This is a genomic window from Pseudoalteromonas xiamenensis, from assembly GCF_017638925.1.
Classification (GTDB): Bacteria; Pseudomonadota; Gammaproteobacteria; order Enterobacterales; family Alteromonadaceae; genus Pseudoalteromonas; species Pseudoalteromonas xiamenensis.
This window is the reverse complement of the sequence record NZ_CP072133.1, coordinates 749726-980411: the sequence shown is the minus strand read 5'-3', so window position 1 is coordinate 980411 and position 230686 is coordinate 749726. Positions and strand designations below refer to the sequence as shown.

The window sequence follows — 230686 nt, the reverse complement described above, 5'->3', positions numbered from 1 at the left end:
TCTCTAGGCATTAAACAGCACAACTTAACGCTCGCTGCGTTGCAATCAAAAGCAGAATTTAAACGTCGTCAAACAAAAATTGATAGATTAAATATTGAAAAAGAATTGCAGGTAGCCAAGCTGAAGGAAAATGAGTTGCAACTTAGAGCATGGTGGCTTGGATCGGGTTGTGCGCTGCTTATCGTTGTGTTGGTGGGTTACCGCCTGTATCAAAATCGAAAAATTGCAGCTGAGCGCGCACAAATGCTCGAAGACGTTGTTCACAAGAAGAACCAAATGCTGGCGGATGTTTCACATGAAGTTCGTACCCCTCTAACCGCATTATATCTGCAGATTGAAGCGTTGCAGCATAACATCATCGAGGATGTTGAAGGGTCATATGAAGTGATCAATCGAAAGCTGGCTGACATTAATCACCTGATTTCGGATATTCATCAACTTGCGTTGGTTGATACCGCCAGCCTTGTGCTAAATCTGCATGAACACGATTTTGCGCAAGTCATACAATTGTGGGAAAGAGAATACAAGCAGCTTGCGCTTGTAAAAGGGTTTAAATGGAATGCAACGTTAGACCTTCCTCAAAAACTGGTTGTAAACTGGGATATTGACCGAGTGAAGCAAGTTTTAACGAATTTGTTTGCGAATAGTGTGAATTACACGGATTTGCCCGGTTCGGTCTCTTTTCACGTTACACTTCAGGATAAACAAGTCTTGATGGTGGTTGAAGATTCTTCGCCAACAGTAGATGAAGAACACCTAAGCGAAATGTTCGAACGACTTTTCAGAACAGAAGCCTCTAAGCAGCGCAGGGTGAGTGGCTCAGGTTTAGGATTGGCAATCAGCAAGGGGCTTGTTAGTGCACATCGTGGTTCAATTTGGGCTGAGCAAAGTGCTTTAGGAGGGGTTAAAATGCAAATTACGTTGCCCATTAACCCCAACGCTTAAAAATTATTAAGGTTATTCCTGAAATTCGGCAATCAGTAAGGTGTTGTCTGCATCCATGGTCGGCGCCGGAACCCATTTGATTAGGCAATTGTGATCTTTGGTGCACGGATCTGTTTGCGCTTTCAAAAATGCAACCAGTTGAGTTATTTGTTCGACACTGAAATCAATCGTTGTGAGCAGTGAGCGACCAGCATCCATGTTCATTTTCAATACATCGAGTGCTTGGTTGGTGTTGTTTACCCAATGTGTAGTCTGAATGCCTGGTTGTACGTCTGAAGGATCATAGTTTGCAATTGAAACTTCTGGATTGAGGTGGTGTTCAATAACCGCTTCGAGCGTCGCAAATGCGCCGTCATGTCCGTAAGGAGCGGTGACCTCAATGTTGGTTAAATGAGGTGTTCTAAACGCGAACTTATCAGTTTCAACGTTTGTTTCACGGAAGCGACCAAAATCATTGCTTCCATCTTCACCATCGCCTTTTCCTCGTCCAATTTGTGGCATGGCAATAATGTGAAATTGTTCATCCGTCATAAAATCGCCTGAGTGACAAGCAACACAATCAAAACCACCTTGGGATTTGGTTGAATAAAAAAGCTTAGCGCCTTTTAATTGTTCGTCGGTAAGCGCACTCGTATTGCCTTGAACAAACTGACTCCAAGGTGAATTGATGAGTACTTGGGAGCGTTGGTATTCGCCAAGGGCAAAGGCAACGTTATCAAAACTTAAGATGTTGTCTTGTATGACTTGGTCAGTTGTTCGATTGAATGCCGTGGCAAAACGACTAAGCCATTCGTTTTTGGACAATTCATTTGTTTCGCCACGTAATCGGCGTTGCAGCGCCTCGCGAAGAACTTGGTTTGATTCCTCGGCCGCCAGATTAAACCCTCTCATTTCTTCTTTAGAGGTTACGGGAAACCGAGCTTGTGCGGCTGTTAAATTTGTTCCAGCAAAATTATCCGCGGTTGCAAATGGGCTGTCTGGAGTTCGCAGAGGCTCATTGAGACCATTAAGCGCATCCGAGTCGGATAATGTTTGTACTCTGCCATCGTGAAATAGTGCTTGATTGTAAAACGCAATATTGAATGTGGAGGGGGCGTTTCTTGGTACTGTGGGCCTCCATCTGCGTGAACAGCCCCAGCATCATGTAAACGACCAGGCCCGAGCAGGTTAGGCTGAATAGCGGCCACCCCGATAGAGAGTGGTAAAGCATCGCCTCCGCCTAAAAATGGATGGTGACAGCTCGCACAAGCAGTATCCATATCACCACTTAGGGATTTGGAAAAAAATAGCTGCATACCTAACTGAGCGATGGGTGATTCAATCGTAGGAAGCTGCTTTGCTGCGTTGTTCAGCCCGTTTAACTGGTGTTGTTTTACAAGTTCTTGCACATCGGTCACGAGTTTTTGGTGTGCTTCTTCGTCGAGATTTTTTTCTATGTAATGAACGTTGACTTCATTATCACCGCAGCCCGAAAGAGCGGGCAGTACGATGGAGAACATACTCATGAACATGACGTGACGATTTAATTTCATTTTGCTTCCTTTGGATTATTGAGATGCTCATGAGTGTTTTTTTTGTAATTCACTCATTACAATTGATGAAGAAAAAATAATCCAAGAATCCCAATAGCGCAAAGCGAACGGCGCGTTAGAGCAATGATGGAAACGGCGGTTGACGGTATCGTGACCATTGATAGTAAAGGAATAATCAAAAGTACGAATCAAGCAGTCGAACGTTTGTTGGGGTGGAAAGAACAAGAACTGCTTGGTAAAAACGTCAGTTTGCTGATGCCTGCGCCATACAAGGTCGAATATGATGGTTATCTAGAGCGGTATTTAGAAACGGGAGAAGCACGCATAATTGGTAAAGGGCGTGAAGTGGATGCCTTACACCGAAATGGGGAGAAAGTGTCTATTCGGTTGGCGATAGGACATGTCAAACTGACTAACGATGATTTTTTGTCGCATTTATTTCAGACATTCGCCAGCGCTTATCAATGGAGCGTGCGCCATTTTGACCCCAAATTAGTCGTGTTGTTTGATGAGGTGTTGGCGGAAATTTTGGAAATAAAAGGACGCTTTGTCGATTAATGCATTCGTCTAGTGACACAAAGAAAATTGTTCTTTGGTGGCGGCTAAAGTCCGCAAGTTGACTATAATAGCTAAATTATCAATCTGTTGGGTTTAATATGAAATACCTTTTTGTTTTGTTTACTCTGTTGATTGGGCAGGCGTTTGCGGCAGAAAAAAAGCCTGAGCCACCTCCGCTAAACCCTGTGTGGGAAGGTGAGCATAAAATGGTGCTGGTCAACCAAGCGTCCAAGGTCTTTGCTGTCTCAATGCCAACCTACGAAAAACCCAGCGATGTGCAAATCGTTTATAAAATCGAAAATAAAGACGTGGCATTCTTAAACATGGTGCGTGATTTTGATCTGGTTACATTAAAAACGAAAAAATTCAATATTGAGAATTTGATTCGTGGCAATGAAGTGACTGTAAATGCGGATGTTTATGCGGGTGATTTGGACAACGGTGGGGAATTACTTTATGAAAATAAAAGCATTGAATTTACCAACAAACTTTATGCAAGAGAGCTAAAAGATTTGGAGCTCGCATCGCAATGGCAAGAGTATGACTTAATCGAAGTGAAAGAAAACGAGCATATCTATATTCATAAAATTCAGCAAAAACCGAGCTTTAATCATCTTATCTTTGTGGACATGCGCGGCGCCTGTTTACAGAAGTTCAGAACATCTTCAAGAGTCCCATCGGAAAATGAATTAACCGTAAAATTCACTCATTGTGGTGGGTTAAAACCTTTGTTTTACGATGCTGAACGTTATCAAGAATAGAACAAGTAAGCCTCGAAAGAGGCTTAATTTTTGACTTTCTGATTGAGGACATCGACAAGTTTTGAGGCATCCTCCATCATGCTATCCATCAGAGATTGTACCGAACGCACGTCGTGTATAACCCCTTGTGATTGACCAATAAATTGAACGCCTCGTTCCAAATCACCATGAATGGTTGCGGCTTCAAGTTTTTCTGTCGCAGCACCAAACAAAGACAGCATTTTGATTTTATCGAATTGCGCGAAAAGACCGAGTATCAATTTCCAAAGTGGCATGTCGACCATTTTCGCGGCCTTAAATGATTTCGCTATTGCTACGAATATATTCATCGGCCTACGAGTCGCTTTCTCTGCCATCGGCGTTTTCATGACACGTGCATAAAGCCCATCAAAGTTTTTGGAATAAATGGTGTCTTCAACCCGTTTTGCCACAACGGCATCTTTGACGTTTTGATGAACTGGGCTTTCAAGGCTTGTCGCAAAGCGCGATCCCATCGCAACGCCGTCTGCGCCCAGTGCGAGTGCCGCGACAAGACCTCGACTGTCAGCAAAACCACCCGCAGCAATCACAGGAATATCAACAATGTCTGCAATGTTTGGAACAAGGCACAAAGAGGTGACATCACCACCATGGGCAGCGGCCTCATGACCGGTGACAAGTAGTGCATCGACCCCCGATTTTTGTGCCGCCAAAGCATGTTTTTCAGTGACAACGGTCGCTATCACTTTACCACCGTATTTCTTAGCGCCTTCAACAAGCCAATCACCTTTACCCAGTGAGAAATTGATAACAGGCACTTCGAGCTCTAGGGCTATTTTGGCGTTTTCTTTTGCGCCCGGCATCATTAGCGTAATACCTACGCCAAAAGGCTTGTCCGTTAGCGAGCGAATTTTTTCGATGGCTTCTTTGGTTTGTGCTTTGCTAAGCGGGCCAGTTGCCAAAATGCCCAAACCACCCGCGTTTGATACCGCTGCGACGAGTTCAGGTACGGAGATCCAACTCATACCAGGTAAGATAATCGGCTTTTCGATGCCAAAAAGTTCAGTGATGCGTGTTTTCATTTTTGTTAATCAACTGGTCAGATGTCTTGAAAGCATACCTCGAAACTGAACAATTAAAAAGCCATTCGTGATACTCAATATAGTTTAGCCAAGCTCGGTTTGACTACCGCTTAAACGTCACTCGTTTGATTAGTCCATCTTCTATTTCGTAGGTGGCAATTAACTCAACGCAACGGGTGATTTCTTGAGAGGGTTGTGTTGATGATTCCGCTCGTTCAAGGTCTATTAAATAATTACCTTTGACGATGCGTTGCAATGAGGTTGCTCTTAGCATGGTCAGTGCGGCAAATTTCTGTTTATAGCGTTCGATGAGTGCGGTTTTGCCTTTTAAAAGTAGCTGATTAGGATAGATGTAAATTTCGACATCATCATGATAGGTCGCCGCGAAGGCATCAATATTGCGCGCGTTGTACGCAGCAATTTGTTTATCAACGAGAAGAATAGTTTGCTGTTCTGTGAGGTTATTTTCCTGATTTTCGGTCGTCTTTGGGTTTGCTGATGCCACGTTGATAAACAAAGCAGCAAAAAGGCAGGCGGAATAACGGACTAACACAGTAGCGCTCCAAATTTTCGTAAATAGATTGTTTATTATCTACTATGTGTTTGCCTTTCGTAATAGCCGATTGTTCTTAATAACACGTTCGCTGAGTTTGTTTAGTGTATACAAACCCAGCGCGAATACACTCGTCACTTACTGCAAATGCTGCATAAGCTCATTCACGTAGGTGATAACGGGGGTTGTCACCATATCCTGATTTCCCAGTACTACGACGGTTATCCCTTTATCCAAATAAACACGAAGATCTGCACCGACGCCAATAAATGCCCCGTTATGACCAATCACTTTGCCACTGCCACCATGATGTACGCTAAAGCCAAACCCATAATGGTCGGAATGAAATTCAGGTTTAGTGGTAAACGCGAGATTGGTGTATTTTTGGGATAACAAGTGATTATGGGTTAACGCTTTTGAAAAGGCGTATAAGTCTGCAATGTTCGAATAGCCACCACCGGCGGAATTTCCTTTAATGCTATGAATAAACCAATTCGTTTGCATAGACTTGAGCTCGTTTGAATAAAAGTAACCCATTGCCATATTGGGTGCGACGCCATCGATATCAAAGTTACCTGTTTGAGCCATACCGGCCTTCGTAAAGACCTGTTGTTGTAGGTAATCATTGTAAGGTTGTTTGGATACCGCTTCGATGATGAGACCAAGCAAAATAAACCCTTCGCTGCTATAGCGAAATTGTTCCCCAGGTTTACTAACAATAGGGATATAGCGTAAATACGGTAGGTAATCGTTTAAATTTCGTAAATCGTTTGGGTGGGTTTTCGGGTAAGTCGGGTAGCCTAATCCCGCAGTGTGAGACAAAAGATGGGCAATGGTAATTGCACTAAAATCACCATCACCTAAAAGAGTGTGGTCAATATAGTTCGTTATCGGATCTCGAAGGGATAGTTTTCCCGCTTCAGCCAATTGCAATACGCTAACGGCGGTAAACATTTTATTCAAAGACCCAATGTTAAAGCGTGTGTCGGCGTTATTTTTAATATGAAATCGTTGTTCTGCATAACCATGTGCGCTTTGGTACAAAATGGCGTCGTTATCGGCTAACAAGACGGAGCCTGAGAAGGCGTTGTTTTTGGTAATGAAGTCAACATACTCCGCCAGTTTGGTTGCCAATTCTTGTTTTGTCAGGGCGTGGAGTGGACTGTCGATGACAGGTTTGTCTGCAGTTATAGAAATACCGGATACTTTCCAAGATAAATTGCTCTCATCGTTTGTTGCCAAATGGACTTGAGCGAGCGTTATTGTCAGGGTGTAGATAATCCGAGTGCTCTGTGAAAGGATTCTGGCTGTCACGCGATTGCGTTTTTCATCAAACGGCAACGCTTTATGCATACTAAAGGTCTTGTGGTAGTGTTTTACGGCACTTAGCCACCCAATATAGCGCTCACGCCCTTCGCCATTCCAACGCTCCAATGCATCTTTATGAAAATAAGCGTCTACGTAATCACTAACAGCCTGCTCACGTTGATTTTGTAACATGGTAATGGTGCTGTCTAATAGTGTGTGTGGGTCCAATGCTGGATTGGCATTGGATAGTGCGGATTTGCTTGTTACTATCGATAGCACAGCAAAACCGCAGTAGATTAAAAAATGTCTGAAGTTAGAAGGAAAAAGAAGCATTGCGAAATACCTTTCTATTATTGTTAACGACTGGGGAGCCTAAAAGCAACCCAATTGCAGGTGGTGTCTGAATCGAGTGTGCAAGCACCCAAACGAGATAGCGATAGATAAAGCGTTATGCTTTTGTTCTGAAAACATTAAGATAAATAAAAAGTAAGGAATACAGTATGTTGGATTGCTTTGAAAGTGAGCCAAAAGCACACGCTAACAATCAACAAGTAAACTTACGTGATGGGTTTTGGGTGAATGATGTGCAAGTTTCACCCGCCACAGGAGAACTCATTTGTCATGGTAGGCAAACTCGCTTAGAACCTAAGGTGATGGATGTACTGGTATTGCTCGCGCTTCAAGAAGGTCAGGTAGTGAGTGCGGAAACCATTTTTGAACAGGTTTGGCCACGCGCTATTTTCAATCCAATATCTATTCGACGAGCGATAAACCAGATACGAAATGCATTGGGAGACCTTGGAAAAGACGTACTAAAAACGTACCCAAAACGTGGTTATGCGTTGCATGGCATGATAAAGGTGAACGCGGTTTCACCTAAACTTTTACAAGGTTTCTCACTCTACAAGCAAACCGCTTTTCATCGCGCACCCGCGTATTTGCTTTGTTCACTAGCCGTATTAATGCTGTGTGGGGTCGTTGGGATATTTTTTATAGCGACGTCATCCTCGCCTAAAATTCCACATGTCAGCAATCTTCGACCCATTTCAGCGACACTAGAAGATGAATCATTCAGCTTATTTACACCAGACAGTAACGCGATGATCTATCTGAAAGACCCAGCGAATGACACGCTTGGAACACAAGTTTGGCTATCCTCGCTTGATAGAACAACCTCAAACTTGATTTGGCAGAGTAACGAGCACATTCGCTATGCTGCTTGGGTTCGCCCCTCGGTTTCGAGCTACAAACATCAACTACTGATTGTTTCACAGCAGGGCAATGAACTGGTTTTTGAAAGCCTACTGATGGATAGTCACTATCAAAAGCACTCTGTGCAACGCCATTTCACGTTCAATGGAACATTGGGCATTGGCAATTTTGTGGTTATTAATGATTCAGTGGTCTTTTTATCGAAAGAGATGGGCGTATCAGCGCTCTATCGAGGCAATTTACGTACCGGTTTCTTGGATAAAATCTATGAGCCAACGAATGGCTTTCTCCCTTATCGCATAGCTAATGCTGAGGGGGCGTCAACCGTGGCTATGATGGGATTTGATGACCATCATCGGTCACAGATCCGGTTGTTAGATGTGCAGAGTAAACGTGTCGAGACAATCGCGACATTGGATGAAAATTGGTATTTTATTACTTATGCTGACGTCTCTAAGGGGTATTTGCTCAGTGACGGCAAGCGGTTACGCTATTTGGATAACCAAAATGAGTCTCTCTGAAATCGCGTTTGAGAATTACGAGTTCTTGCATTTCCCAACCATGTCAGTGAATGGTCAGCACCTGAGTTTTACACTCAAGAAGATCAACGGCAATGTGTTTGTACAACGATTCGATGCTGAGCAGGCAAGGTCACTAACCCAGTCTAATCGTCATAGTTGGCTGGCTAGTTTTTCGCCGTCTGGTCGTTATGTGGCGTTTAATTCCAATCGCAATGGTTTCTCTCAAGTGTTTATAAAGGAGATTGAACGCGGTGAAGAGCGACTTATTTACGCGAATCCGAGTGAGCAATTAGCGCTCTCGCAACCTGTGTGGAATAGCGATGGCAGTATGTTGGCGTTTGCTCGGAATGAGCGATTGGTACTAGTTCGTTGGCAGGGCGATACGCCAGTTATTCAATATTATGATGACGTCGTTGGTATTCCGCGTTATTGGTCGGACGATGATAATGCGATGGTGTTTAGCCGAAAAGGAGTGCGGGGTCAGCAGTGGTTTACGTGGCAATTTGCCAATGAAAAACAACAAATACTGTATGAAGGAGAGGGCGATCTCATGGATATTGGAGGGGAGCAATGGCGGGTTTTACCAAACCAAGTTCAGACGCTTGAGGGAAATGTTTTGTTTAGGACAGCTCAAACAGCCAGTATTGTTGCACATCGAACTAAGGGGAGTGAGCTGTGGTTTATTGTGAGTGATACAAGCTCGCAGCTATCTCAGCATTGGCACGTTGATGCTAAGCGCCAGTTCCTGCTGCTTGATACGTTCCAAACGCCAAAGGGAGAGATATCCGATTTTAATGAACAGCAAGTACTGTTTTCGGATTTCCATTCTGATAGAGATATTGTGACACTCGAGTTGGCGTGGAAATAATAGCCTTGATGATTGTGCATTACAGTACTCACACGGCATGAGCTAAATCTGAATAGGTTGAACACACGGAGTTAAACGGACCGGGTATTCAACCTAGGTAAGCACTGTATTTACTTATTTATCTAACAAGGTGAAACGGAATGTATCGCGATTTGGATTGCAATCCCATTTTGCGTTGCGTTCGTGGCCAAGCAACGTATTGTCCCATTCAAAACCGCACTCTTGGCCGTAGGCTTGTGTTGAAATTGTCGTTGCGTTTGCATCTGCAACGAAGCGTACGGTCAGGTAATCACCTTGCGTATTTTGGTCAAATTTGGCGTTGCGTTCATTCGACAGTTTGTTGGCATCCCACTCTAATGCACCTTTACCGTTAGCCGCAACAAGGTAGCCTGACACCGATTTCTCAGAACCATTTACCGTCACTTTATCCACTACCAGTTCCATTGGATCAGCTCGGCCTTCACAATCAAATTTTGCGTTACGTTCACTGCCCGTGAGCGTTGCATCCCATTCGAGTCCACACGTATCGCCTTTTACTACTGTTGTTACCTGAACGGACATTCGGCTGCCAACAACGAAGTCAGACGCGCTCGACAAATGGTTTGTGGGTGTATTTCCAAGAAGGGTATTTAATTCAACCCCCGCCCCCTGATTGTAAATCTGACGAACTTCATCCAGTGTTAATGCTCTGCGCCAAATTGCAAGATCATCGAGGTCAGCCTTAAGGTTATACGTATAGCTACCCGTGCCGTCTTGACCAATGTTCCAGTTCAGTGAAGATGTAATGTCGCCAACGTTTTGGATCCCCTCGGACACGACAAACAGTTTGCCATTCGGGCTTCCTGCATAAAGTGTCGCCGCGCCATCGCGATCAAATGTCGCGACTAACAACCACCAGCCGTTAAACGTGTAGTCAATCGGGTCGATGTCTTTACGGTCACTATGATCGGATGCAATGTTGATCCCAAAGTCGTCTCCATTGCCTTCATTCGCCAGTAATAGCACGCCTTGGTTACCACCACTTTGCCAGTTCTTGTTACCTAGAATAACAGGGTCGCCAGTTTGGTCTCCTGATACGCGATACCACGTCATTAATGTAAAGTCAGAAGACGTGTTGAAATCAAGGCTACTTGGGTTACCAAACGTCAGAAATTCTTTTTGACCACTGATAGCAACGTAACGGCCGAACTTACCGCCAAATTGAATCTCTGGGCTACCACCACCAACTTGCGCGTGTAGGGCGTTACCTGAGCGGTCTTGATAGTTCCCTTCAAATGAGAGGTAAGTGGTTAAGTCTTCCAATATATTTTGCGGTTTTTTCGCGATGACATTTTTGCCTTGCACTGCGCCGTCCATGTGAGCGGGCGGGGTAATGCCATGATGGGCAAGCACTGTCGGCGCGGCGTCATAATTGTGTGGTGTACCCGCAAGGTAACCTTGAGCGACGTGTTTGGATGCCACAAGAAATGGGATCGTGTAGTTATCCGCGGCGTGAATACCATGTGTTGAACCTCGCCCGCCGTGATCTGAGGTAATCACAATTTGCCAATCTTCAGAGGCAAATGTAGGACGAGTTTTAATTGCAGTGAGAATGTCACCAATTTGGCGGTCGACGTCTTGGATTTCACTGACATATCCTTCGTCATCGACTGTGAAGCAGCAGCTATGTCCAGCGTGATCTACGTCATCTAAAAACAAGAACAGTGAATCAGGTGTCGTTCCTTTCGCCCAATTCGCGTCACTGTATGTACCATTGAGGATAGCAACCGTATTGTTAACGTTGGCTTGGTCATTGGTATTAATTTTTAAATCGGCTTCATTGGTGATTTGAAAATCAGTTGCCCACGTTGCCATAAAGACGGTATTGGTCGCCGAATTTTGTCGTTCAAGCAACGACTGGTAATGCGGGTATTGCGCAAACCGACCTGAACCTACGTCTGAGTTACCGGTTACGCCACTTTTAGTTGAGGTTACACCTGTCATGATCCCAACATGATTTGGTCCGCTATTTGGTGCCGCATCCGTCATAGTTTGAGCGTAAAACGCATAAGCGCCATGATAGCCTTGAGTCCATGTCCCTTGGATCAATGTATCGATATTAGGTGTAGCCGCATTCGTTATACCATCGCCTCGTAAGCCATCTATTGCAATGACTATTGAATGAGTAGAGGCGAGCGCTGTGCTCGACAATGTACAGAGCATTGCTCCGGTGATGAGTTTACTTAATTGGTGAATGTTTGTTTTCATTATGACTTTCTCCTTGGTCTAGTCCAGCAAAAGCATAATGAGTAATTGTGTCAGTGATTGTGTTTTTGTGTTACACAAAATTAACAAGGAAAAGGGTAGTAAAAAAAGGGGAGGACGAACCCCCCCTCAGGTGAAACTAGTAGATAAATGGAATAAATTTCTTCGTTTTAGCTGCATATCGCTTAAAGGGTTCGCCATATCGGTCTTCTAAGTAACTATCCAATGCAGGGATGTGGAAAGCAACAAAAGAGTAAGCCATTGATAACGGCAGCAATAATGTCCAGAAGTTCACGGTGAACAGTGCCCAACCGGTAAATAACACGGAGTCACCAAAATAATTGATGTGCATTGAATATTTGAATAGGCCTTCGGTATAGCATTTGCCTTTGTTGCTTGCGTCTTTTTTCCACCATTTGCGCTGTAATTCTGAGAACGTATTGAAAAAAGAGCCTACGACAAGCAGAACGACAGCAACGACGTCTAAACCGCCAAGTGGAATGACACTGTCTCTAAAGGCGCCACCGCCAAGGACCAAAAGACCGATTTCGAAAAAGGCCATAAAGCAAAGTAGGCCAAAGACTTCACTCCAATCGATTGCTCGTTGCAATAAGTACAGCACGGTAATGGCATGGCGCAACCAGTATAGCGCAGCACAACCAAACAATATTTCGGCACGCGTCATATCAGCAAATTGCCACTGTTCACCAAAAAGCGAACCTAGGTAGGCAAAGCCACCAGCGAAGACAAGCCAAGCACAAAAAAGTACGAGAGCTAAATGTAAACCAACGAACGTGAATCGCTGAGCGGTCGCTTTACCGTATTCTCGATTCACGCCGCCTGTATTCTGTTTTACGTTTTCCATCGTTATTCCTTAAAGTATGGTGACGAAAAATTAAAGTGCATCACTTTGTTGCGATGCGTCAACTGGAAAGGATTGTTGGGTCATCGGCGCTTGACGATAAACGATATAATTCACCGCCGAGATAACCATTAAACCAATCGAACAAGACGCCACGATGACGTCTTGGGTGTTTTGTGCAACCCAATATACAAAACTTGCGGCGAGTAATTGTACAATTATTTCAGGATAGGCTCCGACTTTTTTACCATCTAGAACGATACCGTTGTAGTGGCTCAGCCAGAAAAAGAGCAGTGATAAAATGGTCGCGGGAATAGCACCAATAGTACCGAAGTTACTCATTAAATAGGTGAATAGCACAAGCATTACACAGAAACGGATAAAGCTTGTCCATTTCGTTGTTAATGAAGTGTGTGGGTCGTACGGTTTAAAGTCTCTGCACGAGATACGAGTAGTCGCGCTGTAGAACGTTTTTCTATCGGCTTTTTTGGGTAACCATCCAGGAGCGGCAAAAATAGAACAGACGACTTCCCACGGCGTACTTGAAAGCTGCATTTTCTTCCAAATGTTCTTCAAATAATAAGAGTTGATCACCAGTGGACTAAAGCTTGGATAAGATTCTCTTACGCCAAATACAACGGGATCTTTGTCTAGTTCAGCTTGGAATGTGCCAAAAAGCTTGTCCCAAATAATGAGTACACCACCAAAGTTTTTATCGATGTAACGGCTATTGCGTGCATGGTGAACACGATGGTGTGAAGGCGTATTAAAGACTTTGTCAGCAACAGGAGTTTTCTTAAAATGTTCGGTATGAATACAGTAAGCCCAGACCGCTTCTATGTAGCTGACGACTAAAAACACTTCAATGGAAATGCCCATAAGCGCCATCGGAATAAAGGTCATCCACATAGTCAGTTCGGTAAAGTAACTAATGCGAACGGATACGCCAAGATTAAACTGCTCACCCGTGTGGTGCACGATGTGATCGGCCCAAAGTAAACCTATCATGTGATGGAAACGATGATTCCAGTAGTAGCAAAAATCGTAGGCAATAAATGCAAACACGTAGATGAGGGGGTTAGTTTGGTCGAGTTCAATGAAGCGATATTCTTCAAAAACGTGTGAGTAAATCGCCACAACACCCAGCAAGAGTATCAACGAGAATCCTAAGTTTCCGACAGCAATAGACGCGTTAGTGAGTGTATCATTAAAGCGGTAGTGTTTTTGACGTCGCACATAGTTAAGAATTGACAGGACCAAGATTGGCCCGAGATAAAATGGTAGGGTATACACCATTTCGTTACTGAAATTTAAATCCATTTCTCCACCTTTTAATAAAAGGTCCACGCTAATCAGCTCCTTTGTGGACCAGGTTTTCAACGAATTGACTAAGGATAGTAGCCGCCAGATAGCCTTAATGAGTGAGGCTATCACTACGCCAAGTGACCTCGACCTGTGTGAGATACAGATCACTTCGCGTTGCTCGGGATTCAACGGTAAATCACAAATGTGGACAAAATGTGATTTACAATAAATTAACCTTAATTTATTTTAACGCTAACAAAATTGTGGTTGCAACCGTAAGCGTAAAAATTATTCTAACCAAATGAATTGAGTCGATTTTTAATTTTTAGGTGGGGCTGTAGATAAGCGACTTCAACAAAAAACGTGCAAATCACAGTGAGAGATGCACGTTGATACTCCGTTTATGTGTTAATGATAATGCGTTTGTAGAGTAGCAATGACCCATCTTCGTTGTTTTTGATGTCCATCACGAATTCGTCCGCGTTACTGCCAAATACGGTATCTCGACCACCACTCAATGGAGTGTCTTGTTCCCCTCGATGCGCGTAATCTGGGTGTGTGGTACAAATCGCTTTGGTCAACGCATCGTTAAAGCAAAACTGCGAAATGACCTGATCCCGATTATTATTTTTTACCCGAAAGTGAATGTGGATAGTGCGTGACGAATACCAGCCGGGAAAACAGGTTTTGAAGTTAACTCGTCCGTCACTGTCCGTTATCGCAGTACCTCTAAACCATTTTGCCTGAACGGCCTGACTGTCGTTGCCAGTACAAAAGCCACCAGCGAAGCGGCCTGCATCAGCACTTTGTTCTGTATTACCCGAGTACAATCCGTTCACATTACAGTGCCACACTTCTATTTCTAAATTAGCTTGAGGTTGACAGTTTGCGTCAATCACTTGCAAACAGAGTTGGCTGGGTAAACCGGGCTGACCTTCAGAAATATCATCAAGAACATCCGCCATAAAATAACAGGGACCTTCCGTCAACGACTTGGTTAACACCACAGAACAAACCGAGGCACTGTTAAATAAGTCGGTTGTTGGAAAATTGGCCGTGAGATTTTGCGTACCTCCCGATGCCCACTCTGTGGGGTTTACTGTCGTTGAGTCATCGCTATCACCCGAGGTGTCGGGTGTGGTGACAGGGAGTGCACCGCTGTCTTGGCCACAACCAAACAGCGTGATAACAGGAAAGGCCGCACTTGCAATAAGTGCTTGTTTCAAAAAAAGTGCGGCGATCGGCGGGGTTACTCATGGCTGGTTTCCTATTGTGATTTTCATTCATGGAATTAGACAAAATGCGAGGCTTGAAAATGTCCGAAAATTAAGGGTAATTGTGTGGATTTCTTCACAATATTGATGCAAAGCACATGTTTTTCACACAGCTTCTTTTTACCTGTTCACCATAATAAAAGTGAGTTTGGCAAAGCATCGTTCTGAGTCAAATGAGCAACAAGCGCGATGGATGGGTTCGTGCTTTTTCTAGAGTGAAACGCAAAACAAACATTGGGTAAATTAGGAGTAACAACGATGAACATTTCAAACCAATATACCAATGTGAGCATGACATCGAGTGTACAATCGCAAAATGTTGACTCACGTCCTATGCCACCGCCCCCAAAAGACGATGAATTAAGTAGTTTTTTCCAATCAGTACAGGGCGATGAAGAAATTCGCGATTTTATGAAAAGCGCTATGGAGATGGAAATGTCGGGTGAATTTGATGCCGCAGCACTGGCAGAATCAGCGCCTGAGTCATTAAAGGCCTATGCCGAAGAAAATGACATCGACTTAGAGAGTTATTTTCAAGAAAAGCATGAGCACTTTAGCGAACGCAAAGACAAAATGGGCGAACAAGGTATGCCACCTCCACCGCCGCAAGGCCAAGGCTCTGAATTATATCAACAGATTAGCAATATGGCTGGCGACAATGATGAACTTATTCAAGCGCTTATGTCTTCTTTGAACGTGAGTGAAAAGGTCTAGGTATCGTGTCAAATCATCATCATGGTGGCGGAGTTGCTCAGGTTGAATGACACTTGCCCCACTGAAATTCCCGCTGCCGCATAAGGCATGCGGGCATCTTTGCGAGATAGAGACTTAAATTGTAGGTTTGAGCGTATATCCAATACCATAAACCGAATGAATAACATCACGGTCTTGCTCCTCAGTCGAGAGTTTTTTACGTAGGTTTTTTATGTGGGTATCAATGGTGCGCTCATACATATCAAGTTCCTTTTGTTTAACCGCGTAAAGTAATTCTTTTCTGGAAAACACTTTAGAAGGCTGCTCCAGCATCGCTTTTAATATCGTGAATTCGTTCACGGTTAGCTTGATTTCTTGTTGGCGTAAATGAACAGAAAAGCGTTCGACATCCATGACGAGGTCTTGAAAAACTAACTTTTTGGTCATGACTTTAGTTTGATAAGTGCGGACCAATAACGCATTTACTCGTGCCATCAATTCTTTAGGACTAAAGGGTTTGCAGACATAATCGTCGGCACCGACTTTAAACCCTAGTAGGCGGTCGATTTCTTCGACTTTTGCGGTCATCATAATAATGGGCAAACGGCTAAATTCTCGAAGTTGTTTACATACTTCGATGCCATCCATGTCGGGTAACATTATGTCGAGTAAGCATAAATCGGTCTGTTTAGCTTTTGCGTAGTTGACTGCGTCTAGACCATTGTTTACCCATGTGTGGGTATAAGATTCTAATTCGAGGTATTTACACACCAGTTGTGCGATACGAGGCTCGTCTTCAACGACTAAAATGTGAAACGTCATGTTGTTTGTTCCATCGAATAAAGCGGCAAAGTAACCAGAATGACCAAACCGCCTTTAGCACCGTGCATTGCTTGGATGTGGCCATGGTGAGCGGCGATAATATTCTCGCAGATAGCGAGACCTAGCCCTGCGCCACCGGTTTGACTATTGCGCGATTGATCTGTGCGATATAGACGTTGAAACAGTTTGTCGAGTTGTTCGTCGCTAACACCAGGACCTGAATCTTCAATGAGAAGCTGTACGTTGCTACCTTTTCGGTGCAACTCAAGCCAAATGTTGCCATCCAGCTCAGTGTAGTGAGCGCAATTCTTCAGTAAATTGGTAAACACTTGAGACAAACGAGCTTCGTCGCCCCAAACATACACTGAGTCAAGTCTCATGCTGAGTGTTAGTCCACGCTTTTGCAGTAATCCTTCACATCGCTTGCACAGAGTTGTAATGAGTGAGTCTAACTGAATCGGTTGGGTTTGCATCGAGAGTTCTAAATTATCGGTGATAGCCAGCTCATGTAAGTCGTCAATCAGTCGATTGAGCCGCAGGATTTCTAATTGCAGGAGCGTTAAATTTTCGCTGCTTGCTGGGATCACACCATCAACAAGCGCCTCCATTTCACCGCGGATAATCGTTAGCGGGGTTCTGAGTCTCATGTGCTATGTCTTGTAACCACTGTTTTTGCTGCATTTCATAACGCGCTAATTTGTCTGACACTCGGTTAAGACTGTGACTCAGTTCACCCAGTTCGTCATTCGAGTCGACGGGCAGTTTGGTTTCAAAATCTCGGTTTGCCAACTGTTCAGCCCGTTCCGTCAGTTGTTTTACAGGTTTTGTGAGAAATCGTGTAAAAAGATAACTGGCAAGGCTTGCGATAACCATTGCAAAACCCGCAAACCAGAGCATGGTTTCAAATTGCTGGCCTGCGAAAAACGGCGGGTGATGACGTTCATTACGATCCAATTTGCCATTTTGAAGTACCGCGACAGTCACACCATCGACAACAATGGGGGTCACAAACCAGATTTCGCTGGTGTATTTTGCTTTGACAATGAGCATATCTTCAGGGGTCACCAGTGTTAGTCTATCTATCCATGGTTTGACTGGATTTCGATGAGGCGGTGGTGGCGGTGGTGAACTGCCTTCTTCCTTGGTATGGGGAAAAGGGGCAAGCATGCGGTTTAGTTCAAAATCATCCAATTCTTTTTGCAGTGCGGCTTCAACAAAATGCACCCAATTATCCTGTGATTGTTGAATATAGGTCCAATTGCCATGTTCTGAAAAATGCTGCTGTAATGCGTTTGTTAGTTCTCTAGCTCGCGATAGTTCCAACTCTTTTACCTGTTGTTCTAGAACAGAAGATATTGAACTCAATTGAATGTAATTTATCGAAACAAGCGCCACAAGAAGGAGTAAGATGACACTTAATTGCGCAAACAGCACTTTGTGTAGCAAACGAAGTTTCAACGGCAAACCAGAGAAAAGCGGACAATACATGTTATCTTAGAGAAGCATTCTCGTTCAGACAATCCTGAGGATGAATCTCCACAAGAAAAACACATTTCGTGTATGCATCTTCACGCCGTTTGTTGATTCCTCGCATTCAGAGTGACATGGATTATACTGAAAAAATCAGTTATCTAAGTTGCGTGCCTATGGAATTTCACCCAGTTGCACAGACGCTGTTGACGTTTATTACCTTAATTGCCGGTGTGAGTGCGATTGGCTGGAGTATCATGGCTTATCCACTAAAAATCGCGCCCAAGGCCAGCTTATTTTTCGCGAGTGCAAATTATTTAATACTCTTTGGGTTACTGCTTAACTTAGGGCGCTCACATTCACCGAGTTATTTACATTGGTTTTTAGCAGATCAATGCGTGTTACTAGGGTTTGTGTTTATGCACCAAGGGATGACGCGGTTATTTAAACTTAAAAACATCTCGCGTTTTGGCTTATATGCGTGGTTTTCCTTTGCAGTACTGATGCTGACACAGGACCCGTCGTCCGATAGTTTAGTGGTTCAAGAAGTGTTATTTTCCTTATCGGCTGCAATTAACGTGTTCTTACTCACTCGAGCCATTTATCAGGGCATGAACAAATCGTTTAGCCGACTAGCCGCGATAGGAATGTCCATTCCATCAACGTGTATACTCCTTGTTTTTATTACTCGTATCCTCCTTCTTGCCGTTGTTCCAGAGCAAACCACTGCGTTTTATACGCTCAATACGGCTGAGGCCGTCCCAATTCTTTGGGCACACACCGTCCTTAACTTACTGCTAAATATCATGATGTTTGCGTGTGCGTTGGCACGTTTAATCAGCAAAATTAGGCGAATGAGCGAACGTGACCAACTCACTGATTTATATAACCGAAGAGCGATCCGCAACAAACTAGACGCGTGCCATGAACAATGGTCGCAAGAGCGAAAAGTCTACAGTTTAATTTTATTCGATATCGACCGCTTTAAGTCTATAAACGACAACTACGGTCATCATGTCGGTGATAATGCATTGGTGTTTGTGGCGTCTCTGTTGCGCAAAAACGTGCCTCTGGATGCAATGGTGAGTCGATATGGTGGTGAAGAATTTTTAGTGCTACTTCCCAACTATGATGCTCAGGCGTGTGTTGAGGTTGCAAATCAATTGCGCGCCGCATTACCGAGTGAAAAGTTGCATCCGGACACGCATGCACTCGAAATTACAGCGAGTTTTGGCTGTGCAACGATAGCTGATACTGTTTCAGTGGATCAACTAATCGTGCTCGCAGACCATGCGATGTATGGCGTAAAGGCCGCTGGACGAAACGGCGTAGCAATGGCTAAGCAACCAGCGCCTGCTTAATGTACTGCCGTCAAGCGAGTTACCAGTTCTGCATTTCTACGAGTCGACTTTTTGTGCGTTCGAAAGCAAACGCTAAGCGTTCACCAACGTACAGATTTTGTAGCTCAACGTCTGCACTAATCACAAGCCGTTTTTTCTGCTCATAAAATTCATCGACAAGGGCGATAAAACGTCTCGCTTCATCATCAAGCTTGGCACTTCGTACGTGTTCGGTGGGGCGAATATAACCTTCTTCAGTTCCTTGAGCGGTATAAGAGACGTCATCACTTGCACCCATTTGCGGTGTATTTTTGATAAAAAGCACATCGAGGTGAGTCGCAAGTTCGATGTAATCAGCTGTTGCGCGAGGAGAAGAGCACAACGCCATGAAATCAAAACATAGGACGTTTTCACCAAAACCTAATTGCTCAACGGAACGATTCAAAATGGAAAGAGTGCGTCGTTCATAACGACCACCAAGCGCGCTAAACACCGCATCAAAAGCATCGTTATTTTGGATAAAATAATATTCAAAGTGGACACCATGCGCAAAACGATGATCCAAGTTGCCTGCTACGTTAATGACGTTGCAATGGGTGAGCAGGAGTTCTATGGTCGGTAAAAACCTATCGCGCTGCAATCCACCGGAATAAAGTTGCGACGGGTGTTGGTTTGACGTCGCAACTAACACTACACCTTCTGCGAATAAGCCTTTAAACAGGTTTGCCATCAGCATTGCGTCGCCAATGTCGCTGACGAAAAACTCATCGAAACAGAGAACCTTCGCTTTTTCTAACCAAGTTCGTGCTATCGCGATTAATGGATCAGTTACACCTTGAACTTGATTTAGCGCCCGATGAACATCAGCCATAAAATGATGAAAATGTATGCGTTGTTTTTTGGACTTTTTAAGCTGCTCGAAAAAGAGATCCATCAGCATCGTTTTACCGCGACCCACGGGGCCGTATAAGTAAAGCCCCTTACAATTCGTCTTGCCATAGTCTTCGCTCAAAGCTTGAAGCGCGTCGACGGCGTGTTGTTGTGCAGGGTCGATAGAGAGCTTTTCGTGCTGAATTAGGTGTTGATAGGCTTGCAACATAAAGAGTGATGAATTGAACGCAACAGGGTGGCGCTATTATGCCTTAAAAGAAAGTGTAAAAAGAGGAAAAATCAACTTTAACAATCGGTTGACATTTTAAACGTGTATTTGTACCTTGCCTCGCTGTTGTAAGTGTTCGAAATTGACGAAAATAATGAAACGACTCATTCTCTGCATGGATGGTACTTGGAACAAACCAGCCCAGTACGACCGAGGAAAACGTAAACCCTCCAATGTGGTTAAAATGGCCAGAGGCATTTTGCCATGCTCAGAGGAGGGGGTGCATCAGGTTGTGTTTTACAGTGAGGGAGTTGGTACGCGTTGGGGTTTAGATAAGGTACTTGGTGGCGTTTTAGGTATTGGTTTATCCACGAACGTACGTCGTGCGTATCGATTTCTGGTTCATAATTATCAACCTGGTGACGAAATTTACTGTTTTGGATTCAGTCGCGGTGCGTATACCGTAAGAAGTGTTATCGGCCTTATTTATCAGATAGGTCTCCTGCCAAAAAGCCACGCGTTCTATCTGCCTGAAGCCTATGATTTGTATCGAGAACGAGCACCATCATCTGTGATTCAAGCGTTTAGAGAGAAGCATCAGACGCGATCAGTGCCCATTCGATTTGTCGGTGTTTGGGATACCGTTGGCGCACTTGGCATTCCAGTTAAAATAAACGCGTTGAATCGTCGCTATCAATTTCACAACGTGAGTCTCACCCCAAACATCGAGCATGCTTATCAGGCACTGGCTATCGATGAGAGACGCGGGTTATTTAAACCTGCAATATGGCGATTGCCGCCTGGTTCTTCGCAAAAGCTCGATCAACAATGGTTTGCGGGCAGCCATAGTAATGTCGGTGGCGGTTACGAGAAGGACGGCTTGGCGAATATTTCATTGCATTGGTTAAAAGACAATGCGGCTAATCTGGGGCTTGCATTCGATGAAGAGTTTCTAAGATTCTATAAACCGTGTAGTTTGGGAGAATATCGAGATCCCATGCGCTGGTATCTGCGAGCGTCGACTACATTAAGAGACATCGCAGCAGTGAAACAAAGCAATGAATCTATCCATCCAAGCGTGTTTGAGCGTATGACGGCATTGCCAAGCTATCGACCAGCCAATTTAAAACATCTATTTGATATACCAACAATTGAACTACCGAGTGACCAATCGCTGATAAAGGACTAGTTTAAAGTAATTTATCTAAAATGCCGCGAGTCCAGTGATACAAGGACTCTTCATTGCAAATTTTATCCTTCGACTTTGTAAAAAGACTACCTTTCAACTACTGTTTAAGCATTAAGGACTAGATATAGGCTAACACTGGTTTCAGCTATGCATTTTGAAAAAGGAACAATTTCATCCGCGTCGTTTTTGCAGCTTTTAGAATCGATCCCGGTTGCAACTTTATTGGTCAATCGCCGTGGCGAAATTAGCTATGCGAATTCTGAAGCTGAAAGTTTATTAGGCTTTGAGCCTCAAGCACTTATCAATAAATCGATAGAAACTATTATTCCAGAACGTTTCCACATCAAACATAGTCGCTATTTGAGCACGTATTTTGACGCACCAGCCAAACGCAAAATGGGGTTCGGACAAACGCTTTATGCTGTGCGTAACGATGGAAAGGAAATTCCTGTCGAGATAGGGTTAAATCCTTTTGATTTGGATAGCAACAGTAGCGTTGTCGTGAGTTTGGTCGACTTATCTGTTCGTCAAGAAGCAACTCGTATTCTCATCAATTCTGTTGCGCTCGCGCCCTATGGTGTTTTGTTGATAGGTCAGAACGGCAAGATACTGCATGTCAATGAAGCCCTGTGCAAAAGCTTTGGTTATATGGAATCAGAGATGATAGGGATGTCTGTCGAATCTCTATTACCTGAACGATATCGGCAGCACCATAAAAGCCTTCGCGCTTCCTATTCGCAAACTCCTGTCATGCGTACGATGGGTGAAGGTCGGGATCTGACTGCACTGCACAAAGATGGCAGAGAATTCCCAGTAGAAATAGGGCTAAGTCCAATAGATGTGGACTCGAAGACCGCATAATTTTAGTTTCTTTAACGGATATCACAAAGCGCACTCGGTTAGAAATGGCGCTAAAGGAAACCAATAAAAATCTAGAAGAGTTTACCTATGTTGCCTCGCATGATTTGCGTTCACCGCTACGTGGTATTAGTGATTTGCTAACTTGGATTCAAGAAGACATCGACCTTGATGCAAACCCTGAAGTCGCTACGAACCTTAACCGAATCGCCATTCGAATCGACAAAATGGAGCAGTTGATAGCCAATCTACTCACCTATGCGAGGGCAGGTCGTGCATCTACCGCGTTGGAAGAAGTGGATGTGCGTCACCTTATCGACGAGGTCATAGATTTTGTAGATGCACCAACGTCTTTCAAGATTGAATGTATTGCAGAATCAGTGACGCTAAGCCTAGTTTTGACACCGCTTGAAACGATACTGCGTAATCTTTTAAGCAATGCCATAAAACACCATGATAAAGAGCAGGGCAACATTCACGTGAGCTGTGAACTTGAAGGTAACTTCTGCATTTTTAAAGTCAAAGATGACGGTCCAGGTATTGCGCCGTCTGCAATGAAACGTATCTTTAATCTATTTCAAACTGCGACAGCGTCAGAGCGAGGCGGCACGGGAATTGGGCTGTCGGTGAGTCGGCGTTTAGCAGAAGTTCATGGCGCAAACCTGTCTGTGACGTCTAACGAACCAGATGAAGGGGTGACGTTTGAATTGCGCTGGCCACGTTTTGTAAGGAAAGACACGCATGATCTCAAAGCTTAATATACTTTTGGTTGAGGATGACGATGTATCTGCTGAAGCGGTAATTCGAAGCCTACGAAAAGTTGACGCTGACCTCAGTATTACGGTCGCAGATAATGGCAAAATCGCCTTAGACATTTTAAACAACACCCACCCAACATTCGTTTTAGACCATCCATTTTTAGTCTTACTAGACCTTAATATGCCAGTGATGAATGGCTTTGAGTTTTTAGATGCCGTGAGAACGGATCCTATGTTGAAAGACACGGTGGTGTTTATTTTAACGACGTCAGATGACGATAGAGATAAGTCAAAAGCGTACCATCAGAATGTAGCAGGGTACATGGTTAAGTCATCAGTTGGCCCTCAGTTTGCACGGCTCAGTACGCTTCTCGAAGCCTATAAGGCGGCTGTGGATTTTAAATGTCGATAGACGCCTAGTTTAAAGGAATGCGCATGCAGGAATCTAAGCTCAAGCTACTTGTGGTCGACGACGACGACGTCGATAGAGAACGTATCCGACGAATGTTGAATGCTGCGAACGTTGATGTGGAAATTGAAGAAGCGATAGATGCGAGAGAATCTATTTCTATACTTAATGACTGCGAGTATGACTGCATTATCGTTGATTATCGCTTAGGAGAGACCGATGGTTTGAGCCTGCTCAACAGCATTCGAACGACGCTTGCCAAACAATGCGCAGTTATAATGGTGACGGGTCTGGGTGATGAACAAGTTGCGGCAGAGGCGATGCGTTTAGGTGCCAGTGACTATTTAATTAAAAACGAGCTAAAAACGCCTCAACTGTTGAGTGCGATTCTAGGGGCTGTACATAAAGCAGACCTTAAAAAGCAACTACATGCACTGGCGCATTATGATGCACTTACAGGACTTGTAAATCGGCCTTTGCTGATTGACCGCATTGATCAGGCAATTTCCTTGTCAACTCGCGCTGATACCTTGTCTGCACTTGCATTCATTGATTTAGACAACTTTAAACCTGTAAATGACAAATATGGTCATCAAGCAGGAGATGCCGTACTCGTTGAAATTGCTAATCGATTAAAGTCTGGGCTTAGGCAATACGATACGGTTTCTCGGATAGGTGGGGACGAGTTTGTTATTTTATTGACGGGGCTTGAAAATCTTAGTGAATGTGAACTGTTGCTTGAGCGGATCCGCATTGTGGTAAACGCACCAATTGCACTCGAACGAGCGAACTTCACGCGGGTTTCAGCGAGTATTGGTGTTGCGTTAATTAAACGATGTGAGACTCAATGCCGATACCATGCTTCGACGTGCAGACCAAAGTATGTATCTGGCGAAAAAGTCGGGTAAAAATAGGGTTATCTTTTTCGATCCGGAAGAAGAGAGTAAATTTCAAGAACGTAGACACTTGTTAGAGCGCGTTGAGCTAGGTCTTGAAAACAACGAATTCGAACTGTACTACCAACCTAAAGTAAATTTATTGGAAAATAAATTGATAGGCTTGGAAGCCTTAATTCGTTGGCATCACCCAGAAAAAGGCCTTCAAGCACCGTGGTATTTTGTCGATGCCCTTGAACATGCGACGCTTGGGATTAGCATTGGCGAATGGGTTTTAAAGACCGTAATTGAACAGCTGAGTCAGTGGAACAAGTGCGGATTGGACATCACGGTCAGTATTAATATTTCAGTGGTACATTTGCAAGACGAAGGGTTTGTTGAACAACTCGAAGCGTACATTAAAGAGACTCCTGATGTGCAAGCAAACCAAATTGAACTAGATATACTTGAGTCATCGTCCATCAAAAATATGGATACGGTTATTGGTATTTTGCAAACCTGTCGTGCTATAGGAGTCAAGATAGCGCTAGATGACTTTGGTACGGGATACGCGTCATTAAGTTACTTGAAAAAGCTACCGCTGGATACATTGAAGATTGATAAAAGCTTTATTATCAATATGCTTGATGACTCAGGTAACCAAGTAATCGTTGAAAGCATCATTGCACTCAGTAAAGCTTTTGGCTACGAGTTGATTGCAGAAGGGATTGAAACCGCAGAGCATGTGAGTCTGTATACTGATATGGGAGGGACGTGTGGGCAAGGTTTTGCTATTGCACATCCAATGCCGAGTCATGATGTCCTTAAATGGGTTCAAGACTACGAAGATTTGGCCGTGTGAATAGCATGTTCGCTCACCTCATTCTAAGCTCGACCTATTCGTGTCGTCTCATAAAGCTTAGCCAATCTTCGATGCTCAATGGTTTCGAAAACAAATAGCCTTGTAATAACTCGCACCGCCTATCTGCAAGATATTGGAATTGATTAATATTCTCGACACCTTCCGCAACCACTCGTGAACCAAGCCCTGCAGCTAACTGAATAATAGAATCAACAATCGGCACATTTTTATGTGTGTCTTGGATTTCGTCGACAAACGACTTATCAATTTTGATTTCATGGATAGCTAAATTCTGAAGGTAGCTCAGGCTTGAATAGCCCGTGCCAAAATCATCAATCGAGAATTCAATCCCAAGTGCTGTCAGACGTTCGAGTTTCGCTCTAATGATGTCCAAATCTTGGACTAACGTCGTTTCAGTCACTTCAAGTACGACTTTATTGAACGGCGCATGATGGTCTCGAAATGCACTGAGAACTTGATGCTCAAAATCAGCTCGCGCGAGCTGTTTTGCACTGATGTTAATTGCAACTTTGCCCTTGGGTTGATGAGTCGCAATAAGCTTGGCAACTTGTTGCAAGATCCATTGCCCTATTTCAAAAATGTCCCCCGTTTCCTCGGCGATTTCAATGAATTCATTGGGGGGCACAAAATCGAGTTCTTTGGAGTGCCAACGGATAAGGACTTCGCAAGCACAATAGCGTTTGTGAACGTCTAACTGAGGCTGCAAGACCAAATACAATTCGTCATTGGCGATTGCATGAGGTAAACGGGCTTTGATTTTTGAACGGCGTTCAAGGTAATGGTGGGCGCGATTATCTAAAACAACATGGCGATTACCCCCTTCGCTTTTAACCTGTTTGACGGCCATATTTAATAGCTCATACAAGACCTCAAGCGTCGCGTGCGAACCATCAATAATCGAACTGACTATACTTGCATTAAGCTTGTATTTTATTCCCTCAATAATGATTTCATCTTCGAGTAATTCAAATAATTTCGTCGCCAATTGCTCGCAATTTAGAATGAGCTCTTGTTCTTTTTGAACATGAGAGTGGCGACTTAGGAAATAGAATATGTCGCCTCGGTAATGAAATAATTCGAAGTTGGCATCGGCAGTGACACGAATACGGTCTGCTAACATTGAAATGGCATAGTCACCAGCTTTTCGGCCATGTGATAAGTTAATTTTGCCAAAATTATCAATATCGAGTTTTACCAATAATAATTTGCCGTTCACTAAGCGGACTTTTTCAATATGACGTGTGACATGATCTTCAAACGAGAACGCGTTCGGTAAATTGGTCAGGGGATTGAAATAAGCCAATTTGTAGATTTTGTCTTCCGCATTTTTTCGCTCAGTAATGTCTTTGATAATGCCGATAAAAATGCGCTCATTGTCTTGAAGCACTTCGGTTAACGACAATTCAATCGGAAATACAGCCTGATTCTTTTTCATAGCAGGTAACTCTCGACCAATGCCAAGAATCTTAGCGTTACCCGTTTTTAGATAGCTTTCAATATATTGATGATGTACTTCGCCATACGGGCTTGGCATTAAACACGATACATTTTGACCCACCAACTCAGCGGGCGTATAACCAAACACGTCTTCTACGCGAGCGTTAGCGGTGAGAATCGTACCAGTGTCGGATACAGTGACAATAACATCGTTAAGGTTATTGATAATCGTTGCGAGGTATTCATGCGCATCATGCTCTTTATTGATGAGCATTTTCTCTTTTGTGATGTCTTCAAACGCGCCGAAGGCATGCGTCGGCTTACCATGTGTAACACGCACGCGGCCAGTGGTTCGAACCCATTTTAATTTTCCTCTGGCATCTTTAAACCGTAACTCGCGTTCGTAAGGGGTTTGCGACTGCAAAAGTTGTTCAAAATCAGCAATGATTTTTGCTTTATCTTCCCCTTCGTAATGTTGTATACCGATTTGAGCATCGATTGTCGAGCCAACAGGATAACCATATATCCGATAGGTTTCTTCTGACCAATACATACTTTGGGTTGCCAGGTCGTATTCCCAACCACCGACTTTGGCGATGTCTTGAATTTCGTCCAGTAGAGACTTTTCTCTTTGTAAATCTTTAAGCAAGCGGTCGTATTTATCTCTCAGAAAGCGCTCTTTAATTTGTGCAATAACCACCAGCAACGTATCTAAATCATCTTCTTTCCAATCTCCAATGAGGCACGTGGTTCGGATAGATAAGAAGCCTTCGATCGCCTCTCCAGGCGCAATAGGCGTAAGTAAATAATCCGCAACGGCCGCTTCATGCCGGCGATATTGTTCTAAAAATGCGGTTTCTTCCGCATTCATGTGACGTTTTGTGGTAAACAGCGCGAAGCGCTCTGGATCAAGCAAAGAAGCCGGGATTTTAGTTTCAGGAATGGATTTACCTAAATTTGAAGGCAAAGAGCCTGTGTAAAATGTGCAGCGAAAACAGCGTTCCTGTGCATCAAAATCCCAAAGAGAAAGCCCATCGACCTTGTAATGAACACGCAGTAAATCGGAAGCTTGAACTAGCATTTGCTCAAGAGACAAACCTACAGCCATTTGGGCAGACAATTGGCTTAGTTTTTTTAGCTTTTCCATGTTTAAGCAACGACACCTTTTGCATTGATTGAATCGACTCTATTTCACAGAGACACATTCAAAGACCGAATAACTATGCTGAACCATGATTTAGTTTGGACGAAATACGCAGCCAGTATTCAATTAACGAAGCAAGATAATCTGAGGGTAGTCAGTGTCGCTGCGCTTTGCAACCGAATGAGATTGAATGCAAAAAGTGACACCATCCTTGGCGTCAAAGAACACAACGACGTTGAAATAAAATAAAGGAGCCTCGAAAAATCTTGAAGGCTCCAATTCAGGGAGTTAATTAAACAAAGTGGCGTCGATGACGTAGATATTACTCTGTGCATTTAAATCGATGACGCCATAGCATTGGCCCTCGCCACCTAACAACGCCATGCGGTCGCCGACACGCCAATTACTGTTCGCATAGTGGTCACCCAGGCTTAGTGTGCCGTAAGAGCCATAGTAAAGACTGCCATCGTTGTTGTTTATCCAAGCCAACGTGACAGGTGTTTCACTTTGGTTAAAAATCGCAAACTCAGGGGCATTGCCACCTTCTCGACTGTAACTTGTGAGCAACGCGCAACTTCCAATTTGTGCCGTAGCAACGGGAATTGGGGCTTCATCGACCGCGTTGGCTGCAAATGCCGCGTCAGCGATAAAGTGGTTTTGAGTGTCATTGACAATTGCGACGCCCAAGCAATTGTTTGCCAAATCGCCGATCATCATCCGGTCGCCTATGCGCCATGCATCCGAGCTGAAGGTTTCTCCTGCCGGCAATGTTTGAAATGCGGCGGTGGGCTTTGTGCCATTACGATAATCAATCCAGTACAAGTTGAGTGCTTTGTCAGATGTATTCTGTAGCGAAAACCCGTCAACTTTAGCTGTACTGCGACCATAGCTCTCTAACAAACTGCATGTACCCAGTTGCCCTTTTTGTGGCCAATGCGGTAAGTAAGGTTCTGTTGGCGTAACCGTGGTGATTGGATCTGGTTTACTGACAGAGCAATTCTCGCCTAGACAGGCACTTACGTATAAGTCAATGATGTCTGCACCCGAAAAATCGGACCCCACGGTGACGTAATATTCACCTTCCATAGGAGCTGCAATGACGCATTTTTCTTCATTCGAGTCGGGAGTGATAGATTGGCAAGAGATGTCTTGTGTTAACGCAGGGTGTGCGGACTCACCTTGATTTACCCATAAATCGACATTCTTTGATCCACCGGTCGTGGTGATAGTTAATGATGGTGCGTTAGCGGGTACACTGACTTTAAACAACCAGCCTCCGCGGCCGTTAATTTGTGTTGCTTGGTTCAGTGGGAGTGGCTTGGCACTGGCTTTAAACGCATCAACTAGGCTAGTGGCTTGCCAGTTTGCAAAGTCCGATTGGTAGGCGGATGAAAAGGCGTCGAGATCACTGGCGACAGTTTCCCAATTACCCGCTCGCATGTTAGTGATTAGCGCTTTTACGGTTTCAGGATGCGATTCAATTAAGTACGCCACGGCGAGTGTTCCCCAATCATAAAATGAACCGTATTCAATTTCCGGTTTTGTGATTTCACTTAGGGTGTACTTTGTTTCCTGTGCTGAGTCGAACAGCATTTGATAAGGGCGCTGATAATAGGTGCCAATGTATTCGGCAAGGCCCTCTGACCACCAACCCATTTGAGCTTGGTAACCGCCTTCTTTGTTATAGCGACCATCTAAAGCATGCACGTATTCATGTGCGAGAGAGCGCATCACAGGGCGACCCTCGCTCCACTCTAACGCATTGAACGTCAAAATGGTTGAATCGTGATACCACTCCGTCGGGGCGGTTTCAAAATAAATCCCACTGCGATTGTCTGAATCCCACAGGTGTTCAACCCATGACATGTGATTGGAAAGGCTCGCAAAAATATTGATGTTAGTGATGTTATTTAAATCGTTCGGTACGGGTACGCCTACATCGGCAGAGCGATCAGCATTGAGCACCGTTTCAAAGCGTGACTTCGTTTCTATCAATGTTTGGCAGAGTTGTTCGCGCGTGTTCTCATCAACAGATTCTTGGATCCGTACCCGCACCATGTCGTTGCAAAGCTCACTGCTTTTGAATAGGGAAGTGGTGGCAAATAGCGTCGCATCGCTTACTTCCCCGCCTTCATACGCGTCAATCAAGATGGTGTAACGACCTGGTTTTGGATTATCGATAATACAGGTTTCATTATTGTCTGAACCATTAAATGAGACACAGTCAAAAATAGGGTTTTCACCCGCTGCAGGGAGTCCCTCGAATTTGACGTACACGTCCGGATCCCCAAGTGCGAGTCCTTTTGTACCGCTGCTTAAGCTGATGATGAGCGTAGGCGCAGCGGTGTCCAAATCCAAATAGTAGCCAATTGGGCTGCTCGTCTCGATACCTGTTTTTACGCTATCCAAAGTTATAACCGGATCCTCAACAAATGGGAAGCTGGGTTCTGGAGTCGTAATTACAGGGTCTGGAGTAGGTGTCACTACATCAACGACAGTGACGGGTTTATTGTTGTCACCGCACGCACTTAGCGCCAGTGAAGCGGACAGTAGGAGCCATTTTTTGTTATTCATATTAGCCTCGAGTTGTTTGTTAACGTTGTCACACTTAAGGAAACAGGGAACGAATTACAGTATTAACATGAATAAAATATATTGTATACAATAAATGTGTTCATTTACGTTTGTCCAAACAAACTATTTACGCGGTTCGTGCGACTAACTTTGGGAAACCACACACTAACTCGTCGAATGGAGCGAATAATGCGATTTAAAATGACACTTGCTTTGGTTGCTTGTATGGCATCAATTACTACGGTGGCGAGTACACTGTCTGCAGACAAAACTAAACCGGCACGTTTAATTGCCTACAGCGATTGCCAGCCAGTTTTAGACGTGCCACTAAATGAGTTACAATTGGCGGCTTATGATCGGTTAAAGGCGCAGCAGCGCGAATTTGATAAAGTGGCGTTACCGCTTAAGAAGGTGGACGCGCTTATTCAATCACATGACGATGAAATTGCCGACATTCGTCAGGCTTATGCTAATTATGAAGAACGAGAGAATGACAACCAGCGCCGTATAGAAGCTGCAAGTCAAAAACTAGACCGTGCGCTTGCGGAGATGGAGTCAGAACTTAAGCTGATAGATGGGCAAAGTGATGCTCTGCAAATTGCCGCAATGGCCTTTGATAAAACTATCGAGCCAACACTTGCGGGTATTGATTACGACCAAGTTCAAATCCTAAGAGAAAATCAAACGTCCCGAATGTATTGCGATGGTGTCGTAGTGAATCCCTGATATTGTTCACGTTTTTTAGAGGCAAGTCATCGTCTTGAATACTTGCCCAACCGCCAAACTTTAACATTGCTAACTATTTTGTTACTTTGTTTTTGAACTTCCTCATTCTTTGCACTTTCCTCCATTTTAATTACAGATACCAATCATATCGGTGCTTGATTGGTCAATTTGGTTGCTCGTACCAAAACGATGCGGTCTGCGCGTTTTGGCTTAAGGACCTACTGTAAAGTGAAAAGGAGAGGAATTTCACCATGAAACAACGTAACAAATTCAGTAAACTCGCCTTGCTGTTTGCGAGTGTTGTAGCGGCAACAGCAATACCCTGGTCAATTAATGCAGCAATAGACACTGATGATGACAAGGTAACCCGTCTAGATTTACAAGGACAAATCGATAACTTTGCGCCTTTTTCCAAGACACTTTGGGCAGGTGCGCACAACGGTTACGCGTCTTACTCTTGGAGTAAGGGAACGTATACCGATGTCAATCAATATTACTCACCAAAAAGCCTGTTAAGTCGCGGTATTCGCGAAATGGAATTTGATATTTACCCTGAAGGAACGTTCGATTCGACGCCAATGCTTTGCCACAATTCGTTAGAGAATAAGGCACTCTGCTCTAGTTTCCATGCCAAGTTATCCGAAGGGTTAGACGATTTGAAATCGTTTTTACAAGCTAACCCTGATGAAGTGGTCTTGCTTAAGATAGAGGCCTACAAACACAACGATCATAATAATTGGCATAACAAAATTGGTGAGCGGTTGCAAAACGACATCGGTGACTATTTGCTGCTGCCGTCAGATTGGGGATATCCAGATAAAAGCTGTGCGTCATTGCCCGTTTCGCATCTGACTAAACGCGATATTCTTGCAGCGGGCAAGCAAATCGTTGCAGTTGTGCAAACACCACGTGATCACAGTGATTTATGTTCTTATCACAGTGCAGGTAACTACTCAAAATTTTGGAATACCGTGTTTATCGGTGTAGATGCTTTTGATTCGAGTGGCAACCTTAAAAGTAACCAGCCCTTTTGTCAAAACGGCAACGATAAATGTGTCAGTAACGACCAAACGTCGCATTACAATGCTAGAAACATGACGGTTGTTATTGATGATGCGACCCAATTAAACACGGATGGCCCAAGTTCAAGTAAAACGGGCAGTAAAGTGATGAGTAGTTGGGCCAAAAAAGGTGCTCAGATTTTGGAACTTGCTTTAGTCGAGGCGAATAACACGAGTGCCGCAAGTGGGTATGGAGCAAATGAAGTTCAAATAGAAGATTATATTTGGTCTTGGAAAGCGAACCGTCCAAACGGCAACGGGGATTGTGCAAGTCTTGAAAACGATGATGCTATTGCGGACAAGGCCTGTACCACTTATCAATATCACGCTTGTGTGGACGAGGACCGAAACTGGAAGCTTTCGTCTGAAAAAGGCACCTGGCACATGGGGTTTGCAAGCTGTAAAGCGTTAGGGGGGACTTACACGTTTGGTATGCCATTTAATGCCTATGAACAAGTTCAGCTACTCAGTGTTATTGGTTCTAGCAGCGAGAACCATTGGGTGAATTACTACAAAGCATTTGACGATTTTTGGCTTTCAAACGCAACCAACTACATTGATTGGCAGTTTATTGAGAAAAGTGCGGTGGGTTCAACGAACAAAGGCGATGCGTTTGACGGTATTGGCATGTTAAAACGCAAAGCGCTGGTTGGTGGTTCCTATAACTTAAAATCGGTTCGTATTCGTTCTGGTAGTCGAATCAATGGGTTGCAAGCATGTTACGAAACAACACAAAGTGTCAGCCATGCAAGTGTTGGTACCTCGCAGTTATGTGTCACTTATGGTGGGAGCGGTGGAAGTTGGGGAAGTACGCTTAGCTTTGACAGCAGCAAAGGGCAATACTTAGACGATGTGAAAATCTGTAGAGATGATGAAAAGTATGGTTACGATACGGTCTACTATTTGAAGTTTACATCGAGCACGGGCAGTACTATTTCGGGTGGCACCAGCTCCGGTAGCTGTACTACGTATACTTCCACTTCAACGCAGCAAATATTTGCCTTTCACGGTACAGAAGGAAGCGAAATCGACTCGCTTGGGATTTATAAAATCGCCAACTCATTTGTAAATGGAGGTTTATATGCAACGAATTGGTTGGACAAAGATGATCCTTCAAGCGGTGATAACGAGTTGTTTAACACACATAAAACCGCAGGCAATATTTCTGCAAGTTGCGAAGCCAGTGACATCGCCGCCATTGTCGCGCGAGTCGTGGATACGAAATTGGATTCAAGTCTCACGGGGCAAAAACTCGTCAACGATAGTTCCGGTTTTGCTTGTTGGAATTCCAGTAATGGTGGCAGTAGTAGCAAAACAACGTGTGAAGACTATGAAGTAAGGTACTTCTTTACTAAGGCGAGTTGTTTGCCATAACTCAGATACTCGAAAGCGCCGTACAGGCGCTTTTTATTGTTCTCATTTTCATGCAGTTAGCGTTTTTCTTATCGAATTACTTCAGCCCGCATGGTATTTTGTATGTACCTAATTTAATGGCGCTGGATGATGTTTGCAAATCTAGGAACTCGTTTTCAATCACTACCGAGGTGGCGCAAGGCTGTGGTCGTGGTGTATTTTGGTTTGTTGCCTTTTGCCTGTTATGAAGCGTTAGTCAACGACGCATATAAATTCATCGTGAGCATGGCAGGTATGTTTAGCTTGGTCGCTGTCGTAGTGGGTAGTTTTTATCGTGAAAACGACCTAATACGCCATGTCGATGTGCCTTTTTCAATGCTCAATGTAAACCAAAATACCCTTCATGTTGGAGAGCACGATTTCAATATCCATGACATCAAAAAATTGGTACTTGAATCGGTTGAAGAGAAGGCATATTTGTCATTGCCATACAATCCGTTGTCTGTTGGCGTGACTGCGCAGTTCAGTTTCCCAGTCAAAGATTTATATGCGGTTAAATCGTGGTTAGAACTCAGATTACCACACGTCAAAATACTGGGTTTGCCAGCCGATTAAGTTCAGAATTGATCTTACGAAAAAGGAGTTAAGGTGTTTATTGTCAATATTACGTATCAAACCCCGCTAGAAGAAATTGAAAAACATCTCGAGGCACATATAGCATTCTTGGACAAATATTACGAGGCAGATGTTTTTTTACTATCGGGTCGTAAAAACCCTCGTACAGGGGGAGTTATCCTTGCTCGAGCAGACTCTCAAGTCGCATTACAAGCTATCTTAGCGGAAGACCCTTTCTATGCCCACGCCGTTGCTCGCTATGACGTTATTGAATTTGTAGCGACAAAGACAGCCGAGCCACTGGTGTATCTTAAGGAAAGCTAATTGGGCGTAGCGATACGCCCATTCTACACGACACTAGTGCGTCGCGTAGTATTCGACAATTTTCGGATGCTGCATGAGCTGATTAAAGAAAGATTGGAGTGTTGGTGCGTGCTCGGCAACAAGTGAACTGGCAATGTGATCAAGTCTTCCGCTGTTCAACCATGCCAAATGAGCAAGCGTTTTAAGGTCTGCAACAGACAGTGTGTTTTCAATAAAGTACTTATTGTCGCCCAGTTTTGTCGTCAGCCAATTTAAATGCGGAATCAAATAGTCCTGAGTGACTTTTTCTCGAGCAGCAATAAGTGCTTCACCCTGTAATCCAAACGTGCTCACGATTCGGCTTGTCACGTCTTCAACCGAACCCATGATTTCTTCGCAAAGCAGGGCCTGAAAATCATCCTTTGGATATAAACCGGCGAGTTTGCCTGCGTAGGTGGTTAAGGCATTACTTTGAGTCACCGCTAACCCGTCAATTTCTAGTACTGGGACTTGTCCAAGAGGCGTTGATTTGCGCACTTCTGGGAATTCTCCATAACTAAAACGATAGTCTTCAAATTCAATGCCACCAAGGTACAAGGCCAATCGAATCGGTTCTGCGCGCCCGCCATGTACATCAAAATACGTCAGTTTGAGTTTTGCCACGTCCATTGCTCCTAAGCAAGGTTAAACGAGAAGAGTTGCATCACCTCGTTGGACACAAAGGTGTCCAATATTGATGACGAAAAAGAAATACCGAATTTAATTTGGTGGCAACGGTCCTTTTTCGCAAGTCTTTGGTTCATAAATATTCAACTGAATGTACTGAGAAGCTCATGCCAAAAGTCACGATTTACCTTTGATGCTTGGTTTTTGCACGCAGGCTGTCTATGATGGCTCAAAAAAAGAAACGAGCCGTTATGTCTTCCGCACACGATAGATTTAATCCAACACTCTGTATTTCTGGGCTTTTAGCGGCCATTATTACGCTGGTGATACTTAAAACGCCTGAAATAACGGTTCAGTTGCACAGTTTTATTGGGCTGTTTGGTGCCGCATTCCTTACGTTAAACTTATCGTCATTCCTAAGCCGTCCTCAACCAATACGTGTTGCTGCCATCATCGTGCAAATTGTGGCTTATGGTGGTGTTTGCCTGACAACGCCGCATTTTATGAGTGCGATTCTATTGGTGGTATTAGCAGGCCAACTGCCGTTTGTGTTTTCTATGCGCCTTGCTGTGATGATGTTGCTCGGCGTGAACTTAGCCGCATTTACAGTCCACACGACCTTTTATGATCTGAACTGGTTGAATGTGCTTGTTGGGAATTTACTCTACGTTGCGTTTCAACTGTTTTCTCTGGCGGTGAGTCGAAACGTGGTACAAGAGCAATTGGCGCGAGCCGCTTTAGAAATTAAAAACGCGGAGTTGGCTGCAACACAAACAATGCTGGAACAATCAGTGAGATTATCCGAAAGGTTGCAGCTCAGCCGTGATCTTCATGACATTTGTGGGCATCAGCTTACGGCCCTGACTTTAAACTTAGAGTTTCTATCACATCAGGCTACGTCCCCTGTGAAAGAGGGTATTTTGGAAACGAAACAAGTGGCCAAAGAATTACTGGCAGAGATCCGTAAAGTTGTTCGAGCGCAGCGAAGCCAAATGGACATCGACTTAAAACGCGTGTTGACTGAACTTATAGAACGAATCTCAAGTCGACACATCACCTTTAACTGTGACTTAGCGGATCATGCTATTCCAGATCTCACCGCAGAAGCGATGTTTCGTGTTGCTCAAGAAGGTCTAACGAATGCACTGAAACACAGTCAAAGTGATGTAAACGTAACACTAAACATCAATGAAAATGCACTGGTGCTCACAATTCGAAATACCCTACAGGGAAAAGTGAGGTCGCAAGGTGTTGGATTAAAAAGCATGTCAGAGCGTATGCAAGCCGTAAAGGGGATGTTTAACGTGACGCAAGAGGCTGGCGAGTGGGTGCTGGTCGCCCGTGCTCCCGTTTAATAAGGAAAAGCAATGATTAAAGTCGCATTAGTTGATGACCAAGCGCTGGTTAGACAGGGCATAGCAAGTTTGTTGTCCTTGAATACCGCGTTTGATCTGTGTTGGCAAGCGGGTGATGGCCAAGAAGCCTTGGACAAAGTTGCGCAAAGTTCGGTAGATGTGCTGCTGGTGGATGTTCGTATGCCCAAAATGGATGGCATCGCCTTTTTAAAAGCGTTACGCCAACACAATCAAACGATTAAGGTCGTAATGCTTACCACCTTCGATGAGCCTGATCTGTTTATTGAAGCCATGCAAGCCGGTGCAAATGGCTTTTTGCTGAAAGACGTCGATAGTCAGAAACTCACGCAAGCAGTAGAAGCCGTTTTTGATGGACAAACATTGGCAGAACCCATTCTACTTGGCCAATTAACCAAAGAACAACTCAGTACGTTTGCAGATCCCAATATTGAGGCCTTAAATGACCGAGAATTAGCAATCTTAAAGTTAATGGCCGCGGGCTATTCAAATAAAGAAATTGCCGATGCGGTTTTTCTTGCAGCTGGGACGGTGAAAAACCATGTCTCAACAATTTTAGCCAAACTTAATACGAGAGACCGCACTCGTGCTGTATTAAAAGCGCTCCAAGCTGGGTTATTGGATTAGCCGAAATAACATGGTGTTTGGGGAACTCGTCTGGGTTCAACTATTCCTAGCCATTGTTACTTTTGAAAGTATCGTATTAATCCAACTTAATTAAGTGCTCGATTATACACAGACAGAGCTACAATCTAGAGTTCGGAAAGTGTTTCTATTGGTTCTGTGGATGACCTTTCCGCTTGTCCAGCATTCGTTCTAAAACCCCAGTATTGGAATGTAATATTTGTTGAATTTCTTTACCTGTCCCTGAAAAGTCAGTGCTTACTTCATTTGTGCGAATTACAAATTTCCCGTTACTCATATCTATTAATTTATTTGAGGCAAGTGCTAGTGTCAGTTTTGCCTCGCACTCAGCTATTTTCTTTTCTAGTGATTCCTTAAACGCAGGAAGTGCGTAAATTGCGTCTTGATTAACGATATAGAATGCATAGAAGTTTTTTAGAGCTACCACATAGTTTTGGGCTTCGTAAGCCGTTTTTGCCTCTGCGTACAGGTCTTCACGCTCAGCAGCTTGTATTTGCTGAGAATATAAGATTACTAAAAAGAATGAAGTACTAAAAAGGAGGTTTTTCAGGTAGTCCATCGCTATCTTCCTTTACAATTTCAACGACTTTCACATGTGAAACATTTGAACTCTTATCTCTAAGTTCAAGTCCTTTAAACAATGTCACGCAGATTACAATTGCACCAAATAAGGCAAAAAAGGTGCCAGGAGCTGCTTTTTTAACAATAAGGGAATTATCTCGAAATTTAGCCTCTACATCGCCAGCATCACCCCAAACACCAGCCATGAAAAGCTTGTAGCCCATAAAAGCGAATGCTGAACCTACTAGTAATGAAACTATTTTGTAAGACGCAACAGCAGCGATAATTTGACTTTCAGTATCCATTAGCCCTCCTTGAGCCAACATGGTCTATCAAAATTAAGCAAGGTAACTTTGGTACAAAAAACGCTTTTACTCAGCCTAGACTAATTTCGAAAAATTTCATAAGTAGATTTTAGAACTAAAACTTATAACTCACATTTAAATACCAACTTCTGCCTTGGCGTGCGGGGAGGGTGTTAATCCGTTTGCCTATAAAATCAGGATGATAAATGTCCTCATCGGTGATGTTGTAACCATAGAGACTGATTTGAGTATTGGCGAAGCTCGGACTGAATTGGCCCAAATCTAAACTTACTTTGGCGCTCCAAAGGGCGTACTGACTTGCTGCAGGGTTATACGCTTGTCGAGCAGGGTTTTGCACCGCAATGTCAGTTGCTTCAGTCACATAATTTTGGAAAACCCCAACGCTGACACCATGCATTGATTGATAAATTGCACCCATTTTAAAAAGGTGGTTTGGCACCGTCGTAAAGTTCTCGATGTGGGTGTCCGTTTCATTAAATTGATAGCTGTAACTTGCCATTAAATGCCAATGTTCGTTGAGGTTGTATTTGCCTTCGAGCTCCCAACCATCAAGGGTCAATTTACCCTTGTTTACAAAATCAATTACGTTGTCTGCCGCACGTTCTCGTGTCACGAGTTGGCTAAGTTTGCTGTGAAAAAATGTTGCAGCGAGTTGGACTTGTTGAGAATGATAAAAGACTTGGGCGTCGGTTGTGGTGATTTCTTCTGGAGCTAGGTTTGGGTTTCCGCGAAGGCCGCCACGAATAGAGCCATCAGGGTTCGTGAGTATGAGGGAAAAACCCGTTTCAACACCAAATGCAGCCCGATAGGCTTGTGCTCGCATGAGTTTAACACCAATATTTTGGGTGAGTTGATACGTTGCACCTAAACGAGATACCACTTTCGCATCGAGTTGGTCTGCTTTATTCCACTGTAAACCTGCTATGAGTTTTAACGCTGCAAACGGTTTATAGTCGACCTGCGTGTAAGTCGTGTACCATGTTGCAGTAAAGTCAGGTACGGGTGCTTTCGCAAGTCGCGCTTCAGAGCTCACATCTTGATACCAAAGCGTAGCCCCAATCACCCAATTTAACTGTTCAGAAGGACGATAAAGCGTGGTGAGTTCCAATGCGGTGTCTTTGGATTTACCGAGATAGTTATAATGATCGAAGTCCATCGTGGAGTAGGACAAATGGCTTTGCATTAGCCAATCAGCATCAAAACTAAACTCGTGGCTAATATCGATAAATAAGCGTTCTGACTCCATGGTTCTGTCATCAAGTGCAGGGCCTGCAACCCAGTCAGCCGATGCGCCAATAAATAACTGTTTGCTGCTCGTGTAAAGTAAGTTCGTTGAAATATTGCCATAGGTTGCGTCGGCAAAGAGGCCAACGTTTGTTTCACCGTAATCGGTTTGGCCGAACACATGGTTGTTATCAAATGCCGCAAAATTCCATCCTTGTTCATCAAACAACTTGAGTGCAATGTTGGCCTTTAGTTCTTCGGACTCAATATGACTAGACAGTTCCAATGCTTTGGTATCGAAGCTGCCAAAAGTTGCCGTCATCTGGGACTGTTGTTGTTTTGAGGTGATGATATTCACAACGCCGGAATACGCGTTTGTGCCATAAAGTGCCGAGCCTGGACCGCGAATGATTTCAATGCGTTCAATAACACTAAGCGGTAATGCGGTATAAACAGAAAAGTTAACGCCACCGGCATAAGATTCTCGAATAGGGCGACCATTTAAGAGCATTAAGACATGGTTATCGTAATGGCCGAGTAAATCCCCGCGCATTGACATTACGTTTTGAGGAAAAAAATTTGAGCCGGTCATATGAACACTGACGACTCGTTCAAGTACCTCAACAAGGTTGTTCGCACCAAAACCTTTGATTTCTTCGCGACTAATGACGGTATTTATCGCAGAGGATTCTGTAAACGATTCTTTATATTTGCTTGCTGTTTCTACGGTCGTTGCAAGAAGTTCATCTAACGATAAGTCGAACAAAGCTCGTTCATCTGAATCAGCCCACGCACTGGGTAAGGCGACACATAGTAGAGGCCAAAGAAGAGAGCGTTGCGCCATGTAAGACTCCGTTTGAATGTGTACGCGCGAACTAGGTTAACTGTAGTTAGCTCAGCAGGTTATTACAAATTCTAGGACGAAATTCGTTCATAAAAAAGCCCAGTTTGCGTTGGAATACTACCAACGGAAACAGGGCTATTCGCACCGCGCGCAACATGAGTGAACGCGTCATATCGGGGGGGGGGTTATTGGCTAAATTGAAGTGACCAACTGTTTAATGTACCCGTGTCTTGTTTGTAGTTGTCTGATACTTTTAGCGTCCAAGTTCCTTGGCTGTTACTCGTCGAATTGACCGAGAATTGTTCGACAACATTTGCGACGCCGTCGTTGCCGTTTTTCTCTTTCAGAGAATATTGGCTTCCATCAGGTGCTACAAGGGTTAAGGCAATATCTCCACGATAGCTGTGCGTGATGTTTACGCTGACCATGACATTCCCTGATACCCCAGTTTTTGATACGTTTAATGTGGAATCAACATTACCATTATCCGGCATTGCAATTTGGTTGCTATTGGTAAACAAGCTTGGTTCTTGAGGGGTGCTGCCACCAAAAGATTGTCCGGGATTGATTTGACCGAACGACGCATCTTGTAAAGCCCATGTAAATGCACTTGAGTTTGTACCAGACCCTTTCAATTGCAAAGACTTACCAACGGGTGATGTGGTGGATTCACTCAACCCGATGTCCTGAGAGGTGACACCTTTGGCAGGGCCATCCGTCGCAGTAAAACTTCCTTCATAACTGATAAACTGGACGACCTGATTAGCAGCATTGACTAACGCAATACCATCGGGACCACCGTTTTGCAGACCCGAAATAGCAAATGAGGCTGTACCAAATCCGTTACTTTGATTGCTAAGCGTACCGCTCAAGGCCACTGTTTTATAAGCGGCACCACCATTACCATTGTACGCGATAAGCTGCCATCCATTTAGATTTAGACCAGCATTGCCGGCAACCTCAACACCTTCATTCACATCCGTACCATCGTTGTCATAATGCAATTCGTTGATCCAAATACCGTCGGTGACACTTGTTGCTGGTGTCAACCACGATGTGCTGGCTGCTGTAGATTGATTACCGAGATTATTCTGCGCATATAGACGATATTGGTAGCGTACGCCGTTACTTACTGAGTTATCGATATACGACGTGGTTGTTACGGTTGCTAAGGTTGCTTCTGCACTGGTGTCACTTTGGCGAGTAATACGATAGCCTGTTAGGTTACTTTCGGTGTTAGCTTGCCATGTTAAGCGAATTGAACCATCGCCCGATACCCCAGAAAAGCCAGATGGTGTTGCTGGAAGTTGACCAGTAGGGGTGCCCGTACATTGGTTTTCGAATATACAAGCTGCGTATTCAGGGTGGTCAACAAAAGGGTTACGATTTCCTTGAGCTTGAAAAACGGCTTCATTGTGGCGACGTTCGAAATCATCAACAGGGTCTTCACGGTTCCAGCTAATGAGTACGGATTTCAAGCCCATATAGGCTGTAGCTTCATTGCCTCCCGTATTTGAAGCCTCAATCAATGCACGGTTGTCCGTTAATTCTAAGTCTGGCTCAGCCACACCTGTCGTTGAATGTACGCCACCTTCATAGCGAACAGTTAAATACATCAGCGCACGAGCAACGTCACCACGGCGAGCTGGCCAAGTTTGCCAGATGCCATCTGCAGCACCACTGCCAAGCGTTAAACTTATGTCCAAAGCGCCACCGCCACGACCATTATTCACTTCAGTGCTCTTCACGATACAGGCAGCATCGCTACAAAGCGCATACGGCTTATTGTTACGACTGGAGTTATAACTGCTGTTAGCTATAAACAAGTGATGCAGGTCCGTGTACGGGTAATTGTCAGGTCCATCGTTTGGGAAGCCATATGATTTTGGCCAAGAATGCTCTCGGTTATAGTTCGTGTTACCGCCACCCGCTTTGATGTAGCTGGCATTTTTGTATAGGTCGATGACATTTGCCGCATTTGCCGGGTCTTGATCAGCAAGCTCTAGCACGTCCCACGTGTCAGTTGTTGATGCCGTATAGGGGATCTTGGTGTGACCTTTAATGATAGTGTGGAGACTCGATTTTAACGTAGTAGAGGACGACGTATCGGCCGATTGGTAGTAATTGTTTGGTATAGCGCTGAATGCTTGAAAAGAAAGCATTGCTACGCATAATCCAGTGAGAGGGCTGTAAATTGAAATTTTCATAGCTAACCGTGTGTTATTATTAAAGTTATGTGGCGCTATCCATGCATTCGAAGAAGAACTTCCGAACTACCCAAACTGTTCAACTTTGGGATTGTGCATCAATAAAGTTACTCAATTGTTGCAAATTTGTGATTTTACATATTTACTCTAATTTGGGAAGGAATTATTTGCTTTAATTTTGATCAGGGAAATGTTTGTGTTGAGACATAAGTGAAAACGGCAAGGTTAATGCCGTTTTCTTGGTGGCTACGTTATGCTCGTTGGCCAAACGCATTCAGAATCAAGCGAACATTATTGCGAATGTTCTACATCATATTCTGTGAAGGACGGATATTCGGCAGGTTTGAAGCGGTTTACGTTGTAAAGAAAGCGACTGTCTTTTACAGGTAATGTCGCAGAACCGTAATCGTACAAGTTTAGTTTACTTCGCAGTTCTGAATTTGTAATACCGTCGCCAGTCATGCGATACCAACTTATGATGTTGGGGGTGACGAAGCGATTATAGGCGTTTTCGGCAAATTCGTTGTTTTTAGCAAAGCGCATTGCGTGCGTTAAAATGCCATCTTTGTGATAAACGATTTTAAGGTGGCCGTTTTCCATCGGCAGCTCATTTTTAGGCTTTGTATTTAAGTCTCCATGCGCGCTGTAGCTACCGTGTGTAACCAATCCATTTTTTGTCCAAACAGCGGCGTATTCCCAGTCGTGCCGATGGCCACCTCCAAAGTAATCAAAAACTTGGTCTTTCTCAAAATACAATGAGTAAAAGTGTGCGCAGTAGTAGCCTGTTACGTTGTCCTGACAGACATAGCGGTGCACGGTGTTTGACGTATTGAGAAAATGATTATCTCGGCAATCGCCAGTAATTTTCCCTGAGGTTTTTAACCCCGCATTTTGTTGACCTGAACGGCTAATGCCGGCACTTGGCAAACAACCATCGCCATCAAAATCGAAAACCGGCTCGGTGCCGTTAATGACGTAACTTGGCGGTAGAGCTTCGTTAAGTGCTTGAAAATCGCTCGCAAGTGCAGGGTGCGTGAGCGCAACAAGGGTAGAGAGTGAAAGTAAATGCCGTGTCATGTGCAGAGTATCCTTTGCTATTGTCATGTAGAGTATTTATTTTAAATTAACATTTATTTCACTTTTAAGGGGGTTGCATGAAAAGTGCAAGAACATTTCATTTATTTATTCAGTATTTAAATAGCTTGGAAAAGTGGTGAAAACACAAAAAAACAGATTAATCTATTGAATAATAATTAAAATATTTTTTCTATGTTTAGTTTTAGATGGTTGGGAAATGGGCGTGCAAAAACACGTCAAGGATGCAAGAGGGGCATCACTGTGACTACAACGTCTACATTGCCGATTGCTGTAGTCACAAAGAGAAGACCTACATTTGCATATCGCGACTAGAGATCGATAGGAGCAAGTTTAGGATAAGTAAAAAAGGCCAAGTGGATAAAGTTGACCGCGAAGTGGCTCAGCACGGCAAGTGAAAGTCGACCTGTTGAGGCGTAAACGTAACCATAGCCACAACCGGCTATGGTTGCCACCAATACGTATTCCAATCCACCCGCAAAATGAGCTGCACCAAATAATACGCTGCTTATCAATAGTGCACTGACGGCGCCAAAACGATTTAGAACTTGTCCTTGAAGTGCGCCACGGAAAAAAGCTTCTTCAACGGTACAAGTGATAAGTAGGTTATTGAGGGCAAACAGCCACCACCAAGAAGGCAGTCCCATCTCAAGTTCAATGAGTTCCAGTGTCATGGCGAGAGGGAAAATACTCCCAAACAACAAAATCAGGATGAGTTTAGAGCGAGGGGAGATACCCAAAGTCTCGTTGCTAACGGAGACTTGCTTGTCGAACAAAAAGGGATAGAGTCCAGCAAGGATGAAAAGTATCAATGCTTTATCAAAATTTAAATACATTGAAAAGGCTAAGCTGGAATCACTTTTGAATTCTTCTTTTAGCCATTGTGGATTATTAAATCCCGGCAGTAAGTGTGCAGCAAGAAGTACACAGGCAAGTAAAAGCAGTCCGGCCAGGAACGACTTTAGAGATGGCTTTTGGACTCGGGTGTGAACGTATAGCAGTAAGCCAAGTATGCCTATCACTGCGGTGCTCGATTGCAGAGATGATCCCTGAGGCGAAACTACATGCGATGGTCATGACACCGAACAAAAAGGCCATGTTGCGAGAAAAGAACAGCGCGGCGCTCGCGAAGAGCAATAAAATAGTGCTAAAAAGAGGTAAAAGAGTGTCGTCCACGGAGCTTCCTTCAACGTGATGTACGGTTGTTCAATTAAAATTTAGGTATGTGATCTTACAGGTATTTTGTTTTCGTCGCGTTAAACTTTTTTACACTCTTTAAATAGGCAAAATTTCGTGACTCAGGTAGATTAGACAGTTGGTTTTTAGGATCTCGACATCCTAGTGGTAGCCTTTGTTTTAAACGTCATATACCCGTCGTATAGAGCCAAGGTTTCGTTGTTTGCGTCGTCTATTAAGGGATATTTAATGCAGGATTTAACTAAAGGCCCTATACAAAAACACATTGTTCACATGGCAGTCCCCATTGCAATGGGCATGCTCATTCAAACAATGTATTTTCTTATCGACTTGTTTTTTGTTGGTCAATTAGGCGAGGCTGCGCTTGCAGGCGTCAGTACAGCTGGAAACTTGTTCTTTTTTATCATGGCATTAACCCAAGTGTTTAATGTGGGTTGCGCAACGCTAGTCGCTCATGCCATGGGACGGAAAAACCGTGATGAAGCAGAGTCGATTTACAGCCATGGTATGTTTTATGGTCTGGCTGCCACGCTTTTAACACTCATTGTCGGGTATAACTTTGGCCATGCCTACATCAACACATTGGTGACTGACGAACTTACTAGACAAATGGCATTTAGCTACTTTAACTGGTTTTTGCCTTCACTTGCTTTGCAATTTGTGTTGACGGTGATTTCTGCTTCGATGCGGGGTTCTGGACTTGTTAAGCCTTTGATGGGTATCCAAATGTTAGCACTCATTTTAAATGCCGTGTTGTCTCCATTACTTATTACCGGTGCGGGTGGCATTTTACCTGAAATGGGCGTGAGCGGTGCGGCTTGCGCAAGCTCCATTTCAGCGATTTTTGCGTTAGTTCTGGTGATCAAATACCTCTACAAAAACCCCAATACGCTGACGTTGCATTTTGCCAAAATGACACCGAACTGGGAAATTTTTAAAGGTATTTTAAAAGTGGGTGTTCCTGCAGGAAGCGAATTTATGCTGACGTTTTTCTACATGGCGCTAATTTATTGGGCTTTGAGCCGTTTTGGCCCAGCGGAACAAGCAGGCTTTGGTTTAGGTACTCGAATTATGCAGTCACTGTTTTTACCCGTCATGGCAATTGCGTTTGCTGCACCGGCCATTGCAGGGCAAAACTATGCGGCCGGCAAAGTGAAGCGGGTGTACGCAACGTATAAGATTTCGATGGGTATGACCGTTGGAATGATGGCAATTATGGCGATACCTTGTATCTTTGTGCCTGAATGGTTTTTAGGTCCCTTTAGCAATGATCCTGAAGTAATTCTCGTGGCAGCAACGTTTTTAAGTTTTGTAGGTTTTAATTTTGTTCCAGCAGGGATGGTCTTTGCGGCTTCAGGCATGTTTCAAGCTTTTGGCAATACATTGCCTTCACTAGCTAGTACTTTTGTACGTGTTTCTACATTTTCGTGCTTGTTAGTGTATTTTGTGTCGCAAGATGATTTAGCGGTGACGACCATTTGGACGCTTTCAGTAGCGACCGTATTTTTGCAAGCGACGCTGAGCTTTTTCTTACTGCAACGCGCCCTGCGTAAGAAAATTTATGCTCGTGCGCATGCAAGAACCCCGATTTCTGAGGCTGTAGAGGCCAACTAATCCAATTTTGAGACGAACAAAGAAAGGCGCATTAAAGCGCCTTTCTTTATTTGAATCGTTTTGCCGTCGTATTACAGCGTATCCAGAATCACTTCTGCTTTACTGACTTCGAACGACTTAGGTGCTTCAACGTTAAGCGCTGTAACGACCCCATTCTCAACAATCATCGCATAGCGCTGTGAACGAACACCGCCAAATGCACCAGTATCCATTTCAAGGCCTAATGCTTTGGTGAAGCTACCATCGCCATCAGCAAGCATGGCGATCTCTTGTGCATTTTGAGCATCACCCCATGCTTTCATGACGAAGGCGTCATTCACTGAAACACAGGCGATCAGGTCAACACCTTTGGCTTTGATCTTGTCTGCAAGTGTCACGTAACCAGGTAAATGAGCTGCTGAGCACGTTGGTGTGAACGCACCTGGTACTGCAAACACAACTACTTTTTTGCCTGCAAACAACGTTGCTGTTTCGTGATTTACTACGCCATCGCTTGTCAATTCTGCAAGTACACCTTGTGGTAAAGCTTGTCCTTGTTCAATCATTTGTCTTTCCTCAATCATTGGTTTCTTCCCTACTATGAGGGCTTGTAAGAGTAAACTCAATGGAAGATGTTTCAGTTGAAGTGCTATCAAGCGTGGAAGGATAGCCAAACATTGCCTGAATCTTCGCTTTTAGCCCGTGTGCATGCCTAACCGACTTCAACATATGGCGGAGCTGAGCAAAATTAATTGCGATAAGGTTATCTCGAGGTGCAGGGCCTTTTATCCCATATTCGATAGTAATATTTGCATCTTCTTCAACATAGGTACCGAAAAGTTTGTCCCAGATGATAAGGACACCGGCGTAATTCTTATCTAGGTAGTGATCATTGCTTGCGTGGTGAATTCGGTGATGTGTCGGTGTATTAAACAGGTGTTCCAGCCAACCTAATTTTCCGATGTGCTTTGTGTGTACAAAGAACTGAAAGGCCAAATTAATTGCGACAATGGCAAACACCAGTTTAGGGTCAAATCCCAGTAATATCATTGGTAGCCAAAACAGCCACATGCCTAACACAGGATAAAGTAAACTTTGGCGAAAAGCCGTGGTGAAATTCATGCGAACGGAGCTGTGATGAACCACATGTGCGCACCACAACCAATGAATGTTGTGCGAAGCGCGATGAAACCAATAATACAAAAAATCTTGCAACAAAAAGCCTATCAGTAAAGATTCTGGAGAGAGTGGAATGTTAAACAGTGCAAACTGGGCGAGCCAGTAAAATAGCGGCATGAGAAGGATAAGCGCGATAGCGTCACTCGCTTGGTGCAAAAGGGCAAGCAGTGTATTTTGCATGGAATCTTTGAGTGCGTAATCGGTTGGATGGAAGTAATACTCAAGCGCAATGCACACTAGGAAAATTGGACTTAAGGCTAGTAATATTAATTCAACAGGCATGAAATACCTCCAGCTTTTTCAGAGCTTGCTTTAAATCTCGACGAATGATTAACGCCATGAGAAACGTGGGAAGAAATCGCGGAACTAGACCAATAATTTGGTAGCGTATTACGGTGTGCGCGTCGCATGGGTAAAATTCAATAACACCACGATGATCTTTCAATGGAAAATTGCCTTGTATGGCATATTCAATTTTATCGACAGAGGCATCTGTAATTTCTTCGATAAATTTAAATCCAAGCATCGAGACTAATCGTTGTGCGCCTTTTCCACCTTTAACGGCCCCCGCCATTGCTGGGCGAATTTCGGTGATGGACGCACCGAAAAAACGAGAAAGCTGATTATGGTCAAGCAACGTTGTGAGCAGATTAGTCGGCGTAGTTGGAATGATGTGGATTGAAGTGACGTCCACAAAACGATTTTTCATCAGACTTTTCTTTATAAGTTCCTATTTGAGACTAGCCTAACGAGGTTGTTTTCCGTTATCTTGCTGGATAACGCCAACTTTTTGTCCAATTGCGACATGAATTACTCAACGTCCTACGTTTATTTTGCCAGTGTCATTGCTTACCTTGAAAGCCAAGGTATTAGCGAACGTTTGCTACACAGCCACTTGTCCTTCTGGCCAGAAGGAGAGCATGATGTGCGTGTGCCGCTTGAGTCCTATGAAACTTTGCTGGAGGTGGGCGCAAGGCTTACCAAGGACACGTTATTTGGCTTCCATTTAGGGCAATCCATTCTTGCTGCAGACTACGGTGTGTTGGGTTACTTAGTCGAATCGAGTCGTGATTTAAAACAGGCGATAGAAGCTTTGCTGCGATACGATGCGTTGGTTGCGAATATCGGCCGTGCTGAATTTACAGAACAGCAGCAAGCGAAAATCAGTTGGCAGCCTTTTAGTAAATCAAATTCGCATGTGGTTTTACGCAATATGACGGCATGGGTCGCAGTGACGCGGCAGGTGCTAAAATCAACATTGTCTCCGCTTGAAGTTCGTTTTGCTTTTGACATTCCTGCTACGAATTTACCTGAACTTGCAGCGTGGTTTGGATGTGCTATTCAGGTAAACCAGTCAGAAAATGCCATTGTTTTTGACAGACACCTGTTGGACATTCCATTTCTGAGTAAAAATGAAATGATGCATCGTACCTTTTTACATTTGTCTGATGATGCGCTTGCGATGTTTGCAAAAACGTCGGGAGTAAAACGGCAAGTGACCATGTTACTTGAAGCCAAATCCGATTTATTTAATGTGAACCAAGTCAGAGTCGCCGCCGCGCTTAACTTGTCTTGCCGTCACCTTCAACGTCGACTTAAAGAAGAAAATACCTGTTTTAGTATCCTACTCGATGAAGAGCGAAAACGACGATTAGCCCCACTGCTTGGTGTTATGCCACTTGCATTGATTGCTGAGAAACTCGGGTTTGCGGAGCAGAGTTCGTTTAATAAAGCGTTTAAGAAATGGTATGGCACATCGCCCAACGAATACCTAAAGGCCAAACTCAAGCGTCACTAGATAGGTGGCGAGACAGTACTAGAAGGAATGATCTTACTTCTGGCTTCGACATCGTTTGGAGCAAAAAAGTACCCGGTCCCAGTCTTTTGCCCATTTTTTTCGCCATAAAAAAGGACGTTGGCAGACGGGGCAAATTTTACTCGGTAAATGAAGTTTTTTATGGGTCATTGATCTTATCCGAGGTCACTTCGTAATGATTGTCTAAATTTTTGAGATTGCGTAATGAATTATACTGATGCGGATCTATCACGGATCATTGAAATGGCATGGGAAGATAGAACACCTTTTGAAGCAATAGAGTTACAATTTGGTATTTCATCCACCCAACTTGTAAAGTTGATGCGAAGTTCGATGAGTGAAGGCTGTTTTAAAGTATGGCGACAACGGCACGCTGGTCGAAAAACAAAGCACCAACAACTTCGGTCTCCGCATGTCCAGCGGGGTTATTGTAAAACTCAGTACAAACATCGATAAGCCAATTTAAAGAATATCCAAATTAACGGTACAAAAAATGTCTTCATCGATTGTTCCGCACAAAATTTCATGTCGAGAAATTTTCACCTGTACGTAAAAGCCCCATGATGTGCATTTTTCAATCAACGATGTGTTTATACTTTATTCGAAATTTACATAAGGTAAAAAGCTGAATTTGTGACGATTATGTTACATCTCAGTAAGGCATCCCTCTGAGCGAAAGAAAAACAGTGACCACTAAATTCAAGGATGGATATATGTGTAAAACCTTAATGAACTTCAATAAAAGCACGTTAGCGGCGCTTTTACCCAATAAGACGCAAGACATACATTGCGTTGAGTTATTTGGGCAGCATGGAATAGCGTTACAGGAATCGATCTTAAACCAAATTGCCGTGTTTAAAGGAGCTGTAGAAACAAACGAATATGTCCTTGAGGGACCTGTGGAGATTCATGTTATTCAAGGAGAGGTTACGCTTAAACTCGTAAAGCTGTTGAATGTTGATGCGCAGCATATCGGGCAAATCGAAGTACAGAAGATGCCTTCTGCATTTACCCTTACGGCGAAAGACCGTGTTTCAATTGAGGGGAGTTACGCAATAAACCTTCTCGCTTCAACAGACGCTATTTGGTTTGTTAACTTGGGTAAATCGACTGAACAGGCGTATCGTATTCGAATTACCGCCAACGACCTCGCAATTCATTCTATCGAATATCGTTATCAACGGCATGAGCGTCTGTTGAATTTCGTTAATCTACTAAAGTTATCCGGTTGCAAGTCCAGTTTGAACGCGCTAATTCAGCTCTCACGTTCGTCATTGTTTGAACTTGCATGGCAGGCCATTGAAGGCATTAACTCGCGCTCGCCGGAGCGAGCGTTGATGCTATTGAAACAGTATCAGCTATTCCATGCGAATGCTCATGTCTCACATAAAGCGATTGAACACGTGTGTTCTAACCTTGCACTTGTGGGAGAAACATTATGACTGTGATTTATCGTCCCGTTGTACATCAACCTCTGGAACTTAAGACGTTTATAGAGGAAACCAAACGCGTAATGCAATGTGGTTTGTCAACGGCAAAACAAGATAGGCTTTTAGCCCCGTTACTGTTTCGCCTAAGTAAGAACAAGCATTTTTTGATTGATAACGTGGTAAGAGAAATTCAGGCATTTGGTGAGCTGCCAGACATTGGAGCGATAGGGCACGCGAGTGTTTTTGCTTTATTTGAGCATGATGAGCTTGGGTTTAAGTTACAAGCACGTTTTCTAGGCAAGCGCAGGCTAGAGAATCGTTCTTCAACGTGTAACGTAATTAAAGGTCAAACGACTAAACATCGAACATTGCAAGTGCATTATGTTGGACGACCAAGTCTGTTCACATGTTACTCATTTTCTGAAACTCACCCGTTGGTCGAAGGTGCTTTTGTGCGGATAGTTAAACAAAGTGAGTGCATCGCAAATGACATGCAGGTTTATGTCTTTGAACCTGCTCACGACATCATTAGTTACCCAGACCTTGCCGACTTTTCCGTGGTGCTTGAATTAGTGCTGACTAATGAAGTTTTTGATGAGTACGAGTTTGATGTGACCACAGGCGAAGTACTAAGGCATAGCTCGTCGAATGAAAATAAAACGGTGAAATTAGTTCAGGAAATCAAAGCCGCTCTATTAGTCTAAGCAGAGCAAGGTTTTCCCAAAAACTCGGGAGCGAATTAGCAATAGCTATACCGCTCCTTTAGCTGACAATTGCAATCTAAGCAGGCTTCCTTTACAGCGCTAAGTTGCTGTCCTACCTTAATTACTAGATTAATTAAATCTTTGCGATGGCAAAAAGGGCGTTGAATGACGAAAGGGTGATTGTGTTTAGGCGCAGTCCTTTTGCATCTTCAATGTGCAAGCCAAAGACAAGGGATGAGTTTACCATAACGAAAAAAGCCGAAGCGACATGATAGAGTTATCAACGCAAACTATTTTGATTATGAGTGCCATCAGCATAATAACGTCGGCTATCGCTTTGACGTTCCTTTGGATGGCAAACCGCGATATAAAAGCAACGGCTTATTGGGCGATTGCGCCATGGCTTCTCTTTGTTAACTTCTCCTTTTTTGCATTGCAAAATGTATTACCTGATTTTATGCGCTTTGTACTCTCTAATTGGTGCGGTCAGCTATCATTCTTGTTGATTTTATTGGGGATATATCAAGCGCTTTGCAACCGAATACCGGTTGAGTTCGTGGCCGCTTACTTCAGTATTTTTGCCATGCTGCAACTCAATTTTACCTACATTTACCCAAGCTACGAAGGGCGACTTCTGCTTGGTATGAGCTGTTTATTGATCACAGGTATTTGGATTTTATATTGCCTTTTTAGGTATCGGCGAAAAGCCACTAATAAGAGTGCGTTCTTGGTCGGCGTGGGTATCATTGTGCTCATCATTGCAGCGGTAATTCGTGGGTTGTCAGCTGTTCAGCCCGGAAATATGGGGGCGCTGCAAGATCAAAGCTTCGTGATGCATTGGTTTATGATTTCAGTCATGATAAGTCAGCAATTTTTTAATTTTGGCTTAGCAATCATGGTCGGTGCGCCGCGACTTGAGCGAAATCAACAGACTCAACAAGCGCTTGTCACTGCTAATCAAAGTTTGGCTGAGGCGAAACTGAAAGCAGAAGAGGGGTCTAAATTAAAATCCGAGTTCTTGGCGAATATGAGTCACGAAATTCGCACGCCGATGAACGGTGTCATTGGCATGCTGAGTTTATTAGAAAAGGAAAAGCTCTCAGAGCAGCAAGCAAACTACGTTAATATTGCGCGCTCAAGTGCACAAAGTTTACTCACGCTAATTAATGACATCCTCGATTTTTCGAAAATTGAAGCGGATAAGCTAGAGCTTGAAAGAATCAGTTTTTCTTTACCTGCGTTGGTTTCCGAGCTTGTAACGGCTTTCTCATACAAGGTGGACCCGCATAATGTCGAGTTGGTGCTTGATACGGCTGAAATGAAACACCTGCAATTGATGGGGGACCCGATACGGTTTAGACAAATCTTGAGTAACCTACTCAGCAATGCCATCAAGTTTACCAAGGAAGGAGAAATTATTGTTTCCTTACGAACAGAGAGAACTGGAACAGGTATTGAGCTGAGCGGATTTGTAAAAGATACGGGGATAGGTGTATCTAAAGAGGAGCAATCGCGACTTTTTGCCTCCTTTACGCAAATTGATGCGACGACAACGCGGAAGTATGGTGGTACGGGATTGGGTTTAGCCATCGTCAAGAAATTGTGCGAGCTAATGGGCGGTGACATTAGTGTGAGTAGTGAACGCGGGAACGGGAGTCAGTTTTCTTTTCACGTATTATTCGAAGAAAATAACTTAGAGCATGATGCTGCAATTTATCCGCAAAAGGAAAAGGCAATTTTACTCGTCGAAAGCAACGCCTCGGCAAATCAATGTATGTCACAAATGCTAGAGATGTGTGGATGTAAAGTTGATTCTGCGGCGACGTTATCAAATGCACTTAGTCGTATAGAGCAAAACCAATATGATGTCGTGATGTTATCTCGACGAGTAGAACAAAAGCATACTGATGATTGGATAAAGACGATACAGCGTTATCAAAAGGCCGATGTGATCATGCTCGGGAGCATTGCAGACAGTGAAGACAAACAAGCGTTTTTGTCTCTTGGTTACGTTGACTATCTACAAAAACCGTTGACGCCTTCCAATTTAAAGCAACTACAAAAGCATTGTGATGAATTTCACAATCAAGCAGAGCAACCAACAGAACATCAAGAATCTCAATTGTTTACGGGTCAGCACGTGCTTTTGGTTGAAGACAATAAAGTGAATCAGATTGTCGCCACGAAAATGCTCGATAGAATGGGTTTATCAGTCAGTATCGCAAGCAATGGCGCTGAAGCGTTAATGCTTCTTGTGCAACACGACGACGTGCAAAACCCCATTTCACTGATTTTAATGGACTGTCAAATGCCAGAAATGGATGGTTTTGAAACTACGTCACGCATTCGCAAAGGTGAAGGCGGCGAGGAGTTAAAACGAATTCCCATTATCGCTTTAACCGCCAACGCCATGAAAGGAGATGAAGAAGCGTGTTTAGAAGCGGGCATGAATGGTTACATTGCTAAACCCATCCAAGAAGAAGCCTTAACCAAATCACTGAGTGACTTTTTGAGATCATATTGAATGGCAGTCTGATGTATCACTGATTTTCGGTAAAATGAAATCGCCTGAATAGACATTGTCTAAATCAACCAGATGTCTCGTTTTAACTGGTTTTCGCACATTTCATCATCGCGTGTTTCTGCTTTGCATACGTATTCAATGTGATGTTTAAAAATTAATCTCTATATTGTTATTGGTTTGTAAATATAAACTTTATAACAACAAATAGAGAACACATTATGACAACAACAGCATTGAAGACATTCAAGATCGGGGTCTTATTTGGCCTCGGCACATTATGCCAAAGTAGCGCTATCGCAGCGCCAACCACGTTTGTCCACTTATTCGAATGGTCATGGCAAGATGTTGCAAAAGAATGTGAAACCTATCTTGGGCCAAGAGGGTACGCAGCGGTTCAAGTTTCACCACCAAATGAACATGTAACAGGTGATCAATGGTGGACGCGTTATCAACCTGTAAGTTATGCGCTGACTAGCCGAGGCGGCAGCCGCGCTGAATTTGTCGATATGGTTGCTCGGTGTAAGGCGGCCGGGGTAAATATTTACGTTGATGCGGTGATTAACCATATGGCTGCGGGCAGCGGTCAAGGCGTTGCTGGTACATCGTTTACTCTCAAACAGTTTCCAATTTACAACACGTGGGATTTTCACGATACGTGCGCAATAAACAACGAGGATTACGGTAATAATCCTTGGCGAGTGCAAAACTGTGAACTGGTGAGCTTGCCTGATTTGAATACGGGATCGTCTTACGTGCAAGGTAAACTGGCAGGTTATTTGAACGACCTAATATCAGTTGGGGTCGCTGGATTTAGACTGGATGCCAGCAAACATATGGCTGCGTCTGACATTGCGAGTGTACTGAGTCAAGTGAATGGTGCCCCTCTCGTTTTTCAGGAAGTGATTGATCAAGGTGGCGAGGCTGTTTCGGCGAGCGAGTACTTTGGAAATGGTTTGGTGACCGAATTTAAGTATACGACTAAATTAGGCGAAACCTTCAAGTCAGGTAAGCTTGCTTGGTTGAGTAACTTTGGTGAAGCGTGGGGGATGATGCCAAGCTACAAAGCGGTGGTATTCGTGGACAATCACGACAATCAACGAGGACATGGCGGTGCGGGTAACGTGGTTACCTATCAAGACGGCGCTCTCTATGATTTAGCAAATGTGTTTATGTTGGCGTATCCGTATGGATATCCAAAAGTGATGTCGAGTTTTGACTACCATCACGACACGGATGCAGGTGGGCCGACTTACCCTGTGCACGATGGAGCAAATTTAAATTGTTTCGGCGATGGTTGGCAGTGTGAACACCGTCATCAAAAAATATCGGGTGCCGTTGATTTTAGAAACAACACAAATGACGTGTGGCAAATTTCGAACTGGTGGGACAATGGCAATAACCAAATCGCGTTTTCTCGCGGAGCAAGCGGATTTGTTGCCATCAACCGAGAAAACGGCACGATGCAACAAACCTTGCAAACAGGCCTAAGTGTAGGTCGCTATTGTGATGTTCTTTCAGGGCAAATATCCGCGGACAAGTCATCGTGCTCAGGGCAAACCATCGACGTCGACGCAAACGGGTTTGCGCTTGTCAATGTTCCTGCAATGAATGCTGTCGCTATCCACAAAGGCGCTAAACTTGAAGGCTCATCGTCTGCGAATTGGAAGCGCACCGTCGTCTTTATCAAAGCACAAACTCAGTCAGGTCAAGATATGTTTGTTCGTGGTGGGATTGACTATGCTTATGCGGCATCGCAAGGGAAGAACTGCAATTCGAATGCTCTGTTGTGTGCTCTGCCGATCCGACACAACAATTTACTCAACACCACCACTCAAAACTGGAAACAAGGTGATAATTATTTAGATTGGCAAGGCCTTGAAGCGACTCAAGGCGCTGGCGCTGAGGGAAGTGCATTGGACTGGACCACCAATATTTGGCCAAGCGCCTGGGGAACAAAACGCACGGTGTCAGTCGACGGATATGGCGAAACACCGCTCAATCAGTGGGGCGATCATTACTGGATGTTAGATGTTGATATGGATTGCGCCAACACTGTCAATGGCTGGTTTGAAGTGAAAGCGTTTGTGAAAAATGGCCAAGGTTGGGAAGGCGATATTCAGCAAGCGGGAGCACCGTATCAATCGAAGAATCATTTTGCGCAATGTGGCAGGGTGAATGTCTTTGAGTTTGGCCAAAACCAAACCCTCATTCAAGACTTTTAATTCTCCCAGAAGAGGGCGAAAGCCCTCTTTTTTTACATTAATTTGGGTGGCACAAAGGCATTAAGTTTTGCGTTTGTTGGCGACTCCAATGTGAAGATAGCAAGCGAGCCTTTCTTTACGTTGTACACAGACGTTTTACTACTAAGTAAATACCCGAGGTAACGTGAGATATTCGGTTCATGACTCACAATTAATGTGACGTCGGGTAATTCGTCAAAGGACTGCGTGAGCCAATCTGTAAACTTTTTCATCGGGGCTGCAAGTCCCAGAGCCTCTTCAACAACCAATTCTATGTCACTCGACTTATCCAGTTTTCTGGCTTGTTTTACAAGGTGTTCTGCGGTTTGTAACGCACGAACATAATGGCTGGATACAATTTTGTTTGGCACAAGTTCAAGTTTGTCTAAAAAACGCATTGCTTTTTTGGCTTGCTTTGTACCCGTTGCAGTCAGATGTCGGTCAATGTCGAGTAATTCATCGCGAAGCGCTTCAGCGCGAGCATGGCGCATAATGATCACGGTTTTTGAACTAGTCATGGAATTCCTTTTTGATTGGTAAACGTCTATGCATCTTAGCTTATGCACTAATTCTCACGAAGCCAATAACAAGTTGAAAAATTCGCATATTCTTCAACTCGATTAGCAAAGCAACGGCGGGATCAATATGTTAGGTTTCTAATTACCAAGTTAGAAGGAAATTAAAATGAATGCAAAATCGGTCGCTACCATTGTGTTGTGCAGTCTGCCTTTCGTCTCTTTGGCATCAGAGTCTACGTGTTCAAACGAAAGTCTAGAGGGTAGTTGGACGCTCAACTACGCCAAGTATACAAACAGTGCAGGTGTTGTCGTCGGTGAAATTAAAGACAAATCAACGTTAAGTCGAAAATCGCTGGTGGATGGCACCGTACATTTTATTACGTGGACGCCAAACGGTGAGGTGAAAGTAGCGGCAAGCGGACATTATTCATCAGCGAATGGGCGTTACATTGAAACGGTTGACATCAGTACGTACGAGGGAATATTGGGAAAAACGTTCGATTTTGGTTGTCGTTTGGAAAATGGTGTGTGGATCCATGAAGGCTTAGAAAACGACCTCACCATATTGGAAAAATGGACGAAAACGAAATAAGAAACAGGTGCGAAGCTAATGCCTCGCACTTGACAATCATCTTAGTTAAAGCGTGCTTTTAATACAGTTGCCAAAGCCGTCGTTGGTCTGCCGAGTAGTTTTGACAATGTTTTTGAATTGTCTTCTAACCAGCCTTGGGTAATTCGGTATTCAGAATCCGCAAGCATTGCCGCAAACCCTTCAGGTAAACCGACTTGAGTAAGAAATGAAGCAAAGTCAGATTGACCGATGAAACGAGGGGCTAACGGTTTTCCGGTGACTGCGCTTGCCTGCTCTGCAAGTTGTTCAAGAGTAAATCCAACGTCTCCCGCAAGTTCATAGGTTTTATTTTCGTGACCGGTTTGAGTTAACACATTTGCCGCGGCTTCAGCGTAATCTTGACGCGTTGCGGCACTAATCACACCTTCGTTCGCTGCACCCGTTAATACACCGTATTCCAATGACGCGGCTAAGTTGTCCGTGTAGTTTTCGATGTACCAACCATTGCGCAAGATTGTGGTAGCAAGACCGCTTTCTGCCAGCAATTTTTCTGTTTCTTTGTGCTCTTCGGACAATAACATCGGTGACGTGTCCGCTTTTAACAAACTGGTGTAGACGAGCTGTTTTACGCCGACGGATTTTGCTGCATCAATTACATTTTTATGTTGTGCAGTGCGACGACCAATCGCATTGCTCGAAATAAGTAAGACTTTTTCAACGCCTTCCAATGCCTTTACATAGGAGGCCGTATCGTCGTAATCGGCTTCACGAATGGTGACACCAAGCGCGTCAAGTTCCGCTGCTTGTGCTTTGTTGCGTACAAGCGCAACGATTTCCGAAGCGTTGATTTTGCTCGTTAATGATTTGACGACAAGTTGTCCAAGTTGGCCGTTTGCACCTGTTATTGCAATCATGGTTTTCTCCAAATTTGATAGGGAATAAATTCAATGAGGTAAGTTTGCAATAAAAACGCTGTCACCATAAGATGGCTAAAAATGAATGGAGTGTTCGGAAAATGATTACAATCAACGCTAATACACTTAAGTTGTTGAATGTCTTTGTGCAAGTCATAAACGCGGGAAGTTTTGCTGGTGCTGCACGTAAAATGACAACAAGTCGCTCTCGAGTGAGTGAGCAAGTTAGCACGCTCGAACTGCAGCTGAATGTACGACTATTGCATCGAAATACGCGTTCGCTGCAACTGACAATGGAAGGCGAGAAGCTTTATGAAAAGGCGAAGCAGCTCGAACTGATACTGCAAGAAATCGAACAGGATCTCGTTGCAGAAGAACCAAGTGGCGTAGTGCGCCTGACGATGAACCAAGACGTCGCTGAGCAATTTATCATTCCTTTACTACCTAAGTTTGTTGAACAATTCCCTAAAGTGACGCTGGATTTTGTGCTGGATGACAAACCGCTTAATTTGGTGGAGCAACAAATTGACTTGGCCATTCGGGTTGGCATTCCAAAAGACAGCAGTTTAATTGCAAGGCCGCTTCACCAAGATAGTTTTGGTCTGTTTGCGAGTTCCCGCGTTTATTGCACAACACGGACTGCCTAACACAATTGACCACATTTCTGCACTGCCATGGATTTGTTTAACTCAGCTGGCTTCCAATAATGGTTTGGAGTTTTATGAAGATGAAACGTTACACATCGTAAAGCCGACACACTTTCATCAGTGCGATTCACCTCGTCACGTACAAATTATGGCTGCAATGGGTTTAGGTATTGCGGTGTTATTGCCAAGCATGATCAAAGATGAACTTCAAACGGGTCAGCTTATTCCACTATTTCCATCGTTTCGAGGCAAGCCGCTTGTGTTTTCATTAGTGTATCCATCTCGAAAACAGTTACCTCAACGAACACAAGCGGTAATCGATTTTATTTTGCAAGAATGCAAATTCTAGTGTTACAGGGCATTTGCAAGGAGCAGCCCTGACGACGTCAGAATAACGCTAAACGTCAGAGCCATGCCAATTTGACGCAAAATGAGGGGTTCAGGTTGGCGCGAAATGCTCAGTGCGTGAAGCGAGCGCCCGATGAAAAGCGCAAGGCCAAGGCCATGGGCCAGTAAAAGCGATTGATAGGCGGTTTCAACTAAATAAATAAGCAATAAAGTAAACGGGACGTACTCTGCAAAATTACCATGCGCACGGATAGCGCGTTGAATGTCGATATTGTTGTTGTCACCGAGTGCAACATGTAGTTTTTTACGCCTAAAAATAACGCGAAAACTCAAAAACACATAGAGAAACCCGAGTAGCGCTGCGTAGATATAAACGACCATTTATTTTCCTTATAAACTTAAATACGATGTAAAAATCAGCTCCAGCTTAAAGCGGATTTTTTACCGATTTATTTTCCCTGAACAGTTTTGCCGAGCAAAGAATTGGCCCCAGATTACGGGAAAGTGTGGGTATTATACAAGCGATTCGTTTATGGCTTTAATGACGGCTTGCGTTCTATCGGCGACGTCTAGTTTTGCCAGAATGGTTGAGACGTGATTGCGAATTGTGCCTTCTGAGTTATTTAGGGTCTGCGCAATGACTCGGTTAGACATGCCTAAAGACAGACATTTGAGGACTTCTAACTCTTTTTCAGTAAGTGTGGATGGCGTTGCATGACTGGAGGTTAATAAATATCGTGTCAGTGCAGGTTGCAATACCTGTTGCCCATTACACACGGCTTTGATGGCACTCAGAAGATGCTCTAATTCGGCATTTTTCAAGATGTAACCCATCGCACCCAGCGCGATGGCTTCGACTAACACATCACAGTCTTCAAATGTAGTAATGATAAGAACTGGCGTGTGGTTCTGTTGTTCCTGCATTGCTTTTAAAACATCAAGGCCACCCATTTTCGGCATACGCATATCAAGTAAAATGATGTCGAAATGCTCAACAGATAACTGCTTCATACATTCTATGCCGTCTTCTGCGGTTGCTTTTACGCAAAGGTCTTTATCGAGTTCTAATAGATTTTTGAGGCCAAGTCGCACCAAGTTTTGGTCTTCAACAAGTAAGCACGAGATCATATTAAACGACCTCCTGAGTTGAACGATTGAACGGGATCTTGAGACTCACTGATCAGTGCATTGTTCAACAGACGCTGCGTAAATTCGCCGCCGAGCATAGCAACACGTTCGTTCATGCCTTTTAGGCCATTGCCAAGCTTAGGTAACACGGATTCGCGAGCGTTGTGCATTGCAGTGACCACGATGGGAGCGTCTTTTTCGGTTTCATCTCTTGAGATAACGAAGTCAATAGCAGAAGCATTGGTGTGTTTTAACGTATTGCTGATCATTTCCTGACAAAAGCGAATGACACATAACCCAATTTGTTGTGGAAGCGGTTCCAAATTGGGTGAAATCTCAAGCGTACATTTTAAGGTCGGTGTAGCGCGAAATAAGTCCGTTAGTGAGGTTTTAAGTAGGCCAAAATCGTTACGCTGTGCAGAAACAATATGCCTAACTTCTGCGAGGATTTCTTGGCTTAGCGCGTGGCACTGACTTACGGTTTCCGTCATCTCTTGGGGCGCTTGGCGTTTTAGAAAATCGAGATTAATCGAGAGCGCTGTTAATTTGTGGCCGAGTGAATCATGCAGCTCGCGAGATAGGGCTAAGCGTTCTTGCTCTGCACTCATCGCCTTCATCATATTTTGCGTCGCTTTGAGTTCTTTGTAGTTTTGTCTAGATTGGTAATGCATGTTGAGACTTTCAACAAAACGGCGGCTAAGAATGCCATTAAAAATCGCAAAAATACCCCAAATTGCAAGCGCTATCCAAGGTATCGTTTCATGCTTGTAAAACAGCAAAACACCACAGTATGTCGCGAGTAGCGCAAGGATACATCCAAACAAGGTAGTGGGTTTGAAATGCGCGCTAAATAAGGAGGAAAACATTGCCATATGAATAAGAACGAGGCTTGTGTTCGTAAGCGGAAAGAGGCAAGCAATTAAAGCAAAATAACCACTCGCGTAGCGTGCGACATTGTCGTTTGGCGTCCGAATAATCGCCAATAACAAGAAAAGAATAAGCAAGTGAACCGGCAATTGAAGAAATAGAGTCAATGTGGACGGAGTATAAAACACGCAAGCGATAGTCACAGCGAGCCACGAAGCAACAGTCGAAAGGCGCCAATCTGCAGTATGTTTGATGGTATTTTGCATCGAGAGATGATTATTGTTCTTATTGATTATACCATTATGACAAACTGTACCTATGTCGAACAGTGCTAAATGTCATAGTGAATCGTGCAATATGACACTGTTACGAGAACGGAAAACACCGTAAGGTATATGGGATTTTACCGCTTTTAAGGGAATGTCGTATGACGCAAAATGTACTTTTTTCATCTCCAGCTTCCATTCAAATGGGGGCTGCGAAAGCAGATGGTAAGCTTTCATTAACTGACTCACAGTTGCATTTCGAACCTTCAAATAAAATGCTGCCACTTGGCCCTTATCATTTTGAGCGCAGTGATATAACACACATTGAGAAATGCACAGGTAAAGGCGCTGGCTTTATTCCAATCACAACAGACGCGTTTCGCGTGACGATTCACGACAGCAAACGAATTGAGTTTATTGTTGCGGATGTTGATGAATGGATTTCATTATTAGCCGAGTAAGTGTGACTCAAAATGAGTGACTCATATCTCTAAAAGGTGAAAGAACAGATTCTGATAGATTAAGATTGGCAAGCGTGGGAATGTAGTGACTCACATTCCCCATGGAGGAAAAGGTTAATCAGGCCTCGCAATTGCGAAAGGCGCGGTTATCCCAGCGTAATCTCCAGCGCCGAGTCGTGCGAGAGGGGATACCTTATCTGCGTGGATTTTAAGGCGATCTTTAGCATCTAACTCAACGACTTGGTCATCCAAATACAGCGTTTTTATTTCGACGAATACCAGAGTTTGAGGTACATCACCTAATTCTTTTGTTTCATAGAGCTCGCAACCATACGCTATCGTGCATTGCTTAACTCGTGGCAAGGGGAAGCCGTTGAAATCCACTACGTCGATATTATTGAGCGAGACTTCAGATTCGCCATGGTCGAGTGTAGCCGCAGTATTGGTGACCAGATTGGCATCGTGACTTGAAGCAATATGTATTACACAACGCTTGTTCTCAAGGAGGTTTCTAACCGTATCTTTGACTTCACCATTTGGTTTTTTACCCACAGAAAACATCAATAACGGCGGCGCGCTCGATACCGCGGTAAAGTAAGAAAAAGGCGCAAGATTATAGTTTTTATGACCTGAATCCGTCAGAACCCAAGCAATGGGTCTTGGAATGATGGTTTGCGTCATTAAATGATATATTTGAAGCGGGTTAAAGGATGAAAAATTCAGTTCCATGAGCTGCCTGTTGTAAATGCCATATACGAATTTTATGTTGCCACAGTTACCGCTTAGGTAAAAGTCGCCTTCTCGAAAGATTTAGCGACTTGGTCTCGTTATTCTGTATATGGACAGCCGTTTTGCTGTTAGGCTACTTTGAACTGATTCACCATTGTGTTTAGTTCACACGACATTTCACTTAGTTGATGGCTGGAGGCTTGTGTGTGCTTAGCGCCCGTTTCGGTTTGTTCAGCAACGCTTGAAATCCCCAGCATACCTTGTACCACATCGGAAACCGCCGAACTTTGTGATTCAGACGCTTCGGCAATTAAACGATTGATCGCGCTAATTTCAGTGACTGAAGCATCAATGGCTGAGAGCGCATCGTTACATTGCTGGCTCAACGAGATGCTAAGTTCGGTGGCTGTCTTGCAGGTCATCATGTCATTTACGGTGGCTTCAACACCTTTTTGTATTTCGGAAATAATCGTTTGAATGTCGAGTGTTGACTGTTGAGTGCGCATTGCAAGGGTTCGGACTTCATCGGCAACAACGGCAAAGCCTCGGCCTTGTTCACCCGCTCGAGCAGCTTCAATTGCAGCGTTAAGTGCTAAGAGGTTCGTTTGCTCGGTAATCTTGTTGATTACTTCCAAAACTATCTCAATTTGGCTTGACGACTGTTGTAAATGACTCGCCGCTATCGTGGCAGAGTCGACACGGTTTGAAATTTGCTCAATACTTTCAACAGTTTGAATGAGACTCTGCAATCCAGATTCGGTCAGCTCGGTCGTGTGGTTGACTTTGTTAAGTGCCACTTGAGTTTGATGGAAAACCTGAGCAGCTGATTGCTCAATTTGCCCAATTTGTTGGGTGGCCATGTCGGTATCCGCGTTTTGCTGCGCAATACCTTGCTGAATTTGGTTCGTTACACAAGCGAGTCTCTTCTGCAGAGGATGCTAATGCACAGGTGTTATCATTAATGCTGTTTACGACTTCTCTAAAGTCAGCGGTCATTTCGTTGAACGCTTGAGCCATCGTTGCAAGCTCGTCATTGCCTTGATTTTTTAGGGTAATGGTTAAGTCTTTATTTTGCGCAATGTCGGTCATCGTGCGTGTCATTTTATTCAAAGGCTTTATGATGTTTCTAGCCACAAGCGATGATAGTGTTAGCAGTATGGCGACGTAGGCAATTGTTTCAATAAGCAACTGAACAAGCGTATCTCGGTATTGTTTTTCAACGTCAGTTAGATAGATTCCTGTGCCGATGATCCAGTCAAAGAAACGCAACTGTTTAACAAATGAAAGTTTTTCTTCTTGATCGGACGAGTTCCGGTTTGGGCCATTCATAGCTCACAAACCCTTCTCTGTGGCGTTTAGCCGTCTCAACAAAAAGCGTAAATGCTTTAGAAATAAAAGGCTTGCTATGATAAACCATGGACAGCCCGTTTAATTCTGGTTTAATCGGGTGAGCGACCATGTCGCCGCTATTTGAAAATAGGAAAAAATAGCCCGATGGTTCATATCGTGAATTGTTGATCAATTCAATGGCAGCTCGTTTTTTCGATTGCTCATCAAGAGAATCGTTAACGGCAATTGAATTCAACTGAGATTCAAGCGTTTGAATGAGCGTAACGGCTTTGTTTTGTCGTTCTGCTATCATAGTCGATTTTAATTTGCTGGCTGACAACCATTGCAAAGTGATGATAATGACACTGGCTAATACAATAATGAGCCTCAGTTTCGCTGCCACTTTAAGTTTACTCAGCAAATAATTGATTTTCATAATGAATACCTCTCTCGAATCGATTATGACAGCGTTGTCTTTGGTGCGCAGTGTACGGATTTTGAGCTTAAAATAAAGGTTGGTTGGAATCGTTCAAGGTACGTCGTGGCGGCGCAAGATGGTAGATAGTTGATATTGCTTCTTATTTGTTTTGCTATTGTTTTGTAAAAATAAGTAAATGTGTAGCCTTTTGTGTGGATTTGTTAATTTGTTTTACATAGTTATTGGCTGTTCAGCCATTCAATAGCAGGAGCTTCACAGGTAAAATTTTTGATTTTCAAATTGTGTTTTTCCGCAAATAATTCAATAAGATCGTTCTTGAATTCATTTTGGTTAATGATGCGTGCAATTGAAATGTCTAAATGCTGTTGTTCAATATGGTAGAGAATATCTATCATCTTTTCACTGGAATAATCTAGCGTTAATTCTTCAACATTTATCAATAATTTGGTTAGGTTGTTCTCTTTGGCTATAAGCGTCAGCACATCAAACATTTGCTTCACTTCCTCTGCCTTGCCGTGGCCTGTTGCTTTGGCACGTAGCAATAAACTTTCTTTCTCAAACTCCGTTGTATAGAAGAAGGGGCGTTCCCTATGTGGCATCGAGTTGCTCTCTTATAAAAAACCATCTTAAGAAAATATAGCATGACCAAAGAGAAACGGATTGAAGGATTTGTATAATCTTTACGCTTGTTCACAAAACTTCGTGAAGTTAGATTGCTGGCCCCATTTTATTTGGATAGGATTTGGGTAAGCCTAACTTGTTTTCTATGTATGTGAATTACTTAGCTCTCGTATGTTTGTCATTTTATTTTGCAGCTTTAGCCGTTTGTGCTGGGAGCTCGTCTGACTTTGCGCAGATGAAACAAACATTAACACATACCCCAGAGGCTTTTATGGAACGGTGGGATACCGTGCAGAAGCGAACTCCCTCGAAGGGGGCCTATTTAGAGCATATTTTTGTTCTGCGCGCGGCAGTTGAAACAAAAGATGTTGCGCTCTTTAACGATGTCGCACTTCGCTTAACAAGCGCAGAGTACGCCGTTTACTTTCGAGGTAGTGAACACAAACTATTGAACAACTGGGCAATTTTACTCAGGCATCAGAATGCGTTTGAGCAATCGCGAAGGGCATATGAATGTGCAAAGGACATCGCTTTCGCAAATGAAGATACGGAGCAAGTCGTCAAAATTGCGTTGAATTTACATTCGATTTTGCTCAAACAAGGAAAGTTGGATGAAGCCAAAGAAGTGCTGAGAGAAGTGGAAATCCTGTCTAAAGAAACCGCCTATTCAACGCGGTTGAGCCATAAGTTAGGCATGTATTACCAAGCAGAAAAAGATTATGAAAGGGCTTCAGAATTTTACCAGCAGGCGTTTGTTCGATTTTCATTAGCGCATGACTTTGAACGCGCTGCTATTTCGGGGTTGAACTTACTGCATGTTCAACTAGTACAACGAAACCGGGTCGGTTTCTGGCGATATGCTCAGTCGGTGAAAGAAATTATTCAACAAGTGCCAAGAAATAATTCTCAGTATCTACTACATTTCAGCGTAATGCAGAAGATTGTGGAAGTAATGGCGTTTGAGTTTTCAAAGGAAAGAGCGAATTTACCTGAGCACTGGCAAGAAATGATGTTTAAGTACGGCTTGAACGAAGAAGTAGAACTTTATCGAGCCATGATTGGCTTGACGTCGGGTTATGTTCAGCAAACTAGCAATACCAAACGCCAAGTCAGGAATGAGGTGTTACCAACACCGTCTTGGTACTTAAATTATTGCCAACAATGAAAGTGTTTTGCTCGAATTCAGCATTTAAATTAGTTAAATAGGGAAGGAATTAGATGAAAAAGTTGACCATATTCGGTTGTGCACTGGCGGGTAGCATGATGGCACTTGCACCTTCATGTGTACTTGCGCAGCCTAATTTTTGGCTAGAAAGTGCAAAGTTAAAAACCGCTTCGACGGTGGCGACAGACAATTTGATGGTACACAATGCGTATTCGATTAATGCGAATATGGTGGAGTTGAGCCAATTTTTGTTGAATTCATCTAAAACTGAATTTCATGTGTTGTTGCCCATGCCAGACGGACAACTTGCTCGTTTTAAACTCACGGACTCACCGGTTTACGCGAGTGAACTGCAGAAGAAATACCCTGAATTCAGAACGTTTGAAGGCGTTCAGGAAGACAATCCGTTAAACCGAGGTCGTTTTGACATCACTCCTCAGGGCTTTCACGGCATGTTTTTGTATAACGGCCAGCGCGCGTTTATTGACCCCGTTAAGCAAAGTAACCGTGCGGCACACATAAGTTACTTTAAGGCGAATGCAGTACCTTCTGATTCGATTAAAGATAAGGTATTACGTGTTACGCGTGAGCAATCATCAAAGCCGATGCAAAATACCAAGCTTGCTGGAGGAATTAAAACCTATCGAGTGGCCATTGCAGCAGCAGGCGAATACACCGCGTTTCATGGTGGCACTAAGGCATTAGCACTTGCTTCAATGGTAACAGCGCTAAACCGCATTAATGAAGTGTACAAGGTGGATTTAGGTGTTCAACTTGAGCTTGTCGCGAACAATGATGCCATCATCTTTACAGATGCCGCGACCGATCCTTACAACAATACAGATGACGATTTAGATGCCAACCAAGCCGTTGTAAATGACGCTATTGGTGTCAGTAATTACGATATTGGTCATGTGTTTAATACCGGAGGTGGCGGTGTTGCATACTTAGGTGTCGTTTGTGATGACAACTACAAATGGGGTGGCATGACGAGAACCGAGTAGCCCAACGAACGATCCATTTGTTATCGATTACGTAGCCCACGAGATGGGTCACCAATTTGGTGGTGCCCATAGCTTCAATGGTACGAATGGCGCATGTGGTAACCGTTCCAATGACGATGCCTATGAGCCTGGAAGTGGTTCAACTATCATGGCTTATGCGGGGATTTGTGGTGAAGAGAATTTGCAAAGTAATTCAGATGCTTTTTTCCACTCACACTCAGTCGAGCAGATGCGTGACTACATAACCACTTCAGCTGCCTGTGGTACGCTAACGCCGAGTACAAACGTAGCGCCTACAGTGAATGCGGGAAGTGATTACACCATTCCGGCGAATACGGCGTTTAAACTCACCGGCACTGCATCTGACACAGATGGAGATGCACTTCGTTATTCTTGGGAGCAATTTGACCTAGGAACATCGTCATCAAGTGCGGCGACAATGGTGGATGACGGGTCTCGACCAATCTTTAGAGCTTGGATGCCTACAACCGAGCCAGTTCGCGAGTTTCCGCGTTTAAGTGACGTACTCGCAAGTAAAACGACCATTGGTGAGTCATATCCTACGACGTCAAGAACGATGAATTTTAAACTTATCGCCAGAGACGAGAAAGGCAATGTCGGCTCAGATTTGATGAAAGTCACCACCGTGACGACAGCTCAGCGTTTTGAAGTCACTGCACCTTTAAAGAATGCTGTTTGGTCTGAAAATGATACGCCGACCATAACTTGGAATGTTGCAGGGACAACGGCTTCACCTATTTCATGCAGTAATGTGGATTTGGTCTTAGCGGCTGATGGAGAAACGTTTTCTACTGTCCTAAGAAGCAATACGCCTAACGACGGCAGCGAAACGGTCAATGTTCCCTCTTTGCAGAGCGCAAATGCCCGATTAATGGTGCGTTGTTCGGATAACATCTTCTTCGCGGTGAACGAGGGTGCATTTACCATCTCAGGCAAACCGAATGTCATTGCGCCGCAAATAGTCGGACAAAAATCAATCGTTGGAAATGAAGACAACTTAACAGCAATCAATTTGTCTGATTTAGTGGTTAACGATGCGGATAGCGAATTTCCTGCGGCGTTTTCACTCAGTGTTTTGAGTGGCACTAACTACACGGTCACTGGAACGAGTATTTTGCCAGCGGCTGATTTTAATGGCGTCCTTTCGGTGCCTGTTACTGTGAACGACGGTAAGTTTGACAGTAACCAATACACATTAACGGTTACCATCAATGCGGTAAATGATGCGCCGAAAATCGTCAGTGGTGCCGGCTTGGTTGTGGAAGAAGATACAAGCTTTGCCGTCTCTAGCCAAAACTTTATCATTACAGACGTTGATAGTGCACTAACTGACTTGTCGATTAACGTACTGGCTGGCACAAATTATAGTGTGAGCAATAATACCGTGACCCCAAAAGCTGATTTTGCGGGTAGTTTAAGTGTCAATGTGGTCGCTACCGATAACATTACACAAAGTGATGTTTACCAGCTTAATGTCGACGTTACGCCAGTAAATGATGCACCTCGTGTGGTGGGTCAAAATGCATTGAGCGTGGCGGAAGACACCGCTTTCTCGCTCTCATTATCTGAGATACAAGTTGTAGACCCGGACAGTGCCTCATCACAAATTACAGTAGCGGTTCGGGAAGGGAACAACTACACGTTCAATGGCAATACAATTCAGCCTGCGGTGAATTTTAATGGTGATTTGACCGTAAATGTCGTCGTGTCGGATGGAGTAATTGAAAGCAGCTTGTATCCGATTAGTGTGTCGGTGACGCCTGTAAATGATGCACCAGTCGCGAACAGCGATTCTTTTAGCGTTGTGCAAGGTTCCGCTGCTGTGGATCTTAACGTGGTAAGCAACGACACGGATGTAGATGGAGACACGCTAAGCATCACCAGCCTTGCCTACAATGGTGTGGGTACGGTGGTCACGACAGAAAGCGGTGTACGTTATACGCCGAGTGCGAATTTTACTGGAACCGAAACCATCAATTATACCATCAGCGATGGGAATGGCGCGCAGGCGAGCGCTACGGCAACCATTACAGTGACCGCCAAAAGTAGCTCAAGTTCCAGCAGCGGTGGCGGCAGCTTAGGATTTGGTGCTGCCTTACTCGGATTACTTGCGCTGCGTAGAGGAAGGAAAGCACGATGAAGCGTATATGTTTGATGATGGTAGGTTTAGCGTTCATTCTAAGTGGTTGTAACAAGTCTGAACAGGCTGCAGAGACGCCGATGAAAGAATCTATTCCGGCCCCCTTCACTTGGCTGATGAATGCGGACGCTTTAGCGGATGTAAACGCGCGCAGTGAACAACAAGATTATCGACTCATTGCATTGGCTAATCGTGGCACGACCGTGATTGGTGTTGATGATCCGGCACAGCAGCAGCGATTGAAAACGGCATGCGGCATTCGCCATGTAGAAGGGCTTGGCGATACCTTAGATAAACGTCTCGATCCTAAATGGCGGAAACAGGCACTCGATTACGCTAAAGCGTTCAACCAAGCGATGATAGCAAAGTGTGAAAGCAAATAACGCTAAATAAATTCAACGAGATAAAAGGGGACCTGAAGTATTTAGGTTCCCTTTTTATTGGCTGTAAATTTCTATTAAATCAAACGAAAGTATGGCAATGCTTTTTCGTCGTACGAGATTCTTGGTATTTTCTTGATCCGTTTAAATATCGAACCATACTTAAGTCATCCGATTCTTCTTTTCTTTTCCTATGGTTGCTAACACGTCAGTGGAAAAAGAGCTTGAATTAATCAAGCGTCAATTAGCGCGAGAAAAAGCGGGGCGGCAACGTGCTGAGGATTTGCTCGAAACAAAATCGCGAATGTTGTATGAGCTAAATCAGCAATTGTCTTCGACACTTGAATCATTGAAAGCTCACGAAATACAGCTTGTTCAACAAGAAAAACTGGCTTCCATTGGACAACTAGCTGCAGGGGTTGCACATGAGATTAATACGCCTGCTGGTTTTACGATGTGTAATTTGGAAGTGTTGCAACAGTACGTATTGTCGCTTCTGAACTATCAGGATTCGCTAAAAAAATCCGCAGGAATTGTTCCAAGTGATGTTCAAGCATTAGACGCACAATTTAATATCGATATGTTGCGAAAGGACATCCCTGATTTACTGGAAGAAACATTAGAAGGGATGAATCGTATTGCTGCGATTGTTAGGGAGTTACGTTCATTTGCTCGGCAAGGGGAAGACGAAAAACAATGGGTCAATATTGACCATCTGCTCAAAGAGACCTTGCATCTAGCCGCGGGACAAATTAAGTATCATGTTGAAGTGATTACTGATTTTTCAATAAAAAAAGACTTGTATTGCTCACCCGGGAAACTGAGCCAAGTATTCCTAAACCTGATTTTGAATGCAGGACAAGCGATAGAAGGGCGAGGGCACTTATGGGTTTCATCCTACGAAACGCAAGATAAAGCCGTTATTACGTTTCGTGATGATGGTATTGGCATGGACGAACAAAATAAACAAAAAGTGTTTGACGCTTTCTTTACGACTAAACCAGCTGGTAAAGGCACGGGACTCGGGTTGTCTATCTCGATGGACATCATTAATCAACACAACGGCTCCATCACGGTAGAAAGTACACTAGGGGAAGGGACTGAGTTTGTGATTGAGCTGCCAATCATTGCGAAAAGCGAGGATGATGCATGAAAGGTCATATTTTCAATTTGTTAGAAGCGTTTATCGAAGAAGTCGCAGGACAAGAAAAGCTTTTTGATATTCTGGACGCGTGCAGCTTTGACACCGAAAGCCGATTTGTAAGAACTGAAAACTACCCCGATGAACAATTGCTGGAAATAGTTGACCACGCTGTATCAGCGCTTGGGATAAGCCATGAGCAAGCTCATTACGCTTTTGGTAAATGGCTTTACTCTCGCCTTATTACCTTATTGCCACCTGAATTCACGGATTTTCCACATCCAGCGCCCATTTTAAAGAATCTAGACGATTTACATAAAGTTGAACTCAAGAAATTATACCCAGATGCTATCCCTCCTAGCTTTGACTATATTCAACATACACCAACACAAGCCGATTTAATCTATTGCTCCGCCCGCAGAATGTTTACGTTAGTCGAAGGCACATTACAGGGCATGGCGGAGCATTATGGTGTTGGTGTTACATGTAAATTAGTCACACAGTGGGAGGGTGACGAGAACAAGGCGAAATTCGAACTTACCTTTGCCACACCTGCTTAATCTGAGAACACGTTGACACCTTGGTATAGGTTTAACGCTTCGGCGGCAAGAGCACTTTGATTAGCAGCACGTTCATAGTGCTTGATTAACATATCTAAATAACGCTTTGCAATTTGTTGTGATCCGGGCGTGTTTGTTTGCCAGATTTTTTCTCCGATAGCTGAAACAGCTTGTGTTTCTTCATGTGCTCGAGTTGAAACGTAGAGTATTTCATAAACACGATTATTGTCTGTGACTAATTTTTCATCCAGAAGCGCAAGTTGTTTGTTTATGAGCATTTTGCGCAATGAGAACAAGTCACGTACTGGGCAAAGTAAAAAGTCGATATAGACATTGGGGTTGTTCGTTATGATTAGCTCAACAAACCGTGCGCTTAATTCGCCACCAACACCCGCAAGAAGGACCAAATGTCTCTCTTTTGTTGGTAACAGCTGTAATGTTGATACGTCTTCGCATAATGTTGACCATTCAATGTATTCAGGTGCATGTAATGAAAGCTGTTTATGCAATTGATCCATAATGGTCGGCACAACGTCCACAAACTTCATTGTGCGAGTTTTACTTGTACTCATCAATGACATGCCGAGTAGCCCATGATCACAACAGCAGTCCCAGATAACATCATACGTCTGCTCAGGCACCATTTCGCGGATTTGATTTAAACGAGGACTCAGTTTAGCGAGTGCATACTCAATCATTGTTGGCACAACTCTCTTTGAGAGAATTTAATTTATCTAATAACGCAGTAAGCTGTTTAACTTCATCATCACTTAAATCTGAAAACGTACAGCGCATTTGCGCAGGGATCGCTGCCGCATGTTCAGACATCTCTTTGCCTGACAAAGTTAGCTTAATGACCTTTTGGCGTTTGTCTTCTTCACCTGCCACCACGTTTATAAGTTGCTTTTCGGATAACTTTTGCAGAATGAGGCTAAGCGCTCCCGCATCAATTGTTGTGCGTTCAAGGATGTCTTTCACGACAACATTATCTTCTTCCCATAGTGCCATCATCACGACATATTGTGGGTAAGTAAGACCAAGTTGCGTCAAATGTGGCCGATATGAGCGAACAATGCGGTTCGATGCTTGATAAAGTCGATGGCAAAGTTGGTTTTTCAGCAATAGTTGTGGGTGTTTCATGGACTCCTCCAATAAGCAGAATAATACTTTGCACACAAAGTTATTGCAATCTAGATTCGAATACATATATACTTTGTATGCAAACTAAATTGGAGAGATAAAATGAAAACACTTTTAACTACAGCTTACACAGCATATGCTCAGGCAACGGGTGGTCGCGAAGGAACTGCTAAGTCAAATGACGGTCGCTTAGAGGTTTCGCTATCGACACCTAAAGCATTGGGTGGTGATGATGGACAAGGGACAAATCCTGAGCAACTCTTTGCAGCGGGTTACGTCTGCGTGCTTCATCGGTGCATTGAAATTTGTATCTGGACAAGAAAAAGTGGCTTTGCCTAAAGATGTTACGATTGATTCAGAAGTGGCGATTGGTCCAATTGAAGGAGGATTTGGTATCGCTGTTGTTCTTAACGTGCACATCCCAGGATTTGAACAAGCGGAGGCAGAAGCATTAGTTGCAAAAGCGCACCAAGTTTGTCCTTATTCAAATGCAACTCGTGGCAACATTGACGTGAAATTAAACGTACTATAAGCGACATCAAAATCGTTAGTTAAACAAATTTCGTTGGTGGTAACTTAACCGCCAACGCAATTTGATTTCCACTTACGAAAAAGAATTGTCATACTGAATCCACAAGCTCATTCACTGTATTTGAGGGAATAGTATGAATAAACTCGTCATTATTGCACTTTTTATTAGCTGCTTTTCATTCGCAAACGAATCGCCGAAAACGGTTTCTGCCGAGCAACTACTCATTAATCAAATGACTTCTGAGTCCTATCTTATTATTGATGTACGTACTCATGAAGAATTCAGTGCAGGTCATCTTAAAGGTGCTATCAATGTGCCATTTAATGAAATTGAACAGCATCAATCTGTGCTCAGTGATTTGGTTGGCAAGCGAGCGGTTGTTTATTGTCGATCAGGAAGAAGGGCTGGAATCTTTATCGATACGATGCAAGATAAGGGCATCGAACTTGTTCATTTGGATGGGGATTATCAAGGCTGGACAAAAGCGGCATTACCCGTTGTGAAAGCGGTAGGGTCCTCACAAAAATAGGGTTTGATTTGTTTTGGGGCGGGTTTACCTGTCTTTATACCGACAGAGCGTGCAACAAACCAGTCTTAAGTCGTTAAGCCAAAGCAGCTTTAGTCAAGGACGTTTCTAACGTCCTTAATATCTTCCTTAAAGTATAAAGTGAGCAACGTTGTTCAATAGTACTCGATTGTTTTTTTCGAGTAGTTTTAGTTCATCCACTAAATCATGCATGTTTTTAATGACGGCATTTGTTTCTCGGCCTATTTCGCTTACCTGATCACTAACATGATTTGCGGCAAGGCTTTGTTGGTCGCTCGCACTATTAATTGAATCAAGTTGTCCTTTGATATGCTTGACTTGAGTTGAAACTCCTTTGATGTGGTCAAGTGCTTTGTCGCTATTTGTCACCGTATGCGTGCTGGCTTCATGAATTTGCTTCATCACGTCTTGGAGGGAAGCGGCTTCGAGCTTTATCGATTCAAGTACAACACCAATCTCGCCAGTTGCATCCTTAGAACGGATAGCGAGCTGCCTTACTTCGTCCGCAACAACAGCAAAACCTCGGCCACTTTCACCGGCTCTTGCGGCTTCAATGGCCGCATTTAAGGCCAAAAGATTAGTTTGTTCTGCAATACTGTTGATGCTATCCAAAATGCTGACAATCGATTGGCTTTTATTGTTCAGGTGTTCGGCGCTTTCAAACGCTTTTTCATTCATCGCACGCAGAGAATCAATAGAAGACTTAGAATCATGCGTGATGGTCTGAGTCGTTGTGGCGTTTAATGCCAGTGTTTCGATACTTGAAAGTGTCTGGTGCATACTGGATTGGATGTCATCTGTGCTTTGCGCAACTTGGTTCGATGCGGTCACAATGGATTGCAGGCTAACATTTGCGGCGGTCATTTCATCATTTACCGAGGTAATGACGTGACCAACCGTTGCGACTTTATTCGACACTTCTTCGATATTGTCTTTGAGCTGTTTTACCAGTTTTCCCTGAGAGGTAAGTACTCGGTCGACGGATTGACTAATTAACGCAAGTTCATCCGTGCTCTGGTCGTTTATCCTAACTGTGAGATCCCCATTTTGTGTTACAGTCTCTAAAGTGCGCTGGATAGTGGCGAGTTTGGATGTCAGTCCTCGGATAACTCGCAGTGTGAAAAGGACAACAAACAAGCTTAACCCGATGATTAAAGTTGATTCGATCCAAAGTTTTGTTTGGCCACTCTCAATTTCCAGCCTTAATCTTTCGATCAGTTTTAGTTTGTGATTTTCAATCAACGCTTTTAGCTGGCCAATAACCTCAGTCGATGCCCCAAACCACTCACTTGGCGTAGGTAGGTTTGTTGCAAGCGCCCCCTCAGGCGCTTGACTTAACTCGGCTAAAATGTCATCGACGAACTGTGCTTTTTGGCTATTGAGAATAGTCTTAACGTTGTCTGCAAACTTGGGTTTGTTGACGGCGAGTTTGCTGTAACGAGTGAAAAACTCATAGTAGAGCACTAGATCAGATTGACTGGCTTTCGAGAGATTTTTTGACGCCAGCATCCCATTGGCCTTCCCTCGTAGTTGCCCCAAATGCTCTTTAGTTTTGGCAAGATAATACAAACCTAATAAATCTTGGCGTAACTCATCGTGTTCAAGACTGACGGTGCTTTCCACCATTAAGGCGAGTGCCTTGGCATTTAAATCTGAGTAAAACAAGAAAGCGGTAGGCGCTTTACGGCTGTCTACGTCATGACGAATGTTGTTTTTGTTCTGAGCTTGAGTCTCTATAGCGTCCGTAAGAGACTGAAATGAGGACAATACTTGATAATTTAGCGCTTTCAATGTGGTTAAACTGCCGTCAGCAACGCGCCGCTGTTCGTTTAATTTTGCTAAGGTGGCGGCGTTGCCACTTCCCACATAGCCTGCGGATAAGCCGCGTTCCACAGCAAAGTGATGCGCAACATTGTCCGCCATTAATGCCACTTCGACACGTTGACGGTCCTTTTCTAAACTATCCAAATGTGCGTAATCTGAATAGATTAAACTGGATGACACAATACATATGCCTGTCACAAAGACGAACGATAAAAAGTACAGCGCATGCTTAAAAGAGATATTACTTAGCATGAATCGGTTTCCTTGATTCACAATCTATTCAAGTGAGTATTCACTAAATCTAGTAATGTTTTCGTAAATATTCAAAAAACAAAATTGAAATTAAACAGCGTGTTGCTTTCCAGTTGGGAAAATTTTTGCCTTTTCGCTTGAACCGTTGGTTTTAGGAATTCATTACATTGACGGATTGAGGATTTTAACTCATACCTTTGTTTAACCTTGTTTTGAATGTGTTAGGGAAGTCTAAGCATGTTAAAGAAGCTGCCACTCCATCAGTTGCTTGCGGTTTCATTTGGCTCAATGATAGTCCTGATTCTATTTTTGGCTGCCTTTTCTTACCTGTCATTGACAAGTGGGCATGATGGTTTTGTCGAATACCGAAAAATAGCTAGAAGTTCGAATGCCTTATCGCACATTCAGGGGAACTTGCTGAGTGTAAGAATATCCGCAGTTAAGTATCTTAAAGAACAATCGCCATCGTTAATTACTGAGTTTAATCAGCGAACTAAGTTATTAGAAGATGAACTCAGCACGTTGGAAAGCAAGTTTGATGACACAAACCTCATTGCAAGGATTGAACAGTCATCTTCTCAAGTAAAAGACTATGAAAAAGCGTTTTATCAAATCGTCGAACTGTTCAATACGCGCGACAAACTGGTTAACGAACAGATGAATGTCGTCGGCTCAAATATGTATAAAGAAGTCCAGAAATTAGAAGAAGAATCTCAAAAACGTGAAAGCATTCAATTTCTACATGAAGTCACCTTGCTGCAAGGTGACTTACTCAATGGCCGCTTGTTCGCAATGAAATTTTTGGGAACAAATTCTGCGGAAGATTTCGGCATTGCGAAGCAGGCGTTCGAAAATGTACGACAAGAAATTGCACGTGTTCGGGGTTTAGCTGATACCGAGGACGAGCTGGCCGTGCTGCAAAATTTAAACGTTGAGGTAGAAACTCATCTAAGTGCTTTGGTTAAAGTTCAAGAAACTATCCTGTCTCGCAACCAAATTATCAACGACAAACTTAATACCATAGGTCCTCGTATTGCCTCTGAAATTGAAACCATTAAATTAGAGTTGAAGAAAAAACAAGACATCTTAGGTCCAAAAATCCAAGCTCAAAGTGAATCATCGGTCTTTTGGATAAAAGTGATAGCTGTTGTTGTGGTTGGCTTGGGCATGCTATTTAGTTGGTTTAATACCAAAATAATTAAAGCTCCAATTGGCGGTGAACCTCGAGATATTGCAAAGATTGCGCAAAGAATAGCAAAGGGCGATCTTCGTGAGGCGTTGAGCGCTGATGGCAATCAGGCAAATATTTACAATTCCATGGCTCTGATGAACGAGTCTTTAAGAGACATGATTACAAATATTTTTAGCAGTGCTCGGTCGCTGTGTGGGACATCGGAACAAGTCAGCAAAATTACGGATGATTCAAAGCGTAATGCGGAAGATCAAATGGACCAACTCACGCAAACATCAACCGCAATGGACGAAATGAGTACCACGGTCGCTGAAATTACGCGTAATGCGCAAATGGCCTCTGAGGCTGCAACACATGCCGATGCCGCAACAGAAAGTGGTTTTAACGCTGTACATGATACAAAAGCGTCCATGGACGAGTTAGTGGAAAGTATTTCACAGGTGAGCGACACAATAGCGAAACTGGCCCAAGAAACGGAGTCGGTTGGCTCCATTTTAGATGTGATCCGCGCAATCGCAGACCAAACAAACTTACTGGCACTAAATGCCGCGATTGAAGCTGCGCGAGCAGGGGAACAAGGTCGAGGTTTTGCGGTAGTTGCAGATGAAGTGAGAAGCCTTGCAAGTCGTACTCAAAATAGTACTGAAGAAATTCATGGCATGATTTCAAATTTACAGAACGAGGCAAAAAAGGCCGTGGATGCGATGGGACGAAACGTTAACTTTGTCACCACAACGTCGCAAAAGATGAACTCGGCGGAAGACGCATTAGGCACTATCTCAAATGCGGTCGGGACGATGCGCGATATGAACGTGCAAATTGCAAGTGCATCTGAGGAACAGAGTGTGGTGACAGCGCAATTAACGCAAAGTGTAAAATTGATAAGTGATGGTGCGATTGGCACGGCAAAGGGCGCGGAACTTGCAAAACAAGAAGCAGAAAAATTGCTCCAGTTGTCTCAAGAGCTTGAAGGTATTGTTGCACAGTTCAAACTGCATTAGGCGTTTGAGGTTGTTGTTTGGATCCTTTGTGGTCTGAATTCGATGGGTGTGAGACAAGCTCAGGGTACTCAAAGGGCGCTTGTCTCAGCTTTTTGAATAACTAGAACGTGAATGCCTTACTGATGGAAAGAAGAATAGCCGTATCACCCCAACGCTCTTTTAATGTTGTTGTGTGAACCCCTAAACCGATATCAAAACCATTGAAACTGGTGCGTGCCATGACTTGGCCATGTGTGAATGCACGTTTCCCTTCCCAGTTCCAGGCGTCTAGATTTGTACTTGTTGATCTATCAACTGCCGCAAATACATTCCACTGGTCATTAATTGGAAAAGTATGGGCAGCTTGAATGATGTAGTGTCCACCCCCAAATCCAAAATAATCCCATGCATACCAGAAGTTTAATTGTGAGTTTTGGTAGCTGAACTTTGCGTACACTTCTTGAAAGTTCAAATCGCTGGCCGTGTCATCGCCATGGTAAGTATATTGATTAATGGCCGTATCAACGGTTATCCCATTATCCAATTCAGTGTAATAACCGACATAGCCGTCAAATTCTAGCCATATTCCGCTGCCATAATCGACATTAGAGGACCAAAGGCCAGCATAGACGCCATTACCAAAATCATAATTTAAGTTAGGTTGCAATGCTGGGTTTTTGTCGGTTTGTGATACGCCGTTAAATAGGTAGTTGTTCACCAGCGTGACTGTCGCAGACAAGTTTGCCTGAGCGCTAAGCGGAGCGAGTACAAAAGCAAAGGCGATTGCGCTTTTGGTGAGCTGACGAGTACGAGTCATGTCGTATTCTCCCATTTTTATTTAGATATAGAGGATGATGACAACTTAAAAGTAATCGGAAATTTTCCAACTTGCCAAATATTTGTCCTCTACCATACTCAAGTTTATCGAACTTAACTGGTAAGTTTGATGACGTATAAGTGTGATTTTGTTGAATTTCAACGTCGAAGAGTCGGTAGCTGTCACTGAACAAGGGTGTTAGAAAAGCAGTGCCTTAATCTGTTGAACTTCAGCAATGCGATACAATTAAAGGAAATAATGGCACAAGATAGTTTTTATGTGAAAGAAGTTGGTTCGTACACGTTGTGCAGCCAAACTTAATTACAAAATTGAATTAAATAATTAGACGTAAAAGGGAGCAAGACATGCTTCAATTTCAATTTACTACAATGCGAGTGCAAATAGCAGTCGTGGCCGCAAGTTGTTTAGTTTTAGCGGTTTTAGCGACGATTGCCTATGGGGTAATGAGTTCTTCCGCGCTATTTTCGAATCACAACCAAGCGAACGAAAAGTTATTTATAAAACAAGTTGATGAATCGCTTAAAGCGCAGCTACTGCAACAAGCAGATCAAGTCGAGGTACTTGTTACTGAAAGCCTTGGTGTTGCACGGGGACTTAGCGAGACAACATCCGCTGCGATAAAAGCTCAGATGCCGTTAAGCCGTGAGCAATATAGCCAATTTGTGAAAGAGGCGATGCTGTCACATAAATCGCTCCTCGGCGCCTACATTGTTTGGGAACCGAACGCAGTCGATGGTCGAGATTCGGAATTTGCCAGAAATTCAAACCACTCAACGGAAACAGGACAGTTTGGGCCATATTGGACACGCGGCAGTGGCGGAAATTTGGATATCCAACCCGTAACGGCAGATGACGTATATAACGAAAGCCGCAATAGCCGAGGCTTACGCTTAAATGAATGGTATCTGTGCCCACGAGATAAAAAGTCGAGCTGTATTACCGACCCAGCTGTTTGGGATGTGCAAGGTGTGCCAACCTTAATGACGTCAATTGTTCACCCTATATATATCAACAACGAATTTAAGGGGTTAACAGGTGTTGATATTTCCATGGCGTTTTTGCAGAAATTACTGGAAGACTTAGATGAGGAGCTGTTTGCAGGACAAGGTGCACTAAAACTGGTTTCAAACAAAGGTTATTGGGTTGCGGATACCGAAAATCCCAACGTGGTTGGCAACATGCTGGATGAGGCGAAATGGCAGTCGGTAGAGCCGCTTGTTGAGGCTGCAACACCAAGATTTGTTGAAATGGGTGAAGATTACGTCGTCACCGTGCCAATAAAGTTTGAAGCATTTAAAACACCTTGGCTGCTTGAGTACCGAGTTCCAAAACGAGTTGTGTTAGCAGAAGTTGTCGCCATGCAAACCGCACTTGAACAAGAGTTCAACCAAAGCACGGCATTACAACTTATACTCGCCGCGGTAATCGCTGCTGCGGGTGTCTCAATTTTGTATGTAGTTGCTGGACAGATAGCAAGGCCGTTGCAACTATTGACCGACAAGGTAGAAGAATTAGCCACCTCTGACGGTGATTTAACCAGTCGCGTAGAGATAAATCGTAAAGATGAGATAGGGCAACTAGCCTCAGCGCTAAACCTCTTTTTAGATAAAACCCATCGAATTGTTGGTGATACGGCCACACTTGTGAGGCTCTCTTCGTCAGTCGTCGGATGTCAGTGCGGAAATTTCAACGCGCACAAACCATGAAATTAGTCTTCAACAACAGGCGATTGAGCAAGTGGTGACCGCGGTGACGGAAATGTCGGCGACGGCCTCTGAGGTGGCGGGGCAGGCGTCAAGAACTGCCGATTTAGCAAATGAAGCAACGCTTTCGGTAAAAGAAGGTGATGTTTCCGTTGCTCAAACGGAGCAGGTAGTCACAACGTTAAGCACAAGTATGATTGAAGCGTGTGAGTTGATGGTGCAGCTGGAAAAGTCGAGCACGAGCATCAACAGCATTGTGGAAGTGATCCGCAATATTTCTGAACAAACCAATCTACTTGCGTTAAATGCGGCGATTGAAGCGGCTCGCGCAGGTGAACAAGGCCGCGGGTTTGCGGTGGTTGCAGATGAAGTTCGGAATTTAGCGTCTCGTACTCAGGCATCAACTGTTGAAATCCAAGGCATCATCAGTGAGACTCACTGGGTGTACCCAGCAGGCTGTGACTGCGATGAATCAAAACCAAGAAATGGTCGAAAACTGCAAGCAAAGCGCCGCAGATGCAAAAGCAAAACTTGATTTGGCTATCGCTGCAGCAGCACAAATTAGTGATGCGGCGACGCAAATTGCCAGTGCAGCGGAAGAACAAAGTGTCGTCAGTGAAGATATAAATCAGAACGTGACGAACATTAGCGGTGCTGTTCATAGCTTGAATCAAGCGGCGTCGGATGCGGCTACACAAAGTAAGCTTATTGCACAAGTTGCCAAAGACATTAATAAGCAAATCGGTAAATTTAAATACTAGTAGGTTGTTGCAAAGGATAGACATAACGTGTATTCACCGTTAGGGTCGTATTTTAAGTAATTATTTTATAAGGAAGGTAGATGAGTAATCCATTGCGAGTTCAATGTCTTTGTAAAGCCGTGACCGTTGAGACGTCAGAATTAAAACCCCATGTCGGAGCATGTCACTGTTCAATGTGCCGGAAATGGGGTGGTGGGCCATTTTTGGCCGTAGAAAGCCAAGGACAAGTCACCGTAACGCCGACCGACGCGGTATCGGTCTTTTCATCATCGGAATGGGCTGAGCGTGGATTTTGTAAAACTTGTGGTACTCATCTTTTTTATCGATTAAAGGCGAATAACCACTACATTCTGCCTGCAGGACTTTTCGCCGATGAAGGAGAATTGACGTTCGATCATCAGATTTTCATTGATGAAAAACCTGCCTACTATGAGTTTGCCAATGAGACTAAAACAATGACAGGCAAAGAAGTGTTTGAACAATTCGCGAATGTACCTGAATAAATTTACCTAATTTAGTAAGAACGTTTTAATGGAATCATAAATGAAGTACCTTTTTCATTTCGGTGTGAATGATAAAGGTGGAATCTATCTACGGGAACGATCAGTGGCTCAATGGGGTTTACTACTTCAGGTTGTTTTTTTACCCCACGACATAAGGTGATGTGCGGAGAAAATGGGTGTGGGTTGGTGTAAATATTCAACTTTTCGCCGACGTCACGCAGAGGCTCCGCAAGCGCCGATAATGCAGTTGGAGGTGAGTTTGGCTTCAAATAAAATATCCCTGAATGTTGCCAGTATGCGGTTTCTTCGAAGGTTAACGAGAACGGAGCAACGTTCAGCTTAGCAGCATTCTCAATTAAGGCTTGTGCATCGTCATCCTTAACCATGCCATAAAATGCAAGCGTAAGATGCAAATTGTAGGGGGCTGTGAAAGGGCGTGAAGTATGAACGCTGTGCATTAACCACGCAGAAATTTGCTCAATTGCTTGGTTTTTTAGACCAATCCCAAAAAACAATCGACGGTTGCCTGTTTCCAACATCAATACCTTCATTAATAAAAAGTAAATAAATAGTATATAAAACGATCATCTGAAAATGACCTAATAGCACTGCAATACATTCTATTTTATCAACAAAGGAACTACAAAAATGAAAACAAGTATCGCACTTGCAGTATTAGCTACATTGACGTTATCTGTTCAAGCTGAAACATTATCACTGAAAGCATCAAATGCAGAAGGCGCTGCGTTTGAGCGTGCTGAGCTGTCTATGGTTGAACAAAATGGCACATTGGCGACAGGTGCTGTCACTTACTATGGTCCAAAAGTATGGGTTAATGGTAACCTTCGTTCGTTCTTCGTAAATCCTACAAATGGCAATCAATTCTGTGAAGAACGTGGTCATAATCAAGAAGTGTCGGGCAGCACGATTCTTTGTGGTGAAGACGAATCTAGCTATGCAACATACGATTGGTACGGTAAAGCGTGGACTTCTTCAAGCACAGGTAGTAAAAACCAGTGTTATCAATTGTACGCAACAATTAAATGTCAGTAATCGCAATGTACGCGATGATTAATAGGTAGACGGGATAGTTTATTTCTTGCGCTATTTATTAACTTTCACGAAATTGAGGCTAACTTTTCTCATCTGGCATCTATTTGCACCAAACTGGTGCTATGCTAAAGTGTAAAGAAAAAAGTTAGCCTATGAACATAAACATTCCACCGTGTATTCCACGAACAAATAGTCGTGTCGGACGCCTTATCGGAGATCTCGCCCTAAAATGTATGGGGTGGAAGGTGTCGGGGAGTTTTCCCGAGCACGCAAAATTTGTAGCTGCTGTTGCGCCTCACACGTCCAACTGGGATTTTATTATTGGCATTGCGGTCAAATTGTCGCTCGGTGTTAAGATCCGCTTTTTAGGTAAACACACCATCTTTATAGGGCCTGTTGGTTGGTTGTTAAAGCACTGGGGTGGAATCCCCGTCGACAGACGTTCAGCGCATGGGGTTGTCGGTGAAGCAAAAGCGATTTTCGACAATAATGAACAGCTCATTTTAGGGTTGGCGCCTGAAGGTACTCGCAAATACAGTCCAGAATGGAAAAGTGGTTTTCTATATATCGCCAAAGAAGCAAACGTCCCTGTTGTCCCAATGGCACTTGATTACCGTACAAAAACGTTTGTCGTGCTGCCCGCAGAACCTGTGGGGGATAATATCGAGGATGAATTACAACGATTTAAAGCGTTATTTCCAATTGAAATGGCCAAATACCCTAAACAGGTTTCTGGCCAACAAACGGACTCTAAAAACTAAACAGTTCACCTTCATGTGGGATCATGGCTTTGACGTGGTAGTCGCTCCAAAGCGATTGCGCCAGTGATTCTAACGCATTGACTTCGCCATGAACGAGGATCGTTTTTGGCGAATCTTTGAAATGTTGTTGCCATTCCATAAGCTGTGTTTTACCTGCGTGAGCCGAGAATCCACCCAAAGTCTCAATTTGCGCTTTAACAGCAATCTGTTCACCAAATAACTTAACGTGTTTAATGCCATCCACTAGTAACCGCCCTAAGCTGTTGCGGGCTTGAAAGCCGACAAAAATAACGGTGGTATCGGTTCGCCATAGGCGATGTTTAAAATGTTGGCGAATGCGACCTCCAGTACACATTCCTGAGCCTGCAATGATTATCGCGCCACCTTTAATACGGTTAAGTGCCATTGATTGTTCTGGGTCTGGTGTAAGGTGCAAATTGGGCAAAAAGGATTGCAATGAATCGTAGTTGTACTTGGCAAGATGATTCATCGCTTTCTTGTCCAAGAGTGCAGCCCAGCGGTCGTAAATTTCAGTAACGGCAATAGCCATTGGACTATCTAAAAAGACTTGCCATCCTTCAAGTTTTCCTTGGTGATACAAACACCCTAAGTGAAAGAGTAATTCTTGTGTCCGGCCAACGGCAAATGACGGGATCAGTACGTTGCCTCCTTGCTTTTTCGCTTTGTCGAGCAATTCGGCGAATTGGCTACACGTATTGGTGTAGTTTCGATGATCTCTGTCACCGTAGGTGCTTTCCATCATGAGTACATCAGCGTGATAAACCGCAGAAGGGGCTTTCATTAGCACAGTATCAGGATTCCCTAGGTCTCCAGAAAAGACCAGTACTTTACGTTCTCCACGTTCGGTAAGTGTGAGTTCAACAATCGAAGATCCTAAAATGTGGCCAGCATCTCTAAATTTAAGTACACCAGCGGAGCCAATTGAAATGGATTCTAAGTAATCGTACGTTTGGCAAAGCGACAAGGTTTTTTGCACATCTGTTTGTTCGATAATCGGTTGCAGCGGACCTTCACCTTGTCTAGCTCGCCGGATATTTTCTCTTTCAAGATCATGTAAATAGATGGACACGGCGTCTTTGAGCATGACTTCAAGTAATGCTTTGGTGACATGAGTACAATAAATTCGGCCATGAAAACCTTGTCGAACCAATTTCGGCAACATGCCACTGTGGTCTAAATGCGCGTGTGACAGAATGACTGCATCAATCTGCTGTGGGTTAAACGCAAATTGTTTTTGGTAAAGTTCTCCATCATCCCCACCTTGTTCCATTCCACAATCAAGGAGAACTTTCCCGATGGCCGTTGACTCAATGAGGTGGCAAGAGCCGGTCACTTGCTGCGTCGCGCCATGAAAATGAATTGTTGCCATATGCCTTCCTTTTTCTTAAAGCATACTCTTGTATATAGGCTAAGGTATTGCGATAAAACAAGAAAAGAGTAAAAGCGTGACACCAAAAAAGTAGACTTCCATTCGACTAACTGATTGAATAATCGAATTTTTGTATAGTAAGCGGATTGTTGCCGAAAGGAAGTTCGATGGAAATTAGAAAACTGAACGCGCTAAGGGCGCTGGCTGCGTTAATTGTGTTCGTTACTCATTTTAGCGATGTATCGGGTTGGTTTTCTGGTCGATTGGGTGGCGGAGCAGGGGCTTATGGCGTCATGTTATTTTTTATGCTGAGCGGTTTTCTGATGGCGCATTTGTATTGCTCGCAAACCTGGTCGGCGGCGAATGTACGGCGTTATGTGATTGCGAGGATTGCTCGGATAGTGCCGCTTTATTTGGTCATTGTGACCGTCTCTTTTGTCCTTTCTCTAATGGATAACAACGGTCTGTATACGATTCCAAATGCGGCTGCATTGATGGGGCATTTGTTGTTTTTATATGGTGATAGTGTGCTTTGGTCTATTGCGCCTGAGGTTCAATTCTATGTTGTGTTTATCGGGCTTTGGGCACTTGCAATGAATAAACCAGGGTTTATCTATTTGATTGTAGTTGTCGTCTTAATTGCGCTCTTTTTCAGTAACTTCCCCAAAGTGTACGGTGAATTTTTAGGTATTCCTTACAACGAATTTAATGTGTTGCGAAGTTTCCCCTATTTCTTCGTCGGTGTATTATTTGGTATGAATCATCGCAAAATAGACATTCCAGATTACTTAAAGTCACATTGGTTTATTTTGAGCCTTGTATTGATTGTCTTGATGTATCCTTCCTTCTCACCCATCACGTCAGACGCTAAAAATCGAATGTGGTTAAGTTATGAAGTCTTACTGGTCATGGGCAGTATCTTTTTTGCCATCCTCTATTTGGTGCCTGACACCAATGTTCTGCTATCCAATGATCTAACTGACTTTTTAGGGAAAATCTCCTATTCACTCTACTTACTGCACCTACCGATTATTCGCATCGTGGAGCATTGGGAATTCAGCGTAGAATTAAAACTACTCGCGTCATTGAGCTTGAGTATCGCTTTGGCTTATTTATCGTTTCGATATTTTGAATATCCCATTGCACAATGGATCAAGCGCCAAGTGAGTACTTCACGTTCAGTGGCTTAAAAATCCGCTCGTTGAAATGCTACTCCCTTGAATATATTTTTATTTATCAAAGGAGTAGCAAATTGGTTTAATAAGCGTAATTTAAGGTTAAACCACTATATGCAGCGTAAGCGCGAACACCGATGTACCACGTGCCAGCTTTTGGCGTATTTAACGTACATGTTTCGGCATTGCCATCTTTATATGGGCGGCAATCAAAGCTACCAGTTGAAGGTTCACTTCCTTGACGTACATATAAATCAGCATCGCCTGTACCACCAGAGGTTTGTACTGTAAGTGATTTAACATTAGCAGGTAATTCAAATGTTAAGCGGTACCACTCGTCTTTTGCAGCAGAAAGGTTTGTTTTGGTATCACCGCCATGAGGTTCCGTTGTCGTGCCAGATTGATACTGTGCTTTTAAGCTCAGTCCGGTAAAGTCTTTATATGCATTCAACTGAATGTAATACGTACCTTGTTGCGGAGTTACAATCGTACAGGTTTCATTATTACCCGTTTCATATGGACGACAATCAAAGCTATTGTCTGTCGGCTCTGAACCAAATTTCACGTACAAGTCTGCATCTCCCGTCCCCCCTGAACTGCTAACAACAAGGTCGGAAGCATTGTTGGGGACTTGCAGCGTAAAGTTCAGTTTTTGTGATTTTGCCGCAGACAAATTACTGCGAACTTCGCCGTTTTGCAGTTCAGTCAGATCAGGGTCAACAGGACCGTCGTCTTTTATTTTGACTAAACCATTGCTTGCTTTAACCAGCGTCATCGCATCGCCGACGGTTGCTGCACTCCACCAATTTACGTTCACAGGTAACGCAATCGGGTCGGCATCACGAGCAGATTGAGACAGCGCATCGGCGTTAGCGTCAAACTGAGCAGTACGCACAACTAATTCATCAGTAGTCACCGTGATAACCTTGAATTGCTGAATACTCGCAAGATCGATGGTCCAATTCTTAGGATCATTCGCTGAGCGAGCTGGCGCACCCCAGCTACCTTCGCCGACGTAAACCGTACCACCTGAGGTGGTTGCGCTGAAATTACTGCCAGAGGGTTGCACTGGGTAAGTCAGTTTATTGATGTGGGTATCGGATTCCACAATTAAGTGCATACCTTTGCTGTAAAACTGGGATGCCCACCAATTATAAAGTGTCGTATTGTCTGACTTGCCGCTGTAATGCGGGAACATCGGCTTGTGATACTGGCCAAATTTCCAAGTGTTTTGGCTGACCGACAAATCATTATTAAGCCAGTTATTCATGGCGGTGGCATAACTTGACCAACCCGAGTTCTGGAATTGGCTATTTAACGTGTACACGCGCAACAGAGGAGAAATGTTTACTGCTCCGTAGGTATCATTCGCATTACACTGACCATCTTGGTTGTAGTCGACACCAAACACCTCACACAAGGTATTAAAGTTACCATCTTCGTGATTGCCGTGTGTCGCGATAAACGGATAGATACGCTTGTAGCTTTGGCCATCAATCACGTCATCAGAAAAAGTTAACTGCCAATCCTTTAAATATTCAGTCATTTCAGAACTGTTATTGGCATTGGTGTAGTCGCCGCCATGCATGATAAACAAAGGACGTAATTTGGCGATTAACAGATTACCTTGGCGGCGTGTTGTCCAGCCCGTGCGCGTATCACCGCCGGCGACTACCGTGAAACCTGAGCTATCACTTGGTGCGGTTTGAAACCACAAACGTTCGCCGCATCCGGTCGAATCACAAACCCGGTAATACACTTTTGAGTTTGCGTTTAAGCCTGTTAATTTTACGAACTGGCTGGATAGACTTGAAAAGCTTCTGCTGGCGGTCACGTTGGCTCGTTTCCAAGTTGTTTCATTGCTTGAACTTCCCCACATGACGTGATGATCGTTACCCCCACTCGGTGTAAAACCGATTGTGGCTTGAGTCTCAGCATAGCCGTCCCAAACCAGTCGATGGTATAGGCTTCCCGCTTCAGCGCTTAGTGAAAGCCCAACAGCGGTCAGGCTCACTAGCATGCTTACTTTATTCATTGTTGTTCCTTAGTTTTTGGTTGATAAAGCCAAGGCTTTGCTCTCGATTTCTGACGGTTCGAGAGACGCAGAATTGGCCGGTGTAAAACTGGTTTGCATGCTGGTGGTTGGTGTTTTGGCATCAGCAACTAAGATAACAAAGGCGGCGTTTCGATAGGGGAGTTCACGCAATTGCCAGTCATAGGGGTTAAACGCAAACGCACCTTTACCCAGACGTTTGTAGAATCCGGTCAACGAGACGTCAGCATCCGCTGTCCAATAGTCGCCGTCCTTGAGTCTAGGGAAATAGTCTTCGCTTAATAAAGGGCGATGAGACTCGGTCTTGAGGGCGATATAATGCATTGAGTTCCATAGATGTTGGTAAACGCCATGCTGCTTGTCCGCATAGTTGTTCTTGGTTCGTGGCTTGAATGAGGTCTTGTGTGTCACAGCGCTCTTTTTTGAAATAACAGTCACCAGAATTTGCTTGACCCTTTCGACCATCAAACCACGAATATGTCCAATCAGCTTGATGAATGGATTCGTCTTCTTGTTTGACTTCCCAAAAGAGACCGAGCTGACTATCAAAAACACAATGCCAAGGACCTTGCCACGGCTTTAAGCTTTCACCTGTTTTTGCCATTTTTGTAAAGCGAACATCGGATTTTGGCCGTGGTTGGTTTTGCATCTGCTCATTTAATGCAAGCAGAGCAATGGTGGTAATTGCCGTGTAGATTAGTCGCTTTTTCATAGCGCTTTGTCTCCTTGATAGGCCAATTTGATCCCCTGCATGTGATGGGTATGAGCAATTTGCGCCCCATCAAAGGCCGCGACCCATAAGCACACGCCTGATTTTAAGGCGACATCTTTGTCTGAATGAGTGTCGTTTTTGCGTGCCATTTCGAGATGCCAGCGGCCGTCCGCGTATTGCGCGTGAGCGCGTACGTCAGCTCTATCGCCTTCAAAACGATTTGAGCGATATAGAACGGAAGGTAAAGTTGTGCCAAGAGGGTATGTATCATGCTGCGTTTGATAGGGGGTAGAGCCAAACCACGGAAGCACTTCCTCGGTGGAGTATTTGGTGGATGGATTCGGTAAACGCCTAGGGATAATGGCATCCTTCTTATACCATTGCCAATTCATGATATATGCGCCACTTTCTTTGCCATCAGTTTGGTATCCGGCGGTATAGCGTCGCTCACCCGTCCGAGGTGTTATAGGGGCGCCAAAGTAATTATCATCTGCAAGCATCATGTCGTTGGTACGAATGGCTTTCCAGTGCCACAAATCTCGGACATGGCCGTCTAAACTCGCGTGGTAGCCTTTCTTATGCCAATTACTGGGTTTATTTGGCAGGGGAGAAGAGTCCCAAATGCACAACATTATCTGCGGCAAATTGACACGAATTTGAAAGCATGACCGCAAATTTGTCTTCATAATGTTGTTTTTCGTCAAATTGATAAAACCCGTTTTCAGTGACTTTCCAACCATTCGAGGTTTTCACTAGTGGCAAGTGAGATAAACTTTGTGTTTCATCAACCCAAGTAAAATAAAAATAGCTCTCTTCTTTGTTATGCACGGCTTGGATGGTTACAGGTGTACTGCCATCATCGAAATTGACACCTGAGTGCGTCATTACCGTCAATGTTGGCGCGGTTTTCCAAAACGATTCGTTTGCAATGCCATCAATGGTGATGGGGACATCCGCGGGGATCGTCGATACTTCAATAGCTTGATGTAAGGAATTACCCACTTTTGGAATGAGCAGCCAAGTAACTGAAACGGTAAATCCAAGCAACATCAGGAGCGGAAACGTCTGTTTAGCAATCCAAAGTTGGCTTAGCAGTTTTTTGCCAAACTGAAGAAAATAAACATAGCTGTGCAATACGAGATAACCGATAACCCCCATCGCCACCCAGTAGTGAAGTGAAAGCGGTAACCACGTTGCGTCAAATGCTTTTGCGAGTCCGCTGACACAGGCCAAAATAAGCAATGTATAGCCTAAATTTTTTATGGAACGATGATAACTTAGAGGCTGTTTTACGTTGACAGAGCCGGTTTTTCCGCGTCGTTTTTTAAAAAAATAGAATGGATAGGCTAAGATACATAAAATTAACAAAATAGATGAAAATAGATGCCAGAAATGCACTAGGCCTTGTGGTAAAAGGCCGTCAAAAAACAACCAAGTCTCACGCGTTAAACTGGCTATCCTAAGCCCAGTAAGCAATGAAATCAGCACGGAGATCGTTACTAAGGTGTGAAGAAAAACAAATATAAAACGTTGCATGGGGTCTACTCAAACTCAAAACCGAGCGCAGATTAGTTTCTAATTCTTACACTAATATTGCCAAAATGTTAACTCAAGGTAATTTTCTATTCTTTTTTGTGTGAGGTTTGTACATTTGTTTATAAAAGCGAACTAACCCGACTCATCGATTAATTGTTTAACTGGTACGATTAGTAGTCAAAATGTCACAAATGTTCCTTATTCTTTTCCGCCTTAGCAGTATTTAGAAGAACTAGGACAGCAAAATGGAAAAGCTAACGCGCAGAGACTTTATAAAAAGCGCAATCTTAGGTGTGAGTGCCGCAACTATTTCGATGAGTTTGGTAGGTTGTAATTCCAACTCAGGCGCGGGCATGGCGACCAACGAATTCGATATTAGTTTTAATCACGGTGTTGCCAGTGGTGATCCACTCTCAGATAGCGTTATTTTATGGACCCGTGTGACACCAGAAGAAGCGCAACGTAGCGTTTCTCTTACCTTACAAGTCGCACAAGACGAAGCATTTAATCAGTTATTAAGTAGCCAAAAAGTCGTAGCGTTAAAGAAAAATGATTATACGGTCAAAGTTGACCTTGATGGTCTTAATGAAAATTCGGTGTATTACTACCGTTTTGTGGCTGATAACACGTATTCGCCTGTTGGTCGTTGTAAAACACTTCCAGTTAATGAAGTAACGCAAGTTAAATTAGCGGTAATGTCTTGCGCAAATTACCCTGCGGGTTACTTCCATGTTTATGGTGAAGCGGCAAAACGCGATGATCTTGACGCGGTCGTGCATCTAGGTGACTACATTTACGAATACGGAATGGGTGGATACGCGACAGAGCAAGCACAGGCGCTAGGTCGCACATTAGATGAAGATAACGCGACAGAGCTGTTGTTGTTGGATGATTACCGTAAACGCTATGCAAAGTACCGTACAGATGCCGGTTTACAAGCTTTACACGCGAAAGTCCCCTTTATAGCAGTTTGGGATGATCACGAAGTGTGTAATGACTCGTACATGGGGGGAGCTGAAAATCATAATCCTGAAACGGAAGGCGATTATTCAGCGCGTAAATTGGCAGCCTTGCAAGCTTATTACGAGTGGATGCCGGTGCGCCCTTATGTAGTCGGTCAGACAGAAAGCCTCTACCGTAAATTCGATTTCGCCGATTTAGTTTCACTGTATATGTTGGACACTCGCCACGAAAGTAGAGCCAAGCCATTGGATTACATGAATTACGTAGATGTGAATTCAGGGCAAATCAATTTGCAGCAGTTTCAGTCGGATTTAGTTGCGCCAACACAACAGTTACTTGGCAATCAGCAATTGCAGTGGTTAACGGATGCGATGCAAACGTCACAAACTAAGTGGCAAGTATTGGGTCAGCAGGTTTTGATGACGAAAATGAATATTCCTGCAGAATTGTTGATGTCGTTGGCAAACCCAACACCGGCAATTGCGGCTCAATTAGCCGAATTGGCACAAATTAAAGGCCGTATGCTTGCAGGCGATCCTACGTTAACGGAGCAAGAAAAAGCACGTATTCAATTTGCTGCACCGTATAACCTTGACGCTTGGGATGGCTATCCTGTCGAGCGTGAAGTGATCTTACAAGCCGCAAAAGGGGCAAATAAAAACCTCGTTGTTGTGGCGGGAGATACACACAATGCTTGGGCTGGAAAGCTATGTAATGCAAGTGGTGACGTGTGCGGATATGAATTCGCAACGGCGTCTGTAAGCTCGCCAGGACTTGAGTATTACCTGCAGCTGCCAGAAGCTCAAGCAATGCAAGTCGCTGAAGTGCTCAAGCTTCTAGTGGACGATTTGGAATTTGCCAATATTCATCAACGTGGCTTTATGACATTAACGTTTACGCGTGAAAACGTCGAAAACGAATGGAACTTTATCGACTCTGTACACACCGAACAATTCAATGTGGTGTCTGCCATTTCGACGCAAGTCGCGAAAGCCTAACCACTATTCTTTCAAGATAAGCAAAACGGCCACAATAGTGGCCGTTTTTATGCTATCCGAACTAGCTTTAAACCTATTGCTATTTTGCCGTTGCTTCTGATGTAGTGCGACGAGCTTGGACTTTCTTGAATTTTCGTTTTGGGCGATGGTAAATCGCGTGAAAAGGCAGCACGGCAATGATAGCGAGACTGACGTACCAATGGGTATTTGATAAATTGAACCATTCAGGCAACCACAGTGGCGGATAATACAGTAAAAAACCCGTTACTATCACAACACTCCAAAGCAGCAGATGGATCACACCATCTGGGTAACGACGCCATTTTTTGATTTGTTTGCGAATATGTTCTTGAAATATTTGACCGATTGAAAACAGAGAAATAAACACAAATAGCCCATGCCACATTCTGAAGTCGCCTTGCAATGGGTGTGGAAAATCATCCACAGAGGCAGGCAGTGTTAAATACAGACCAATCCCTGTAATGACCATGCCAACATACACAAACCAGAGTAATAATTTACCGTGTTTCAAAACCTGTTTCTCGCAATCTATCAGGCGGAAGACAAAAGGCGTCCACCTAGCGTAGCTAAAAGATGTTCGTCACCTTGTGTTTGTGCGGCGACTTTGGTTAAAGCATCTGCTCTCCATGCAGAAAAGGCTAAAACACTCCATTGTTCGTTTCCTGCGGGCATTATAACGCCTTTTTCATCCATAAGTCTGCTGCGATGGCTTTCGCTGTGATAGGTCCCAGACGTGGCGATAGCGGCATTTTGTAAAAACCCGATAGGGTGGCTGGCAAATTTAGGTTGAATGGGTACTCGCCTTGTACCAATTGCTTTGATATCACCACCTGCGTTAATGGACGCATTTTCACATCCCAGTCGTTTAAGTGATTTCAGTGCCAAATCCAATGCATATCCCTTGGCAATGCCGTCTAAGCAAACTATCACATACTCGTTGAGCTTCACTTTATCACCTGAAAAGCTTAATGCATGTACGCTACCAAAGAGACTCGCTTGCCGAATCCTAAATCATCAACAATACCGTGGCCAAGCAAATTGGCACCAAGTGTGGGATTAAAGAGTCCATCCGATTTGTGCATTAAAATCATTGCAAGCTGGAGAAGCCGACGTGACTCTCGAGAGATGGGGATCCATACATTGGGGTTGAGATTGATTTGATTCAGCTCAGACTTTGCACTGTGAATGCTGAGTTTCTGTTGTAACGCGTCAATGCGCGCGAAGGCTTGACTAAACCAATCATTAATTGGTGTAGTTTCGTCAGAGTACTCGATACTTATTTCGACATAAGTACCGAGTAGGGGCTTCATTCGTTTTGCGAGTTTCAAGACTGTAAAACGACTTGATGCAGAGCAAGTAAACGCTTGACACCATCTGTCACATTGCGACAAGACAAGGTAGCGCCGCTGATGTTTGGAATGTCTTTGTTCAACTTGAATTTATCGCTCAAGGTTTTGCCGACAAACATGTCACGCCAAGGCTGCATACGGATTTGTGCACCATGAGTTTCACGGTAGCTGAGTACTTCGATACCGGTCACTTTGCCTGTGGCGTCGATACCAACTGCATAAGTGATAAACTCATGTTTACCGACGACGTTGTCGATGATAGTCCAACCGACAAGGTTTCCGTCTTTTTCCATTTTATAGACTTCTTGCTCATCAAACCGTTGTCTAACACCAGCAAGCGATTTAATTTGATCTTTTTGCTCATCAGAGATGGCTACTTTATGGTCGATTGCTACAGCACTTGGGAATAACAATTGCTGAGCTTCTATTACCGTTAAGTAGTCGGCCGCATACACCATTTGGCATGTAGCGGCCGCACCAAGAGCGATTAAGCTTGGTAGCGGGCGCATACGATTTCCTCTTAGAAGTTATAACCGAATTTCAGACGCCACTCGGCTTCCGTCTTTTCGATAAGGTGTAAGTCGTTATCTGTTTGTTCATCAAACTTCTCTCCACCCCCTTTAAGTTGTTTCATGTACGTTAATGTTGCCCACCACTTTGCATCGCCGTAGTGGATGCTCGGACCTGCAAACCAAGAATAACGTTCTAAGTTCACTTCCGTTTCATGCTCTTCTTCATAGAGCGCTTCTGCACCAATAAACCAATTTGGCGCAAAACGGTAGCTCATACCTGTACCCGCGATAAGTTCGATTTCCATTTCTGCTTCAGTTGGCCATTCAAAATCTTCCGGTAGGCCTGCAATGGCTTTACGCTTAGCACCTGTGGCTTCAAAGCCTAGGTTACCTGTCCACACCAACTGGCCTTCAAGGAAGTACTTTTGCATCAACATCATCATTTCTAGACTAAGCGTGTCTTTGTCTTGACCTGAATGATTGTCCACCCATGAGTAGTCCATTGAGCCGTACATTGATAACCCAAAGTCATCAAGTGCAGGGCTTAAGAAGTTGTACTTAAAGCCAGCTTCAAGGCCTGATAGTTTCCAGCCAAAATCGTTGTCTTTTGGCATGTAACCATCAATGATAATGCCGTTCGTATCTAACGACATCCCCTTGAGCGCAAACGAGATGTTGAACGCATTTGTTAAACCGTATTCAAATTCTGTTTTAGTATCAAGCGCTTCGTAGTGACCGACTGTTTTACCTGAACGTTTGGTAAAGAATTGATACACTTCAGCTGAACCTTCAGGAAGCGTTTCTGCGCCCTTTACATACCCTAATAAGTTTTCATCTGCACTAGCAGTAAAGTTGCATAACCCAAGTGCAACAGCGATACCCAGAACTTTGATTTTCATAATTGTAAAGTTATTAATATTGTAAATGAGAAGAGTTTTTAATTTTAAAACCTCTATTCTTTTTAGCAATACCTATTTCCAAAAGTTTTAGGAATTTCTGAATATTTAATGCGTATTTTTTTGTGCTAGATCATGAATAACGTCATAGAAATGCAACTTATGCAAAAAGTTGGTCGTTTTGAGCGGAGTGGCTGAGTTAATTGTGTGGCCTACGCGTTTAAGATTGTTCCTCTTTTAAAAATGCTTGTAGTAAAAAGTTTTTTAACAAAGGGCTGCTTTCGGTCAATTCATCGAACAGTATTGCGTAAAGATGCTTTCCACGTGCTTTTACTTCACTGATAAAAACAGGAATGTCTTCATCGGTTGCATTGATGACTTGGGCAATGTTGTTTTCAAGTGCATGTTTTAATTGCTTTAAATTGTGCCTATCTTCGAAAACCAATGCTCCGGAAAGCGACAGCGAGCAAAGTGAGTATGAATGTGCGTTTTGCAGGCTTTTCAGTTGGACAGAACGATGAGGCGTAATTCGCCAATGACGGTGAAACCCTGAAATATCAACAATGTGGGGAAGATCTAAATGAAGGTCGTAGAGCTTTTTGACGTCGTCAGGTGTACTTAGGGGAAAACAAATTTCTTTGTCTTGCATGCGTGCGATTATAAGCAGTTCAGAGTGGTCTGCTACCTGTCGTAACAACTCATTAGACCCTTCATCCAGATGTTCGGGGAGGATAGGCGTCGTTGCCTCGAGTTCGATGTCGAGTAACTCATGCAAAAATTGAGATTCTTCCTTTGATAGTTTCATAGCACCCCCATTGCCTTGGCTAAATAATAAGCAAAATTTGCGCCTAAATGCCGTCAATTTGTTGTACGTTATGATAGGTGAACACGATATGAAGCAAAATAATGAACTGGCAGTGGTTTGTAAGGAAAGGGAGGTAATAAGTAGAAAAGGAGCCGCAGCTCCTTTTCTATATCGACATGATGAGCGTTATTCAGCGCGGCTGATAAACTTCACTTCTGACGTGTTGATACGGATTTTGTCACCCGTTGAGATGTGCTCAGGAACTTGAACAACAAGACCTGTTGTTAACGTAGCTGGCTTAGTACGTGCACTTGCTGACGCACCTTTCATCGAAGGAGACGTTTCTGCAATTACAAGGTCGACGGCAGAAGGTAAATCAATAGAAACAGCACGTTCACCGATCAATACAACTAAAAGACCTTTGGTTGCTTCATCGATAAATTGTACTTGCTCTTCGATGCTCTCTTTATTGATATGGTATGGCGTGTAATCTTCTTCATCCATGAACACATATTCATCACCATCGATGTATGAAAGCATTGCTGGACGACGCGTAAGGTCCGCAAGTTTTAACATGTCTTCCGCTTTGAAAGACTCGTCTACTTTACCACCTGTAACGACATCATACATGCGCATACGATAGATACTGCCACTTGCACGACCTTGAGGAACTGAACGTTCAATATCACGGACGATCATTACACGGCCATCATATTCTACAGCCGTATTCTTTTTAATTTCGCTAGCCTTAGGCATGGTCAAATTCCTATGTAAATTTCTAGGCGAAAATTACCATGAAGTCCGGTTTAGGCCAAGTACAACGAGATTGTATGGCGTAATTTTTTTAGGCAGCGAAGAAAAGATTAAAAAAATTTAATTTTTTCTCTTGAAATAAAAATAGCAGTCCATATTTATTGTTTTGAGGACGCCTTAGAGGGTCCCAACTAAAGAAATGTTATTTTAACTTATTTAATAAACCTTAATGCTAGTTTAATTGAGAATAGAATTAAGGTGCTATCGCTTAATACAAAGAGGATACAAATTATGCGTACAGTAGATTTATCTCCACTATATCGTTCATTCATTGGTTTTGATCATTTAGCGTCACTAATGGATGCCGCAGCACGCACTGACAAACAACCAAGTTTTCCACCGTACAACATTGAACTGCTTGAGCAAGATCGTTATCAAATCACGATGGCTGTTGCGGGTTTTGTTGAAGAAGAACTCACTATCGAGTCTGAAAACAACACGTTAAAAGTGGTTGGCCAAAAAGCAGATAAAGCGGATGAGCGCGAACGTAAATTCATCCATCAAGGCATTGCAGAGCGTAATTTTGAACGTAAATTCCAACTAGGCGACCATGTTAAAGTGCTCGGTGCGTCATTAGAACACGGTTTATTGAAGATAGATTTACAGCGTGAAATACCAGAAGCGCTGAAACCAAGAAAAATTGAAATTAATTCGGGTAATTTACTTGAAAGTAAATAAGTAAACCAATTTAATCCAACCATTAGGCTGCCTTACTAGGCGGCCTTTTTTATTTTTAATTAAAATTTATACGGTTTTTATAATTCATTTTTTGGGTTTTTATAATGTTGCTATTGCCAAATTAACACAAAAGGAGAGTGTTCAGGCTCTGCAATCCACCAGAGACCTTGGTCTTTGCACAAATACACACGGTAATTACGTTTCATTTGGCTGTATTGCTTGGCATTTACAGGCCACCATGATGGTAAGGTTTGAGGAAGCTGGTCGATAAACTCGTCGCGATAACAATGGGGTGGAAACCACTCGTGCGCTAATTGTGTCTGCAACCGAATAAAAAGTTGATTGCTGTCCAAATCGTATTGCAGTTTTATATCTTCGGCATCTTTAGGAAGCCAATCGGGTAACCAACCTTTGTCCTTTAACACCGCAGCATCTTGGAGAGTGGAATAGTGTTTGTCAATTTGCTCTGAGCATCCTGACATCCCCAACAGCACTAGGCTAACTGTACCTATCAAAAAGGGAGACAAGTGGCTATAGCGGGAAGGCATGTTAACTCCATTCTTTTCATCGATGAATGGGCAAAGTATAACGCCGGTTAACTGAATCCTAGGTGTATTGAGGCTGTGTTCAACATGCTGAACCGTATTCTTATCTTGTTGATTGTGATGTATCTAATTCTTGTATCAGCACGTTTTGCATGTTCTTTAATGCGTCGATTTTATCAATGGCTTCTTGAAGTTGCTCTTTAGGCAGATTTGCTTCTTTTCCTCTTTGTAGAAGTTGTTCAAGTACAGATATTTTTTCTGTGGCAGCCTGAATGTAGGCTTGTTTCAATGCTCTGTCCTTTTCGTGATGAAACGCTTCATAGGCTTGATAGTCATTCAAATCGCCTGAATAGCGTTGCTCGTCATGATTGGATTTTGCAATTGGCGGAAGGTACTCGGCAGGTGTGATAGCTTTTACATCGGCTTTATATTCGAGCGCTTCTTCGCTTTTGCTAGGTGTTAACTTACTTTCTCTGAAAGTAATCGAAGTATCGTTTTCATCCCTGATGGGCAATACAGGGGAGTGTTCCTCCGCAGACTGATATACACTCTGGACGCTCACGTCAAGCGACGTGAGCTGATAAATGCAAAAGGCAATAAACCCAATAAGCGATAAAATGACAATAAGCTTCACTTTGGTACTCACAGTGTTTGTTTCCAACGATTAAATTTGTCTTCAAACGTTTTTAACGCAACCTGAGTAAGTAATGCAATTGTTGCTTGATACTTCACTGTTTCGCTGTTTTCAAGATAGTAGTCGTACGTTCGTTTTCCCGTTGCAATGACAAGCCATTTTCCATCAGGTGTGCGTATCGGTTGTGAAAGCGCATTTTCAGGCAAATTGAATGCGGCTTGTGCGGCCCAGTTGTCCTTAATCGTTTCTCGCTTAATTGTGGGGGAAAGCAGTTCAAGGGGCTTGTCTTGTGCGCAGTTAAGTATGGCTTGTGGTGCAGCTTTATCTTGGGCTAAGTGTCGACATTGCTCAGCGAGCTTTCTCGAACTAAATAGGCCAGCCCATGCTTCAACTGACGTAACATAGCGAAATCTGGCTTTGTTTTCTTTATAGAAATTCGAAACGTCAGCGTTCGATATTTTACCTTTAAGATGTTCAACGTATTCACTGCGTTCGCCGTGCATTTGTTGTTTCAATCCAAAATAGGCCTGTGCGGGTGCTCGTACTATTTCAGTTAGGGCGACGTGATAAAGTGCATCGTAACTTATGCCTAAGTCTTTTAGTTTCTTGGTGTGCGCATTTTGCAATTGCAGTAAGCGAAAGCGTCGCTCCAATTCCGCATAGAGTACTTGAGTTTCACCTTGGTGCAGTCGTAGACGTTTCTGCATTGAGAGAGTCTCGACAATGTCTTTCATCGAAACAGCAAAGGGCAAGCCTTTCAATTGAATCGAGTCGAGCGTTGATAACGTGCTGTTGTCGTATACACCGGAAACCGGGTACGCACCAATTGCTTTTGTCAGCCAAACTTTATCAAACGGTGCTGTCTGCTGAGGCTTTAGAGATTGATAGTCAATATCGCCAAAGTTATTTATTAACAGCGTCATAGCAAGTTGTTCAGCATGATAGCGATTGCTAAAGCCGACTTGAGATTGCCTTGTTACGAGAGTCGTAGAGTACCTGTTTAATTCTTGAAAAAGGAACTCGTTTTCAATCAAACGTTCGTGTACTTGCTGTTGAGTGGTGTTTTGGCCGCTCGCCTTTTGAACATTCACAAGTAACTTTTCAAGTGGTTTAGTATCAACACTCGCATGCGTGAAAAGGGGTAGAGCGAACCCTACCACCCAAATTACAACAGAAAATCGCATATTAACGCGCTACCATCGCGTGATTAAGAAGTTGTACAACCATGGCAATGGCGTGTGGAATGACTTGGCGGCCAATTTGAACACGGTCATAGTGATCCTGAGAGTTAAGCACAATTGAGCCTTGCGCATACGAATATGAGCCACCTTGAGTCAGTAATGGACGAATATCGCTGTCTGTTGCACGAAGTGGAGCGTAATAGCTCATTGCTTCAGTAACAAGCGCTTGGTCGTTTAACAGCTCTTGATCGTAATAGTCCTTCACCCAAGATTCCCAACTAGAATGGTTGAGATCAGACGTTGTCCATGTGTGGTGCGGTTGCAATAGGTCTGTAGTATGGAACACAAAACCCAAAATTTGAGGTTGGCCTGACGCGAGGTAATTTTGGTACCAGTATTGACCTAAGTTATCGATTGGTTGAAATGGGATTTTCTCGAAATCTTTGTACATCGAGTAGCTTGAGGTGCCGTCAATGCGGTAATGTGCTTCAGTGATACCGTAACTGTTGTACTTGCTGCCGTCGGCGCCAAACCAACCCGATTGACCACCTTTGCCGTCATCTAAATGGTCGCCTTTCAACCAAGTGGCTGCCATTGTGTCAACACTGCCCCAAACCGTTAGTTTGTCATAATTGTATCCACCAAAGTCGTTACCATGTGCATCAGCGCCTTGAGTGTGGTTTTGAAAGTGCCAGTAGCTTGTGTATTTTACAATGCTCTCTGCAGCACCCCAAAGTGGTGCCTGTACACAATTACCTGTAACTGCACCGCACAAGAATGTGTCTTCAAAATCGTCAACATCGTACGCCGCTTGGCCCAATACTTCAGCCAATTGGTCAAGAGTCAGACCATTTTGAGTTGCATAGGCCTGCAATTTTGAGAATTGAGTTGTTGTCGGATGCTGTGCCATGTAGTTCACTGCATCAATGACAATACGTTTATGTGTTTCTTGGCTAAATGCGTGAGCTTTGCTTGCAAGTAGCGGTAGAAGTAGCGCGAGAGTATATCTTTTTTTCATTTTTGCGAACCTTAAAGTAGTTGCTCTATAAGTTGGAACGGGATTACAACAACTATACGTTACAAAAATATTAATAAAAAGTTAACATAAAATTTCTGGCTTTTTTATCTCAACGTTCAAATTAATTACAATTTGCGATAGACTAAGCGAGAATTCAGGGACAAGTAAAAACAATGATACAGAAATACCTACTCCTCGTTTTATCTGCATTTTTCAGTGTCGCGGGCTTTGCCAATCAATCGGATGCGACGCAGCAAGAACCGCAAGACGGCGCATTTAGTTGGCAGCTGTCTTTTGGCGTATACGGTATTAATATGACCATGCCAAAGTTAGCCGGTGACGATAGTCAGTATGAAGGACTCACTATCTTAAGTGACGTGACTATCGAATATCAAAACTTCTATCTCGATAGCAAAACGGGCGATTTCTATGGTGGCTCGGATATTGGCTATCAGCTCATTGTTGAGCCTAATTGGGGAGTTGATGTTATTTACGGAAACTACCAACTTGAATTTGACGAATACGGTTACTTTGAAAAAGATGACGTTATTCCTGAACTGAAAGGAATTAAAAAACGCCGACAAGATCAATCTTTCGGCCTGTCCTATTATCGTACTTACGGTAACTTTCAAACGTCATTAGAACTGGTTTATGACGTCTTTGGCCCGACAAATGGTTGGGTTGCTCATGCAGAAGCAACACGTAATTTTGAGCTACGAAACTGGGATCTGTGGCTGAATTTCGGTTTGAATTATTACTCATCGCGTTTTCACAATTACTATTATGGTGTGAGCGAAGAGGAGGCAACTTCTTTTAGGCCGGAGCACGATGCTGGCGATGCGACCAGCGTGTTCCTTCAATTTGAACTGAACAGGGCTATTTCTGACAGTTGGGTATTCAGTAGCGGTGCGTCATTCATTATTGGTGATAGCAGCATAAAGCGCAGTCCAATTGTAGAAACGAATTACGCACGCGTATTTTTTATGGGAGTGAAGTATGTATTCTAAACTCCTCGTTTTGGCGTTAATTTGCGCGCCAATGCACTCATTGGCGGCAACAAGCACGGAAGCGTCAGATATTACATTGGAAGAAGCACAAGCCCTGAAAGTAAGCCCAAATAAATGTGTTGCATTGAATGAAGGCCGAACCTGTTTTGCGGATGTTACCTTTACCTTACAGATGCCGGATAGAAAAGAATATTGCTTACGTGAAAAAGACCAAGCAATGCCGATAGGCTGTTGGAAAGAAGTGCAAACGGTTAATTACCTTTACAGTTTTGCTCGCACTCAATCAGTGACTTATGAGCTGGTTGCGAGGGAATCCGCGAGTGTGGTTGCAGAAGGCACAATTGAGGTCAATTGGGTGCATAAAATTCGCACTAAAAAACGCCGCTGGCGATTGTTTTAGTGACGTCATAGCCCTTTAAAATGAAGCCTTGATTGTTTCTTTGGTCAAGGCAATAAGACTAAAGGCTCTCGAGATTATCTAAATACCGTTGAGCTTGTTCCAATACCTTATTTTTCTCGTCATCCGCTTGGTTACTCCAATTTCGATAAATCATGCTCATTCGTTGGTTTTGGCTAAATGCATTTTGATGACGATGAAGAAAATGCCAATACAAACTGTTGAATGGGCACGCTTTTTCGCCATACTTTAATTTTTTGTCGTAATAGCAATGTTTGCAATAATCGCTCATTTTGTTGATGTAATTAGCGCTGCCTGCATACGGTTTGGTGGCAATGATCCCATGATCTGCGTGTTGACTCATTCCCCTTGTATTCGGAAGCTCTACCCATTGTAAAGCGTCGATATAAATGCCTAAGTACCATTCATCTACCTGCGAAGGTTCAATGCCTGCAAGAAGACAAAAATTTCCGGTGATCATAAGCCGTTGAATGTGATGCGCATACGCGTAGTCCAGACTTTGTGTAATGACTTCATTCATGCAGCGCATCTTGGTTTTGCCATGCCAAAAGTATTGAGGCAGTGCTTGCTGTGCATTGAGCGCATTGAACTGCTCATATTCAGGCATATTTCGCCAGTAAATAGCTCGAATGAACTCTCGCCAGCCAACAATTTGTCGAGTGAAGCCTTCGACTTGTGGTAGGGATATTTTATCTGGGAACGTTTCATAGGCTTTAATTGCGGCTTGCACGACTTGTATCGGACTCAGCATTTTAACGTTGAGCGCAAAAGAAAGACGAGAGTGATACAAACTCCAAGCATGTTGGCTTTGGCAGGTCATTGCATCTTGATACTGTCCGAATCGAGGTAATAAATGTTCACAAAAAAAAGACAGTAAGGTAAGTGCTTGTTGACGGTTAACAGGCCATAATAATTGAGTTTGCGACTGACCAAAGGTTCTAACTTGGTGATGTTGGAGCCGAACGAGTATGGCTTCAACCGAGTTTTCAAAACACACCGGTGTTGGAATTTCATTTAAATCATTGTCTTTAAAGGATTGCCTATTTTCAGAATCAAAGTTCCATTTCCCACCAATCGGCTTATTTTGATCCATAAGTAAGTTGTATCGTTTTCTCATCGAACGATAGAAGTACTCCATAGTGTGATGTTTTCCTTTGACGAACATTGATTCAATTTCATCGAAAGGCAACATAAAATGTTCCGTATCGTACTCGTTGCACTGATAGATTTGCTGCGAGCTGAATGCGCGAAGTTGCGCCAATACACGGTATTCATCAGGTCTTTGATACTCAAAAACGTCAACAGAGAATTGCGTGCAGTAATAGGCAATGAGATCGCATAACGTTTCATAATGGCAAGTGTCATCTAACGTTAAATGAATTACATGATGCCCTGCTGAGTTCAGTGCAGCAGCGAAGTTTTCCATGGCGGCAAAAAAGGCAGAAACCTTTTGTACGTGGTGTTTAACGTAGTCCGTTTCTTGTCGTAGTTCAGCGATAAGATAAACGGTGTCCTCGTGTTTTTGACGGTACCAAGAATGTGACGCATTGAGTTGGTCACCAAGAATGAGACGAAGTTTCGTGTATTGTTGTGATGACATGGAATTCAAAGTGACCGCTCTGTGTTGTGTTCTCTTAGCCATTGTCTACGATAATGTCCGAGTTCATCGTAGAGCTGGGTTTGTTTATCAATATTGAAGTGGCGGCCGCCTCTCGGATCGGCGCCTACGCCTGCGATGTATTGCCAATTGCCCCAATTGATTGCGACATCATAATCAATGAGTGTTTGCTCAAAGTACGCGGCACCGTAGCGCCAATCGACGCTAAGTTCATTGACCAAGTAGCTTGCTGTAATTTGACGAGACTCGATTCGAGATCCATCCTGATGTATTGAGTTCAATCATGATAGCGTTCACTAAATCCGCTTCGGTGTTACCTTCGCACCATGCTTTGAAATGGGAGGCATAAAAGGAGGTGAGTGGATTTGTTGAATTTAGTCCACGTCGAAGAAAAAGCTTCGTTCCATGCGTTTTTGCATACCAATAAAAATACTCGCGCCAAAGAAGCTCAAAATAAATCCACTCTGTTGAATCGTTTTGACCATAGATAAGTTGGTATTCCTGCAGGCGACTCAGGATCTCGTGCACACTCACCGTGCCAAGCGCTAAAAAGGGTGAAAACCCGGTCGAAAACCATTCCCCTGACAACTGATTGCGCGTTTCTTTATAGTGACTTGGATGGCGACTGCAAAAGTAATCGAGTAAGTGTTGCGCGGCAGCGCTTTCACCGTGTGAAGCATTGACGACAGGATGTTCATCAGAACAAACGGGTAAAACGGACCGCGGTAAATCGGGCAGTTGCGATGTGAGGTTTTCGGCAATCGTAATGTCGTTTACTTTCCGGCGAAATTCTGAAAACGTTTTCGGGAACGAATCAGACTTAAAAGGCAGTTCGTATTCTTGAAACAGTGTGTTGCCTGGGAGCAAATGAAACCGAATGTTTTGGCATTTGTCACGCAAAAACAACCACATTCGGGACAAGTCATAGCTTGGATGGAAGGGCAAAGCGCAATCCGTCGCTGAATGCTCATGCAACAGTGAAAGTAAAGCCGGTGTATCGAACATAGAGAGTGAAACCACGCCGTGATTGAGCTGTGCAAACCGTGCGATGAATTCACGTTCTACTGCGGAGTGGGCGTTCAACACAACGTCACTGGTTTTGCGTCGTGCAAGACATTGCGTTGAATAACGAGTCTCGTCTCTAAGAACGCAGATCAAAAGCTTATCAACGTTCGCGGAAAAAATGGATAAGGCGTTATTGTTAACTAATCGGAAGTTTTTATAAATAAAGAAGATACCGGTTCGCATTGCCTTCGCTCATTCTGCATTATCAACGTCAATACGAACAGGGGAAGGATTTGGCTCATTTTAAAATTTGAGTTGTATGCAACCCTTCACATTGCGCTATCAAATTACGTAGGTGAGATCCCACATCAGCACTTTGGATTTGAGTATGATCAACGAAGTCCTTTACTTTGGTTTTGAGACTCGGTTAACTCATATTGACTCAGTAACGTACGCAGGTAATTTAATGTTTCCGCACCCTGACGAAGCAGGTTTGGGATCTGTTCAAGTGAGATTTCTTGGCTGGAGAGTTCGGCTATTGCGGAAAAAAGATCCGTTAAATTTGCGCTGTCTTGAAGCGCTCCTTCAACCGTTGCTAGTGAGCCAAGAGGATCACTTTCCAACTTAGTTGCGACGCATGATGCAACACTGCCTTTTTCAGCCGTTTTAGCGACCGCATTGAGGCCATTTTCTCTTATTGCTGAAATTGCCGCTTGCAGTTCAGGATGTTGATCTAAGTACTGCTGTTCCAATTTATTGTTCGCAGTCTGAAACACATCGCAACCAGAGAGGGCAAGAAGGCAACCAGAGGCAAGAAGTAACCGATGTTTCATATTTTCTCCGAATTTAATCATAACCAAAATCAATATGACGGGATTGTCACATCTTATACTATTTTAGCTATATTCGGTACATCTCTTGCCTCAACCACATTAAGAAGCCTGTGATTTTTTCAATCGGTGCTCATGCAGACTAACTACGTTCGTTCGGCCATGCATTTCGTGATTGAGTATGTTTGACACCACATGAAGCAGTCGGCGCCAAGCGTTTCGCATAGCAAGCGTATATTGTTTGCCTAGATGAAGCTGTATTGTGGCGAGGAAACAGTTACAAAGCACGCAAATATCGCGCTCTGTTAGATTGTACTCACGCAGCTTTTTAGCAGTCTGGCTGAGGTAATCGACCAAATTGTTGTGTTCGAGAATTAAACCAACACATTGATGTACGAATCTAAAAAATTCGTTTTCATCATTGAGTATTCCCTCGTCAGAAAAGGTGAATGATGTATTGAGTTGATAATTTGAAATTTGTTTTCGAAAAGAAACACAGAAACAGTGAAAGTTAGGTCTAACTACCGCCAGTGATTGTGTCAACATGCGGTATTGATATGGTGATATGCTCATAGTCGCCCCAATAAAAATCAGGAGCGCATCCTTTTGCTCAAACTAGAATGTTTGGATTGAGTATAGACAGCGAATGTCGACTTTGCGACATTCGCGAAAAAATTTGTGCGTAATTTCTGACAAATTTAACTTGGATTGAAATTACTTAATTGGAGACAGTAACTTAGGATCCGTTACTAGCTCACGAACACCATGTGCATGGTCTTCTTCGAATTCGTTACTTTCACACCATTTTGCCAAACTGTTTATGTCAACTTTGGCACAGCTCGGACGAACGCTCCACGTCACTTGCAGTGGCGAACATTGTTGGCTGGTGTATTTAGGGCCGGTTGTTGAGCCTAAAAATTCTACCGGTTTACCGGTGTTATCAGGAATATGCTTTGGTTGGTGATAACCATTTACCACGTTACCATCGTAACCAAGCTCATTGAAATCAAGTGCATTCGGATCGTTAACCACTAAGAACACTTGAGTTTCAACACGTAAATCTGGGTTAGCACATTTATCGTTTAAACAAGAGCCAAGGCCTTTGCCTGGTTTGACATCACATGAACTGTGCACCCAGTGCACTTCAATGGTGTCACCTGGTTTCACATTTTTACAAACTTTGCCTTCTGGTGCTTTGAGTTCTGCCGCTGTTAATGAGACTCGTTGCGTTACATTGGTAACCACCGTGCTCACCTGAAGTCCGCAAAAACAGAAAAGTCTTTTGCTTTGTGTTCAGCATTTTTGTGGAAATGGATGTTACACAAGTTCATTTCTGAACTCTGAGGCGCTTTTGAAAAAGAGCGAGCATTTTCGCCAAGAACACTGTCAATATCACGAGGGGTCTGAGGACCAAAACCTTCGCATGAATCAGCGATTGCATAAGATGACGTCATCCCGAAGGCAATGCTCATTAAAAGAGATTTGTAAGCTCTACTTTTCATTCTAATTTTCCTATAATGGGTAAAATGGCCGTTAATATAGATAAAACTTAAACAGGTACAAGCTTTTTGCGTTTAGTTGTTGATAAAATAAGAACAATCCACAAAAGAACTTTATTTTCCTCTGCGGTTGCTTATTAATGTAACACTCTTTATAATAAGCGCCAGTTTTAGACATTACTTGTAATGTCAGTTGCCGCGGGATGGAGCAGCCTGGTAGCTCGTCGAGCTTCATAACCCGAAGGTCGTCGGTTCAAATCCGGCTCCCGCAACCAAGACTTGTGCTTTTAAAGCATAGTGAATACGTCGAAAACACGAGAGTGTTTGTTTCTAGTTCGCGCATTCTTTGTAATGCGCGTTTTGCGTTTAAGCACTATGCTCAATGAAGCCTTTCTTGCCGCAACCAAGCTGGCCTTTGGCCACACCGTTGATTTTTGTGTGACGCCCCGCTTGGTTCGGGGCGTTGTTGTATCTAAACCCAGTGAATCGGGTTTAGAGCATGTTACAGCTTTACTGGGGCAACGAGTACCCTTTTTTTGTTTGTATGGAGGAAATTCGTGACAAAACTCGAGCAAGATTTAACTGCAATGCTTGAACCAGCCGTAGAAGCACTTGGTTTTGAGCTATTGGGTCTTGAGTTTGTAACTGCTGGTCGTCACTCGACACTACGCGTATACATTGACCATGAAAATGGCATCAATGTGGATAACTGTGCGGAAGTCAGTCATCAAGTGAGTGCCATCATGGATGTCGAAGACCCGATTACAAACGAGTATACCTTAGAGGTCTCATCACCAGGTGTTGACAGACCTTTGTTTAAGCAAGCGCACTTTGAACAGGCGGTCGGTGAGGAAATACGTTTACGTACTAAATTACCTCAGGATGGTCGTCGTAACTTTAAAGGCGATTTAGTGGCAATTAACGGTGACGTGATCACGCTGAAAATAGATGGTGCAGAGCATATGTTAATGCTTAGCAACGTTGAGCGTGCCAACATCATCGCGAAATTCTAATTAGAGTGCGAAGGAACAGGGCAAACGAGGCATTACCTATGGCAAAAGAAATATTATTGGTGGCAGAGGCCGTCTCTAATGAAAAAGCGGTTCCAAGAGAAAAAATCTTTGAAGCTTTAGAGTTCGCACTAGCGACTGCAACAAAGAAAAAACACGAAGGTGAGATTGAAGTTCGTGTTTCTATTGACCGTAAAACTGGTGATTACGATACTTTCCGTCGCTGGAGAGTTGTTGAGCCATTAGAGAACGGTGGCTTAGAGAACCCATTTTCAGAAATTACACTAGATGCAGCACGTTATGACGAGCCTGAAATCCAACTTGGTGACTACGTAGAAGAACAAATTGAGTCTATCAAGTTTGACCGCATTACAACGCAAATGGCGAAGCAAGTTATCGTGCAAAAAGTACGTGAAGCTGAGCGTGCGTTAGTTGTTGATGCGTATAAAGATCAAAAAGGCGAGTTAGTTACGGGTGTCGTAAAGAAAGCATCACGTGATGCCGTTATTATCGATCTAGGTAACAACGCAGAAGCGGTAATTTACCGCGATGACATGTTGCCACGCGAAAGTTTCCGTCCAGGTGACCGTGTTCGTGGTTTACTTTACGAAGTTAAACCAGAAGCACGTGGTGCACAGTTATTCGTTACACGTTCAAAACCTGAAATGTTGATGGAATTGTTCCGTATCGAAGTGCCAGAAATTGGCGAAGAGATGATTGAACTCCGTGGCGCAGCACGTGACCCAGGTTCTCGTGCAAAAATCGCGGTTAAATCAAACGACAAACGTATTGACCCTGTTGGCGCGTGTGTTGGTATGCGTGGAGCACGTGTACAAGCAGTTTCGTCTGAACTCGGTGGCGAGCGTGTTGATATCGTTCTTTACGATGACAACCCTGCACAGTTCGTGATCAATGCAATGGCGCCAGCAGAAGTTGCGTCAATTGTTGTTGACGAAGATTCGCGTTCAATGGACATCGCGGTTGAATCAGACAACCTAGCACAAGCAATCGGTCGTAACGGTCAAAACGTGCGTTTGGCAAGCCAACTAACTGGTTGGGAGCTAAACGTGATGACTGTGGAAGACATGCAGCGTAAGAACTCAGAAGAGTCAGACAAATTAGTGAATCTATTCACTGAAAACTTAGACATCGACGATGACTTCGCGGCGCTTCTAATCAATGAAGGTTTCTCTTCACTGGAAGAAGTTGCGTACGTGCCTGTTGCAGAGTTTTTAGAAATTGATGGTCTTGACGAGGACACAGTTGAAGAGCTGCGTAATCGTGCTAAAGATGCATTAACAACGAAAGCACTTAAAAACGAAGAAAGTTTAGAAGGTGCTGAGCCTTCAGATGAGCTTTTAGCTTTAGAGGGCCTAGATCGTCACACGGCGCTAGTTTTGGCAAGCAAGGGTATTATTACGCTTGAAGACCTAGCTGAGCAAGGTATTGACGACCTAGTTGAGATCACAGACATAACAGATGAGAAAGCGGGTGCCCTAATCATGGCTGCACGTAACATCTGTTGGTTTGGTGATGAGTAATTTATTAACGGGAGGTAACACACACAATGGCAGAAGTGAGCATTGAGAGACTAGCCGAGACAATCAATACAACTGTTGATAAGTTACTCCAGCAGTTACAAGACGCTGGTATCACCAAAGCCAAAGGTGAAACGGTTACGGAATCAGAGAAAGCGCAGTTGCTTGACCATTTGAGCAAGCAACATGGCGGCAAAGGCTCTGAAGGCCCTGAGCGTATGACTTTGCAACGCAAGAGTAAAAGCACTCTAAGCGTAACTGGTGCTACAGGCAAAGCAAAGTCGGTACAGGTTGAAGTTCGTAAAAAGCGCACTTACGTTAAGAAGAGCGCACTTGAACAGCAACAAGATTTAGAGCGTCAAGCACAAGAAGACGCAAGCGCAACGCGAAGCTGAATTACAAGCACAACGTGAAGCCGAATTGCTAGCAAAGCAAGAAGCTGAGCGTAAAGCGAAAGAAGAAGCAGAGAAGAAAGCACAACAAGATCTAGCGAAGCAAAAAGCTGAAGCAGATCGTGCTGCTAAACCTGCTCGTTCTGACGCAGAGCTTGAGCAAGAGCGCGCTGAAGAAGAGCGTCTACGTAAAGAAGCGGAGGAAGCTGCAATTCGTAAAGCCGAAGAAGAAGCAGTACGTCAAGCAGAGATTGCACGTAAACTAGCTGAAGAAAATGAAGTGCGTTGGCAACGTGAAGAAGAAGAACGTCGTGAGCGTGACGCAAATAGCGATCACCACATCACTACGTCGACTTATGCACGCCAAGCAGAAGATGAATCGGATGAGCGTGAAGAGAAAAATGCTCGTCGTAGCGTGAAGAAGAGCAAAACTAAAGCAAGCTCTAAAGAGCGTGAATTGCCGGTGAACCGTAAGGCTCACAAAGGCAAGCTAAAAGCGCCTTCAACGTTACAACAAGGTTTCCAAAAGCCGACTGCTGAAGTGAAAAACGAAGTTCGTATCAGTGAGACAATCACCGTTGCAGAACTTGCGTCACGCATGGCAGTAAAAGGTGCTGAAGTCGTTAAAACGTTGATGAAGATGGGTGATATGGTAACTATCAACCAAGTCATCGACCAAGAAACGGCTCAACTTGTTGCGGAAGAAATGGGTCACAAAGTTGTTCTAGTGAAAGAAAACCAACTAGAAGAGCAAGTACTTAGCGACCGTAACGAAGGTGGTGAAAAAGAACACCGTGCACCAGTTGTTACTGTAATGGGTCACGTTGACCACGGTAAAACATCGACACTTGACTACATTCGTAAAGCGAAAGTGGCTTCAGGTGAAGCCGGTGGTATCACACAGCATATCGGTGCGTATCACGTTGAAACGGAAGGTGGCATGATCACATTCCTAGATACACCTGGACACGCGGCGTTTACGTCAATGCGTGCTCGTGGTGCGAAAGCAACGGATATCGTAGTACTTGTTGTTGCAGCAGACGATGGCGTAATGCCTCAGACAAAAGAAGCGGTACAACACGCGAAAGCGGCGGGTGTTCCTCTAATTGTTGCTGTAAACAAGATGGACAAAGAAGGTGTTGATCCAGACCGCGTTAAGAACGAACTTGCTGCACTTGATGTAATTCCTGAAGAGTGGGGCGGTGAGACTCAGTTCGTTTATATTTCTGCGAAAACAGGTCTCGGCATTGATGAGTTACTTGAGTCAATCCTAATGCAAGCTGAGCTTCTTGAGCTAAGCGCTGCACACCAAGGTATGGCGGCAGGTGTTGTTATTGAATCTCGTCTTGATAAAGGCCGTGGTCCGGTTGCAACGGTACTTGTTCAATCAGGTACACTAAACCAAGGTGACATCGTTTTATGTGGTCTTGAGTACGGTAAAGTTCGTGCGATGAAAGACGAAAACGGTTATGACATCAAGTCTGCAGGTCCATCTATTCCAGTTGAGATTTTAGGTCTATCTGGCGTACCAGCTGCGGGTGATGAAGCAACTGTGGTTAAAGATGAGCGTAAAGCGCGTGAAGTGGCATTGTACCGTCAAGGTAAATTCCGTGAAGTGAAGCTTGCTCGTCAGCAGAAAGCGAAACTAGAGAACATGTTCTCTAACATGACTGAAGGCGACATTTCAGAAGTTAATATCGTTCTTAAAGCAGACGTACAAGGTTCTGTGGAAGCGATTTCTGACGCATTGGTTAAACTGTCTACAGACGAAGTGAAAGTGAAGATTGTAGGTTCAGGTGTAGGTGGTCTTACTGAGACTGACGCAACACTTGCAGCTGCATCTAACGCAATCCTTGTTGGTTTCAACGTTCGTGCGGACGCATCTGCGCGTAAAGTTATCGAGACTGAATCGTTAGACCTACGTTACTACAGCGTAATCTACGATCTAATCGAAGAAGTGAAACAAGCAATGGTTGGTAAACTTGCGCCTGAATTCAAACAACAAATTATCGGTCTTGCAGAAGTACGTGATGTATTCCGTTCACCTAAGTTTGGTGCGGTTGCAGGCTGTATGGTTGTTGAAGGTATCGTTAAGCGTAGCGCGCCAATTCGTGTTCTTCGTGATAACGTTGTTATCTATGAAGGTGAACTTGAGTCACTACGCCGCTTCAAAGACGACGTACAAGAAGTACGTAACGGTATGGAGTGTGGTATCGGCGTTAAGAACTATAATGATGTAAGATCAGGCGACCAAATCGAAGTATTCGAAACGGTTGAAGTACAACGTACACTGTAACGTCTTCATAGTTCCAGAAAATGGGGGCAACAGCCCCCTTTTTGCCGTTGTTTAATTGGTTAAATTTTGATAAGTGGTGAGCATGAGAGAATTTTCTCGTACCGATAGAGTAGGCCAGCAAATTCAAAAAGAAATTGCGGTTATTATTCAAAGAGAAATTAAAGACCCACGTTTAGGTTTAGTAACAGTGTCTGCTGTAGAAGTATCGCGAGACCTGTCCTATGCCAAGATTTTCATTACGGTTCTCAATACCAACGATGAAGACAAGACAAAGCAAAGTGTAAAATTGTTGAATGAAGCAACAGGCTTTATTCGTTCATTACTTGGTAAGCGTATTCGTGCGCGTATCATGCCAGAACTGCGTTTTGTCGTTGATAATTCATTGATGGAAGGTATGCGTATTTCGAATCTAGTGGATTCGGTGATCCGTGAAGACAAAGCAAAACGTGGCGATGAGTCAGATGAAATTCAAGATGATTCAGAGCACAAGGGTTCAGAAGAGTAATGGCAAGGCGCAATAAAGGAAGGCCGATTGACGGCATCTTATTATTAAACAAAGCGCAGGGCATCTCGTCAAATAAAGCACTTCAACAAGCTAAGTTTTTGTTCGGTGCACAAAAAGCTGGACATACAGGGGCGCTAGATCCGCTTGCGACTGGTATGCTCCCCATCTGTTTTGGTGAAGCGACTAAATTCACGCAGTTTTTGCTCGATACGGACAAAACGTATGTGGTTCGCGCCAAATTAGGTGAGCGTACGACAACATCAGATTCTGATGGTGAAGTAGTTGAAACTCGCCCTGTTAACATTACGCGTGCGCAGCTTGAACAGGAGGTTACAAGCTTCTTGGGCGAGTCTGACCAATATCCTTCAATGTATTCTGCATTAAAGTACCAAGGTCAACCGCTTTATAAATATGCGCGTGAGGGAATAGAGGTTCCTAGAAAATGTCGTCGTATTACTGTCTTTAGTATTTCACTGGATGAATATGATGAACAAGCGCAGGAAATTCAAATGACTGTGCATGTTTCAAAAGGCACGTATATTCGCACTATTGTTGATGATTTGGGTGAAAAACTTGGCTGTGGTGCGCACGTCATTATGCTCCATCGCAGTGAAGTAGGTCATTACCCAAGTGATAAAATGATAAGCTTTGAGGCACTTGAAGCCTTGGTTCAATCAGTTGCACAAGACGAAACAGCTCGATTTGCGTTGCTTGATCCGTTGCTTTTACCTATGGATACGGCGCTTGCTGATTTACCGATGGTAGAGATTAACGCGGAGCAAGGCAAAGCGTTTGGCCACGGACAAGTGGTTAAATTAGAAAGCGGCGAAGTACCTGAAGGCATTGTTAAAGTAATGGCGGATGGACGCTTTATTGGTCTTGGTGAACGTAACCCTCATGGGCATTTAAAAGCGAAACGCGCTTTGTCGAGCACACAAGAATAAAGCGGTGGTAATTTACAGGTAAGCCTGATAGAATCCGTCCGCTAAATTGCTTTGGCTGAATTAGTGATCGGCTAAAGCGTGTTATACACCATAAATTTTTGGAGTTTATTATGTCACTAAGCAATCAAGAAAAAGCAGCAATCGTTGCAAAATTCGCACGCGCTGAAGGCGACACTGGTTCACCAGAAGTTCAAGTTGCACTTCTAACTGCTGATATCAACAAGCTACAAGGTCACTTTGCTAACCACAAGCACGACTTCCACTCACGTCGTGGTCTTCTACGCAAAGTTAGCCAACGTCGTACGCTTCTTGACTACCTTAAAGGTAAAAGCGTTGAGCGTTACGCTGCACTAATCAGTGAACTTGGCCTACGTCGCTAATAAATTGATTACGATGGGTTAAATTTAACCTGTTGGGAAAAAGGGGCTTACTAGCCCCTTTTTTTGTTGGTCTTTCACAAGTATACTTAACCCGATTTAGCATTGTGTTAAGTCACGCCAAACTTTGCCAATTGTAGTACTTAAGCTGATTTCCTAAGTTGTACAAAGACGTAAGTCTGCTTAAGACTGTAATTGGTTCCAGTTGGCGTTTTGTTTTATAAAAATGAAAGGAATAAATTGTGCAAGCAATTATTAAAGAATTCCAATTGGGCCGTCACACGGTTACTCTTGAAACTGGCGCAATCGCGCGTCAAGCAGACGGTGCTGTTCTTGCTAGCATCGGCGACACTTCAGTTTTAGTTACTGTTGTTGGTAAGCGCGAAGCTGCACCTGGCCAAGACTTTTTCCCTCTAACAGTAAACTACCAAGAGCGTATGTACGGCGCGGGTCGTATCCCAGGTGGTTTCCTTAAACGTGAAGGTCGTCCGTCAGACGGCGAAACGCTTATCGCACGTCTAATCGACCGTCCAATTCGTCCACTTTTCCCTAACGGTTTTGTGAACGAAGTACAAGTAATTGCAACAGTAGTATCAGTTAACCCTGAGATCCAACCAGACATCGTTGCGATGATTGGTACATCTGCAGCGCTTGCTGTTTCTGGTATCCCATTCAATGGTCCGCTGGGCGCATCACGTGTTGGTTACATTGATGGTCAATACGTTCTTAACCCTACGCTTAAAGAGCTAGAAAGCAGCCAATTAGACTTAGTTGTTGCTGGTACTGAAAATGCAGTGCTTATGGTTGAGTCAGAAGCTGGTGTGTTATCAGAAGACGTAATGCTAGGCGCTGTAGTTTACGGTCATGAACAATCTCAAGCTATTATCAATGCAGTGAACGAATTCAAAGCAATGGCGGGTAAAGCTGATTGGGAATGGACTTCTCCTGAGAAAGACGTTTCATTTGCTGAGAAAGTTGAAACGATCGTTGGTGATAAAGTAGGTGAAGCCTACCGCATTACTGACAAAGTAGCTCGTAAAGAAGCGCTATCTGCTGCGAAAGAGCTTCTTGTTTCTACATTAGAAGCTGAACTTGCAGAAGGTGAAAGCCTAGACTCACAAGTTGTTGCTAAGCAATTCGGTTCACTTGAGAAGAAAATCGTTCGTAGTCGTATCATCGCGGGTGAAAAACGTATCGATGGCCGTGACACTGACATGGTTCGTGCACTTGATGTAATGACTGGCGTACTTCCACGTACTCACGGTTCAGCAATCTTTACTCGTGGTGAAACTCAAGCGCTTGTAACAGCAACTTTAGGTACAGAGCGTGATTCACAGCTTATCGACGACCTAGTTGGTACGAAAAAGCACCACTTCATGATGCACTACAACTTCCCTCCATTCAGTGTGGGTGAAGTTGGTTTTGTTGGTTCACCAAAGCGTCGTGAAATTGGCCACGGTAACCTTGCTAAGCGCGGTGTTCAAGCGGTTATGCCAACATTGGCTGAATTCCCATATTCAATCCGTGTTGTTTCTGAAATTACAGAATCAAATGGTTCGTCTTCAATGGCGTCTGTGTGTGGTGCATCACTTGCACTGATGAACGCGGGTGTACCAATCAAGGCATCGGTTGCGGGTATCGCAATGGGTCTTGTGAAAGAAGGCGAAGATTTTGTTGTTCTTTCAGACATCCTCGGTGACGAAGATCACCTTGGTGATATGGACTTTAAAGTAGCGGGTACACGTGAAGGTGTAACAGCACTTCAAATGGACATCAAAATCGAAGGTATCACAAAAGAGATCATGCAAATCGCGCTTAAGCAAGCTAAAGCGGCTCGTTTACACATCCTAGGTGTGATGGACGAAGCGATTTCTTGCCCAGCAGAAGAGCTGTCTGAATTTGCTCCACGTATTTACACGATGAATATTCCACCGAAGAAAATCGCGGAAGTTATCGGCAAAGGCGGTGCTACAATCCGTCAATTAACGGAAGAAACTGGCACAACGATTGAAATCGAAGATGATGGTACTGTTAAAATCGCGGCAACTGACGGCCTAAGCGCGAAAGAAGCAATTCGTCGTATTGAAGCGTTAACAGCTGAACTTGAAGTAGGTACAGTTTACACAGGTAAAGTGGTACGTATCGTTGACTTCGGTGCGTTCGTAAACGTACTACCAGGTAAAGATGGTCTTGTTCACATTTCGCAAATCAGCAATGAGCGCGTAACGAATGTTGCAGATCACTTATCAGTAGGTCAAGAAGTGACGGTTAAAGTTCTTGAAGTAGACCGTCAAGGCCGTGTACGTTTGAGCATGAAAGAAGCTGCTGACAAACCAGCAGGCGAAGCTCAAGGCGACGCGCCATCAGCAGAATAATGCTGATATAAAATAGGTTTAACGAAAAGGGGCTGCTTAGCCCCTTTTTTTATGCTTTAATTAACTGCCTGAACTTTGGAAAGTTATCCTAGTCTTACTGATTTTAGGGCTGAATTAACACCAGCCTAAATGAAGGGAAATAACTTGCATTCACATTTATCGTTGACAACAAAGTCTCGACTGTCTCTCTTGTTTATCCGATCTTCAGGAAATTCGTGCATCGCTAAGGGCTGAGGAGTCTATGAAGTTAAAACCAATTTTATTTGCTATGGGTGCTTTATCCATTTTGGCAGGATGCCAAAGTACTTCAACGCCACAAGCACAACCCGTATTAAACGTTCCATTTGGTATTCCACTGATTGCAGATTACCGCAATGAGATTGCAATTGCGCGCTTTTCAGAATTGCTGGCTCGCACAGAATTGCCTGCCGATCAGCAAGCGCAATTGTTATATGACCGAGGCGTGCTTTACGACAGCCTAGGTTTAACCACACTCGCGCGTATCGATTTTAATCGAGCAGTAAAAATGAAGCCAGACTTGGCCGAGGTGTACAACTTTTTAGGCATACACCACACGTTATTGCAGCAGTATGAACAAGCATACGAAATGTTTGACGCCGTTATCGAACTTAACAATAAACACGATTTTGCCTATTTAAATCGCGGTATTGCGTTGTACTATGGCGAACGTGCGGATTTAGCTGAAAAAGATTTTAGTACGTTTTTGGCCCGAGCGCCGAAAGATCCTTATCGCGCACTTTGGTTATATCTCGCACAAAGTCACCTTGACGATGCCGCCGCCGCCGCGACACTTCGTGAAAATAGAGCCGGTTTAGATAACGCGAGTTGGGCTGTCCAAATTGTTGACTTATACCTTGGCAATTTGTCTGAATCCGATTTCTTAAGTAATCTAAGTGCCGGGATTGATTCGCAACAGGCTTACGCTGAGCGTTTATGTGAAGCTTATTTCTATCTTGCGAAACTCTATCAAGCGAGAGGTGAAAAAGGCGTTGCGGCGGATTTCTTCAAACTCGCTCTTGCGACTAATGTGTATGAGTTTGTAGAACATAAGTATGCAAGGCTTGAGTTGGACCTAATGAGAGGAATGAGTGAAGGCTAAGCATTTCACTTTTTTCGGATGCTTACTAAGCTTGGTTTTTATTACGCCATCGAGTCTCAAGCACAGTAAGCATCTCATATACTGCGTTAATTAACAAAACACCTCTGGCGTACTTCTTATATAACCCCGAATTGATTTCTCCCGAGAGACTGTCAGAGTCCGTGATAAGTCAATTGTCCGAATTAAACGTATCACACCTACAAGTTGAAAAAATTCGGCGATTACTTTATGCCAATAGAATCGATGACTTCTTACTTTTTGCCGAAAGTGTTATGGGGGAATGGTCACTCGAACAAAAAAGCGTGGTGTGCGACTGGTTGCTTGCAAAACAGCAAGTTGACTTACTTGCAGGACTCAGTGAACTAGTCGAGTTACCAAAAGAGATTGAGCAAATTATTCGTATCTACCATGGTCAAGCCGTGGACGAAATTCCAGCTTGGTTGGCCTCACGACTCACGTTAGGGACTCCGACATTTCCATCCACGCAATGCGTGAAAACAATCGAGGTTATCGTTGATTCGCTTGATGGGCTAAACGCGATAGAGAAAGCCGTGGATCAGTACAGCCTGAGACCTGAACCTTTTAAAGGAGCATTTTGTTTTTCAAAACCCCGATATAGCAATGGTCACCTTCAATGCAACATTGATAAACAAGGTTATGCCAAGTGTCATGTAACTGATGATATTGTTCCGCGCAATACCGACCATCGTCTTTATGTTACCCAACAAGGCCTAGCGAACGTGCGGGGTCATGTGATGACCTTAAATCATAAAAGTGGTTATGCTGTGCTGGTTCATGAGCTGATGCATTTCAGTGGCTTTGAAGATGAATATGTATTTTCAGCGAGTAAGACTAAACTGAAATGTGCGCAAAAGGGTCGACACGCACCAAATTTATATGTCGGTGAACATGGTGATGAACCCGCAGGCTGGAGTGAAAGCCCAAGTTGTCAGTTTGGTAAGTATCGCTCATTCAGGCCGGTAGAGCGTTGGAGTAACTTGCAGTATCAATCGATGCCACTACCGGACTTATACAGGCAACTCTGGACGACCATATTAGATGGTGAACGCGTCAGTCAGTCGCTCTAAGTAAGTGAATAAAAGCGAAAAAGCCGTAACGGAAATTGAATTTGGTATTAAATAACACATAATGGCTTGTTAATGTGTTCAAAATCGAAACACCTAATATCGCTATAACTGGACAAATGACGCTATTTTACAGTATAACTGTGCCCGTTATGCTTGAAAAAAAGCAAGCAATTTATGCGCTTGGAAAGTGCGAGTTGGCAAACCAAGCAAGTTAATGCTGAATGTCAGAGTCGGTATTTCCTTGGTGGTTTACTACAAGTAAAAGGTAGGTTCTATGGCATTGCTTTGGATACCCTTGTTATCCTTAATTGGCAGTTTTCTTACTTCAACACTCGGACGACTGAATCGAAATCAGTTAACGACGGTTGCTCTTTTAGCGCCAATAGCCGCGCTAATCACAACGTTTCAGATGGTACCTGATGTCTTCAATGGTCACGCTGTTCGTTATTCTCTCGAGTGGATCCCATTACTTGGGATTGATCTATCATTTCGTCTAGACGGATTGGCTTTACTCTTTGTTTTATTGATTTTAGGCATTGGTTGTCTTGTCTTATTTTACGCGCGTTACTATTTAAGTGAGCGTGATTCAATGCCGAAGTTGTATTCTTATCTTCTACTCTTCATGACGGCTATGCTTGGTATTGTTTTATCCAACAACATCATTCAATTGTGGCTGTTTTGGGAGCTGACGAGCATCAGTTCGTTCTTATTAATTAGCTATTGGAATCACAAATCTGAAGCACGAAATGGTGCACGCATGGCACTTGCTGTAACAGGTGGCGGTGGACTTGCCTTACTGGCTGGGCTTCTATTGCTCGGTAATATCGTTGGTAGCTACGATTTAGACGTGATTTTGGCAAATAGAGGCTCTTATTCAAGCTCATGAATTATATGAAATAACCCTTATTTTAGTGTTGTTGGGTGCGTTTACAAAATCTGCCCAATTCCCATTTCATTTTTGGTTACCTCACGCAATGGCAGCACCGACGCCAGTGAGTGCTTATTTGCACTCTGCGACAATGGTTAAAGCGGGCATCTTTCTCCTTGCGCGTTTCTATCCAGCGCTTGCGGGAACAGACATTTGGTTTATTCTGGTTGGTTTAACTGGCCTCGCGACTTTATTAGTTGGCGCATACATCGCGTTGTTTAAGCATGACTTAAAAGGCTTACTGGCGTATTCGACCATTAGTCATTTAGGTTTAATTACACTGCTGTTGGGTTTGGACACCGAATTGGCGACGGTTGCAGCTGTATTTCACATTATCAATCATGCGACGTTTAAAGCATCGTTATTCATGGCAACGGGCATTATCGATCATGAAACGGGCACTCGTGACATGCGTAAGCTTAATGGTATGTGGCAATTTATGCCATACACCGCGACGTTGGCTATGGTTGCCGCGGCGGCAATGGCGGGAGTGCCGTTGTTGAACGGTTTCTTATCAAAAGAAATGTTCTTCGCAGAGACGTTACACCAACAGCTACTAGGTTCGATGTCGTGGCTTATACCTGTACTTGCGACGATTGCAGGGGCCTTTTCCGTCGCATATTCTGCTCGTTTTATTCACGATGTGTTTTTCAATGGTCAACCGATTGATTTACCTAAAGAGCCGCACGAAGCGCCTCGCTATATGCGAGTGCCAATCGAAATTTTAGTTGCTCTGTGTTTATTGGTTGGCATGTTTCCGAACTTCATTGTTGATGACATCTTACGTTTGGCGTCGAGTAGTGTGCTGGGTCAAGCAGCTCCAGACTACTATGTTGCGATTTGGCATGGTTTCAATTTACCTCTGCTAATGAGCGCACTTGCGGTGACCGGTGGTTTGGTCATTTATACCCAACGTAAGCATCTGTTCCAGTTCCAATCGTCTTTACCGCCATTTAGTGCTAGATCGGTATTTGAGCGATTCATCTCGGGTACAATGGCGTGGAGTCGCAAAAAAATTGATGCAATGGAGAATGGTTCGCTGCAACGCTATCTGCTTCTCATGTTTTTAGTCATTTTGTTGGCAGCAGCATGGCCGTTATTTGAAATGCATAAATTGGTGGGTGATAAAGCGCCAACCGATATTGATGTTCACGTTGGGATTGGTGCCGCGTTACTTATGGTCGGTGCTCTTGGTACAGTGATTTGGCATCGTGCGCGAATTGTAGCGCTTATCATGATCTCTATCGTGGGACTAATGGTCTCGGTTGCATTTACGCGTTTTTCAGCACCGGACCTTGCGCTTACACAGCTTACCGTTGAAGTGGTTACTGTCATTTTACTGATGCTGGCGCTATTTTTCCTTCCGCAGACGACGCCAAAAGAATCTAGCCCATTGCGTATTGTTCGAGATCTCTTTATTGCATCCTCAATCGGTGTGATTGTGGGGAGTATTTGCTATGCATTAGTTACACGACCTTTGTCGTCTATCTCTGACTTTTTTGTGGCAAATGCAAAAACCGGTGGCGGCGGCACAAACGTAGTCAACGTGATTCTGGTTGATTTTCGTGGATTTGATACGTTGGGTGAAATCACGGTTCTAGGTATTGCGGCTCTTGGTATATTCAAGCTATTGATAAACTTGCCTCTATTTATGCCAGCTGGCGATGGAGAAGGGCGTCCATGGGCAAAAGAGCGCTATCCAATTTTACTTGCGAGTATTTCGCAAGCTCTCTTGCCGCTTGCGCTATTAGTCTCTGTTTACATTTTCTTACGTGGTCATAACTTACCAGGTGGCGGCTTTATCGCGGGGTTAGTTACTGCGATTGCGTTTATTTTGCAGTACATAGCACATGGCTCTGAATGGATAGCAGAACGTTTTACCATGAACTATCGCAAAATCATCGCATCGGGTATAGCGATAGCCATGGCGACGGGCGTAGGCAGTTGGTTCTTTGATAGACCATTCTTAACTAGTTGGTTTGAATATTTTGATTTGCCTGGTGTTGGTAAGATTGAATTGGCAAGTGCGATGGCGTTTGATTTAGGGGTTTACATCACGGTGGTCGGCGCGACGATGATGATCCTCGCGAGTTTGGGTAAATTAACGACCCAAGCTGTAGAAAAAGATAAGGAGGCGTAATGGAGCTGTTGTATTCATCGAGCGTGGGATTGCTCGTGGCTTGCGGCGTATTTCTTATTCTGCGCGGCAGAACTTTTCCAGTCGTACTTGGCTTAACGATGTTGTCGTACGCTGTGAATCTCTTTTTATTTGCCGCAGGTCGCTTGAGTTTAAATAAAGCTGTGGTTTTAGGCACGAGTGAAAGTTATGCCGACCCGCTGCCACAAGCTTTGGTACTCACGGCAATTGTAATCGGCTTTGCGATGACCGCTTTTGTTGTGATATTGGCAATTCGTGGACGTGCAGACCTCGGCAATGACCATGTTAATGGCGTTGTGCCAACGCCAAAGTTAAAGAAAAAGAGGTAGAGGTCTGAATGTTTGAACATCTAGTCGCATTGCCGATTTTACTACCTATGTTGGCGGGCGTAATTTTATTGATGCCGCCGTGTGGTAAAAACGTCCAAGTTCGCCGCGTTGTTTCAGTTTGTCTATCAGCGCTGACACTGGCGATTTGTATTGGGTTACTTTATCAAGTGACTACCGCTGAGCCAATTGTTTATGCCGTAGGTAACTGGCAAGCACCATTTGGCATTGTTTTGGTGGCAGATCCGCTCGCCGTAATTTTGGCGAGCCTAACGTCCTTTTTAGGGCTTGTGTGTGCACTATATAGTGTGAGCGGTGACGACGAAAAAGGTAGCTTTTTCCATCCGCTTTTGCATTTCCTCATTCTGGGCGTTAATGGGGCGTTTTTAACGGGAGATGCGTTCAATCTATTTGTTTTTTTTGAAGTGTTACTCATAGCTTCTTATTCACTGCTTATGCATGCTGCTGACAAGCACACGACTCGCGCGGCATTGCAGTACGTCATTATGAACTTAGTTGGTTCGGCGGTTTTCTTAATTGCACTAGGGATCCTCTATGGGGTAACTGGTACCCTGAATATGGCAGACATGGCAGTGAAAGTGGCTGCATTGACTGGTGATGACGTCTATCTCGCGAAAATTGGTGGTCTGCTGCTTTTAGTCGTGTTTGCACTTAAAGCGGCGTTATTACCCCTGCACTTGTGGCTTCCGAGTACCTATGCATCAGCAACACCAGTGGTTGGTGCGCTCTTTGCTATTATGACGAAGGTCGGTGTTTATTCTATGATGCGTGTCTACACTCTGATTTTTGGTGAAGGTGCAGGCGAACTTAGTCATATGGCACAGCACTGGCTTTGGGGGCTTGCAATTGCAACGATAGTGGTCGGTGCGATAGGTGTACTGGCGAGCCAAGATCTCCGCAGACTTGCTGCAAACTTGGTTATCGTATCTGTTGGTACGTTAGTCGCTCTAGTGGCGGTACAAACCAAAGAAGCAACGTCGGCAGCCATTTTTTATATGGTCCATTCTACATTAGTGTCTGCGGCTCTCTTTTTACTTGCCGATTTAATCGCACGCCAACGTGGTAAAGTACTCGACCGAATTACCGCTGGGCGAGGGGTAAATCAAGAACGCATCCTTGGTATTGCGTTTTTAATCGCAGGTCTTACCGTGATCGGCATGCCGCCTTTCTCTGGATTTATAGGTAAACTTTGGTTGTTGGATGCCACATTTGATGCTGAACATGCAGCGGTTTTTTGGCCTGTTTATTTGCTCGCAAGTTTTGCACTTTTAGTAGCGCTTGCGAAGGCTGGGGCTACGGTGTTCTGGCAACGACCACAAAAAGACGTTGCGGTTATTGAAACGGAAGATGCGTCAAGCAATCAACTTGTCGCAGTTTACCTCTTGGTTGCTTGTTCCCCATTGTTGGTTATCTTTGCAGGCTACTTTACCGAACTGAGTGAAGTTGCTGCTGGATGGCTTCATAACCAAGATGCTATGAAATCGTTAGTATTAGGAGGGCGTTCGTAATGCGTGTAGAATCGCGTTTTAGTTGGCTACCAACGCCTTTTAGAAGCCTGATGTTGTTTATTGTTTGGCTTTTACTCAACAACAGTGTGTCACTTGGACATATTATTCTAGGTGGTGTGCTGGCGATAGTAATTCCGTGGATTACCTTTCCGTTTCGAGATCCTCAGCCTCTCATCTTGAAGCCTGAGACTCGCGTTAAAACAGTTAGCGATTGTGCTCTTTGATATTATTACCGCAAACCTACAAGTAGCGGCATTGATATTGGGTCCTAATAAAAAGTTAAACCCGGCCTTCGTGAAAGTGCCCCTCGATTTAACCGAAGCAATGCCCATCACCATTTTGGCTAGTACCGTGTCTTTAACACCCGGAACAGTAAGTGCTGAAGTATATCCATGGGCTGAGGCATTGGAACCCGGTGAAGAACCAGAGCAGCGTTATCTTCTTATCCACGTCCTGAATCTTGAAGATGAGGCTGAGCTTATCGAAACCATAAAGCGTCGCTATGAAGCGCCACTTAAGGAGATATTTGAATGCTAGAAACGGTTTTGCTGATTGTGTTTGCAATGTTGGGACTGGCGTTACTTCTCAGTGTGTGGCGACTTGTTGTCGGTCCTTCATTGCCTGACCGTATATTGGCGTTAGATACGATGTACATTAATTCCATCGCACTGATTATTTTATACGGTATGAGTATGGGGACCGCGTTGTATTTTGAAGCGGCGTTGCTAATCGCGATGTTAGGTTTTGTAAGTACAGTTGCAGTTTGTAAATACTTACTTCGTGGCGATATTATTGAGTAGATAAGGTGAACCTGTGTCAGAAATAATTATTTCAGTTTTACTGCTTGTTGGTGGTGGATTTGTACTGATTGGGTCAATTGGTCTTGTGAAAATGCCGGATTTTTTTATGCGTTTACATGGTCCAACTAAGGCAACAACGCTCGGTATGGCCTGTCTCTTGACAGCTGCGATTGTCTTTTTTAGCCAAACTGTCGATGGCATCAGTGCGAAGGAAATCCTAATTTCTATCTTCCTACTGCTTACCGCGCCAATTAGCGGTTACATGTTAATTAAATCGGCTATCCATCATCGTCTTCCTGCAAGCAAAAATACAAAAGGCGAAGAAAACATCGAAGAAGATTGAAGCAGACCACGAGAAACTGAAAAAGGACTCATCGAGTTCTTTTTTAATTTTCCCCACAGCATATATAAAAAATCAAAAGATATTTTTTGTTTGTTTCAGAAGCGACAATAGGTTTTTGTTGGTGTTACTTATTCGTCGAATTTCAAGTTTGTAAAAGTTGTAACTATCGGTATTTAAATAATAATTTCTGTCACTAAACATGATGATTCGTTGATTATTTGGTCTGTTTCAGTTTAGAATTGTTTCTGAATAGGGTCTAAATTTTTTACTCTAATTTAATTAAGGACAATTATGAAAATCAAAGTATTGAGTCTCGCTATTTCAACGCTCGTCTTGAGTGCATGTGGTGGTTCAAGTGAATCAAGTTCGCCGAGTTCTGGCTCGGGTACTGATGTCGTGACTCCATCCACACCAGTTGTGAAATTTGACGTCAAACCAGTCATTAACATTGAAACGTTAGAAGATGCCTCGCTTGCTATCGATATTCAAGCAGACAAAATTCCTGATGGCTCAGAGTCAGTCGTCGTCGAGATTGTCGAGACAGCGCAATTAGGCAGTATTTCAGTTGCATATCCATCAATCACTTATACACCTAACCCTGATGTTTCTGGTTCAGATTCAATCACTTTTAAGTTGAAAAAGGGTGATGTGGTAAGCGATTTGGTCAAAGTGAATGTTGCGGTTGTCGCCGTCAATGACGCTCCTTTGATTTCTGGTAGTCCACAACTAAATTTGAAATTAGATGACGAATATAACTTTAAACCTAGCGTACAAGATGTTGACTCTCAATCGTTAGCTTTTTCAATTGAAAACAAACCTGCATGGGCGACATTTGATAGCCTGAGTGGGGCTTTAACGGGTAAACCCACGTCGGTAGATAACATCGGTACTGTGGTTGGCGTAAAAATTTCAGTATCGGATGGTCAATATTCAGCTGCATTACCTGCATTTGATATTACGGTTCAAAGCCAGCCATGGACACGATTAACTACTTTGCCAGCGGACCAAGGTTCACACTTAAATGCTTCAAAGCATGAAAATGCACTGTTTACACTTTCACATGATGTCGCTTTGGCTTCGAGTATGAGTTGTGCAAATGTTCCCAGTAAACAACCCATGTTATCTCGTTTTGATGTTGCTACAGGTACTTGGTCGCAACTAGCGACGCCTCCGCTCCCGCGTTATTATTTTAATTCGCAATGGGTAGGCGACAAGCTTTATGTGTTTGGTGGAACGGATATTTGTCCAAGCGGAGGTATGCCGGTAACGAAAGCAGATATCTATGACGGGGCACTGAATTCGTGGAGTTCAATCGATTCACCGAGTTTCTCTCCATTCGGCATGCGAGTTACAGCGAGTTGCTCACAAGGTCAAGACCTGTTTGTCTTTTCTACTCAATCTGATGTGCAGTATATAAATACTTTGAATACATCCGATAATAGCTGGACAAGTGAAGCGCTTGCAGAAGGTACGCCTTCTGTTAAAGAATGTTTTACGCACAATAACACACTAGAAGTGATCACGAGTTCAGCACAAAACTTATCTCTTGGGCAGTTCGATTTAGTGACGAAAGCAATACTGAATGAAGCTGCGATTCCAAACTCTACTTCAAGCGAGTACTTTGATGTGGCTTTAAGTGCAGATAAGCTTTATTTCGTGACTGCAAAAGCAACTCAGGTCTATGACTATGGTATTTCACAATGGCAATCTGCAAGTGAAAACCCATTTGCTGTTGAAAACCAAGCGGGGCAATTAAACTATTTGAGGGATTTCAAATTAGTTGGATTAGGAGACAGAGTCCTATCAGTGGGTGGTAGTTACACCACTCAGCCTACACCTGCTGTTTATCAATATTTACCCGCAGCAGACCACTAGAAACTGAAAAAGGTACTCATCGGTGCCTTTTTTAATGCTACTCTGATTGGTGCTAGCCAATAGCAGGCACAATCCCAACCATTTGCAGTAATTGCGCACCAATAATCACAGCACCTGAAAGTGCAGCAATCGCGAGGCCGGTATTTCCTCCTCGAACTTGGTAGCCCTGTGTAAGTGCTGAGCGGCGTTGCTGCCATACCATCGCCACAGGTAAAAAAACGGCTAATACAACGAGAGCAATTGCAGCGTAGCCGAGTGCCATAATGAAGCCTTGTGGATAGAAAAGCGCAAAGCCAAGTGGTGGCAAAAAAGTGACCAGTGCAGTTTTGATACGATCAGATTTGTTGTTTTGTTTTTTTAGCGTATCTGAAAAGAAATCAAATAGGCCTAAACTGACTCCAAGGAATGAAGTTGCAAGCGCTAGGTCCGCAAATATCGACACTGAGGTTGAAACCTGTTCACTGTGTACAATCTCAGACACACTACTCACAAAGCCTTGCAGCCCTGAACTTGCCATTAAATTTGCTTGACCTAAAATGCCCAAACTTAACAGCTGCCAGAACACATAGATAACCAGTGGAAGCGAAGCGCCCGCAATCATCACCTTGCGCAAGGTTTTGATGTCCAACCCAACGTACTTCACAATAGAAGGAATAGAGCCGTGAAAGCCGAAAGATGTAAATATCACGGGGAGGGCGGAGACAATGAGACCTTGTTGTACTGGCATATCAAGCAGATGTTGGCCACGAACATAGGGTGTTAACACAAAGAACAAACTGCCAAGCACGAACACTTTTATTGTAAAGAGTACGCGATTGAGTTTATCTACCGTGCTTGTACCGAGAGTTACAATTGTCGCAACCACCACGGCTAGAATGATTGAACCCGTCTGCGGCGCTAATTCCATATTCAACGCAAGATTCAGTTTACTTTGAAGCTGTCCACCGCCGCCGGCAATGTAGGCTGCGCACAATGCGTAAAACAAAAAGACCATGGCAAAATTGGCCACAACTTGGCCTCGACGTCCTAACCATTGTTTTGCTAGCGTGTTGAGCGTTGCATGCGGTTCGGCGTGTTGATGCACTTCAAGCATGAGGAGGGCTGTGTAAGTCATTAATGCCCACATAAGAATGATCATAAACAATGCGGTTGAAAAGCCCAGACCCGCTGACGCGATTGGCAGCGCCAACATACCAGCGCCGATGGTTGTGCCGGCAACGATAAGCATACTGCCGAGTGTTTTATTTTTTTGCACAAACTGCCCCTAAATCCAGTGAGAGTTACGCACGATATAATTAGTGGCAGGAAAATGAAATAGATTTGCTATAAATCAAAGCACATTGCTGTAACCTATGTTTTACAACACCATGAACAAGATGTAAAAAACTACTTATTTCAATGAAATTAAAGCGAAAATATAGAAAGATGAAAGGCACAGTTGAATCATAAATTAGGAAGAAGATGACTTGCGCTTTTAAGTAAGCGCAAGTCATCGATGTTATTTAACTTCTTTGCCAGCCGCTTGTTGATCTGCGTGATAGCTTGAACGAACAAATGGCCCACAAGCAGAATGTACAAACCCAATTTCGTCGGCGTACTCTTTTAATGCATCAAATTCTACCGGAGGCACGTAGCGTTTTACTGGTAAATGGTGTTTTGAAGGTTGCAGATACTGACCTACAGTAAGCATGTCTACGTTGTGCTCACGTAAATCGCGTAATACTTCTTCAATTTCACTCATTTCTTCGCCAAGACCGACCATCAGTCCAGACTTTGTTTTCACTTCTGGATGTGCTTCTTTGAAACGGCGTAGTAACTCTAGAGACCATTTATAGTCTGCACCAGGTCGTGCTAATTTGTATAGACGAGGTGCCGTTTCCAAGTTGTGGTTAAACACATCTGGAGGTGTCGCTGAAAGAATTTCAAGAGCTCGGTCCATACGACCACGGAAGTCCGGTACTAATATCTCAATGGTAATGCCTGGGTTGTGTTTGCGAATTTCGCGAATACAATCAGCAAAATGTTGTGCGCCACCATCACGTAGGTCGTCACGGTCAACCGAAGTGATAACAACATACTTCAACTTCATGTCTTTGATGGTTAAAGCAAGCTTTTCTGGTTCTGCCGCATCCGGTGCTAATGGACGACCGTGAGCAACGTCACAGAAAGGGCAACGACGAGTACAAATTGCACCCAAGATCATGAACGTTGCAGTACCATGATTGAAACACTCAGATAAATTCGGGCAAGACGCCTCTTCACACACAGAGTGTAAGCCGTGTTTACGCATGGCTTGTTTGATGCCATCAATACGTTCACTTGACTTAGGTAAGCGGATTTTTAACCATTCAGGTTTTCTTAACATCTCATCACGTTCAGTCGGTAATACTTTGACTGGGATAAGTGCCATTTTTTCCGCATCACGGAGTTTTACCCCTGGCTCCATTTTTACTGGATTTTTCATTCGTTCTCAAACCCTTCTGTGTGCAAAACGTGCTCCGCTTGGAGACGCTTAAGCATATGTTTCACTAAACCGTGACCGGCATCTTCAACATTCTGCGGTCCGTTTAGATCTTTTGTTTGTACCATTTGCATTCCCGCATACCCACATGGGTTTATACGCAGGAATGGAGCAAGGTCCATGTTTACGTTTAACGCTAAACCGTGGAAAGAACAGCCTCGACGAACGCGCAGTCCCAAAGATGCTACTTTGCAGTCGTTGACATAGACGCCTGGTGCATCAGGTTTAGCATAAGCTTCGATGTCGTATTCTTTGAGGAGATCAATAATACATTCTTCAAGCCACGTCACGAGTTCTCTTACGCCAATTTTTAAGCGGCGTAAATTAAACAGAACGTACAGCATTTGCTGACCAGGACCGTGATAGGTGACTTGACCACCGCGATCTACTTTAATCACGGGAATATCACCAGGAGCCAGTACATGTTCATCTTTACCGGCTTGCCCCTGCGTAAATACGGGTTCATGTTCAACAAGCCAGATCTCATCTGGATCGTTCTCATCGCGCACGTCGGTAAAGGTTTGCATACGCTGCCAAATCGGCTCATAACTTTGTCGACCTAAATGGCGGACATAAACATCAACGGGTTTCACAGCACTTCCTACTTTGCGGTACGTTGGGTGTTAATCGCACTACGCGACGTCGAATACGTAATTATAATACGTGACGTACGTCTTCCAATGCGCCAATTTCGTTATAAATTAGCTCGATATGTTCTTTACTCGTAACGATAGCGACGAGCGTGACCGATTCGTATGTGCCTTTGCTGCTTGGCTTAACTTTTGGCGCGTAATCACCTGGTGCAATGCGTTGCAAGACGGTTAAAACTTGCTCGGTCAATTCTACTTTTGCAAGGCCCATAATTTTGAATGTAAATGAGCATGGAAACTCTAAGTATTCGTCGAATTTAGTGTTTTGAACTTGATTAGCCACTACTGTGTCCTCACGCTTTTGCGAATGAATTCGCGGGATGACGGAATTGGCGGGCATTCTACCATTTATTAGACAAAAAAAAACGCCCCAAAAAGTAGGGGCGTTTTTCTTTTACTGATTTATTGCATGATTTGTAAACGTAAGTAGTCGTAAATCTTACTAAAGAAACTACCTTCTGCCACCTCTTCTAAAGTGACTAATGGATAGTTCGCAATTTCTTCGCCTTCTAATTGAAGGAATAAGGTGCCAACTTTAGTGCCTTTAGCAATTGGTGCTTCAAGGGTCTTATCTAACTCAAATGTCGCTTTTAAATTTTTGCGTTGACCGCGTGGAATGGTGATCGGTGTATCTTGTAAAATACCAAGAGAAACTTCTTCTTTGTCACCCATCCAAATTCGTTGCTTAGCGAAGCTGTCGCCCGCTTTATACGGTGTAATTGTTTCATAAAAACGGAAACCATAGTTAAGTAACTTTTTACTTTCGTCTTTACGTGCACGCTCGCTTTCTGTGCCCATAACAACGGCAATAAGACGCATATCGTCTTTCTTTGCAGAACTTACGAGGCTATAACCCGCTTCCGAAGTGTGACCTGTTTTGATCCCATCCACATCTAGACTCGCATCCCATAACAGCGAGTTGCGGTTATATTGCTTAATGCCGTTATACGTGAATGATTTTTGGCTATAAATAGCATATTCATCAGGCACATCACGAATGAGCGCCGCACCTAAGGTAGCCATATCACGTGGTGTTGTATAATGCTCGTTAGTATCCAAACCGTGGCTATTGATAAAGTGGGAGTTCGTCATGCCAAGTTTTTCTGCATGGGCATTCATCAAATCGGCAAACGCCGATTCCGTTCCCGCGATATGTTCAGCCAAAGCGACACACGCGTCATTGCCTGATTGGATGATCACACCGTGATTTAGCTCATCCACGCTGATTTGTTTGCCTACTTCGATAAACATAACAGAGGAGCCAGGGAAGTTCTTTGCCCAAGCTTTGTTACTTACGGTTACCATGTCAGTAGGTGAAATATTGCCCGCTAGAATTTCCGTGCCGATCACATAGCTTGTCATCATTTTTGTTAGACTTGCTGGTGCAAGTTTTGAGTCGGCATTGCCATCCGCTAACACTTTTCCCGTCGTAAAGTCGACAAGTATGTAACCCTTTGCGTTAACTTCAGGAGGAGGAGGCAGGATCTGTGCGGACGCTGAAAAAACAGCGGCACTGCACACTACGGCGCAGATTTTTTTGACTAAGGTGGGTTTCAACACTGTCATTACACTCGTAACTTTTGTTTGTTAATCTTAAAAGACATCTTATTCTAAAGTTGCTTTTCACTGTAAAGCAAGAAAGCTTGGTTAAATTGTCCATCACGAAGCGTTGCAAGTAGTTTTTGCGCTTCCTCGTCAGAAACAATAGGACTCAATCTCAGCTTATAAAGCCCTTTTTCTTCAATCACATTGGTGCCGAGGCTAAACTGTTGCGCCAAATTCGCACCCAATGCCGTAATGTTGTCTAGTTGTGATGATGCTGCAACCTGTACGTAGGTGTATCGAGTTACAGGCTCATCTAGAGTAATCGCCTCTATCTTAACTCGCGCTGTACCATTTGATAGATAGCCTAATTTGTATGCGGCTGCGTAGGATAAATCAATGACTCGGTCGTCGTGAAAAGGTCCACGGTCGTTCACACGAACGATCGCTGACTTGCCATTATCTAAATTGGTTACTTTAACGAAGCTCGGTAGGGGAAGCGTTTTGTGTGCTGCGGTCATGGAAAACATATTGAACACTTCGCCATTGGAGGTGTAGTAGCCGTGAAATTTACGGCCATACCATGATGCGATGCCTTCTGCTCGGTAGCCTTTTTCTGTTTTTAGTGGTGTATAGCTTTTGCCAAGGACGGTATAGGGACGGCCAGCAGCGGTACTCTTTGCTTCGTTGGTGACCAGTGCATCTTGTATTTCAAGTGGAGTCGGCGTGCGAAGCGGTGCTGCGTCTTGGCGAATATGATAGCGACCCGCACTACATGCAGTTAGAAAGCCTAAAACTAGACAAGCTAGGATAAAATGACGCAGTAACATATTCATTATTTAAGCAAAAGTTTCTTTTCTGTTGCGATAGACATAATAATCCCAAATCCAGCCATCAATGTCACCATCGAAGTACCACCATAACTAATTAAGGGAAGAGGAACCCCAACAACGGGGAGTAGGCCTGACACCATTCCAATATTTACAAAAACATAAACGAAAAAGGTGAGGGTCAATGCTCCAGCCAATAATTTACCAAAGGCATCTTGTGCATTCACCGCGATGTATAAGCCTCGGGCGATGATAAAGAGATACACACAGAGCAAAAGTATAACGCCAACAAGACCAAACTCTTCACTCAAAACGGAAAAAATAAAATCAGTATGGCGCTCAGGTAAGAACTCAAGTTGCGATTGTGTACCATGTAGCCAACCCTTTCCTTCAATCCCTCCACTGCCTATCGCAATTTTTGATTGGATAATGTGGTAACCTGTCCCTAACGGGTCGCTTTCAGGGTTTAAAAAAGTGAGGACACGTTGTTTTTGGTAGGTGTGCATCCCAAAGTGCCACAAAATGTAGCCGCCAGGGATCGCCAGTAAAACGGCTGAACCAATGAGTTTCCAACTTAGTCCGGACAGAAACAACACGAAAATACCAGAACTGGCGATGAGGATTGAAGTCCCTAAATCGGGTTGTTCTTTAATTAAAATGGTCGGGGCAAGCACAATCGCGAAACCGACAATTAACTGCCACATTTTAGGCGGCAATTGATTACGGCCGATGTACCACGCTACCATCATTGGAACGGCCAGCTTCATAATTTCAGATGGTTGAAATCGCGTAATACCAAGATTAAGCCAACGTCGCGCCCCCTTAGAACTTACACCTACAAACAAAACGGCAACCAACATTCCCAAGCCAATCAGATACATGGGGATCACGATTCGTTTCAAGGTGCTAGGAGAAACTTGAGCGAGAATGAACATGGCGGTCAAAGCTCCAGCCATGCGTGTTAAATGGCGCACCATCATGCCTGCTTCTTGTCCGCTGGCACTGTAAACAATGGCAATACTGCCAATCATCATGGTGAGAAGGGCGAGCAAAAGGGGCAAGTCAAGATGGAGGCGTTGCCAAATCGTTATTCTATTTTGTAAATCGGTCATGGCGTTGTCCCCTCAATGGGGTTTGCTGAGAAATAGTAGTCCATAAGCTGACGGGCAATAGGGGCAGCGGTGTAGCTTCCACCCCCTAGATTTTCAACAATAATCGTGACAACAATTTGAGGATCGTTGAAGGGCGCAAAACCGACGTAAAAGCCGTTATCTCTCAGACGTTCTTGTAATTTTTTTGCATCGTATCGCTCACCTTGAGCAATGCTTACAAGTTGCGCAGTACCGGTTTTACCCGCCGCATCGTAATGAGTTCCTGCAAAGGCGCTGTGTGCCGTTCCCGATTTTTTCTGTACCGTATTGTGCATCGCGTTAAGCGCAACATCCCAATGCTTCTCATTTTTGAGTTTGATGGGAGGGCGTTCTTCTGTAAACAGCTGTTCAATTTCTGAATCTTGGCGTGCAATTTGTACAAAATGAGGCTGATGATGCACGCCTCTATTCACCATAATGGTTGTCGCATTCGCGATTTGCAGTGGTGTTGCTGTCCAATAACCCTGCCCAATGCCAACGGAAATTGTGTCGCCCGGCCACCAGTTCTCTTTAAAACGTTCACGTTTCCAGTCCGTATTTGGCAGTATTGCGGTTGTCTCTTCGTAAATATCGATGCCAGTTAAATCGCCAAAGCTAAATTGCGTCATGAAATCGCTAATTTTGGTAATACCCAAACGATAGGCAATATCATAAAAAAAGGTATCGCAGGATTCTTCAATGGCTTTGTATACATCGACTTTGCCATGGCCCCAGCGTTTCCAATCTCGCCAACGGTGATCCACGTTAGGAATTTTGAAAAAACCGGGATCAAACATTTGAGTCGATTCGCTGATGATGTTTTCTTCTAAGCCTAAAATTGCCATAAAGGGCTTAATCGTCGAGGCAGGCGCATATCGGCCTTGGGTTGCACGATTAATTAAAGGTCTGTCTGGGTTCAATAAGCCTTGATAATCTTTACTGCTAATGCCGTGCACAAACAAGTTAGGGTCATAACTTGGATTGGAATACATGGCAAGAATACCACCATCTTTCGCATCCATCGCGACGATAGCACCGCGGCGGTCTTTAAGAGCGTGTTGCGCGATTTGTTGTAAACCAATGTCGAGCGTCAGTATCAGATCTTTGCCAGGCGTTGGGGGATCTAATTCGAGCGTACGAATGATCCGTCCTCGGTTGTTCACCTCAACACGTTGTGAACCGACCATACCGTGAAGCGCTTCCTCATAGTATTTTTCTATGCCGAGTTTGCCGATATCATGGGTCGCGCGGTAATTTTGTTCTTTATCTTGAAGTTCGAGTTCCTGAAGCTCTTTTTTGTTCAATTTAGACACGTAACCCACCGCGTGAGTGAGCGTATCACCATATGGATAAAAACGCGTTAAACGCGCTTCTACACTAAAACCGGGAAACTTGTGCTGATTGACAGAAAAAATGGCAACTTCTTCTTCGTTTAGACGAGCCTTAAGCACTTGGCTTTTGAAGCGACGATTATGTTTGATGTCGTTCAGAAACTCGTCTTTTTCTTGGTCTGAAATTTCAATGAGCTGGCTCACTGCGGTGAGTGAAGCGCCGAGGTTTTCTACGTCTTCAGGGATCACCTCAAGGTTGTACACGGGTTGGTTTTCAGCAAGCAAAACGCCATTTCGGTCGTATATTAACCCTCTGTTTGGCGCAACAGGAATGACTTTAATGCGGTTGTCATTCGAGCGCGTTGAATACGTTTCGTATTGTAAAACCTGTAAGTTATAAACATTGTATGCCAGTACCCCAACAAGCATCATTACAAAAATGAAGCTGATAAATGCACGTCGTGCAAACAGGTTTGCTTCAGCAGAATGATCTCGAATAGTGGGGCGACGATTGAGCATGGATGGTTACTTATTCCCTATGGTACGGATGATTGTTGTTCAAGCTCCATGCTCGATACAAGCTTTCTGCGACGATGATACGAACTAAAGGGTGGGGCAAGGTTAAATTTGAGAGTGACCATTTTTGCTCTGATGCCGCAATACATTCAGGCGCAAGACCCTCAGGGCCGCCAACAAGAAGGCTGACATCGCGTCCATCAAGTTGCCATTTTTGCATGTTGCCAGCAAGTTCGTGCGTATCCCATGCTTTACCCGTTACTTCAAGCGTCACGATGCGATTACCTTTTGGAATTGCAGCTAAGGTCTTTTCACCTTCAAGTTGCAGAATTCTTTTGATGTCAGCATTTTTGCCGCGTTTGCCGGCAGGGATTTCGATAAGCTCCAGCGCCATGTCTTTAGGAAAGCGGCGCTGATACTCAGCAAAACCCGCTTCGACCCAAGAAGGCATTTTTGTTCCGACAGCAATAAGTTGGATCTTCAAACGATTAGCCCCAAAGCTTTTCTAATTCATAAAAGCCACGTGTTTGATCTTGCATCACGTGCACTACGACATTGCCTAAATCCACAAGTACCCATTCGCCTTGATCTTGGCCTTCATAACCTAAAGGTACTTCACCTGCGTGTCTCGCTTCTTTGGCAACGTGGTCGGCAATCGATTGAACATGACGCTTTGATGTGCCAGAACAAATGACTAAATAGTCCGTTACACTAGATTTGTTGCGAACGTCTAACGTAACAATATTTTTTGCTTTCATATCGTCTACTTTGTCAAACGCGAAGTCGAGTAGTTGTTGCGAATTCAAGTTAATAATTCTCCGTATGTCGCTAAAAGTGTTAGTTTATCACGTTGATTTGGGGTTTTCAGTATAGAGTCCGTGCTGATTGATGTACGCAAGGACTTCTTGCGATAAAAACAAATCAGTGGCTTCATCGCGACCAAGTCTGGAACGAAGCGCAGAGGATGCAATATCGACAGTTGGACCGGCTAGAAAATAACAATGGCCGCTGGTTTGTTTCGTGAGTTGTTCGGGAGATTCAGCTTGGCAACGATAAACGTAGTCCTGTAGTTCTTGATTCGGAAGAAATGATTCCCCAGGGCGCTGATAAACAACAATATGACATAGCCTTACGAGCGTTTGCCAGTGATACCAGCTTGTTAAGTTGTTAAATGAATCCATCCCAAGCAGGAACGCGATTGGTTCTTCAGGATTGGCATCACGCCATTGTTGAATACTAAGCAAAGAATAAGATGGTGTCGTACGTTCCAGCTCTCGCGTATCGATGTGAAATGAAGCGTTACTCTGACAAACTAATTTCAACATTTCGACACGATGTTGAGTTGTGACGCCCGGTGCAGCTTTATGGACTGGAAGCGCACATGGCATAAAATAAAGCGCGTCGGCGCTCAGCGCCGAGACGGCATGCTTCGCCATGTTCTCATGGCCACGGTGCACAGGGTCGAACGTTCCCCCAAATACAACTATCACACGTTTTCCTCCAATGATATTGGAAGGTCAAATGGGATAGGACGGGCGAATTGCAGTGCAATGTGCAGCAGAGCTTGGTAAGGTGCGGCTACAAGTTGATGTTTAAAGGCGTCATCAAAGCGAGCTAAATTCAACTGAATTTGTTGCACAACGCTCATGTTAAGTCTTGATAAGGCTTGTTGAACGGACGCTTCTTGATTTTTCCAAACATTATGGGATTTGCATAATGTGGCCCATGGCACCCCATTTTGTTGGCCTTTATACAACTCTAACAGCAATTGCGCGTCTTTTTGCAACGCCCACACAATACTCATCGGTTCAATATTGTCCGACATGAGTTTTTCCATCACTTTACAAATCTGCGGGCTGTTACCATGCAATAGCGCGCTTCCCAAGTCGAAGATGTTGAACTTCGCTTGGTTTAACAACCCCTGTTGTAAAGTGTGATCGTCAATATTGGCCTCGCCAAACAGTAAGGAGAGTTTTTCCAGCTCTTGGTGGCACGCAAGTAAGTTTCCTTCTGTTGACTCCAGCAGCGCACTTTTTGCCAAACCAGTCATGTTCAACTTTAACTTGTGGCATTGCTCATCTATCCAGCGTTTTAAGTGAGTGCCTGTCAACGGATAGCAGGGTACGAACGCGCCCAGCTTATCGAGAGCCTTAAACCAACTGGAGCGCTGAACGTCTTGACCTGCGCTTAAGTTCTTAAGCACAATAACCATGTCTGGATTAGGGGATTCTGCAAAAGACTTTAAAATTGCTGCACCGTTTGTGCCTGGTTTAGTTTGAGCTAAATCGAGTTCAATGAGTGTGCGGGCGCTGAAGAGGGACATACTTTGATATTGTGCGACGACGGTTTGCCAATCAAATCCAGGTAAATTGGTAAATTTGATGATTTCATCAAAGCCGAGTTGTCGAGCACGAACTCGTATTGCATCAACACATTGTTGTTCTTGATACGGTTCTTCTCCAAATACCATGTAAAATGGCAGAAGGTCTTTTTTTAGCGCTTGGGCTAATTGATTCGCGTAAAATCGCATTATAACTGAGACAGTTGTCGGATAATTCGTTGACTTGCCTGCTTACGAAGTTCACTTAATAGAAGATCAAGCTCTTTCGATTTCGCAAGGGCATTGTCCGGATCGTCTTGGTAATTGCGATACAACTCAAAGCTGTGTTCCGTTGGTTTTTGACCTGGCCGAGTTACTCGGTATGCCACGCTGTAGGCAAGTTCATACTGCGCGACTTGTCCATTTTTGAATAGACTCAGCGTTTGACGCTCCAACCTGTCTTTCAACAACACTACCTCTGCGCTTTGTGCAGATGATTTGGCATTCAGTTGCACTTGCGAGCGACTTAGGTCCGCCTGTAACTGTTCCAATAATGCTGATTTGGGATCTTCACCAATTAACACCATTTGGCGTAAATCTTCCGGAATGTAAGAGGCTTTTTTCAAGTGAAAGCCACATCCACTAAGCACGCAAAGGCCTAGCGCAAGAAGCGCTAGGCTGATTTGCTTAGAAAGCCTTACCGGCATCTTAGCCGACCACCACGTTAAGTAGTTTGCCCGGTACATAGATAACCTTACGGATCTCTTTACCATCGGTAAATTTATTGACGTTCTCATCTGCGAAAGCCAACTCTTTTACTTGCTCTTGAGTTGCATCAGCGGCAACAGTCAACTTCGCGCGTAATTTACCATTTACCTGCACAACGATAAGTTTTTCGTCTTCTACAAGTGCTTGTTCGTCAACGATTGGCCAAGAAGCATCAAGTACATCATTGCCTTTGCCTAGTGCAATCCACAATTCATGTGACATGTGTGGAGTAATAGGGGCAAGCATAATGATAATTGCTTCCACGGCTTCGTTTCCAAGCGCAATGTCTTGCTCTGATTCTAATGGTGCTTTCAATAACTTGTTTGAAAGTTCCATAATTGCAGCGATGGCCGTATTGAACGTTTGGCGACGTTCAAGATCATCCGTTACCTTCGCAATAGTCTTGTGGAGTTCGCGACGAAGTGCTTTTTGGTCTGCAGTTAATGCATTCACATCAAGCTGTGCCTTACCCGCTTTGTTCACGTCTGAAGCGTATTTCCAAACACGTTTGAGGAAGCGTAATGCTCCTTCAACGCCAGAATCAGACCATTCTAAAGTTTGCTCAGGTGGAGCTGTAAACATCATAAACAGGCGAACCGTATCTGCACCGTATTGGTCGATTACGACCTGTGGGTCAATCCCGTTATTTTTAGATTTCGACATTTTCGCCATACCGGCTGACATCACAGGTTGACCATCGTCTTTGTGCCACGCTTTTACGATACGACCTTTTTCGTCTGTTTCCGTTGCAACGTCAGTCGGTGAAATCCAAACGTCACCGCCTTTTTCGTCTTTACGATAAAACGTTTCTGCCAGTACCATGCCTTGGCATAGCAAGCGCTCAAATGGCTCATCTGAGTTAACTAGCCCGAAGTCACGCAGTAACTTGTGGAAGAATCGAGCGTACAACAAATGCAGAATGGCGTGTTCAATACCGCCGATGTATTGGTTTACAGGTAACCAGTAATTTGCTGCGCCTGGCTCTAACATCCCTTCATCGTAGCGAGGGCTGCAGTAACGAGCATAGTACCAAGATGACTCCATGAACGTGTCAAACGTGTCCGTTTCATGGAACACCGTTTCACCATTTAAGGTTGCTTTTGCCCATTCAGGGTCAGCTTTAATTGGTGACGTTACGCCATTCATGACAACGTCTTCAGGAAGACGCACTGGCAGCATGTCCATAGGTGCGGCAAGCTCACCACCATCTTCTGTTGACAGCATAGGGATTGGAGAACCCCAATAACGTTGGCGGCTTACGCCCCAATCGCGTAGACGGTAGTTTACTTTACGCTTACCAACGCCCAAACCTTCTAATTTTGTCGCGATTGCGTCGAATGCTTCTTGGAATGCAAGTCCGTCAAATTCACCTGAATTCACAAGTACGCCTTTTTCAGTCAGTGCAGCCGTTGATAAATCGAACTCTACACTTTCATCGCTAGGCTTAATGACTTGTTTGATTTCAAGACCGTACGCTGTTGCAAACTCGTAGTCACGCTGGTCATGAGCCGGTACAGCCATAACTGCACCTGAGCCGTAATCCATAAGGACGAAGTTGGCAATCCAAATAGGTACTTCTTTACCCGTTAACGGGTGAATTGCAAACAAACCAGTCGCAATACCTTTTTTCTCCATTGTTGCCATATCTGCTTCAGCAACTTTGGTGTTTTTGCATTCTTCTACAAAACGAGTGATTGCATCGTTGTCTTTAGCTGCTTCTTGCGCAATCGGATGTCCTGCTGCAACCGCAACATAAGTTACGCCCATAAACGTGTCCGGACGCGTTGTGTAAACGGTGAACGTTTCCCCGTTATCAGCACGCTTAAAATCGATTTCAACGCCTTCAGAGCGACCGATCCAGTTGCGTTGCATCGTTTTTACTTGCTCTGGCCAATGGTCCAGTTTGTCCAAATCGTCTAGTAACTCTTGAGCGTAGTCAGTGATTTTAATAAACCACTGTGGAATTTCTTTTTGTTCAACAAGAGCACCTGAACGCCAACCGCGACCGTCAATTACTTGCTCATTCGCAAGTACTGTTTGGTCCACCGGGTCCCAGTTTACTGTAGACATTTTTTTGTACACTAAGCCTTTTTCATAAAGCTTCGTGAAGAACCATTGTTCCCATTTGTAATATTCAGGGTGGCAAGTTGCGATTTCACGATCCCAATCATAACCAAAACCAAGTTGCTTGAGCTGGTTACGCATGTAGTCGATGTTTTCGTATGTCCACTTTGCAGGAGCCGTATTGTTTTTGATTGCGGCGTTTTCAGCAGGCAAACCAAACGCATCCCAACCCATAGGTTGCATAACGTTTTTGCCTTGTAGACGGTGGTAGCGAGAAACAACGTCACCAATGGTGTAGTTACGCACGTGACCCATGTGGAGTCGGCCACTTGGGTATGGGAACATTGAAAGACAGTAGTATTTTTCTTTGTTTTCGTCTTCAACAACTTTGAATGACTTGTTTTCGTCCCAATAGGTTTGAACTTTTTGTTCTATATCACGCGGGTTATATTGCTCTTGCATTGATGTTTCCAGAGTTCCGGCAAATTAATCGAAAATTGCCGTAAGCATACCCGAAAAATAACGCGGATCACAGGGCTTAACGGTCAATTTATGGTGCAAAAAAAGATTGGTTAATATCCGAACAAGCTGGAGCGCATTCACAATGAGCTGTTTCGGTAAAAAAGGAGTTAGTTTCTAGCAAGTGCAGTGTTTCGTAGCCAGAAGGAAGTAAACCAAAACGGCGGTCGTTTCCAGATGCGTAAACGGCGTGATTCGCTGTTTACACATAGTGAAATAAAGTAATCAAAAGAGCAGTAGATAGGTCAGGTTTATCTCGTCCACTAGGTTACCCATTTTGTATATTTCTCATCATTTCAAAAAGTTGTAATCATAGCGAAATCGAACTAAAACTAAGGAAAGGCAAAAAGATGGAGTGTGATGGTATGTTTGAATATCGACAATGGCTTGAGCAATTTTCTACTTGGTTAAAGGACGTTAATGAGCACGAAGTAAAAGATTTAGTCGCTCGGTTTATGGAATATCAAGACGCCTTTTCTAAGCTCTCAGCAGATAGGATTGCGGAATATCGTATGTACTTGTTACGTGATTTAGAGCATTTCAACACACATCGAGACAAATATTCGGAGCTGGCTTGGCAAGAGTTTCAAGACTCGTTGTGGTACGAATTGTCTCAGCTCGAGGACCGTACGCAATTAGAATGGCACGCTCTACTGAAAGATTTTGAGCATGATGGGGTGTATAAGGCGGGGGATTCGATAGCTTTAGGCCGATTAGTATGTAAAAATTGTGGCCATAATTATGATGTTTTTTATGCGCAAACGGTTTTGCCTTGTACAGAGTGCGGGCAAGCTTTGTTTGTTCGGAAAGCTCTGCATCCTTAGGTATTTTGCAAACGCAAAATACGTAGTCGATTAAGAAGTTTAGAATGATAAAAACCAAATCCTTGCCTGCGTTAAAGTTAGCACCTGAAGTGTCTTTGACGCACGTCGAAAGCTGTATGACTAATCCATATCCAGAGGCGCTTCCTTTTATTGGTCAGCAACGTGCTCAGACCGCAATGGATTTCGCGTTAGGTATGGAACTGCCCGGTTACAATATGTATGTGATGGGTGAAGCGGCACTGGGTCGTTTCACGATGGTTAAAGACAAGTTAGAAGCGCACAGCAAAACGCGTCAAACGCCAAAAGAGTGGTTATACGTCAATAATTATGACGACCACCGTGAACCCATTGCGATGTTCTTAAATGCGGGTGAAAGCCGCCAGTTATCGGACGACATTGATGAATTACTCGATGAAGTTGTCGATACGTTCCCTGCGGCCTTTGATAACCCGGGTTATCAACGTAAGAAAAAAGCAATCGACCGCGAGTTTGATAAAAAATACGATGCGGCGATGACGGGGGTAGATCAACTTGCCGCCGAAAAAAGCGTCGCCATGATTGAAGAAAATGGCATGGTGTTGTTTTCACCTGTTGTCGAGGGTAAGCAACTCGAAGATCAAGAGTTTGCGACGCTTGATGAACACGTTCAAGCGCAGTTTTTTACCGCAATTGAAGAGCTAGAAGATGCCCTGAACGAAGCGTTGATCGAGTTACCGCGTTGGAAACGTGAATCGTCAGAGCAACTAAGAAACCTAAAAAAGTCCACGATAGAAATGGCAACCAAGCCACTTCTCAAAGCACTTGAACACAAATATGCAGCGAACTTAGGGGTATTGAGATATTTGAAAGATCTCAAATCTGAACTCGTTGATGCGGTGTTAGATTGGTTGGACACGCCCGCAAGTGCAGAAGATAAGCAAGAAGAGTTTGACTCTAAAGGCATGTTGACAGATTTTTTTGCACCGAACATTCTGGTTGAGTACAAAGAAGGTGATCCTGCACCGGTTGTGTATGAACCCAATCCAACGTTTGGTAATATCTTCGGTAAAGTAGAATACGCCACGTCACAAGGTACCCTCATTACAAGTTACCGCTCTATCCAAGCGGGTGCGTTACATCGCGCAAACGGCGGCTACCTAATTATGGACGCTGAGAAAGTACTGGCGAACTCGCAAGTGTGGGATGGTCTTAAACTTTCACTTAAAACCAAACAAATTAAAGCGGATTTACCGTACCAAGATTCTTCGGTAGGCAGCAGTTTTACGTTGCGCCCGCAATTGATCCCACTTGATGTGAAAATCATTTTACTTGGCTCTCGTGATCTGTATTACACGATTGGTGAATACGATGAAGAGTTTGGGGAATTGTTCCGCGTGTTAGCGGATTTTGATTATTACCTGCCGGGCAGTGACAAAGTGCAGTACCAATTTATCACTAAGGTCGCTGAGTACTGTCAAGAAACTCTGCAGATGTCGATTTCATCAATGGCTATGATGCGTCTATTGAAATTTAGTTACCGTCAGGCGGAACACCAAACCAAACTCTCGGCACGTTTTGCTGATGTATTGGAGCTTGTCGCAGAAGCCAGTTTTTACGCTCGCCAAGACGATGTCACTGAAATTGAAGATACACACATTGATGAAGCGATAAAAGGTAAGCAATACCGCACAGGACAAATCAGCGAGAACATGCTTGATGAAGTGAAAGAGGGGCATATTCTAATTGAAACCGAAGGCAAAGCCATTGCGAAAGTGAATGGCCTGACGGTGTTGCATATTGGTGACACGGCGTTTGGTACACCAGCGCGAATTACGGCTACTGTTTACGCAGGATCTGAGGGGGTTGTTGACGTTGAGCGCGAAGCTGAACTAGGTAAATCAATTCACTCGAAAGGCGTTATGCTTTTAACCGGTTACCTTGGTAACCGTTATGCGCAATCTTTCCCGCTCACACTCAGTGCCAATATCGCTATTGAACAAAACTATGGCTTTATTGATGGTGATAGCGCTTCGTTGGCTGAGTTGTGTGCGCTAACTTCAGCAATTACGCATCTCCCAATTAAACAAACAATAGCCCTTACCGGTTCTATAAACCAACACGGCGAAGTGCAGGCTATTGGTGGCGTAAACGAGAAAATTGAAGGCTTCTTTAAACTCTGCCAATTGCGAGGGTTAACGGGAGAGCAAGGGGTTATTATTCCAAGTTCAAACTGTTTAAATCTTGTATTAGAAGATGAGGTAATAGAAGCGGTTGAGCAAGGTAAATTCCACATTTACCCCGTTGCCACAGTTGATGAAGCGTTAACGCTACTCATGGATGTCGAGGCGGGTGAACTGGTTAATGGTGCATACCCAGAGGGCTCCATCAATGCGATGGCTTTAGAGCGTTTGGCTCGAATTGCGCTGGTCGTGAGTGGCGATGAAGAAGAGGAAAAAGCTGAGAAGGAAGACGCATGAGCACCACTAATATTGTGTTAATTGCCGTTATCGTTTTTTTGGTGATTTTGATTGTGCGCGCAGGTGCGCGAAATAAACAAATCGCTCAAACAAACCATCAAGCTCAAGCCTCATTTTTAGCTGAAAATAAACAGCGTCCGGAAGTTCATGAAACGGATACTGGGCTGCAATATGAAATGCTGGTTAGCGTTGATCGAGACGCGCAAAAACCGACGGCAACGAGTCAAGTCAAGGTGCATTACCATGGCACGCTGCTAGATAAAACGGTTTTTGATAGCTCGGTTAAGCGCGGACAGCCGATTAGCTTTAAGCTCAATCAAGTCATTTCTGGTTGGACTGAAGGTTTACAATTGATGAAAGAGGGTGAGAAGGTACGCTTTTTTATCCCGTCAAATTTGGCGTATGGCGATAAAGGAGTCGGGTCTATCCCTCCGGGTTCTTTATTGATTTTTGACGTTGAATTGATTGCGATTGAATAATTCGACAAGTAGACCAAAACAAAGCCTGCAAATGCAGGCTTTGTTGTGTTCAAGGCTGCTTTTATACATTGCGGTGCAAAAAGGTTAGAAACGCCAATCCCAATTTGCCCATAATGTTCGGCCTGCCGCGTTGATTCGGTCAATTTGCGTGTAGCCACTTACTGCACTGCCGGCCCGACTTAAATGTTCCGCGTACAGTTTGTCAAAGAGGTTATCTACACCAAACGACAACACCATATCCGTTTGAATTTGATAACTTGCATTTAGCGCTACGGTACCAAAACCAGCCGTTTCAGACACATCTTGTCCTGCGATATTACCTTGGCCTATAGCGACACGATGTTGTCCTTTTGCAAGGTCTAACAGAGCACCTAATTCCCATTGCTGTAACTGATAGGTGATGGTTGTCTTGAGACGAAGTGGAGGCTGCTGAGCTAGTGGCACATCATCAGAACGGTTCTCACCTCGCACGTAACTGAGCGCGCTTGCAACTTGCCATGCTGCGCCAAATTGTTTTTGCAGCTCTAATTCAAAACCATAGCTTCTAGTATCGATGTTTCGCACTACGCTTGTAGCTTTGCCCATTTTTTCATAGTTGTTGTCGATAAGAAGATAGTCGTCAACTTGATTCAAGAAAAAGGAGGTACTACCTTGCCAAGCTTCACCTTTGAAAACACTACCAAGGTCAAGTTGCGTGGTTTTTTCTGGCTCAACATTAAAAGCATTTGGTCCGCTTTCAGATGCTCTTCCTCCGCCAATAAGTTCCCAATAGTCTGGGAAACGTTCTGTGTGACCAAGTCCTGCGTAAAATGAGGTTTGTTCTGTTTGCCACTGGTGACGAATAAAGCCACTCATTAATGTGTCGTCTTTAGACTTATCGGCTGTTGGGTTTTGTGTTGAACCCATCATGGAGCTGAGAAATTGGCGTTTGTCGGTTGCTGTCCAATCGTCTGCACGAAGTCCCACAACCCACTGCTGATTAGGTTTATAACGATATTCGAGTCTCGGCAAACACACCTGTTTGGCGAAATTCAGCGTCTTCAACTCGGTTGAAATCGTTAAAATCTGCCATTTGCGCATTCATTACGGTCCGGTTGCGATGCTCATTACGTTGATAGTCCACGCCATATTGGAGCGTAGCCTTATCCATTAAGGTAGAGCTGAATGTGAACTTTGCACCCAACGTGCGTCTGTCTGGGTTGGAAGCCATCGGCATCTTCATCATCATCGAGGGCACAAACGGACGCAGACTGTAGTTGTCCATCACGTGGTCAATATAATTATAGTAAATCTGTCCTTCGATTTGATTTACAAATGAGCCGAGATCAGCGAGTTGAAATCGTAGTCCAAGATGCTCTTTATCGAAAAGACTGCCATCCATCATACGGTCGCCATACGCGACATTACCATCGCTTTTTCCAACACTAACAATAACATACTCGTTGTCTGTTGGCGTATACGCGAATTCGGCATCCATGTTCCATTTGTCGTAGGCGCTGTGCACGTCATCACCGTTACCATCTTTATAGTCATCGGATTCTTGATAGCTACCTGTTAAACGGGTGAAGTAAGTTTCATTACCCACTTTGATATCGGTATTTATCCCCTTGCGGCCAAAGCTACCAACAACTGAGTTCATAAACCCAGAAACCCCTGCTTTTTCCATACGTTCGTTGTCACGAGAGAATACGACTGTGGCTGCGCTGTTCCCTGGGCCGTATAGGACGGTTTGAGGGCCTTTTATAACGGTCAATGTGTCAAAACTTTGCGGCGTAATGTAGGCGGTGGGTGGGTCCATGCGGCTGCCACATCCGCCAAGGGTCGAGCCTGCATCCGTGACAATATTTAAACGAGAGCCAGCCATTCCACGAAAGACCGGATCGCCACTCGCGCCGCCTTTTTTAACTAATGAAAACCCCGCTATACTTGAGAGTAGATCAGCGCCATCTTGAGCAGGCATTGGTTGACGAGGTAATTTGGGGTCGGTACTAATCGTGAGTGGTGTTTGCATTGGGGCAATGACCACGATTTTTTCGAGTTCGTCTGCGGTGACAGAAGCAGCAAAGCTGGCCAATACGGCTGTTGTTAACAGAGAGCGTTTCATTTTTATTCCCTAACACTATGAATAAATTCGATCTTATCGGACCAACACGTAACTGAGGATGTGACAAATTGTCGCACTTTTAGAAAATGGCAGGTCGTTGAGATATCGCCTTCTAGCAGCTATCTGATTTTATTAAGATAAATTTCCAACGTCGCTTAAGTTTGATGTGATGTGGGGTTCATTTCTTTTGATGTAAGGCAAAGTTTTGTCTCATTTTTGTTTCCATGCGAGACGTTGCTTTTTATAGTGGGTTTAACAAAGGAGGTCTGTTATGCAAACTCATGGTTTATCAATCGGCATTGAGCGCATAAATGCACAAATATTTGTTTCATTAAAGGCGGTTGGCAAGTTAACGCACGACGATTATCAAACGATTATTCCTATGTTGGAAAATGCGATGTCAGGTATCTCACACCCTCAAATTGATGTGTTGTTTGATGCAAGTGATTGGCAAGGCTGGGAATTACAAGCTGCGTGGGATGACTTTAAATTTGGCTTGAAGCACGGGAAAGAGTTCAACAAAATCGCTGTTGTTGGAGTCTCACACGAGTGCAAATTGGCTTGGCAAAGTGGCGAGCTGGTTTATCAGCGGTCAGGTTAAGTTTTTTGCAACGCGTATGGAAGCACTTGATTGGTTAGACAATAATGATTAAAACAGTCCCTTATTTGATTCTGTTTATGTTTGGAGCCTTAGGTTGCTTTCATGCAAATGCAGAAGCTCCGTCGTACCTAAGGCAAAAATAGCCGATTTAGTGGTCGGTGAGCAACTTACTTTCGATTCGAACGTTTTGCATGAATCACGAACGTTAAATATTCGATTGCCCGAAGCATACCAGAGCCGTCTATCAGAGACTTTCCCTGTCGTCGTGGTTTTAGATGGTGGACTTCGATGAAGACTTTATTCACATCGCAGGTCTAACGCAGTTTTTGAGTTTTCCATGGATAAAGCACATCCCTGAATCGATTGTCGTTGGCATCAAAAATGTGGACAGAAAACGAGATTTTACGTTTGTAACAACCAATGAGCGAGACAAAAAGGATTTTCCAACAACAGGGCACAGCGCCGAGTTTATCCAGTTTCTTTCGCAAGAATTAATGCCTCTGCTGGAGCAGCAATATCGTGTGTCCGACATCAAAGTATTGATGGGACAGTCACTTGGCGGTTTGCTTGCAACGGAAGTATTGCTCAAACACTCAACGTTATTCACACATTATCTTATCGTTAGCCCCAGCATGTGGTGGGACAACGGCAGCTTGTTTGAGCAAGTTGCAACGAGCAATGCGTCGTTTAATCGAGTATTTATCGCGGTGGGTAAAGAGGGGAAGATAATGGAAGAAGATGCGACGAAACTACACGATAAGCTTGTTGAAAAGTTTGCCAACAAACCTATCGGTTTTCAATTTTACCCCGAGACTCAATCACGGTGATGCGTTACACAAAGCAGCGTATGACGGACTCTCGTTTTTGTTTAAAGAACCTGAAGCAAAAACAAAACAGCCACTTTAACGTACTGTGCAAAGTTCGATGTTGTCGGACTTTGCACAGACTGTCAGTTTAAACTTCAAGCACACCCATTTGTTCTTGGCTCCAATGGAGCGCTTCTTGGAAGAAAGCGGGTAAGTCGTCTTGGCTTAACCCCATTTGGCTTGCGCCCTTGTTGGCTTTTTCCCAGTGTGCTTGTTCGTAGTCGATAACTAAAGTCAGGTAAGCGGCTAGCTGCCCATCTCGTCTAAGTAATGCATCTTTTATGTCGATAGATAGAGGGAGCTTATTCATCACGCTATCCATAGACTCATCCAAGATGGCGTCCATTAAGGACATCATGCCGGTCAAAAATGCGGTGCCGGTATCTTTAAGTTTTCCGTGTTTTTCAGCCAATAACTCACAAAAACGAGTTCTCGAGTTAACGACAACTTAATCAGTTCTATTGGTTTTTCTGAAGACACTTGTGCAGCAAACAGAAGCGACAAGAATTTTTTAAGCTCAGCATTACCCAACACAACCAGCGCTTGTTTAATGGTTGAGATTTCAGCGCGGCGTTTGAACGCTGCTGAGTTTGCGTAACGTAGTAGCTTGTAGGAAAGATTGACATCGCGCTCAAACACTTGCGTCACGCGTTTTAAGTCCATATCCACCGTTGATGTCTCGTACAATAATTCGGCTAATGCCATTTCGGATGGCGGCAATGCCTTGCTTTGCACCATTTCGGGTTTAGCGAAAAAGAAACCTTGAAAAAGTGTAAAACCTAAGTCCATAGCCTGTTTATAGGCATCATACGTTTCGATTTTTTCCGCAACGAGGGAAATATGGGGGAACTCTTCAATCGCAGCTTTGATTTCTTTTATGGTATCGAGCGTTGTGTTTAAGAAATCAATTTTAATTTGATCAACAAACGGGTAGAAGTGACGCCAGACTTTTTGATGCTGATAATCATCAAGTGCAATGGTGTAGCCTTTTTCTTTAAGCTCCTGTACGGCGGCCAGTAAACGTTTACCCGGTTGCACGGTTTCTAGAATTTCCACAACGAGTTGTTCTCGTCCAAGCATCGTTGGATAGCCCTTCAATAGGGTTTCTAAGGTGAAATTGATATAGGCTGGCTTGCCATCAGTGAGATCTTCTAAGCCGAAATTAAATTGACTGCCTTCAATTAAACGCGACGTTGCTTCGTCACCATCAATATCAGGGAATACATTGCTAACGCCATCACGAAAGAGTAGTTCGTAGCCGATTAAATTTTTGTTAACATCGAGAATTGGTTGGCGTGCCGCATAGAAATACATAAACCACTAAATCCAAAAATATACTTCACAATTTAATAGGAAATATAAGTCAAACTGACTAGGATTTCATTCTTTTTATGAAACTATTCCATGATTTGGTATGGGAATTGGTCAGGTAATATCGTTCCGAATATTGAAAGAATGTAACGGCTCATCTCAGCGGTTGGAGTTCTGATGCTTGAGCATGTTATAGTGGGTGTTCTTGTTCAGTAACAGGTCGTTTCCCCAATGCAGGTTAAAAGAGCATGCGATTGTGGAAGAGACCCATAATAATAGGAGGAAGAATTGGAAACAGGTACTCTGATTTCTTTAGCGGTGTATTTCATCGCAATGCTCGGTATAGGTCTTTACGCATACCAAAAATCAACAAGCGATGCGTCAGGTTATATGTTAGGTGGGCGTAGCTTACCCCCGAGTGTAGCCGCACTTTCTGCGGGTGCATCGGATATGAGTGGTTGGATTTTAATGGGGCTACCTGGTGCGATGTTTGTGTCAGGATTAAGCAGTACTTGGATTGCAATTGGACTTGTGATTGGGGCATGGTGTAACTATTTAATCGTCGCGCCGAGACTTCGTGTCTATACCGAAGTAGCCAATGACTCTATTACCATTCCTGATTATTTCGCCAACCGCTTTGAAGACAAAGGCCATGCACTGCGCATTGTCTCGGCGCTCGTTATTATCATTTTCTTCACGTTGTACACCTCATCTGGTGTTGTTGCGGGTGGCAAGCTGTTTGAAAACTCGTTTGGAATGAGTTACGAAACAGGCTTGTATGTCACAACGGGTGTGGTCGTGTTATACACGTTATTTGGTGGTTTCCTAGCGGTGAGTTTAACGGATTTCGTGCAAGGATGTATCATGTTCATTGCGCTGATATTAGTACCAACTGTAACTTACAGCTTACTTGATGCACCACTTGGCGAAACCTTAGTGAACATTAATCCGGATATGCTTAGCTGGATTGGTGCAGGTTCTGCTTTGGGTATCATCTCTGCAATGTCTTGGGGATTTGGCTATTTCGGGCAACCGCATATCATCGTTCGTTTTATGTCTGTTCGTAGTGTTAAAGACATGCCTACGATGCGACGCATTGGGATGAGCTGGATGATAGTTTCAGCGCTTGGTGCGGTCTCTACAGGTTTGTTTGGTGCTGCGTATGCCGCGCAAAAAGGTATCGTGGTGGAAGATCCGGAAACAATTTTCCTTATCCTTTCTGAACTTTTATTCCACCCATTGATCGCAGGCTTTTTACTTGCGGCGATCCTTGCTGCAATTATGAGTACTATTTCGTCGCAACTTTTAGTGAGTCTCAAGTTCATTAACGGAAGACTTCTATAAGATTTTCGTGCGTCCAGATGCGTCTGACAAGGAGCTGGTATTGGTGGGCCGTATCAGTGTTGCATTGGTCGCTGTGCTTGCGATTTACCTTGCGTATGACCGCGACAGCACGATTTTGGGCTTAGTAAGTAATGCTTGGGCAGGATTCGGTGCGGCATTTGGACCACTTGTAATTATCAGTCTACTGTGGTCAAGAATGAACTTCTATGGAGCGTTGGCAGGTATGGTTTCTGGAGCCGGAACTGTCCTAATCTGGATTTACGCGCCAATCACCATCAATGGTCAATCTTTGAGTGGTTTGCTGTATGAAATCGTGCCCGGGTTTATTGTCTCGACACTAGCGATTGTGGTGGTCAGTTTGCTGACACCAGCGCCAAACGAGAAAATCACCGACACCTTTGAAAAAGTAAAAGCACAATTAAGTTAATCAAAAAGCCGCTGTTTCAGCGGCTTTTTTTGAGGCCGCTCATGCAAGCTTGGCAACGTCGTTTTCTTTCACAGCATCAACTCAAGCGAGACTATCTTAGCGTAGCGACGAAACTCGCGCGATGCGTACTCGCAAAGATTGACACATCTCCTCGGTTTCCCATTATTGGTATCAATGGTCCGCAAGGCAGCGGAAAATCAACCTTAGCCGATTATCTGTGTCAATTCTTAGAGAATGAGCGAATGATGTCGGTAGGAGTCGTGTCGATAGATGACTACTATTTGTCGAAATCTCAGCGGTTTATTCTGAGTGAAACGGAACACCCTCTGTTCAACACGCGAGGCGTGCCAGGAACACATGAAGTTAGTCGAGGCATTCAGGATTTTACAGCGTTCAAGCAAGGTAAAGCTATCGCATTACCTCGGTTTGATAAAAGCATCGACGACAGAATTGAAGACTTGCCATTTAAAACATTCGATGTACTTATTTTTGAAGGTTGGTGCGTTGGTATAAAACCAGAGACACAGAGCAGACTGGCAGAAAACACGAATGCGTTCGAAACAACGTTTGATGCAGATGGCACGTTTCGGCGTTGTATCAATCACCACTTAAGTTGCGAATATCAAGAGTGGTTTCAATTTATCGACTATCTTCTATTTTTAAAAATAGAATCCTTCGATTCCATATTAGAATGGCGATTGCAGCAAGAAACTCAACTTTTTGACATCAAAGGCAAAGGTATGTCAGCGCAGCAAATTAGCCAATTCATTCAGTTTTTTGAACGTCTTACCCGCTGGGGACAGTATTCACTGGAGGACAATGCCGACCTTCAAGTGAATGTCGACAAGCAACATAAAATGACGTTAGCCTGTAAAGCGTATAGGGACAGACAATGAAATTACCCATTTATCAAGTTGATTCATTTACAAACGAAGTGTTCAGAGGCAACCCTGCGGGCGTTTGCTTGTTAGAAAAATCGATTGATGAATCGATGATGAAATCGATTGCTGCTGAAATGGCGGTATCTGAAACGGCCTTCCTCAACATTAACGATTACACACTGCGTTGGTTTACACCTGAAGTGGAAGTAGCGCTATGTGGTCATGGCACGTTGGCGGCGGTGTGTGTTCTGCAGGAGCTTGGTTTAGTGTCGATAGGTGACTCAGTCAGTTTCAAAACGTTATCTGGAAAATTAACGGCTTCAATTCACAAAAACCAGACCGAATTGCAGTTTCCAATGCCAGAGCTTGAACCAACGAAAATAGCACAACCGTACCTAGACGGGCTTGGTTTAGCGGAGCACTCGTTAGTAGAGGGATTCAATTACGGAGAAAAACAATTGCTCATAGTGAATGATGAATCGGTCGTGCTTGAGTTAATGCCTAATTTTAGTGCGCTCAAAGCGCTGCCTGGGCGAGGGATCACGGTTGCATCCGTAGCCACGCGAGAGGATGTGGATGTTGTTTCTCGCTACTTTGCACCTTGGGTTGGGGTCGATGAAGATCCGGTCACAGGAACAAGTCATTGTGCACTTGCGAAGTACTTTCCTATGCGTTTGAAAAAAGAAAAATTATTGGGTTACCAAGCATCAAAACGTGGCGGTTTTGTCTCGATGAAACTAGAAACTCAGGACCTTGTGGTACTCGGTGGGCAAGCTGTGATCTCGCTAAAAGGTCATATTAGAGTCTAGGCAATAAACGTTTGCTAAAGGCAATGAAGTGTAGAAGAGAGCTTAGCTCTCTTCATACCATTCTTCTTTTTCGAGCCAAAATATTTGACCAAATCCAGCAATAAAACGCACGCGTTCAACGTCAATTTCCCAAATGTAAAAGTCACCCAACTCGGCATATTGTTCGGCATCTCGATACTTCTGACAAAACAGTGCAATGGATTCGAGAGAGTCTTGGCGCGGTTTGCGTTTTGCTTGTCCAAGTAAAGTGATTCTGGCGGCATTCGCCGCACCAAGTTTGTCCTTTTGCAGTACGGTCAATGAGAGCTTGTTGTCTTTCGAGAGATTTTTCGTGTGCTGCGCTAAGTCACTTATAAATAGGCAAATATTCCCATTTTCTAAAGATAAAAATTGTACCATTGAGCCAAAAGGATAGCCTTCCATCGAGTTTGAATTCGTCGACAACACGGCGATTTCACCGTCTTGCAACAGGGATTTTGCCTCTAGTACTGCTTCTTTTCGCATGGGATTCCTTGCAAATTTCAATATATGGTTCAAAGCTTATCAAAGCACTAGGAGAAAATCTCCCGGCTGACAAGCAATATAGTCGAGTTTTGACTAAGATCACTGAATACGCACAGACATGGTGCAATTGCAAAAATGTTTAGAGTAAGTTGTTGGATTTTTAACAACTTTGTATCATAGTGGGCTAAGCTCAAGAACAATAAGAAATTATGTTGAATAAATTGTCTATTAAACAGAAGATTACGCTCGGTTTCAGCGCGCTAGGCACGCTGCTGCTTTTGGCGTGTATTCTTGCTTATATCGCGCTCACTCAAATCCAACAAGCGAATGATCAAGTTAAAAGTGTGGCTGTGCCCGTTCAGCGTGCAGCCGATGCACTACAATTGCAACAGCTCGAATTAAGTAAGCTGCTTGCCCAAGCATTCAGTCAGAATGCGAAAAATGAACTTGAAAAAGAACAGCAAGCGTTTTTATCTTTGCTGCAGCGGTATCAATCCCAACAAAATCAATTACTCGCGCTTATTTCTGAAAAGCCCAGATTACAAAGCAAATTGCAAAGTGCCATTGAGCAAAGTAAGAATTTGGCTACAGCAGGGAAACAGTTGTTTGCGTCAAAGCTTGATGTTGAACAACGTCGTGGACAGTTATCACAAGCAACGGCAAAACTCGCTGAGTTTAAAGATGAAGCAAGCGGCGCCATGCTGGATATTGAATTGATTGAAACGGACAAACAGCGTCAATTGGAAGAGGTAGCGGGCACGGGTGTGCGAATTGACGACATGCTATTCACGCTAGGTAATAATAGTAAGGCAATCAGTCAATTGAGTGCGACTGAACTGACCCAACATCAAGATGATATGCGTTTCTTATTGGATAACATCCGTAACAACTATCAGTACTTGCAGCAGCAGGCGCAAGGCCTGCCTATGGACGAGTTAAGAGAACGCTATGATGGTGCGATGGCGAACGTAACGCAGTTTTTAGCGTCGCCAGGCACGTTATATCAAGTTCAACAACAAAAACTCAGTGCGATTGAAAAAGCGCAACAGGCCTATAGTTCAGCTGAATCAAATGCCAATGAAGTCATTGCTTCACTTCAAGAGTTACAAGCGGGCGCAAAAGAGCAATTTGAGCATTATCAAGATGTTGCGCAAACAAAAATTGATCAAGCTAAAAGCATGGCAATTGTCTTGGCGATGGTGTTTATTGGTCTTGGGGCATTTATTTCTATATCAACAAGTAGAGCAATGCTTGGCCCACTGAATGCGGTCAATAAAATGCTGAATTACCTTGCGGCTGGGGATTTCTCTCGTCAAATGAATAAGTTCAACGACGATGAGTTTGGCCAGCTTATCGACAATATTAATCAGGTAAAAAACAACTTAAGAGGCTTGCTCGAAAATATAAATCAGCAGGTGCATGAGTTGGAAAACCTCTCTCAATCGTCGTTGTCCAGAAGCACTGAAATCGCCTCCAATGCGAATACTCAGCAGCAGCGTATGAAGGATGCAACGGATTTGGCGAGTCGTATCTCTCATAGCGCTTCGTTGGTCAGCCAAGAATCACAAACGAGTTTGGATAGCATTCACGAAGCGGAAAGCGAAGGCAAGCAAGTGACGCGTATTGCAAATGATAACCGCGGACACATTGTTTCGTTGAGTAAACGCATGGATGAAGCGGTCAATATTATGACTAAGTTGACCGCGCACAGCCAAAATATTGGCAGCATCTTGGATACCATTTCTTCTATAGCTGAACAAACCAACTTGTTGGCGTTAAACGCCGCGATTGAAGCAGCAAGGGCGGGTGAGCAGGGTCGAGGCTTCGCGGTGGTTGCGGATGAAGTGCGTACGCTTGCGTCCCGAACGCAAGATTCGACGAATGAAATCAATCAGATGATTGCTGCTTTGCAACAAGATACATCGATTGCATCTTCGGCGATTAATGCTGGCAAAGAGGACGCATCGTTGTGTGTTTCTCAAAGCGATGCGCTAGTTAATGCAATGACACAAATCTCAAGCGCGTTGAGTAATGTAATTGTTCTCAGTAGCCGAGTCAGTGAAGCAGCTCATAGTCAGGCGGGCGACTGTCGCAGTATTGAGGGCGTTATGAATGACGCACAGGATACTGCACGGCAAAATGCGAATGCGATGCAAGACATGGCTAAAGGTAGCGCATCGCTTAGCGAATTCGCTGGGCGCTTAACCGGGTTGGTCGAGCGATTTAAGTTATAGTTTTTCCAACGATGGCGAGGCTTTTTGCTTCGCCTTTCAAATTGTCTCTCAAGGTTTATTTACCTTAAATGTACTGTTTACGTTTGCTTGGTGAGGCCGTTTGTTTCTGTCTGTCTCTGTATTAAACCGTCTGTTCTAACACTTCAATCGGAATAACCGTATTTAAAACGGCTCTGCAATCTAACTCTGACATAAAGACTGGCACAGGATAGTCTGGATGGGCCTCGTTTAGCGCAGCTTGAATGAGATGTTTAATGTCTTGCGCACGGATTTCAGGTAATTGGGATTGAATATTGGCTTGCTCAAGTAATCGTTCAATGTGTGTCAAAAGGTCTTCGGCTTGTTTTTCCAGTGGGTAATCCATAGAGGTTAATTGACATGCTCTCGCTATTTGCGCGAGTGTTTTATGAATGCGCTTACCATACCAACGTAAAACAGGCATCAATAGCACAGCATTTGCAAGGCCGTGGGGTGTTCCATAGGTCGCACTTAATTGGTGGGAAATAGCGTGAACATAGCCGACGGAAGTTCGTGTAAAGGCTTGTCCAGCGTAGTGCGATGCGAGTAAAAGTGACTCGCGCGCTTCTTTATTTTGTCCATTTTTTAATACTTCAGGTAAATGTTCGAAAATCAACACACAAGCATCGAGGGCTTTTTGTCTGGCAAATGTCATGCAATTTATGCTTAAAAGCGCTTCGATGGCGTGAGTGAGCGCGTCAATCGCGGTCGTTGCGGTAATGTGAGGGGGCAGTGTGGTCGTTAATTCAGGCATCAGCACCGCATGTTGAGGTACGAGCATAAAATCTGTTGCGGCATATTTTTGTTTGTTTTCAGGATCATTAATCACAGCGGCAACGGTTGTCTCAGAGCCAGTACCCGCGGTCGTCGGAATGGCAATGTTTGGCGGCAAGCGTTTTAACACTTTGAACAGACCTTTTAGTTGCGCAGTGGACTTATTCGGCTTAACAATACGGGATCCGATAAACTTACCGCAATCTAAAACAGAACCACCGCCGACGGAGACGATGGCCTGACATTGATTATCCAAATAGCAAGAAACACCGGATTCAACATTCTCGATTGTCGGGTTAGGTTCAACGTTGTTGTACACAACGACGTTTAGCTGCGCATCTTCCAACAGCCGTTTGACAGGAGACGTGATACCAAGCTTTTCAAGCTGTCTGTCAGTAACTAAAAGTACGTTAGAGTCAGGCGCAAGTTGTAATGAGGCGATTGCGTTTACAAGCCCTGAGCGTCCACGATGGAGTTTGGGATTTGGGATCCCAATAAAAATGACAATACACTTTAAAATAAAATGGTAAGTTCGGTAAAACAGCCTCATGTCAGTTCTCCATCTGAACATTGTTTAAGCAAGACGGTGCACCGGAATGCATTGCGTTGATTAACCAATGTTACGCAAAGCACCGAATATGCATTGTCTAATCTAGCATGGATTATTTGTCTTCTCACACTTTATGTCAGTTCAAAATTCCGTCAGAAGTAAATATAAGTGAGCTGCGCTCCAAGAAAAGTTCGGTGCGCCTTGTTGCTCACCATTTAGGGGGTGATAATTTTCGCGGATTGGGGCATTTCCTGATAATCCGTGGGCATGTACAAGTAATGTGTCGGTGAGTTGTCGAGCTTCATCGTTGTAGCCATAGTAACTAAGCCCTTTGACACCGAAATAAAATTGATCAAGCCACACTCTTCCCCGCCAATAAATATCAGGACCAAACGCGGGGTTACTTAACGCGGCAGTGGGTAAGGGGACGTAAGTATTGAACTGCGTTTTTGACATCATGGTGTCGCGTACGCGTTTCGCTTGTTGAGGCGTTGCGACTTGATTGAAAAGGGGAGACCAACCTTCTGGTCCTTTTCCTCGCACTGTAATGGGCTTGCCAGCGCAGCCATTCTCCAATGGCGTTGCTTCAAGACGAATATCGTAAAAGTACCCTGAAAGAGGGTCAAACATGCAAGTTTGAATGTAGAGGCTGAGTGTTTCGGCTTGTTGCTGAAAATAGGTCGCTTCAGAGTCATAGCCTAATGTTTTTGCAATTTTTGCCAAATAGCGATTGTCGGAAACCATGTAACTGGCTTGGTCGACGGATTCTTGCAATAACGAAAAGCCCAGTAAGTTGCCTTTTTCGTCGCGATTCTCACCAAAATCAACGTGCCAGTCGCGTGCTTTGCCACCTTTGGCAATGTACTGGGTCAGTTGTTCTTGTGAAATAAAACCAAAATTAGCGGCATCGTCTCTGCCGGATTCCCACGATGCCGCTGTTTGCGCAGGCACCTCCACAGGTTGTTGTTTAGCATTAGCTTTCATGTAACGAGTTAGACCATATTGCGTGACTTTTTGCCCATGCTGCTCAATCGTAAATAAAAGCTCACCCTTGTCATTATTGTGTGCTTTATCTACCGTCGCACCGTATTCAGGCACGCCATTGTGATTGTGGTCACGGTTTGTCAGCCACCATTGTCGATATGCTTTCAGTTTTGGATAAAGCTTGGCAAGCCAAACTTTGTCACCGCTTTGCTCATAAACCTGAAAAACGGACCAAGCAGCAAGACTTGGTTTTGAGTTTCGTTCGCTCCAATTACCCCCATCGCCGCCACGTTCAGGGCTTTTATTAAAGCCAATCAAGTCAGGCAGCATGCCAGCATCTTGGGGGCGAAGGGGATCTGAGGGCTGGATTTGAGCGTTGAATACGGTATCTATGTTATTTTTTGCCAGTGACGGGTGAAAATACGCAAGCGCGTAGGCTTGTTTCCAAGAATCCCAAGGCCAAGTCAAATTACCAGAAAACCATCGAGCGGTAACGGAAGGGCTTACCGTATCCGTTGAAATGTCGCCAGCAGGGCTGCGCCAGTTTGCAATGAGTGTTTCAATGGCCTTTACGAGCATCCGAGCTTTGTCGCCACTGTAATGTGCAACTGGTGACAAGTAGCGTTGCCAACGCAGTTCCGACTGAGAGAGATAGGTGTCGGGTGAGTGCAAAATCTGGGCTGTCTTAGTTTGGTGAGCCATTTGTTCAGTCGCATTGTGGAAGTACTGATAAGTAGTGTAAAAAGTTTGGCTTTTCTCTATATGGCTTGTCGCACGAAATGAATTCCCATTTATTTCAATGTTCATCGGTAAAGTTTTTTGCATGACATAGCGATTTGTACCCGATGACATCAGTTGCCAAGGTGAACGAACGCGGCCAAATTGCACTTCAAGCCCTGATTGGGTTTGAACATAGTGTGGGTTAAATGTTGGAAACAGTTCGGTCAGCGGCTTATTGGCTTCATAGTGTTGGATAAGTTTGCCGTCAAAAACTAAAGTGAGTGGAAACGCGGTAGTGATCACGGTTTTGAGTAGGGATGTGCGCTCATCGACAAAACGCAGAGTGAGTGTTACATCCACCCCTTGAGCATAGAGGTGTTGAGTTAATAATCCCGGCTCACTCTGTACGTCAGCCTTGAGCGGTATTCGCTGGTTATTGTGATAAAGTGAGAGTCGGTCAAAATGTTCATTGAGATAAAAAAGGTATTCTTCGAATATAATCGGGGAACCTGGAAAACCACCTAGTTCAGCGTCTGAGCGAGGAAGTAAGTGGCCGTGCCACGCGCCTTCGTCAAACAAAGGGTTAAATGGACTGTGTCCGTATTTATCAGTCGGTCTAGACACGGTAGGTTCGCCTAAACGGTCAATCACATTTTGCCATTTTGCTGATACAAAAGGCGAAATCAGCAAAAGTAAAAGAGAGGTAACGAGACGCATATAAAACCCTTTTTAGGATATTGTATGCAATTGTGGGTTTGAGTCTAGGTCTTTCTCCATATTTACCTCATATTTTGCTAGCATACTAAGCGTATCGTCGTTTAAAACGACAGAAGTAACCGAGAGTGACTTGAAATTTAGTTGTCGCAATTTGTACAAATTTATAGCGCTTGGCTTTCTTAACATTACGATTGCCGGTTTTGTGCTGCCTGCGAATTTGTATGCTGCAACCCAGAAGACGGATTTTATTCGCTTAGAATCGCTTTTGCTGCATGAGCCAGAGCAAGCACTGGATACAACCGAGTCTTTACTGTTACAGTCATTTCCCACTCAACAGCCAAACAACCCTATTTGGTTTCAACTCCAAACCATCAAAGCTCGCGCATTAATTAAACTCGGTAAGTTTTCTTTGGCGGAAGCGTTATTGCAATCCCTTGTAGGCTACGATCATGCTTTTGATAACCTTGAGTTGTATGCAACGCCCTTTTATTTATTAGGAAAACTACACAATGAACAAGGGGATTATGCGCAAAGCACTCAAGCGCTGAATCGAGCCAAAGCTCTGTTGGGTGAAAACCAAGATTCCATTTTGTATGCGAATTTGCTGTACACAGAGGCGCGTAATTTGCGTTTTCAAGCAAAGTATCAAGATGCCATGGTGCTGTTAAAACAGGCGCAAGTTTTGTATTCCCGTTTTAAGGCGGATGCACTGCTGGCAGACTCCCACAATGGAATGGGGGTCATTTTCAATTACATCGGTGATTTTGACGCTGCACTACAAGAGTTCGAAGCCTCATTGAGTATTCAAAAGCAGCTGAAAAACCAACAAGGTGTGTCTAACGTTCTGTACAATATTGGCGAAATATACCGCGATACGGGGAAATTTAGCTTAGCATTTTTGTACTTCAAGCAGTCGTTAGCGATAGATAGAACCTTTGGAAACCCTATTCATATCTCGAATAGCTTAGGAAAATTGGCGCAGGTTAGCTTGGAACTCAATGAGATTCGCAGCGCCCGCCGTTATGTAGACGAAGCATTGTTGCTGGTGAAAGCGGCAAAGTCCAAGAGTGACATTAGCTGGCAGTTGAGTATTCTAGCTTCAATCTATCGTAAATCGGGCGATTATATCCAAGCTCATGCTACAGCTTCTGAGGCCTTAATGCTGGCAGTAGAAAGTGGGGCTAAACGAACTGAACATCTTGTGTTAATGACGCTCTCGGATATTGAAATTGAAAGTAGTTTGTTTCCCCAAGCGTTAACCCACCTAAACTCCTTACTAACTGGCAAAGTGCTTGGCAAAGAAGAACGAAGCAAGTTGTTGAAAAAGCGCGCCTATGTTTATAAAAATCTAGGGCAGCTGGAAAACGCCATCAAGGATTTAGAGGACTACAATGTCGAAATCCAAGCGTTATATAAAGAGATGACTGAAAAGCAGCTCGAGCGTTACAAGTACAATTCCGAATTTGCACGGCAGTCAATCGCGTTGGAATTGTCTGAAAAGGAACAAGGACTGAAAAATGTCATGCTCGAAAACGTGAAGTTAGAGCGTACGTTACTGGCGTTGTTTTTCTCGGTTATATTGGCGTTTGGTCTCATTTTTCTTTGGCGAATGCAACAGAAACAACGTTTAGTTGAGCTCAAAGCCAAGTTAGTTGCAGACTCTCTTGGCGAGAAAAAACGTCTATTTGCCGATGTTTCCCATGAGCTAAGAACACCTCTTACAGCTTCAAAGTTAATTGTCGAAGCGCTCATGCATAATATTGAACCCGATGTGCCAAGTGCCTATGAGCGATTGGATTCAAAGCTCGAGCAATTGGACTCGTTGATTAAAGATATTTATCTCTCTGCTCAGTTTGATGCGGGCGTGGCTAAATTTGAAATCACAATGGTTAATTTAACCGCGCTGGTGGAAGAAATCGTCATTGATTTCAAGCCGCTTTTTGCAGCTAAAAAGATTGAACTCGAACACGCCATGCCCGAAGAACATATCATGGTGGAATGCGACCCGAAACGAGCAAAACAGGTTTTTGGTAATATTCTCAAGAATAGTTTGGCTTACACCGAGCCTAATGGTAAGGCATTCGTGCAACTCGTCAAGCGAGACTGGGGCTGGCTACTTTCTTTTGAAGACAGCTATCCGGGGGTAACGGATGAACAATTGTCGCTGGTCTTTGAACGTATGTACCGTTGTGATGCATCAAGAGGGCGTGACGAAGGGGGGTCTGGTCTTGGGTTATCCATCAGTCAGCAAATTGCAGAAACATTAGGTTGGCATATTTCAGCCCACCATAGCAAACTAGGTGGGCTTCGCATTGATATTCGCTCTTAAAAATTAGAAGCGGTAAGACATACCGATGCCCCACGTTGTTGTGTCTAAATCGCCCATATCGGTATAACGTACCGCAAGGTTAAGGCCAATACCATTGTTCCATTGATATTCCCAACCTGCTTCAGCAAGGTAGCCAAAGCCAGAGTCATCAACCACTTTGGTATTACCGTTTTTCATTTCATAGTCATAACGATGCAGACCTAATTTGCCGTACACATTGCTGTTTTGTGTTACATCAAATTGTGCTTTCCCTGCGACCACAATGCTGGTGTATTCTAATTTGTTTGCGTTTAAATCGAACAATGCGTTGTTTTCTCTCACACATTCGAAACGGTCTTTAGTCAGGTCGGTACAATTCCAGTCGTCCAGTTCTGCACCAACACTTAAACCACCTTCCACTGAAAACATCGGGTCGAATTGGTAATTGTAGTAAAGATATAAGTTTGACACGCCGTCACCATCTTTACTTGACGATTTGTACTTTGCACTGCCTGAATGTAATTGTACGCCGATTTGGTGTTCATCGTTTGCAAGTGCGTTAGTGGATGTCGCAATAGCTGCAGTTAATAGAGTTAATGTAAGTAGCTTTTTCATTGTTCATTCTCCTTCTGAGTTAGTGAGGCTACTTTACGGTTGAAGTCTTGTTAGAGTCTGTTGGTGGCTTGTAGAAAACTGTGCGGGTGCTGTTAGAAAATGTAAAAGTCGTTGCAAAATGTGTGAGTTACGCGAATTGGTAACTCACAGAATACCATTAGCGAGGTTTCAGCATTTTACCAAGAGCAAACGCTATCAGTGAAAAGCAGAAAAACATCAGCATCACCCATGTTATCCCCTGAAGCGCATCTAAGCATGAACGGAAAAGTTCGAGCATGAGGCGGGCGGGGGTTAACTCAGGAGGCGTAAAATTCTCTGTTGCAGGCATCAATTGTTGTTCTAGAAAATACAAGTTGAAGCTTGCTGAGATACCAACGACATACAGAGCAAAGGTCATGAACTTGCTCCACGCTGCACTTAAGTGCTCTCCAACAATACTTTCAATAACGGCATGGATTGGGCGGCGGAATAGCCGAGAGGCAATGAAGCTGATGATAAGTCCTACGCTGAACATCGCGACCAGTAACGCATAAAACATGTAGTTGTCTCCTATTTGGGTCTAAGCGACGGAGCGTATCGCTCGCTGAGTGAATCATGGCTTAATGTTGGGGAAAAAGCCATTCAGCGAGTCTGTCGCCGAAAGCGTTGGTAAGTGTTGATTGTTTGCCAAGTCAGTATTCCAGCAATACTCGCACTGATGACATGATGCATAACAAGATGGCTGGCAATAAACGCCGGTACATCATGCCAGCCCTCAAGGAAAGACAGTTTTAATACGAGCAGTAAATAGGTGACTAAATGTGTATAGATCACGAGTTTGAACTTGGTAGTGAAGCGAGTTTGTAACGCTTCATCTAGTCGTAGCAGCCGTGTTTTTATGGTGATAAGCGCAAAGCTTGCTAATCCTATACTGAGTAAACCTAATCCCATTAACGATGTTTTAATGAGTATGAGAATAAGAATAAAAGCAATGATTGGCATGTGAGGCTCTCGCAAATTGACGACGCCATTTTAGGAACTTTAGGCTTAGTGTCTATCTGGAGAAATTTGTGCGATTCATCGGAAATTTCTGTTAATTCATACAATGAGCTATTGACCTGAGAGTGACATGTCGGCTACAAATAATACTCAAGAGATTCTTAGGTTTTAATCATGACTGTTTTCACGCTAATCAATTTGACGCGACTATGGCAACCATCGGTTACCATGGTGCTCAATTGTATGCGCGGTTAGCAGTATTTACTAACCGCGATGGTAAAAGCGGTTAGTGCATTATTCTTCCTTCCCTTCTTTACCATCCTGCTAAAAGGATTACGCTAATGTCAGTGCGAATATCGTACCTGTTCGTTATTTTGGTTTGGTCAACAACACCACTTGGAATTGTGTGGAGCAGTGAGACAATTTCCCCCACACTCAGTGTTTTTTTACGTATGGTTATCGCGCTCATATTAGCCGCGTTCTTTGTCGCGTTTGCGAACATTCGTGTGCCTTGGACTCGTTTGTCGTGCTTGCAATATTTGTATTCGGCATTTGGTATTGTCGGGGGCATGCTTTTAAGTTATCTCGCGGCGCAAACCGTGCCGTCGGGCGTGATTTCACTGGTGTTTGGGCTTGCGCCGTTTTTCTCCGGTATTTTGGGCTACAAACTGTTAGGCGAAGCGAAATTTACGCCCGTAAAAATAGTGGCACTGGGACTCGCACTCGTTGGGCTATACCTCATTTGTGTTGCTCAGTTGCAAGAACTTGAGATAGCCCCAGCTGGCTTAATCTACGTGTTTTTAGCTGTCTGTTCGTTCAGTTTAAGTGGGGTGTTAATTAAAAGAGTGCCAGTGATTGTGCATCCGATGGCGACAACCTTTGGTGCGTTGGTATTTGTTACACCTATTCTGGCAACGGTATGGTGGTTTGCCGATGGTCATTTTGAGCCTCAGCTTTGGGAAACTAAATCGATTTGGGCAACGGTGTATTTAGGTGTTTTTGGCTCACTACTTGGCTTTTTGGCGTACTTTCATGTTTTACAAAAGTTGCCTGCTGGAACCGTTGCGCTCACGACTTTGATTACACCTGGTTTTGCGATTAGTTTAGGGGCGTGGCTGAATAATGAACAGTTAACCGCCACTTTGTTAGTCGGTGCGGTTATCGTCCTTAGTAGCTTAGGCCTATTCCAATTTGGCGATAAGTGGTTAGGTAAAAAGCCGTTGTTTAAACAAAAAGAGATGGTGAAATGAGCGACATTTTATATATCACGGGAGCGGGGGTAAGTGCGGAAAGTGGTATCCCCACTTTCCGTGGTGAAGACGGTTATTGGACGATAGGTAGCCGAAACTACACGCCTCAGCAAATGGCGACTAGAGCGATGTATGAGCATAACCCTAGAGAGTTTTTAAGATGGTATTACCATCGCTTTGTGACTTATCGCCATCATGGTCCAAATTGCGTTCATCATTGGTTGCATGATAAGCGTCTTATCACTCAAAACATTGACGGTTTGGACGGCAAAGCCGGGAATAACAACTACATTTCCATTCATGGTAGCCTTGATGAAGTCACGCGATTTCATACACAAGGTGAAGCGGTTGAACGTATTAAAGCGCCATGGGATGAGGTCGATGAAAGCAACTTAACGAGTCTCGCTGCTTGAGTTGTTTAATATAGGTCAAAATGGGCCAATATTGAACGAATCCTTAAAACCATACGTGTTGTTGTTCGATGAATACTATACGGAGCTTTATGAAATTAGCCGTGCGCAACAATGGATGTTGGCTGCGGATAAAATCGTTTTCATGGGGACGTCGTTTAGCGTCAATATAACCAATATGGCACTGGAGATCGCGCGACATCACAATACACCGATAGAGGTGGTTGACCCAAGCCCTGCTCACGTTTTGCATTCTAACGTTCAGTATTTTCCGATGACGGCGCGAGAGTATATTGAATCGAAAGATGAGATTAGGTAAAGCGTGAAATAAAAACACGACTCTCTGGGTCTTGTTGCCTATTCAGCAAAATGAATAGGAAAGTGAGTGTTGTATATTGAATCGGTATTGAAAGCACTTGTTGTGCTCAGTTTAGTTTTACTCGGGGTGTCTTTTGCGTTTTCGGGTAATGATAGAGCACTGATGGCACTTGTGCAGTTTTATCACCTTGATGGGGTCGTCCAACAGCATTTAGTGCGCTACGCCGTAGCCGTATATGCCATTTTTTGCGCGGCGCTTATTGGTTGGCCTGACTCAACTCAAAAGCGCTTACCCTTTCTAGGTTTTGTCTTGTTTTTTGCATTTGTGCCTTTACTTACGTTGTTTAGCCCAACACGTTGGATAGCTGATTTAGGCGGATTTCCAGTGATTGGCTCGGGCCAAGGGATCATAAAGTATTACGCGCTAATTCCTCTTGCCGTGTATCTTTTCTATCGTGATGCCTTATCGTCACGAGGGCATGCCTTGTTTAACGCATCAAGCATTGTGATGGTGTTAGTGTGGATTGGCGGCATGAAATTCACCACCATCGAGGCGAAGGGCATTGAAGATTTGTTGGTGTCTTCTCCTTTTTTAAGCTGGCTTTACACGTTTTTCTCGGTGCAAGAAGCCTCAAATCTAATCGGGGTATATGACCTGCTGTTTGCGCTACTTTTAGCTATCGGATTCTTATTGAAAAAACCGATGTGGGCATTCTTCGGGTTATTGGGTGCAAGTGCCGTGTTCTTTGTGACACAAAGCTTCTTATTCTCCGTGTCGGGCGCGTTGTCGAGCAGCACATTGCTCTCTGGTACGGGACAATTTCTAATAAAAGATTTGTGGTTTATTGCCAATGGTTGTGTGGTATTGCTGTATTTACACCGTCAGCTCCCATTTTTTCATCAAGCGTCACACGCAGCCGAACATACTGTTTAATCTGCACTTAGTTATCACTGGGTATACAGTGTTCCGCACCGATAGGTTGATATGTACTTGGCTTATCAACCTCTTGTACCCAAAGTGGCTGATAGAGCGAAGGCATAAGCAGTGGGCGAAATGCCTCGACGTGATGAAAATCAGGGTCAAGCCAAGCGTCTATGAGATCCCGGTCGTTGGGCAGCATCATTGGACTTGCTTTATCGTGATAGCACTGCAATTTAGGATGAGGTGGCAGAGTGATAATTGAACAAGAATAGAAAGGTGCATGCTGATGAGTGTGTTGCCATATTCTATAGAGTCCAGCAAATAGAATTGGTTCGTGTGCCGTTCTAAAATCGAAGTAACGCTTCACTTTGCCTGTTTCTTGAGTTTCACCAAAGCCATTGGCGATGATGATGCATCGGCTAGACTGGAAGGGGTGATAAGCGGCGCTGGATGGCACAAACAGCTTATCATAGCGACTGTTAAAAGAAGTATAACGGCTAGGTTGAAAGCCATTTGCAGTCGCCTCTTGCAACAACCACCACGCAGCAGATTGAACGCGTCGTTGTGTCATTGGCCCCGTAGTGGCTTTCACTTTTTCTTCAAGCACAATACTGATTTCCTGAGTGGCTCGAATAAATCGACCTAAGTGTCTGGGTTCGTAAGGGTTTTCAATACCAAAGTCCAGTAGGATCTGGGTTACCCACGGATCATCGGTAATATTCAAACGGCCACACATTGAAAAATCCCCTTGCAGAATACGAAAGTATAAATATACTGTACATATATACAGTAAAAGTGTACCTATGAACAAGCTCATTGATTTATTAACGCACCGCCACTTAGTGTGGCAGGGAAATCGCGAACAGCCAGTGACAGAAACCATTGCCAGTGGCTTTTCGGAGGTCGATAGCGTACTGGCCGGTGGTTTTCCGTTGCAAGGGGTTATAGAACTTGACACCAGTGTTGGGATTGGCGAATTACGGTTTTTGTTGCCCAGTTTAGCTAAACAAACTCAACTTGTTGCTTTTATCCATCCTCCTGCTCAAGTTAATGCTCAAGCGTTAGTACATGCGGGGGTTGCGGCTGAGCGTGTGCTAGTCATCGAGTTCCAAAACAACGCAAGAGGCCTTGTGGGCGGCAGAATGGTGTGCCAAAAGTGGTGCGTGTGCCAGCGTTCTACTCTGGCAGGATGATTTAGCGATTCACCAAATTAAACGTTTACAGCTCGCGGCGGCGGGTGGCGAGGCTCAAGTGTGGCTGTTACGCCATGACATCCGTGAAAGCTTAGCGTTACCTTGGACATTAAGCATGCGTTTATTAGCTACAGAAGAAGGGTTGGAAGCAACGGTGAACAAACGCAAAGGAGGTTGGTCATCACGACCTTTTAAAGTGAACTTTCAACCGCAGTGGGCTGACCTAGTGTTAACGCCCGAACCTTCTGCAGAGATTTTTCCATTTCAGGCGATGCAGCACGCCGCGAAGTAGTTGAGTGATATCATGGCACTTTGGTTATATCTTCATTTTCCTCAGTTGCAGCTGGACAGTGTCTTTCCACAAGTTGATGAGGTATCCGGTCAGCAAATGGAGTCACCGATTGTCATTGTGGCGGGTAAACGTAATGAAGTGGTACAAGCCAATGCCGTTGCGAAGCAAATAGGTATTAAACTCGGCATGGGATTGGGCGCTGCTGCGGCTCTTTCTCGGGCGTTGGTGGTCCATCCATATGATGAGCAGCTGACCAAAACACGATTAATAGAGCTGGCGGATTGGTTGTACCTAGTGAGTGCGGATTTGGCGTTATTTGAACCTGATGGCATAGCGTTAAAGGTAACCAATATGTTGGCGCTTTATGGTGATATTACTCATTACTGGCAGCACATCCAATCACACCTTGCTCTGTGTCGCGTTGAGTATCATTACGCATGTGGTTATTCACCTTTGGCTGCGCGTCTGTTGGCAAAACAACGCGACGATATAGTCAGTGATGATGAAACGTGGTTGCTAACGTTACTAAAACAACAGCCTCTGAGTGCAGCTGAGCTAACTCATGTGTTGCATGAGCCGTTGTCTCGTTTAGGGCTACGTACTATGCACGAGCTCCTAGCGATTCCGCTGGCAGAACTTGGACGTCGATTTGACCAAGGCTTAGTGCAGTATGTGGGCCGTTTACTTGGACATTTCCAGCATCCACTTGCTTACTATCAGCCACCTGAAACATTCTGTCGTACATTGCACTTGTTGTTTGAATTGGAAAATTTAGATTGGTTGGTGAAACCACTTACGCATTTGTTGACACAATTAGAGACGTTTTTACGCGTGCGAGACAAACTCGCGTATGAGTCTCAAGTTGACCCTGACGATGCGAGATGTACCGGATAAGGAAGTGTTAATTGCTGCCGCAGAAGGAGAATACCGCGCTAATGCTTGGCTTAAGCTCAGTACGCTCACGTTGAGTAATGTGACTTTGGAGGCTCCATTGCAAGCCTTGACGCTTAAAGTAGAGCACATGCAGCCGCGGGCCGAGGAAGCACGCGATTTATTTAGCGCAAAACGCAAAGGTCTCACCGCCAAAGCGCTGTTATCTATTCTTCAAGCGAAACTTGGCAAAGATGCCGTTAGAGGCGTTTGCGTAACGGATGATCCACGCCCAGAATTTGCCACTCAATATGTCGCCCCACTCAGCGAATCACAGACCTCATTGGATTCGGTGTTACTGCGGCCCACTTTTTTGTTCCCCACACCAAAACCATTGTCACAACAAGTTGTCATTGTGCATGGGCCTGAACGGCTGACAACAGGCTGGTGGGATGGTCAACCACAAGTACGAGATTACTTTATCGCGCGCGATACGCAAGGTTGTTGGCTGTGGATATTCCGCACCGAGACTCAACGCTGGTTTATGCACGGGATGTTTAGTTAGATGGCGTATGCAGAACTGTTTTGCCAGAGTTATTTCTCTTTTCTTGAAGGAGCATCCAGCCCCGAAGAGCTAGTGAAGCGTGCCGCTCAGCTGGACTACGAGGCAATTGCGATTACCGATGAATGTTCCGTCGCTGGTGTTGTTCGTGCCTATCGCACCATCAAGGATCTTAATCTACCGATTAAATTAATTGTGAGGCTCTTTCCTTAGACTGAATTCGTTGCGGGTGGTGTTAATTTGCCCGACACGCGGTGCTTATGCAGAGCTGTGCCGGACGATTACGAATGCAAGGCGTCGAGCGGGCAAAGGCCAATATCAGTTAGCTGAATGGGATTTAATGTCTCTTAAGCAGTGTTATCTGTTGTGGTTACCGAACCAAGATGAACAAGATGAATACTGGGTAAAATGGTTACTAAAATACCACTCAGGCCGTATTTGGTTAGGCTTAACTCGTACGCTTCAGCATGCAGAACATCGGTATTTGGCTCATTGTAAGGCATTAAGTGAGCAGTTTTCATTGCCTATTTGTGCGTGTGGCGCGGTATTGATGCACGACGCCAGTCGTCTTGCTTTACAGCATGTGGTTACGGCGATACGTCATAATGCCCCTGTACACGAAATCAAATCTAAGTTACTCGTCAATGGGGAGCGGGCTTTACGTACACAAGCAAAGCTCGCCAAGTTGTTTCGCTTTGAATGGATGGCTGAATGCAGTCGAATTGCAGCACAATGTGAGTTTGACTTAGGTTCCTTGCGCTATGAATACCCTGAAGAACTTGTTCCTGCAGGGCAAAGCGCCATGGAGTATCTGCGAGCTTGCGTTGAGGTGGGTAAGTTGCAACGCTTCCCAGAAGGCGTGCCTGTAGACATTGAATCTACAATCGAAAAAGAGCTTACACTTATCGAGGAGCTTAATTACCCTTATTTCTTCTTAACGATTTATGACGTGGTGTGTTTTGCGAAGCAGCAAGGGATCCTCTATCAAGGGCGAGGCTCTGCGGCAAATTCGGTTGTTTGTTATTGTCTTGGGATCACATCAGTTGATCCTCGGCAAATTTCGGTGTTGTTTGAGCGCTTTATTAGCCGCGAACGAAACGAACCGCCGGATATCGATGTGGACTTTGAACATGAACGACGGGAAGAGATGATCCAATATCTCTATAAGAAATACGGACGTGAGCGAGCCGCACTTGCCGCGACAGTGATCACGTATCGTTTTAAAAGTGCGGTGCGTGACGTTGGAAAGGCACTTGGAATACCGCTTACGCAGTTGGAATACTTTATCAAGAATGTGAATCGACGCGACCGAACATTCAATTGGCAAACACAAGTAGTCGAGTTGGGACTGTGCCCTGAAACCTTGAAAGGTCAGCAATTTATTTCTTTGGTTAACGATATTTTGGGCTTTCCTCGGCATTTATCGCAGCATGTGGGTGGCTTTGTTATTTCAAGAGGGCCACTTTATGAACTCGTCGCTGTTGAAAATGCAGCAATGGCTGAGCGTACAGTGATCGAATGGGATAAAGATGATCTCGAAACATTAGGGCTATTGAAAGTCGATGTGTTGGCGCTAGGAATGTTAAGTGCAATACGAAAAGCCTTTTCGTATATTCAGGCTCATACAGGACATGCTTTAAGTATCGCAGACATCACTCGAAAACAAGACGACGCGAACGTCTATGGTATGTTGCAAAAGGCTGACACGGTTGGTGTGTTTCAAATTGAGTCACGTGCACAAATGAGTATGCTGCCACGACTTCGGCCCGCGACCTATTATGATCTCGTCATTCAAATCGCTATTGTTCGGCCAGGGCCTATTCAAGGCGACATGGTTCACCCTTTCTTGAAGCGCCGTAACGGAGAAGAACCGATTACATATCCGTCAAAAGAGGTTGAAGCGGTCTTGGCGAGGACCATGGGCGTACCCATTTTTCAGGAGCAAGTGATTAAACTTGCGATGGTCGCAGCAGGATTTACTGGAGGCGAAGCGGATCAGTTGCGCAGAGCAATGGCATCATGGAAGAAAAATGGTGAACTGCTACCGTTTCGTGACAAGCTCATTAAAGGAATGCAAGCAAGGGGGTACCAAACCTCCTTTGCGGAACGCATTTTTGAACAAATCTGCGGTTTCGGTGAGTATGGTTTTCCTGAAAGTCATTCTGCGTCATTTGCGGTATTAGCGTACGTATCAGCATGGTTAAAATACTACTATCCAGCCGTTTTTTATACCGCCATTTTAAATAGTTTACCGATGGGTTTTTACAGTGCTTCACAGTTGGTGCAGGACGCAAAGCGACATGGAATACGGGTTCTGCCTGTTTGCATTAATCATTCAGAGTATGACCACCAAGTACTGAAAACAGCAAATGGTGAAGATGAAATTCGCTTAGGTTTTCGGCAAATAAAAGGCTTTAGCAGAGCCATAGCTGAACGGATCGAAGCAGGGCGTCCTGAAGAAGGTTATCAGCATCTAAATCAGCTCGTTATGCTCGGGTTGGATAAAGGCGGTTTAGCTCGTTTAGCGTCAGCCAATGCGCTGGCTTGTTTTGGCACAGACCGTTATCAAACACGTTGGAATTTAATGGATAACGCACAAACGCTGCCTCTTTATCAGCAATCCATTGAAGAACCTGTGGCATTTTTCAAAGCCCCCGATCCTTTTTCGACACTGCATGAGGATTACGCCACATTGGGATTAAGTCTTGGTAAGCACCCCATCACCTTGTTGGATGAGGCTGGCGCGCTGCCAAGGTTTACCCGACAGCAGCAGTTACCACTAAGACCTCATAAGTCAATAACGACGGTAATTGGATTGGTCACCGGAAAGCAAGCGCCGGGAACGGCTGGAGGAGTTACCTTCTTCACTCTAGAAGATGATACAGGGAATATTAATGTTGTTGTTTGGGCGGGGACAGCTCGGGCACAAAAGCAAGCGTATCTGACCGCCAGATTACTGGAAGTAAAAGGGATTGTTGAACGAGAAGGTGATGTGATCCACGTTATAGCTGGACGGCTTATCGATCATAGCGCCTTACTTGATCAACTTAAGCCTAAATCACGAGAGTTTCATTAAGTGGATGGACCTTAGTGCGAAGGGGCAGCTCTGAAACTAGGGGGGATTAATCAAATCGGATAGCCGCAAAGTGCTCAAAGCTCACATAGGATTTACAGTCGATCTACGGGGCTGACCGTTTGATTGAATCTAGAACCGACTACATGCGTATATATTTCTGTTGTTTTTAAATCAGTGTGGCCTAATAACTCCTGAACTGTCCGAATGTCTGTGCCACTTCTAAGCAGTTCGGTGGCAAAGGAATGTCTAAAGGTATGCGCTTTAACTCGTTTGCCAATATCAGCATTAACAACCGCTTTCCTAAGTTGCTTCCGAAACGCTGTCTCATGGATATGATGCCGACAAATATATCCATCATACGGATGAATGCAGCGAGTTGTTGACGGAAACAGATATTGCCACGAAAAGTCTTTAATCGCGTTCCCGTATTTACGCATCAGCGCAGGGGGAAGTGACGTGAATCCATAGCCTTCATTTAAGTCTTTATTATGTATCGATTTTACTTTGTCTATTTGATTAGAAATGGCTTGCGTCAGTGACTTAGGCAAAATTGAATACCTGTCTTTTTTACCTTTACCTCTAAAAACAAATAATGTGCCGTCAGCAAAATTAATATCTTTTACCCGCAGGCTCAGAGCTTCGTTTATTCTGAGGCCACTGCCATATAAAATTGACGCGATTAATCGATGAACACCTTCCATTTTTGTCAAAATGCTTGTTGCTTCCTCATGAGAAAGAACGGTTGGTATGCTTTGTTCTCTTTTAGTAAATGAATAATTCAGCCCTTGAATGTCTTTCTTGATAATGTAGCGATACAGAAAAATGATGGCACACAAGGCTTGGTTCTGTGTCGCCGCACTGACTTGGCGATTCATTGCCAAATGATTGAGGAAACGTTCTATTTCTCGGTTCCCCATCTCGTTTGGGTGTCTTTTGTCATTGAACAAAATAAAGGATTTTATCCAGACCAGATAAACTTTCTCAGTCTTTAGACTATAACGTCACGTCCGCAACTCTGTTCGAACAGTTTCCAAAATGGTGATCGATTCATAACGCCGCTCTTATGTGCTGTATATATATACAGTTATAAGTGGTAAAGCTTAAAATATCAAAGAAATGGAACGCTATGTAATGGAAAAACATGGCTCGGTTATGTGGTAAAGGAACACATCTCTATGAAGTTCATAGAAAAAATAAATTACATAGCGAGCCAGGTAAGGCTCGAATAAGTAAAGTCTCGTTTTTGCTGAACACTTTTTTGGTTGTCATAAGAAAAAACAGTTGGTAACTTATTGCTATTGTTAAATAAAAAATTTATTAGTGGGATAAAAGAAGGTTGTGGATAACTTCCTTAACCGGGAATTCTCGCTAATACGCTGTTGAACTAAGCCGCTACGCGGAGATCGCCAACCTCACCATTTTCACCACACTTATCTTTGGGTATTCCAACTTATCCGGAGGTAAACATGGACCCATTGATAGAGCAAGTAAGAGTCGAAATCGGTTATTTAGGGTATTCAGAGAGCACCGCAAAAAGCTACTGTGAACACGTGCAAAAACTGAGTCGTTATATCAATAAGCCATTGGCTCAAGTCACTGATGAAGAACTCAATGCGTTTTTTAGAACATCAGCGATACGTCGCTTGTCACGCACCAGCCAAAAGCTACAGATAAACAGCATTTGGTTTTTGTTCAAACACATTCTAAAGCGCCCACTTAACCTTGATATTGCGCTGCCTAAAGCTAAGCAGCAAGCGCCAAGTTATTTATCTCGAGAGGACGTTCGGCATTTGGTCGATAGTTGCCAGGATATGCGACTAAAAACACTGATTGTATTGTGTTACGGCTGTGGATTGCGAGCGGGCGAGGTCGTGCGGATTAAAGTGAAAGACATCAGTGGTGAGCGTCACACAATTTTAATTGAGCATGGTAAAGGGGATAAATCGCGTTATGTCGTGGTGCCAGAAAGTGTGTTGCAGCTGCTACGACAGTATTGGCGGATGTATCATCCAAGTACGTGGCTTTTTTACTCACGTTGGGTGCGTGACCAAGCGATGTCGGTGTCTTGTTTCAGAAAAGCCTTACTAAAACACGCTAAAGCGGTAGGATTGGAGACACGTTGCCACCCTCATGCACTGCGTCATGCCTATGCGACTCACCAACTTGAATCAGGTATGCCACTGCACCAGTTACAACATCAATTAGGGCATAACAACATAAAAACCACCGAGGCTTATCTGCATTGGCTGCCGGAACTCGGGCATGGTGGTGTGGATTTACTCGCCAATTGGTTTACGTCATGAGCGAGTACCACATTGCCGATATTTTACATGAGGGGTTAGCATCCTACCGACAGCACCATACGATAAGTTACCAACAAATAAGAGCATGTCAGCATATTCAATCGTGTCGCACAGGTAAACTGGGGTATCAAGAGTGGCAATGCGACGACTGTGCCGAGGTTGAACGTATTGGATGCAGTTGTCGAGATAGACATTGTCCACGTTGTCAGGGCTATGCGACACAGCAATGGATAACGAAGCAACAAGCGAGGTTATTACCGTGTCGTTACTTCCACTTGGTGTTTACGCTGCCTCATGAACTGAATCCACTGGCTCAACATCAGCCTAGCATGGTGTACCAAAGCCTATTCCAAGCCGCTTGGGCGACATTGACCCAGTTCGCCGCCAAGAAAGGTCATGGTCAATTGGGCATGACCTGTGTGTTACACACATGGGGGCAAACGCTGAGTCAGCATATCCATTTACACTGTCTAATTCCGGCGGGGTCGATACGACAAGGACGCTGGTGCACGATAGACAACAACTACTTATATCCGGTCAAAGCACTCTCGCGTGTATTTAGAGGCAAAATGCTTGCGGCATTGTACGCTAGAAATAAGGATGTCGTGCACGTTAGCACGCCGACAGAATGGTGCGTTTATAGCAAAGCGTGCCTGACGTACAGTCCTTACTTAGTGAGCTATTTAGCGCGGTATACACGAAAAGGGATGATGTCGGAACATCGACTGGTTGCGGTGGATGAACAAGGGGTGAGCTTCAGTTATCGAGATTATAAGGATGAGGATAAGCAAAAAGTCATGCAGCTAAGTCGAGACGAGTTTATTCGGCGGTATTTATTGCATGTATTGCCAAAAGGCTTGATGCGAATACGGCACTATGGCTTTTTAGCCAACGCGAGCTATAAACGAGTACAGCGCATAGTAAGGTCAATTGAACAAGAAGCCCAATCCTCACCCCAAAGAGAATTGCAACCACCGACGTTACCGTGTTGGACATGTAAAGTCTGCGGACATGGGCGATTGAGTTTAAAGTCGGTGATCACCGCAAAAAGGCACAATCCAGACGACGTAACTGCGGATATCCGACTGAGTTAGCAGCGTCAACGAGCTGCCTAAATTCAATGAGTTACCCTAATTGAACGGATTGGGATGGGATGTGCTGCGCGGTTTAAAAAAGATTGCTTACAGCCCCTTAATTCGCTGTAATAGAAACATAAAAAACACGACTGAGCGATGCTAGGAAGCGCAAAGTAAGATAAAGGATTGAGCAAATCACCCACTTGCCCCTTAGGCTTAAAAAAGCAAATTCCCATAGCATAAACGATACCAAGCTACGTGCAGGTAGCGCCTCAGTTCAACAAGGGATTATGTGACACAAACAACGTGTCCCATAAATACTAATACGTTAGGCGTAAGGAGGAGTTCATCTTGGAAGAAATTTTAAATTACCTGCAACTAGGGGCTAATGCCTTTGCATTGTTGGTAGCAGGTTGGATATATAGCGTCTATATCAAAAATTTGAATGCAAGTCTTAAGTCAAAAGATGAGCAAATAAAGGCAGTAGAGAAAAATATTTCTTTCTTGAAGGACAAGAATTCTGAACTCGAAAAGAAAAGTCCTGAAAATATAGAAAAGATTCTTAATGAAAGAATTAAAATCAGAGAAGAAGAAATTTTAAGGCTTAATGATGATAAGCAAGAGCATACCCAAGAACTAAAAGCGAAGACGCAAGAGGTACACCGACTAAAAAGTGAAGTCGAAAAATCTAAAGACATCAGAAGAACTATGGAACTTCTGGAGCTTGACTTTGAAGAAGACGATGATGACGAATTTAGATTATTTTCCTCTGACGCTGAATATGAAATTGAAGAAATGGGGTTTGTTGCCGTAGATAGCGGTCAGTTGATGATAACGGATCCATGCTATATCGACTCAGAATGGCAAGACACTGAATTTGAAGATATCCGCTTGCTAAAGGATAAAGAAACAGGTGCCATTTACCAGTTTAGAAAAGACTTCTCTAACTATGAAGCAAAAATTGCCGGCTTTGATGAAACAGTAAATGAGACTCATAGCCTCTGGAAGGTTAGAGCAAATAGAGTTTGACTATTCAAGCAAGGTTGACTTCTCTTACGCAGGCGCTTGTTACTCAACTCTATCAGAAAGAGGTTATGGCTCACTACCTTTTCAGCTAGGTCATGAAGGTGCAGGAATAGCTGTAAGAACAGTATTAGGAGACGGTATATACCCTGTTTATGCGGAGAAATATGATGGGAAAATTGTCAGAGTTTATTTTAACCTGATATAAAATTGCCTAACAAGTGGTTCCAGGTGACGCCTGCTGCGCACCTGAACCAAGCGTTATGCCATGAAGGGAAGCTAAATTAGTATGAATGCAGAAGAACCTAATATCAGAGAAAAGATCGTAGAAGAGTCTCTTATTATATATAGAGATTTTGTTAGATCTGGAGGGCAATATCAGGAGCTTTCAGAACCTCACATGCTACGCCTTTCTATAATGCTGGCTGATTTCAGTATGGCCCATAGTTATTTAGAGGCTTCCGTGTTTGTTGAAGAAAATTGCGATCGAATACTAAGAAAGAAAAAGGGAGTATATAAAGAATTTGACGAACACCTTTTTCACCTCAATAGAGCGGCAAAATTCTCTGGAATACTGTATTTTGTAAAGGCCTTAAAAAGCTCAGGTGGTGACGAGTCAGGAAAGGTTGCTAGATTTGGTGGGGGAAATAAGGTAATTAAGCCCATCATTAATGTGATGAAGAGTTATCTTTTCAAACATCACAACGAAATAGATCTAGCGATTAAAGAAGCAGAAATGGTAAGAGATAAAATGATAGCTCACTCAGACGCCGATGCTTTTTCTCCGACTTTAAAGGAAGACGATGGCGTTTCATATTCTATGAATGATTTAACTCTCCATGTTACAGACGACATGGTTGAAATATTAAAAACAATCTCTTATGTCTTTACTTTTGTTTTAAGTGACATGATGGAGCACATAAGAGTTAGCTCCAAAATTGAGGGCCAACTGGCATAACAAGTAATTGTAGTCGCCCGCAAGCGGGCTGGGACCTCCGCTGCTACGCAGCTCCGGCCCCTAAATTAGGCGTTAGCTGTACTTATGAAAACTGATAAAACGTCTCAATTTCTGTGGTTTATTTTCCTAATATTAGGTGTTTGGTTTTCAATCGAAACCGTGAACAGCACCTTTTATGGTTTCGAACTAGCCTTAGGAACAGCTCTATTTGGTTTAATCGTAGGGCTTATTTTGCACAAAAAGCGTAATCGTTCTGAACTTTGGGATAGTTTTGTAGATAAAAGGAATTTTTTTAGAAGCCAGCGTAAGACAACGTATATGTTCTTTTTTCTCGCGGTTATAGGTTTCTCGAATTCTTACATGTTAGTTGGTGAGCCTAACTACTTGAATACAGAAATAACCGAAAAAAGAATTAGCAGAGGAAAATCGACTAGCTATATATTGGCTATTGCTCCGGCAGAATACGGTACGTTAGATCTAAAAGTCGGTGAAAAATTTTGGAATTCTCAATCAGTAGGTAACGAGCTTATGATTGAAGTTCAAGAAAATATTTTTGGCTTATATGTGGTTACGGATTACAGTACAGCTAACAAGCCACTGAAGCGGGACTCGCAACAGTTGGCTCGGTTTCGCTTCGCTCCACATTTTAGCCAACTATTACTCGCTCCTTAGTGGGGCGTTATATTCCTCGGGGTAGATATGTTTTTAAAATCTATCGAAAGCCAAAAAAATCTAAAACCATACTTTTATAAAAAATCGCAAAAAGTAGGTGGTTTTGGATGCTTGATGGGCGGTATAGCCGCTTTCAACCTGTTGTTTGAAATCGCAAAAATTCTTGGCATTCCAATGGATGAACCAGGGCGTAACTTTGATGGCTTTTTGGTTTTTTTAGGCTTTATGTCCGCTTTTCTAGTATTGGTATTATGCCTTTACTTTTCCTGCTTTATTACCTCGTTAGCTTACTTTTGGAGAGCGTTTAAGCGGGGAAATATTACGGCTGACGAATACTTAGACATTTGTTTTAAGGGGCTGTATCCACAAAAGTGGCAAAGAGGTTTGTGATTACGGAATATAACAAGTGACTATGGCGTCAATAATTAAATTTAGACTTTTGGCGCTTCCCAAGTTACCCCGTCTCTTAGCATCGAATTTAAGATAACAATCATCTTCCTAACACAGGCAATGAGTGCTACTTTCTTAGGTTTTCCTGCAGCCACTAACTTTTGATATTGGCCTTTAAAAACCGGGTTAGATTGTATTGCCGACATCATGGCCATGTATAAAACGGTTCTCACTTGATGACGCCCACCTTGTATTTTTCGCATCCCTTTAAAGCGACCACTTTCTCGGTTTATTGGTGCAACCCCCACTAATGCGGATGCTTGTTTATTGGTCATATAACCGAGTCTCAGGTAGGTTACTAATGATGGATGCAGCAGCTATTTTACCGATCCCTTTCATACTTTGAAGTAGATGATTTTTTGCTTGATATTCAGGGCATGACTCGATTAATTTGACGATTTTACTTTCTATTTTAGCTATCTGATTTTTAAATGCAGTCAGGATAGGTTTAATCGTTGTAGCGAGTTCTTTTGGCAAGATTTGGAGTCGATTTTTCTCCATAGTTTGCATAACGAGCAATTGATTTCTACGCGCGACTAAATCACTCATAAGCTGCATATTCTCAGGCTTGAGCTGAGAGAGTGCAGGTTTAATAGCCTCGCCATAATGGGCTATCAGCTTAGCATCGAGTTTATCGGTTTTTGCACGTTGACCAATCGCCCCGGCAAAGCGTTTTACGTGGACAGGATTGGCAATTACAAAAGGTAAACCAGCTTTAGCGCATGCCATAATGAATGACATTTCAAGGCGACCTGTTGCTTCAATAATAATGCGCTCAGGCTGGTGCTTTTTAATCTTGCTAATAGCTTCTTTAATCCCTTTGTCATCGTTAGAAACGGTGAAGTAGATATCCAGCGGACGGATGTAAATATCAAGTTTAAATTTACCGGTATCAACGCCAATGTTAATGCTTTGATTTGGTTTCGTGTTCATATAAGCTAACTCTTGCTTGCATAATGCGGACTCGAGGCCCAGTAGACTATTCGAGTGTGATGCTTGGAGTCTTTTACAGCGTTCTTTCTTGTTATCGGTCTCTCAATGGAGGAGCCATCACTCAATCGAACTACTGTAAAAGAAGGCTTTAGTTGCAGCTAAAGCTTGGGCCTCACCTTACCCTAAATCGGTATAAAAAGAGTAATTAAGATGGGTGTATTATCCATACAAGCCACTGAAGCGAGACTCGTAACAGTTGGCTCAGTTTCGCTTTGCTATACATTTTAGCCAACTATTACTCGCTCCGTAGTGGAGCGTTATGCCACAAGACGTTCAACATGGAGGAAAGGAAATGGATTTAAACGCAATATTACTATTTGTGGTCACTTGTCTGGCTATCAATATGATACCTGGCCCAGATGTAATCTACATCGTTTCAAACACAATGAAAGGCAAGCTTGCAACTGGATTTAAAGCTGCAATTGGTCTTGGTGTTGGCTACTTTGTACATACATTAGCTGCGTGTTTAGGTTTGTCCGCGATAATCCTCAGCTCTGCTGTAGCTTTTAGTGCGGTAAAATGGTTGGGTGCCGCTTACTTAGTATATTTAGGTGTTCAGTCTCTGCTATCTATGTGGCGTGGAGGCAGTAAAATAGTGGTTAGTAAAAGTGTTGAAACCAACAAAAATGTATTTATACAAGGCGTTATTGTTAGTGTTTTGAACCCAAAGGTAGCACTATTCTTCCTTTCATTTTTACCTCAGTTTGTCGATACATCTACGGGCTCCGCATCAATGCAATTATTAGTGCTTGGTTTGCTCTTCAGCGCATTAGCTACGCTGTGTAACGTTTTATATGCCTCAGTCGGTAGTTGGGTTTTTAGTCGATCAAATTCTCAGCGTTATTCACGAGCACTTGAGGGTGTCTCGGGAGTTCTGCTTATTGGGCTGGCAGGCAAAGTCGCAATCAGTGAGCGCTAGTGGCATAACAAGTTAATTAAACAATGGACGCAAAACAGCAGGCTTGCGCTCATTCTTCGCTAAGTTTAGCCTGCTATTTTTCGCCGTTTATTAAGGCGTTATACGCCAATTGAGTTTTCGATATGTTTTTTAGAAAGAAGAATAAAGTCACAGCAATAAAACTGTACTCTATCGAGGATGATCAAGTTGGTATTTCGAGACCAGAACTTATTGATAGTGTTTTTAAAGCTTTTGAAGAGCAATTCAGTGAAATACCTGTGAGTTACGTTATTCATGGACCATATGGGATAAGGAAAGGTGGTTCTGTTGGTATCAAAGCATTTAAAAGCAAATTGAATGCTAAAGGCCACGAGAAATACTACGCACTTACAGGTAAAACTGAAGGTAAGCTAGGTTTTAATCTCTTATTAGACGCGATATTGGAAAATCAAACTTACAGTGAATTAATTATATGGTGGTACACAGATTGTTACACCCCATCGTTTGAAGATGTAGTGAAGGCTGTCTCGCCGTTTTACCCCATAAGTAGTGGCTTTGAATTGCAGTTTGATGATTCATATGACACTTTTTCTGAATCCAAAATCAAGAAAGGCTTTTTTGGAGGCGCTTCTACTTACATTACATATGACCGCCTAAAATGGATCGTAAACTATGAATCTGGTGATTTAAGAGCTGTATTTGGAAAGAACATTCTTAGTGAAGTTCAACTAAAACGGGCTCGAGTTCTTGATGGCAATATCCAGAGTGAGCAGGTTGGTGAGAAATACTTTGTGTATTCTGGCGTATAACAAAGCCATCATGGCATGGACGCAAAACGCTTGGCTTGCGCTCATTCGTCGCTAATTTTAAAGGAAGGAACTGGTGAAAATTTCACTTAAGCTAGTATTTACTTCATTACTTGCAATATTGTTTTTAATTGGAGCTTATGTACTTTCATCGAAATATTTTGAGCACTACACTTCAGAGTTCATCGATCACGATATCTATTCAGATTATCTTTCAGAAGAAAGAAGGGTATTTGTTCGTTTGCCAAAGGGATACGATAGCCAAAAGAGTTATCCGTTAATCATAAAATTAGATGGGAATTTCAACTTAAATCGTTGGCACGAAAGCGTTACAACGTTGTCTGAAAAAAAGTTAATTGAAGATTCCGTCATTGTCTCAATCCCTAACTTGTTCTGGACAGATACAAGAAACAGAGATTTGGTACCTCCCTACGCTAGAAAAGATGTTCAAATAGAAGCTAGACCTAGTACGGAAAATTCCCCAGAGATCTTTGGTAAAGCAGATTTATTTTTATCTTTTATCGAAAACGAATTAATCCCTTTTATAGAAAATAAGTACTCAATTAATGATAACCGAGTACTTAGCGGTTTCTCTGCTGGTGGAAGCTTTGTTCTATATACAATTGTTACTAAACCTAAATTGTTTAATGGTTATTTTGCGTTTAGCCCGGCTGCTTGGTACGACAACTCAATTGTAGTTCAGAATTTTAAAAACGGTTTAACTGAACTTAGTGGAAAACCTTTATTTTTGTATTTAAGCATTGGAGGTAATGAAAACGAGATTATCACAGGGTCGTTCAAAGGTTTATTATCAGCTATTGAATCAAATGCACCTGTGAATTTCTATTATGCACACCACTACAGTGAAAATGTCGGACATTCAGAGAATCCATATTATTCAGTGCCAAAAGCCTTGCTGGCATATTATGAATTTAGAGAAAAAATATAACACATATCAACCTTCTCTGGTCATTTAAGCATGACTGGAGAAGGTTAAGTCTAGCAAAATAAAGGCTAACTTAAACACAAGCTCAGCTTTGCACTACTACATAGCAAGTTTCACCGATCACAGTGCCTGTTTTTTCAAGATCCAAGCTTTAACTGGTTCGACCCAAACAGGGTTGGGAGTATAAAAGGCCCCGTGATTTAAACCCGTATTGATGGCAAATTCTTCAAAGGAAAGTGTATGTGGGCTTTTTGCTTTCAAGGCATCACAAGTACCAGAACGGTCTGACTTCTCGTAGACAGACAACACATGCCCGTAGACTTGAACGTCTTGATGCTGTTTAGCAATCAAGCGGCCGCATCCTGCCAACAGCACGGTATTAACGCCTACATCAGCGAGTAAATTGGATGTTAGTCCTGTAATAAAAGAACCTCGTGAAAAACCCACTAGCGTAATATGTGAAGGTGATACGCCTAGCTTAACCAGTTCGCGAATGCGCTCACTGAACGCTTGTGCATAGGCAAAAGGGTCTGTGTTTTTGGGGCGATGGTGTGCCATGAGGTGGTAGGACTCATCAGCGAGAGCCTCTTTAATCGCAGGAAAATCGTATATTCCAAAACCATGCTTAGTCTCTATAGGGGTAGGATTGTCACCCTCAACGATGTAACCATGAGAGTAGAAGACGAAACGATCATTGGCATCGACTGGTTGAGTTATCTCAGGAAACAAACTAGACGCGAAAGACGATGTGCATACCAAGCACGATGCTAATAATGAAACAGGAGATAATAGGTGGCGTAAAAACATAGCGCGATCCTTACTTAAAGACTTTATATGACCGCATGATACGCCAATAATTTATAAAAGTGTTTGATAATATTCGTTTATATTGAAATGGGGCGACTGAAATAACAAAGGCAACACGAGGTTGCCTTTGGTTTAAATAGTGTATTGGAACTTAGTCTGCGGCTAAGTTTTCAACACCAACGATAAGCCAAGGTGCATTCGCATCGGTTTTGCGCTCAAGGTGCCAAACTTCGTGAATAGGCTCTTCAACATTTTCAATGTTGTCACGGTACTTACCACGGAACATCACACTGATTTCCCATACAACCGAGCTTCACATCCGCACGTACCGCTTCAGCACTTAAGAACAACGTTTCGTTAGAAACTTGACCTTGCTCAGCGCGTTCGGCTTTAAACTCTTCAATTAGCTCTGGACTCAGGTATTCGCTAACTGTCGCGAAATCGTTTTCGTTCCACGCTTTTTGTACCGTACGATAGTGATTTTCAGCGCCACGTAGGAAGCCATTTAAGTCAAAATCACGCGGTAAATTGAACGGCACATCAGACGTACTTGAACTAAAGCCCGACGACGTAGGTGTAAAAGCCTGAGGTTGGGAAGGTTGCTGGTAAGGTTGTTGTGGCGCAGTTGAATACGGACTCGAACTTGCACCTGCACCTGCGTATGCTGGTTGTTGTCTACGCGCCATCATACCTTTCACGACTTTGAATATTACAAACGCAAGCACAGCAAATAGAATCATTTCAAGCCATTGAAAGCCCTCAAAATCATCGCCAAGCATTGCCGCAATTAAACCACCGGCTAACAAGCCGCCAAGTACACCCGCCATAATGCCTTTTTTCGAAGACTTAGGTGCTGTTTTTGCAGGTAATGTTTTAGTGTCTACCTGTTGCTTCGGCTGAGCCGTTTGAGTTTGTTGCGTCTTTCCTGATTTCTTTTTGCTGCCAAACTTTTTTGCTGCAAACGCATCAAAACTGGTGGCAAATAAAAATGTCACTAAAGACAACATGGTAATGAGTTGTTTCATACCTTTCCTCGATTAAAAAATACTGACGCCAATTCTAATTAAATTGGGTACATAAGACATAGATCTTTAGGATTAAATATGGGGGTTATGCGACGAAATCCAAAGGCTTTTGCGAGCCTTTGGATTCATTACATCAAAAATGCAATTTGCGAAGCGTTATAACCATTCCATTTGGCTGGTGAAATCGGTTGCAAATTGTTGAATTGGCGTATTTAAATTCGCGACTAAGATAACGTCCGCTTTTTCCATCGGGTTAATAAGACCACTAAAGCGATCGTCAAAGAAACTACGACCTGATTCTCTAAAACTGTCTTCACGAGGCACAACAAATACCGTCACTGGACCATCTTCGCTTTGGTAAATCATGTGCAAACTTTTTTTACCACGATAATTACAAAACGTTGCGTAGGTCACTTTGCCCGGTAAATCGTCCAGCTTAGCTCCGAATGTTGCGAGCTTTTCATTCACTTTTTGCAGTGAAACAGCATCGGTCAGTTTAAACGCGCCCATTTCATGGTAGACGTGTTCAAAAGCATACTCGTTGGCATGCACTGCGGTCGGGGTTGCCGACAGGAAATACACGGTGGTTGCAACGAAAATAGATGCCGCCATTGCAAATGGACCAGCATGTCGTCTATACCAAGTAACCGGCTTGTGTGGCGCTTCAGGCGTCATGGATTCTGAAGTTTGTGCTTCCTGAGCTTTTGCAATAATGCGATCGGCAAGCCCCTCAGGAACAGGGATGTCCATTGCTTCTTTCATTGCGGCTTCAAATGAAAGAAAGTCGTCAAGCTGTGCTTGTAGATCAGGGTTGTTTTTCGCCATTTCGTGAACGTCCTTGTCAAAAGGATCGGCATAAAGACGGCGACGAAATTCAAGTTCATCCATCTGATTGCGCTCCTCTTACTGGTGTTTTTACGTTCATTAAGGCCTCTTTGAGCTGGTTTCTGGCACGGTAAAGTCTCGTCATTACCGTGTTTTTATTCAGCTCTAACATGTCTGCGATTTCATCTCCAGAAAATCCCATAACCACCTGCATAATCAGGAGTCTCTCGATATTCTGGCTCCAAATTGTTGATGTGGCGTTGAATGACCGTTTGTTCCATCTCGTCATCGAGTGTGAAACGCTCTTTGTCTTCCAGCGTATCTTGTTCCACATCAGCATAATCAAATTGTTTACGTTCAAATCGTCGTGCGTTCTCACGACGTAAAATGGTAATTAACCAAGGCTTTGTTGCATTTTCATCTTGCAAGCTATCCAGCGAGCGCCATGCTCGAAGAAAGGTCTCTTGTACCAAATCTTCGGCAATCGTAGCATCGCCACACAGCCAATAAGCAAAACGATACAACTCAGTATGATAGGTTCTTACCATTTGCTCATAGCGTTGTTGTTTTGTGGTCATACTAGTTAGACCTTCGTTTTTAAATTTTTATTTCAACAAACTTTCTGTTTGCTTTGAATGGTCTGTAAACCCTATGTTCAAGCGCGGCCTACAAAATTAAAACGGGGTAGAATCGATATTCTCCCCGTTTTAAATACTTGGTGTTTTCTTACATAAACGCGATAAATCAGGCGTTTTGCAACTGGCTTAATTAATAAAGCGTTTCAAGCGAGTTGCCGTTTACTTTGCCTTTGTTCGCGTGCTGTTTTAACGCGGCACAGACGAGTTTATGTAACGTTGGTAAGTCCACCTGTTGATTGTTTGAACTATAAAGAGTCGCCTGCAGATTTGCAATCTCATGACTTAACGACGCGTCATTTTGTTTACTGGCCCAATCTGAGAGCGTTGCTGCACCTAATTTAGAGGTAAGAGACATTAACGCTTGGTAATAACGCTTGGTATCACCTTGTTTAGCTGCCGCATTCAGTTCAACCATTGGGTCTGATTGTGTGACCGTGGATGATGTGACTTTTGCTGAAGCGGGAGTTGGTTTTTTAAATAAAAACCACCCTAACGTCAGTACCCAAAGTACATAACCACTCACAAGCAATAGCCAATCTTGCCACGATTTTTCAGCTTGAATCATCGTTGTCGGCATCGATGCTTGCTGAGGTATGGTATCGATTTGAGGTGTTTCTGGCTCCGTTTTTTGCACTTCTGGGAGCGTAGGGGCTTTTGGTGCATTAGGGTCCGCGATGACGGTAATTGAACGAGCAGGAACAGAGGCATACTGCGTTTTCCCCATTTTCGTATTAAACCAAGCGACCTTTAACTCAGGTAACGTAAACGTGCCTGGTTTTTGCGGGAGTAGGGCGATTGAGTCTCACCATTTGGGAAATAATACGACCGTCTCTAGAGATTTGTTTACGTTCGCTGTCATCAGGGTAAGTTCTAAAACCATCAATTTGTGGTACGCTGATTTCAGGTAGCTGCTCTTGTGTTACGCCGGTGGCGGTAAGCGTAAGCGTACGAGTAATGGGGGTTCCAACTGTAACGGTATCCTCAGTGGGTTTCCATTCTTCACCTAAATGCACTAACTCAGAAGGTAACCAAGCACCAGGGAAGTTTTCAGGGATAGGTTTAACGTCTAAAGCCACACTCTCCCCAACGGCTGAAATTGCCAATCTTCGATAGCCTTCACGAACTTGCCCGTTGAAGATAGGACCGTCAATAGTGAATTGGCCACTTTTATTCGGTTGCATCAAATACTCGCGGGTCACGACAAAGTATCGACGTCCATCCACTATTTCATATTCTTCTTTTTGTTTACCCAGCAGTGTAAATTGGGTGTCAGCTAATTCTGGTGCAGTGAGTTGACCATCCAAAAGCTCTTTACCAACGTATAGCTTAACCGTATAGAGCGCAGCTTGTTGAACGTATAATGGGCCGTCTTGAAGCGCCACTTTAACAAACACGTCATTTTGTGTTCCGCCATCTTGGTCCCGCGGGATCACGTTGAGCGTTATTGGTTCTGATGTCATTCCTGAGACCGAAAACGCAGGAATGGTGAACTCACCGGCGCGGCGTGCAAGCACCTGCATTTGCCATGTGGTGCTGCTGCTAATGCTACCGTTTATAATGCTCGTACGAGAGCTTGTACTCATTGGTCCAACATTAAAAATTTTGGCAAGTTCTTGAGTATCAGGCGTTTCGCCACCGACTTTGCCGGTTGCTTCAATCGTGAGCGTAAAATACTCGCCGACAAGAACGGGATTTTTATCTACACTTGCCGTTAAACCGTCGGCAGCAAAAGAAAATTGGCTCAAGGCAAGCAGTAATAGACCACCTATAAAACGCATTACCATGATTTTTCGACTCCTTTAAGATAGCGTTCACGACCACGTTGTTGGGCCTCAAGTAACATTTTATTGCGCAGCAAAATAGACGGTTCATCCGGTACTTTTCTGAGTAGCTGCTTAATTTTCTCGGCTTTTTCACGTTCTTCTGGCGTCAGTGGGCGGGGATCACCGCTGACCATTGGCGCTTGAGCTTTGTTGTCTTTGTCCTCACCATCTGCCTTTTCATCCGCAAGACCTGCTTGCTGTGGCTCTTTTTCATCTTGAGCTTGTTGCTGGGCGTCGTTCATCATCTGCTCTTGAGCATCCGATTTTTCATCCTCTTTACCTGCTTGCTGGTTCTTATTCGGTTCAGCTTGCATGTCTGGTTGATTATTTTGACCTTCTTGCCCATCTGATTTGGATGATTTTGAAGGCTCAGCATCACTTGCATCTTGATTTTCACCTTCAGATTGACCGCCTTGTTGTTCATCACCAGATTGTTCTTTCCCTTGCTGCTGTTTGTCTCCTTGTTGCTCTTCTGACTGTGAACCTTTTTGCGCGTCTGAACCTTGTTGATTTTCAGACTGCTGCTGGTTTTGTTGAGCGGGATCTTGGTTAGTATCTTGCTGTTGCTGTTGCTGTTGCTGTTGCTGTTGTTTTTTCATTTGCTCAAGCAACTGCTTATTCGCTTTTGCTTGCGCGAGGTCTGGGTCGAGATTGAGCGCTTTGTCATAGGCTTCTAGTGCTTCATCCAATTGACCTAGTTGAGCAAGCGCGTTGCCATAGTTGTACTGGCCTTCAGCCGATGTACTGTTCTTGAATAACTCGGCTGCTTTTTCATAATTGCCTTGCTTATACAGTGCAGCCCCCTTGAGTTCATCCATTTGTGCTGACGACGCAGATGAAAAATCGCCTTTCTGATAGGCTGATAGCGCTTTTTGGTCGTCATTTTGCAGCCAGCTAGGAAGCTCCATGGCGTAGCTTTTATCAAGAGGAAGGAAAACAAACATCAACAAGGCAAATTGAAATATACCTTGGCGGAAGAGCACTAGGCCAATCGGAACAAGTAACACAAGTAGGTAGATACCTGCGTCAACGCGCCACATTACATTTTCGCTTTTTGCTTTGTTGACTTCGGCATGATTAATACGCGGTGCAAACGTCTTAATATCCTCATCAGACGGTGAGTAAGTGGCAAACAATCCGCCTGACGAAACAAGATTCTTTAGTAAGGCGACATTGAGTTTTGGAACCACAATTTGGCCAAAACGGTCTTTAAGAAATCCACCCTCAGGGAGTGAAATTGGGTCCCTTCACGAGTACCGATAGCATATACACTCAAGCGGAATTTAGTCGACGCCAACATTGACTTCACTTCGCCGATTTCTTCTTGTTCCACATCATCCGTTACTAGAATAATATCCCCATCGGCGTAATGGCCTTGTTCCAAAAGCATTTTGGCTTGTTCAATACCCGCGAGTAAGTTTGCGCCTTTGCTTGGCATTATTTGCGGACTTAAACTTGGGATCAAGTTTTTCAATGTAGCGGCATCACTGGTCAATGGTGACACCGTAAACGCATCGCCAGCGTAGGCAACAAGCGCGGTATCACCCTCAGAAAAGAGGCTCCACCATGTCCATGAGTTTAAAACGCGCTTGAGAAAGTCGGTTTGGCGCGATGTCGGTTGAATACATTGAGTAGGACATATCAACTACAAGTACGCGAGCTTGCTTTGCTGAGTAAACAGGGACTTCTTGTTTCTCAATACTCGGTCCTGCAGCGGCGATAATCGCGAGCGCCAAAAACGTACTTAATAAAACAGGGCGTTGTTTAATCACTTTAGTGTGCGTATTGCCAAGCACAATATGTGACAAATGTGGCGCAATAAGCGAACCACGTTTACTTTGTTGTTGCTTAACAAATTGCAGTAATGTCAGCACTGCCCACGGAATAAATAGCCAAAGCAAAGCAGGGCGTAAAAAAACAAAGTCGATAAGCCAATTCTGCATTAGTTGTTCTCCCGTAGAATGGACTTTGCACTTTTTATGATAAGGACCAGCGCAATCCAGCCGAGCGCAATAAGCAATGGCCAATAGAAAAGCGCTAAGGTTGGTCGGAATGTTTGGTTGTCAGAACTAATCGGTTCCAGTTTATCCAGTTCTTCGTAGATCCGTTGTAAGCCTTTTACGTCCTTCGCACGAAAATACAGACCACCCGTTTCAGAAGCGATGTGCTTAAGCGTAGCCTCATCGATACTGCTCCCCATGGAAAGTCCACCCATACCGAACAGGCTAAAGCCACCGCGACCATCTGAGCCAACGCCAACGGTGTAAACCTTAATACCAGCATCGCGTGCAAGCGTCAGCGCTTCTTCAGGTTGTAAATTCCCTGAGGTATTTTGGCCATCGGTGAGTAGGATGAGGATGCGATTGCTCTTTTCTTTTTGCTCGAACCGCTTAACTGACAAGCCAATTGCGTCACCAATTGCAGTCGCTCGACCAACGAGACCTATCTGTGTTTCATTGAGCATTTTTGCAACCGTGTCTAAATCGCGGGTTAATGGGGTTTGCAAAAACGCCGTGTCGCCAAACAGAATCAAGCCAAGGCGGTCACCTTGACGTTTTTCAATGAATTCAGCAAGCACCGCTTTGACAACCGACAGTCTATCTACGTAGCCACCTTGATACGCCATGTCTTGTTCTTTCATTGATTCAGAAAGATCGACCGCAAGCATGATGTCACGGCCTTCATTAGGTAATACGACAGGGTCATCCAAATAGGTTGGGTTTGCAAGCGCGCACACAAGGGCTATCCAGACGATGGCCTCAGAAAGACTAAGATATCTTTTTTGCTGTTCACTAAGTGAGCCGCCAGTTGCAATAGTCGCATAGCTTGGCATGCGCAGTTTCAGAGGTTGTTTGGCTGGTGTTGGTTTGACCAAGGCGATGAGCCATGGAAGTGGTAATAATAAAAATGCCAAAGGCCAGCTAAATTCAAACATTTGAGGCCTCCAACGTAAGCTTCTCTCGTGTTTTAAACGTCGTAATGGCTTGCGAAAACTTGTCGAAGAGTGCTTCTGCACCGTTGGGGCTATAGATGGTTTGCAGTTCCTCAGTGGTAAACGTCACGTTTGAAACGGTGTTCAGGATATGAAGCCATTGTTTTTGAGGCAAACTTGCCATTTCTACGCCGTAATAATGTTTTACTAACCGTTTTAACAAGGTGTGCAGTGACAGCGACGACTCAGCAAGCTTTGCCAGCTGTGTTGCTTCACGCTTAGCGCGCGAATGGCGTTGACGCTTCACAATAAATAAAATGATGAGTGTCAAGACGAGTAACGTCGCGACAATTAATCCCCAAGCCGCGTAAGAGAGCGGCCACCAACTGACTTCAGTCGGTGGGATCACATCTTTAAGAGCATCTAAAGGTGACGACGGCATGTTAAACTACCTGTGCAATTGCTGTTCTAGTGGTTGTGCGGCACTAAAAGTGCGCATTTGCATACCAGCACGACGTAAACGCGCTAAGCGAGATTGAAATTGTTCGGCTGCTTTTTCGGCATAACGTGAACGGAATGTTTTGTCCATCAGCGGTAAAGTCCAGTCAGTGCTGCCCGCGTAGACTTTCACGGCGTCTTTATACGCTGGCAATTGGTGTTCAAATGGATCACTGATGTGGCAACCAATGAGTTCACAGTGTCGACTTAGCCTTTCCAACTGCTTGAAACTACTGTCATCAAGCTGACTAAAATCGGAAATGAGATAAACCATACTGCCAGGTTTTGCTAAATGCGCGAGGCGTTTAAGGTTATCTGCAAATTTACTCGGCATTGGGGTATCGCGATTATCCAGAGCGATGTTATGAACGTCGACAAGCTGATGACAAAGCGCCAACACGCCTTTGTCTCTCGCGGTGGGCTTTAGCTCATGATGACCGAACTCGGAAAACACGATTCCACCTAGTCGGTCGCCTCGTGCACAAGTTGACCAAGCTAACAACGCACTGAGGTGACAAGCTTGCACTGATTTAAGAAGAAGCTGACTGCCAAAAACCATACTCGAGGACAGATCCGTCAACACGAATACAGGGCGTTCTTTCTCTTCTTGGAACAATTTCGTATGGGCTTCACCTGTGCGAGCGGTCACTCGCCAATCAATAGCACGAATGTCATCGCCATATTGATATTGTCTCACTTCAGCAAATTCCATTCCTCGCCCTTTTTGTGGCGCGAGGTACTGACCTGCTGATGCACTTTTTATTTTTTGTTTCGGCACAAGCGACAAAAGTGCTGCTTTACGTTTGTAGTAAAGCAACTCTTTTAATCCGACATGTGCGCCAGTGCAATGCGTATCTTGCATCCACTGTTGTGTGTTTTGAATGGTTTCAATCATCGCTTAAGGAGCTGGAACTAAGTTCAAAATACGAGAAATAACTTCATCTTTAGTGATGCCGTCGGCCTGAGCTTCGTAACTTAAAATGATACGATGACGCAGTACATTCGCGGTTACAGCCTGAATGTCTTCCGGTGTAACAAAGTCTCGACCTTGTAGCCACGCATGCGCACGGGCACATTTGTCTAGTGCAATCGTCGCTCGAGGACTGGCACCAAATTCAAGCCATGCAGCTAATTTGTCATCCAGTTTGCGGGCATCGCGTGTTGCAATAATTAGCTCAACAAGATAGCGCTCCACAGGCTCCGCAAGGTGTAATGACAACACCTGTTTACGAGCACTGAATAATTCAGCTTGCGAGATTGGTTCAAAGTTAACTTGAGCTTGCTCTAGCGCTTCGCCACGAGTTAAACGAAGAATAGCCAACTCCGTTTCCGCTTTTGGATAATCAATATTCAAGTGCATGAGGAAACGGTCTAACTGAGCTTCAGGAAGCGGATACGTTCCTTCTTGCTCAAGCGGGTTTTGGGTCGCCATGACCATAAACAGCTCTGGTAATTTGTAAGTAGTTTTGCCTACGGTAACTTGGCGTTCAGCCATGGCCTCTAATAATGCTGATTGAACTTTAGCTGGCGCTCGGTTTATTTCGTCAGCCAAAATTAAGTTATGGAAAAGAGGGCCTTTTTCAAACACGAATTCACTGGTTTGTTGGCGATAAATGTCCGTACCTGTGATGTCAGACGGCAGTAAATCAGGTGTAAACTGGACGCGTTGGAAATTACCCTCAACACCCTTTGCTAGTGCGTTCACAGCACGTGTTTTTGCAAGACCTGGCGGGCCTTCGACCAACAAATGGCCATCAGCAAGTAACGCAATCAACAGGGCTTCGGTCAGTTGAGGCTGACCAATAATTTGTGTGTCTAGATACTGTTTTAGTTCGATAAATTTATTTACAGCCATTGGGAGTTTGTCCTTTTATGACAAATTAAACCAACTAGTGGGCGCGTTTGCCCGTGATAAAATGATTCCTGCTCTATGGGGGCTTTCCTTGAGAATCTCAAGAGCTTAGCTTAAGGGGCAGGAGGATCTTGCGTGATAGTTAGACTAACAAATTCATGAAAGTTCCCAAAAAATTTCATCTATACTTCGTTTGCCGTTTATTTAAACAAATCATCGTTTAAGCATGGTAACGAGGGCCAAATTGATGTGGCGTTTTTTTAAGCAAAATGTGATTTGCTATTGGCTTTATGTGTCGGGTTGTTTAGAATCGGGGAAAACCAACAGGTCAGACCTGTCTACGGGAGAGAAAGTTAATGTCTAAACAAAATATACTAAAAACAACAAAAGGCGACCGCATTGCGGTAGTTTCTGGGCTACGTACTCCATTTGCGAAGCAAGCAACCGCGTTCCATCACGTTCCTGCTGTGGACTTAGGTAAAATCGTTGTCAATGAAATGCTCGAGCGTTTAAACATCGACAAACAAGAAATTGATCAAGTGGTATTTGGCCAAGTGGTTCAAATGCCAGAAGCGCCAAATATTGCACGCGAAATCGTGCTTGGTACGGGCATGCCTGTGTCAGTTGACGCATATTCTGTATCGCGCGCGTGTGCAACAAGCTTCCAAGCAATTGCAAACGTAGCAGAGTCTATTATTGCTGGCAGTGTGTCTGTTGGTGTTGCCGGTGGTGCTGACTCTTCGTCTGTGCTTCCGATTGGCGTAAGTAAAAAATTGGCCGGCAGTCTGGTTGACTTAAACAAAGCGCGTACACTTGGACAGCGTTTCAACATTCTGAAAAAACTTCGTTTTAAAGACCTTATGCCTGTACCGCCAGCGGTGGCTGAATATTCAACGGGTCTTTCTATGGGCCAAACTGCGGAACAAATGGCGAAAACGCACGGCATTAGCCGAGCGGATCAAGATGCGCTAGCGCACCGTTCGCACACTTTGGCAGCGAAAGCGTGGGCTGATGGTCTACTGAAAGATGAAGTGATGGCTGCACATGTTGAGCCGTACAAGAGCTTTATCGACAAAGATAACAACATCCGCGAAAACTCTGTTTTAGAAAGCTATGCGAAGTTGAAACCAGTATTCGACCGTCAACATGGCACAGTAACGGCGGCGAATGCAACACCATTAACAGATGGTGCTGCGGCAGTATTACTAATGAGTGAAAGCAAAGCAAAAGCATTGGGTTATGACATTTTGGGTTATATCCGCAGCTTCGCGTTCTCTGCGATTGGTGTTTATGATGACATGCTTATGGGTCCTGCGCATTCAACGCCTGTGGCGCTAGAGCGTGCTGGCATTACCTTGCAAGATTTAGATCTTATCGAAATGCATGAAGCCTTTGCTGCACAAACGTTGGCAAACATGAAAATGTTTGCATCTGACAAGTTTGCGCAAGAGCAATTAGGTCGCAGTAAAGCGATTGGTGAGATCAACATGGATAAATTTAACGTTAACGGCGGCTCACTCGCGTACGGTCACCCATTTGCGGCAACTGGCGCTCGTCTTATCACACAAACTTTATATGAGCTAAAACGCCGTGGTGGTGGTCTAGGTCTAACCACAGCTTGTGCTGCGGGTGGCTTGGGCGCCGCGTTTGTATTGGAGAGCGAATAATGTCGGTATTTAGTTACGAGTTAAACGACCATCGTGTCGCGATTGTGACCATTGACGTCCCTGGCGAAAAGATGAATACGTTACGTGACAGCTTTGCCGGTGATCTTGCTGAGATCATCGAAAAAGGCCGTGCGGACGACGTAACCGGTATGGTTTTTGTCAGTGGTAAAGCGGATAACTTTATCGCAGGCGCAGACATCAAAATGCTAGACAGTGCGAAATCTCGCGCGGATGCACTGGCTCTGTCTGAAATGTGTCAAAAAGCCTTTTTTGAGATGAAAAAGCTGCCTTTCCCAACGGTTGCCGCGATTCATGGTGCGGCGCTTGGCGGTGGTTTGGAGTTCGCATTAGCGTGTGATTACCGTGTTTGTTCAACGGATAACATGACAAAACTTGGCTTACCTGAAGTACAACTTGGCCTATTGCCAGGTGGTGGTGGTACGCAGCGTTTACCTAAACTGGTTGGTATTCAAAAAGCGCTTGAGTGGATGTTAACGGGCAAACAGGTGTTTGCGAAACAGGCTAAAAAAGCAGGTCTCGTCGACGATGCAGTACCGCAAAGCATTCTTCTTGATGTTGCAATTCGTCTCGCTCGAGCGGGTAAACCAAAGCCACGTATGCCGCGTCTTGATAAAATCAGCCAATTGTTGGAGTCTAATCCGTTTGGTCGCAACATCATTTTCAAGAAAGCAGAAGAAAATGTGCTGAAGAAAACGGGTGGTCACTATCCAGCGCCAATCGCCATCATTAAGGCGGTACGTGCATCCGTAGAACTTGATGAATTGAAAGCGTACAAAACAGAAGCGGAAGGTTTTGCTGATTTGGTGATGAGTGAAGTGTCAGTGGCACTTCGTGGTATTTTCTTTGCAACCACGGAAATGAAAAAAGAGTGGAAAAGCGAAGATGCACCTAAAACTCGCCGTGTTGCAGTCCTCGGTGGCGGTCTAATGGGCGCGGGTATTGCTCACGTAAGTGCGGTGAAAGCTTCTGTACCGGTTCGTATTAAAGACGTTGCGCACCAAGGTATCGGCAATGCGATGAATTACAGCTATAAGATCCTGTCTAAGCGTATGAAACGCAGAATCATGTCTAAAGCGGATGTGCAATTAGTGATGAATCGTATCACGGGTGCGACGGATTACAGCGGTTTCAAACACATGGACATGGTCATCGAAGCTGTATTTGAAGACTTAAATTTGAAGCAATCCATGGTGGCTGACATCGAACGTGAATGTGGTGAACACACGATTTTCGCAAGCAACACCTCGTCATTACCAATAGGCCAAATTGCTGAAAAAGCGACGCGTCCGGAAAATGTGATTGGTTTGCATTACTTCTCTCCAGTAGAAAAAATGCCTTTAGTAGAAATTATTCCACACGAAGGCACCAGTGAGGCAACGATTGCGCGTACCGTGGAGTTTTCTCGCAAGCAAGGTAAAACACCGATTGTTGTTAAAGACAAAGCCGGTTTTTACGTAAACCGTATTCTTGCGCCGTATGTCAATGAAGCAGCTAACTTATTGTTAGCCGGTGAGCCGATTGAGAAGATTGACGCTGCCCTTGTTGAATTTGGCTTCCCAGTTGGACCTCTTGCACTGCTCGATGAAGTAGGTATCGACATTGGTTCTAAGATTGCACCAATCCTTGAAAAAGAATTGGGTTCGCGATTTAAAGCGCCCGATGCGTTTAGCCGTTTGATTGATGCAAAACGCCTTGGTCGTAAAACAGGTCGTGGTTTCTACAAGTATGAACAAAAAGGCAAAAAAGTAGACGAATCAGTTTACGAATTGCTCGGCGTCACGGTCGCACCACGTTTGAATAAACAAGAAATTGCGAGTCGTTGTGTTGCTCAAATGCTCAACGAAGCCGCACGTTGTTTGGATGAAGGTATTATCGCTTCTGCCCGAGACGGTGATATCGGCGCCATTTTCGGTATCGGCTTCCCGCCGTTCCTAGGTGGCCCATTCAGCTATATGGACAAACGTGGTATTAGCAAAGTGTGTTCAGAATTGTCGACGTTTGCGACGGACAATCCGGTGTTTTCACCAGCGGAACCGTTGATGGCAATGGCTGAGAACGGCAAGCAATACTATTAGGTTAAACCGTTCTATCTCCTAAGCTGACTGGAAATAGATATTTAGCTCAAATCCCCGAAATGTAAGCCGCTGTAATGCGGCTTTTTTCGTCTTTTTTTCTGAACTTAATCTATACTGTTAATACATTAAGTCGATGTCGTGCAGGAAAAATGGAACGAAGGATCTACGGACTAATCGTCGGTGTTGTTGTGTTCACGATTTGTGTGAATGCACTCGTACTTGTTTGGACAAAAAACATCTCAGACAACATACGTTCATTGAATGAGGCATGGCGTCAAGATGCTGAGGTTGTGTTAAGCAAGTCACAGCTACTCACACAAATGGAACGGCACTTTGGCTACAATGGATTTATCCATCACTTTAAAAACTACATTCTTCGCCATCAAACTATCTACTTCGACACAGCCCAAATTGAAGCCGTTGAACTTCGTGCGGCGTTAGATGAGTTTGACAATTATCCCCTAAGTTTAGAAGAGCAAAATGCTTTAGTTGCTATTCGATCAACCCTTGAGTTGTACATTGAAAAACTCAATTTTGCATTCAATCAACAGACACTCTCTCAAAATATCGCAGAACTAGATGAACAGGTTAAAGTGGATGACTCACTTGCTGAAAAAGCGTTTGAAGTGCTAAGACGAAATATTTCATTGGAATTTATTGAAGCGCAATATGACCAAAAAAGGCTATTGGCAGAATCTCTAAAACAAACTCAATTAGGCGGCTGGGTATTTATGCCTTTGCTGACGTGTGTTGCGCTTTTTAACTTATTAGCGCTTTGGTTCTGCGTAAAACTCATTCGAGAGCGTAAGATGTTATTTAATGCGACACCTGACGCCGTGATTTATGTGCATGATGATGGTCAAATACAACAAGTTAATCAAGCTGCGTGTGATTTATTCGGCTATTTACGTGAAGAAATGCTCCTGCTGAAAGTCGAACAATTAGTCCCTCAAGAATACCGAGAGCAGCACGTCAAAGACCGTGGCGAGTTTACCGGTCGCTCGCGTATGCGACGTAAAAGCAGTGATGGACTACCAATCATCGGCATTACAAAACAGGGCAGTGAAATTCCAATTGATGTTGCAATATCGAGTACCAAAATAGGTTCACACAAAGTAAATATCGCGGTGGTGCGAGATATTCGCAAAGAAAAACGGTTGGAACTCGAAGCACAAAATGACCATTTAACTCAAGTTTACAATCGTCGTCATCTTGATTCTGTTTTACTTGAGGAAATTGAGCGAGCAAAACGCTATGGAAGAAAGCTCTCGGTATTGCTCGTTGATCTCGACCATTTTAAAGAGTTAAACGATGAACACGGGCATCTAAAGGGCGATGCGATGCTCAAACAGTTAAGTCAATTTTTGAAAGTGTCGGTTCGGCCGAGTGATTTCATAGGACGCTGGGGGGGCGACGAGTTTCTTTTGATTTGCCCCGAAACAGGCCCTGATGCTGCATTACGGTTTGCCTATCGCTTGGTCGAGGATTTTCAATTTCTCACGGAAGGTCAGCTTACCTTGAGTGTTGGCGTAGCAGGGTATGATATTGTTAGTGACTTGATTTCAGCACAAATGTTTTTGGATGCCGCCGACAAAGCACTCTATAAAGCAAAAACGGAAGGCCGTAATCAAGCGCAATTATTTATTGGCGATGTGAATAGCGTATACAGCTAATGGCGTGGCTTTTACTTCTTTCTTAAAACGCCGTACAATCCACCTCCATTGTATCTTACCGCTATTTTGTCGTTGTTTTCATGCACCACATTGATGACTTAATCTCTCTCTTTGACCATGTATTTTACGCATCTCACAATACGCGTTTGGTAAGAGGCGAAGATGAACCTATCTATCTTCCTGCTGATGGTGAAGTCTCTTATTGTCGTATCATTTTTGCACATGGCTTTTATGCCAGTGCAATGCATGAAATTGCTCATTGGCTTGTCGCAGGTAAAGAACGACGCAAACTCGTCGATTTCGGATATTGGTACTGTCCTGATGGTCGTGACGAACAACAACAATCTGAGTTTGAGAAAGTAGAAGTGTTGCCTCAAGCAATTGAATGGGCGTTGAGTGTTTCAGCGGGATTTCCATTTAACGTATCAGCAGATAATTTAAATGGTGCGCCAACGTGCCGTTTTCAATTTCAAGAAAAAGTCCACACAAAGCTGTTGTCATTATTAGACACAGGCTTTAATCCACGAGCTGAGGCATTAATGCAGGCTTTAAGTGCCCATTACGGCACGTCTTGGCCATTGACCAAAGCGCAATTTGAATGGCAGTTTCCAGAGGAGTTTAGAGATGCAGTTTAAACTAGGAACTCATAGTTAACCCAGTGGCTGGATTAGGCGGTAGTGTGGCCCTTAAAGGCAGTGATGGCGCGGATACAGCCGCAAAGGCACTATCACTTGGTGCTGAGCCACTTTCAAATAAACGCACAGCAATGGCATTGACACAATTATTGCCTTATCAATCGCAAATAACTATTTATACCGCATCGGGTGAAATGGGTGAACGCATAGCCAAAGAATTGGGGTTTAAGACCGAGGTAATTTACCAAGCGCCTGCTACGACGACACCGGAGGACACAGAAGCTACGGCTCAGATACTTAAATCACAATCTGTTGATTTAATTCTATTTGCCGGTGGCGATGGTACTGCACGAAACATTTGCGCTGTGGTAGAAGATTCAATAGCCGTGTTAGGTGTGCCCGCTGGTTGTAAAATTCATTCGGGCGTATACGCAATCACGCCGAAGGCCGCAGGACGAGTCGTTGAAATGTTGATCAAGGGTGAGCTTGTCACGCTATCCGAAGCCGATGTGATGGATATTGATGAAGCCGCTTTTCGAGAAGGTACGGTGCGCGCAAAACGTTATGGGGAAATGCAAGTTCCCTGTGAACTGCGCTACGTTCAAAGTGTAAAAAATGGCGGAAAGGAAAGTGATGAGCTGGTGTTGTCCGACATCGCAGCTTGGGTTATTTCTCAAATGGAATCGGACGAACAATACATCATGGGACTCAGGCTCTACGGTTGCCGCCATTATGGAAGAGCTTGGCTTAGACAATACTTTGCTAGGTGTCGATTTGATTCAGGATCAACAGCTTATAGGTCAAGACATGACAGCCCAACAGCTACTGTCGGCGATTGAGCATACACCGACCAAGTTGGTCATTACGCTGATTGGCGGGCAAGGTCACATTTTTGGACGGGGCAATCAGCAATTAAGTCCAACGCTGATTCGCAGCATTGGTAAGGAAAACATCATTTTAGTTGCGACTAAAACAAAATTGAAAGCACTAAATGGCCGCCCACTGATAGCTGATACAGGGGATGCTGAACTAGATGAACAGCTAAGTGGTTACTTAAAAGTGATCACAGGCTATAACGATTACGTCATGTATGCCGTCGGGCATCAAGATTAAATTGGAGTACAAATGAATACCTACATTGATGCCGCACAACAATTTTTTGATAACTTAGTCGAAACGGCGACAGATGACCAACTTTTTGCTGGTGGCTACTTACGCGGTCATTTCGATTTGGCCGTTGGCTACGCTCAGGTAGAAGGCGTTACGTTGAGTTCTGAAGAGCTAAACAATACGATTGAAGCAAGCTTAGTCAAAGCGTATCACGCAGGTGAAGTCTCAACGATGAAGACAAAGCACATGTTGTAGAGATTTGGGAGAAAATCAAAAAGTTAGCCCAATAAATTGAGGCTAGGACTTCCTGCCGTTCAGAGCTATACAGCAGTAATTGATTGAATTTAGGTCCAAAGTCAGCTAATTTTGAGGCTGGCTTTTTTGTGCCTCCAAATTAATATGTGTTTACAGGGTCAGTTTGACGAGCTTTTAATTCTCGCTCGATTTGACCAGTAGGCCCAAACACACTAAAGGATATAGTGATGAAGACACTTCCAACTTTAAAGGTGCTGCTTTGTAGTGCTGTTTTATTCAGTGCTCAAACATTCGCATCAGATGTAACTCAGCAAGAGTTCAATACAGCCTATATGGCTTATCAAGAAGCAATGAAAACGGATGATTCGAAGCTGAAGTTTGAAACAGCAAAGCGAGCTTATGAACTTGGCCGCGCGATTTATGGTGATTTGGACAAAGATACAATTGCGCTCGCGATTAACTACGCTGACGAAATCGCTTACGATGATAGAGCTGACAAGGCGGATTTGCTCAAAAAAGTGCTGAACGATATTGATGCACTAGAAGGTGAAGATTCAGAACGTAAAATACCAGTGCTAATAAGCCTTGCCAAAATACAACTTTCCAAATCGAAAAAAGCGCAAAGGTATTGCTGCGTCAAGCAATTGATATCTCTAAAAAGTCAACGAGACTCGGGCTTGCTGCGCAAACGTACTTAGATGCGTCAGAAGTGTTAGTTGGTATACCCAGCGAACTTCGTACTGTGTCGATGTATGTGGATAATGCAGAGGAAATAGCGAATAAGACATTAGATAAAAATGCTTGGCTGAATTTCTACATCGCATACCGTAAAGCGGATATCCTTATTGCGTTCAATCAACGTGAAGAAGCAATCACTGTGTTGGAGAGTAAGCTTGAGCGCTTGGACTCGTCAATGTCATTTGATAGTCCACTTGAAATGCAAATGCGCATTCGATTGGTTCAATTGTATGAAGAAACGGACCAATCGGACAAAGCCACAAAACAATGTATCGCACTTGGTTCACTCACACCTTGGAAAGATGATTTAGAGCAAGTACCACTTTATCGAGTTTTGCCAGATATTAAAGACATTAAGAGTACGAGAAAGACCTCTATTGTTGCATCGTTTGACGTAACTCCCGAAGGCAACGTAGAAAACATTGAAATTGGCGATGTGAACGGTAATAAAGTCTTTGTAAAGCCATTGATAGCTGCACTGAAAAAATGGCGATATGCGCCAAAATTTGAAGATGGAAAACCAGTAACGGCTTCATCGAAGATCAGGATGGACTTCCAAGTTCAATAGAAAAAACGGACATAAGACAAAAAGGGGCGGATGCCCCTTTTTGTCTTTCTTAGAGTACGTTTATTTACAGCACAAATTTCCAATATAAGAACAAGAACGTAAATCCAAAGAGATATAAAAGCCCTGCGTATGTTAGCAGTTTGAGCAGGCCTTTTGGCTTTGCATCAATGGCATGCATTAGCTTCAAGTTAAAAAGCGCGAAGAGCGGCGTAGTAACAAAAGCTAACGTCATCGCAAACGTCAGCATATCTTTTAAGTTTGCTTTAAAGAACACGACGACGCTTAATCCAAAAATCGCCTGTACAAGAACGAAGATATTCAAGCTGTATTTAGGCAGCGACCCCTTTAAAAGAGTGACGCTCTCATTTAATGTTCTGGCATAGCCGTCGAGCACAGTCAGTGTGGTGCCAAACATACATAAGAATGCGATACCTGCGACCAAGTTACGAGACCATTCGCCAATGGTTGTGGTGTACATCTCTATTAACTGCTTACTAAACGCAACACCTGCCAATTCAATTTTACTCGTACTCCCGTACTGGATGAGCACGCCTAGCGCACAAAAAACAACGGCGAGTACAGCCGTAAGCATATAGCCAGTATTGAAATCCAATAACCCTTGTTTGAGTGTGAACGCCTCTGTACGTGTTTTAGCTTTTAGCCATAATGAGTTAATCGCGGATATTTCGATAGGGGCTGGCATCCAACCCATAAGCACGACCAAAAATCCCAGCATTGCAAGTTGATACGGGTTTGGAACAGAAGCAGGCTCAGGATGCGCAGCACCATTTGAAAGCGCCACAATGAACGCAGCAAGCGTTGCTAGAGTGAGTGAAACCATGATGATCTTGCTTGCGCTATCTAGGACTTTATAATGGCCCAGCATTAATATCAATAAGCAAATAGCCAACAGCCCATAACACAAAATCATTACCTCTATCTGCCATGGTAGTGCGTAGAACAGTAAACTCGCGGTCAGGAGTAAAACACCCGCGGTGTTGACTATCGCCGCGACAATATTGAGCGCGATGAAGCCAAAGAAAATGGGTTTACCTAATTGTTTATAACCGCTGACCAAACTCTCTTTACTGCGTAAGGTGTATTCCACACCGAAACGGAAAAATGGATATTTTAAAAGGTTTACCGCGAGGATCAGCCAGACAAGTTGCCAACCAAATAAAGCGCCAGCTTGCGTAGCCGCGACAAGATGTGAGCCGCCAACGGCAGCCGTAGCCATTAAAATACCCGGCCCAAAACCTTTAAGCTTTTCTGCGAAAGTCATTCATGTTGCTCGTTATCGTTATTTTGCGAGCCATGTTAGCGTTAAACTGTGGAAATAAAAAGAAGGAGTGAAGGAGAGTGGGCATGCGAACATGCCCGACAAAAATTAAGCCATGAGTAAAAAGCCAACGAACGCAATGGCTGCCGCAAGTAATGCATACGGTAGTTGCGTAATGGCGTGACTCACTAGGTTACAGCCAGAGCCTTGAGCAGCCAGTACGGTTGAATCAGAGTAGAAACAAGCCTGACTACCGAATGACGATGCGGATAACAAAGCGCCAATGACCAGAGGAATGTTTGCATCTACTGCAACGGCAAGCGGCATGACAATAGGGATTGTAACTGCAAAAATTCCCCAGCTAGAGCCTGTCGCGAACGCAAGGATTGCCATCGATAAGAACACCATTGCAGGTAAAAGCTCAGCCGTCATGTACGCACTCAATGAGTTAATGACAAATTGCGGTAGCATCAATTGGTCACACACATCTTTAAAGATGAAGGCAGCGATAACCGTACCAATTGCAGGCAACATACTCTTAAAGCCATCAATCATTTGTTCGAGCATATCGGCAAGCGGCATCAATTTCTGTGCTAGGTAAAACGGAACAGTAACCGCAAGCGTGGCAAGTAGTCCTTTCCAAACATCAATGTCAAAATAAACGGTAAACGCAACCAATAAACCAATTGGAACAAGGAAGTTGTACAGCTTACCGTGCTCATCAGCCTGTTCGAATTCTTGTTCTATCGCTCTTGCTGCGTAGTCATCGGGTGTATGAACAGCATCCAAATCAACCTGTTCTAGTGCAGGTTGACCCTCGCGAGCGGCAAGCTCTGCTTTTTTCATCGGGCCAAATAATGGCACGACACCGATGATCACCAGTGGAACCATGATCACCGCGACCCACGCATAAAGCATGTAGGGAATGGCTTGCATGTAAACGCTAATGCCTTGACCTTCAGGCGCTACACCATTATCAACAAGTAGGCCACCGAAAAACACTGCCCATGTTGAAAGAGGAACAAGCACACACACGGGCGCCGCGGTTGAATCAACTACATACGCGAGCATTTCACGAGAAATCTTGAACTTATCCGTAACGCGGCGCATTGTTTCACCGACTGTTAGCGCATTGAGGTAATCGTCAATAAAAATAACGATACCTAAGAAATAGGTCATGAGGAGTGACGATTTTGGTCCTTTCGCCAATTTGATGGCATTTCGGCCGAACGCAAGCGCCCCACCGGTACGGACAAGCAGGGCGATTAATGCACCGAAACTTCCGCAGACTAAAATTAGCCAGCCGATCGTTTCATCCGCCATGACTTTTAACGAAGATGTGGCGAAATTATCCAAAATCGCACTGAAATCCAGTAACGCAAAACCCACGATTGCGCCCAGAACAAGGGCTAGGATAGGTCGGCGTAACCAAACCGCAAGCGTCAATACAACGATAGGCGGTATTACACTAATCACACTAGGCTCAGTCATTCAAATTGTCCCAATATTTGATAGTTTGAATAAGAAGGCTAAATTCGCAAACGTTCATCAACGTGCTTGTATCTGCTTAATATTGGGTTGACCAGAAACCAGTATGACCCTTCTTAAAACATCGGGGCGAAAATAAACAGTAAATCGAATCCCGTCAATTTCTTTTTTGTATTAAACAGGTGAATTGTCGAATAAATAGACTGTAATGCATTTGTTGATGTTATGTAAGGTATTTTGACGTATCACTCACACTTTAATTGCGGTTATCTGGATGGTCTCAGGATGCTTAAATACCAAACTCGAACAAACGACAGACTAGTGTTCGTTCAGGTATTTTGCATGAATTTGCTCTTTCACTGGTGCTGGGATGGCAATTAGAAGCCGATGTAACAGAGCGGCTTGTTCTTTACGGTCCTCTCGAAAACCAATAAATTGAGGCTCGTTGTGAAACGCTTCTGGTAAAATGGTCACAGGCAGTCGATATTGGCGGATCATCTTTGAGGCCCACTGTCTATCCACAATAATCGCGTCAATACGTTCGTTTTCTAGAACATCGAAAAACGCCATTGCCTCTTCGTCGCTTTGCTCGTAGAAAGAACGCTCTACTATCACGGCATTCATTTCTTTCAGTCGTTTGTAGACCTCATCAGGATAAGGGTACTCCATGGCGAGCATGATACGCGGTGCTAATGTGTTTAATTGCGACATCTGGGTAAACCGGCCTTGTTTGACGGCCAAAGATAGTGACCAGTCGGTAAATGACTTATCAAGCAGCGTTAAATTATCTGTACGGTCTACATGCAGGGTAAAATCATGAGTACCATGCCGAACGGAGTCTAAACAACGCTGGTAGGGGAGTTCTTGAAATTCGACGGCAATACCTTTTGGTTGTGTAGCAAGTTGAATGAGTCTCAACTTCAATACCCTTGGGTATGTTTTCTTTATTTACAAAACTATACGGCCACCAACGCTCAAAACAAATTTTAAATTTGGGCGTATTGGCTAAACTTGAAAACGAAATTAGCAGAGCAATGCCAAATAAGGCTAATTTCATGGTAACTCCAATTGTGCGTACACCACTAAGCATACGCCACTTACTCGGTGATGCAATAAATTCGCCTCAAATGGATTTTTCGTGTTCAGGTGAAAATTCAATAACTCGATTTCGGCCGTTCTTTTTGGCTTCATAGAGTGCGGTGTCAGCCTGTTTAATGAGTTCAGCCGGATCGGATGCTGTATGAGTCGAGGAAACGCCTGCACTGGCCGTCACCACATCGAAAGGTGATTCGGCATGCTCGATTCCGAGCTGATGAAGACCATTAATGATATTCTGCGCTATTTCAAATGCGGCTTCTTTTGGCGTGTTTGGCAACAACACGGCAAACTCTTCACCACCGTAACGAAATGCGCCATCCAAGGGTCTGCGAGTGCAGTGCTTCAGCACTTTTGCGACCGACTTTAGCACATCGTCTCCTTTTAAGTGGCCGTAATGGTCGTTATATTTTTTAAAGTTATCCACATCAAGGATAATCATTGATAACGTTGTATTTGCCCGCTGACCTTGACGATAATGTCTGTCCATTTCTTGCGAAAAATAGCGACGATTAAAGACGCCAGTCAATCCATCGACATAGGAATACTCGCGCAGCAAATCCGCTTGTTTCTTGTATTTTAGATGAGTCTTTACGCGGTTCACTAAGGTACGCGCGACAATGGGTTTACCGATGAAATCAACGGCGCCAGCATCCCAACACTCTTCTTGTTGGCTTTCTCCAACATTTGAGGTAACAAAAATCACCGGAATGTTTGCGGTAGAAGGTTTACTTTGTAACAACTTACATGCTTCAAGGCCGGTAATACCAGTGAGGATCCAATCCATCAAAATTAAATCGGGTGCGGATTGTAGACAGTATTCGATTGCTTCTTCGCCTGACTCAACCACCGCAACATCACACAAGTCAGCGAGGCAAACTTGAATTATTTTCTGGTTGATGACTGAGTCTTCAACTAAAAGCACTTTACAGTCAGATAAATCATCTACATCGTTAAACACAAAAACCCTTTTTAGCTACAGCACGACAATCGCCTTTATCAATTCATTCAATATAGCGTTGTATTCGTTGTTTTTTAATCTTTTAATTAAAATTTAACACGACTTTCTTTGATAACTCAGGCGAAAGTATCGAATTAGCGATTGTTTAGTGACTATCGCCAGCAAACGATTTTGTATGGCATACAACAGTCAGTATATTTACCTTTAAACTTAGCAGTGCATTTGACGACTTACTTCGATACTAAGGTTTTACTCAATAAGATTACGCAGCACATCGAATATTCATCCGAAACACGAAACCAACGCATGAGAATGAAGAAGATAAAGCGGGCATTCACTTCATCCTTAGGTTTAGGTCAGCAAAACGTCGAGTTCAGCAAATACGTTGCGTAAATCAATAGAAATTTGACTAACTGTAAAAATATTTTAAATAGATAAAAAAGGAACAAATTTATTTGTACCTAACATTGTAATGAGAATAATTTGTATTTAATATGCGCGCTCCTCGCAATTAATAAGAATCATTCTCATGAAAAAATTCCCATTGTCTCTGCTCGCGCTGGTCTGTGGCAGCTTATCTCAATACGCAATCGCGTCAGATGATGCTAGTTCGGAAGATAAATCACCACTGGAAGTCATCAGCGTTTATGCCAAACAAAATCAAGTAGTAATGAACTCAGGCCTTGCTACTAAATCAGACATGTCTTTAATGGAAACGCCTGCGGCGGTTGTGATTGTTGATGGTGACCTTATTAAAGCGCAGGGAATTTCAGATTTACAAGACGTCATCCGCAATATTAGTGGCGTAACACAAGCTGGCAATAATTACGGTATCGGTGACAACCTCGTGATCCGAGGACTTGGTGCGAATTATACGTTTGATGGCATGTATGGTGGCGCGGGTCTCGGTAACACGTTCAACCCAACACGTTCAATGACGAACGTAGAATCAGTAGAGGTTCTAAAAGGGCCTGCAACAGGTCTTTATGGCATGGGCAGTGCGGGCGGTGTAATTAACTTAATAGAGAAAAAGCCTAAGTTTCAAGCTGAACATGCGATTAGAGCTGAGCTTGGTCAGTGGAACACGTACTCGGTTGAGTTGGATTCGACAGATGCATTAACGGATGACATTGCATATCGTGTTTTAGTGAAGTCAGCGCGAAGTGAAGGTTATCGTGACCTAAGCAATGACAGAGATGAAGTCTACGCGAGCTTAAAATTTGTATTGAACTCAAGCAATAATTTATTGCTATCGGCAGCGTATATCGATGATGCGATTGCAGTAGACTCCATTGGTCATCCAATTCGTATTTTTAATTCGGCCTCCGTAGACGGAAAACTTGCAGGTCAAGTGACATGGCAAGATTTGGTGAATGATGCCAAAGGCAAGGGCGTAATGTTAAGTGATGCTCAGCGCCAACAACTTGCTGATTCGTTAGCAACAAATGATGGTCTAACACCTTATCAATTCGGCCATAACGGGATCATTTCGCCGATGGCGAAAGATAACGAAGGGCAAGAATTACGTTTAAAACTCACGCACACGGTTGATATAACCGATCACCTGTTTCTGAATCATCAGTTTCAGTATCGCGATTATGATTCAAGTTTTGCCCGTCAAACAGGGGCATACAACTACGTATATTGGCAACGCGGTGGCGTGGTTAATGCTGACCCGCGCGCACCACTCGTTGTAGATGGAGAGCCTCTATCCTTTTGCGGCGCGTCGTCAGGAATACCGCAAAGTGGAAGCGAACGAGTCATCGCTTCAATACTTCGCTGATCTGCGCTACGACTTCGCGATTGGAAATGTCGATAATGAGTTTTTGGTTAACGCAAACTATGAAGACCGAGACATTCGCTTCAAACAATACTCGATTTATGATGCTGACCAAGTAATTAAAAACAAGCAAGGCGATGTGATTTATCAAGGTACGCTGCCGTATATTTTCGATATTCGTAACCCAAATTGGGCAACCAGCACGTTTGAAGAGAATGACCCCTTGAAGACAGCGGACTACAACAAAACGGTTGCGGCATGGGGTCTTGGAGCGCAGCACGTAGCGTATTTTGAAAACGGTTTTACGACGCGAATTGGTCTTGCCTATAACCGCATAAAACAGAGCTACCAACATTTTGGTGTTGACCCTAGATATCGTGCGAGTGCGGCTGAACCAAAGCCAGAGCAAGATACGTCGGACAGCGGTATTACCTATAATTTAGGTACAAGCTATAAGTTTAGCGATGACCTATCTGCATTTATCAATCATTCAAAAGGCAGAACGGCTTACAGTGTGCTAGGTGAAATCTTTGGCAATGAAGCAGACCGCGAAGACAGTGAATCGGTGAGTAATGACATTGGTATGCGTTTTAAAGGATTTGAAGACCAAGTTGTTGCATCGATTGTTGTGTTTGAAAGTAGTCGCACGAATTTGCAGTACGCAAACCCGGATTATGAAGCAGGTGTGTCAGCGCCGTCAGTGCCAAAAAGTTTCTACGATGGCCGAGAGCAAACAAAAGGTGTTGAACTGGATTTAAACGCAGTGCTAAGTGACGAGTGGAAATTCAACTTCAACGCGGTGTATCAGGATGCCCGTGATAAACAAAACCCAAATAGCAACAGTTATAACTCACGTCAAAAAGGGGTGCCTTATGTTACGGTAGGTAGCTGGCTTACGCACTCTCGTCATGTTTTTAATTTGCCTGCACCAGTTGATTTAAGCCTTGGTATGTCTTATGTCGATAAGCGCAGTACACATTCTGATTCATTCGGTATTCCGGATGGGTTTGTGCCGAGTTACACCGTCTTTGACGCGGGTATTCGCTACGAACACAATCATTGGCAGTGGCAAATGAACATCAATAACTTATTTAACAAAGTGTACTTTAGTAAGGCAATGTTCTTAGGTGGAATGCCAGGGAACGAGCGTAACGTAAAACTTCAAGTACGTTACGCGTTCTAATCATTATCGTGAATTGGATAAACAGGGTCTGCAGATCCTGTTTATCTTCTTTCTCATAGCAATACTCGCCATCATTACTTCCATTCATCGCAAATCAACGACGGAAAATTGCTAATCTTAACTTGTTAGTCTAGGGTTTTTGAGTCCTCAAATTTAGCCAATAATCTGGCAAAACGGGTAGTCTCATGAATCGTAAAGAAAAGTTGATTTACCGTATTTTAGTGACCAAATTTAACAACAATGCACGCAAACCAATCTCGATAGATTCGGTCAAACTTGAATCTGATCTTTCCCACCTAGAACTCAATGAAATCATTCGATCACTCGAAGCAAATCACTCAATTTGCCTCCATAAAAATAAGCTTCTCTCGATTCCCGAAGAAGCATTGATGATGGAATAATAGACAAGGAGCGGCAGAGATGAGTGGGTGCAGTGATTAGACCAACGTGTCAGTGTCCACTCATCAAACTGAACTCGCATGGATTTAGTTGAGTATGGATGCACAGTTCTCTAATAACGAATGTGTGAGAAGCATGGCTGAAGTTGTATTTTTAAACTTGGTCATACATGTAGTGTTGATAAATGGACTTGCACGTTATTTGACGAAAACAAGCGATGAAATGACACAAACACAGTGTTCAATACAGCCAACTAAAAGGTATCAAGGAAGATAGTATGATCAAGAAAACGCTTTGGGGCTTAATGACCCTATCTGCAATACTTGTCGCACTTTATGCATTAGTCATTCTCTTTGCACCAAGTATTCGGCCGACTTTTGTCCAGAATTTATTTGCGCACTTTCCAAAGGTTACGGCAATTCATTTTTTTGGCGGTGCAGTTGCAATCGTAACAGGCGCTATTCAATTTAACGCTTCGCTTAGACGAAAGCATTTACCGCTGCACAAGATATTGGGGCGGTTTTACGTTGTTTCTATATTGTCTGCAGGCATCGCGAGTTTTATTTTAGCGGTAAATTCAGTCGGTGGCATATACGTACAATCCGGCTTTGGCTTAATGGCCATATGCTGGTTAGCAACAACAATCAATGCTTATTGCCTAATACGTCGCTCTGACGTTTCGGGTCATGAGCGGTGGATGACACGCAGTTATGCTGTAACCTTGGCGGGAGTCACATTAAGGCTGTATCTCGGTCTAAGTGTTGTATTAGAAATTAAGTTTATAGATGCATATCCCGTGCTTGCATGGATTTGTTGGATCCCAAATTTAATTATCGCTGAGCTAGTTATTCGGTTTAAGGCGAATAAACGTAGATTGATTAACGAGCGGGCTTTACCGGAGTCATGTTAGCAACAGATCATCTTTAAAGTAATGAGGCCTCGATTTGCACTCAGCCCCTTTTTACCAAAGCGTATTTGATTCAAGTGAAAAAACAACGGCTTCGCATTTTACTTGAAAGCGAGTTAATAAAGTGGTGATTGCACTGTTTATCAATTGTCAGATTTTAGCCAACGCAATGCATTCTCATAGGAGTAAAAAACGCGGACTTTATACCCAGCAGACTGAGCTAGAATTTCCTTGAAGTCATCTTGCTTGCCAATATCAAGATTATTGGTATCGATTCAATTAGCTCATTATTTTCTCTCCTTGCTTGCATTTACTTTCATTTATATTAACAAGTTAAGCTTTCAGTTCACAAACCTCGTTCTTACATTGATTTGTTTAAATGAGTAGATGATTTGTACAATCACAGAGTTGAGAAAAAATCGTAAAAGAAGGATCAATTCATCTAATTTAGTTAGTTAGAAACAAATTAATGTGATATTGGTCATGCTGTTCGAAGAGAGTTTGTTTTAAATTTGTAATTACAAATAGCAATCCACAAGCTCATGCCAAGGAAGGACTATGACAGACAAAGAACTTGTCTATTTTCGATTTTTAGATCTCCATTTTTATTGGGAAGGGCAGCTGCAAACGGGGCTTTTTCAAAAGCAGTTTGCTCTATCTAGGCCAAGTGCGCAAAAGTACATTCAGCAATATATTTTTGACCACCAGCGTCCAATTGAATATGTCGAAACACTAAAGAGCTACGTACTAAAGGGCGCGTTTTTGCCAACCTATGTGGGTGGTGAGTTTGATGAATATACGAACGTAACCGCAGGTAAGATCCTAACCAATCTCTCTAGTGGACAAGTGCATCACATTACTTTGCCTAAGAGACAGTTAGAGCCTGAAATATTACGACCTATCTTAACCGCGTGCCGATATCAAAGTGCACTAGATATCACCTATTTATCACTAAAAGAAAATGGTGAAAGCGAGCGGATTATCAGACCTCACACTTTGGTCAATACCGGGCTGCGTTATCACTTGCGTGCATTTTGTGAAAAGTCAGGTAAGTTCCAAGACTTTTCCCTGTCGCGGATCTTAGCCGCCGAACCAGAATTGGCGAGTAAAGCGAGACATACCAAGGAAGAAGACACCAAGTGGCAACAGCATGTTGAACTTATGATCACACCCGATCCTAGACTGTCATTGCATGCGCAAGCGGTAATCGCACGCGATTATCAAATGAATGCCAATAAAGCCGTTATAAACACCAATGCAGCACTAGTGAATTACCTCATCAATTTATTACGACTAGATTGCCTGCACCCAAGCCCAGAAGCGCAACAAATTGTGATAGACCCTACTTGTTACCGAATGCTCCGAGAAGAGGGATTACTTTGGAATGTTTAATGCGTTGTTAAACATTAAACAATGTAACGCTGAGTTTGATTTTAGACCTATAAAAATTTTTACTGGTTGAATAAGCAGGATTGAGAGACCGCCATTTTGATAATAGGTTAAGGTCTATACAACACCAAGGAATGAACAAATGGACGACTTAAGCCCATCGGATCTAAAAGTAATACTTCATTCAAAACGCGCGAATTTGTATTACCTCGAATATTGTCGTGTGCTTCAAAAAGATGGGCGTGTTCTTTATTTAACCGAGGCAAGCAAAGAAAACCTCTATTTCAACATTCCTATCGCGAATACCACAGTCATTTTGCTTGGCAATGGCACGTCTATTACCCAAGCCGCAATGCGTATGCTCGCACAAGCAGGCGTGTTAGTTGGCTTTTGTGGAGGTGGGGGTACACCGCTTTATATGGGCAATGAAATAGAGTGGTTTACTCCACAAAACGAATACCGCCCTACAGAATACTTACAAGGCTGGATGGGCTTTTGGTTCGATGACGACAAACGCTTAGCCGCTGCAAAAACATTTCAAAATGCACGCATCGACTTTTTAAAACACGTTTGGCAAAAAGACCGAGACTTAAAAACGGAGGGCTTTAACTTTGATGATAAAGCCATTCAAAGCGCGCTCGACACCTTTTTTACCCGAACTGAAAAAGCCACAAATTCGCAAGAACTGTTGCTAACAGAAGCACAGCTCACCAAGGTGCTTTACAAATATGCGGCTAATGCAACACAAAACGAAGGGTTCAAACGCCAACACGAATCAAGCCGTACAGTAGATATAGGCAAAGCCAACGACTTTTTAAACCACGGCAATTATCTGGCTTATGGCCTTGCTGCCTGCACGCTTTGGGTGCTTGGTATTCCTCATGGGTTTGCCGTTATGCATGGGAAAACACGCCGCGGTGCCTTGGTGTTTGACATAGCCGATTTAATAAAAGACGCACTGGTGCTGCCTTGGGCATTTATATGCGCCAAAGAAAATGCCACAGAGCAAGAATTTCGCCAGCAAATTTTGCAAGTATTTACCGACCATAAAGCGATGGACTTTATGTTTGAGCAAGTGAAAAAAGTCGCGCTGCAAAGCTTAACAGAACAGCAAATTGATGCGATAGAAAACAACCAACTGGGTGAACAATTATGATGGTCACCTTTGTATCTCAATGCGAAAAAAACGCGCTCAAAAAAACACGGCGAGTACTCGACGCGTTTGCCAACCGTATTGGCGACAACACATGGCAAACCGTGATCACCCAAGACGGACCCGATACCGTTAAAAGAATGCTGCGTAAAACCGCCAGTCGCAGCACCGCGGTAAGCTGCCATTGGATTAGAAGCCGCGCCCGCAGCCAATTTTTATGGGTGGTGGGGAATAAGAACAAGTTTAATTTAGAAGGTGTAGTGCCAGTGAATAGAACTTCACTCAATCTTGAACATAAAGAATGGGAGCAAGGCTGGCAGTTGAATGAAATCATTTTACTGGCCACAAGTCTTGCTGGGTTATTCCATGACTTTGGTAAAGCTAATACCTTATTTCAGGCCAAACTGGCGGGTAAAACCAAGCAAAAAGGCGAGCCATATCGTCACGAGTGGGTATCGCTAAGGTTATTTGAAGCACTTGTAAAACATAAAACTGATGAAGTTTGGTTAACTGAGCTTGCAATGCTCACTCCAAGTAAAGCGTGTGAATTAGAGCAATTCATACTCACTAATATGTGTAAAGATAACGAAAAACAACAGCGCGTGTTTGAGCATTTATCGCCACTGGCAAAGCTTGTTGCTTGGTTAGTGGTCTCGCATCACAGAATGCCATTAGATCACACCAAGGTGGCAAAAATTGAGCAAATGGAACAATGGTTAAATACTTGTGCTACAAGTCATTGGAACTCTGCCAATGCGTTAGATCTAAGCTCCTATAGTGAAGAAGCGATTGCCCAAAACTGGCAGTTTGAATTTGGTACGCCTTTAGTAAGCCAAACTTGGCAAATGAAAGCCATAAAGCTTGCCACAAGAGCCTTAAAGAACCCAGCTATCAGCGCAATGAATATGGATTGGCTTGGGCAAACTTTTGTTGCGCATATTTCGCGAATGAGCCTTATGTTGGCCGATCACTATTATTCATCATTGCCCTTTGAAAAGTGCAAACCAGCTTGGCGCGACCCAAATTATAAGCCTATTGCCAATACAGATAAAACCGCAAATTCAAATAGAGCACAAGCCAAGCAGCAACTTGATGAACACAATATTGGTGTTGCGGCCAATGCTCAGCGTTTTATTCAAAACTTACCGGCGCTTAAATTTACGTTGCCTGCGATTACGCAACATAGGTTATTTACTAAAAGTGCTGCACAGGCCAAGTACCGCTGGCAAGACAAAGCGTTTAGCGAAATTAAAACAATCGCCAAAGCAACTGAGAAACAGGGTTTTTTTGGCGTGAACATGGCATCAACGGGTTGCGGTAAAACCATCGCCAACGCCCGTATTATGTACGCTCTTGCAGATGAAAGAGAAGGCTGCCGATTTTCAGTCGCGCTTGGTTTAAGAACGCTTACACTGCAAACGGGTGATGCATACAGAGAGCTTTTAAAGTTAGGTGATGATGAGTTAGGCGTGCTGGTTGGCTCGCAAGCGGTGAAAACGCTGCACCAGTTAAGCAAAGAACAAGAAGTTTTGAGATCTGGCAGTGAGTCTGCCGATGATTTATTAGCTGATTTACACGTCAGTTACCAAGGCCAAATTTACGATGGGCGGCTAAAACATTGGTTAAGTAGCAGCCCTAAATTAGAGCAGTTAGTCAGTGCCCCTGTGGTTGTTAGCACGATTGATCATTTAATGCCTGCTACCGAAAGTAAACGTGGAGGTAAGCAAATAGCACCTATGTTGCGTTTACTCACTTCAGACTTGGTACTCGATGAAGTCCGATGATTTTGGGTTAGAAGATTTACCCGCATTGTGCCGTTTGGTGAACTGGGCAGGTATGCTGGAACCGCGCGTATTACTGTCGTCGGCCACGTTGCCACCGGCGCTGATTAAAACGCTATTTGACGCTTATCAAAGTGGTAGAGAGCACTTTAATCAAGCGCAGTTTGGTGATCATCAAAATAACGCCGTGATGTGTGCGTGGGTCGATGAGTTTTCGAGTGTCACTAAAGAAATCAGTGATAAAGAGAGTTACCTTGAACAACATAAAGCTTACGTTGATAAGCGCATTACAAAATTACAAAAACAACAGCAAGTGTTGAGAAAAGGTCAACTTGTGCCAATCGAGTTTGAACAAGGTAACACCGTTTATCAGCAAGTTGCTAACACAATTTACACTAATGTTTTTAAGCTCCATGCCAAGCATCACAGTCAAAGCCCTTGTGGCAAAAAGGTTTCGCTTGGTGTGGTGAGAATGGCAAATATTAACCCAATGGTTGCTACAGCAAAGGCACTATTTGCCACCGCGGCGATGCCAGAACATGAAGTGTTTTATTGTGTATATCACTCACAATACCCGTTGGCGCTGCGCTCTTATAAAGAAACTCGCCTCGACAATATATTATCAAGGCATGATGAAAATACCCTTTGGGAACAGCCAGAAATTAAACAAGCGTTAAAAACCAGTAAGGCAAATAACTTGATATTTGTGGTTTTAGGCACTTCGGTTGTCGAAGTCGGTCGCGATCATGATTACGACTGGGCGATTGCCGAACCAAGTTCAATGCGCTCATTAATTCAACTCGCTGGCCGTATTCAACGCCATCGTCAGCAAACACCAAGCGACAGTAATTTGTATGTGTTAGAGCAGAATATTCGAGCTCTTAACGGGGAAAATTCGGCGTACTGTAAACCCGGCTTTGAAAGCAGAGCATTGCCACTAAGCGATCATAATCTTAAAAACTTGCTAAGCACTGAGCTTGACAATATTTCTGCGATATCGCGAATAGTCGGTTCCCGAATTTATGGGGAGTGACTTTATGTTCGATCCCCAAAGTCACGAAACACATGCGAATAAAACAACAAGTTTTTTAGTACAAGAGCATCGTGCCCTGCGCTTTACCTTAGAAAAAACAATGGGCGAAAAGTACAAGTTGCCACTATACCGTAACTACAAAGAAGCCAACCTATGGTGGCGTTCAAGCAAATCGTATGATGCGAATTGGAACGCTGAATTTATTCGCCAAACCGAGTTTAGACAGTCGCAACCTCAAGAAGCATTTACATTACGAGTTGAAGACGAAACACTTTGCTGGAGCCAACTCGATACCAGCAGAAAACCTTATTGTTACGTCAGCAAACAAACTCGTTTCTCGCACGATGACATTACTCTGGCAGCTGGTTGCCATTGGTGGTTTTCACACAGTGTTATAGGTGTTTATCAACATTACGCCGACGCACTTAATTTCTCTTTACAAAAAGCCAGCGAACAATTGGGCGAAGTCGGTTTACGTGCCGAGCAGAATGAGCAATCCATTACTTGGAGTTGGCACCCCCAACTGGGAATTTATCAGAATATCACAACGAAGGAAGACGAATGGACAGCACCTTGAGCGATGCCGTTGCCGATTATATCGAGCAGCGCAAGCAAACTAAGCTCGAGCCACTTTTAAAAGCCTTAAATAAAGTGCTCGATAAAAGCGACGACCCTGTTGCCATAGCACAGGCCAAAGCCGATTATGCAGAACAAGCCGCGCCTATAGAAGCCACGTTTGAACCTGCTATTTGGTTAACCGATGCAGCAAAACGCGCCAAGCAAATTAGCTTAGCAACCCATGCCGCAAAATTCACTCACAGCGATGCTAAAGCCAGCAGTATGTTAGTTACTCAGCATGAAATAAACAGCAGCTATGTGACGACAGCTAGTTTAAAGGCAAAGGCCATTGATGCCGTAGGTAATGCCGCGGCGCTAGATTTGGCTAAATTGCTAAAAATTGAAGTCGCAGGCGAAAGCTTGATAACACAATTGCAGGCTGGACATTTAAAGGCTCTTAACGCTTTTACAGATGATGAACAAGTATTAAAAGAGTGGCAAGCGGGCTTCAAAGAAGCGCTGGGAGATGCAAGGTTGACTGGGCATACCTTAACCAAGCAACTTTATTACCCTGTAACGCAAAGTAACAGTAAAGATAATGCCTATCACCTACTGGTGCCGCTCACGTCATCAGCGCTGGCGCATAAACTCCATAACACGGTAACTCAAACTCGTTTTGGTGAGGAAGCAAAAGCGATAAAAGAGGCGCGTAAAAAAGGGCATTATCACCCGCAAGAATCAGTGAGTTTTGTTGAAACCGCTGTACAGAATTTTGGTGGCTCTAAACCACAAAATATTTCGCAGTTAAATAGCGAGCGATATGGACAGAGCTTTTTGCTCAATTGTGCGCCGCCAGATTATCAAGGGCAAATTAAATCACCTTCAAAGCAGGCTAGCTTTTTTAATCGTGAATTTAGTTATCTAACAGCAAAAAATGTCAAAGAATTCAGGGCGTTTTTAGCAAACTTAAAAGACAGTGATCGTAATTTCAAAACCCGTTACAAGCGCGACTTTTGGTACACACAACCTATCTTAGATACTTTATTTGAGCGTGCTGCTTTATTACAAAACCAAACTGAATTAACAGGCTGGGCAACATCGCCAGACGTCAAAATGAAAAAAGCACATTGCCTATGGCTTGATGTTTTTAATGATAATGCCTCGTTTCAAGCGGAGCGTGAAAAACGCGAATGGCAAGAAGAGGTAGCTCACGATTTTGCTACTTGGCTACTAAGAAAACTAGAAAATAAAGACGTTTACTTGTTAGGTGATAACGAGCATAGCTACTTTAAAAAGCTATGTTTGCAGCAACTCAAAGCATTTGAGCGGCACACGCCAAAGTTAGGAGGCCTGTAATATGAGCCAATATGTATTAATTAAAAAGCTTAATGTACAAAACGCCAATGCCATTGCAGAGCTCACTTATGGCTTTCCTGCAATTACCAACTTTTTAGGCTTTGCTCATGCGCTTTCAAGAAAGTTACCTGCAAGTCTAAACGTTAATTTAGGTGGTGTGGTGGTTATCAGCCACAAAAATCAGGTGCATGCTCGCCAGCCTAAAGGGTGGGGCGATTATGTGTTTGCATTAACCCGTAACCCACTTACACATCAAGGTAAAACAGCTCCAATTAATGAAGAAGGCCGCATGAATATGCAAATATCTTTATTAGTTGAATTAAAAGGGTTGGTAGCAGGTGACACCCTGACAGAAACAGATCTTAAAGCGCATTTAAAGCGGTTGATCCCAACGTTAAGACTGGCTGGTGGTCAAATACTCGGGTTTGAAGCGTGTGAACTGTTAAATACAGAAGAGCAACAAGCTTATGCATTGCGCCGTTTAATGCCTGGCTTTGTACTTATGGATCGTCACGAATACCTTGTAGCGCACTTTGAACAGCGAAAAACTGAACAAGACGATGTGTGCTTATTTGATGCTTGGTGTGACTTTGCAACACTAACTTATCGTGCAAACCCAAGTGAACATCAACAAACAGAAGATACTGTTGAGGCAGAGCAGGCAATAGTCAAAGCCAATTGGGAGTATGTACCCAAGCCAAATGCAGGCTATTTAGTACCGATTGCCACAGGCTTTTGCGCAATTTCACCTTTATATGACGCTGGTGAGGTCGCCAATGTACGAGACAATACAGTGCCCGTGACCTTTGCTGAAACCGCATACAGTGTGGGCGAGTGGCAAAGTGTGCATCGCCTTCATCACATCGAATCGGCCCTTTGGCGCTATACCGATAATCACCCGTGGTACATCGCGACCACAAACGAATTGATACAACCCATTATTGAGCCTGACTTCATCGACAGCGAAGCAGCATTTAACCCAGATAATTTTTAAGAATATGGAGATTTAACCATGGCAGACGTAAAACTAAAAAACCCTTCAGTATTGGCTTTTGAAGCAAAGCTTATTCCATCAGACGCACTCATGTTTGCAGGTAATTTTGGGGCAGATACTTGGCAACCGATCTTAGTTGGTGAAAAGGCGGTTAGAGGCACTATTTCTAACAGATTAAAAGCAGCAACGGCGAATGACCCAGCAAAACTTGATGCTGAAGTTTCGAAGGCGAACTTGCAAACTGTAGATGTAGCCGCGTTACCCCATAATTGCGACACACTAAAGCTGGTATTCACATTAAGAATACTGAGTGACTTGCATGTACCGTCAACCTGTAACGATCCTGATTATCAAGCAGCGCTGGGCGAGATTGTAAAACAGTATCAAATAGACACTGAGTTCAAAGAGTTAGCTAAGCGCTATGCGCATAACATCGCAAATGGGCGTTTTTTATGGCGCAACCGTGTTGGCGCAGAGCAAGTTAAAGTGGTTGTCAGTGTTGGTGAAAAGCAATTTAGTTTTGATAGCTATGAGTTCAGCTTAAAAGCCTTCGATGACAACGCGCAGCTCAATGAATTGGCACAAATTATTCAACAAGGTTTGATTGAGCAACATGCGTTTATCAAAGTAGAGGCTTATAGCCAACTGGGTCAAGGTCAAGCGGTGTTCCCATCACAAGAGTTAGTCATGGGCGGTGGTAAAGGGGATAAGAGTAAGTTCCTATATCAACTTGGCGGACAAGCGGCAATGCACTCACAAAAAATTGGTAATGCGCTACGTACGATTGACACTTGGCACCCGCAAGCCGATGAAATTGGCGCGATTGCGGTTGAACCTTATGGTTCGGTAACCAACCGTGGTGCGGCTTATCGCCAGCCGAAAGAGAAAACAGACTTTTACAATCTTTTGGATGCTTGGTTACTGAAAGGAAAAATCCCCGCATTAGAACAGCAACATTACGTAATGGCTATGCTGATCCGTGGTGGTGTGTTTGGTGAATAAGGAGTTGTGATGAACTACTACCAAGAAATCACCTTGCTACCTGATGCAGAAATTCCTCTCGGGTTTATTTGGCAAAACGTGTTTCAACAAGTGCATATTGCGCTTGTTGAGCACAAAGTTGAATCCAACCAATCAGAGGTTGCCGTTGGCTTTCCTGACTATGGTCAAAAAGGCTTTCCGCTTGGCAACAAGCTGCGTTTATTTGCTACAGAGCAAGCGCAGTTAGAAAAGTTATCCATAAACAGATGGTTAACTCGTCTTGAAGACTACTGCCATGTAAAAGCCATAAAACCAGTGCCAGAAGAAGTAACATGGGTGAGTTTTTCTCGCCTGCATGTTAAATCGCCCGAACGTATTGAACGCGAGATGCAAAAAAAAGCTGAGTTATGGTCAATTAAAAGTGGTAAATCACTTGAAGAATGTTTATTCGAGACTCGAAAAAAGCAAACCAACGCCAATGAGCAAATTGCCATTTATTTATTTGTATAGTCAGCAAACTAAAGTAAGAGCACCTGATAAAAACAGCAAGTTCCCGCTGATTATTCAAAAGCAAACAATTGAAGTACAACAGCAAGGAATGTTTGACTGTTATGGTCTAAACAGCAAATCGAATAAAGGTAATAACATAGGCTGCGTGCCGCAGTTTTAATTCAAATAAAGGGTATTTTTACCCTTTATTTTTGCTCTTTAAAAATTGGTAACAAATACAATAAGTTGCAACCAGCTGTTTTTAACAAGGTAAAATTAGCTTTTTTCTTTTAATAGCTTGTTGCAACTTATCTTTTTTGATTTATTCTACTCTTCACTGCCGAACAGGCAGATTAGAAACTCTTCGTATTCTGACTCCCAAAAAGAAGCGCCTTCACTGCCGAACAGGCAGCTTAGAAATTAAAGAATTGATAAACGAAATCCAGGAAGGACTTCACTGCCGAACAGGCAGCTTAGAAATCCAGTTTCTTCGGATGATGGTACGTAATAATCTTCACTGCCGAACAGGCAGCTTAGAAACTACCCAAGACAGCAAACCCGCAGTCCTAAAACTTCACTGCCGAACAGGCAGCTTAGAAATTGCGAAGGGGATAATTGTCCACCTCCACCTTCTTCACTGCCGAACAGGCAGCTTAGAAATTGATAGCGCACGACGACTTTAATTGATTCCTCTTCACTGCCGAACAGGCAGCTTAGAAATAAAAATATTAAGTACTTCGCCTATGGTGTTGCTTCACTGCCGCACAGGCAGCTTAGAAACAACAAAAAGCGCTTCTTTTTGGGAGTCAGAACTTCACTGCCGAACAGGCAGCTTAGAAAAACTCCCGATTCACTACTCGACTCACTGTCACCTTCACTGCCGAACAGGCAGCTTAGAAATTTCGCTTTTGTTCAGTGACAACTGGGATTATCTTCACTGCCGAACAGGCAGCTTAGAAATGAACCGAAGTCGATTTCTAACTGAAGCTTGACTTCACTGCCGAACAGGCAGCTTAGAAAGTTTTTGTCGGGTATCAATTGGCATTGCGTGCCTTCACTGCCGAACAGGCAGCTTAGAAATTTTGTGTCACCATAGTTAGCAAGTAAGCAAGCTTCACTGCCGAACAGGCAGCTTAGAAAAATCCACGACTCTTTCGGGAAGTCAGTAAAACCTTCACTGCCGAACAGGCAGCTTAGAAAAGATGTAGAAAACCGCATAAACGATGCAATAGCTTCACTGCCGAACAGGCAGCTTAGAAAACTTTGCGGCGAATGTTGATAAATGAGCTGGCCTTCACTGCCGAACAGGCAGCTTAGAAACCTAAAACCTCGGTATGGTTTGAGCGTCGAGACTTCACTGCCGAACAGGCAGCTTAGAAAATAAATCAAACGTGTCTAGAGTTGCAACACTGCTTCACTGCCGAACAGGCAGCTTAGAAATGACCCATGAACGATTTTTTAATCGCTCGATACTTCACTGCCGAACAGGCAGCTTAGAAATGCAATAACAATAGCCATGTTAAATACTCCTACTTCACTGCCGAACAGGCAGCTTAGAAAAACAAAAGCACCCGAATCTATAAGACGACGAGCTTCACTGCCGAACAGGCAGCTTAGAAAACCAATCAACAACAAGACGCACAACAAACCTTCTTCACTGCCGAACAGGCAGCTTAGAAAGTTAGCAGCCCACCAAAACCAAATAACAACGTCTTCACTGCCGAACAGGCAGCTTAGAAAAGCCAGGGATTTATGGTGAGTACCCAATAACACTTCACTGCCGAACAGGCAGCTTAGAAAATTAGCGGAGTATTATCAACTTCACGGTACATCTTCACTGCCGAACAGGCAGCTTAGAAAACTAGACTACGAACAGTACTTATACATTAGTTCTTCACTGCCGAACAGGCAGCTTAGAAATTGTCCGTCACTAAAACGCTGAGTAGTTCCAACTTCACTGCCGAACAGGCAGCTTAGAAATTACATTGGTCAGGTTCGCGGCTTCCATAAGACTTCACTGCCGAACAGGCAGCTTAGAAAACCAAATCGGTGAATTCGAGTTCAGCGAAGCCGTTCACTGCCGCATAGGCAGCTTAGAAACAAAAGTTTCGATAGATACACCGATAACGGACGTTCACTGCCGCATAGGCAGCTTAGAAATCAGACATTGTTTTGATTCTTTCAATGGTTCTGTTCACTGCCGCATAGGCAGCTTAGAAAAAAAGGCGGCGGTTTCGACCCAACAAAAATCGGTTCACTGCCGCATAGGCAGCTTAGAAATCAGACATTGTTTTGATTCTTTCAATGGTTCTGTTCACTGCCGCATAGGCAGCTTAGAAACAACGCAATGACATCAGGTAAATCAGCGTCTAGTTCAATGCCGCATAGGCAGCTTAGAAAAACTTTAGCCACCTCGCTTTTAACTATGTTAGGTTCACTGCCGCACAGGCAGCTTAGAAATTTTTGATGCGCCTCTCTGACAAGCTGCGTTTGTTCACTGCCGCACAGGCAGCTTAGAAACCTGTCCGAATACTCAGACCAACCAGAAATATGTTCACTGCCGCACAGGCAGCTTAGAAAGCCAAATTCACGCGCACCAGCTAAAGCGCCAAGTTCACTGCCGCACAGGCAGCTTAGAAATAGGAACGCAAACCATGAACCCAGCCCAACAGGTTCACTGCCGCACAGGCAGCTTAGAAAAATAAAAGCATTTCGCTGTGTAAACGCCTCATTGTTCACTGCCGCACAGGCAGCTTAGAAAAATCAAAAAGTGTAAAGTCGTCATCTGAATGACTTCACTGCCACACAGGCAGCTTAGAAATTTGCCGTCTTTCATGTAACCGTCGGGGATTGCTTCACTGCCACACAGGCAGCTAAGAAAAATCAACCCTCCGATACCTGATAACTTTCCCAGTTCACTGCCGCACAGGCAGCTTAGAAAGCATGATATGCACTCAGGCTCTAAACCTCTTTGTTCACTGCCGCACAGGCAGCTTAGAAATTTTACTAAGACAACATTTGTCTCAACCTTTAGTTCACTGCCGCACAGGCAGCTTAGAAAACTAAACGAGCAACAAGCGGTGTTTTATAAGAGTTCACTGCCGCACAGGCAGCTTAGAAAAGAATAATGGGAAGTTAGGGGTCACCCATTAGTCAGCCGTTGTAAAGTGCGCGAGAGACTTTCTGCCGAATTATTTTCAGCATTAAACAGAAGTCACTCAATTTTCACTCGCGCCCGTTTTTTCTTTGGTTTGATGTCGGATAATCATCCGCACCAGTCACCCATCTGGTTCTAGGTAAGTAACCTTACCCCAAGCGTCTGCTCCACAAAATACTCGGTGCCAGCAACGTGTCCATATAGAAATAACAGAAACTGTGGTTCAATTTAATGACCAACCTTTTAGTGGCTCACGTGCTAGGCGAATGATTAAATCAAGTGGCCGATAAACCCATCCAATCAGAGTCTACTGGTTCATACCAACCCCTTTGCTGGCTTGGGTTTATCAGCCGAACGCTTTGTCAACATCAAACGGTTCATTATTCTTCAACATATAATATGCAGCTCTTGCCAGTTTGTGGGCCACCGCTCTAATAGCAACGATGCCATTCTTTTTTTGGTACTTACGGTCATAAAAAGCTTTCACTTTTGGTTCGTAGCGAACTGCCATATGCGCCGCTTGTGAGAATGCCCAAGAAAGGTATTTGTTACCACTTTTGGCATTACCTTCGCCTTTTTTCTTATTGTTACTCTCCCTTAAACTTTGTACACAACGGCAATAAGATGCGTAATCGCCTACAGTTTCAAATCGCGCAGTAGTACCAGTTTCGAGCAAAATGGTGAGTCCAAGTACGGGGCCTATGCCCGTCATCGTTTGCAGTAAATCAAGCTGTTTCGGAGCTTCGATGGCTTGTTCAGCTTCCTCTTCCAGTAGCTTAATTTCAGACTGGATTGAGCGAAAAATACGTAAGTTGGTGTCCGCAGCTGTTTTTAAGTGATGTGTTAGTAAAGTCACTTCAAATGACTTCTTTTTAATTTGGCTACTACTCACCCGAACGCCAGAGCTGCGCCAAATTTGGTTTTGAATAGACAATAATTGCTTACTAGCTAACTGCACGAGCTGCATTCTTCTGCGCAACATATCACGCACCGCTCGCTGCTCTTTAGGGTAGATGTACCCCGTAGGCAAAATTCCTAAACGCATCAAGTGGGCAAGGTGAAAAGCATCTTTAAAATCACCCGAATATTTAAGCCCTTCATATTGTTTAACAGCAGCCGTATTGACCAACAGCATGTGAAAGCCATTTGCGGCTAAACCATCGACCAACCAGTACCAATTGAATGTTGACTCGACAGCCACGCCGACTAATTGTTCTTTAAACGGCGTTAAGTATTCCAAGCACAGTGAAAGATCATTAGCGATGCGTTTTGAGAAAACGGTTTTATCGTTCTCATCGTTAACAACAATGACGTGATTATTTGAATGTAAATCGATACCACAGTAAAGTGCCATAACAGTCTCCGGTCAGTCTTGGTTTGAGCACCTGTTAGCATAGCTAACAAAGGCCCCGGAGGCTGACTAGAGGATTATCAAGTCTTGCAATGTGCACAATGTGCTTTGGCAAGATCTGCTATTGGCACTGTGTGGACACTGACAAAATAAATGTGGGCACGATGTGGACATTCATTCACCGGAAATAAAAAAGCCAGTTAAGGATTTCTCTTTAACTGGCTGTTTTGTCTTGCTTTTATTTGGTGGAGCCGGGGGGATCGTCAGTCATCTTTGACTTAATGTGCTGAAATCCTTATGAAATAAGGCGTATAGCTCGATAAAGGTCTCCGAAAATGGTCTCCGAAAATGGTAGTGTTGTCTAAATGTAAAAGTGTTTTACAACCCAAACTCGATATAGTCGCAGTTCATTTGTATCGTTTTTCTTCCTCTCCAGCTAAACGACAGAGATTCATTGACTTTATCTAACTCTTTACAGGATTCGCTCTCTAAGTTTGTGTAGTGTCTAACTTGATCAAAATTCCAAAGAGATTGATATTGAGGTTCACGTTCCAAGCTCATGATTGTGACTGTACCGCATTCACCAGATGGTTCGTTTGTACTTACAAATTTGTTTTCGTTGACTTGTTTAAAGGTGAAATTTCCCAAATCTCGCTCCATAACTTTACAAGTTCGAGCGTCTTTTCTTATGGTTAGGCTAATTACATCAACTAGTGCGGCGTATGAAGGATTTTTGCAAAACGATTTGTACTTATCAAAATCACGAGCTGCTATATCAGGTTTTTTGCTCTCTAGCGCTCCGCATAAGTTTGGTAGCTCTTTTGCCATGAATTGTTCGATAGTTATCTGCTTGGAGTAAGTTTCAAACTCCTTTTTCATAGCTTCAATTTCTCTATCTACGTCTTCTTGCGCTGACTTTTGTCGCACTGTGATTTGCCTTAGGTTACATTTGAAGTTCCCTAATTGATCAGTATCACATCGACCAGAAAGAGCTGAGTTTTGTTTAGTTGTACTATTTAACCAGTTAAAACTGAAGTCTTGAGCTGTTGAATTTAGGCTAATCATAGCTAGACATAGTAGTATGTTGCTCTTCATATTTTTTGTCCTTTTTAAGCTTCCTGCCTTAGTGAGCGAAGGGATAGTAACGTGTCTATGGCCCATTATAGCGTAGGCTTTTAATTGTTCTTTAGGCGTACTGTAAATAAAGGCTTCTCGGATCCTGTCCCAGTTTTTAAACGATGCGGTGCGAATGACCCGCATGGGAAAGCTTAGGGAAGGACCCGTAAAGCCCGTACAATGCCGCCTGTGCGTCTTTCTAACCCTATGTCTTGTAGATTGCCGCAAGGATAAACGCTTTAGCGCTTAGAGAACGCAACTAGGCGGCTTTACGATTACCTAAAATTCAAGGTCGCTACTATCCAATTTTCGTTTACTAATCCTTATGGGCAGGTCTAAGCGGTCGTTCCGACTGATCTTTTTCAAGGCAGCTAAAAAAATGTCGGGGTCAGCCTGCGCAATCTTTTCGAGCTTGTCTGCAAGTTGGGCGATACGTTGCTTTTCGTTGAACTTGGCAGGGGTCTTTCTCTCAAGTACGAAGCGATACGAGGGGAAACCAAGATGGTCTCGGGGGATAGTGTTTGCACCATCAGCGCGGCCATATTTCTTCGCCATTCTTCCAGTCCACGCGATAACTTTCGATTGGATAGTCTCTGCGCTGTCTTCTTCGCTTATCTCAGCTTCTTCGATTAGGATCTTAGCGGCTCTGCGTAGCTTCTGCGCGAGGCTATCGCTTAGGCCATTCTGAGTTAAGTCTTTTGTTTGAATAGCGTTGTAGGAATAAACACAGGCTCGAAAGGCGGCCTTTGTGGAGTCGCCAAGACTGACCGCAACACCATGTTGAGTATTCACTCGATAGCCCTGTGCTAATGCTTCTTTCCTCGTGTATGGAAGGACAATCGCAGGGATCTTGAGGGACTGCTTTTCGGCTATCTCTTGGTAAACCTCAAGGCGATTGTGTCCATCAAAGACAAAGTATTCACCATCACATTTAATAAGCTTGATGGGTTCAACATGGTGTCCTGCCGTCACGACTTGGCGGATGCGATTCCGCATTGCCTTGAGGCTTTCTGATTCATTGGTCAGGTCATCATCAAACGCTGAACTAGAGCGAACCTGTAGATTGGGGTCTGTTTGGATTTCGAAGGGGTCAAAGTAAGTTATCGTTTCATTCATCGTTTCATCTCTAAGCGTACGCCGTACGGTTGTGTGCATTAATGACGGTTGTGTGATGTTTTTTGTTTTTATTTTCAATAGGTTGTTTGCTTTTTTCTTTCCGTACGGACTCACATAATTCCTGCACTTTTAGCTATTTTTTTTCCGTTGGACAGTCTTAGTGCTGCATCCTAGTTTCTTAGCGATTTGGCCGTGACTGAGGCCTGACTCTAGCAACGCTAAGACTTCTTCTCGGTCTACTTTCTTACTGCGTTCTTTGCTGTATACGCCTTGCGCCTTTGCTTTCGCTATCCCTTCGCGTTGACGCTCGTTAATCATTGCTTTCTCGAACTGGGCTACCGACCCCATGATTGATAGCATTAGCTCTTGTCGTGGGTCTTTCTCGCCACCAGCTTGAAACGTCATGTTCTCTTTGTGGAATTTTAACGTCACTCCTTTGGCGTTGAACGAAGCGACGAGGTTAAGTAAGTCTTGAAGGCTACGCGCTAGACGATCGATTGAGTGTACGTGTACGGTGTCGCCTTCTCGCATGTAGTCGATAAGGTCGTTTAACGCTGGGCGCTTTGTATCGCCCCCGCTGCATTTGTCGGTGAAAGTCTTGTCAAAAGTAAGGTCGGCTAACTGGCGCTCGGTGTTTTGGTCTACGCTGCTAACTCTGAAATAGGCGATGTTTGTCATATTTCCCTCTCGAATGGACATTAAAGTCTAGAGGTGCTTAACTTATTCTCGAAATTGTCAAATGTCAATATTGATGTCCATAGATTTTCGCAGGGCTGTCCAGTGGACGCTATGGTATACGTTAATGTCTATCGCTGGTTGAATATGACAAACTATGTAGTTGTACATTCCTATTCTAATTGGCTTAAATTTCATCTAGTAACTAATCCCGTACGGCTGTAGGTGTTCATCTTGTGGCAACTGTTCTTCAAATTTCTCGTATCGGTAGGAGAACGTGTCTTCGAGTCGATCTGATTCGAAAGTTATCTCGGCTTTAAAGGTAGAAAGCTATTTGTAGCAATTGGTTATACGGTATGATACAAACTCTCTAAGTAGAAAATCGAGGCGGTTTGAGGTAGGAAAAAACCAAATAGCTCGATGTAAAATTGTCTATTACTACTTTTTGAGTACATCGTTAGGAGAACAAGATTGTACGAAAGTTCATTTGAAATTCGGCTTGATTATAAGCCTTCGACAGGCAGGCCTGAGCGAGTATTTCTAGCTATGGCAGCTTATGTTACTGCATTTGAGAACTTGACGTTTACTGTCGGCAAATCAATAGATGCTGATCTTAATTTCACATATGAGCTTTCTGGCGTTCAAATCGGTTCTCTTAAAAGCATAATTAAGTGTACGTCACGTATTAAAAAAGTAGCAAATGCGTTGATTTCGATACCTCGGTACATCGCCAATTCAATGGTTGATTTAGACAGTATCGAAAACGAAAAAGATATCGATAGCGTTGTTAAAGGAGTCGAAGCTAAACTCTTTGAGCATGGTGCTGTAGAGTTCCCAAATCAGATTAATATTAACCGTTATCAGTATGCCAAAGATCTTAAAAGCCTATGCAGGGCTTCTGAACTACTTGCTGATGGTGAAACTATAGACATTAGCATTCCTCAGGTTAACAATGTTACGTACCTAAACACGAAAGTCAGATTTGATAAAGAGGTCGACGATATATTTCTTGAAGATAGTCAAGAAGTCACAAAAACCGAAACCTTGCAGATCAGAAAGCCTGTATTCGTAGGAGAGTCTCAGTGGGACTTTAAGAGTGTTGAGAGAAATTTCTCATTCTCGGCTTCTATTGAGCATAAGGAATGGCTTGATCGTTATCAAAGCTGTGACCTTGGGCATTTAGACCCAGGCGATGCGCTAATTGCTTGTGTTTGTTATCAAGCTGTGAGGTTGAAAGGCTCAAAGACATATACTTTTAAACATCACCGTATCTTGCATATCCAAAGTGTTGTCAAAGGAAAAGAGCTGCAAATTCGTATAGAAGAAGCGGAGAAGTCTCGTGAAGACAGCGAATAGTAATTTTCTTGCTTTAATTGCTGACTACATTTTTGTAATACTGCCTTTCGTCATAATATTGATTGTAAGAAGTGCTCAAGGGGTGAGTGGTTCTTTTTATATGCTCCCAGATTGGGGCATAGCTGCGACCATCGTGTATGGACAGTTAATAGTTAAGCTTGCTACGGCTCTAGCTAAAACGAACAAGCCAAAGAAAACTTCTGCTGTGAATTTTTATCTAACAGTATTGATTGCTTTTGGTCTAGTCGTAAATGTGGTTATAAATATTCTGATGTTAGTTATTCCTAACGAAGTTCTGGGTATAACTCAAATAGCACTTTTTATTTTGGCGACCCTTTTTCACTTTATTATCGGAGCAGCTGTAAATCATATAGAATTAGCAACAGAAAAAACATAGTTGTTATACATCGATCAAAACGGATTCAAAAAGTTCGGCACATTTTAGACAGCCAGATCTGATCGAACGTTATTCATCGAATCTGGCATTCCTTGTTGCGACTTATTCTTACCCATAATCTATTCGCGAGATAATTTCGTACTTCTGTCGCATCGACATACCCGCAGAATACAGGCCGTAGGTCATGCCTTGTTTCTCATGGCCTACAATCTCAGCGGCCTCGTTATGATTAACGCCTGCACGCTCAAACAGCGTTGATACCGTTTTTCTGAGTGAGTGGAATACATACCGATTATCAAATCCTAAGCTATCTCTGAGCGTCTTGAAGCGCTTTCCTATTGCGTCGCCGCGCTCTCCGTTGGGGCGTATTGGTTCGCGGGTCAACAAGTAGCCGTCATTGCTGGTGGCGCATAGTCGTTTTACTAACGACGCTAGTTTAGGATGAATGGGCACATTCCTAACGCCCGCTTGGGTCTTCGCTTCGACTATCTCAAAGTATTTAACACCTTCGGCTTCCTTGATGTTCTCGACCCGTAGCTGTGCGATTTCTTCCCGACGCATCCCAGTATAAGCAGCAATGAGTATCGCATCGACAAGGTTTTGGTCAGGTCGTTTTTTCCTTTTTGCTGCGTCTATGAGGCGGATAACGTCAGCGGGTTCGAACGCCTGTCGTTGATCTGTCTTAGAGGCTTTCTTGGGCTGCATGAATTTTTGGTCTTTGAACGGATTAACTTCCTCAAAATCCAAGTACCCGACTCGTTGAAGGTAATCGTAATACCCACGACACGTTCCCATCATCGACTTAACAGTTGAAATATCGAGACCAGACTGTTCGAGGTCTACTATCCACTTAGCGACGTCGGAACGTTTAATTGGAAGACTAGGGAAGCGCTTGGCTAATCGTTCTAAATGCGTGCTTCGTTGCGACAAGGTGCGAGGTATGACTTTTAGCGTCGCCTTATATTCATCGAAATGAGCGTTCGTCACGACGTTGTTACCATAGAC

Annotated in this window: 211 protein-coding genes, 1 tRNA gene, 17 pseudogenes and 1 CRISPR repeat array (2 of these 230 cut by a window edge); of the genes and pseudogenes, 117 read left to right on the top strand and 112 right to left on the bottom strand. The window is 43.8% G+C overall.

Annotated features, from left to right (window positions below):
- Window positions 1-945, top strand: partial view of a tetratricopeptide repeat protein gene (locus J5O05_RS04820; RefSeq protein WP_208843831.1) — the final stretch only. The gene continues 1182 nt to the left of window position 1, outside the view; 945 of the gene's 2127 nt are visible here — the last part of the coding sequence; its start codon lies beyond the left edge, outside the window; it ends in the stop codon at window positions 943-945.
- A 12-nt stretch (window positions 946-957) separates the two neighbouring features.
- Here the strand turns inward: J5O05_RS04820 and J5O05_RS04815 are convergent, their stop codons facing one another.
- Window positions 958-2022, bottom strand: coding sequence for a cytochrome-c peroxidase (locus J5O05_RS04815; protein ID WP_280117691.1), 1065 nt, complete (start codon window positions 2020-2022; stop codon window positions 958-960).
- A gap of 116 nt (window positions 2023-2138) precedes the next feature.
- Window positions 2139-2240 (bottom strand): annotated as a pseudogene (locus J5O05_RS22680) (cytochrome c peroxidase); the annotation flags it as partial.
- Between the two features lie 360 nt (window positions 2241-2600).
- Here J5O05_RS22680 and J5O05_RS04805 point away from each other — a divergent pair.
- Together J5O05_RS04805 and J5O05_RS04800 are read left to right on the top strand one after the other, a co-directional pair.
- Window positions 2601-3035 (top strand): PAS domain S-box protein, encoded by a 435-nt coding sequence (locus J5O05_RS04805; protein ID WP_244369804.1) that lies wholly within the window; start codon window positions 2601-2603, stop codon window positions 3033-3035.
- A gap of 98 nt (window positions 3036-3133) precedes the next feature.
- Window positions 3134-3796, top strand: coding sequence for a hypothetical protein (locus J5O05_RS04800; protein ID WP_208843828.1), 663 nt, complete (start codon window positions 3134-3136; stop codon window positions 3794-3796).
- Window positions 3797-3819: 23 nt separating this feature from the next.
- On the opposite strand, the gene J5O05_RS04795 is transcribed toward J5O05_RS04800, so the two are convergent.
- From J5O05_RS04795 to J5O05_RS04785, 3 genes are all read right to left on the bottom strand, one after another.
- On the bottom strand, window positions 3820-4857 hold the full coding sequence (locus J5O05_RS04795) for an NAD(P)H-dependent flavin oxidoreductase (RefSeq protein ID WP_208843827.1): 1038 nt from the start codon (window positions 4855-4857) through the stop codon (window positions 3820-3822).
- 103 nt (window positions 4858-4960) lie between these two features.
- The gene (locus tag J5O05_RS04790; RefSeq protein WP_244369803.1) at window positions 4961-5410 is read right to left on the bottom strand and encodes a nuclear transport factor 2 family protein; all 450 of its coding nucleotides are present in this window, start codon (window positions 5408-5410) and stop codon (window positions 4961-4963) included.
- A gap of 138 nt (window positions 5411-5548) precedes the next feature.
- Window positions 5549-7051 carry a serine hydrolase domain-containing protein gene (locus tag J5O05_RS04785; protein ID WP_208843826.1) on the bottom strand — a complete coding sequence of 501 codons (1503 nt, stop codon included), beginning with the start codon at window positions 7049-7051 and terminating at the stop codon, window positions 5549-5551.
- Between the two features lie 167 nt (window positions 7052-7218).
- Here J5O05_RS04785 and J5O05_RS04780 point away from each other — a divergent pair, with 167 nt between their 5' ends.
- The gene (locus J5O05_RS04780; RefSeq protein ID WP_208843825.1) at window positions 7219-8451 is read left to right on the top strand and encodes a winged helix-turn-helix domain-containing protein; all 1233 of its coding nucleotides are present in this window, start codon (window positions 7219-7221) and stop codon (window positions 8449-8451) included.
- On the top strand, window positions 8438-9319 hold the full coding sequence (locus tag J5O05_RS04775) for a TolB family protein (protein ID WP_208843824.1): 882 nt from the start codon (window positions 8438-8440) through the stop codon (window positions 9317-9319). Before J5O05_RS04780 ends, J5O05_RS04775 begins: the two co-directional genes overlap by 14 nt.
- A gap of 114 nt (window positions 9320-9433) precedes the next feature.
- Here J5O05_RS04775 and J5O05_RS04770 read toward each other — a convergent pair whose 3' ends face one another.
- From J5O05_RS04770 to J5O05_RS04755, 4 genes are all read right to left on the bottom strand, one after another.
- Window positions 9434-11566: an alkaline phosphatase family protein gene (locus J5O05_RS04770; RefSeq protein WP_208843823.1), complete on the bottom strand. Its 2133-nt coding sequence runs from the start codon at window positions 11564-11566 to the stop codon at window positions 9434-9436.
- Window positions 11567-11702: 136 nt separating this feature from the next.
- Window positions 11703-12428: a methyltransferase family protein gene (locus tag J5O05_RS04765; RefSeq protein WP_208843822.1), complete on the bottom strand. Its 726-nt coding sequence runs from the start codon at window positions 12426-12428 to the stop codon at window positions 11703-11705.
- A 30-nt stretch (window positions 12429-12458) separates the two neighbouring features.
- A complete protein-coding gene (locus J5O05_RS04760; RefSeq protein WP_208843821.1) occupies window positions 12459-13772 on the bottom strand; it encodes a sterol desaturase family protein in 1314 nt (437 codons plus the stop codon).
- A 359-nt stretch (window positions 13773-14131) separates the two neighbouring features.
- A complete protein-coding gene (locus tag J5O05_RS04755; RefSeq protein WP_244369801.1) occupies window positions 14132-14956 on the bottom strand; it encodes a dioxygenase family protein in 825 nt (274 codons plus the stop codon).
- A gap of 306 nt (window positions 14957-15262) precedes the next feature.
- Between J5O05_RS04755 and J5O05_RS04750 the strand changes: the two genes are divergently transcribed.
- Complete coding sequence (locus J5O05_RS04750; protein WP_208843820.1) at window positions 15263-15718, top strand: hypothetical protein; 456 nt, start codon at window positions 15263-15265, stop codon at window positions 15716-15718.
- A 114-nt stretch (window positions 15719-15832) separates the two neighbouring features.
- Here the strand turns inward: J5O05_RS04750 and J5O05_RS04745 are convergent, their stop codons facing one another.
- The 3 genes from J5O05_RS04745 to J5O05_RS04735 are packed head-to-tail and all read right to left on the bottom strand — an operon-like array spanning window position 15833 to window position 17977.
- Entirely contained in the window at window positions 15833-16519 is a 687-nt protein-coding gene (locus J5O05_RS04745) for a response regulator (RefSeq protein ID WP_208843819.1), read from the bottom strand.
- Window positions 16516-17166, bottom strand: a complete 651-nt coding sequence (locus J5O05_RS04740) for an ATP-binding protein (RefSeq protein WP_208843818.1) — start codon at window positions 17164-17166, stop codon at window positions 16516-16518. The genes J5O05_RS04745 and J5O05_RS04740 overlap by 4 nt, the downstream gene beginning before the upstream one ends.
- Window positions 17129-17977 carry a HAMP domain-containing protein gene (locus tag J5O05_RS04735; RefSeq protein WP_208843817.1) on the bottom strand — a complete coding sequence of 283 codons (849 nt, stop codon included), beginning with the start codon at window positions 17975-17977 and terminating at the stop codon, window positions 17129-17131. Before J5O05_RS04735 ends, J5O05_RS04740 begins: the two co-directional genes overlap by 38 nt.
- Before the next feature lie 146 nt (window positions 17978-18123).
- Here J5O05_RS04735 and J5O05_RS04730 point away from each other — a divergent pair, with 146 nt between their 5' ends.
- Complete coding sequence (locus J5O05_RS04730) at window positions 18124-19350, top strand: GGDEF domain-containing protein (protein ID WP_208843816.1); 1227 nt, start codon at window positions 18124-18126, stop codon at window positions 19348-19350.
- A gap of 19 nt (window positions 19351-19369) precedes the next feature.
- Here the strand turns inward: J5O05_RS04730 and zapE are convergent, their stop codons facing one another.
- Window positions 19370-20428: a cell division protein ZapE gene (zapE, locus tag J5O05_RS04725; protein WP_208843815.1), complete on the bottom strand. Its 1059-nt coding sequence runs from the start codon at window positions 20426-20428 to the stop codon at window positions 19370-19372.
- Between the two features lie 154 nt (window positions 20429-20582).
- Here zapE and J5O05_RS04720 point away from each other — a divergent pair, with 154 nt between their 5' ends.
- The 6 genes from J5O05_RS04720 (at window position 20583) to J5O05_RS21655 (ending at window position 25379) form a co-directional block, all read left to right on the top strand.
- The gene (locus J5O05_RS04720) at window positions 20583-21617 is read left to right on the top strand and encodes a DUF2235 domain-containing protein (protein WP_208843814.1); all 1035 of its coding nucleotides are present in this window, start codon (window positions 20583-20585) and stop codon (window positions 21615-21617) included.
- Between the two features lie 147 nt (window positions 21618-21764).
- Window positions 21765-22478 (top strand): PAS domain-containing protein, encoded by a 714-nt coding sequence (locus J5O05_RS04715; protein WP_208843813.1) that lies wholly within the window; start codon window positions 21765-21767, stop codon window positions 22476-22478.
- A 44-nt stretch (window positions 22479-22522) separates the two neighbouring features.
- Window positions 22523-23233, top strand: coding sequence for a sensor histidine kinase (locus tag J5O05_RS04710; protein ID WP_208843812.1), 711 nt, complete (start codon window positions 22523-22525; stop codon window positions 23231-23233).
- Complete coding sequence (locus J5O05_RS04705; protein ID WP_208843811.1) at window positions 23217-23645, top strand: response regulator; 429 nt, start codon at window positions 23217-23219, stop codon at window positions 23643-23645. The genes J5O05_RS04710 and J5O05_RS04705 overlap by 17 nt, the downstream gene beginning before the upstream one ends.
- A gap of 23 nt (window positions 23646-23668) precedes the next feature.
- Window positions 23669-24550, top strand: a complete 882-nt coding sequence (locus tag J5O05_RS21660) for a diguanylate cyclase (protein WP_244369799.1) — start codon at window positions 23669-23671, stop codon at window positions 24548-24550.
- Window positions 24480-25379, top strand: a complete 900-nt coding sequence (locus J5O05_RS21655; RefSeq protein ID WP_244369797.1) for a putative bifunctional diguanylate cyclase/phosphodiesterase — start codon at window positions 24480-24482, stop codon at window positions 25377-25379. Before J5O05_RS21660 ends, J5O05_RS21655 begins: the two co-directional genes overlap by 71 nt.
- Window positions 25380-25413: 34 nt before the next feature.
- Here J5O05_RS21655 and J5O05_RS04695 read toward each other — a convergent pair whose 3' ends face one another.
- Complete coding sequence (locus J5O05_RS04695; RefSeq protein ID WP_208843810.1) at window positions 25414-27984, bottom strand: sensor domain-containing protein; 2571 nt, start codon at window positions 27982-27984, stop codon at window positions 25414-25416.
- A 75-nt stretch (window positions 27985-28059) separates the two neighbouring features.
- On the opposite strand from J5O05_RS04695, the gene J5O05_RS04690 reads away from it, so the two are divergent.
- Complete coding sequence (locus J5O05_RS04690; protein ID WP_208843809.1) at window positions 28060-28230, top strand: hypothetical protein; 171 nt, start codon at window positions 28060-28062, stop codon at window positions 28228-28230.
- Window positions 28231-28269: 39 nt separating this feature from the next.
- On the opposite strand, the gene J5O05_RS04685 is transcribed toward J5O05_RS04690, so the two are convergent.
- Window positions 28270-30555: a collagenase gene (locus J5O05_RS04685; RefSeq protein ID WP_208843808.1), complete on the bottom strand. Its 2286-nt coding sequence runs from the start codon at window positions 30553-30555 to the stop codon at window positions 28270-28272.
- A gap of 189 nt (window positions 30556-30744) precedes the next feature.
- On the opposite strand from J5O05_RS04685, the gene J5O05_RS04680 reads away from it, so the two are divergent.
- From J5O05_RS04680 to J5O05_RS04665, 4 genes are all read left to right on the top strand, one after another.
- Window positions 30745-31281, top strand: coding sequence for a hypothetical protein (locus tag J5O05_RS04680; RefSeq protein ID WP_208843807.1), 537 nt, complete (start codon window positions 30745-30747; stop codon window positions 31279-31281).
- A 251-nt stretch (window positions 31282-31532) separates the two neighbouring features.
- Window positions 31533-33716, top strand: a complete 2184-nt coding sequence (locus J5O05_RS04675) for a jacalin-like lectin (protein WP_208843806.1) — start codon at window positions 31533-31535, stop codon at window positions 33714-33716.
- 126 nt (window positions 33717-33842) lie between these two features.
- Window positions 33843-34310: a hypothetical protein gene (locus J5O05_RS04670; RefSeq protein WP_208843805.1), complete on the top strand. Its 468-nt coding sequence runs from the start codon at window positions 33843-33845 to the stop codon at window positions 34308-34310.
- Between the two features lie 33 nt (window positions 34311-34343).
- Entirely contained in the window at window positions 34344-34634 is a 291-nt protein-coding gene (locus tag J5O05_RS04665) for a YciI family protein (RefSeq protein WP_208843804.1), read from the top strand.
- A gap of 33 nt (window positions 34635-34667) precedes the next feature.
- On the opposite strand, the gene J5O05_RS04660 is transcribed toward J5O05_RS04665, so the two are convergent.
- The gene (locus tag J5O05_RS04660) at window positions 34668-35282 is read right to left on the bottom strand and encodes a glutathione S-transferase (protein ID WP_244369795.1); all 615 of its coding nucleotides are present in this window, start codon (window positions 35280-35282) and stop codon (window positions 34668-34670) included.
- Between the two features lie 248 nt (window positions 35283-35530).
- Here J5O05_RS04660 and J5O05_RS04655 point away from each other — a divergent pair, with 248 nt between their 5' ends.
- A complete protein-coding gene (locus J5O05_RS04655) occupies window positions 35531-36634 on the top strand; it encodes a sensor histidine kinase (RefSeq protein WP_208843802.1) in 1104 nt (367 codons plus the stop codon).
- A 12-nt stretch (window positions 36635-36646) separates the two neighbouring features.
- A complete protein-coding gene (locus tag J5O05_RS04650; RefSeq protein WP_208843801.1) occupies window positions 36647-37279 on the top strand; it encodes a response regulator in 633 nt (210 codons plus the stop codon).
- Between the two features lie 145 nt (window positions 37280-37424).
- Here J5O05_RS04650 and J5O05_RS04645 read toward each other — a convergent pair whose 3' ends face one another.
- The 6 genes from J5O05_RS04645 to J5O05_RS04615 form a co-directional block, all read right to left on the bottom strand.
- On the bottom strand, window positions 37425-37856 hold the full coding sequence (locus tag J5O05_RS04645; protein WP_208843800.1) for a hypothetical protein: 432 nt from the start codon (window positions 37854-37856) through the stop codon (window positions 37425-37427).
- Window positions 37828-38163 carry a hypothetical protein gene (locus J5O05_RS04640; protein ID WP_208843799.1) on the bottom strand — a complete coding sequence of 112 codons (336 nt, stop codon included), beginning with the start codon at window positions 38161-38163 and terminating at the stop codon, window positions 37828-37830. Before J5O05_RS04640 ends, J5O05_RS04645 begins: the two co-directional genes overlap by 29 nt.
- 115 nt (window positions 38164-38278) lie before the next feature.
- Window positions 38279-40252 (bottom strand): TonB-dependent receptor plug domain-containing protein, encoded by a 1974-nt coding sequence (locus J5O05_RS04635; protein WP_208843798.1) that lies wholly within the window; start codon window positions 40250-40252, stop codon window positions 38279-38281.
- Window positions 40253-40437: 185 nt separating this feature from the next.
- Entirely contained in the window at window positions 40438-42459 is a 2022-nt protein-coding gene (locus J5O05_RS21650; protein ID WP_244369793.1) for an endonuclease, read from the bottom strand.
- Window positions 42460-42750: 291 nt separating this feature from the next.
- A complete protein-coding gene (locus J5O05_RS04620; protein WP_208843797.1) occupies window positions 42751-43536 on the bottom strand; it encodes an NPP1 family protein in 786 nt (261 codons plus the stop codon).
- Window positions 43537-43865: 329 nt separating this feature from the next.
- A complete protein-coding gene (locus J5O05_RS04615) occupies window positions 43866-44576 on the bottom strand; it encodes a CPBP family intramembrane glutamic endopeptidase (protein ID WP_208843796.1) in 711 nt (236 codons plus the stop codon).
- Between the two features lie 403 nt (window positions 44577-44979).
- On the opposite strand from J5O05_RS04615, the gene J5O05_RS04610 reads away from it, so the two are divergent.
- A complete protein-coding gene (locus J5O05_RS04610) occupies window positions 44980-46365 on the top strand; it encodes an MATE family efflux transporter (protein WP_208843795.1) in 1386 nt (461 codons plus the stop codon).
- Between the two features lie 71 nt (window positions 46366-46436).
- Here the strand turns inward: J5O05_RS04610 and J5O05_RS04605 are convergent, their stop codons facing one another.
- From J5O05_RS04605 to J5O05_RS04595, 3 genes are read right to left on the bottom strand one after another with little or no spacing between them, the layout of a single operon-like run.
- A complete protein-coding gene (locus tag J5O05_RS04605) occupies window positions 46437-46910 on the bottom strand; it encodes a peroxiredoxin (protein WP_208843794.1) in 474 nt (157 codons plus the stop codon).
- Window positions 46911-46920: 10 nt separating this feature from the next.
- Entirely contained in the window at window positions 46921-47805 is an 885-nt protein-coding gene (locus tag J5O05_RS04600) for a sterol desaturase family protein (RefSeq protein WP_208843793.1), read from the bottom strand.
- Window positions 47795-48232: an SRPBCC family protein gene (locus tag J5O05_RS04595; protein WP_208843792.1), complete on the bottom strand. Its 438-nt coding sequence runs from the start codon at window positions 48230-48232 to the stop codon at window positions 47795-47797. The genes J5O05_RS04600 and J5O05_RS04595 overlap by 11 nt, the downstream gene beginning before the upstream one ends.
- A 96-nt stretch (window positions 48233-48328) precedes the next feature.
- Here J5O05_RS04595 and J5O05_RS04590 point away from each other — a divergent pair, with 96 nt between their 5' ends.
- The gene (locus J5O05_RS04590; protein WP_208843791.1) at window positions 48329-49321 is read left to right on the top strand and encodes an AraC family transcriptional regulator; all 993 of its coding nucleotides are present in this window, start codon (window positions 48329-48331) and stop codon (window positions 49319-49321) included.
- Between the two features lie 33 nt (window positions 49322-49354).
- Here the strand turns inward: J5O05_RS04590 and J5O05_RS04585 are convergent, their stop codons facing one another.
- Window positions 49355-49489 (bottom strand): DUF2256 domain-containing protein, encoded by a 135-nt coding sequence (locus J5O05_RS04585; protein WP_208843790.1) that lies wholly within the window; start codon window positions 49487-49489, stop codon window positions 49355-49357.
- A gap of 54 nt (window positions 49490-49543) precedes the next feature.
- On the opposite strand from J5O05_RS04585, the gene J5O05_RS04580 reads away from it, so the two are divergent.
- From J5O05_RS04580 to J5O05_RS04560, 5 genes are all read left to right on the top strand, one after another.
- Window positions 49544-49795 (top strand): TIGR03643 family protein, encoded by a 252-nt coding sequence (locus tag J5O05_RS04580; protein WP_208843789.1) that lies wholly within the window; start codon window positions 49544-49546, stop codon window positions 49793-49795.
- Between the two features lie 257 nt (window positions 49796-50052).
- Complete coding sequence (locus tag J5O05_RS04575; RefSeq protein WP_208843788.1) at window positions 50053-50781, top strand: hypothetical protein; 729 nt, start codon at window positions 50053-50055, stop codon at window positions 50779-50781.
- The gene (locus J5O05_RS04570; protein ID WP_208843787.1) at window positions 50778-51473 is read left to right on the top strand and encodes a hypothetical protein; all 696 of its coding nucleotides are present in this window, start codon (window positions 50778-50780) and stop codon (window positions 51471-51473) included. Before J5O05_RS04575 ends, J5O05_RS04570 begins: the two co-directional genes overlap by 4 nt.
- A gap of 268 nt (window positions 51474-51741) precedes the next feature.
- Complete coding sequence (locus tag J5O05_RS04565; RefSeq protein WP_208843786.1) at window positions 51742-53997, top strand: response regulator; 2256 nt, start codon at window positions 51742-51744, stop codon at window positions 53995-53997.
- Between the two features lie 218 nt (window positions 53998-54215).
- Window positions 54216-56219, top strand: coding sequence for an alpha-amylase (locus J5O05_RS04560; protein ID WP_208843785.1), 2004 nt, complete (start codon window positions 54216-54218; stop codon window positions 56217-56219).
- A 32-nt stretch (window positions 56220-56251) separates the two neighbouring features.
- Here the strand turns inward: J5O05_RS04560 and J5O05_RS04555 are convergent, their stop codons facing one another.
- The gene (locus J5O05_RS04555; RefSeq protein ID WP_208843784.1) at window positions 56252-56755 is read right to left on the bottom strand and encodes a SixA phosphatase family protein; all 504 of its coding nucleotides are present in this window, start codon (window positions 56753-56755) and stop codon (window positions 56252-56254) included.
- A gap of 166 nt (window positions 56756-56921) precedes the next feature.
- Here J5O05_RS04555 and J5O05_RS04550 point away from each other — a divergent pair, with 166 nt between their 5' ends.
- Window positions 56922-57347, top strand: a complete 426-nt coding sequence (locus tag J5O05_RS04550; RefSeq protein WP_208843783.1) for a hypothetical protein — start codon at window positions 56922-56924, stop codon at window positions 57345-57347.
- A 41-nt stretch (window positions 57348-57388) separates the two neighbouring features.
- On the opposite strand, the gene J5O05_RS04545 is transcribed toward J5O05_RS04550, so the two are convergent.
- A complete protein-coding gene (locus tag J5O05_RS04545) occupies window positions 57389-58240 on the bottom strand; it encodes an SDR family oxidoreductase (protein WP_208843782.1) in 852 nt (283 codons plus the stop codon).
- A 101-nt stretch (window positions 58241-58341) separates the two neighbouring features.
- Between J5O05_RS04545 and J5O05_RS21645 the strand changes: the two genes are divergently transcribed.
- Together J5O05_RS21645 and J5O05_RS21640 are read left to right on the top strand one after the other, a co-directional pair.
- Complete coding sequence (locus tag J5O05_RS21645) at window positions 58342-58887, top strand: LysR family transcriptional regulator (RefSeq protein ID WP_244369791.1); 546 nt, start codon at window positions 58342-58344, stop codon at window positions 58885-58887.
- Complete coding sequence (locus J5O05_RS21640) at window positions 58847-59236, top strand: LysR substrate-binding domain-containing protein (RefSeq protein ID WP_244369789.1); 390 nt, start codon at window positions 58847-58849, stop codon at window positions 59234-59236. Before J5O05_RS21645 ends, J5O05_RS21640 begins: the two co-directional genes overlap by 41 nt.
- A 2-nt stretch (window positions 59237-59238) precedes the next feature.
- Here the strand turns inward: J5O05_RS21640 and J5O05_RS04535 are convergent, their stop codons facing one another.
- The 3 genes from J5O05_RS04535 to J5O05_RS04525 form a co-directional block, all read right to left on the bottom strand.
- The gene (locus tag J5O05_RS04535; protein WP_208843781.1) at window positions 59239-59616 is read right to left on the bottom strand and encodes an MAPEG family protein; all 378 of its coding nucleotides are present in this window, start codon (window positions 59614-59616) and stop codon (window positions 59239-59241) included.
- A 132-nt stretch (window positions 59617-59748) separates the two neighbouring features.
- Window positions 59749-60363: a response regulator gene (locus J5O05_RS04530; protein WP_208843780.1), complete on the bottom strand. Its 615-nt coding sequence runs from the start codon at window positions 60361-60363 to the stop codon at window positions 59749-59751.
- Window positions 60360-61496, bottom strand: coding sequence for a sensor histidine kinase (locus J5O05_RS04525; RefSeq protein WP_208843779.1), 1137 nt, complete (start codon window positions 61494-61496; stop codon window positions 60360-60362). Before J5O05_RS04525 ends, J5O05_RS04530 begins: the two co-directional genes overlap by 4 nt.
- 161 nt (window positions 61497-61657) lie before the next feature.
- Between J5O05_RS04525 and J5O05_RS04520 the strand changes: the two genes are divergently transcribed.
- Window positions 61658-61957 carry a PH domain-containing protein gene (locus J5O05_RS04520; RefSeq protein ID WP_208843778.1) on the top strand — a complete coding sequence of 100 codons (300 nt, stop codon included), beginning with the start codon at window positions 61658-61660 and terminating at the stop codon, window positions 61955-61957.
- A 114-nt stretch (window positions 61958-62071) separates the two neighbouring features.
- Here the strand turns inward: J5O05_RS04520 and J5O05_RS04515 are convergent, their stop codons facing one another.
- The 5 genes from J5O05_RS04515 to J5O05_RS04505 form a co-directional block, all read right to left on the bottom strand.
- The gene (locus J5O05_RS04515) at window positions 62072-62686 is read right to left on the bottom strand and encodes a flavin reductase family protein (protein ID WP_208843777.1); all 615 of its coding nucleotides are present in this window, start codon (window positions 62684-62686) and stop codon (window positions 62072-62074) included.
- Window positions 62687-62814: 128 nt separating this feature from the next.
- Window positions 62815-63546, bottom strand: coding sequence for a methyl-accepting chemotaxis protein (locus J5O05_RS21635; RefSeq protein ID WP_244369787.1), 732 nt, complete (start codon window positions 63544-63546; stop codon window positions 62815-62817).
- Window positions 63518-64015, bottom strand: a complete 498-nt coding sequence (locus J5O05_RS22355) for a methyl-accepting chemotaxis protein (protein ID WP_280117674.1) — start codon at window positions 64013-64015, stop codon at window positions 63518-63520. Before J5O05_RS22355 ends, J5O05_RS21635 begins: the two co-directional genes overlap by 29 nt.
- The gene (locus J5O05_RS21625) at window positions 63960-64451 is read right to left on the bottom strand and encodes a cache domain-containing protein (RefSeq protein ID WP_280117673.1); all 492 of its coding nucleotides are present in this window, start codon (window positions 64449-64451) and stop codon (window positions 63960-63962) included. The genes J5O05_RS22355 and J5O05_RS21625 overlap by 56 nt, the downstream gene beginning before the upstream one ends.
- A gap of 221 nt (window positions 64452-64672) precedes the next feature.
- Window positions 64673-65053, bottom strand: coding sequence for a hypothetical protein (locus J5O05_RS04505; RefSeq protein WP_208843776.1), 381 nt, complete (start codon window positions 65051-65053; stop codon window positions 64673-64675).
- A 293-nt stretch (window positions 65054-65346) separates the two neighbouring features.
- Between J5O05_RS04505 and J5O05_RS04500 the strand changes: the two genes are divergently transcribed.
- From J5O05_RS04500 to J5O05_RS04475, 6 genes are all read left to right on the top strand, one after another.
- Complete coding sequence (locus tag J5O05_RS04500; RefSeq protein ID WP_208843775.1) at window positions 65347-66240, top strand: tetratricopeptide repeat protein; 894 nt, start codon at window positions 65347-65349, stop codon at window positions 66238-66240.
- 53 nt (window positions 66241-66293) lie between these two features.
- Window positions 66294-67244: a reprolysin-like metallopeptidase gene (locus J5O05_RS22350; protein ID WP_208843774.1), complete on the top strand. Its 951-nt coding sequence runs from the start codon at window positions 66294-66296 to the stop codon at window positions 67242-67244.
- Between the two features lie 22 nt (window positions 67245-67266).
- On the top strand, window positions 67267-69405 hold the full coding sequence (locus J5O05_RS21615; RefSeq protein ID WP_482817160.1) for a tandem-95 repeat protein: 2139 nt from the start codon (window positions 67267-67269) through the stop codon (window positions 69403-69405).
- Window positions 69402-69788, top strand: coding sequence for a hypothetical protein (locus tag J5O05_RS04485; RefSeq protein WP_208843772.1), 387 nt, complete (start codon window positions 69402-69404; stop codon window positions 69786-69788). Before J5O05_RS21615 ends, J5O05_RS04485 begins: the two co-directional genes overlap by 4 nt.
- Window positions 69789-69996: 208 nt before the next feature.
- Window positions 69997-70938 (top strand): sensor histidine kinase, encoded by a 942-nt coding sequence (locus tag J5O05_RS04480; RefSeq protein WP_208843771.1) that lies wholly within the window; start codon window positions 69997-69999, stop codon window positions 70936-70938.
- Window positions 70935-71486, top strand: a complete 552-nt coding sequence (locus J5O05_RS04475) for a heme NO-binding domain-containing protein (protein WP_208843770.1) — start codon at window positions 70935-70937, stop codon at window positions 71484-71486. The genes J5O05_RS04480 and J5O05_RS04475 overlap by 4 nt, the downstream gene beginning before the upstream one ends.
- Here the strand turns inward: J5O05_RS04475 and J5O05_RS04470 are convergent.
- Complete coding sequence (locus J5O05_RS04470) at window positions 71483-72184, bottom strand: tRNA (adenine(22)-N(1))-methyltransferase (protein ID WP_244369938.1); 702 nt, start codon at window positions 72182-72184, stop codon at window positions 71483-71485. The two genes, J5O05_RS04475 and J5O05_RS04470, sit on opposite strands and share 4 nt — an antisense overlap.
- The gene (locus J5O05_RS04465) at window positions 72177-72626 is read right to left on the bottom strand and encodes a MarR family winged helix-turn-helix transcriptional regulator (RefSeq protein WP_208843768.1); all 450 of its coding nucleotides are present in this window, start codon (window positions 72624-72626) and stop codon (window positions 72177-72179) included. The genes J5O05_RS04470 and J5O05_RS04465 overlap by 8 nt, the downstream gene beginning before the upstream one ends.
- 102 nt (window positions 72627-72728) lie before the next feature.
- Between J5O05_RS04465 and J5O05_RS04460 the strand changes: the two are divergent.
- Together J5O05_RS04460 and J5O05_RS04455 are read left to right on the top strand one after the other, a co-directional pair.
- Window positions 72729-73158 (top strand): annotated as a pseudogene (locus J5O05_RS04460) (organic hydroperoxide resistance protein).
- Window positions 73159-73291: 133 nt separating this feature from the next.
- On the top strand, window positions 73292-73687 hold the full coding sequence (locus J5O05_RS04455; protein WP_208843767.1) for a rhodanese-like domain-containing protein: 396 nt from the start codon (window positions 73292-73294) through the stop codon (window positions 73685-73687).
- 126 nt (window positions 73688-73813) lie between these two features.
- On the opposite strand, the gene J5O05_RS04450 is transcribed toward J5O05_RS04455, so the two are convergent.
- Complete coding sequence (locus J5O05_RS04450) at window positions 73814-75781, bottom strand: methyl-accepting chemotaxis protein (RefSeq protein WP_208843766.1); 1968 nt, start codon at window positions 75779-75781, stop codon at window positions 73814-73816.
- A gap of 237 nt (window positions 75782-76018) precedes the next feature.
- Here J5O05_RS04450 and J5O05_RS04445 point away from each other — a divergent pair, with 237 nt between their 5' ends.
- Window positions 76019-77974, top strand: a complete 1956-nt coding sequence (locus J5O05_RS04445) for a HAMP domain-containing methyl-accepting chemotaxis protein (protein WP_208843765.1) — start codon at window positions 76019-76021, stop codon at window positions 77972-77974.
- Window positions 77975-78074: 100 nt separating this feature from the next.
- Here the strand turns inward: J5O05_RS04445 and J5O05_RS04440 are convergent, their stop codons facing one another.
- Complete coding sequence (locus J5O05_RS04440; RefSeq protein ID WP_208843764.1) at window positions 78075-78770, bottom strand: TorF family putative porin; 696 nt, start codon at window positions 78768-78770, stop codon at window positions 78075-78077.
- 365 nt (window positions 78771-79135) lie between these two features.
- Here J5O05_RS04440 and J5O05_RS04435 point away from each other — a divergent pair, with 365 nt between their 5' ends.
- The 4 genes from J5O05_RS04435 to J5O05_RS04420 all read left to right on the top strand — a co-directional run bounded on the left by J5O05_RS04435 (window position 79136) and on the right by J5O05_RS04420 (window position 81758).
- A complete protein-coding gene (locus tag J5O05_RS04435) occupies window positions 79136-80497 on the top strand; it encodes a methyl-accepting chemotaxis protein (protein ID WP_208843763.1) in 1362 nt (453 codons plus the stop codon).
- Window positions 80498-80549: 52 nt separating this feature from the next.
- Window positions 80550-81029: a methyl-accepting chemotaxis protein gene (locus J5O05_RS04430; RefSeq protein ID WP_208843762.1), complete on the top strand. Its 480-nt coding sequence runs from the start codon at window positions 80550-80552 to the stop codon at window positions 81027-81029.
- Window positions 80962-81255 carry a methyl-accepting chemotaxis protein gene (locus tag J5O05_RS04425; RefSeq protein ID WP_208843761.1) on the top strand — a complete coding sequence of 98 codons (294 nt, stop codon included), beginning with the start codon at window positions 80962-80964 and terminating at the stop codon, window positions 81253-81255. The genes J5O05_RS04430 and J5O05_RS04425 overlap by 68 nt, the downstream gene beginning before the upstream one ends.
- An 80-nt stretch (window positions 81256-81335) precedes the next feature.
- Window positions 81336-81758, top strand: coding sequence for a GFA family protein (locus tag J5O05_RS04420; protein WP_208843760.1), 423 nt, complete (start codon window positions 81336-81338; stop codon window positions 81756-81758).
- A gap of 11 nt (window positions 81759-81769) precedes the next feature.
- On the opposite strand, the gene thpR is transcribed toward J5O05_RS04420, so the two are convergent.
- Window positions 81770-82297: an RNA 2',3'-cyclic phosphodiesterase gene (gene thpR / locus J5O05_RS04415; protein ID WP_244369785.1), complete on the bottom strand. Its 528-nt coding sequence runs from the start codon at window positions 82295-82297 to the stop codon at window positions 81770-81772.
- Between the two features lie 109 nt (window positions 82298-82406).
- On the opposite strand from thpR, the gene J5O05_RS04410 reads away from it, so the two are divergent.
- Window positions 82407-82811 (top strand): hypothetical protein, encoded by a 405-nt coding sequence (locus J5O05_RS04410; protein ID WP_208843759.1) that lies wholly within the window; start codon window positions 82407-82409, stop codon window positions 82809-82811.
- 152 nt (window positions 82812-82963) lie between these two features.
- Window positions 82964-83572: a lysophospholipid acyltransferase family protein gene (locus J5O05_RS04405; RefSeq protein ID WP_208843758.1), complete on the top strand. Its 609-nt coding sequence runs from the start codon at window positions 82964-82966 to the stop codon at window positions 83570-83572.
- Here J5O05_RS04405 and J5O05_RS04400 read toward each other — a convergent pair.
- On the bottom strand, window positions 83562-84962 hold the full coding sequence (locus tag J5O05_RS04400) for an MBL fold metallo-hydrolase RNA specificity domain-containing protein (RefSeq protein WP_208843757.1): 1401 nt from the start codon (window positions 84960-84962) through the stop codon (window positions 83562-83564). The genes J5O05_RS04405 and J5O05_RS04400 overlap by 11 nt on opposite strands.
- Before the next feature lie 167 nt (window positions 84963-85129).
- Here J5O05_RS04400 and J5O05_RS04395 point away from each other — a divergent pair, with 167 nt between their 5' ends.
- Window positions 85130-86152 carry an acyltransferase family protein gene (locus tag J5O05_RS04395; RefSeq protein ID WP_208843756.1) on the top strand — a complete coding sequence of 341 codons (1023 nt, stop codon included), beginning with the start codon at window positions 85130-85132 and terminating at the stop codon, window positions 86150-86152.
- 67 nt (window positions 86153-86219) lie between these two features.
- On the opposite strand, the gene J5O05_RS04390 is transcribed toward J5O05_RS04395, so the two are convergent.
- The 5 genes from J5O05_RS04390 to J5O05_RS22340 are packed head-to-tail and all read right to left on the bottom strand — an operon-like array spanning window position 86220 to window position 90438.
- Window positions 86220-88172, bottom strand: a complete 1953-nt coding sequence (locus J5O05_RS04390) for a pre-peptidase C-terminal domain-containing protein (protein WP_208843755.1) — start codon at window positions 88170-88172, stop codon at window positions 86220-86222.
- Window positions 88173-88181: 9 nt separating this feature from the next.
- Window positions 88182-88514, bottom strand: a complete 333-nt coding sequence (locus J5O05_RS04385) for a hypothetical protein (RefSeq protein WP_208843754.1) — start codon at window positions 88512-88514, stop codon at window positions 88182-88184.
- Window positions 88450-88902, bottom strand: a complete 453-nt coding sequence (locus J5O05_RS04380) for an Lcl domain-containing protein (RefSeq protein WP_208843753.1) — start codon at window positions 88900-88902, stop codon at window positions 88450-88452. The genes J5O05_RS04385 and J5O05_RS04380 overlap by 65 nt, the downstream gene beginning before the upstream one ends.
- The gene (locus J5O05_RS04375) at window positions 88899-89534 is read right to left on the bottom strand and encodes an ethylbenzene dehydrogenase-related protein (RefSeq protein WP_208843752.1); all 636 of its coding nucleotides are present in this window, start codon (window positions 89532-89534) and stop codon (window positions 88899-88901) included. Before J5O05_RS04375 ends, J5O05_RS04380 begins: the two co-directional genes overlap by 4 nt.
- Complete coding sequence (locus J5O05_RS22340; RefSeq protein ID WP_208843751.1) at window positions 89497-90438, bottom strand: ethylbenzene dehydrogenase-related protein; 942 nt, start codon at window positions 90436-90438, stop codon at window positions 89497-89499. Before J5O05_RS22340 ends, J5O05_RS04375 begins: the two co-directional genes overlap by 38 nt.
- A 245-nt stretch (window positions 90439-90683) precedes the next feature.
- Here J5O05_RS22340 and J5O05_RS04365 point away from each other — a divergent pair, with 245 nt between their 5' ends.
- Window positions 90684-92399 carry an alkaline phosphatase D family protein gene (locus J5O05_RS04365; RefSeq protein ID WP_208843750.1) on the top strand — a complete coding sequence of 572 codons (1716 nt, stop codon included), beginning with the start codon at window positions 90684-90686 and terminating at the stop codon, window positions 92397-92399.
- Window positions 92400-92478: 79 nt separating this feature from the next.
- Here J5O05_RS04365 and J5O05_RS04360 read toward each other — a convergent pair whose 3' ends face one another.
- From J5O05_RS04360 to efpL, 7 genes are all read right to left on the bottom strand, one after another.
- On the bottom strand, window positions 92479-92931 hold the full coding sequence (locus J5O05_RS04360) for a hypothetical protein (protein WP_208843749.1): 453 nt from the start codon (window positions 92929-92931) through the stop codon (window positions 92479-92481).
- Window positions 92932-92951: 20 nt separating this feature from the next.
- Window positions 92952-93368: an FAD:protein FMN transferase gene (locus tag J5O05_RS22335; protein ID WP_208843748.1), complete on the bottom strand. Its 417-nt coding sequence runs from the start codon at window positions 93366-93368 to the stop codon at window positions 92952-92954.
- A 17-nt stretch (window positions 93369-93385) separates the two neighbouring features.
- Window positions 93386-93730, bottom strand: coding sequence for an FAD:protein FMN transferase (locus J5O05_RS22330; RefSeq protein ID WP_208843747.1), 345 nt, complete (start codon window positions 93728-93730; stop codon window positions 93386-93388).
- A 14-nt stretch (window positions 93731-93744) separates the two neighbouring features.
- Complete coding sequence (locus J5O05_RS04345) at window positions 93745-94278, bottom strand: FMN-binding protein (protein ID WP_208843746.1); 534 nt, start codon at window positions 94276-94278, stop codon at window positions 93745-93747.
- 11 nt (window positions 94279-94289) lie between these two features.
- On the bottom strand, window positions 94290-95180 hold the full coding sequence (locus tag J5O05_RS04340) for a DUF6662 family protein (protein ID WP_208843745.1): 891 nt from the start codon (window positions 95178-95180) through the stop codon (window positions 94290-94292).
- A gap of 217 nt (window positions 95181-95397) precedes the next feature.
- Window positions 95398-95982 carry a hypothetical protein gene (locus tag J5O05_RS04335; protein ID WP_208843744.1) on the bottom strand — a complete coding sequence of 195 codons (585 nt, stop codon included), beginning with the start codon at window positions 95980-95982 and terminating at the stop codon, window positions 95398-95400.
- A gap of 186 nt (window positions 95983-96168) precedes the next feature.
- Window positions 96169-96738: an elongation factor P-like protein EfpL gene (gene efpL, locus J5O05_RS04330; protein ID WP_208843743.1), complete on the bottom strand. Its 570-nt coding sequence runs from the start codon at window positions 96736-96738 to the stop codon at window positions 96169-96171.
- A gap of 288 nt (window positions 96739-97026) precedes the next feature.
- On the opposite strand from efpL, the gene J5O05_RS04325 reads away from it, so the two are divergent.
- Window positions 97027-97473 (top strand): Hsp20 family protein, encoded by a 447-nt coding sequence (locus J5O05_RS04325; RefSeq protein ID WP_208843742.1) that lies wholly within the window; start codon window positions 97027-97029, stop codon window positions 97471-97473.
- Between the two features lie 110 nt (window positions 97474-97583).
- Here the strand turns inward: J5O05_RS04325 and J5O05_RS04320 are convergent, their stop codons facing one another.
- The 4 genes from J5O05_RS04320 to J5O05_RS04305 form a co-directional block, all read right to left on the bottom strand.
- Complete coding sequence (locus J5O05_RS04320) at window positions 97584-98021, bottom strand: YbbD-related protein (protein WP_208843741.1); 438 nt, start codon at window positions 98019-98021, stop codon at window positions 97584-97586.
- 100 nt (window positions 98022-98121) lie between these two features.
- Window positions 98122-98664, bottom strand: coding sequence for a hypothetical protein (locus tag J5O05_RS04315; protein ID WP_208843740.1), 543 nt, complete (start codon window positions 98662-98664; stop codon window positions 98122-98124).
- Window positions 98661-99836, bottom strand: coding sequence for a peptidyl-prolyl cis-trans isomerase (locus J5O05_RS04310; protein WP_208843739.1), 1176 nt, complete (start codon window positions 99834-99836; stop codon window positions 98661-98663). The genes J5O05_RS04315 and J5O05_RS04310 overlap by 4 nt, the downstream gene beginning before the upstream one ends.
- Window position 99837: 1 nt before the next feature.
- Window positions 99838-100851 carry a phospholipase gene (locus tag J5O05_RS04305; RefSeq protein ID WP_208843738.1) on the bottom strand — a complete coding sequence of 338 codons (1014 nt, stop codon included), beginning with the start codon at window positions 100849-100851 and terminating at the stop codon, window positions 99838-99840.
- A gap of 173 nt (window positions 100852-101024) precedes the next feature.
- On the opposite strand from J5O05_RS04305, the gene J5O05_RS04300 reads away from it, so the two are divergent.
- Both J5O05_RS04300 and J5O05_RS04295 read left to right on the top strand, forming a co-directional pair.
- The gene (locus J5O05_RS04300) at window positions 101025-101858 is read left to right on the top strand and encodes a MipA/OmpV family protein (protein WP_208843737.1); all 834 of its coding nucleotides are present in this window, start codon (window positions 101025-101027) and stop codon (window positions 101856-101858) included.
- Window positions 101848-102258, top strand: coding sequence for a DUF3019 domain-containing protein (locus tag J5O05_RS04295; RefSeq protein ID WP_208843736.1), 411 nt, complete (start codon window positions 101848-101850; stop codon window positions 102256-102258). The genes J5O05_RS04300 and J5O05_RS04295 overlap by 11 nt, the downstream gene beginning before the upstream one ends.
- 58 nt (window positions 102259-102316) lie before the next feature.
- Here the strand turns inward: J5O05_RS04295 and J5O05_RS04290 are convergent, their stop codons facing one another.
- The 6 genes and pseudogenes from J5O05_RS04290 to J5O05_RS04270 all read right to left on the bottom strand — a co-directional run bounded on the left by J5O05_RS04290 (window position 102317) and on the right by J5O05_RS04270 (window position 107201).
- A complete protein-coding gene (locus J5O05_RS04290) occupies window positions 102317-103876 on the bottom strand; it encodes a cryptochrome/photolyase family protein (protein WP_208843735.1) in 1560 nt (519 codons plus the stop codon).
- A 5-nt stretch (window positions 103877-103881) separates the two neighbouring features.
- Window positions 103882-104115, bottom strand: a complete 234-nt coding sequence (locus J5O05_RS22325) for an FAD-binding domain-containing protein (RefSeq protein ID WP_280117672.1) — start codon at window positions 104113-104115, stop codon at window positions 103882-103884.
- Window positions 104105-105142 carry an FAD-binding domain-containing protein gene (locus J5O05_RS22320; protein ID WP_280117671.1) on the bottom strand — a complete coding sequence of 346 codons (1038 nt, stop codon included), beginning with the start codon at window positions 105140-105142 and terminating at the stop codon, window positions 104105-104107. The genes J5O05_RS22325 and J5O05_RS22320 overlap by 11 nt, the downstream gene beginning before the upstream one ends.
- A 149-nt stretch (window positions 105143-105291) precedes the next feature.
- Complete coding sequence (locus J5O05_RS04280) at window positions 105292-105732, bottom strand: hypothetical protein (protein WP_244369783.1); 441 nt, start codon at window positions 105730-105732, stop codon at window positions 105292-105294.
- A 99-nt stretch (window positions 105733-105831) separates the two neighbouring features.
- Complete coding sequence (locus J5O05_RS04275; RefSeq protein WP_208843734.1) at window positions 105832-106302, bottom strand: globin; 471 nt, start codon at window positions 106300-106302, stop codon at window positions 105832-105834.
- 141 nt (window positions 106303-106443) lie between these two features.
- A pseudogene (locus J5O05_RS04270) lies at window positions 106444-107201 on the bottom strand (delta-class carbonic anhydrase).
- Between the two features lie 224 nt (window positions 107202-107425).
- Between J5O05_RS04270 and J5O05_RS04265 the strand changes: the two are divergent.
- The 17 genes and pseudogenes from J5O05_RS04265 (at window position 107426) to J5O05_RS04185 (ending at window position 126832) form a co-directional block, all read left to right on the top strand.
- Window positions 107426-107503: transfer RNA gene (locus tag J5O05_RS04265), tRNA-Met, on the top strand.
- A gap of 282 nt (window positions 107504-107785) precedes the next feature.
- A complete protein-coding gene (rimP, locus tag J5O05_RS04260; protein WP_208843733.1) occupies window positions 107786-108241 on the top strand; it encodes a ribosome maturation factor RimP in 456 nt (151 codons plus the stop codon).
- 38 nt (window positions 108242-108279) lie between these two features.
- Complete coding sequence (gene nusA, locus J5O05_RS04255) at window positions 108280-109779, top strand: transcription termination factor NusA (protein WP_208843732.1); 1500 nt, start codon at window positions 108280-108282, stop codon at window positions 109777-109779.
- A 26-nt stretch (window positions 109780-109805) separates the two neighbouring features.
- Window positions 109806-112464: pseudogene (gene infB, locus J5O05_RS04250) on the top strand (translation initiation factor IF-2).
- Between the two features lie 82 nt (window positions 112465-112546).
- Window positions 112547-112969, top strand: coding sequence for a 30S ribosome-binding factor RbfA (gene rbfA / locus J5O05_RS04245; protein WP_208843731.1), 423 nt, complete (start codon window positions 112547-112549; stop codon window positions 112967-112969).
- Window positions 112969-113913 carry a tRNA pseudouridine(55) synthase TruB gene (truB, locus tag J5O05_RS04240; protein WP_208843730.1) on the top strand — a complete coding sequence of 315 codons (945 nt, stop codon included), beginning with the start codon at window positions 112969-112971 and terminating at the stop codon, window positions 113911-113913. Before rbfA ends, truB begins: the two co-directional genes overlap by 1 nt.
- Before the next feature lie 110 nt (window positions 113914-114023).
- Window positions 114024-114293 (top strand): 30S ribosomal protein S15, encoded by a 270-nt coding sequence (rpsO, locus tag J5O05_RS04235; RefSeq protein WP_208843729.1) that lies wholly within the window; start codon window positions 114024-114026, stop codon window positions 114291-114293.
- A 239-nt stretch (window positions 114294-114532) separates the two neighbouring features.
- Entirely contained in the window at window positions 114533-116665 is a 2133-nt protein-coding gene (gene pnp, locus J5O05_RS04230; protein ID WP_208843728.1) for a polyribonucleotide nucleotidyltransferase, read from the top strand.
- A gap of 241 nt (window positions 116666-116906) precedes the next feature.
- Window positions 116907-117785 (top strand): lipoprotein NlpI, encoded by an 879-nt coding sequence (gene nlpI / locus J5O05_RS04225; protein WP_208843727.1) that lies wholly within the window; start codon window positions 116907-116909, stop codon window positions 117783-117785.
- 161 nt (window positions 117786-117946) lie between these two features.
- Complete coding sequence (locus J5O05_RS04220; RefSeq protein ID WP_208843726.1) at window positions 117947-118873, top strand: hypothetical protein; 927 nt, start codon at window positions 117947-117949, stop codon at window positions 118871-118873.
- A gap of 274 nt (window positions 118874-119147) precedes the next feature.
- Window positions 119148-121941: pseudogene (locus J5O05_RS04215) on the top strand (monovalent cation/H+ antiporter subunit A).
- Window positions 121941-122288, top strand: a complete 348-nt coding sequence (locus J5O05_RS04210) for a Na+/H+ antiporter subunit C (RefSeq protein ID WP_208843725.1) — start codon at window positions 121941-121943, stop codon at window positions 122286-122288. Before J5O05_RS04215 ends, J5O05_RS04210 begins: the two are co-directional and overlap by 1 nt.
- Before the next feature lie 8 nt (window positions 122289-122296).
- Entirely contained in the window at window positions 122297-123814 is a 1518-nt protein-coding gene (locus tag J5O05_RS04205; protein ID WP_208843724.1) for a monovalent cation/H+ antiporter subunit D, read from the top strand.
- Window positions 123814-124351: pseudogene (locus tag J5O05_RS04200) on the top strand (Na+/H+ antiporter subunit E). The gene J5O05_RS04205 and the pseudogene J5O05_RS04200 overlap by 1 nt, the downstream one beginning before the upstream one ends.
- Window positions 124345-124614 (top strand): K+/H+ antiporter subunit F, encoded by a 270-nt coding sequence (locus tag J5O05_RS04195; RefSeq protein WP_208843723.1) that lies wholly within the window; start codon window positions 124345-124347, stop codon window positions 124612-124614. The pseudogene J5O05_RS04200 and the gene J5O05_RS04195 overlap by 7 nt, the downstream one beginning before the upstream one ends.
- Before the next feature lie 13 nt (window positions 124615-124627).
- The gene (locus tag J5O05_RS04190) at window positions 124628-124957 is read left to right on the top strand and encodes a Na+/H+ antiporter subunit G (RefSeq protein WP_208843722.1); all 330 of its coding nucleotides are present in this window, start codon (window positions 124628-124630) and stop codon (window positions 124955-124957) included.
- Between the two features lie 291 nt (window positions 124958-125248).
- On the top strand, window positions 125249-126832 hold the full coding sequence (locus tag J5O05_RS04185; RefSeq protein WP_208843721.1) for an Ig-like domain-containing protein: 1584 nt from the start codon (window positions 125249-125251) through the stop codon (window positions 126830-126832).
- A 52-nt stretch (window positions 126833-126884) separates the two neighbouring features.
- On the opposite strand, the gene J5O05_RS04180 is transcribed toward J5O05_RS04185, so the two are convergent.
- The 14 genes from J5O05_RS04180 to leuS form a co-directional block, all read right to left on the bottom strand.
- Window positions 126885-128087 (bottom strand): aromatic amino acid transport family protein, encoded by a 1203-nt coding sequence (locus tag J5O05_RS04180; RefSeq protein WP_208843720.1) that lies wholly within the window; start codon window positions 128085-128087, stop codon window positions 126885-126887.
- A 243-nt stretch (window positions 128088-128330) separates the two neighbouring features.
- Complete coding sequence (lipA, locus tag J5O05_RS04175; RefSeq protein WP_208843719.1) at window positions 128331-129296, bottom strand: lipoyl synthase; 966 nt, start codon at window positions 129294-129296, stop codon at window positions 128331-128333.
- On the bottom strand, window positions 129293-129946 hold the full coding sequence (gene lipB, locus J5O05_RS04170; RefSeq protein ID WP_208843718.1) for a lipoyl(octanoyl) transferase LipB: 654 nt from the start codon (window positions 129944-129946) through the stop codon (window positions 129293-129295). Before lipB ends, lipA begins: the two co-directional genes overlap by 4 nt.
- A 61-nt stretch (window positions 129947-130007) precedes the next feature.
- A complete protein-coding gene (ybeD, locus tag J5O05_RS04165) occupies window positions 130008-130286 on the bottom strand; it encodes a DUF493 family protein YbeD (RefSeq protein WP_208843717.1) in 279 nt (92 codons plus the stop codon).
- A 119-nt stretch (window positions 130287-130405) separates the two neighbouring features.
- Window positions 130406-131569 (bottom strand): serine hydrolase, encoded by a 1164-nt coding sequence (locus J5O05_RS04160; RefSeq protein ID WP_208843716.1) that lies wholly within the window; start codon window positions 131567-131569, stop codon window positions 130406-130408.
- A 44-nt stretch (window positions 131570-131613) separates the two neighbouring features.
- Window positions 131614-132381 (bottom strand): septal ring lytic transglycosylase RlpA family protein, encoded by a 768-nt coding sequence (locus J5O05_RS04155; protein ID WP_425281510.1) that lies wholly within the window; start codon window positions 132379-132381, stop codon window positions 131614-131616.
- Window positions 132381-133487, bottom strand: coding sequence for a rod shape-determining protein RodA (rodA, locus tag J5O05_RS04150; RefSeq protein ID WP_208843715.1), 1107 nt, complete (start codon window positions 133485-133487; stop codon window positions 132381-132383). The genes J5O05_RS04155 and rodA overlap by 1 nt, the downstream gene beginning before the upstream one ends.
- A complete protein-coding gene (gene mrdA / locus J5O05_RS04145; protein WP_208843714.1) occupies window positions 133484-135355 on the bottom strand; it encodes a penicillin-binding protein 2 in 1872 nt (623 codons plus the stop codon). The genes rodA and mrdA overlap by 4 nt, the downstream gene beginning before the upstream one ends.
- A gap of 10 nt (window positions 135356-135365) precedes the next feature.
- Window positions 135366-135836, bottom strand: a complete 471-nt coding sequence (gene rlmH / locus J5O05_RS04140) for a 23S rRNA (pseudouridine(1915)-N(3))-methyltransferase RlmH (RefSeq protein WP_208843713.1) — start codon at window positions 135834-135836, stop codon at window positions 135366-135368.
- A gap of 4 nt (window positions 135837-135840) precedes the next feature.
- Window positions 135841-136158 carry a ribosome silencing factor gene (rsfS, locus tag J5O05_RS04135; RefSeq protein WP_208843712.1) on the bottom strand — a complete coding sequence of 106 codons (318 nt, stop codon included), beginning with the start codon at window positions 136156-136158 and terminating at the stop codon, window positions 135841-135843.
- Between the two features lie 39 nt (window positions 136159-136197).
- On the bottom strand, window positions 136198-136842 hold the full coding sequence (nadD, locus tag J5O05_RS04130; RefSeq protein WP_208843711.1) for a nicotinate-nucleotide adenylyltransferase: 645 nt from the start codon (window positions 136840-136842) through the stop codon (window positions 136198-136200).
- Window positions 136839-137882, bottom strand: coding sequence for a DNA polymerase III subunit delta (gene holA, locus J5O05_RS04125; RefSeq protein ID WP_208843710.1), 1044 nt, complete (start codon window positions 137880-137882; stop codon window positions 136839-136841). Before holA ends, nadD begins: the two co-directional genes overlap by 4 nt.
- Window positions 137882-138379 (bottom strand): LPS-assembly lipoprotein LptE, encoded by a 498-nt coding sequence (locus tag J5O05_RS04120; RefSeq protein WP_208843709.1) that lies wholly within the window; start codon window positions 138377-138379, stop codon window positions 137882-137884. The genes holA and J5O05_RS04120 overlap by 1 nt, the downstream gene beginning before the upstream one ends.
- A 1-nt stretch (window position 138380) precedes the next feature.
- Window positions 138381-140966 carry a leucine--tRNA ligase gene (gene leuS / locus J5O05_RS04115; protein WP_208843708.1) on the bottom strand — a complete coding sequence of 862 codons (2586 nt, stop codon included), beginning with the start codon at window positions 140964-140966 and terminating at the stop codon, window positions 138381-138383.
- Between the two features lie 422 nt (window positions 140967-141388).
- Between leuS and J5O05_RS04110 the strand changes: the two genes are divergently transcribed.
- From J5O05_RS04110 to bamJ, 3 genes are read left to right on the top strand one after another with little or no spacing between them, the layout of a single operon-like run.
- Window positions 141389-141847, top strand: coding sequence for a zinc ribbon-containing protein (locus tag J5O05_RS04110; protein ID WP_208843707.1), 459 nt, complete (start codon window positions 141389-141391; stop codon window positions 141845-141847).
- A gap of 44 nt (window positions 141848-141891) precedes the next feature.
- Entirely contained in the window at window positions 141892-144303 is a 2412-nt protein-coding gene (locus tag J5O05_RS04105) for a Lon protease family protein (RefSeq protein WP_208843706.1), read from the top strand.
- Entirely contained in the window at window positions 144300-144782 is a 483-nt protein-coding gene (bamJ, locus tag J5O05_RS04100; RefSeq protein ID WP_208843705.1) for a BamJ family beta-barrel-assembly machinery protein, read from the top strand. Before J5O05_RS04105 ends, bamJ begins: the two co-directional genes overlap by 4 nt.
- An 84-nt stretch (window positions 144783-144866) precedes the next feature.
- Here bamJ and J5O05_RS21605 read toward each other — a convergent pair whose 3' ends face one another.
- Window positions 144867-145793, bottom strand: coding sequence for a TonB-dependent receptor domain-containing protein (locus J5O05_RS21605; protein ID WP_244369782.1), 927 nt, complete (start codon window positions 145791-145793; stop codon window positions 144867-144869).
- On the bottom strand, window positions 145768-146886 hold the full coding sequence (locus tag J5O05_RS21600) for a TonB-dependent receptor plug domain-containing protein (protein WP_244369780.1): 1119 nt from the start codon (window positions 146884-146886) through the stop codon (window positions 145768-145770). Before J5O05_RS21600 ends, J5O05_RS21605 begins: the two co-directional genes overlap by 26 nt.
- 271 nt (window positions 146887-147157) lie before the next feature.
- Here J5O05_RS21600 and J5O05_RS04090 point away from each other — a divergent pair, with 271 nt between their 5' ends.
- Both J5O05_RS04090 and J5O05_RS04085 read left to right on the top strand, forming a co-directional pair.
- Window positions 147158-147487: a SpoIIAA family protein gene (locus tag J5O05_RS04090; RefSeq protein WP_341874705.1), complete on the top strand. Its 330-nt coding sequence runs from the start codon at window positions 147158-147160 to the stop codon at window positions 147485-147487.
- Between the two features lie 275 nt (window positions 147488-147762).
- Window positions 147763-148314, top strand: coding sequence for an alpha/beta hydrolase (locus tag J5O05_RS04085; protein WP_208843704.1), 552 nt, complete (start codon window positions 147763-147765; stop codon window positions 148312-148314).
- 127 nt (window positions 148315-148441) lie between these two features.
- On the opposite strand, the pseudogene J5O05_RS04080 reads toward J5O05_RS04085, so the two are convergent.
- Window positions 148442-149667 (bottom strand): annotated as a pseudogene (locus tag J5O05_RS04080) (EAL and HDOD domain-containing protein).
- 285 nt (window positions 149668-149952) lie between these two features.
- Between J5O05_RS04080 and putP the strand changes: the two are divergent.
- The 3 genes and pseudogenes from putP (at window position 149953) to J5O05_RS04065 (ending at window position 153125) form a co-directional block, all read left to right on the top strand.
- Window positions 149953-151435, top strand: a pseudogene (gene putP / locus J5O05_RS04075) (sodium/proline symporter PutP).
- Window positions 151436-151476: 41 nt separating this feature from the next.
- On the top strand, window positions 151477-152331 hold the full coding sequence (locus J5O05_RS04070; RefSeq protein ID WP_208843703.1) for a kinase: 855 nt from the start codon (window positions 151477-151479) through the stop codon (window positions 152329-152331).
- Window positions 152328-153125: a PhzF family phenazine biosynthesis protein gene (locus J5O05_RS04065; RefSeq protein ID WP_208843702.1), complete on the top strand. Its 798-nt coding sequence runs from the start codon at window positions 152328-152330 to the stop codon at window positions 153123-153125. Before J5O05_RS04070 ends, J5O05_RS04065 begins: the two co-directional genes overlap by 4 nt.
- Before the next feature lie 42 nt (window positions 153126-153167).
- Here the strand turns inward: J5O05_RS04065 and J5O05_RS04060 are convergent, their stop codons facing one another.
- On the bottom strand, window positions 153168-153629 hold the full coding sequence (locus J5O05_RS04060) for a HugZ family pyridoxamine 5'-phosphate oxidase (RefSeq protein ID WP_208843701.1): 462 nt from the start codon (window positions 153627-153629) through the stop codon (window positions 153168-153170).
- A gap of 209 nt (window positions 153630-153838) precedes the next feature.
- On the opposite strand from J5O05_RS04060, the gene J5O05_RS04055 reads away from it, so the two are divergent.
- Window positions 153839-155863 carry a methyl-accepting chemotaxis protein gene (locus tag J5O05_RS04055; protein WP_208843700.1) on the top strand — a complete coding sequence of 675 codons (2025 nt, stop codon included), beginning with the start codon at window positions 153839-153841 and terminating at the stop codon, window positions 155861-155863.
- A gap of 121 nt (window positions 155864-155984) precedes the next feature.
- Here the strand turns inward: J5O05_RS04055 and J5O05_RS04050 are convergent, their stop codons facing one another.
- Window positions 155985-157205, bottom strand: coding sequence for an iron-containing alcohol dehydrogenase (locus J5O05_RS04050; RefSeq protein ID WP_208843699.1), 1221 nt, complete (start codon window positions 157203-157205; stop codon window positions 155985-155987).
- A gap of 141 nt (window positions 157206-157346) precedes the next feature.
- The gene (gene ygjK, locus J5O05_RS04045) at window positions 157347-159626 is read right to left on the bottom strand and encodes an alpha-glucosidase (protein WP_208843698.1); all 2280 of its coding nucleotides are present in this window, start codon (window positions 159624-159626) and stop codon (window positions 157347-157349) included.
- 130 nt (window positions 159627-159756) lie between these two features.
- Between ygjK and J5O05_RS04040 the strand changes: the two genes are divergently transcribed.
- A complete protein-coding gene (locus tag J5O05_RS04040; RefSeq protein ID WP_208843697.1) occupies window positions 159757-161955 on the top strand; it encodes a tetratricopeptide repeat protein in 2199 nt (732 codons plus the stop codon).
- A 3-nt stretch (window positions 161956-161958) separates the two neighbouring features.
- Here the strand turns inward: J5O05_RS04040 and J5O05_RS04035 are convergent, their stop codons facing one another.
- The 3 genes from J5O05_RS04035 to J5O05_RS04025 all read right to left on the bottom strand — a co-directional run bounded on the left by J5O05_RS04035 (window position 161959) and on the right by J5O05_RS04025 (window position 163530).
- Window positions 161959-162549 (bottom strand): porin family protein, encoded by a 591-nt coding sequence (locus J5O05_RS04035; RefSeq protein WP_208843696.1) that lies wholly within the window; start codon window positions 162547-162549, stop codon window positions 161959-161961.
- A 157-nt stretch (window positions 162550-162706) separates the two neighbouring features.
- A complete protein-coding gene (locus tag J5O05_RS04030) occupies window positions 162707-163087 on the bottom strand; it encodes a hypothetical protein (protein WP_208843695.1) in 381 nt (126 codons plus the stop codon).
- An 83-nt stretch (window positions 163088-163170) separates the two neighbouring features.
- Window positions 163171-163530, bottom strand: coding sequence for a hypothetical protein (locus tag J5O05_RS04025; RefSeq protein WP_208843694.1), 360 nt, complete (start codon window positions 163528-163530; stop codon window positions 163171-163173).
- Window positions 163531-163868: 338 nt separating this feature from the next.
- On the opposite strand from J5O05_RS04025, the gene J5O05_RS04020 reads away from it, so the two are divergent.
- From J5O05_RS04020 to J5O05_RS04010, 3 genes and pseudogenes are all read left to right on the top strand, one after another.
- The gene (locus tag J5O05_RS04020; protein ID WP_208843693.1) at window positions 163869-164777 is read left to right on the top strand and encodes a DMT family transporter; all 909 of its coding nucleotides are present in this window, start codon (window positions 163869-163871) and stop codon (window positions 164775-164777) included.
- Window positions 164774-165506: pseudogene (locus J5O05_RS04015) on the top strand (SIR2 family NAD-dependent protein deacylase). The gene J5O05_RS04020 and the pseudogene J5O05_RS04015 overlap by 4 nt, the downstream one beginning before the upstream one ends.
- 66 nt (window positions 165507-165572) lie before the next feature.
- Window positions 165573-166439 (top strand): DUF417 family protein, encoded by an 867-nt coding sequence (locus J5O05_RS04010; protein WP_244369778.1) that lies wholly within the window; start codon window positions 165573-165575, stop codon window positions 166437-166439.
- A gap of 7 nt (window positions 166440-166446) precedes the next feature.
- On the opposite strand, the gene J5O05_RS04005 is transcribed toward J5O05_RS04010, so the two are convergent.
- The gene (locus J5O05_RS04005; protein ID WP_208843692.1) at window positions 166447-167163 is read right to left on the bottom strand and encodes an SOS response-associated peptidase family protein; all 717 of its coding nucleotides are present in this window, start codon (window positions 167161-167163) and stop codon (window positions 166447-166449) included.
- Window positions 167164-167230: 67 nt separating this feature from the next.
- Here J5O05_RS04005 and J5O05_RS04000 point away from each other — a divergent pair, with 67 nt between their 5' ends.
- From J5O05_RS04000 to J5O05_RS03980, 5 genes and pseudogenes are all read left to right on the top strand, one after another.
- Window positions 167231-167620 carry a hypothetical protein gene (locus J5O05_RS04000; RefSeq protein ID WP_208843691.1) on the top strand — a complete coding sequence of 130 codons (390 nt, stop codon included), beginning with the start codon at window positions 167231-167233 and terminating at the stop codon, window positions 167618-167620.
- Window positions 167556-167912, top strand: a complete 357-nt coding sequence (locus J5O05_RS03995; RefSeq protein WP_208843690.1) for a hypothetical protein — start codon at window positions 167556-167558, stop codon at window positions 167910-167912. The genes J5O05_RS04000 and J5O05_RS03995 overlap by 65 nt, the downstream gene beginning before the upstream one ends.
- Window positions 167913-167924: 12 nt before the next feature.
- A complete protein-coding gene (locus J5O05_RS03990) occupies window positions 167925-168806 on the top strand; it encodes a Y-family DNA polymerase (protein WP_208843689.1) in 882 nt (293 codons plus the stop codon).
- Window positions 168763-169347 (top strand): hypothetical protein, encoded by a 585-nt coding sequence (locus tag J5O05_RS03985; protein ID WP_208843688.1) that lies wholly within the window; start codon window positions 168763-168765, stop codon window positions 169345-169347. The genes J5O05_RS03990 and J5O05_RS03985 overlap by 44 nt, the downstream gene beginning before the upstream one ends.
- A pseudogene (locus J5O05_RS03980) lies at window positions 169348-172420 on the top strand (error-prone DNA polymerase).
- 92 nt (window positions 172421-172512) lie between these two features.
- Here J5O05_RS03980 and J5O05_RS03975 read toward each other — a convergent pair.
- Window positions 172513-173409, bottom strand: a pseudogene (locus J5O05_RS03975) (integron integrase); the annotation flags it as partial.
- 477 nt (window positions 173410-173886) lie between these two features.
- Here J5O05_RS03975 and J5O05_RS03970 point away from each other — a divergent pair.
- From J5O05_RS03970 to J5O05_RS03945, 6 genes are all read left to right on the top strand, one after another.
- Window positions 173887-174723, top strand: a complete 837-nt coding sequence (locus J5O05_RS03970; protein ID WP_208843687.1) for a tyrosine-type recombinase/integrase — start codon at window positions 173887-173889, stop codon at window positions 174721-174723.
- Window positions 174720-175817: an IS91 family transposase gene (locus tag J5O05_RS03965; RefSeq protein WP_244369537.1), complete on the top strand. Its 1098-nt coding sequence runs from the start codon at window positions 174720-174722 to the stop codon at window positions 175815-175817. The genes J5O05_RS03970 and J5O05_RS03965 overlap by 4 nt, the downstream gene beginning before the upstream one ends.
- A 333-nt stretch (window positions 175818-176150) precedes the next feature.
- Window positions 176151-176828 carry a hypothetical protein gene (locus J5O05_RS03960; protein ID WP_208843686.1) on the top strand — a complete coding sequence of 226 codons (678 nt, stop codon included), beginning with the start codon at window positions 176151-176153 and terminating at the stop codon, window positions 176826-176828.
- Between the two features lie 283 nt (window positions 176829-177111).
- Window positions 177112-177780: a hypothetical protein gene (locus J5O05_RS03955; RefSeq protein WP_208843685.1), complete on the top strand. Its 669-nt coding sequence runs from the start codon at window positions 177112-177114 to the stop codon at window positions 177778-177780.
- Window positions 177781-177864: 84 nt separating this feature from the next.
- A complete protein-coding gene (locus J5O05_RS03950; RefSeq protein WP_208843684.1) occupies window positions 177865-178452 on the top strand; it encodes a hypothetical protein in 588 nt (195 codons plus the stop codon).
- A 27-nt stretch (window positions 178453-178479) separates the two neighbouring features.
- Complete coding sequence (locus tag J5O05_RS03945) at window positions 178480-178842, top strand: hypothetical protein (protein ID WP_208843683.1); 363 nt, start codon at window positions 178480-178482, stop codon at window positions 178840-178842.
- Between the two features lie 41 nt (window positions 178843-178883).
- Here J5O05_RS03945 and J5O05_RS03940 read toward each other — a convergent pair.
- A pseudogene (locus J5O05_RS03940) lies at window positions 178884-179835 on the bottom strand (IS110 family RNA-guided transposase).
- Between the two features lie 352 nt (window positions 179836-180187).
- Between J5O05_RS03940 and J5O05_RS03935 the strand changes: the two are divergent.
- The 3 genes from J5O05_RS03935 to J5O05_RS03925 all read left to right on the top strand — a co-directional run bounded on the left by J5O05_RS03935 (window position 180188) and on the right by J5O05_RS03925 (window position 182548).
- Complete coding sequence (locus tag J5O05_RS03935) at window positions 180188-180814, top strand: LysE family translocator (protein WP_208843682.1); 627 nt, start codon at window positions 180188-180190, stop codon at window positions 180812-180814.
- Between the two features lie 122 nt (window positions 180815-180936).
- Window positions 180937-181602 (top strand): hypothetical protein, encoded by a 666-nt coding sequence (locus J5O05_RS03930; protein ID WP_208843681.1) that lies wholly within the window; start codon window positions 180937-180939, stop codon window positions 181600-181602.
- Between the two features lie 73 nt (window positions 181603-181675).
- A complete protein-coding gene (locus J5O05_RS03925; RefSeq protein ID WP_244369774.1) occupies window positions 181676-182548 on the top strand; it encodes an alpha/beta hydrolase in 873 nt (290 codons plus the stop codon).
- Between the two features lie 117 nt (window positions 182549-182665).
- Here the strand turns inward: J5O05_RS03925 and J5O05_RS03920 are convergent, their stop codons facing one another.
- The 13 genes and pseudogenes from J5O05_RS03920 to J5O05_RS03875 form a co-directional block, all read right to left on the bottom strand.
- Window positions 182666-183352, bottom strand: coding sequence for an alpha/beta hydrolase (locus J5O05_RS03920; protein ID WP_208843680.1), 687 nt, complete (start codon window positions 183350-183352; stop codon window positions 182666-182668).
- A gap of 151 nt (window positions 183353-183503) precedes the next feature.
- Window positions 183504-184377 (bottom strand): annotated as a pseudogene (locus J5O05_RS03915) (Tim44 domain-containing protein).
- A gap of 156 nt (window positions 184378-184533) precedes the next feature.
- Window positions 184534-185265, bottom strand: a complete 732-nt coding sequence (locus J5O05_RS03910; RefSeq protein WP_208843679.1) for a DUF3379 family protein — start codon at window positions 185263-185265, stop codon at window positions 184534-184536.
- Window positions 185258-185780 (bottom strand): annotated as a pseudogene (locus J5O05_RS03905) (sigma-70 family RNA polymerase sigma factor). Before J5O05_RS03905 ends, J5O05_RS03910 begins: the two are co-directional and overlap by 8 nt.
- A 190-nt stretch (window positions 185781-185970) precedes the next feature.
- A complete protein-coding gene (locus J5O05_RS21595; protein WP_244369772.1) occupies window positions 185971-186564 on the bottom strand; it encodes a BatD family protein in 594 nt (197 codons plus the stop codon).
- 28 nt (window positions 186565-186592) lie between these two features.
- Window positions 186593-187624, bottom strand: coding sequence for a BatD family protein (locus J5O05_RS21590; RefSeq protein WP_244369770.1), 1032 nt, complete (start codon window positions 187622-187624; stop codon window positions 186593-186595).
- Window positions 187618-188853, bottom strand: coding sequence for a tetratricopeptide repeat protein (locus tag J5O05_RS22675; protein WP_341874704.1), 1236 nt, complete (start codon window positions 188851-188853; stop codon window positions 187618-187620). The genes J5O05_RS21590 and J5O05_RS22675 overlap by 7 nt, the downstream gene beginning before the upstream one ends.
- Window positions 188823-189308 (bottom strand): VWA domain-containing protein, encoded by a 486-nt coding sequence (locus tag J5O05_RS22670; RefSeq protein WP_341874703.1) that lies wholly within the window; start codon window positions 189306-189308, stop codon window positions 188823-188825. The genes J5O05_RS22675 and J5O05_RS22670 overlap by 31 nt, the downstream gene beginning before the upstream one ends.
- A complete protein-coding gene (locus J5O05_RS22665; protein WP_341874702.1) occupies window positions 189211-189606 on the bottom strand; it encodes a hypothetical protein in 396 nt (131 codons plus the stop codon). The genes J5O05_RS22670 and J5O05_RS22665 overlap by 98 nt, the downstream gene beginning before the upstream one ends.
- Window positions 189606-190598 carry a vWA domain-containing protein gene (locus tag J5O05_RS03890; RefSeq protein ID WP_208843678.1) on the bottom strand — a complete coding sequence of 331 codons (993 nt, stop codon included), beginning with the start codon at window positions 190596-190598 and terminating at the stop codon, window positions 189606-189608. Before J5O05_RS03890 ends, J5O05_RS22665 begins: the two co-directional genes overlap by 1 nt.
- Window positions 190591-191037, bottom strand: a complete 447-nt coding sequence (locus J5O05_RS03885) for a DUF4381 domain-containing protein (RefSeq protein WP_208843677.1) — start codon at window positions 191035-191037, stop codon at window positions 190591-190593. The genes J5O05_RS03890 and J5O05_RS03885 overlap by 8 nt, the downstream gene beginning before the upstream one ends.
- 6 nt (window positions 191038-191043) lie before the next feature.
- Window positions 191044-191955, bottom strand: a complete 912-nt coding sequence (locus J5O05_RS03880) for a DUF58 domain-containing protein (protein ID WP_425281517.1) — start codon at window positions 191953-191955, stop codon at window positions 191044-191046.
- A 36-nt stretch (window positions 191956-191991) separates the two neighbouring features.
- Window positions 191992-192948 (bottom strand): AAA family ATPase, encoded by a 957-nt coding sequence (locus J5O05_RS03875; protein ID WP_208843675.1) that lies wholly within the window; start codon window positions 192946-192948, stop codon window positions 191992-191994.
- A gap of 353 nt (window positions 192949-193301) precedes the next feature.
- Here J5O05_RS03875 and fadI point away from each other — a divergent pair, with 353 nt between their 5' ends.
- From fadI to J5O05_RS03835, 8 genes and pseudogenes are all read left to right on the top strand, one after another.
- Window positions 193302-194612, top strand: coding sequence for an acetyl-CoA C-acyltransferase FadI (gene fadI / locus J5O05_RS03870; RefSeq protein WP_208843674.1), 1311 nt, complete (start codon window positions 193302-193304; stop codon window positions 194610-194612).
- Complete coding sequence (fadJ, locus tag J5O05_RS03865; RefSeq protein ID WP_208843673.1) at window positions 194612-196708, top strand: fatty acid oxidation complex subunit alpha FadJ; 2097 nt, start codon at window positions 194612-194614, stop codon at window positions 196706-196708. The genes fadI and fadJ overlap by 1 nt, the downstream gene beginning before the upstream one ends.
- 149 nt (window positions 196709-196857) lie before the next feature.
- Complete coding sequence (locus tag J5O05_RS03860) at window positions 196858-198381, top strand: sensor domain-containing diguanylate cyclase (RefSeq protein ID WP_208843672.1); 1524 nt, start codon at window positions 196858-196860, stop codon at window positions 198379-198381.
- Window positions 198382-198461: 80 nt separating this feature from the next.
- Window positions 198462-199016: an elongation factor P hydroxylase gene (locus J5O05_RS03855; protein WP_208843671.1), complete on the top strand. Its 555-nt coding sequence runs from the start codon at window positions 198462-198464 to the stop codon at window positions 199014-199016.
- Window positions 199006-200129 (top strand): annotated as a pseudogene (locus J5O05_RS03850) (ATP-NAD kinase family protein). The gene J5O05_RS03855 and the pseudogene J5O05_RS03850 overlap by 11 nt, the downstream one beginning before the upstream one ends.
- Before the next feature lie 12 nt (window positions 200130-200141).
- Window positions 200142-200416, top strand: a pseudogene (locus tag J5O05_RS03845) (YfcL family protein).
- Window positions 200417-200608: 192 nt separating this feature from the next.
- The gene (locus J5O05_RS03840; protein ID WP_208843670.1) at window positions 200609-201079 is read left to right on the top strand and encodes a hypothetical protein; all 471 of its coding nucleotides are present in this window, start codon (window positions 200609-200611) and stop codon (window positions 201077-201079) included.
- Window positions 201010-201687, top strand: coding sequence for a TonB family protein (locus J5O05_RS03835; RefSeq protein ID WP_208843669.1), 678 nt, complete (start codon window positions 201010-201012; stop codon window positions 201685-201687). Before J5O05_RS03840 ends, J5O05_RS03835 begins: the two co-directional genes overlap by 70 nt.
- A 64-nt stretch (window positions 201688-201751) precedes the next feature.
- Here J5O05_RS03835 and J5O05_RS03830 read toward each other — a convergent pair whose 3' ends face one another.
- The 4 genes from J5O05_RS03830 to J5O05_RS03815 all read right to left on the bottom strand — a co-directional run bounded on the left by J5O05_RS03830 (window position 201752) and on the right by J5O05_RS03815 (window position 206510).
- A complete protein-coding gene (locus tag J5O05_RS03830) occupies window positions 201752-202969 on the bottom strand; it encodes an NRAMP family divalent metal transporter (RefSeq protein WP_208843668.1) in 1218 nt (405 codons plus the stop codon).
- 105 nt (window positions 202970-203074) lie between these two features.
- Window positions 203075-204457 (bottom strand): Na+/H+ antiporter NhaC family protein, encoded by a 1383-nt coding sequence (locus J5O05_RS03825; protein ID WP_208843667.1) that lies wholly within the window; start codon window positions 204455-204457, stop codon window positions 203075-203077.
- A 315-nt stretch (window positions 204458-204772) separates the two neighbouring features.
- Entirely contained in the window at window positions 204773-205372 is a 600-nt protein-coding gene (locus J5O05_RS03820) for a type 2 periplasmic-binding domain-containing protein (RefSeq protein WP_208843666.1), read from the bottom strand.
- A 205-nt stretch (window positions 205373-205577) separates the two neighbouring features.
- Window positions 205578-206510, bottom strand: coding sequence for a GGDEF domain-containing response regulator (locus J5O05_RS03815; RefSeq protein ID WP_208843665.1), 933 nt, complete (start codon window positions 206508-206510; stop codon window positions 205578-205580).
- A gap of 529 nt (window positions 206511-207039) precedes the next feature.
- Between J5O05_RS03815 and J5O05_RS03810 the strand changes: the two are divergent.
- The 12 genes and pseudogenes from J5O05_RS03810 to cas6f all read left to right on the top strand — a co-directional run bounded on the left by J5O05_RS03810 (window position 207040) and on the right by cas6f (window position 220534).
- Window positions 207040-209473: pseudogene (locus J5O05_RS03810) on the top strand (TonB-dependent receptor).
- A 185-nt stretch (window positions 209474-209658) separates the two neighbouring features.
- On the top strand, window positions 209659-209874 hold the full coding sequence (locus tag J5O05_RS03805; RefSeq protein ID WP_208843664.1) for a hypothetical protein: 216 nt from the start codon (window positions 209659-209661) through the stop codon (window positions 209872-209874).
- 275 nt (window positions 209875-210149) lie between these two features.
- Window positions 210150-210782: a DUF2306 domain-containing protein gene (locus J5O05_RS03800; protein ID WP_208843663.1), complete on the top strand. Its 633-nt coding sequence runs from the start codon at window positions 210150-210152 to the stop codon at window positions 210780-210782.
- Window positions 210783-211337: 555 nt separating this feature from the next.
- The gene (locus J5O05_RS03795) at window positions 211338-212171 is read left to right on the top strand and encodes a helix-turn-helix transcriptional regulator (protein WP_208843662.1); all 834 of its coding nucleotides are present in this window, start codon (window positions 211338-211340) and stop codon (window positions 212169-212171) included.
- A 139-nt stretch (window positions 212172-212310) separates the two neighbouring features.
- Window positions 212311-213324, top strand: a complete 1014-nt coding sequence (cas1f, locus tag J5O05_RS03790) for a type I-F CRISPR-associated endonuclease Cas1f (protein ID WP_208843661.1) — start codon at window positions 212311-212313, stop codon at window positions 213322-213324.
- Window positions 213321-215105, top strand: coding sequence for a type I-F CRISPR-associated helicase Cas3f (gene cas3f, locus J5O05_RS21585; protein ID WP_244369768.1), 1785 nt, complete (start codon window positions 213321-213323; stop codon window positions 215103-215105). Before cas1f ends, cas3f begins: the two co-directional genes overlap by 4 nt.
- Entirely contained in the window at window positions 215092-216135 is a 1044-nt protein-coding gene (locus tag J5O05_RS21580) for a P-loop NTPase family protein (protein WP_244369766.1), read from the top strand. The genes cas3f and J5O05_RS21580 overlap by 14 nt, the downstream gene beginning before the upstream one ends.
- A gap of 4 nt (window positions 216136-216139) precedes the next feature.
- Window positions 216140-216712, top strand: coding sequence for a hypothetical protein (locus J5O05_RS21575; RefSeq protein ID WP_244369764.1), 573 nt, complete (start codon window positions 216140-216142; stop codon window positions 216710-216712).
- Window positions 216697-218049 carry a type I-F CRISPR-associated protein Csy1 gene (gene csy1, locus J5O05_RS03780; RefSeq protein WP_208843660.1) on the top strand — a complete coding sequence of 451 codons (1353 nt, stop codon included), beginning with the start codon at window positions 216697-216699 and terminating at the stop codon, window positions 218047-218049. The genes J5O05_RS21575 and csy1 overlap by 16 nt, the downstream gene beginning before the upstream one ends.
- Before the next feature lies 1 nt (window position 218050).
- A complete protein-coding gene (gene csy2, locus J5O05_RS03775) occupies window positions 218051-219043 on the top strand; it encodes a type I-F CRISPR-associated protein Csy2 (RefSeq protein WP_208843659.1) in 993 nt (330 codons plus the stop codon).
- An 18-nt stretch (window positions 219044-219061) separates the two neighbouring features.
- Window positions 219062-220045 (top strand): type I-F CRISPR-associated protein Csy3, encoded by a 984-nt coding sequence (csy3, locus tag J5O05_RS03770; RefSeq protein WP_208843658.1) that lies wholly within the window; start codon window positions 219062-219064, stop codon window positions 220043-220045.
- 9 nt (window positions 220046-220054) lie between these two features.
- Window positions 220055-220534, top strand: a complete 480-nt coding sequence (cas6f, locus tag J5O05_RS03765; RefSeq protein WP_244369762.1) for a type I-F CRISPR-associated endoribonuclease Cas6/Csy4 — start codon at window positions 220055-220057, stop codon at window positions 220532-220534.
- 311 nt (window positions 220535-220845) lie between these two features.
- Window positions 220846-223634: a CRISPR direct-repeat array (repeat unit 28 nt; unit sequence CTTCACTGCCGAACAGGCAGCTTAGAAA).
- A 382-nt stretch (window positions 223635-224016) separates the two neighbouring features.
- Here the strand turns inward: cas6f and J5O05_RS03760 are convergent.
- From J5O05_RS03760 to J5O05_RS03745, 4 genes are all read right to left on the bottom strand, one after another.
- Window positions 224017-225024 (bottom strand): IS110 family RNA-guided transposase, encoded by a 1008-nt coding sequence (locus J5O05_RS03760; RefSeq protein WP_208843242.1) that lies wholly within the window; start codon window positions 225022-225024, stop codon window positions 224017-224019.
- A 375-nt stretch (window positions 225025-225399) separates the two neighbouring features.
- Window positions 225400-226116: a hypothetical protein gene (locus tag J5O05_RS03755; protein ID WP_208843657.1), complete on the bottom strand. Its 717-nt coding sequence runs from the start codon at window positions 226114-226116 to the stop codon at window positions 225400-225402.
- Window positions 226117-226416: 300 nt separating this feature from the next.
- Complete coding sequence (locus J5O05_RS03750; RefSeq protein ID WP_208843656.1) at window positions 226417-227253, bottom strand: ParB/RepB/Spo0J family partition protein; 837 nt, start codon at window positions 227251-227253, stop codon at window positions 226417-226419.
- A 129-nt stretch (window positions 227254-227382) separates the two neighbouring features.
- Window positions 227383-227931: a recombinase family protein gene (locus tag J5O05_RS03745; protein ID WP_208843655.1), complete on the bottom strand. Its 549-nt coding sequence runs from the start codon at window positions 227929-227931 to the stop codon at window positions 227383-227385.
- A 468-nt stretch (window positions 227932-228399) separates the two neighbouring features.
- On the opposite strand from J5O05_RS03745, the gene J5O05_RS03740 reads away from it, so the two are divergent.
- Together J5O05_RS03740 and J5O05_RS03735 are read left to right on the top strand one after the other, a co-directional pair.
- Complete coding sequence (locus tag J5O05_RS03740) at window positions 228400-229284, top strand: hypothetical protein (protein WP_208843654.1); 885 nt, start codon at window positions 228400-228402, stop codon at window positions 229282-229284.
- Window positions 229268-229681, top strand: a complete 414-nt coding sequence (locus tag J5O05_RS03735) for a hypothetical protein (RefSeq protein WP_208843653.1) — start codon at window positions 229268-229270, stop codon at window positions 229679-229681. The genes J5O05_RS03740 and J5O05_RS03735 overlap by 17 nt, the downstream gene beginning before the upstream one ends.
- Window positions 229682-229789: 108 nt before the next feature.
- Here J5O05_RS03735 and J5O05_RS03730 read toward each other — a convergent pair whose 3' ends face one another.
- A protein-coding gene (locus tag J5O05_RS03730; protein ID WP_208843652.1) for a tyrosine-type recombinase/integrase crosses the window boundary here: on the bottom strand, window positions 229790-230686 show its 3' portion. It continues 441 nt past the right edge of the window; only the last 897 of its 1338 coding nucleotides appear in the window; its start codon lies beyond the right edge, outside the window; its stop codon occupies window positions 229790-229792.

What these genes read in the sequence shown, in the direction of transcription:
- J5O05_RS04290 (WP_208843735.1), bottom strand. Translation starts at nt 103,876, where the DNA reads ATGTCATCACAACAATACACGAAACTTCGTCTCATTCTTGGTGACCAA.
- csy1 (WP_208843660.1), top strand. Translation starts at nt 216,697, where the DNA reads ATGGACAGCACCTTGAGCGATGCCGTTGCCGATTATATCGAGCAGCGC.
- J5O05_RS04305 (WP_208843738.1), bottom strand. Translation starts at nt 100,851, where the DNA reads ATGAAAAAAAGATATACTCTCGCGCTACTTCTACCGCTACTTGCAAGC.
- J5O05_RS04515 (WP_208843777.1), bottom strand. Translation starts at nt 62,686, where the DNA reads ATGGAACTGAATTTTTCATCCTTTAACCCGCTTCAAATATATCATTTA.
- J5O05_RS04645 (WP_208843800.1), bottom strand. Translation starts at nt 37,856, where the DNA reads ATGGACTACCTGAAAAACCTCCTTTTTAGTACTTCATTCTTTTTAGTA.
- J5O05_RS03840 (WP_208843670.1), top strand. Translation starts at nt 200,609, where the DNA reads ATGAAGACACTTCCAACTTTAAAGGTGCTGCTTTGTAGTGCTGTTTTA.
- J5O05_RS04765 (WP_208843822.1), bottom strand. Translation starts at nt 12,428, where the DNA reads ATGGAAAACGTAAAACAGAATACAGGCGGCGTGAATCGAGAATACGGT.
- J5O05_RS04400 (WP_208843757.1), bottom strand. Translation starts at nt 84,962, where the DNA reads ATGGCAACAATTCATTTTCATGGCGCGACGCAGCAAGTGACCGGCTCT.
- J5O05_RS04105 (WP_208843706.1), top strand. Translation starts at nt 141,892, where the DNA reads ATGATAAAAACCAAATCCTTGCCTGCGTTAAAGTTAGCACCTGAAGTG.
- J5O05_RS04205 (WP_208843724.1), top strand. Translation starts at nt 122,297, where the DNA reads ATGTTTGAACATCTAGTCGCATTGCCGATTTTACTACCTATGTTGGCG.
- J5O05_RS03920 (WP_208843680.1), bottom strand. Translation starts at nt 183,352, where the DNA reads ATGTTTTTACGCCACCTATTATCTCCTGTTTCATTATTAGCATCGTGC.
- J5O05_RS03935 (WP_208843682.1), top strand. Translation starts at nt 180,188, where the DNA reads ATGGATTTAAACGCAATATTACTATTTGTGGTCACTTGTCTGGCTATC.
- J5O05_RS04795 (WP_208843827.1), bottom strand. Translation starts at nt 4,857, where the DNA reads ATGAAAACACGCATCACTGAACTTTTTGGCATCGAAAAGCCGATTATC.
- J5O05_RS04300 (WP_208843737.1), top strand. Translation starts at nt 101,025, where the DNA reads ATGATACAGAAATACCTACTCCTCGTTTTATCTGCATTTTTCAGTGTC.
- J5O05_RS04065 (WP_208843702.1), top strand. Translation starts at nt 152,328, where the DNA reads ATGAAATTACCCATTTATCAAGTTGATTCATTTACAAACGAAGTGTTC.
- rbfA (WP_208843731.1), top strand. Translation starts at nt 112,547, where the DNA reads ATGAGAGAATTTTCTCGTACCGATAGAGTAGGCCAGCAAATTCAAAAA.
- thpR (WP_244369785.1), bottom strand. Translation starts at nt 82,297, where the DNA reads ATGTTGGAAACAGGCAACCGTCGATTGTTTTTTGGGATTGGTCTAAAA.
- J5O05_RS03795 (WP_208843662.1), top strand. Translation starts at nt 211,338, where the DNA reads ATGACAGACAAAGAACTTGTCTATTTTCGATTTTTAGATCTCCATTTT.
- J5O05_RS04470 (WP_244369938.1), bottom strand. Translation starts at nt 72,184, where the DNA reads ATGATTGAGTATGCACTCGCTAAACTGAGTCCTCGTTTAAATCAAATC.
- J5O05_RS04520 (WP_208843778.1), top strand. Translation starts at nt 61,658, where the DNA reads ATGACGCAAAATGTACTTTTTTCATCTCCAGCTTCCATTCAAATGGGG.
- csy2 (WP_208843659.1), top strand. Translation starts at nt 218,051, where the DNA reads ATGAGCCAATATGTATTAATTAAAAAGCTTAATGTACAAAACGCCAAT.
- efpL (WP_208843743.1), bottom strand. Translation starts at nt 96,738, where the DNA reads ATGCCTAAGGCTAGCGAAATTAAAAAGAATACGGCTGTAGAATATGAT.
- J5O05_RS04560 (WP_208843785.1), top strand. Translation starts at nt 54,216, where the DNA reads ATGACAACAACAGCATTGAAGACATTCAAGATCGGGGTCTTATTTGGC.
- truB (WP_208843730.1), top strand. Translation starts at nt 112,969, where the DNA reads ATGGCAAGGCGCAATAAAGGAAGGCCGATTGACGGCATCTTATTATTA.
- J5O05_RS04395 (WP_208843756.1), top strand. Translation starts at nt 85,130, where the DNA reads ATGGAAATTAGAAAACTGAACGCGCTAAGGGCGCTGGCTGCGTTAATT.
- J5O05_RS04275 (WP_208843734.1), bottom strand. Translation starts at nt 106,302, where the DNA reads ATGAGCATATCACCATATCAATACCGCATGTTGACACAATCACTGGCG.
- J5O05_RS04380 (WP_208843753.1), bottom strand. Translation starts at nt 88,902, where the DNA reads ATGAAAAAGCGACTAATCTACACGGCAATTACCACCATTGCTCTGCTT.
- J5O05_RS03760 (WP_208843242.1), bottom strand. Translation starts at nt 225,024, where the DNA reads ATGGCACTTTACTGTGGTATCGATTTACATTCAAATAATCACGTCATT.
- J5O05_RS04505 (WP_208843776.1), bottom strand. Translation starts at nt 65,053, where the DNA reads ATGCCACATAGGGAACGCCCCTTCTTCTATACAACGGAGTTTGAGAAA.
- J5O05_RS21590 (WP_244369770.1), bottom strand. Translation starts at nt 187,624, where the DNA reads ATGGTAATGCGTTTTATAGGTGGTCTATTACTGCTTGCCTTGAGCCAA.
- J5O05_RS04210 (WP_208843725.1), top strand. Translation starts at nt 121,941, where the DNA reads ATGGAGCTGTTGTATTCATCGAGCGTGGGATTGCTCGTGGCTTGCGGC.
- rodA (WP_208843715.1), bottom strand. Translation starts at nt 133,487, where the DNA reads ATGACCGATTTACAAAATAGAATAACGATTTGGCAACGCCTCCATCTT.
- J5O05_RS04545 (WP_208843782.1), bottom strand. Translation starts at nt 58,240, where the DNA reads ATGATTGCAATAACAGGTGCAAACGGCCAACTTGGACAACTTGTCGTC.
- J5O05_RS04070 (WP_208843703.1), top strand. Translation starts at nt 151,477, where the DNA reads ATGCAAGCTTGGCAACGTCGTTTTCTTTCACAGCATCAACTCAAGCGA.
- J5O05_RS03805 (WP_208843664.1), top strand. Translation starts at nt 209,659, where the DNA reads ATGAATCGTAAAGAAAAGTTGATTTACCGTATTTTAGTGACCAAATTT.
- mrdA (WP_208843714.1), bottom strand. Translation starts at nt 135,355, where the DNA reads ATGCTCAATCGTCGCCCCACTATTCGAGATCATTCTGCTGAAGCAAAC.
- J5O05_RS04025 (WP_208843694.1), bottom strand. Translation starts at nt 163,530, where the DNA reads ATGCCAATCATTGCTTTTATTCTTATTCTCATACTCATTAAAACATCG.
- cas3f (WP_244369768.1), top strand. Translation starts at nt 213,321, where the DNA reads ATGATGGTCACCTTTGTATCTCAATGCGAAAAAAACGCGCTCAAAAAA.
- J5O05_RS04375 (WP_208843752.1), bottom strand. Translation starts at nt 89,534, where the DNA reads ATGTTGTGCATTTGGGACTCTTCTCCCCTGCCAAATAAACCCAGTAAT.
- J5O05_RS03800 (WP_208843663.1), top strand. Translation starts at nt 210,150, where the DNA reads ATGATCAAGAAAACGCTTTGGGGCTTAATGACCCTATCTGCAATACTT.
- J5O05_RS03875 (WP_208843675.1), bottom strand. Translation starts at nt 192,948, where the DNA reads ATGGCTGTAAATAAATTTATCGAACTAAAACAGTATCTAGACACACAA.
- J5O05_RS04485 (WP_208843772.1), top strand. Translation starts at nt 69,402, where the DNA reads ATGAAGCGTATATGTTTGATGATGGTAGGTTTAGCGTTCATTCTAAGT.
- J5O05_RS03965 (WP_244369537.1), top strand. Translation starts at nt 174,720, where the DNA reads ATGAGCGAGTACCACATTGCCGATATTTTACATGAGGGGTTAGCATCC.
- J5O05_RS04475 (WP_208843770.1), top strand. Translation starts at nt 70,935, where the DNA reads ATGAAAGGTCATATTTTCAATTTGTTAGAAGCGTTTATCGAAGAAGTC.
- nusA (WP_208843732.1), top strand. Translation starts at nt 108,280, where the DNA reads ATGGCAAAAGAAATATTATTGGTGGCAGAGGCCGTCTCTAATGAAAAA.
- J5O05_RS04160 (WP_208843716.1), bottom strand. Translation starts at nt 131,569, where the DNA reads ATGACAGTGTTGAAACCCACCTTAGTCAAAAAAATCTGCGCCGTAGTG.
- J5O05_RS04185 (WP_208843721.1), top strand. Translation starts at nt 125,249, where the DNA reads ATGAAAATCAAAGTATTGAGTCTCGCTATTTCAACGCTCGTCTTGAGT.
- J5O05_RS04525 (WP_208843779.1), bottom strand. Translation starts at nt 61,496, where the DNA reads ATGCAAAATACCATCAAACATACTGCAGATTGGCGCCTTTCGACTGTT.
- J5O05_RS04570 (WP_208843787.1), top strand. Translation starts at nt 50,778, where the DNA reads ATGACTGTGATTTATCGTCCCGTTGTACATCAACCTCTGGAACTTAAG.
- holA (WP_208843710.1), bottom strand. Translation starts at nt 137,882, where the DNA reads ATGCGATTTTACGCGAATCAATTAGCCCAAGCGCTAAAAAAAGACCTT.
- J5O05_RS04060 (WP_208843701.1), bottom strand. Translation starts at nt 153,629, where the DNA reads ATGCGAAAAGAAGCAGTACTAGAGGCAAAATCCCTGTTGCAAGACGGT.
- J5O05_RS21635 (WP_244369787.1), bottom strand. Translation starts at nt 63,546, where the DNA reads ATGGCCACCCAACAAATTGGGCAAATTGAGCAATCAGCTGCTCAGGTT.
- fadI (WP_208843674.1), top strand. Translation starts at nt 193,302, where the DNA reads ATGTCTAAACAAAATATACTAAAAACAACAAAAGGCGACCGCATTGCG.
- J5O05_RS04680 (WP_208843807.1), top strand. Translation starts at nt 30,745, where the DNA reads ATGCGATTTAAAATGACACTTGCTTTGGTTGCTTGTATGGCATCAATT.
- J5O05_RS04050 (WP_208843699.1), bottom strand. Translation starts at nt 157,205, where the DNA reads ATGAGGCTGTTTTACCGAACTTACCATTTTATTTTAAAGTGTATTGTC.
- J5O05_RS04740 (WP_208843818.1), bottom strand. Translation starts at nt 17,166, where the DNA reads ATGAGACTCAGAACCCCGCTAACGATTATCCGCGGTGAAATGGAGGCG.
- J5O05_RS04035 (WP_208843696.1), bottom strand. Translation starts at nt 162,549, where the DNA reads ATGAAAAAGCTACTTACATTAACTCTATTAACTGCAGCTATTGCGACA.
- J5O05_RS03825 (WP_208843667.1), bottom strand. Translation starts at nt 204,457, where the DNA reads ATGACTGAGCCTAGTGTGATTAGTGTAATACCGCCTATCGTTGTATTG.
- J5O05_RS04730 (WP_208843816.1), top strand. Translation starts at nt 18,124, where the DNA reads ATGGATTATACTGAAAAAATCAGTTATCTAAGTTGCGTGCCTATGGAA.
- J5O05_RS04425 (WP_208843761.1), top strand. Translation starts at nt 80,962, where the DNA reads ATGAATCAAAACCAAGAAATGGTCGAAAACTGCAAGCAAAGCGCCGCA.
- J5O05_RS04020 (WP_208843693.1), top strand. Translation starts at nt 163,869, where the DNA reads ATGTCAGTGCGAATATCGTACCTGTTCGTTATTTTGGTTTGGTCAACA.
- J5O05_RS04295 (WP_208843736.1), top strand. Translation starts at nt 101,848, where the DNA reads ATGTATTCTAAACTCCTCGTTTTGGCGTTAATTTGCGCGCCAATGCAC.
- J5O05_RS04745 (WP_208843819.1), bottom strand. Translation starts at nt 16,519, where the DNA reads ATGACGTTTCACATTTTAGTCGTTGAAGACGAGCCTCGTATCGCACAA.
- J5O05_RS04365 (WP_208843750.1), top strand. Translation starts at nt 90,684, where the DNA reads ATGGAAAAGCTAACGCGCAGAGACTTTATAAAAAGCGCAATCTTAGGT.
- J5O05_RS04440 (WP_208843764.1), bottom strand. Translation starts at nt 78,770, where the DNA reads ATGACTCGTACTCGTCAGCTCACCAAAAGCGCAATCGCCTTTGCTTTT.
- J5O05_RS04705 (WP_208843811.1), top strand. Translation starts at nt 23,217, where the DNA reads ATGATCTCAAAGCTTAATATACTTTTGGTTGAGGATGACGATGTATCT.
- J5O05_RS21645 (WP_244369791.1), top strand. Translation starts at nt 58,342, where the DNA reads ATGATTACAATCAACGCTAATACACTTAAGTTGTTGAATGTCTTTGTG.
- J5O05_RS04405 (WP_208843758.1), top strand. Translation starts at nt 82,964, where the DNA reads ATGAACATAAACATTCCACCGTGTATTCCACGAACAAATAGTCGTGTC.
- J5O05_RS04280 (WP_244369783.1), bottom strand. Translation starts at nt 105,732, where the DNA reads ATGAAACATCGGTTACTTCTTGCCTCTGGTTGCCTTCTTGCCCTCTCT.
- J5O05_RS04435 (WP_208843763.1), top strand. Translation starts at nt 79,136, where the DNA reads ATGCTTCAATTTCAATTTACTACAATGCGAGTGCAAATAGCAGTCGTG.
- J5O05_RS04325 (WP_208843742.1), top strand. Translation starts at nt 97,027, where the DNA reads ATGCGTACAGTAGATTTATCTCCACTATATCGTTCATTCATTGGTTTT.
- J5O05_RS03855 (WP_208843671.1), top strand. Translation starts at nt 198,462, where the DNA reads ATGCACCACATTGATGACTTAATCTCTCTCTTTGACCATGTATTTTAC.
- csy3 (WP_208843658.1), top strand. Translation starts at nt 219,062, where the DNA reads ATGGCAGACGTAAAACTAAAAAACCCTTCAGTATTGGCTTTTGAAGCA.
- J5O05_RS04605 (WP_208843794.1), bottom strand. Translation starts at nt 46,910, where the DNA reads ATGATTGAACAAGGACAAGCTTTACCACAAGGTGTACTTGCAGAATTG.
- J5O05_RS22355 (WP_280117674.1), bottom strand. Translation starts at nt 64,015, where the DNA reads ATGAATGGCCCAAACCGGAACTCGTCCGATCAAGAAGAAAAACTTTCA.
- J5O05_RS03755 (WP_208843657.1), bottom strand. Translation starts at nt 226,116, where the DNA reads ATGAAGAGCAACATACTACTATGTCTAGCTATGATTAGCCTAAATTCA.
- J5O05_RS04410 (WP_208843759.1), top strand. Translation starts at nt 82,407, where the DNA reads ATGAAAACAAGTATCGCACTTGCAGTATTAGCTACATTGACGTTATCT.
- J5O05_RS04155 (WP_425281510.1), bottom strand. Translation starts at nt 132,381, where the DNA reads ATGAATATGTTACTGCGTCATTTTATCCTAGCTTGTCTAGTTTTAGGC.
- J5O05_RS04445 (WP_208843765.1), top strand. Translation starts at nt 76,019, where the DNA reads ATGTTAAAGAAGCTGCCACTCCATCAGTTGCTTGCGGTTTCATTTGGC.
- J5O05_RS04650 (WP_208843801.1), top strand. Translation starts at nt 36,647, where the DNA reads ATGATTAAAGTCGCATTAGTTGATGACCAAGCGCTGGTTAGACAGGGC.
- J5O05_RS04580 (WP_208843789.1), top strand. Translation starts at nt 49,544, where the DNA reads ATGAATTATACTGATGCGGATCTATCACGGATCATTGAAATGGCATGG.
- J5O05_RS04585 (WP_208843790.1), bottom strand. Translation starts at nt 49,489, where the DNA reads ATGACCCATAAAAAACTTCATTTACCGAGTAAAATTTGCCCCGTCTGC.
- J5O05_RS04000 (WP_208843691.1), top strand. Translation starts at nt 167,231, where the DNA reads ATGAACAAGCTCATTGATTTATTAACGCACCGCCACTTAGTGTGGCAG.
- J5O05_RS03910 (WP_208843679.1), bottom strand. Translation starts at nt 185,265, where the DNA reads ATGGATGAACTTGAATTTCGTCGCCGTCTTTATGCCGATCCTTTTGAC.
- J5O05_RS04430 (WP_208843762.1), top strand. Translation starts at nt 80,550, where the DNA reads ATGTCGGCGACGGCCTCTGAGGTGGCGGGGCAGGCGTCAAGAACTGCC.
- J5O05_RS22665 (WP_341874702.1), bottom strand. Translation starts at nt 189,606, where the DNA reads ATGCAGAATTGGCTTATCGACTTTGTTTTTTTACGCCCTGCTTTGCTT.
- J5O05_RS04635 (WP_208843798.1), bottom strand. Translation starts at nt 40,252, where the DNA reads ATGGCGCAACGCTCTCTTCTTTGGCCTCTACTATGTGTCGCCTTACCC.
- J5O05_RS04670 (WP_208843805.1), top strand. Translation starts at nt 33,843, where the DNA reads ATGATGTTTGCAAATCTAGGAACTCGTTTTCAATCACTACCGAGGTGG.
- lipA (WP_208843719.1), bottom strand. Translation starts at nt 129,296, where the DNA reads ATGAAAAATCCAGTAAAAATGGAGCCAGGGGTAAAACTCCGTGATGCG.
- J5O05_RS03930 (WP_208843681.1), top strand. Translation starts at nt 180,937, where the DNA reads ATGTTTTTTAGAAAGAAGAATAAAGTCACAGCAATAAAACTGTACTCT.
- J5O05_RS21660 (WP_244369799.1), top strand. Translation starts at nt 23,669, where the DNA reads ATGCAGGAATCTAAGCTCAAGCTACTTGTGGTCGACGACGACGACGTC.
- J5O05_RS04450 (WP_208843766.1), bottom strand. Translation starts at nt 75,781, where the DNA reads ATGCTAAGTAATATCTCTTTTAAGCATGCGCTGTACTTTTTATCGTTC.
- J5O05_RS04535 (WP_208843781.1), bottom strand. Translation starts at nt 59,616, where the DNA reads ATGGTCGTTTATATCTACGCAGCGCTACTCGGGTTTCTCTATGTGTTT.
- J5O05_RS22330 (WP_208843747.1), bottom strand. Translation starts at nt 93,730, where the DNA reads ATGAAGCCCCTACTCGGTACTTATGTCGAAATAAGTATCGAGTACTCT.
- J5O05_RS04780 (WP_208843825.1), top strand. Translation starts at nt 7,219, where the DNA reads ATGTTGGATTGCTTTGAAAGTGAGCCAAAAGCACACGCTAACAATCAA.
- J5O05_RS04710 (WP_208843812.1), top strand. Translation starts at nt 22,523, where the DNA reads ATGGCGCTAAAGGAAACCAATAAAAATCTAGAAGAGTTTACCTATGTT.
- J5O05_RS04420 (WP_208843760.1), top strand. Translation starts at nt 81,336, where the DNA reads ATGAGTAATCCATTGCGAGTTCAATGTCTTTGTAAAGCCGTGACCGTT.
- J5O05_RS03860 (WP_208843672.1), top strand. Translation starts at nt 196,858, where the DNA reads ATGGAACGAAGGATCTACGGACTAATCGTCGGTGTTGTTGTGTTCACG.
- J5O05_RS03750 (WP_208843656.1), bottom strand. Translation starts at nt 227,253, where the DNA reads ATGAATGAAACGATAACTTACTTTGACCCCTTCGAAATCCAAACAGAC.
- J5O05_RS04550 (WP_208843783.1), top strand. Translation starts at nt 56,922, where the DNA reads ATGAATGCAAAATCGGTCGCTACCATTGTGTTGTGCAGTCTGCCTTTC.
- J5O05_RS04085 (WP_208843704.1), top strand. Translation starts at nt 147,763, where the DNA reads ATGGTGGACTTCGATGAAGACTTTATTCACATCGCAGGTCTAACGCAG.
- J5O05_RS21575 (WP_244369764.1), top strand. Translation starts at nt 216,140, where the DNA reads ATGTTCGATCCCCAAAGTCACGAAACACATGCGAATAAAACAACAAGT.
- J5O05_RS03745 (WP_208843655.1), bottom strand. Translation starts at nt 227,931, where the DNA reads ATGACAAACATCGCCTATTTCAGAGTTAGCAGCGTAGACCAAAACACC.
- J5O05_RS03955 (WP_208843685.1), top strand. Translation starts at nt 177,112, where the DNA reads ATGAATGCAGAAGAACCTAATATCAGAGAAAAGATCGTAGAAGAGTCT.
- J5O05_RS03885 (WP_208843677.1), bottom strand. Translation starts at nt 191,037, where the DNA reads ATGCCGTCGTCACCTTTAGATGCTCTTAAAGATGTGATCCCACCGACT.
- J5O05_RS22340 (WP_208843751.1), bottom strand. Translation starts at nt 90,438, where the DNA reads ATGCAACGTTTTATATTTGTTTTTCTTCACACCTTAGTAACGATCTCC.
- J5O05_RS04455 (WP_208843767.1), top strand. Translation starts at nt 73,292, where the DNA reads ATGAATAAACTCGTCATTATTGCACTTTTTATTAGCTGCTTTTCATTC.
- J5O05_RS03970 (WP_208843687.1), top strand. Translation starts at nt 173,887, where the DNA reads ATGGACCCATTGATAGAGCAAGTAAGAGTCGAAATCGGTTATTTAGGG.
- J5O05_RS03890 (WP_208843678.1), bottom strand. Translation starts at nt 190,598, where the DNA reads ATGTTTGAATTTAGCTGGCCTTTGGCATTTTTATTATTACCACTTCCA.
- J5O05_RS04695 (WP_208843810.1), bottom strand. Translation starts at nt 27,984, where the DNA reads ATGGAAAAGCTAAAAAAACTAAGCCAATTGTCTGCCCAAATGGCTGTA.
- J5O05_RS21595 (WP_244369772.1), bottom strand. Translation starts at nt 186,564, where the DNA reads ATGGGGAAAACGCAGTATGCCTCTGTTCCTGCTCGTTCAATTACCGTC.
- J5O05_RS04335 (WP_208843744.1), bottom strand. Translation starts at nt 95,982, where the DNA reads ATGAAACTATCAAAGGAAGAATCTCAATTTTTGCATGAGTTACTCGAC.
- J5O05_RS03950 (WP_208843684.1), top strand. Translation starts at nt 177,865, where the DNA reads ATGAAAACTGATAAAACGTCTCAATTTCTGTGGTTTATTTTCCTAATA.
- J5O05_RS04465 (WP_208843768.1), bottom strand. Translation starts at nt 72,626, where the DNA reads ATGAAACACCCACAACTATTGCTGAAAAACCAACTTTGCCATCGACTT.
- J5O05_RS04385 (WP_208843754.1), bottom strand. Translation starts at nt 88,514, where the DNA reads ATGCATTATATCGCCCTCAAGACCGAGTCTCATCGCCCTTTATTAAGC.
- J5O05_RS04530 (WP_208843780.1), bottom strand. Translation starts at nt 60,363, where the DNA reads ATGATCTCGTGCTTACTTGTTGAAGACCAAAACTTGGTGCGACTTGGC.
- J5O05_RS04390 (WP_208843755.1), bottom strand. Translation starts at nt 88,172, where the DNA reads ATGAATAAAGTAAGCATGCTAGTGAGCCTGACCGCTGTTGGGCTTTCA.
- J5O05_RS04640 (WP_208843799.1), bottom strand. Translation starts at nt 38,163, where the DNA reads ATGGATACTGAAAGTCAAATTATCGCTGCTGTTGCGTCTTACAAAATA.
- J5O05_RS04575 (WP_208843788.1), top strand. Translation starts at nt 50,053, where the DNA reads ATGTGTAAAACCTTAATGAACTTCAATAAAAGCACGTTAGCGGCGCTT.
- fadJ (WP_208843673.1), top strand. Translation starts at nt 194,612, where the DNA reads ATGTCGGTATTTAGTTACGAGTTAAACGACCATCGTGTCGCGATTGTG.
- cas6f (WP_244369762.1), top strand. Translation starts at nt 220,055, where the DNA reads ATGAACTACTACCAAGAAATCACCTTGCTACCTGATGCAGAAATTCCT.
- rpsO (WP_208843729.1), top strand. Translation starts at nt 114,024, where the DNA reads ATGTCACTAAGCAATCAAGAAAAAGCAGCAATCGTTGCAAAATTCGCA.
- J5O05_RS04715 (WP_208843813.1), top strand. Translation starts at nt 21,765, where the DNA reads ATGCATTTTGAAAAAGGAACAATTTCATCCGCGTCGTTTTTGCAGCTT.
- J5O05_RS04775 (WP_208843824.1), top strand. Translation starts at nt 8,438, where the DNA reads ATGAGTCTCTCTGAAATCGCGTTTGAGAATTACGAGTTCTTGCATTTC.
- J5O05_RS03985 (WP_208843688.1), top strand. Translation starts at nt 168,763, where the DNA reads ATGAGTCTCAAGTTGACCCTGACGATGCGAGATGTACCGGATAAGGAA.
- ygjK (WP_208843698.1), bottom strand. Translation starts at nt 159,626, where the DNA reads ATGCGTCTCGTTACCTCTCTTTTACTTTTGCTGATTTCGCCTTTTGTA.
- J5O05_RS04675 (WP_208843806.1), top strand. Translation starts at nt 31,533, where the DNA reads ATGAAACAACGTAACAAATTCAGTAAACTCGCCTTGCTGTTTGCGAGT.
- J5O05_RS04620 (WP_208843797.1), bottom strand. Translation starts at nt 43,536, where the DNA reads ATGACACGGCATTTACTTTCACTCTCTACCCTTGTTGCGCTCACGCAC.
- J5O05_RS04565 (WP_208843786.1), top strand. Translation starts at nt 51,742, where the DNA reads ATGATAGAGTTATCAACGCAAACTATTTTGATTATGAGTGCCATCAGC.
- J5O05_RS04345 (WP_208843746.1), bottom strand. Translation starts at nt 94,278, where the DNA reads ATGCGCCCGCTACCAAGCTTAATCGCTCTTGGTGCGGCCGCTACATGC.
- zapE (WP_208843815.1), bottom strand. Translation starts at nt 20,428, where the DNA reads ATGTTGCAAGCCTATCAACACCTAATTCAGCACGAAAAGCTCTCTATC.
- J5O05_RS04610 (WP_208843795.1), top strand. Translation starts at nt 44,980, where the DNA reads ATGCAGGATTTAACTAAAGGCCCTATACAAAAACACATTGTTCACATG.
- J5O05_RS04005 (WP_208843692.1), bottom strand. Translation starts at nt 167,163, where the DNA reads ATGTGTGGCCGTTTGAATATTACCGATGATCCGTGGGTAACCCAGATC.
- J5O05_RS22350 (WP_208843774.1), top strand. Translation starts at nt 66,294, where the DNA reads ATGAAAAAGTTGACCATATTCGGTTGTGCACTGGCGGGTAGCATGATG.
- J5O05_RS04055 (WP_208843700.1), top strand. Translation starts at nt 153,839, where the DNA reads ATGTTGAATAAATTGTCTATTAAACAGAAGATTACGCTCGGTTTCAGC.
- leuS (WP_208843708.1), bottom strand. Translation starts at nt 140,966, where the DNA reads ATGCAAGAGCAATATAACCCGCGTGATATAGAACAAAAAGTTCAAACC.
- J5O05_RS04320 (WP_208843741.1), bottom strand. Translation starts at nt 98,021, where the DNA reads ATGCCTTCCCGCTATAGCCACTTGTCTCCCTTTTTGATAGGTACAGTT.
- cas1f (WP_208843661.1), top strand. Translation starts at nt 212,311, where the DNA reads ATGGACGACTTAAGCCCATCGGATCTAAAAGTAATACTTCATTCAAAA.
- J5O05_RS04500 (WP_208843775.1), top strand. Translation starts at nt 65,347, where the DNA reads ATGGAACGGTGGGATACCGTGCAGAAGCGAACTCCCTCGAAGGGGGCC.
- J5O05_RS04800 (WP_208843828.1), top strand. Translation starts at nt 3,134, where the DNA reads ATGAAATACCTTTTTGTTTTGTTTACTCTGTTGATTGGGCAGGCGTTT.
- J5O05_RS03880 (WP_425281517.1), bottom strand. Translation starts at nt 191,955, where the DNA reads ATGCAAGATACGCATTGCACTGGCGCACATGTCGGATTAAAAGAGTTG.
- J5O05_RS04310 (WP_208843739.1), bottom strand. Translation starts at nt 99,836, where the DNA reads ATGCGATTTTCTGTTGTAATTTGGGTGGTAGGGTTCGCTCTACCCCTT.
- J5O05_RS04660 (WP_244369795.1), bottom strand. Translation starts at nt 35,282, where the DNA reads ATGGACGTGGCAAAACTCAAACTGACGTATTTTGATGTACATGGCGGG.
- J5O05_RS03990 (WP_208843689.1), top strand. Translation starts at nt 167,925, where the DNA reads ATGGCACTTTGGTTATATCTTCATTTTCCTCAGTTGCAGCTGGACAGT.
- J5O05_RS03830 (WP_208843668.1), bottom strand. Translation starts at nt 202,969, where the DNA reads ATGACTTTCGCAGAAAAGCTTAAAGGTTTTGGGCCGGGTATTTTAATG.
- J5O05_RS04785 (WP_208843826.1), bottom strand. Translation starts at nt 7,051, where the DNA reads ATGCTTCTTTTTCCTTCTAACTTCAGACATTTTTTAATCTACTGCGGT.
- J5O05_RS22320 (WP_280117671.1), bottom strand. Translation starts at nt 105,142, where the DNA reads ATGCGAACCGGTATCTTCTTTATTTATAAAAACTTCCGATTAGTTAAC.
- bamJ (WP_208843705.1), top strand. Translation starts at nt 144,300, where the DNA reads ATGAGCACCACTAATATTGTGTTAATTGCCGTTATCGTTTTTTTGGTG.
- J5O05_RS04090 (WP_341874705.1), top strand. Translation starts at nt 147,158, where the DNA reads ATGCAAACTCATGGTTTATCAATCGGCATTGAGCGCATAAATGCACAA.
- J5O05_RS04750 (WP_208843820.1), top strand. Translation starts at nt 15,263, where the DNA reads ATGAACATTTCAAACCAATATACCAATGTGAGCATGACATCGAGTGTA.
- nlpI (WP_208843727.1), top strand. Translation starts at nt 116,907, where the DNA reads ATGAAGTTAAAACCAATTTTATTTGCTATGGGTGCTTTATCCATTTTG.
- J5O05_RS21600 (WP_244369780.1), bottom strand. Translation starts at nt 146,886, where the DNA reads ATGAAACGCTCTCTGTTAACAACAGCCGTATTGGCCAGCTTTGCTGCT.
- J5O05_RS04195 (WP_208843723.1), top strand. Translation starts at nt 124,345, where the DNA reads ATGCTAGAAACGGTTTTGCTGATTGTGTTTGCAATGTTGGGACTGGCG.
- J5O05_RS04590 (WP_208843791.1), top strand. Translation starts at nt 48,329, where the DNA reads ATGAATTACTCAACGTCCTACGTTTATTTTGCCAGTGTCATTGCTTAC.
- J5O05_RS04770 (WP_208843823.1), bottom strand. Translation starts at nt 11,566, where the DNA reads ATGAAAACAAACATTCACCAATTAAGTAAACTCATCACCGGAGCAATG.
- J5O05_RS04720 (WP_208843814.1), top strand. Translation starts at nt 20,583, where the DNA reads ATGAAACGACTCATTCTCTGCATGGATGGTACTTGGAACAAACCAGCC.
- J5O05_RS04110 (WP_208843707.1), top strand. Translation starts at nt 141,389, where the DNA reads ATGTTTGAATATCGACAATGGCTTGAGCAATTTTCTACTTGGTTAAAG.
- J5O05_RS04555 (WP_208843784.1), bottom strand. Translation starts at nt 56,755, where the DNA reads ATGACTAGTTCAAAAACCGTGATCATTATGCGCCATGCTCGCGCTGAA.
- J5O05_RS21650 (WP_244369793.1), bottom strand. Translation starts at nt 42,459, where the DNA reads ATGAAAATTTCAATTTACAGCCCTCTCACTGGATTATGCGTAGCAATG.
- J5O05_RS04030 (WP_208843695.1), bottom strand. Translation starts at nt 163,087, where the DNA reads ATGTTTTATGCGTTACTGGTCGCGATGTTCAGCGTAGGACTTATCATC.
- J5O05_RS04340 (WP_208843745.1), bottom strand. Translation starts at nt 95,180, where the DNA reads ATGAAAATCAAAGTTCTGGGTATCGCTGTTGCACTTGGGTTATGCAAC.
- J5O05_RS03945 (WP_208843683.1), top strand. Translation starts at nt 178,480, where the DNA reads ATGTTTTTAAAATCTATCGAAAGCCAAAAAAATCTAAAACCATACTTT.
- J5O05_RS04595 (WP_208843792.1), bottom strand. Translation starts at nt 48,232, where the DNA reads ATGAAAAATCGTTTTGTGGACGTCACTTCAATCCACATCATTCCAACT.
- J5O05_RS21625 (WP_280117673.1), bottom strand. Translation starts at nt 64,451, where the DNA reads ATGAAAATCAATTATTTGCTGAGTAAACTTAAAGTGGCAGCGAAACTG.
- J5O05_RS04120 (WP_208843709.1), bottom strand. Translation starts at nt 138,379, where the DNA reads ATGCCGGTAAGGCTTTCTAAGCAAATCAGCCTAGCGCTTCTTGCGCTA.
- J5O05_RS04690 (WP_208843809.1), top strand. Translation starts at nt 28,060, where the DNA reads ATGCTGAACCATGATTTAGTTTGGACGAAATACGCAGCCAGTATTCAA.
- J5O05_RS04805 (WP_244369804.1), top strand. Translation starts at nt 2,601, where the DNA reads ATGATGGAAACGGCGGTTGACGGTATCGTGACCATTGATAGTAAAGGA.
- J5O05_RS04655 (WP_208843802.1), top strand. Translation starts at nt 35,531, where the DNA reads ATGTCTTCCGCACACGATAGATTTAATCCAACACTCTGTATTTCTGGG.
- J5O05_RS04600 (WP_208843793.1), bottom strand. Translation starts at nt 47,805, where the DNA reads ATGCCTGTTGAATTAATATTACTAGCCTTAAGTCCAATTTTCCTAGTG.
- J5O05_RS21580 (WP_244369766.1), top strand. Translation starts at nt 215,092, where the DNA reads ATGAAGTCCGATGATTTTGGGTTAGAAGATTTACCCGCATTGTGCCGT.
- J5O05_RS04685 (WP_208843808.1), bottom strand. Translation starts at nt 30,555, where the DNA reads ATGAATAACAAAAAATGGCTCCTACTGTCCGCTTCACTGGCGCTAAGT.